Source organism: Pseudarthrobacter sp. MDT1-56 (assembly GCF_059383555.1).
This window is the reverse complement of record NZ_JBWZCK010000005.1, coordinates 1-227,823: the sequence shown is the minus strand read 5'-3', so window position 1 is coordinate 227,823 and position 227,823 is coordinate 1. Positions and strand designations below refer to the sequence as shown.

At 67.0% G+C, this 227,823-nt stretch carries 204 protein-coding genes, 2 tRNA genes, 2 pseudogenes and 4 riboswitches; of the genes and pseudogenes, 83 read left to right on the top strand and 125 right to left on the bottom strand.

Annotated elements, in window-relative coordinates:
- Nucleotides 1–5 precede the first annotated feature (5 nt).
- On the top strand, nt 6–884 hold the full coding sequence (locus AC50YC_RS09345; RefSeq protein WP_494953255.1) for a hypothetical protein: 879 nt from the start codon (nt 6–8) through the stop codon (nt 882–884).
- A gap of 301 nt (nt 885–1,185) precedes the next feature.
- Here AC50YC_RS09345 and AC50YC_RS09340 read toward each other — a convergent pair whose 3' ends face one another.
- From AC50YC_RS09340 to hisC, 4 genes are all read right to left on the bottom strand, one after another.
- Nucleotides 1,186–1,392: a helix-turn-helix domain-containing protein gene (locus AC50YC_RS09340; protein WP_479826752.1), complete on the bottom strand. Its 207-nt coding sequence runs from the start codon at nt 1,390–1,392 to the stop codon at nt 1,186–1,188.
- Entirely contained in the window at nt 1,392–1,871 is a 480-nt protein-coding gene (locus AC50YC_RS09335; protein WP_494953254.1) for a DUF2975 domain-containing protein, read from the bottom strand. The genes AC50YC_RS09340 and AC50YC_RS09335 overlap by 1 nt, the downstream gene beginning before the upstream one ends.
- Before the next feature lie 275 nt (nt 1,872–2,146).
- Nucleotides 2,147–3,553 (bottom strand): amino acid permease, encoded by a 1,407-nt coding sequence (locus AC50YC_RS09330; RefSeq protein WP_494953253.1) that lies wholly within the window; start codon nt 3,551–3,553, stop codon nt 2,147–2,149.
- A gap of 49 nt (nt 3,554–3,602) precedes the next feature.
- Nucleotides 3,603–4,700, bottom strand: coding sequence for a histidinol-phosphate transaminase (gene hisC, locus AC50YC_RS09325; RefSeq protein WP_494953252.1), 1,098 nt, complete (start codon nt 4,698–4,700; stop codon nt 3,603–3,605).
- Nucleotides 4,701–4,793: 93 nt separating this feature from the next.
- Here hisC and AC50YC_RS09320 point away from each other — a divergent pair, with 93 nt between their 5' ends.
- Nucleotides 4,794–5,297: an Lrp/AsnC family transcriptional regulator gene (locus AC50YC_RS09320; protein ID WP_494953251.1), complete on the top strand. Its 504-nt coding sequence runs from the start codon at nt 4,794–4,796 to the stop codon at nt 5,295–5,297.
- A 118-nt stretch (nt 5,298–5,415) separates the two neighbouring features.
- Nucleotides 5,416–7,089, top strand: a complete 1,674-nt coding sequence (locus AC50YC_RS09315) for a thiamine pyrophosphate-binding protein (RefSeq protein WP_494953250.1) — start codon at nt 5,416–5,418, stop codon at nt 7,087–7,089.
- Nucleotides 7,090–7,192: 103 nt separating this feature from the next.
- Here the strand turns inward: AC50YC_RS09315 and AC50YC_RS09310 are convergent, their stop codons facing one another.
- The 3 genes from AC50YC_RS09310 to AC50YC_RS09300 form a co-directional block, all read right to left on the bottom strand.
- The gene (locus AC50YC_RS09310; protein WP_494953249.1) at nt 7,193–7,480 is read right to left on the bottom strand and encodes a hypothetical protein; all 288 of its coding nucleotides are present in this window, start codon (nt 7,478–7,480) and stop codon (nt 7,193–7,195) included.
- 431 nt (nt 7,481–7,911) lie between these two features.
- On the bottom strand, nt 7,912–8,277 hold the full coding sequence (locus AC50YC_RS09305) for a hypothetical protein (RefSeq protein WP_494953248.1): 366 nt from the start codon (nt 8,275–8,277) through the stop codon (nt 7,912–7,914).
- A gap of 160 nt (nt 8,278–8,437) precedes the next feature.
- Nucleotides 8,438–10,249, bottom strand: coding sequence for a thiamine pyrophosphate-requiring protein (locus AC50YC_RS09300; protein WP_494953247.1), 1,812 nt, complete (start codon nt 10,247–10,249; stop codon nt 8,438–8,440).
- A 214-nt stretch (nt 10,250–10,463) separates the two neighbouring features.
- Between AC50YC_RS09300 and AC50YC_RS09295 the strand changes: the two genes are divergently transcribed.
- Nucleotides 10,464–10,889, top strand: a complete 426-nt coding sequence (locus tag AC50YC_RS09295; protein WP_494953246.1) for a hypothetical protein — start codon at nt 10,464–10,466, stop codon at nt 10,887–10,889.
- An 85-nt stretch (nt 10,890–10,974) separates the two neighbouring features.
- Nucleotides 10,975–12,552: a serine hydrolase domain-containing protein gene (locus tag AC50YC_RS09290; RefSeq protein WP_494953245.1), complete on the top strand. Its 1,578-nt coding sequence runs from the start codon at nt 10,975–10,977 to the stop codon at nt 12,550–12,552.
- Nucleotides 12,553–12,641: 89 nt separating this feature from the next.
- Here AC50YC_RS09290 and AC50YC_RS09285 read toward each other — a convergent pair whose 3' ends face one another.
- Nucleotides 12,642–13,334 (bottom strand): LmeA family phospholipid-binding protein, encoded by a 693-nt coding sequence (locus tag AC50YC_RS09285; RefSeq protein WP_494953244.1) that lies wholly within the window; start codon nt 13,332–13,334, stop codon nt 12,642–12,644.
- Between the two features lie 142 nt (nt 13,335–13,476).
- Between AC50YC_RS09285 and AC50YC_RS09280 the strand changes: the two genes are divergently transcribed.
- The 10 genes and pseudogenes from AC50YC_RS09280 to AC50YC_RS09235 all read left to right on the top strand — a co-directional run bounded on the left by AC50YC_RS09280 (nt 13,477) and on the right by AC50YC_RS09235 (nt 23,762).
- Nucleotides 13,477–13,830, top strand: coding sequence for an MATH domain-containing protein (locus AC50YC_RS09280; RefSeq protein WP_494953243.1), 354 nt, complete (start codon nt 13,477–13,479; stop codon nt 13,828–13,830).
- A 437-nt stretch (nt 13,831–14,267) separates the two neighbouring features.
- Complete coding sequence (locus AC50YC_RS09275) at nt 14,268–15,269, top strand: bile acid:sodium symporter family protein (protein ID WP_494953242.1); 1,002 nt, start codon at nt 14,268–14,270, stop codon at nt 15,267–15,269.
- A 224-nt stretch (nt 15,270–15,493) separates the two neighbouring features.
- Nucleotides 15,494–16,372 carry a potassium channel family protein gene (locus AC50YC_RS09270; RefSeq protein WP_494953241.1) on the top strand — a complete coding sequence of 293 codons (879 nt, stop codon included), beginning with the start codon at nt 15,494–15,496 and terminating at the stop codon, nt 16,370–16,372.
- A gap of 930 nt (nt 16,373–17,302) precedes the next feature.
- Nucleotides 17,303–18,106 (top strand): heliorhodopsin HeR, encoded by an 804-nt coding sequence (gene heR / locus AC50YC_RS09265; RefSeq protein ID WP_494953240.1) that lies wholly within the window; start codon nt 17,303–17,305, stop codon nt 18,104–18,106.
- Nucleotides 18,107–18,154: 48 nt separating this feature from the next.
- Nucleotides 18,155–18,904 (top strand): ArsR/SmtB family transcription factor, encoded by a 750-nt coding sequence (locus AC50YC_RS09260; RefSeq protein WP_494953239.1) that lies wholly within the window; start codon nt 18,155–18,157, stop codon nt 18,902–18,904.
- A gap of 128 nt (nt 18,905–19,032) precedes the next feature.
- Nucleotides 19,033–20,748 carry a LuxR C-terminal-related transcriptional regulator gene (locus AC50YC_RS09255; protein ID WP_494953238.1) on the top strand — a complete coding sequence of 572 codons (1,716 nt, stop codon included), beginning with the start codon at nt 19,033–19,035 and terminating at the stop codon, nt 20,746–20,748.
- A 114-nt stretch (nt 20,749–20,862) separates the two neighbouring features.
- Complete coding sequence (locus AC50YC_RS09250) at nt 20,863–21,180, top strand: hypothetical protein (RefSeq protein WP_494953237.1); 318 nt, start codon at nt 20,863–20,865, stop codon at nt 21,178–21,180.
- Nucleotides 21,181–21,217: 37 nt separating this feature from the next.
- The gene (locus tag AC50YC_RS09245; protein ID WP_494953236.1) at nt 21,218–22,363 is read left to right on the top strand and encodes a flavin-containing monooxygenase; all 1,146 of its coding nucleotides are present in this window, start codon (nt 21,218–21,220) and stop codon (nt 22,361–22,363) included.
- A gap of 102 nt (nt 22,364–22,465) precedes the next feature.
- Nucleotides 22,466–22,918 carry an SRPBCC family protein gene (locus AC50YC_RS09240; protein WP_494953235.1) on the top strand — a complete coding sequence of 151 codons (453 nt, stop codon included), beginning with the start codon at nt 22,466–22,468 and terminating at the stop codon, nt 22,916–22,918.
- A gap of 137 nt (nt 22,919–23,055) precedes the next feature.
- Nucleotides 23,056–23,762 (top strand): annotated as a pseudogene (locus AC50YC_RS09235) (sulfite exporter TauE/SafE family protein).
- 128 nt (nt 23,763–23,890) lie between these two features.
- Here the strand turns inward: AC50YC_RS09235 and AC50YC_RS09230 are convergent.
- Nucleotides 23,891–24,535, bottom strand: coding sequence for a TetR/AcrR family transcriptional regulator (locus AC50YC_RS09230; protein ID WP_494953234.1), 645 nt, complete (start codon nt 24,533–24,535; stop codon nt 23,891–23,893).
- Between the two features lie 210 nt (nt 24,536–24,745).
- Here AC50YC_RS09230 and AC50YC_RS09225 point away from each other — a divergent pair, with 210 nt between their 5' ends.
- From AC50YC_RS09225 to AC50YC_RS09210, 4 genes are all read left to right on the top strand, one after another.
- The gene (locus AC50YC_RS09225; protein ID WP_494953233.1) at nt 24,746–25,333 is read left to right on the top strand and encodes a sigma-70 family RNA polymerase sigma factor; all 588 of its coding nucleotides are present in this window, start codon (nt 24,746–24,748) and stop codon (nt 25,331–25,333) included.
- Between the two features lie 103 nt (nt 25,334–25,436).
- Nucleotides 25,437–25,955 (top strand): hypothetical protein, encoded by a 519-nt coding sequence (locus tag AC50YC_RS09220; protein WP_494953232.1) that lies wholly within the window; start codon nt 25,437–25,439, stop codon nt 25,953–25,955.
- 127 nt (nt 25,956–26,082) lie between these two features.
- Nucleotides 26,083–27,060, top strand: coding sequence for an alpha/beta fold hydrolase (locus AC50YC_RS09215; protein ID WP_494953231.1), 978 nt, complete (start codon nt 26,083–26,085; stop codon nt 27,058–27,060).
- A 202-nt stretch (nt 27,061–27,262) separates the two neighbouring features.
- On the top strand, nt 27,263–28,345 hold the full coding sequence (locus tag AC50YC_RS09210; protein WP_494953230.1) for a glycerophosphodiester phosphodiesterase family protein: 1,083 nt from the start codon (nt 27,263–27,265) through the stop codon (nt 28,343–28,345).
- On the opposite strand, the gene AC50YC_RS09205 is transcribed toward AC50YC_RS09210, so the two are convergent.
- Nucleotides 28,346–28,726 carry a VOC family protein gene (locus tag AC50YC_RS09205; RefSeq protein ID WP_494953229.1) on the bottom strand — a complete coding sequence of 127 codons (381 nt, stop codon included), beginning with the start codon at nt 28,724–28,726 and terminating at the stop codon, nt 28,346–28,348.
- 362 nt (nt 28,727–29,088) lie between these two features.
- A complete protein-coding gene (locus tag AC50YC_RS09200; RefSeq protein ID WP_494953228.1) occupies nt 29,089–29,508 on the bottom strand; it encodes an ester cyclase in 420 nt (139 codons plus the stop codon).
- Between the two features lie 306 nt (nt 29,509–29,814).
- Here AC50YC_RS09200 and AC50YC_RS09195 point away from each other — a divergent pair, with 306 nt between their 5' ends.
- Nucleotides 29,815–30,813: a sigma-70 family RNA polymerase sigma factor gene (locus AC50YC_RS09195; RefSeq protein ID WP_494953227.1), complete on the top strand. Its 999-nt coding sequence runs from the start codon at nt 29,815–29,817 to the stop codon at nt 30,811–30,813.
- On the opposite strand, the gene AC50YC_RS09190 is transcribed toward AC50YC_RS09195, so the two are convergent.
- The 6 genes from AC50YC_RS09190 to AC50YC_RS09165 all read right to left on the bottom strand — a co-directional run bounded on the left by AC50YC_RS09190 (nt 30,810) and on the right by AC50YC_RS09165 (nt 36,961).
- Nucleotides 30,810–32,171 (bottom strand): MFS transporter, encoded by a 1,362-nt coding sequence (locus AC50YC_RS09190; RefSeq protein ID WP_494953226.1) that lies wholly within the window; start codon nt 32,169–32,171, stop codon nt 30,810–30,812. The genes AC50YC_RS09195 and AC50YC_RS09190 overlap by 4 nt on opposite strands.
- 76 nt (nt 32,172–32,247) lie before the next feature.
- The gene (locus AC50YC_RS09185; protein ID WP_494953225.1) at nt 32,248–32,850 is read right to left on the bottom strand and encodes a class I SAM-dependent methyltransferase; all 603 of its coding nucleotides are present in this window, start codon (nt 32,848–32,850) and stop codon (nt 32,248–32,250) included.
- A 47-nt stretch (nt 32,851–32,897) separates the two neighbouring features.
- Nucleotides 32,898–33,665 carry an amino acid ABC transporter ATP-binding protein gene (locus AC50YC_RS09180; protein WP_494953224.1) on the bottom strand — a complete coding sequence of 256 codons (768 nt, stop codon included), beginning with the start codon at nt 33,663–33,665 and terminating at the stop codon, nt 32,898–32,900.
- On the bottom strand, nt 33,662–34,696 hold the full coding sequence (locus AC50YC_RS09175; protein ID WP_494953223.1) for an amino acid ABC transporter permease: 1,035 nt from the start codon (nt 34,694–34,696) through the stop codon (nt 33,662–33,664). The genes AC50YC_RS09180 and AC50YC_RS09175 overlap by 4 nt, the downstream gene beginning before the upstream one ends.
- A gap of 6 nt (nt 34,697–34,702) precedes the next feature.
- Nucleotides 34,703–35,572 carry an ABC transporter substrate-binding protein gene (locus tag AC50YC_RS09170; RefSeq protein WP_494953222.1) on the bottom strand — a complete coding sequence of 290 codons (870 nt, stop codon included), beginning with the start codon at nt 35,570–35,572 and terminating at the stop codon, nt 34,703–34,705.
- Between the two features lie 117 nt (nt 35,573–35,689).
- A complete protein-coding gene (locus tag AC50YC_RS09165; protein WP_494953221.1) occupies nt 35,690–36,961 on the bottom strand; it encodes an alpha-hydroxy acid oxidase in 1,272 nt (423 codons plus the stop codon).
- A 175-nt stretch (nt 36,962–37,136) separates the two neighbouring features.
- Here AC50YC_RS09165 and AC50YC_RS09160 point away from each other — a divergent pair, with 175 nt between their 5' ends.
- Nucleotides 37,137–38,735: a PucR family transcriptional regulator gene (locus AC50YC_RS09160; protein WP_494953220.1), complete on the top strand. Its 1,599-nt coding sequence runs from the start codon at nt 37,137–37,139 to the stop codon at nt 38,733–38,735.
- Nucleotides 38,736–38,748: 13 nt separating this feature from the next.
- Here AC50YC_RS09160 and AC50YC_RS09155 read toward each other — a convergent pair whose 3' ends face one another.
- From AC50YC_RS09155 to AC50YC_RS09145, 3 genes are all read right to left on the bottom strand, one after another.
- A complete protein-coding gene (locus AC50YC_RS09155; RefSeq protein WP_494953219.1) occupies nt 38,749–39,660 on the bottom strand; it encodes a diacylglycerol/lipid kinase family protein in 912 nt (303 codons plus the stop codon).
- 260 nt (nt 39,661–39,920) lie between these two features.
- A complete protein-coding gene (locus tag AC50YC_RS09150) occupies nt 39,921–40,100 on the bottom strand; it encodes a hypothetical protein (RefSeq protein ID WP_494953218.1) in 180 nt (59 codons plus the stop codon).
- 70 nt (nt 40,101–40,170) lie between these two features.
- Nucleotides 40,171–40,506: a cupin domain-containing protein gene (locus AC50YC_RS09145; protein WP_494953217.1), complete on the bottom strand. Its 336-nt coding sequence runs from the start codon at nt 40,504–40,506 to the stop codon at nt 40,171–40,173.
- Nucleotides 40,507–40,694: 188 nt separating this feature from the next.
- On the opposite strand from AC50YC_RS09145, the gene AC50YC_RS09140 reads away from it, so the two are divergent.
- Both AC50YC_RS09140 and AC50YC_RS09135 read left to right on the top strand, forming a co-directional pair.
- Nucleotides 40,695–42,440 carry a RecQ family ATP-dependent DNA helicase gene (locus tag AC50YC_RS09140; protein ID WP_494953216.1) on the top strand — a complete coding sequence of 582 codons (1,746 nt, stop codon included), beginning with the start codon at nt 40,695–40,697 and terminating at the stop codon, nt 42,438–42,440.
- 84 nt (nt 42,441–42,524) lie between these two features.
- Nucleotides 42,525–43,349, top strand: a complete 825-nt coding sequence (locus AC50YC_RS09135; RefSeq protein WP_494953215.1) for an alpha/beta fold hydrolase — start codon at nt 42,525–42,527, stop codon at nt 43,347–43,349.
- Here AC50YC_RS09135 and AC50YC_RS09130 read toward each other — a convergent pair.
- Nucleotides 43,324–43,629, bottom strand: a complete 306-nt coding sequence (locus AC50YC_RS09130) for an acylphosphatase (protein WP_494953214.1) — start codon at nt 43,627–43,629, stop codon at nt 43,324–43,326. The genes AC50YC_RS09135 and AC50YC_RS09130 overlap by 26 nt on opposite strands.
- 202 nt (nt 43,630–43,831) lie before the next feature.
- Between AC50YC_RS09130 and AC50YC_RS09125 the strand changes: the two genes are divergently transcribed.
- The 3 genes from AC50YC_RS09125 (at nt 43,832) to AC50YC_RS09115 (ending at nt 46,384) form a co-directional block, all read left to right on the top strand.
- Nucleotides 43,832–44,095 carry a YegP family protein gene (locus tag AC50YC_RS09125; RefSeq protein WP_494953213.1) on the top strand — a complete coding sequence of 88 codons (264 nt, stop codon included), beginning with the start codon at nt 43,832–43,834 and terminating at the stop codon, nt 44,093–44,095.
- A gap of 53 nt (nt 44,096–44,148) precedes the next feature.
- Entirely contained in the window at nt 44,149–45,105 is a 957-nt protein-coding gene (locus tag AC50YC_RS09120; protein ID WP_494953212.1) for an ABC transporter ATP-binding protein, read from the top strand.
- A 67-nt stretch (nt 45,106–45,172) separates the two neighbouring features.
- Nucleotides 45,173–46,384, top strand: coding sequence for an ABC transporter permease (locus AC50YC_RS09115; RefSeq protein ID WP_494953211.1), 1,212 nt, complete (start codon nt 45,173–45,175; stop codon nt 46,382–46,384).
- Between the two features lie 15 nt (nt 46,385–46,399).
- Here AC50YC_RS09115 and AC50YC_RS09110 read toward each other — a convergent pair whose 3' ends face one another.
- Both AC50YC_RS09110 and AC50YC_RS09105 read right to left on the bottom strand, forming a co-directional pair.
- Entirely contained in the window at nt 46,400–47,194 is a 795-nt protein-coding gene (locus AC50YC_RS09110; protein WP_494953210.1) for a hypothetical protein, read from the bottom strand.
- 1 nt (nt 47,195) lies between these two features.
- Nucleotides 47,196–47,912: a hypothetical protein gene (locus tag AC50YC_RS09105; RefSeq protein ID WP_494953209.1), complete on the bottom strand. Its 717-nt coding sequence runs from the start codon at nt 47,910–47,912 to the stop codon at nt 47,196–47,198.
- Nucleotides 47,913–48,098: 186 nt separating this feature from the next.
- Here AC50YC_RS09105 and AC50YC_RS09100 point away from each other — a divergent pair, with 186 nt between their 5' ends.
- Together AC50YC_RS09100 and AC50YC_RS09095 are read left to right on the top strand one after the other, a co-directional pair.
- The gene (locus AC50YC_RS09100) at nt 48,099–49,376 is read left to right on the top strand and encodes a mechanosensitive ion channel family protein (protein WP_494953208.1); all 1,278 of its coding nucleotides are present in this window, start codon (nt 48,099–48,101) and stop codon (nt 49,374–49,376) included.
- 113 nt (nt 49,377–49,489) lie between these two features.
- Nucleotides 49,490–51,274, top strand: coding sequence for a glycoside hydrolase family 13 protein (locus tag AC50YC_RS09095; RefSeq protein ID WP_494953207.1), 1,785 nt, complete (start codon nt 49,490–49,492; stop codon nt 51,272–51,274).
- Nucleotides 51,275–51,555: 281 nt separating this feature from the next.
- On the opposite strand, the gene AC50YC_RS09090 is transcribed toward AC50YC_RS09095, so the two are convergent.
- The 3 genes from AC50YC_RS09090 to AC50YC_RS09080 form a co-directional block, all read right to left on the bottom strand.
- Nucleotides 51,556–52,350, bottom strand: a complete 795-nt coding sequence (locus tag AC50YC_RS09090; RefSeq protein WP_494953206.1) for an alpha/beta fold hydrolase — start codon at nt 52,348–52,350, stop codon at nt 51,556–51,558.
- A gap of 147 nt (nt 52,351–52,497) precedes the next feature.
- Nucleotides 52,498–53,415, bottom strand: a complete 918-nt coding sequence (locus tag AC50YC_RS09085) for a pullulanase X25 domain-containing protein (protein ID WP_494953205.1) — start codon at nt 53,413–53,415, stop codon at nt 52,498–52,500.
- A 207-nt stretch (nt 53,416–53,622) separates the two neighbouring features.
- The gene (locus AC50YC_RS09080) at nt 53,623–54,489 is read right to left on the bottom strand and encodes a DUF1295 domain-containing protein (protein WP_494953204.1); all 867 of its coding nucleotides are present in this window, start codon (nt 54,487–54,489) and stop codon (nt 53,623–53,625) included.
- Between the two features lie 166 nt (nt 54,490–54,655).
- Between AC50YC_RS09080 and AC50YC_RS09075 the strand changes: the two genes are divergently transcribed.
- The 3 genes from AC50YC_RS09075 to AC50YC_RS09065 are packed head-to-tail and all read left to right on the top strand — an operon-like array spanning nt 54,656 to nt 57,413.
- Complete coding sequence (locus tag AC50YC_RS09075) at nt 54,656–55,117, top strand: MarR family winged helix-turn-helix transcriptional regulator (protein WP_494953203.1); 462 nt, start codon at nt 54,656–54,658, stop codon at nt 55,115–55,117.
- Entirely contained in the window at nt 55,114–56,982 is a 1,869-nt protein-coding gene (locus tag AC50YC_RS09070) for an AMP-dependent synthetase/ligase (protein ID WP_494953202.1), read from the top strand. The genes AC50YC_RS09075 and AC50YC_RS09070 overlap by 4 nt, the downstream gene beginning before the upstream one ends.
- Nucleotides 56,979–57,413 carry a DUF2177 family protein gene (locus tag AC50YC_RS09065; RefSeq protein WP_494953201.1) on the top strand — a complete coding sequence of 145 codons (435 nt, stop codon included), beginning with the start codon at nt 56,979–56,981 and terminating at the stop codon, nt 57,411–57,413. Before AC50YC_RS09070 ends, AC50YC_RS09065 begins: the two co-directional genes overlap by 4 nt.
- Nucleotides 57,414–57,449: 36 nt before the next feature.
- Here AC50YC_RS09065 and AC50YC_RS09060 read toward each other — a convergent pair whose 3' ends face one another.
- On the bottom strand, nt 57,450–57,971 hold the full coding sequence (locus tag AC50YC_RS09060; protein ID WP_494953200.1) for an STAS domain-containing protein: 522 nt from the start codon (nt 57,969–57,971) through the stop codon (nt 57,450–57,452).
- 428 nt (nt 57,972–58,399) lie between these two features.
- On the opposite strand from AC50YC_RS09060, the gene AC50YC_RS09055 reads away from it, so the two are divergent.
- Nucleotides 58,400–59,449 carry a TerC family protein gene (locus tag AC50YC_RS09055; protein WP_494953199.1) on the top strand — a complete coding sequence of 350 codons (1,050 nt, stop codon included), beginning with the start codon at nt 58,400–58,402 and terminating at the stop codon, nt 59,447–59,449.
- A 9-nt stretch (nt 59,450–59,458) separates the two neighbouring features.
- The gene (locus AC50YC_RS09050; RefSeq protein WP_494953198.1) at nt 59,459–59,863 is read left to right on the top strand and encodes a helix-turn-helix transcriptional regulator; all 405 of its coding nucleotides are present in this window, start codon (nt 59,459–59,461) and stop codon (nt 59,861–59,863) included.
- 75 nt (nt 59,864–59,938) lie between these two features.
- On the opposite strand, the gene AC50YC_RS09045 is transcribed toward AC50YC_RS09050, so the two are convergent.
- The gene (locus AC50YC_RS09045) at nt 59,939–61,060 is read right to left on the bottom strand and encodes an adenosine deaminase (protein WP_494953197.1); all 1,122 of its coding nucleotides are present in this window, start codon (nt 61,058–61,060) and stop codon (nt 59,939–59,941) included.
- A gap of 48 nt (nt 61,061–61,108) precedes the next feature.
- Here AC50YC_RS09045 and uvrA point away from each other — a divergent pair, with 48 nt between their 5' ends.
- Both uvrA and AC50YC_RS09035 read left to right on the top strand, forming a co-directional pair.
- Complete coding sequence (gene uvrA / locus AC50YC_RS09040) at nt 61,109–63,718, top strand: excinuclease ABC subunit UvrA (RefSeq protein ID WP_494953196.1); 2,610 nt, start codon at nt 61,109–61,111, stop codon at nt 63,716–63,718.
- A gap of 276 nt (nt 63,719–63,994) precedes the next feature.
- Nucleotides 63,995–64,696, top strand: a complete 702-nt coding sequence (locus AC50YC_RS09035; protein ID WP_494953195.1) for a transglycosylase family protein — start codon at nt 63,995–63,997, stop codon at nt 64,694–64,696.
- A 160-nt stretch (nt 64,697–64,856) separates the two neighbouring features.
- Here AC50YC_RS09035 and AC50YC_RS09030 read toward each other — a convergent pair whose 3' ends face one another.
- Nucleotides 64,857–65,384: a hypothetical protein gene (locus AC50YC_RS09030; protein ID WP_494953333.1), complete on the bottom strand. Its 528-nt coding sequence runs from the start codon at nt 65,382–65,384 to the stop codon at nt 64,857–64,859.
- A 216-nt stretch (nt 65,385–65,600) separates the two neighbouring features.
- Here AC50YC_RS09030 and AC50YC_RS09025 point away from each other — a divergent pair, with 216 nt between their 5' ends.
- From AC50YC_RS09025 to AC50YC_RS08995, 7 genes are all read left to right on the top strand, one after another.
- On the top strand, nt 65,601–66,503 hold the full coding sequence (locus AC50YC_RS09025) for an MSMEG_6728 family protein (protein ID WP_494953194.1): 903 nt from the start codon (nt 65,601–65,603) through the stop codon (nt 66,501–66,503).
- Nucleotides 66,504–66,550: 47 nt separating this feature from the next.
- Entirely contained in the window at nt 66,551–67,549 is a 999-nt protein-coding gene (locus AC50YC_RS09020) for an SDR family oxidoreductase (RefSeq protein WP_494953193.1), read from the top strand.
- Nucleotides 67,550–67,592: 43 nt separating this feature from the next.
- The gene (locus AC50YC_RS09015; protein ID WP_494953192.1) at nt 67,593–67,982 is read left to right on the top strand and encodes a DUF1622 domain-containing protein; all 390 of its coding nucleotides are present in this window, start codon (nt 67,593–67,595) and stop codon (nt 67,980–67,982) included.
- A gap of 40 nt (nt 67,983–68,022) precedes the next feature.
- On the top strand, nt 68,023–68,811 hold the full coding sequence (locus AC50YC_RS09010) for an isocitrate lyase/PEP mutase family protein (protein WP_494953191.1): 789 nt from the start codon (nt 68,023–68,025) through the stop codon (nt 68,809–68,811).
- 13 nt (nt 68,812–68,824) lie between these two features.
- Nucleotides 68,825–69,667, top strand: coding sequence for a YqjF family protein (locus AC50YC_RS09005; protein WP_494953190.1), 843 nt, complete (start codon nt 68,825–68,827; stop codon nt 69,665–69,667).
- An 88-nt stretch (nt 69,668–69,755) separates the two neighbouring features.
- A complete protein-coding gene (locus AC50YC_RS09000) occupies nt 69,756–71,639 on the top strand; it encodes an HNH endonuclease signature motif containing protein (RefSeq protein ID WP_494953189.1) in 1,884 nt (627 codons plus the stop codon).
- Nucleotides 71,640–71,747: 108 nt separating this feature from the next.
- Nucleotides 71,748–72,737 (top strand): alpha/beta hydrolase, encoded by a 990-nt coding sequence (locus tag AC50YC_RS08995; RefSeq protein WP_494953188.1) that lies wholly within the window; start codon nt 71,748–71,750, stop codon nt 72,735–72,737.
- Nucleotides 72,738–72,815: 78 nt separating this feature from the next.
- On the opposite strand, the gene AC50YC_RS08990 is transcribed toward AC50YC_RS08995, so the two are convergent.
- The 5 genes from AC50YC_RS08990 to AC50YC_RS08970 all read right to left on the bottom strand — a co-directional run bounded on the left by AC50YC_RS08990 (nt 72,816) and on the right by AC50YC_RS08970 (nt 79,459).
- On the bottom strand, nt 72,816–74,576 hold the full coding sequence (locus AC50YC_RS08990; protein WP_494953332.1) for a gamma-glutamyltransferase family protein: 1,761 nt from the start codon (nt 74,574–74,576) through the stop codon (nt 72,816–72,818).
- 100 nt (nt 74,577–74,676) lie between these two features.
- Nucleotides 74,677–74,805: an MFS transporter small subunit gene (locus AC50YC_RS08985; RefSeq protein WP_494953187.1), complete on the bottom strand. Its 129-nt coding sequence runs from the start codon at nt 74,803–74,805 to the stop codon at nt 74,677–74,679.
- 1 nt (nt 74,806) lies between these two features.
- Entirely contained in the window at nt 74,807–76,198 is a 1,392-nt protein-coding gene (locus tag AC50YC_RS08980) for an OFA family MFS transporter (protein WP_494953186.1), read from the bottom strand.
- Between the two features lie 169 nt (nt 76,199–76,367).
- Nucleotides 76,368–78,773 carry a Tex family protein gene (locus AC50YC_RS08975; protein WP_494953331.1) on the bottom strand — a complete coding sequence of 802 codons (2,406 nt, stop codon included), beginning with the start codon at nt 78,771–78,773 and terminating at the stop codon, nt 76,368–76,370.
- Between the two features lie 80 nt (nt 78,774–78,853).
- Nucleotides 78,854–79,459, bottom strand: a complete 606-nt coding sequence (locus AC50YC_RS08970) for an SOUL family heme-binding protein (RefSeq protein WP_494953185.1) — start codon at nt 79,457–79,459, stop codon at nt 78,854–78,856.
- Between the two features lie 171 nt (nt 79,460–79,630).
- Here AC50YC_RS08970 and AC50YC_RS08965 point away from each other — a divergent pair, with 171 nt between their 5' ends.
- Nucleotides 79,631–83,248 (top strand): TM0106 family RecB-like putative nuclease, encoded by a 3,618-nt coding sequence (locus AC50YC_RS08965; RefSeq protein WP_494953184.1) that lies wholly within the window; start codon nt 79,631–79,633, stop codon nt 83,246–83,248.
- 140 nt (nt 83,249–83,388) lie between these two features.
- Here AC50YC_RS08965 and AC50YC_RS08960 read toward each other — a convergent pair whose 3' ends face one another.
- The 3 genes from AC50YC_RS08960 to AC50YC_RS08950 form a co-directional block, all read right to left on the bottom strand.
- Entirely contained in the window at nt 83,389–84,459 is a 1,071-nt protein-coding gene (locus AC50YC_RS08960; RefSeq protein WP_494953183.1) for an alkene reductase, read from the bottom strand.
- 82 nt (nt 84,460–84,541) lie between these two features.
- Complete coding sequence (locus tag AC50YC_RS08955) at nt 84,542–85,597, bottom strand: 2,3-butanediol dehydrogenase (protein ID WP_494953182.1); 1,056 nt, start codon at nt 85,595–85,597, stop codon at nt 84,542–84,544.
- A 136-nt stretch (nt 85,598–85,733) separates the two neighbouring features.
- Nucleotides 85,734–87,524 (bottom strand): NAD(P)-binding domain-containing protein, encoded by a 1,791-nt coding sequence (locus AC50YC_RS08950; RefSeq protein ID WP_494953181.1) that lies wholly within the window; start codon nt 87,522–87,524, stop codon nt 85,734–85,736.
- A gap of 204 nt (nt 87,525–87,728) precedes the next feature.
- Here AC50YC_RS08950 and AC50YC_RS08945 point away from each other — a divergent pair, with 204 nt between their 5' ends.
- On the top strand, nt 87,729–89,066 hold the full coding sequence (locus AC50YC_RS08945; protein WP_494953180.1) for a GAF domain-containing protein: 1,338 nt from the start codon (nt 87,729–87,731) through the stop codon (nt 89,064–89,066).
- A gap of 49 nt (nt 89,067–89,115) precedes the next feature.
- Here the strand turns inward: AC50YC_RS08945 and AC50YC_RS08940 are convergent, their stop codons facing one another.
- Together AC50YC_RS08940 and AC50YC_RS08935 are read right to left on the bottom strand one after the other, a co-directional pair.
- Nucleotides 89,116–89,616: a PKD domain-containing protein gene (locus AC50YC_RS08940; protein ID WP_494953179.1), complete on the bottom strand. Its 501-nt coding sequence runs from the start codon at nt 89,614–89,616 to the stop codon at nt 89,116–89,118.
- A 442-nt stretch (nt 89,617–90,058) separates the two neighbouring features.
- On the bottom strand, nt 90,059–90,709 hold the full coding sequence (locus AC50YC_RS08935) for a DUF6318 family protein (RefSeq protein ID WP_494953178.1): 651 nt from the start codon (nt 90,707–90,709) through the stop codon (nt 90,059–90,061).
- A gap of 221 nt (nt 90,710–90,930) precedes the next feature.
- On the opposite strand from AC50YC_RS08935, the gene AC50YC_RS08930 reads away from it, so the two are divergent.
- From AC50YC_RS08930 to AC50YC_RS08920, 3 genes are all read left to right on the top strand, one after another.
- Nucleotides 90,931–91,365, top strand: a complete 435-nt coding sequence (locus AC50YC_RS08930) for a pyridoxamine 5'-phosphate oxidase family protein (protein ID WP_494953177.1) — start codon at nt 90,931–90,933, stop codon at nt 91,363–91,365.
- Between the two features lie 51 nt (nt 91,366–91,416).
- Nucleotides 91,417–91,848: a very short patch repair endonuclease gene (locus AC50YC_RS08925; protein ID WP_494953176.1), complete on the top strand. Its 432-nt coding sequence runs from the start codon at nt 91,417–91,419 to the stop codon at nt 91,846–91,848.
- 161 nt (nt 91,849–92,009) lie between these two features.
- Nucleotides 92,010–92,312 carry a hypothetical protein gene (locus tag AC50YC_RS08920; RefSeq protein WP_494953175.1) on the top strand — a complete coding sequence of 101 codons (303 nt, stop codon included), beginning with the start codon at nt 92,010–92,012 and terminating at the stop codon, nt 92,310–92,312.
- A 21-nt stretch (nt 92,313–92,333) separates the two neighbouring features.
- Here AC50YC_RS08920 and AC50YC_RS08915 read toward each other — a convergent pair whose 3' ends face one another.
- The 10 genes from AC50YC_RS08915 to speB all read right to left on the bottom strand — a co-directional run bounded on the left by AC50YC_RS08915 (nt 92,334) and on the right by speB (nt 106,000).
- Nucleotides 92,334–93,605 (bottom strand): 5-methylcytosine restriction system specificity protein McrC, encoded by a 1,272-nt coding sequence (locus tag AC50YC_RS08915; RefSeq protein ID WP_494953330.1) that lies wholly within the window; start codon nt 93,603–93,605, stop codon nt 92,334–92,336.
- A complete protein-coding gene (locus AC50YC_RS08910; protein ID WP_494953174.1) occupies nt 93,592–95,823 on the bottom strand; it encodes an McrB family protein in 2,232 nt (743 codons plus the stop codon). The genes AC50YC_RS08915 and AC50YC_RS08910 overlap by 14 nt, the downstream gene beginning before the upstream one ends.
- Nucleotides 95,824–95,915: 92 nt before the next feature.
- Entirely contained in the window at nt 95,916–96,194 is a 279-nt protein-coding gene (locus AC50YC_RS08905) for a hypothetical protein (RefSeq protein WP_494953173.1), read from the bottom strand.
- 96 nt (nt 96,195–96,290) lie between these two features.
- Nucleotides 96,291–96,719 carry an acyl-CoA thioesterase gene (locus AC50YC_RS08900; protein WP_494953329.1) on the bottom strand — a complete coding sequence of 143 codons (429 nt, stop codon included), beginning with the start codon at nt 96,717–96,719 and terminating at the stop codon, nt 96,291–96,293.
- 59 nt (nt 96,720–96,778) lie between these two features.
- Nucleotides 96,779–98,722 (bottom strand): ABC transporter ATP-binding protein, encoded by a 1,944-nt coding sequence (locus AC50YC_RS08895; protein WP_494953328.1) that lies wholly within the window; start codon nt 98,720–98,722, stop codon nt 96,779–96,781.
- A gap of 149 nt (nt 98,723–98,871) precedes the next feature.
- Nucleotides 98,872–100,605 (bottom strand): ABC transporter ATP-binding protein, encoded by a 1,734-nt coding sequence (locus AC50YC_RS08890; protein WP_494953172.1) that lies wholly within the window; start codon nt 100,603–100,605, stop codon nt 98,872–98,874.
- Between the two features lie 247 nt (nt 100,606–100,852).
- Entirely contained in the window at nt 100,853–102,580 is a 1,728-nt protein-coding gene (locus tag AC50YC_RS08885) for an MFS transporter (protein ID WP_494953171.1), read from the bottom strand.
- Between the two features lie 10 nt (nt 102,581–102,590).
- Nucleotides 102,591–103,070 (bottom strand): MarR family winged helix-turn-helix transcriptional regulator, encoded by a 480-nt coding sequence (locus AC50YC_RS08880; protein ID WP_494953170.1) that lies wholly within the window; start codon nt 103,068–103,070, stop codon nt 102,591–102,593.
- A 168-nt stretch (nt 103,071–103,238) separates the two neighbouring features.
- The gene (locus AC50YC_RS08875) at nt 103,239–104,915 is read right to left on the bottom strand and encodes a thiamine pyrophosphate-binding protein (protein ID WP_494953169.1); all 1,677 of its coding nucleotides are present in this window, start codon (nt 104,913–104,915) and stop codon (nt 103,239–103,241) included.
- The gene (gene speB / locus AC50YC_RS08870) at nt 104,912–106,000 is read right to left on the bottom strand and encodes an agmatinase (protein WP_494953168.1); all 1,089 of its coding nucleotides are present in this window, start codon (nt 105,998–106,000) and stop codon (nt 104,912–104,914) included. The genes AC50YC_RS08875 and speB overlap by 4 nt, the downstream gene beginning before the upstream one ends.
- A 309-nt stretch (nt 106,001–106,309) precedes the next feature.
- Between speB and AC50YC_RS08865 the strand changes: the two genes are divergently transcribed.
- A complete protein-coding gene (locus AC50YC_RS08865; RefSeq protein WP_494953167.1) occupies nt 106,310–107,140 on the top strand; it encodes a DUF559 domain-containing protein in 831 nt (276 codons plus the stop codon).
- 132 nt (nt 107,141–107,272) lie between these two features.
- Here the strand turns inward: AC50YC_RS08865 and AC50YC_RS08860 are convergent, their stop codons facing one another.
- Nucleotides 107,273–107,848 (bottom strand): helix-turn-helix domain-containing protein, encoded by a 576-nt coding sequence (locus AC50YC_RS08860; protein WP_056424651.1) that lies wholly within the window; start codon nt 107,846–107,848, stop codon nt 107,273–107,275.
- A 307-nt stretch (nt 107,849–108,155) separates the two neighbouring features.
- Here AC50YC_RS08860 and AC50YC_RS08855 point away from each other — a divergent pair, with 307 nt between their 5' ends.
- The gene (locus AC50YC_RS08855; RefSeq protein WP_494953166.1) at nt 108,156–109,679 is read left to right on the top strand and encodes a sodium:solute symporter family protein; all 1,524 of its coding nucleotides are present in this window, start codon (nt 108,156–108,158) and stop codon (nt 109,677–109,679) included.
- A gap of 129 nt (nt 109,680–109,808) precedes the next feature.
- Here the strand turns inward: AC50YC_RS08855 and AC50YC_RS08850 are convergent, their stop codons facing one another.
- Nucleotides 109,809–110,045, bottom strand: coding sequence for a hypothetical protein (locus tag AC50YC_RS08850; protein WP_494953165.1), 237 nt, complete (start codon nt 110,043–110,045; stop codon nt 109,809–109,811).
- Between the two features lie 263 nt (nt 110,046–110,308).
- On the opposite strand from AC50YC_RS08850, the gene AC50YC_RS08845 reads away from it, so the two are divergent.
- Both AC50YC_RS08845 and AC50YC_RS08840 read left to right on the top strand, forming a co-directional pair.
- The gene (locus tag AC50YC_RS08845) at nt 110,309–111,475 is read left to right on the top strand and encodes a VIT1/CCC1 transporter family protein (protein WP_494953164.1); all 1,167 of its coding nucleotides are present in this window, start codon (nt 110,309–110,311) and stop codon (nt 111,473–111,475) included.
- Complete coding sequence (locus tag AC50YC_RS08840) at nt 111,475–112,392, top strand: matrixin family metalloprotease (RefSeq protein ID WP_494953163.1); 918 nt, start codon at nt 111,475–111,477, stop codon at nt 112,390–112,392. Before AC50YC_RS08845 ends, AC50YC_RS08840 begins: the two co-directional genes overlap by 1 nt.
- 4 nt (nt 112,393–112,396) lie before the next feature.
- Here AC50YC_RS08840 and AC50YC_RS08835 read toward each other — a convergent pair whose 3' ends face one another.
- Both AC50YC_RS08835 and AC50YC_RS08830 read right to left on the bottom strand, forming a co-directional pair.
- Nucleotides 112,397–113,530, bottom strand: coding sequence for an LOG family protein (locus tag AC50YC_RS08835; protein WP_494953162.1), 1,134 nt, complete (start codon nt 113,528–113,530; stop codon nt 112,397–112,399).
- A gap of 9 nt (nt 113,531–113,539) precedes the next feature.
- Nucleotides 113,540–114,040: an SRPBCC family protein gene (locus AC50YC_RS08830; protein ID WP_494953161.1), complete on the bottom strand. Its 501-nt coding sequence runs from the start codon at nt 114,038–114,040 to the stop codon at nt 113,540–113,542.
- A gap of 53 nt (nt 114,041–114,093) precedes the next feature.
- On the opposite strand from AC50YC_RS08830, the gene AC50YC_RS08825 reads away from it, so the two are divergent.
- The 3 genes from AC50YC_RS08825 (at nt 114,094) to iolB (ending at nt 116,769) form a co-directional block, all read left to right on the top strand.
- The gene (locus AC50YC_RS08825; RefSeq protein WP_494953160.1) at nt 114,094–114,882 is read left to right on the top strand and encodes a gamma-glutamyl-gamma-aminobutyrate hydrolase family protein; all 789 of its coding nucleotides are present in this window, start codon (nt 114,094–114,096) and stop codon (nt 114,880–114,882) included.
- A 131-nt stretch (nt 114,883–115,013) separates the two neighbouring features.
- Nucleotides 115,014–115,754: a GntR family transcriptional regulator gene (locus AC50YC_RS08820; protein ID WP_494953159.1), complete on the top strand. Its 741-nt coding sequence runs from the start codon at nt 115,014–115,016 to the stop codon at nt 115,752–115,754.
- A gap of 118 nt (nt 115,755–115,872) precedes the next feature.
- On the top strand, nt 115,873–116,769 hold the full coding sequence (iolB, locus tag AC50YC_RS08815) for a 5-deoxy-glucuronate isomerase (protein WP_494953158.1): 897 nt from the start codon (nt 115,873–115,875) through the stop codon (nt 116,767–116,769).
- Between the two features lie 127 nt (nt 116,770–116,896).
- Here iolB and AC50YC_RS08810 read toward each other — a convergent pair whose 3' ends face one another.
- From AC50YC_RS08810 to AC50YC_RS08780, 7 genes are all read right to left on the bottom strand, one after another.
- On the bottom strand, nt 116,897–117,931 hold the full coding sequence (locus AC50YC_RS08810; protein ID WP_494953157.1) for a Gfo/Idh/MocA family oxidoreductase: 1,035 nt from the start codon (nt 117,929–117,931) through the stop codon (nt 116,897–116,899).
- Nucleotides 117,928–118,722 carry a TIM barrel protein gene (locus AC50YC_RS08805; protein ID WP_494953156.1) on the bottom strand — a complete coding sequence of 265 codons (795 nt, stop codon included), beginning with the start codon at nt 118,720–118,722 and terminating at the stop codon, nt 117,928–117,930. Before AC50YC_RS08805 ends, AC50YC_RS08810 begins: the two co-directional genes overlap by 4 nt.
- Nucleotides 118,722–119,825: a Gfo/Idh/MocA family oxidoreductase gene (locus AC50YC_RS08800; protein ID WP_494953155.1), complete on the bottom strand. Its 1,104-nt coding sequence runs from the start codon at nt 119,823–119,825 to the stop codon at nt 118,722–118,724. The genes AC50YC_RS08805 and AC50YC_RS08800 overlap by 1 nt, the downstream gene beginning before the upstream one ends.
- Before the next feature lie 166 nt (nt 119,826–119,991).
- Entirely contained in the window at nt 119,992–120,906 is a 915-nt protein-coding gene (locus AC50YC_RS08795) for an ATP-binding cassette domain-containing protein (RefSeq protein ID WP_494953154.1), read from the bottom strand.
- A gap of 13 nt (nt 120,907–120,919) precedes the next feature.
- Nucleotides 120,920–121,969, bottom strand: coding sequence for an ABC transporter permease (locus AC50YC_RS08790; RefSeq protein ID WP_494953153.1), 1,050 nt, complete (start codon nt 121,967–121,969; stop codon nt 120,920–120,922).
- Nucleotides 121,970–122,021: 52 nt separating this feature from the next.
- Nucleotides 122,022–123,017, bottom strand: a complete 996-nt coding sequence (locus tag AC50YC_RS08785) for a substrate-binding domain-containing protein (RefSeq protein WP_494953152.1) — start codon at nt 123,015–123,017, stop codon at nt 122,022–122,024.
- 258 nt (nt 123,018–123,275) lie between these two features.
- The gene (locus tag AC50YC_RS08780; RefSeq protein WP_494953151.1) at nt 123,276–124,511 is read right to left on the bottom strand and encodes an MFS transporter; all 1,236 of its coding nucleotides are present in this window, start codon (nt 124,509–124,511) and stop codon (nt 123,276–123,278) included.
- A gap of 171 nt (nt 124,512–124,682) precedes the next feature.
- Here AC50YC_RS08780 and AC50YC_RS08775 point away from each other — a divergent pair, with 171 nt between their 5' ends.
- The gene (locus tag AC50YC_RS08775) at nt 124,683–125,132 is read left to right on the top strand and encodes a MarR family winged helix-turn-helix transcriptional regulator (RefSeq protein ID WP_494953150.1); all 450 of its coding nucleotides are present in this window, start codon (nt 124,683–124,685) and stop codon (nt 125,130–125,132) included.
- 78 nt (nt 125,133–125,210) lie between these two features.
- On the opposite strand, the gene AC50YC_RS08770 is transcribed toward AC50YC_RS08775, so the two are convergent.
- The 11 genes from AC50YC_RS08770 to AC50YC_RS08720 form a co-directional block, all read right to left on the bottom strand.
- Complete coding sequence (locus AC50YC_RS08770; RefSeq protein ID WP_494953149.1) at nt 125,211–126,662, bottom strand: sugar porter family MFS transporter; 1,452 nt, start codon at nt 126,660–126,662, stop codon at nt 125,211–125,213.
- Nucleotides 126,663–126,672: 10 nt separating this feature from the next.
- A complete protein-coding gene (locus AC50YC_RS08765) occupies nt 126,673–127,545 on the bottom strand; it encodes a sugar phosphate isomerase/epimerase family protein (RefSeq protein WP_494953148.1) in 873 nt (290 codons plus the stop codon).
- Between the two features lie 86 nt (nt 127,546–127,631).
- Nucleotides 127,632–128,645: a Gfo/Idh/MocA family protein gene (locus AC50YC_RS08760; RefSeq protein WP_494953147.1), complete on the bottom strand. Its 1,014-nt coding sequence runs from the start codon at nt 128,643–128,645 to the stop codon at nt 127,632–127,634.
- 27 nt (nt 128,646–128,672) lie between these two features.
- Nucleotides 128,673–129,584 (bottom strand): sugar phosphate isomerase/epimerase family protein, encoded by a 912-nt coding sequence (locus tag AC50YC_RS08755; protein ID WP_494953146.1) that lies wholly within the window; start codon nt 129,582–129,584, stop codon nt 128,673–128,675.
- 92 nt (nt 129,585–129,676) lie between these two features.
- Complete coding sequence (locus AC50YC_RS08750) at nt 129,677–131,188, bottom strand: CoA-acylating methylmalonate-semialdehyde dehydrogenase (protein WP_494953145.1); 1,512 nt, start codon at nt 131,186–131,188, stop codon at nt 129,677–129,679.
- A gap of 47 nt (nt 131,189–131,235) precedes the next feature.
- Nucleotides 131,236–133,164 carry a 3D-(3,5/4)-trihydroxycyclohexane-1,2-dione acylhydrolase (decyclizing) gene (gene iolD / locus AC50YC_RS08745; RefSeq protein WP_494953144.1) on the bottom strand — a complete coding sequence of 643 codons (1,929 nt, stop codon included), beginning with the start codon at nt 133,162–133,164 and terminating at the stop codon, nt 131,236–131,238.
- A gap of 39 nt (nt 133,165–133,203) precedes the next feature.
- Nucleotides 133,204–134,154 carry a Cgl0159 family (beta/alpha)8-fold protein gene (locus AC50YC_RS08740; protein WP_494953143.1) on the bottom strand — a complete coding sequence of 317 codons (951 nt, stop codon included), beginning with the start codon at nt 134,152–134,154 and terminating at the stop codon, nt 133,204–133,206.
- Nucleotides 134,151–135,152: a 5-dehydro-2-deoxygluconokinase gene (iolC, locus tag AC50YC_RS08735; RefSeq protein WP_494953142.1), complete on the bottom strand. Its 1,002-nt coding sequence runs from the start codon at nt 135,150–135,152 to the stop codon at nt 134,151–134,153. Before iolC ends, AC50YC_RS08740 begins: the two co-directional genes overlap by 4 nt.
- 216 nt (nt 135,153–135,368) lie before the next feature.
- Nucleotides 135,369–135,773 (bottom strand): tautomerase family protein, encoded by a 405-nt coding sequence (locus AC50YC_RS08730; RefSeq protein ID WP_494953141.1) that lies wholly within the window; start codon nt 135,771–135,773, stop codon nt 135,369–135,371.
- A 153-nt stretch (nt 135,774–135,926) separates the two neighbouring features.
- The gene (locus AC50YC_RS08725; RefSeq protein WP_494953140.1) at nt 135,927–137,228 is read right to left on the bottom strand and encodes an alkaline phosphatase family protein; all 1,302 of its coding nucleotides are present in this window, start codon (nt 137,226–137,228) and stop codon (nt 135,927–135,929) included.
- A complete protein-coding gene (locus tag AC50YC_RS08720; RefSeq protein ID WP_494953139.1) occupies nt 137,225–138,868 on the bottom strand; it encodes an alkaline phosphatase D family protein in 1,644 nt (547 codons plus the stop codon). Before AC50YC_RS08720 ends, AC50YC_RS08725 begins: the two co-directional genes overlap by 4 nt.
- Before the next feature lie 221 nt (nt 138,869–139,089).
- On the opposite strand from AC50YC_RS08720, the gene AC50YC_RS08715 reads away from it, so the two are divergent.
- Nucleotides 139,090–139,452: an ArsR/SmtB family transcription factor gene (locus tag AC50YC_RS08715; RefSeq protein WP_494953327.1), complete on the top strand. Its 363-nt coding sequence runs from the start codon at nt 139,090–139,092 to the stop codon at nt 139,450–139,452.
- On the top strand, nt 139,449–139,931 hold the full coding sequence (locus AC50YC_RS08710) for an SRPBCC family protein (protein ID WP_494953138.1): 483 nt from the start codon (nt 139,449–139,451) through the stop codon (nt 139,929–139,931). The genes AC50YC_RS08715 and AC50YC_RS08710 overlap by 4 nt, the downstream gene beginning before the upstream one ends.
- A gap of 209 nt (nt 139,932–140,140) precedes the next feature.
- Here the strand turns inward: AC50YC_RS08710 and sucD are convergent, their stop codons facing one another.
- The 6 genes from sucD to AC50YC_RS08680 form a co-directional block, all read right to left on the bottom strand.
- A complete protein-coding gene (gene sucD, locus AC50YC_RS08705) occupies nt 140,141–141,043 on the bottom strand; it encodes a succinate--CoA ligase subunit alpha (RefSeq protein WP_018776033.1) in 903 nt (300 codons plus the stop codon).
- A gap of 12 nt (nt 141,044–141,055) precedes the next feature.
- On the bottom strand, nt 141,056–142,225 hold the full coding sequence (gene sucC, locus AC50YC_RS08700) for an ADP-forming succinate--CoA ligase subunit beta (protein WP_494953137.1): 1,170 nt from the start codon (nt 142,223–142,225) through the stop codon (nt 141,056–141,058).
- Nucleotides 142,226–142,450: 225 nt separating this feature from the next.
- On the bottom strand, nt 142,451–143,158 hold the full coding sequence (locus AC50YC_RS08695; RefSeq protein ID WP_494953136.1) for a hypothetical protein: 708 nt from the start codon (nt 143,156–143,158) through the stop codon (nt 142,451–142,453).
- Between the two features lie 40 nt (nt 143,159–143,198).
- Nucleotides 143,199–144,533, bottom strand: a complete 1,335-nt coding sequence (locus AC50YC_RS08690) for a glycosyltransferase (RefSeq protein ID WP_494953135.1) — start codon at nt 144,531–144,533, stop codon at nt 143,199–143,201.
- Nucleotides 144,534–144,541: 8 nt separating this feature from the next.
- Nucleotides 144,542–147,058, bottom strand: coding sequence for a DNA helicase PcrA (pcrA, locus tag AC50YC_RS08685; RefSeq protein ID WP_494953326.1), 2,517 nt, complete (start codon nt 147,056–147,058; stop codon nt 144,542–144,544).
- Nucleotides 147,059–147,285: 227 nt separating this feature from the next.
- Nucleotides 147,286–148,143 (bottom strand): inositol monophosphatase family protein, encoded by an 858-nt coding sequence (locus tag AC50YC_RS08680; protein ID WP_494953134.1) that lies wholly within the window; start codon nt 148,141–148,143, stop codon nt 147,286–147,288.
- A gap of 100 nt (nt 148,144–148,243) precedes the next feature.
- Between AC50YC_RS08680 and AC50YC_RS08675 the strand changes: the two genes are divergently transcribed.
- Nucleotides 148,244–148,897 carry a hypothetical protein gene (locus tag AC50YC_RS08675; protein ID WP_494953133.1) on the top strand — a complete coding sequence of 218 codons (654 nt, stop codon included), beginning with the start codon at nt 148,244–148,246 and terminating at the stop codon, nt 148,895–148,897.
- 107 nt (nt 148,898–149,004) lie between these two features.
- Here the strand turns inward: AC50YC_RS08675 and AC50YC_RS08670 are convergent, their stop codons facing one another.
- Nucleotides 149,005–150,030, bottom strand: a complete 1,026-nt coding sequence (locus tag AC50YC_RS08670; RefSeq protein ID WP_494953132.1) for a hypothetical protein — start codon at nt 150,028–150,030, stop codon at nt 149,005–149,007.
- A 211-nt stretch (nt 150,031–150,241) separates the two neighbouring features.
- Between AC50YC_RS08670 and AC50YC_RS08665 the strand changes: the two genes are divergently transcribed.
- Entirely contained in the window at nt 150,242–150,394 is a 153-nt protein-coding gene (locus AC50YC_RS08665; protein ID WP_494953131.1) for a hypothetical protein, read from the top strand.
- 99 nt (nt 150,395–150,493) lie between these two features.
- Here AC50YC_RS08665 and AC50YC_RS08660 read toward each other — a convergent pair whose 3' ends face one another.
- The 4 genes from AC50YC_RS08660 to AC50YC_RS08645 all read right to left on the bottom strand — a co-directional run bounded on the left by AC50YC_RS08660 (nt 150,494) and on the right by AC50YC_RS08645 (nt 153,548).
- Nucleotides 150,494–152,029: a putative bifunctional diguanylate cyclase/phosphodiesterase gene (locus AC50YC_RS08660; RefSeq protein ID WP_494953130.1), complete on the bottom strand. Its 1,536-nt coding sequence runs from the start codon at nt 152,027–152,029 to the stop codon at nt 150,494–150,496.
- A complete protein-coding gene (locus AC50YC_RS08655) occupies nt 152,019–152,468 on the bottom strand; it encodes a DUF7793 family protein (RefSeq protein ID WP_494953129.1) in 450 nt (149 codons plus the stop codon). The genes AC50YC_RS08660 and AC50YC_RS08655 overlap by 11 nt, the downstream gene beginning before the upstream one ends.
- Complete coding sequence (locus AC50YC_RS08650) at nt 152,465–152,596, bottom strand: hypothetical protein (RefSeq protein WP_494953128.1); 132 nt, start codon at nt 152,594–152,596, stop codon at nt 152,465–152,467. The genes AC50YC_RS08655 and AC50YC_RS08650 overlap by 4 nt, the downstream gene beginning before the upstream one ends.
- 157 nt (nt 152,597–152,753) lie before the next feature.
- On the bottom strand, nt 152,754–153,548 hold the full coding sequence (locus AC50YC_RS08645; protein WP_494953127.1) for a DUF998 domain-containing protein: 795 nt from the start codon (nt 153,546–153,548) through the stop codon (nt 152,754–152,756).
- 86 nt (nt 153,549–153,634) lie between these two features.
- Here AC50YC_RS08645 and AC50YC_RS08640 point away from each other — a divergent pair.
- From AC50YC_RS08640 to AC50YC_RS08630, 3 genes are all read left to right on the top strand, one after another.
- A tRNA-Arg gene (locus tag AC50YC_RS08640) sits at nt 153,635–153,707 on the top strand.
- Nucleotide 153,708: 1 nt separating this feature from the next.
- Nucleotides 153,709–154,206 carry a DUF6314 family protein gene (locus AC50YC_RS08635; protein WP_494953126.1) on the top strand — a complete coding sequence of 166 codons (498 nt, stop codon included), beginning with the start codon at nt 153,709–153,711 and terminating at the stop codon, nt 154,204–154,206.
- Entirely contained in the window at nt 154,203–154,607 is a 405-nt protein-coding gene (locus tag AC50YC_RS08630; protein WP_494953125.1) for an NUDIX hydrolase, read from the top strand. Before AC50YC_RS08635 ends, AC50YC_RS08630 begins: the two co-directional genes overlap by 4 nt.
- Here the strand turns inward: AC50YC_RS08630 and AC50YC_RS08625 are convergent.
- Nucleotides 154,604–156,517, bottom strand: coding sequence for an ABC transporter ATP-binding protein (locus AC50YC_RS08625; RefSeq protein ID WP_494953124.1), 1,914 nt, complete (start codon nt 156,515–156,517; stop codon nt 154,604–154,606). The genes AC50YC_RS08630 and AC50YC_RS08625 overlap by 4 nt on opposite strands.
- The gene (locus AC50YC_RS08620; RefSeq protein WP_494953123.1) at nt 156,514–158,184 is read right to left on the bottom strand and encodes an ABC-F family ATP-binding cassette domain-containing protein; all 1,671 of its coding nucleotides are present in this window, start codon (nt 158,182–158,184) and stop codon (nt 156,514–156,516) included. Before AC50YC_RS08620 ends, AC50YC_RS08625 begins: the two co-directional genes overlap by 4 nt.
- Before the next feature lie 229 nt (nt 158,185–158,413).
- Here AC50YC_RS08620 and AC50YC_RS08615 point away from each other — a divergent pair, with 229 nt between their 5' ends.
- The 4 genes from AC50YC_RS08615 (at nt 158,414) to AC50YC_RS08600 (ending at nt 161,485) form a co-directional block, all read left to right on the top strand.
- Nucleotides 158,414–159,160, top strand: coding sequence for a hypothetical protein (locus AC50YC_RS08615; RefSeq protein WP_494953122.1), 747 nt, complete (start codon nt 158,414–158,416; stop codon nt 159,158–159,160).
- On the top strand, nt 159,157–159,873 hold the full coding sequence (locus AC50YC_RS08610) for a hypothetical protein (protein ID WP_494953121.1): 717 nt from the start codon (nt 159,157–159,159) through the stop codon (nt 159,871–159,873). The genes AC50YC_RS08615 and AC50YC_RS08610 overlap by 4 nt, the downstream gene beginning before the upstream one ends.
- 94 nt (nt 159,874–159,967) lie before the next feature.
- Entirely contained in the window at nt 159,968–160,702 is a 735-nt protein-coding gene (locus AC50YC_RS08605) for a hypothetical protein (protein ID WP_494953120.1), read from the top strand.
- A gap of 42 nt (nt 160,703–160,744) precedes the next feature.
- Entirely contained in the window at nt 160,745–161,485 is a 741-nt protein-coding gene (locus AC50YC_RS08600) for a hypothetical protein (protein WP_494953119.1), read from the top strand.
- Nucleotides 161,486–161,722: 237 nt separating this feature from the next.
- Here the strand turns inward: AC50YC_RS08600 and AC50YC_RS08595 are convergent, their stop codons facing one another.
- The 9 genes from AC50YC_RS08595 to AC50YC_RS08555 all read right to left on the bottom strand — a co-directional run bounded on the left by AC50YC_RS08595 (nt 161,723) and on the right by AC50YC_RS08555 (nt 172,275).
- Nucleotides 161,723–164,746 carry an alpha-mannosidase gene (locus AC50YC_RS08595; RefSeq protein ID WP_494953118.1) on the bottom strand — a complete coding sequence of 1,008 codons (3,024 nt, stop codon included), beginning with the start codon at nt 164,744–164,746 and terminating at the stop codon, nt 161,723–161,725.
- A gap of 102 nt (nt 164,747–164,848) precedes the next feature.
- Complete coding sequence (gene fdhD / locus AC50YC_RS08590; RefSeq protein WP_494953117.1) at nt 164,849–165,721, bottom strand: formate dehydrogenase accessory sulfurtransferase FdhD; 873 nt, start codon at nt 165,719–165,721, stop codon at nt 164,849–164,851.
- A gap of 76 nt (nt 165,722–165,797) precedes the next feature.
- A complete protein-coding gene (locus AC50YC_RS08585; protein WP_494953116.1) occupies nt 165,798–167,207 on the bottom strand; it encodes a molybdopterin molybdotransferase MoeA in 1,410 nt (469 codons plus the stop codon).
- Complete coding sequence (locus AC50YC_RS08580) at nt 167,204–167,491, bottom strand: DUF6457 domain-containing protein (protein ID WP_494953115.1); 288 nt, start codon at nt 167,489–167,491, stop codon at nt 167,204–167,206. Before AC50YC_RS08580 ends, AC50YC_RS08585 begins: the two co-directional genes overlap by 4 nt.
- Nucleotides 167,475–168,200 (bottom strand): molybdenum cofactor guanylyltransferase, encoded by a 726-nt coding sequence (gene mobA, locus AC50YC_RS08575; protein WP_494953114.1) that lies wholly within the window; start codon nt 168,198–168,200, stop codon nt 167,475–167,477. The genes AC50YC_RS08580 and mobA overlap by 17 nt, the downstream gene beginning before the upstream one ends.
- 58 nt (nt 168,201–168,258) lie before the next feature.
- Complete coding sequence (locus tag AC50YC_RS08570) at nt 168,259–168,759, bottom strand: HNH endonuclease (protein ID WP_307463529.1); 501 nt, start codon at nt 168,757–168,759, stop codon at nt 168,259–168,261.
- Nucleotides 168,760–168,979: 220 nt separating this feature from the next.
- Entirely contained in the window at nt 168,980–169,780 is an 801-nt protein-coding gene (locus AC50YC_RS08565) for an NlpC/P60 family protein (RefSeq protein ID WP_494953113.1), read from the bottom strand.
- 309 nt (nt 169,781–170,089) lie between these two features.
- A riboswitch (cyclic di-AMP (ydaO/yuaA leader) is annotated at nt 170,090–170,259 on the bottom strand.
- Between the two features lie 137 nt (nt 170,260–170,396).
- Nucleotides 170,397–171,218, bottom strand: a complete 822-nt coding sequence (locus AC50YC_RS08560; protein ID WP_494953112.1) for a M23 family metallopeptidase — start codon at nt 171,216–171,218, stop codon at nt 170,397–170,399.
- Nucleotides 171,219–171,222: 4 nt separating this feature from the next.
- Nucleotides 171,223–171,431: riboswitch (cyclic di-AMP (ydaO/yuaA leader) on the bottom strand.
- Nucleotides 171,432–171,579: 148 nt separating this feature from the next.
- Nucleotides 171,580–172,275, bottom strand: coding sequence for an iron-dependent transcriptional repressor DtxR (locus AC50YC_RS08555; RefSeq protein ID WP_354172370.1), 696 nt, complete (start codon nt 172,273–172,275; stop codon nt 171,580–171,582).
- A gap of 266 nt (nt 172,276–172,541) precedes the next feature.
- On the opposite strand from AC50YC_RS08555, the gene serC reads away from it, so the two are divergent.
- Nucleotides 172,542–173,669 carry a phosphoserine transaminase gene (gene serC / locus AC50YC_RS08550; RefSeq protein ID WP_494953111.1) on the top strand — a complete coding sequence of 376 codons (1,128 nt, stop codon included), beginning with the start codon at nt 172,542–172,544 and terminating at the stop codon, nt 173,667–173,669.
- Between the two features lie 44 nt (nt 173,670–173,713).
- Here the strand turns inward: serC and AC50YC_RS08545 are convergent, their stop codons facing one another.
- The 3 genes and pseudogenes from AC50YC_RS08545 to AC50YC_RS08535 all read right to left on the bottom strand — a co-directional run bounded on the left by AC50YC_RS08545 (nt 173,714) and on the right by AC50YC_RS08535 (nt 176,218).
- Nucleotides 173,714–175,048 (bottom strand): MFS transporter, encoded by a 1,335-nt coding sequence (locus AC50YC_RS08545; RefSeq protein WP_494953325.1) that lies wholly within the window; start codon nt 175,046–175,048, stop codon nt 173,714–173,716.
- A 200-nt stretch (nt 175,049–175,248) separates the two neighbouring features.
- Nucleotides 175,249–175,824, bottom strand: a pseudogene (locus AC50YC_RS08540) (DUF3027 domain-containing protein); the annotation flags it as partial.
- A 10-nt stretch (nt 175,825–175,834) separates the two neighbouring features.
- Complete coding sequence (locus AC50YC_RS08535; protein WP_024366560.1) at nt 175,835–176,218, bottom strand: cold-shock protein; 384 nt, start codon at nt 176,216–176,218, stop codon at nt 175,835–175,837.
- Nucleotides 176,219–176,396: 178 nt separating this feature from the next.
- Between AC50YC_RS08535 and AC50YC_RS08530 the strand changes: the two genes are divergently transcribed.
- The 3 genes from AC50YC_RS08530 to AC50YC_RS08520 are packed head-to-tail and all read left to right on the top strand — an operon-like array spanning nt 176,397 to nt 180,788.
- Nucleotides 176,397–176,630, top strand: coding sequence for a hypothetical protein (locus AC50YC_RS08530; protein WP_494953110.1), 234 nt, complete (start codon nt 176,397–176,399; stop codon nt 176,628–176,630).
- A gap of 10 nt (nt 176,631–176,640) precedes the next feature.
- Nucleotides 176,641–179,136 carry a helicase-associated domain-containing protein gene (locus tag AC50YC_RS08525; RefSeq protein WP_494953109.1) on the top strand — a complete coding sequence of 832 codons (2,496 nt, stop codon included), beginning with the start codon at nt 176,641–176,643 and terminating at the stop codon, nt 179,134–179,136.
- Nucleotides 179,133–180,788, top strand: a complete 1,656-nt coding sequence (locus AC50YC_RS08520; protein ID WP_494953108.1) for a DNA repair helicase XPB — start codon at nt 179,133–179,135, stop codon at nt 180,786–180,788. The genes AC50YC_RS08525 and AC50YC_RS08520 overlap by 4 nt, the downstream gene beginning before the upstream one ends.
- A 36-nt stretch (nt 180,789–180,824) precedes the next feature.
- On the opposite strand, the gene AC50YC_RS08515 is transcribed toward AC50YC_RS08520, so the two are convergent.
- Nucleotides 180,825–181,700: an FHA domain-containing protein gene (locus AC50YC_RS08515; RefSeq protein ID WP_494953107.1), complete on the bottom strand. Its 876-nt coding sequence runs from the start codon at nt 181,698–181,700 to the stop codon at nt 180,825–180,827.
- A gap of 2 nt (nt 181,701–181,702) precedes the next feature.
- Entirely contained in the window at nt 181,703–181,963 is a 261-nt protein-coding gene (locus AC50YC_RS08510) for a hypothetical protein (protein WP_494953106.1), read from the bottom strand.
- 220 nt (nt 181,964–182,183) lie between these two features.
- On the opposite strand from AC50YC_RS08510, the gene AC50YC_RS08505 reads away from it, so the two are divergent.
- From AC50YC_RS08505 to AC50YC_RS08495, 3 genes are all read left to right on the top strand, one after another.
- Nucleotides 182,184–182,894, top strand: a complete 711-nt coding sequence (locus AC50YC_RS08505) for a response regulator transcription factor (protein WP_069952599.1) — start codon at nt 182,184–182,186, stop codon at nt 182,892–182,894.
- Between the two features lie 5 nt (nt 182,895–182,899).
- Nucleotides 182,900–184,393: a sensor histidine kinase gene (locus tag AC50YC_RS08500; protein WP_494953324.1), complete on the top strand. Its 1,494-nt coding sequence runs from the start codon at nt 182,900–182,902 to the stop codon at nt 184,391–184,393.
- 123 nt (nt 184,394–184,516) lie between these two features.
- The gene (locus AC50YC_RS08495; protein WP_354172385.1) at nt 184,517–184,804 is read left to right on the top strand and encodes a WXG100 family type VII secretion target; all 288 of its coding nucleotides are present in this window, start codon (nt 184,517–184,519) and stop codon (nt 184,802–184,804) included.
- A 27-nt stretch (nt 184,805–184,831) separates the two neighbouring features.
- On the opposite strand, the gene AC50YC_RS08490 is transcribed toward AC50YC_RS08495, so the two are convergent.
- The 6 genes from AC50YC_RS08490 to AC50YC_RS08465 all read right to left on the bottom strand — a co-directional run bounded on the left by AC50YC_RS08490 (nt 184,832) and on the right by AC50YC_RS08465 (nt 190,688).
- Nucleotides 184,832–185,812 (bottom strand): RNase H family protein, encoded by a 981-nt coding sequence (locus tag AC50YC_RS08490; RefSeq protein WP_494953105.1) that lies wholly within the window; start codon nt 185,810–185,812, stop codon nt 184,832–184,834.
- A gap of 133 nt (nt 185,813–185,945) precedes the next feature.
- Nucleotides 185,946–187,583 carry a chaperonin GroEL gene (gene groL / locus AC50YC_RS08485; protein WP_160667642.1) on the bottom strand — a complete coding sequence of 546 codons (1,638 nt, stop codon included), beginning with the start codon at nt 187,581–187,583 and terminating at the stop codon, nt 185,946–185,948.
- A 317-nt stretch (nt 187,584–187,900) separates the two neighbouring features.
- Nucleotides 187,901–189,163, bottom strand: coding sequence for an ABC transporter substrate-binding protein (locus AC50YC_RS08480; protein WP_494953323.1), 1,263 nt, complete (start codon nt 189,161–189,163; stop codon nt 187,901–187,903).
- Nucleotides 189,164–189,258: 95 nt separating this feature from the next.
- On the bottom strand, nt 189,259–189,465 hold the full coding sequence (locus tag AC50YC_RS08475; RefSeq protein ID WP_282382031.1) for a cold-shock protein: 207 nt from the start codon (nt 189,463–189,465) through the stop codon (nt 189,259–189,261).
- 170 nt (nt 189,466–189,635) lie between these two features.
- The gene (locus AC50YC_RS08470; RefSeq protein ID WP_494953104.1) at nt 189,636–190,289 is read right to left on the bottom strand and encodes a LytR C-terminal domain-containing protein; all 654 of its coding nucleotides are present in this window, start codon (nt 190,287–190,289) and stop codon (nt 189,636–189,638) included.
- Between the two features lie 81 nt (nt 190,290–190,370).
- A complete protein-coding gene (locus AC50YC_RS08465) occupies nt 190,371–190,688 on the bottom strand; it encodes a DUF3263 domain-containing protein (protein WP_494953103.1) in 318 nt (105 codons plus the stop codon).
- An 84-nt stretch (nt 190,689–190,772) separates the two neighbouring features.
- Between AC50YC_RS08465 and AC50YC_RS08460 the strand changes: the two genes are divergently transcribed.
- Entirely contained in the window at nt 190,773–191,567 is a 795-nt protein-coding gene (locus tag AC50YC_RS08460) for a uracil-DNA glycosylase (protein ID WP_494953102.1), read from the top strand.
- A 61-nt stretch (nt 191,568–191,628) separates the two neighbouring features.
- A complete protein-coding gene (locus tag AC50YC_RS08455; RefSeq protein WP_494953101.1) occupies nt 191,629–192,468 on the top strand; it encodes a siderophore-interacting protein in 840 nt (279 codons plus the stop codon).
- Between the two features lie 59 nt (nt 192,469–192,527).
- Here the strand turns inward: AC50YC_RS08455 and AC50YC_RS08450 are convergent, their stop codons facing one another.
- Nucleotides 192,528–194,024 carry a threonine/serine exporter family protein gene (locus tag AC50YC_RS08450; protein ID WP_494953100.1) on the bottom strand — a complete coding sequence of 499 codons (1,497 nt, stop codon included), beginning with the start codon at nt 194,022–194,024 and terminating at the stop codon, nt 192,528–192,530.
- 31 nt (nt 194,025–194,055) lie between these two features.
- On the bottom strand, nt 194,056–195,129 hold the full coding sequence (locus tag AC50YC_RS08445; protein WP_494953099.1) for a lipid II:glycine glycyltransferase FemX: 1,074 nt from the start codon (nt 195,127–195,129) through the stop codon (nt 194,056–194,058).
- Nucleotides 195,130–195,245: 116 nt separating this feature from the next.
- Between AC50YC_RS08445 and AC50YC_RS08440 the strand changes: the two genes are divergently transcribed.
- A complete protein-coding gene (locus AC50YC_RS08440; RefSeq protein WP_494953098.1) occupies nt 195,246–195,800 on the top strand; it encodes a TspO/MBR family protein in 555 nt (184 codons plus the stop codon).
- A 1-nt stretch (nt 195,801) separates the two neighbouring features.
- Here the strand turns inward: AC50YC_RS08440 and AC50YC_RS08435 are convergent, their stop codons facing one another.
- From AC50YC_RS08435 to AC50YC_RS08410, 6 genes are all read right to left on the bottom strand, one after another.
- Entirely contained in the window at nt 195,802–197,229 is a 1,428-nt protein-coding gene (locus tag AC50YC_RS08435) for an L-serine ammonia-lyase (RefSeq protein ID WP_494953097.1), read from the bottom strand.
- A 167-nt stretch (nt 197,230–197,396) separates the two neighbouring features.
- Entirely contained in the window at nt 197,397–198,740 is a 1,344-nt protein-coding gene (glyA, locus tag AC50YC_RS08430) for a serine hydroxymethyltransferase (protein WP_494953096.1), read from the bottom strand.
- Nucleotides 198,737–199,132, bottom strand: coding sequence for a glycine cleavage system protein GcvH (gene gcvH / locus AC50YC_RS08425; protein ID WP_494953095.1), 396 nt, complete (start codon nt 199,130–199,132; stop codon nt 198,737–198,739). The genes glyA and gcvH overlap by 4 nt, the downstream gene beginning before the upstream one ends.
- A gap of 48 nt (nt 199,133–199,180) precedes the next feature.
- The gene (gcvT, locus tag AC50YC_RS08420; RefSeq protein WP_494953094.1) at nt 199,181–200,314 is read right to left on the bottom strand and encodes a glycine cleavage system aminomethyltransferase GcvT; all 1,134 of its coding nucleotides are present in this window, start codon (nt 200,312–200,314) and stop codon (nt 199,181–199,183) included.
- Between the two features lie 12 nt (nt 200,315–200,326).
- Nucleotides 200,327–203,239 (bottom strand): aminomethyl-transferring glycine dehydrogenase, encoded by a 2,913-nt coding sequence (gcvP, locus tag AC50YC_RS08415; RefSeq protein ID WP_494953093.1) that lies wholly within the window; start codon nt 203,237–203,239, stop codon nt 200,327–200,329.
- Between the two features lie 39 nt (nt 203,240–203,278).
- Nucleotides 203,279–203,395, bottom strand: a riboswitch (glycine riboswitch).
- 1 nt (nt 203,396) lies between these two features.
- Nucleotides 203,397–203,495: riboswitch (glycine riboswitch) on the bottom strand.
- Between the two features lie 191 nt (nt 203,496–203,686).
- On the bottom strand, nt 203,687–204,226 hold the full coding sequence (locus AC50YC_RS08410) for a TetR/AcrR family transcriptional regulator (protein WP_494953092.1): 540 nt from the start codon (nt 204,224–204,226) through the stop codon (nt 203,687–203,689).
- Between the two features lie 82 nt (nt 204,227–204,308).
- Between AC50YC_RS08410 and AC50YC_RS08405 the strand changes: the two genes are divergently transcribed.
- The gene (locus tag AC50YC_RS08405) at nt 204,309–205,979 is read left to right on the top strand and encodes an MFS transporter (protein WP_494953091.1); all 1,671 of its coding nucleotides are present in this window, start codon (nt 204,309–204,311) and stop codon (nt 205,977–205,979) included.
- A 102-nt stretch (nt 205,980–206,081) separates the two neighbouring features.
- On the opposite strand, the gene AC50YC_RS08400 is transcribed toward AC50YC_RS08405, so the two are convergent.
- The 7 genes from AC50YC_RS08400 to AC50YC_RS08370 form a co-directional block, all read right to left on the bottom strand.
- Nucleotides 206,082–206,561, bottom strand: a complete 480-nt coding sequence (locus tag AC50YC_RS08400) for a Dps family protein (protein ID WP_494953090.1) — start codon at nt 206,559–206,561, stop codon at nt 206,082–206,084.
- Nucleotides 206,562–206,745: 184 nt separating this feature from the next.
- Entirely contained in the window at nt 206,746–207,288 is a 543-nt protein-coding gene (locus tag AC50YC_RS08395) for an AMIN-like domain-containing (lipo)protein (RefSeq protein WP_494953089.1), read from the bottom strand.
- A 250-nt stretch (nt 207,289–207,538) separates the two neighbouring features.
- Nucleotides 207,539–207,841, bottom strand: coding sequence for a DUF4193 domain-containing protein (locus tag AC50YC_RS08390; RefSeq protein ID WP_056741192.1), 303 nt, complete (start codon nt 207,839–207,841; stop codon nt 207,539–207,541).
- Nucleotides 207,842–208,051: 210 nt separating this feature from the next.
- The gene (locus AC50YC_RS08385) at nt 208,052–208,540 is read right to left on the bottom strand and encodes a GyrI-like domain-containing protein (protein ID WP_494953088.1); all 489 of its coding nucleotides are present in this window, start codon (nt 208,538–208,540) and stop codon (nt 208,052–208,054) included.
- 113 nt (nt 208,541–208,653) lie between these two features.
- Nucleotides 208,654–209,553, bottom strand: a complete 900-nt coding sequence (locus tag AC50YC_RS08380; protein WP_494953087.1) for a hypothetical protein — start codon at nt 209,551–209,553, stop codon at nt 208,654–208,656.
- A gap of 278 nt (nt 209,554–209,831) precedes the next feature.
- Nucleotides 209,832–209,908, bottom strand: a tRNA-Thr gene (locus tag AC50YC_RS08375).
- Between the two features lie 152 nt (nt 209,909–210,060).
- Nucleotides 210,061–210,951 carry a DsbA family protein gene (locus AC50YC_RS08370; RefSeq protein ID WP_494953086.1) on the bottom strand — a complete coding sequence of 297 codons (891 nt, stop codon included), beginning with the start codon at nt 210,949–210,951 and terminating at the stop codon, nt 210,061–210,063.
- A gap of 289 nt (nt 210,952–211,240) precedes the next feature.
- Between AC50YC_RS08370 and AC50YC_RS08365 the strand changes: the two genes are divergently transcribed.
- The 4 genes from AC50YC_RS08365 to AC50YC_RS08350 all read left to right on the top strand — a co-directional run bounded on the left by AC50YC_RS08365 (nt 211,241) and on the right by AC50YC_RS08350 (nt 216,346).
- On the top strand, nt 211,241–212,650 hold the full coding sequence (locus tag AC50YC_RS08365; protein ID WP_494953322.1) for an alpha,alpha-trehalose-phosphate synthase (UDP-forming): 1,410 nt from the start codon (nt 211,241–211,243) through the stop codon (nt 212,648–212,650).
- Nucleotides 212,640–213,467, top strand: coding sequence for a trehalose-phosphatase (gene otsB / locus AC50YC_RS08360; protein ID WP_494953085.1), 828 nt, complete (start codon nt 212,640–212,642; stop codon nt 213,465–213,467). Before AC50YC_RS08365 ends, otsB begins: the two co-directional genes overlap by 11 nt.
- A 244-nt stretch (nt 213,468–213,711) precedes the next feature.
- Nucleotides 213,712–214,794, top strand: coding sequence for an ABC transporter ATP-binding protein (locus tag AC50YC_RS08355; RefSeq protein ID WP_354172427.1), 1,083 nt, complete (start codon nt 213,712–213,714; stop codon nt 214,792–214,794).
- Nucleotides 214,795–214,927: 133 nt separating this feature from the next.
- Nucleotides 214,928–216,346, top strand: coding sequence for a DUF4032 domain-containing protein (locus AC50YC_RS08350; RefSeq protein WP_494953321.1), 1,419 nt, complete (start codon nt 214,928–214,930; stop codon nt 216,344–216,346).
- 48 nt (nt 216,347–216,394) lie between these two features.
- On the opposite strand, the gene AC50YC_RS08345 is transcribed toward AC50YC_RS08350, so the two are convergent.
- From AC50YC_RS08345 to AC50YC_RS08325, 5 genes are all read right to left on the bottom strand, one after another.
- Nucleotides 216,395–217,762 (bottom strand): FAD-binding oxidoreductase, encoded by a 1,368-nt coding sequence (locus AC50YC_RS08345; RefSeq protein WP_494953084.1) that lies wholly within the window; start codon nt 217,760–217,762, stop codon nt 216,395–216,397.
- 33 nt (nt 217,763–217,795) lie between these two features.
- Complete coding sequence (locus AC50YC_RS08340) at nt 217,796–219,847, bottom strand: glycoside hydrolase family 13 protein (RefSeq protein ID WP_494953083.1); 2,052 nt, start codon at nt 219,845–219,847, stop codon at nt 217,796–217,798.
- Nucleotides 219,848–219,849: 2 nt separating this feature from the next.
- Nucleotides 219,850–220,821 carry a sugar ABC transporter permease gene (locus AC50YC_RS08335; RefSeq protein WP_494953082.1) on the bottom strand — a complete coding sequence of 324 codons (972 nt, stop codon included), beginning with the start codon at nt 220,819–220,821 and terminating at the stop codon, nt 219,850–219,852.
- Nucleotides 220,818–222,470 carry an ABC transporter permease subunit gene (locus AC50YC_RS08330; protein WP_494953081.1) on the bottom strand — a complete coding sequence of 551 codons (1,653 nt, stop codon included), beginning with the start codon at nt 222,468–222,470 and terminating at the stop codon, nt 220,818–220,820. The genes AC50YC_RS08335 and AC50YC_RS08330 overlap by 4 nt, the downstream gene beginning before the upstream one ends.
- 134 nt (nt 222,471–222,604) lie before the next feature.
- Nucleotides 222,605–223,903, bottom strand: a complete 1,299-nt coding sequence (locus tag AC50YC_RS08325; protein ID WP_494953320.1) for a sugar ABC transporter substrate-binding protein — start codon at nt 223,901–223,903, stop codon at nt 222,605–222,607.
- A 336-nt stretch (nt 223,904–224,239) separates the two neighbouring features.
- Here AC50YC_RS08325 and AC50YC_RS08320 point away from each other — a divergent pair, with 336 nt between their 5' ends.
- Both AC50YC_RS08320 and AC50YC_RS08315 read left to right on the top strand, forming a co-directional pair.
- Nucleotides 224,240–226,021, top strand: coding sequence for a glycoside hydrolase family 13 protein (locus AC50YC_RS08320; RefSeq protein WP_494953080.1), 1,782 nt, complete (start codon nt 224,240–224,242; stop codon nt 226,019–226,021).
- A gap of 2 nt (nt 226,022–226,023) precedes the next feature.
- Nucleotides 226,024–227,055: a LacI family DNA-binding transcriptional regulator gene (locus AC50YC_RS08315; RefSeq protein ID WP_494953079.1), complete on the top strand. Its 1,032-nt coding sequence runs from the start codon at nt 226,024–226,026 to the stop codon at nt 227,053–227,055.
- 34 nt (nt 227,056–227,089) lie between these two features.
- Here AC50YC_RS08315 and AC50YC_RS08310 read toward each other — a convergent pair whose 3' ends face one another.
- Nucleotides 227,090–227,590 (bottom strand): SRPBCC family protein, encoded by a 501-nt coding sequence (locus AC50YC_RS08310; RefSeq protein WP_494953078.1) that lies wholly within the window; start codon nt 227,588–227,590, stop codon nt 227,090–227,092.
- Nucleotides 227,591–227,823 lie beyond the last annotated feature (233 nt).

Here is a 227,823-nt window from a genome sequence, read left to right as displayed (position 1 = left end):
TTTCAATGACGTCCGATCCGTATGCTTCACATGGCGGGGCCGTCGAATTGCCCCTGAGCAGTCGGGCGTTTGAAGAGTTGCTAGACGTCTGTCCATTCCTCGAGGTTGATGGCATGTCCGCAACGCTCGATTCCTTCGGGAGCCGGTTACAACAGTTCTGGCTGCCCGACGAACCGATTCTCTATATCGGCAAGGCCGGAACCTCCCTGTCAGCTAGGACTAGAGCCTACTATTCGACCAAGATTGGCGCGACGGGGCCACATGCCGGCGGCTGGTGGCTCAAGATGCTGACTATTCTTCCCGAGCTGACAGTGCACTACGCACGGCATTCCGACCCCGGCGCAGCCGAGGATGCACTCATCAATCAATTCGCACGACAACTGTCACATGCCTCACGGTCCAACCTATTGGACAGGAACCGCGTCGGCCCATTCGCCAACGTCCGTATTCCGGGTTTAGGCAACAAGGCCCACGGGCTGGACCATTACAAAGAGCCGCGGCCGAGCAAAGGAGATCCAAATCCTGCTGCTCCAGTTCGAGCGTCTGCAATCGCGGCAATCAATCCACTCGAGCCGGGCGCGACCTCCTTTGAGTTGTCGGCGGGCAAGGTGATCATCCCATCGCAAACTCTGACCGCAAAAGACCGAAACCGTTCCTACCTTCGAATTCCGGCAAGGTCGAAATACGCGTTCCCGGCTATCCCGACCACGTTGACAATCTTCGTCAGGGGCGAAAAGCGGGCCGCATCCTGGCACCCCGGCAACGGCAGGTCGGGCCGACTGGGGCTTAGCACTGCGCTAATGGCTGAGCTGGTGGTACCTGGCATGCCAGTGCATATTGAGGCCACTGAACATGGCTACCGCATCCTCGACAAGTCGCAATGACAACAATCGACTTCGATTGGTAGCCCCATCCGGATCTGACAGCGAGTCGGGCTCAGCTTTCACTGAGCGGTCGACCGCTGCAGTTCACAATAATGACCACAGAATCAACCAACTTTCGGCCCGCGCCGTCTGAGCACTCCACGCAATCGGGCGAGACGGTCAAAGGTGGCGGACTTGCCGGCCGCCGTCGTGCGAGAGATACACCGTTGCTCTATCACTCGTAGCGGCTCTCAGCGCTGAGAACACCCATAGGTCATAGTGCAACGGGAACGTGGACGGCCCACCGCCGCAGGGAACCCGGTCATTCCTCGACGAACTCCAGCAGGTCACCGGGCTGGCACTTGAGGACCCGGCACATTGCTTCCAGGGTGCTGAAGCGGACAGCCTTGGCCCGGCCGTTTTTCAGCACCGCCACGTTCGCCGGGGTGAGTCCCACGCGGTCGGCAAACTCCCCCACACTCATTTTTTGTTTGGCCAGTTCGACGTCGATGCGCACGACGATGGGCATCAGATCACCGCTTCCATGTCGGTGCGCAGGTCCGTGGCCTGCCGGAGCAACGCTCGCAGCACAACGACCACAAGGCCCAGGGCGGCGCCGGCGACCAGCAGCAGGAACAGCAGGAGCGGCAGACCGGGGTCATCCGCGTTGAGGACCACGGACGCGGACAGTACCGCCAGCATGGTCCATCCGGCGGTGATGGCCCAGACGATCGCGTCCACCCACCGCAGTGCGTCGGTGCTGAAGATGCTGTCGCGCTTGACCATGGTCAGCAATTTCCAGGTGCTCACGATCACCACCTGGACGCAAGCCACCTCCAGGATCGAGAAGATGGTGAGCGGCCACTGCAGGTAGGCACGGTTTGGATTCTCCTGCGCCATGTGGGCGAACTGCCCGGGAAAGGACATGACTTGGAACAGAACCAAGAGGAGGAACGCTACGACGAGGACGATCCGAAGTGCGATGACTGCCACCTGAGTAAATTGCATGTATCGAGTTTCGGTTATTAACTATTGAAAGTCAATCGATTTGTAGGCAGCGGTTCGGAATTGTGTCAACCGTCACGAACCACTTCTGCAGCGGCCCGGGTGCAGAAGCACAACGGGCGGGAATGGACCTTCGGGAGTAGGTCGGACTGACTCGTGCGGCGGCCGAGCTGGTCGCCATTATGGCCAGCGGGGCAGAGACTGCGAAAGGGCGCGCCCGGCAAGACCGGACGCGCCCTTCAGTGCCCTGAATCCGGGAGTCGGTTCAGGAGAGTGAACTAGTCGACGAGCGCCGGCTGCTTGTCACCCTCTGAAGCGTCAAAAACCGGAACCTTCCTCCGCTGGTGCAGCCAGTTCGCAACCGCCAGCAGCGCCACAAGCGAGAAAGTGCTCAGCAGCTGGGGGCGTGAATCCTCGCCGATGAAGCCCACCGTGAAGATCGCCGCGAGGATGAGCAGGCCAAAGCCCGTCAGCCACGGGAAGCCGGGCATCCGCAGGGGAAGCTCCGTCCCCTCTCGGTCGGCGCGGAGCCGCAGGGCCAGCTGGGCCAGGAGCGCGGACGTCCACACCAGCAGGCAGGTCGAGCCCACAATGTTGAGCAGGACGGGAAGGACCTGATCGGGGAAAGCCAGCTCCAGCCCGACCGTGACAACGCCGAAGGCGACGCTTGCCAGGACTGCGATAACCGGGACCCGTGCCTTGGACACCGAGGCGAGCAGGCGCGGCGCCTGACCCCGCTCGGCGAGGGAGAACGCCATCCGGGAGGCGCCGTAGAGGTTGGCGTTGAGCGCGGAGAGCAGTGCCGCCACGGCCACCAGGGTGATGGCGGTGGCCGCGCCGGGCATGCCGGCGGCGTCCAGGACCGCCGCGAAGGGGCTCTTCAGCCCCGCCGAACCCACGGGAACCACGGCCGCAATAATGAAGATGGAACCGATGTAGAAAACCAGGATGCGCCACAGCACTGTGCGGACTGCTTTCTTCACGCTGCGGGCCGGCTCGGCGGTCTCAGCTGCCGCCACGGAGACAATCTCGGTGCCGCCGAACGCGAAGGCCACCACGAACAGTGCTGTGGCAATCCCGGCGAAACCGCTGGGTGCGAATCCGGCACCGGCGAAGTTGGACAGGCCCGGCGACTGCACTCCCGGCAGCCAGCCGAAGAGCAGGGCTGCGCCCACCAGGAGGAACCCGACGATTGCTGCCACCTTGAGCAGGGCGAACCAGAACTCGAACTCGCCGAAGTTCTTCACACTCGTGAGGTTCACGGCGGTGAGCAGCACGATGAACACGAAGGCCATCAGCCACACCGGCAGGGCCGGGAAGATGGTGGCCAGCAGGGCTGCCGCGCCGAGCGCTTCGGCGGCGATGACCACCACGAGCTGCAGCCACCAGAGCCAGCCCACCGTGGCACCGGCCACCGGCCCGTAGGCCTTGGCGGTATAGACGGAAAAGGCTCCGCTGTCCGGGTTGGCCGCGGCCATCTCGCCGAGGGCCCACATCACCAGGATGATGAGGGCGCCGGCCACGAGGTAGGAGATCAGCACGGCCGGGCCGGCGGCCTGGATGCCGGCCCCGGAGCCGATGAAGAGCCCCGCACCGATGGCGCTTCCCAGACCCATCATGGTGAGCTGGCGGGGTTTGAGTGTGGCGCCGAGCGGGCGGCCAGACGTCTTTGTCTGTTGTTCCATGGAGAGTCCTCTGGTTGTGGAACGGATTGATAAGGGGGTCAGAAAATTCCTAGGCTGCGTGGGCTTCCAGAACCCGGAGCACGCGGGTGTTGGCGGCGGGGCCGGCGACGGTGATCCGCACCCCGTCACCGTGGTAGGCCCGGACCATGATGCCCGCGCGGTCAAACGCATCCACGAGCCTTGCCTGGAGGCTCTCATCCGCACGGATCCACAGGAAGTTGCCCTGGCTCGGCTGCAGCTTCCAGCCCTGGGCCTCGAGCTGCGCGGCCATCCGGGCGCGCTCCTGCTTGACCGCGGCCACCCGCGTTTCCATCTCCGCTCCGGCGTCCAGCGACGCGACGGCGGCCTTCTGGGCCAGCGCGCTCACGGCGAAGGGAAGGGCGGTCCGGCGCAGTCCCTCAGCGATGGCCGGCGCCGCCACGGCGTAGCCCACGCGCAGGCCGGCGAGGCCGTAGGCCTTTGAGAAGGTGCGCAGGATGCAGACGTTGGGGTACTGGCGGTAGAGCGCCAGGGAATCGGGGCCGCTGCCCGCTTCGGCGTATTCCACGTAGGCCTCGTCGATCACCACGAGAATGTCGGAACGGACAGAGCGCAGGAAGGCCTCGATGCGCTCGTGGCTGATCGGCACGCCGGTCGGGTTGTTGGGGGTGCAGAGCAGGATCACCTTCGTACGGGCGCTCACGGCCGCGGCCATGGCATCGAGGTCGTGGCCTTCAAAGATGTCCAGCGGAACGCGGACGGGCCGGGCGCCGGCCAGTTCCACCAGGATGGGGTACGCCTCGAAGGAGCGCCACGCGAAGATCACTTCATCCCCGGCATCGCACAGGCCGGTAATGATCTGCTGGAGAACCCCCACGCTGCCGGGTCCCACCGCGACCTCTCCGGCGGTGACGCCGAAGTGGCTGGCGATCCGTTCACGGAGTTCGACGGCGGCACTGTCGGGGTAGCGGTTCATGGTACCGGCCGCTGCGGCCACCGCGGCGGCGGCAGCGGGCAGCGGCTCGTAGTGGCTTTCGTTGCTGGCAAGGGCAGCAACGTCCATGCCGGCGCTGCGCCGGCCCGGGACATACGGCGGGAGGCCGGACACAGCGCCACGAAGGGCGGGGAGTGCAGTGTCCGGTGCGGTGAGGAGCTGATCACGGGTCATGAGGACTGATCATGGGTGTGACTCCGCCCACAATGCAAGGTACGCTCAAACCATTGGGACTTCTGCTCAACTTCTACCGTCTCTGGTGAAAATATGACCATCCTGCACCCCCGCACCCTGGATTCACTCGACGGCGGGATCATCCTCGCCCTGGACAAGGATCCGGAGGCCAGCGCCCTGTCACTCTCCCGGACACTCGGCGTCGCACGGAACACGGTCCACGCCAGGCTGGCACGGCTTGAGCGCAGCGGCGCCCTCCGCTCCTTCAGCCGGCGGCTGGATCCCGCCGCACTCGGCTATGACCTGATGGCCTTCCTCTCCCTGTCCATCAGCCAGACCCGGACAGGTGCGGTGGAGGACGGGCTCGCCGCAATCCCGGAGGTCATCGAGGTGCATGCCACCACCGGCGACGCGGACCTCATGGCCAAGGTGGTGGCACGCGGCACGGCGGATCTCTATCGCATCACCAACCAGATCCTGGAAATCGAGGGGATTCAACGGACCAGCACGGCCATCTCCGTGCTGGAACTCATGCCGCCCCGCTACGACGGCCTGCTGAGCCGGCTCTCCGAGCAGGAGCCCCGCACTGCCGGCTAAGTGCGAGTGACGCAGGCCACACTGGTCATATTTTCAATTGGGCCTCTTCTGCCTGCCAAATCTCCTAGTAAAACGCGACCCTCTTGCCTATAAGAGAGCTAGCGCACAAGATTCCTGCATGACTACTCTCACCGTGTCCGGCCGTGTGGCGCAGATTCTCAGCAGCTATCTCAGCGATGTTTTCGGCGTCATGGGCAACGGAAACGCCTACTTCCTGGACGCCGCGGAAAAGCTGGGCCTCCGCTTCTCCGCCGTCCGCCATGAAGGCGCCGCCATCGCTGCGGCCGACGCCTACTACCGGACGTCGGGACGTCTCGCCGCGGGCACCACCACATACGGCCCCGGCTACACCAATGCACTCACCGCCCTCGCCGAGGCGGTCCAGGCGCAGATCCCCGTCGTGCTGGTCACCGGGGACGCCCCCACCACCGGCGCCCGGCCCTGGGACGTGGACCAGACGGCCATCGCCGCAGGCCTGGGTGCCGCCACGTTCACCGTCACCCGCGACGCCGCGGGTTCCATCACCCGGCAGGCGGTGGAGTACGCACTCACCAAGCGCACCGCCGTCGTGATCGCCATCCCCTACGACCTCGCGGCCCTCGAGGCTGCGGACGAGGAACTTCCGGCACCCTCGGCACGAATGGTGACGGACGACGTCGACGGCGGCCTCGGGCAGGTAGCCCGCCTGCTGGCAGGGGCGAAGCGGCCGCTGATCCTCGCCGGCCGCGGCGCGCACCTCGCCGGAGCCGGCCCGAAACTGCGGGAGCTCGCCGACCGCCTCGGCGCCGTGACCGCCGGAACCGCCTTGGCGCTCAGCCTCCTCGAAGGCGAGGGATACCTCGGCGTGGCGGGCGGCTTCGGCACGGACACCGCAGCCGGGCTCATGGGTGAGGCCGATGTGGTCCTCGTGGCGGGGGCAAGCCTGAGCGCCTTCACCATGCGGTTCGGGCACCTGCTCGGCCCGGACAGCACCGTCATCCAGATCGACACCGCCCTGCAGCCGACGCACCCGAGGGTGGATACGTTCGTCAGCGCGGACGCGAAGTCTGCGGCCGGACACCTCCTGCGGATGCTGGAGGGCGCGGCCTCGCCGGACGCCGGCCGCGGCGGAGCGTGGCGCGCGGAAGCCCGCAAGCGGCTGGCCGAAGGACCGGCCCACCACCCGGGCTCCGAGGAGACCGCGGACGGCCGGCTGGACCCGCGTGCCCTGGCCACCGCATTGGACGCCGTGCTGCCGGAGCGGCGCACGGTGGTCCAGGACGGCGGGCACTTCCTCGGCTGGGCACCGATGTACTGGAACATCCCGCGGCCCCAGGACCTGGTGATGGTGGGGACCGCGTACCAGACCATCGGGCTGGGCCTCGCCAGCGCCGTCGGGGCAGCCCGCGCCGTGGAGGACGGCCGCACCCTGGTGCTGGCCTCCGGCGACGGCGGTTTCCTGATGGGCCTGTCCGACCTCGAATCGCTCATCGGCGCGGCAACCAGCGCCATCGTCGTGATCTACAACGACGCCGCCTACGGCGCCGAAATCCACCAGTACGGCTCCCAGGGCCTGACCGAAAAGCCCATGCTGATCCCCGAGGTGGACTTCAGCGGCGTCGCCCGCGCGCTGGGTGCCGCGTCCGCGATCATCCGCTCCTTGTCCGACCTTTCCGCGCTGCAGGACTGGATCGATGCCGGCGCGAAGGGAACCTTCGTGGCCGACTGCCGGATCACTGCCAGCGTCCGGGCCCCGTGGCTGAGCGAGTGGATGGAGGCCTCGCGGGCGGCGAAGGCGGCGGTGGCGGGGTAGCTGCCCGGCTGGCACGAAAAAGGAGGCCGACGACGACACCCAGTGCCGCCGTCGGCCTCCTTATATGCCCGGCGGTGGTGCTATCCCCGCAGGGCGCTGGACGCTAGGCCGCCGTTGGAAGCGTTACGTAGCTGCCCTCGATGACGCTGGCGGCAACAACGGGTGTGCCGTCTACTGTGACATAGCTGCCACGGGTGACGGGGGGCAGGTTTCGCCCGCCAGCGACGGTGACGTAGCTGCCCTCGACGCCGGCGGGGACGCTGCCGGCGGGGAGAGTCACGTAGCTGCCGCCGCGCACTGCGGTGTCAGCGACAGTGCTAGCGGTAGCGGCCTTGAGGGTGGTTTCGGTGGTGGATGAGGAAGCTTCGGGGCGTTCGGTCAGCAAAGTCATGGGTTCTCCGTGGGGTTTCGGGATGAGGGCCATACAGGTTCTTGTGCCGCTCAAGCAGGAGGGCGGTTGCGCATTGTGTCGCTTGCCCCGCTGGCCCGGGTATGTTCACCGGTGCGGTACTCAAGGGCTACGGTGACCTGTACCTAAATTTACAGGCTTATCGTGAGCTACTCAGAATAAGGTGGGAAGACTCACGTTTACGTCGCGGCGTCCGGCCGGAACAGTGCTGTTCAGCGCCTCGCCACTGACGAAGGACGGCTGGCTGCAGCCGGACACCGCGGTCTGGGTGCTGCGGGACTAGTAATCCGAACCGGGTGAAAGAGCGGGCTGTCCACGTTTCTCAACAGGAACACCCGTTGCCCTATCACCTATGGTCGTTCTCAGCGCTGAGAACGACCATAGGTGATAGCGCATCGGGACGTGGGCGGCCCTTAGCGTCGCTTACCCGTTTCGGTATCCGTGATGTTGAACGACGCGTCCAGCTTCACCGTCGCTGATGTCCCGTCGGCCTTCCGGATGTGTGCCTCGTAGGCCGCCCCCTCCGCGTCGGTTTCGACGCGGACGACAGTCGCCCCAGGATTAGCGGCCTTCGCTGCCGCTTCCACACGGGCCGCAGTATCACCCGTCAGCAGCTCCTCGGTGATGCCGTTGGCGTGGTGGCCACCCTTGTTAGGGGAAGCAGACAGGGTTGTGGTGGTCGCTGCGCCGTCCGGAGCAGCCATTGCGAGATACATGCCGCCGCCAACGAGAACTGCCGTCAAAGCTGCACCCGCTGCGGCGTTTTGAACTGTTTTCATCACACGCTCCTGATTCCGCGGTCAGGCCCACCGGTGCTTTTGCTGACCGCTTCACGTCCTTGCCATCGCGCCCCAGCAACGCCCCGCGCGGGTGGATGCAGACACTGTGGATTCTACGCATTTGCCGGGGTGGCGACTAGGAGAATTCAGGACCATGATGTCAGCCCTGGGAGTCCCGCAGACGCGACTCCCCCGCCGCGTAGATGTCCAGCAGTTTCCGGGCGTGCTCGCCGTCGGGACCTTCCTCCGCAAGCGCAGACCGCATGCCCTCCAGCTTCTCGGCTCCTGCCGGGAAGGGCGGAAGCAGCGGGATGTTCGGGTCCGTCAGGACTTCCAGGACCGCGGGCCGGTCAGCGGAAAGTACCTCGTCCCATGCAGCGCCCAGCTGCGCCGGGTCGTCGACCCGGACGCCCTTCAGCCCCAGCAGTTCCGCATAGCCGGCGTAGGGGAAGTCCGGGATGACCTGGCTGGCGGGGAACCGCGGTTCGGCCTCCGTTTCGCGCTGTTCCCAAGAGACCTCGGCCAGGTCGCGGTTGTTGAAAACGCACACCACGAACCGCGGATCCGCCCAGTCCCGCCACCGGTGCGCGACAGTGATCAACTCGGCCAGGCCCAACATTTGCATGCCGCCGTCCCCGGCCAGCGCCACCAGCGGCCGCTCCGGATGGGCCAGCTTCGCGGCGAGTCCGTACGGAATGGCGCAGCCCATACTGGCGAGAGTTCCCGACAAATGCGCCGGGACTCCGGAGGGCAGCACCAGCTGGCGGGCATACCAATAGACGCAACTGCCGACGTCGAGACTCATCTGGGAGTCGGCGGGAAGCCTTCCGTTGAGCTCGCGCACCACCCGTTCCGGGTTGACGGGTTCGGCTGCGATGCCGGCGCGTTCCGCTGACAGCTCGCGCCAGTCACGCACCTGGGCTTCGACGTCGGTTCGCCACTGGGTGCGTGAGGGCTGGTTCGGCGTCCGGTCAAGCCGCGCGGTCAGCTCGCGCAGCGTTCCGGCGGCGTCGCCGACCAGGCCAATTTCCACCGGGTACCGGTTGGCGATCTTGCGGCCGTCGATGTCGATCTGCACAGCCCTGGCCGTGCCCGGCTTGGGATAGAACTCCGTCCAGGGATCGTTGGATCCAATGATCAGCAACGTGTCGCAGTTTTCGAGCAGGTGCGCGCTCGCCGTAGTGCCGAGGTGGCCCATGGTGCCCGTGGCGAAGGGAAGCGTCTCGTCAACGTACGGTTTGCCCAAGAGACTGGTGGTGATTCCTGCGTTCAGCTTTTCGGCCAGGGCAACCACCTCGTCCTGCGCGGCGCGGGCACCTTGGCCGACGAAGAGTGCGATCCGCTCGCCGTTTGCAAGGATCCCTGCGGCGGCGTCCAGTTCCTCCTCCCCCGGCAGCACCCGGGCGGGGCTCCAAATGGGAGCGGTAACCACGACGCCGTGTTCATGCGCCAGCTCGGGGGCCTCCGCGGTTTGGATGTCGTGGGGCACGATCACGACGCAGGGGGACTTCGTCTCCAGTGCCGTGCGGAATGCGCGGTCTATCAGCATGGGCACCTGCTCAGGGGAGCTGGCCAGCTGCGCGAACTGCGCGGCGACATCCTTGAAGAGCGTCAGCAGGTCGATTTCCTGCATGTAGCCCGAGCCCAACACTGTGGTGCTTTGCTGGCCGATGATCGCCACCACGGGGACACTGTCCAGTTTGGCGTCGTACAGGCCATTGAGCAGGTGGACGGCGCCGGGACCCTGGGTGGACGTCACGACTCCGACTCCGCCCGTGTACTTTCCGTGCCCCACCGCCATGAAGGCTGCTGCTTCTTCATGCCTTGCCTGCACGAACTCGATGGCGTCCTCCGACCGGCGAAGGGCACCCATAAAACCGTTGATGCCGTCTCCGCTGTAGCCGAAGACCCTGTCCACGCCCCAGGCTTTGAGGCGTTCCACGATGAGGTCTGAAACCGTTCGCTGAGTCATGCCAAGGCTCCTGTAGTCAGTCGGCGGATACTGTCTGCGAACCATCGTAAGCACACTGAGGGATACGGTCACGGCAAAGCTCGAAGGCGGGAGCCTCGAGTACTTCAACAGCGAGCGGCCCTGCCGTCCGCCGTCAGCCCCCAAGTCGTTCGAGGCGGCTTCGCCAACAATCCCTGGGAGTGACGGTCCACAGCAGACCCCGTAGCCTCGTCGTATGGGGAAGATCATCCGGCTTTGGTTTATAGGCATGTCCGCGCTGTTAGCGGGATGCTCGGTGGTGCCCGGTTCGATCGCCGAATCTGAACTCCCGGGCGGACTTCCGGCGGAAGCAATCACTGCGATGGCAGGCTCTTCTACTCGGGGTCCCCTATATCCTTTCCCTGAAGCGGGCTGGCTCGATGACGGGGCGAAATTCGCTGTCGTATTGGGCGGCAGTTCGAGCTGCCCCGCTTACCCGTCTTCCATCGAGGTCCTCGATGCACATCACCTCAAGCTTGGTATCGACACCCGTGGCGGACCGACTTGCACCGCAGACCTGGCTCCCCGCACTTACGTCATCAGGACCCCGGCGGATGTGGACGTCTCGCGTGAAGTAACGCTCGAATACGGAGGAACGACTGTCGTTCTGCCGCCGCAGTAGGCCACGTCTGGCTCCGTGAGCCATTGTTTTCCCCTTGGACCGGCCCTACCGTGAAGGGACGGTCAGCCGAAGTGCAGGTGCGGGCATGCGGATTTTTTCCAGGTCATCGCGCTGGCTCCTGGTGTGCATTCTGGCCGCAGGTATCCTCGGCGGCGCCACACCGCCGGCGCCTGCCCCTTCCGCTGTGCCGGTCACCGGACCCCCGCATCCCGAGCAGGCCTACGCGGAGTTGGACTCCTTCCTTCAGGAGCAAATCGAGGCCCTCGGAATTCCGGGCGCCGCTGTCGCCATCGTGCAGGACGGGGTCCGGGTGCACACCGCCGCCTTTGGCCGTGCCGATGACTTCGGACGGCCGCTGACCGCGCAGACGCCGGTACTGCTGGCCTCAACCAGCAAGACCCTCACCGCCATCGCCGTGATGCAGCAGGTGGAGGCCGGCCGGCTGCGGCTGGATGAGCCGGTGCAGACCTACCTGCCCTGGTTCACTCTGGACGACAGCCGCTCGTCCGCCATAACCGTCCGCCACCTCCTCCATCAGGCCAGCGGCATGGCCTCGAAGGACACGGCCTTCGAGGCCTCCGACGCGCAGGGCCCGGAAGCCCTCGAAGACGGGGTGCGCGCCCTGTCAGAATCCCCGCTGGCGGGCGAACCGGGCGCGGCCTTCCGTTATGCCAGCGCCAACTTCAACATCGCGGGCCTCCTAGTGCAGACGGTCTCCGGCCAGCCGTTCGGCGACTACCTGGAGCAGCACGTCTTCGGACCCCTGGAAATGGCCGACAGCCATCCGACCCGGGCTGATGCCCGCGCAGACAACGCGGCCGCCGGCTACTCGCGGTGGTTCGGCGCGTTTTGGCAGCAGACCGGCGTCCCCGCTCCCACCACCGGAATGCCGTCCTCCACGATGTACTCCTCGGCCGAGGACCTCAGCCACGAACTGATGGCCCTGCTCGACGGCGGCCGGTACGGCGACGCCCGGATCCTCCGGCCGGAGAGCGTTGAGGCGATGTTCGAGCCGCGGGTGCAGGTGAGCGAATCCCAGCACTACGCCATGGGTTGGTTCACCCGGCCGCTGGTGGAGTCCACCGATCCCGCAGCACCGCCCGTCCCTGAGGAGACGTTGCCTCTTCTCCTGGAACATCAGGGCGAATGGGGCAACAGCCACACATACCTGGCAATGGTTCCGTCCGCCCGTCTTGGCGTCGCGCTGGTCATCAACGGCAATGACACGGCCGCCCCGTCACGGCTGAAGGCAATCGACACCAACCTCCTGCGGATTCTCCACGGCCACGCACCGGTGCCGGCGGTGGTGCACGAGGACTGGCTGCAGCGCTACAGCTGGGCGGTCGCGCTCGGACTGCTGCTGGCGGAGCTGCTGAGCCTGTGGCTGGTGCTCCGGTTCCTGGTGCCGCGGAACCATGCCCCTGTCCGGAAGCCGTGGGTTCCCCTGGCGTGGGCCGCGGCGGCCCTCGCCCTCGACGTCTTTGCGCTGTGGCTGTGCCTCAGCTACGCCCCCGCCCGGTTCGACACCCACCTCTTCGTCATCATCCGTCAGTTCCCCGACGTCGGAGTGTTCCTGGTGCCAGTCCTTGCACTGGCTATCCTGTGGCCGGTCCCGCGGACAGTGTGGTTGCTTACTATGCGGGGCCGGCCGTCAGCACTCTGAGGGGACCACAATTCCCGGGCCGCGGCACAGGCAAGGCGGCACCCAACCAGAGTGCCGCCGTCGTACTTCCTTTCTGGCGACTCACGACGTTACGGGACGAGTTTGACGTCCTCGCCCCGGAGATGGGCGCGGAAGCCGTCGTCCTGAACCGCGACGTCCTGGAGCACGAGGCCCTCGGGCAAGCCCTCGATGTCGTGCTCGATGGTCACGAGCCCGCGCACGACGGCGGCGGTGGCGTCGGAGAGGAAGTCCGGTCCACCTAAGTCGATCGAGCGTGGTTCGACAACGAGCCTGCCGGCCTCGACCTCGACCGTGCCGGTGGCGGTGACGCGTAGTTCGCGGCCCAAGACATTGACGGTGCGAATCACCATGGCCTGGCCGCCGCCGGCGGAGCGGACGACTGTCCCGTTACCGAGCTTGTTGGCGACTACCTCGAACGGCACGGTCGCATCGACGGCGAGCTGTGCAGCGACCAGACCGTCCGGGCCAGCGACCATGTCCTGCCCGACGGTCCGGACGTCGCGGAGTATGGAGCCCGCGGTCACCACTGTCCCAGCGTCCAGCACAAGGTCGGCGAGCCACACTTCGTCGTCGCGCAGGCCGGCGGGAGGCTGTGCGACCGGCGGTCGGTCGGCGCCCGCCGGTGGAGCCGGCACTGGCCCTGCCTCGCCGCCGCCCGCCGGGTCGCTCACAGCCCACCAGAGGATCGCGGCCATCACCCCCAGGACGAGGACCATCCCCGTAGCACCGATCAGCCAGTCCTTCACACGCGTCCACTCCATGAGGACAGTCTGATGGCTCGCCCCCTGGGGCGCGAAACACCAAGACCGCCGAGTGTGGCTGCTCGTGACAATCGCCGCACCTCCACGGGCCCCGTAGATAGACTGCAGTGGTACGTGTCCCTCGACTTATTAGGAGAAGTTCATGAGCTACAGCCCAAGTCCGTCCGAGAAGCCGGTAGCAGCCGGCGACCTGGACCGCAGCCATATCGGTCAGACTGTGAGCTTTGAATCCAACGACTTCACAGTTGTCTTCGGAACACTCTCCGGCGTGGCCCGGACCGACGCCATGGTGTACCTGTCTCTTCAGGGCGTGGGCGGCGGCACCCATCTGAAGGACGAGTACGACCTGCCTGTCAGTCAGAACGTCTATCTCCAGATGGATCCCCTGAGCACCGCCGGCAAAACCCTCGCCGACGCGGAACGGGTCATCAAGGAGAAGTTCGACGAGATCAAGAAGAACCTCCGGGACCGGGAACAGAAACCCGGTTCCGAGTAACCCGTATCCAGCCAGCGCGGAACCCCGCAGTGCCCGCCACTGCGGGGTTCCTCTGTTTGTCACTGTGCCAAGGGGCAACGCCCACGCCCAGGACGCGGGCGGCGCCGTCGTGGTGACATGCTGGCCACCAGGACGCCAGGTGGGCGGCCCTTAGCGCTTCTGGCGGCCCGGTGCGCCGCCCGAACCGGCGGCTGACACCCCGGAGCCCTGGAGCCACCTTCATCCAAAGGGGCTCAATTTCCGGCGAGCATTGCGGGAGTGCTGCCCCCCGCTCTCGCCGCTATTTGTCGACCTTGAGAATTTACGACAACGTATCTCGAACATCCGAAAGAATTTGTTCTTCTCATTCGTAATATTGACGACGATCATCGCCCCGCTTACGTCATCAGTACACGCTGATTCTGAAACCCAACCCTCCCTGTGCTAATCCGGTAGGTATGTCTTCTCTATCCGAATCTTCAAAGACGACATCAGCCGCTGAAGAACGCAGCGCCCGTGTCGCAGTCGCTCTTTTTCCCGTGCTTATCCTGGCCGGAGGAGCCGTAGCGCTTGCCGCCCCAACAGCCTTCACAGGGCTCGCCCCCTGGATCAACCCTCTCCTAGGACTCATCATGTTCGGGATGGGGCTAACACTCACGCCCCCTGACTTCGCCGTCATTGCCAAACGCCCTATCCCGGTGGTGATCGGAGTTGTTGCGCAATATGCCATCATGCCGTTCCTGGGCTGGTTGATCGCAGCGGCGCTGGGGCTGCCCCCTGCGCTGGCCGCGGGCGTCATCCTGGTGGGCTGCTGCCCCGGCGGAACGGCTTCCAACGTCGTTTCCTACCTGGCCAGGGGTGACGTCGCTTTGTCCGTCGCCATGACGACCGTTTCAACTCTGCTTGCTCCGCTGCTGACCCCGGTTCTGGCATTGTGGCTGGCCGGTCAGTACATGCCGGTGGACGCCGGTTCGATGGCGTGGTCCATCGTCCAGATCGTGCTGTTCCCAGTGCTGCTGGGACTCTTGATCCGATTCTTCCTGCCGCGCCTCGTCAACCGTGCACTGCCTGCCCTTCCCTGGATTTCGGTACTCGCTATCACCACTGTGGTGGTTGCGGTGGTTGCCGGAAGCGCAAAGGCCATTTTCGCAGCCGGACTTCTGGTTCTCGCGGCCGTTATTCTGCATAATGGCCTGGGGTATGCCCTCGGCTACGCTGCGGCCCGTTTGTTCCGGCTTCCGGTTCCCTCCAGGCGTACCACTGCGATTGAGGTCGGCATGCAGAATTCAGGCCTTGCAGCAGGGCTCGCACGGCAGTATCTGACTCCCGAAGCGGCTCTGCCGGGTGCTATTTTCTCAGTCTGGCATAACGTTTCCGGTGCGGTTCTCGCAGCTTATTGGCGCCGCAGCAGCACTCCTGCCTCACGCGACAGCGAGTCTGTTCCGGCGGCTGCCAACTAACCCCGGCAGACCACCGCGCCGAACCCGGCGAGGCCGCCCGGTATGCTCGCGGTGGTTCAGCTCGCGGTGGCGCCAGCCCGACGTCGCCGCTCCCACCGCTGGAATGCCATCAGCACGCCGTACTCCTCGCTCGAAGACCTCAGCCACCAACTCATGGCTGTTCGTCGGCCTGTCCGCTAATGTCCAGCGCGAGTTAGAAGCAGTGCCGCCCATAGGATGAGGCAATGGACTTCGAAGGCACGCTCTGGACGGTTTTGGGGGCCGGGCTGGTTCTGCTGATGCTCGTTGATGTCTTTCGTACGCTCCTTTACCCGCATGGTTCCGGTCCTTTGGGCCGGGCGATCATGCGCGGATTCTGGCTCGTGTCCAGAAAACTGCGGGGCCGGGGCTCTTTCATCGCAGCACCCTTGGCCATGGCCGCTGTCATTGGCGCCTGGGCCAGCCTGGCGGCCATCGGCTGGGCCCTGCTCTATCTGCCGCATCTGCCGGACGGATTTGTTCATGGAGCCGGGGTGCCACAGCGGGGTGACTTTGGCGAAGCGCTGTACATCTCCCTTGTCACTCTTTCCACTGTGGGGTTCGGTGACATCGTGCCCGCGCATCCGCTGCTCCGGCTGGTTGTGGCCCTCCAGGCCGTCACCGGTTTCGGGTTGCTGACGGCAACGGTCACCTGGATCCTGCAGATGTTCCCGGCCCTGAACCGCCGCCGGACCCTGGCCCACCAGCTGAACCTGTTCAGGGAGGCGGCAGGTCCCGCGGGTGTATTGTCGCTGGATCCCGGGCATGCTGCCGGGCTGCTGGAATCCATGGCCGGAAACGTGGCGGCGGTGAGCGTGGATCTGCTGGCGTTCCATGAAACCTACTACTTCCGTGAAGTCGAGCAGCGCGGGTCCCTGCCGGCGACGGTGGCCTACGCGCAGGAACTGGCATCGCAGGCCCAGCGGAGCGAGAGCCCTGAGCTCCAGTTCGCCGGACGGATGCTCCACGCGGCGCTGGACGCCCTCGCGGAGGTCCTGCGCGGCAAATTCGGCCATGCAGGAACCACAACTTCCGATGTGTTCGACAGCTACGAGCTGCACCACCGGCACGCGCGGCGCGGGTAACTAGAACGAAGGCAGCCACCCCGCCCGCTGAGCTTGCCCAGCGGTTCACACGACACAGCCGCTATTGGGGTCCTCGGGGCTCAACGGCGCCCCTCCCTCCCTAGTTGTTCCACGCATATCAGCCGGCACCCGCGGAATCCCGGGGTTCCCCGGGGCCGAAACGGGCTCCTGAACCGAGCACCTGGGATGGGACGTCGTGAGCCGGAAGCCCGCGCGGCCCGGCGCCGAACTGTTCACCGCGGTCCAGTCCCCCGAACATGGGCCCCGCCGTCGCCGCTTCACACGCCGACGCCGGCTCCGAGTTGTCGTCGAACTCTCTTGGGACGGCTGCCGCCAAAGCAAAAGCCAGCATCAAGACTAACGAGCGCAACGGGTCCTTTGACCTGCAGTCACACCGGGGAAGCCGCGGCGAGTTGACCGAGGAATCCCTGGCCGCCTTCGCCAGCTCGCTGAAGCTGGGAGAGAAGGTCCGCTTCAACATCGAGACGAATGTGGAAAGCGGCCAGATCGGCGGCGAGGTCATGGTGGCGCTAACCCAGACCGTGGTCGCGGAAATCCAGGCCTCCGGCATGGCGGACCGCATCTCCGTGCAGTCGTTCGACTGGTCATCGCTGAACCTGACCACAGAGATCGCCCCGGCACTGCCGCTCGTTGCGCTGTCCAGCGGCGACGCCTGGCGCGCGGTCGGCCAGCCCGGCGCCAGCCCAAACCTCGGCGGCATCGACATCGACACCTACGGCGGATCCCTCGCCATGGCAGCGGCAGCGGCAGCGGCAGGGGCAGGGGCAGCCCAGGGCTACGACGGCGGGCGGCCGTGCGACGGCGCCTGCGGGTGTGTGGCGGTCAGGTTGATGCCCCGCGCACGCAGGCACTCGACTGCTACCGTGGGCAACAACGACACTGTTCGTCCGCTCATCGAGGAGCACCCCCATGGCGCGCACAACCCGGTCCGCCGACGACAGCATCCGCCGTCTTCGCCCCTACAACGTAGTGGCTGGCTCACTTCACCTGGTCCAGGCCATCGGCTTTGCGGTCATCCTCACCATGCTGAGCACCCAGGTCACGTTCGGTGTAACCGCGGACTACTTGGCGGGTCCTCCTGGCTTCCCGGTGCCACCCGAGCGCGTAGAACTCTTTGCCGTCAACGTGGGTGCGGGCGTTGTTGTGTTCCTCGCCCTCTCCGCGCTGTTCCACTTCGCCGTAGCGTCGCCCCTGTTCTTCCCGCGCTACGGTGCCGGGCTTCGAGCGAACAACAACTATTTCCGCTGGGTCGAATACTCACTCAGTTCGTCCGTGATGATCTGGCTGATTGCCCAGACCACAGGGATCACCGATATCGCCGCCCTGCTCTCGCTCTTCGCCGTCAATGCCGCGATGATCGGATTCGGGGCGCTGCAGGAAAAATACGAAAAACCTGGCAGCGGCAATTTCCTGCCCTTCATTTTAGGGTCCCTGGCCGGCGTGGTGCCCTGGATCGTGATCCTGGTCTACTTCTTGTCCCCTGGGTCGGGTAGCACGGTGGAGCCGCCGGCCTTTGTCTACGGCATCATCATCTCCCTATTCCTGTTCTTCAACACCTTCGCGATTAACCAGTGGCTCCAGTACCGCCAGGTGGGTCCGTGGCGCGACTACCTCTACGGCGAACGGGTCTACATCACACTCAGCCTCATCGCCAAGACAGCGCTCGCATGGCAAGTCTTTTCGGGCGCCATCATCCCCGCGTTGACCGGCTGACCGCACCCCGCCTAGACATGTGACAAATCAGTCACCTATCCTGGAGTTATGGACGCCGTATTCAAGGCCCTGGCCGACGCCACCCGCCGCGATCTCCTGGATGAGCTCTTCCGGGACGACGGGCAGACCCTCCACGCCCTTGAGGCCCGCTTCGAGATGACCCGCTACGGCGTGATGAAGCACCTCAAAGTCCTGGAGGACGCCGGCCTGGTGGTGACCCGCCGTCGGGGGCGGGAGAAACTCCACTTCCTGAATCCGGTGCCCATCCGGCTGGTCCACGACCGCTGGGTGAGCAAATATGCCGAACCATGGGCCGCTGGCCTCAGCGACCTCAAAACCAGATTGGAAAGTCCCATGGAAAAGATCTTCGAAATCTACATCAAGACCACCCCGGAACGGCTCTGGGAAGCCATCACGGACGGCGAGATCCGCAGCAAGTACCAGTTCGGGTCCGTCATCACCTCGGACTGGACGACGGGATCCCGGTTCCAGATGGCGCCCCGGGGCGGGGAACCCCTGGGCGAGGGCGAGAACCTGGAGGTGGACCCGCCCCGCCGGCTCGTCCAGAGCATGCGCGCGCTCTGGGGCGAGGACGTCAAGGCTGAGGGCACGTCCCGGGTCACCTGGGAGATCGAACCGGTGGGCGATTCCTGCCGGCTGACCGTCACCCACGACCAGCTCCGCGAGGGCGCCAATGAACAGCTCTACGGCGGCTGGCCGATGATCCTCTCCGGCCTGAAGACCTGGCTGGAAACCGGCGAACTCCTCACCACCCCGGGCTCCCTCATGTACACCTGAGGCGGCCGGCGGTAGCCTGAAAAGCAGATGACGGGCCACACCGCCCACCGCTTCCGGGCACGCCGGGCAGCGCCGAAAGCCGGGCAATCCCACAGGCTCAGACCCGCCACCGGGAACGGGGAGGGGCGATGTCTACACTCGCAGACGGCCGGGTAGCCTATGCCGAACGGCGCTGGCCGGACGCCGTCGGGCAGTACACCGCGGCCGACCACGACGCCCAGCTTCCGGCCGGCGATCTGGAGCAGCTGGCCACCTCCGTCATCCTCACCGGCCGGGGCTCCGAGGGAGTGGACATCCTGGCCCGGGCGCACCTGAAGTACCTCGCCGACGGCGACTACCCCGCCGCCGCCCGTTGCGCCGTCTGGACCGGGTTGAGCCTGATCCTGCTGGGCGAACCGGCCCGCAGCGCCGGCTGGCTCGCCCGCGCCCACCGGATCGTCGAGGACCTCCCCGAGCCCTGCCGCTTCGAGGGCCTGCTGTCCGTCCCCGCCGGGCTGGGCGCCCTCTACCAGGGCGACGGCGCCGCCGCCACGGCAGCCTTCACCCGGGCCGCCGACCTCGGCCGGGCACGAGGCGACGCCGACTCCGCGGCCCTCGGCACGCTAGGCCTCGGGCAGACCAAGGTCATGCTGGGCGAGGTCGACGACGGCCTGGCGCTGCTCGACGAAGCCATGGTCGCCGTCACCGTCGGGGAAATCTCCCCGGTCCCCGCCGGGATTATCTACTGCGCGGTGATCGAAACCTGCCATCTGGCCTTCGACCTGCACCGCGCCCACGAGTGGACCCGGGCGCTGGACCGGTGGTGCGACGCGCAGCAGAGCCTGGTGTTCTTCAGCGGCCAGTGCCAGATGCACCGGGCCGAGCTGTACCGGCTGCACGGTGCCTGGACCGAGGCGCTCGACGCGGCCAAAACGGCGCAGGACTTCGCCTTCCACGGCGACCTGATGGCCACCTACGGCGGCTTCTACGAACAGGGCGAAATCCACCGGCTCCAGGGCGACTTCGACGCCGCCGAGGCCTGCTACCTGCACGCCCAGGAGACCGGATTCCCGCCGCAGCCCGGACTGGCGCTCCTCCGCCTGGCCCAGGGCAGGCCGGAGCAGGCCCAGTCCCTGCTCCGGCAGGCCATGGACGGCGTCGACCCCGCGTACCGGCGCCGGATGCTCGCCGCCCGGGTGGAGATCGAACTGGCAGCAGGCGACGCAGTGGCCGCACGGGCCGCGGTGGAGGAGCTGGTCTCGCTGTGCGCCTCGATCGACATGCCCATGCTGCACGCCCTCGCCGAGCAGTCCGAAGCCGCCGTCCTGTTCCACGAAGGGGACCCCCAAGCTGCCCTGGTCCCGCTTCGCCGAGCGTGGTCCCGCTGGCTCGGCCTCGACGCACCGTTCGAAGCTGCCCGCTGCCGAGCCCTGCTGGCCCGGCTGTGCGCCGCGCTCGGCGATGAGGAATCCGCCCGACTGGAGCGTGAGGCGGCCCGGGCAGTATTTTCCGAGCTGGGCGCCGCGCCGGCGCTGGCGGGGCTCGAGCAACCGCAGTTTGAGCAACCGGTGCTTGAGCAATCGGTGCCCGGAGCGCCGGACGCCCGGACAACCCCGGCGCGGACAGCCCCGGCGCCCACCACCGGGAGCAACGCCCACCACGCCGCCGACGCCGGGCCGCTCACCGCCCGCGAGGCCGAGGTGGTCCGGCTCGTCTCCGCCGGGCTAAGCAACCGGGCCATCGCCGCCGAACTGTTCATCAGCGAAAAGACGGTGGCCCGGCACCTGAGCAATATCTTCACCAAGCTAGGCCTGACCTCCCGGACCGCGGTCACGGCCTACGCCTACCAGCACGGACTCGCCTGACGTGCCTCCCTGCACAAAAATACCCATCCACCGGCCCGCCTGACCTCCCCGGCACGGGCGAAATGGGTGATTCGCCCGATTCGCCACGGCGCGAGGAAAAATAGCGTTAATGGCATGAACGTTTACGTGCTCGCAGGAATGGTTTCCACCGGCCTCTTCGCCGTGAGCTACCTGCCCATGCTGCTCAAGGCCCTGCGCACAAGGGATCTTGACTCCTACAGCCTCGGCTACCTCGCGCTGAGCAACGTCGCCAACGCCGTGCACTCCGTCTACGTCTTCAGCCTCCCGCTGGGGCCGATCTGGCTGTTGCACTTCTTCTACGTCGTCGCCTCCGCGCTGCTGCTCATCTGGTACCTGCGCTTCCGTTCCGGTCCCGCAGGCACCCCCTTTACACAGCAGGCACAGCCGGCACAGCCGGCACAGCGTTCATAACCACCCACTGCACCTGCAACACCAAGGAGCCACCACCATGAACACCACCCCAACAACCGACACCGGCGGCGGCGCTGGCACGGCCGCCGTCGACACCGTGATCATCGGCGCCGGTCAGTCCGGCCTGGCGCTGGGCTACTACCTGGCTCAGCAGCACCGGAACTTTGTCGTTCTCGACGCCGGCACCCGGGTGGGCAACGCGTGGCGCAGCCGCTGGGACTCGCTGCGCCTGTTCACCCCCGCCAAGTACGACGGCCTGCCCGGCCGGCCCTTCCCGGGCGACCCCCTCGCTTTCCCCACAAAGGACCAGCAGGCGGACTATCTGGAGGACTACGCCTCCCGGTTCCACCTGCCGGTCCGGCCCAACACGGCCGTCACCCGGCTGAGCCACGACGGGCAGCGGTTCCAGGTCACGGCCGGGACGCAGCGCTGGACGGCGGCGAACGTCGTCCTCGCGACCGGTGCCTGCCAGCTGCCCAGGACGCCGGGCTTCGCGGCGGAACTGCCGTCCGACGTCGTGCAGCTCCACTCCCACCAGTACAAGAACCCGGCCCAGCTCCGGCCCGGCCCCGTCCTGGTGGTGGGGGTGGGCAACTCCGGGGCGGAGATCGCCCTGGAGACCAGCCGCACACACGACACCTGGCTGGCCGGCAAGCCGAGCGGCCAACTGCCGTTCCGGCACGGCCGGACCGCGGCCCGCTTCGTGTTCCCGGTGATCCGCTTCGCCGGGCTGCATGTGCTGACCACCAGCACGCCGGTCGGGCGCAAGGTGCTGCCCAAGATCGCTGCCATGGCCAGGCCGCTGATCCGCACGAAGGTCGCGGACCTGGCCGCCGCCGGCGTCCACCTGGTGCCCCGGGTCACCGGAGTTGCGGACGGGGAAGTAGTACTCGACGACGGCCGGCGCCTTCCGGTGGCAAATGTCATCTGGTGCACCGGCTTCGCCGAGGCCTACCCCTGGCTGGACATCCCGGCGCTGCCCGCGGACTGGCGGGAGCAGCAGCACCGCGGGATCGTGGATGCCCTGCCAGGCCTGTACCTGCTGGGGAAGGAGCTCATCTTCGCCGAAGCATCGGAAACCCTCCCCGGCGTGGGCCGGGACGCCAAATACCTGGCGAAGCAGCTCGCCGCCACCCGGGCTCCGCAGCCCGCGGCTGGCGTCCAGAGCGGGCTTGCGGCCTAGCGCAGGCGGAGACGTCCCTGGCCAGGACGGACCGGGAAGGGACGACCAGCGGCCCGCGCCGGGACCCTTCCGTGATCGTCCGCGGGCTGTCAGAGTTGAGCGATGAATGAGGAAACCGGCGGTCTTGTCCTGAACCTCGAATACACGCTCGATGCTCCCCCGGAGGAAGTCTTCCGGATGCTGACGGAATCAACCGAACTGGTGAAGTGGTGGGGTCCGCACGGCTTCACCATCCCCGCAGCCGAGCTGAACCTCACGGAAGGTGGCCGCTACGGATTCCGCATGGCTCCGCCGGAGGGCGAACCGTTCCACCTCTCCGGCGAGTTCCTGGAGATTGATCCTCCCTGGCGCCTGGTGTACACGTTCCGCTGGGAGGAACCGACACCGGACGACCGGCAAACCGTCGTCGACCTCTCCCTCGGGATTACCGGCGAGGACACACGCCTGGCGCTCTCGCAGGGACCGTTCCTGACGGAAGAGCGGCTGGCCCTGCACCGAAGCGGATGGACCGAGTCGTTCGAGAAATTGCAGGCGGTTCTGGGTAGCCGCACCTAAGGGCGGCGGCGTCAAGCGCCCCGGCAGACCCATGCTTGAATTTCACTAGCCCAAGAAATGAGAACTCTGACGTGAACCTGAAATCGGCCTGGACGCCATAAGTGTTTACCACCGGACTGGTGCTGGCCGCCGTCGTCATGGGGGCCGGGATGCAGCGCATCACTGGAATGGGCTTCGCCCTGGTGGCCGCTCCCTTCCTGGTCCTGCTCCTCGGACCGGTGGAAGGCGTGGTGCTGGTGAACCTCTGCGGCGCCGTGACAGCCGGTGCCATCATCTTCCGGGTGGTCCGGGACATCGACTGGCGCCGGTACGCCGCTCTGGCCGCCTCGGCGCTCCTCGGGATCATCCCGGCGGCGTTCCTGATCCGGCTGATCCCCCGGCCGTCCTGCAAATCTCGATCGGTCTCCTTCTGGCTGTCGGGCTGACCGTCCTGCTGGCACTGAAATCTGCGAAACTACCGGCCCGTCGCCGTTATCTTTGGACCGCCGGAGGCCTGAGCGGCTTCATGAACACGGCGGCGGGCGTGGGCGGGCCTGCGGTGAGCATGTACTCCATCGCCACCGGCTGGAACCACCGTTCGTTCGCGGCCACGATGCAGCCCTACTTCTTGACCATTGGATGCTTCTCGTTGATGTCCAAGGCGATTACGGCTCCCGAAACCTTCCCTGTCCTCCCGTGGGGCATGTGGCTGGCTGTGGCCATCGCGTGCCTCGCCGGGCTAGTGCTGGGCGACGTCAGCGCCAGGCACGTCCCGGCGAGGACTGCCCAACTGCTGCTGATAGTTCTCGCCTATCTTGGCTCCGCCGCAACTATTGTGCGGGGTGTCCTGGACATCCTGGCCTAGGAGCGCAAAGTGGCCGCCATGGCAGGATTCAGTCAGTCCGATGACCTCCGTCGCGCGACGCTTGAGCGGGTCGCGGCGATCGGACGGATGAGGTCAGAAGCTGCCTTTCCGCCCTGCCGATCCATACATTAAGGCGTGTCTTGGGTGGGGCCATTGCCGCGTGCGCTGCCCTGCAGTGCGACGTCGATAAGGATTTCCGCCGCCGCCCGCGCGTGGCGCGCAGGTTCGGCGCTGGCAGCTATCGCCGCGGTCGTTATGGCGCCTTCGGCAAGGATCGCGAGTTGCGGAGCCAGCGATGCTGGGGCTCCGGCTTCGTCCGCCAGCTGCGCCAGATATGTCTGGAAGTGCTTTTTGTGCTGCCTAACGATGTCGGTGATGTTCCCGGAAGCGCCGCCCACTTCCCCAAAGGAGTTGATGAAAGCGCACCCCCGGAATCCCTCGGAAGCGAACCAGCCAGCCAGGAAATCATAGACGGCCAACAGCCGCTCGCGTGGCTCCAGGGTTGATTCAACCTGGGCCGTTACGCCGGCGGTCCACATCCGCTGCCAGGCGAACAGCACCTCTTCCACGATGGCTTCCTTGGAGGGGAACAAGCGGTAGAGGCGCTTGAGTGGGATGCCGGATTCGGTCCGAAGCTCATCCATCCCAACGGCGGTGAAGCCCCGGGCATAAAAAAGCTGACCGGCCGCGGCTAGGACCAACTCCCGGGACGCAGCGTCGTCGGGCCTTTCGGCGAGCCGACGCGGGGCGCCGGCGCTCTCTGCTGTGCTCACCGCCCGAACCTCCCCGGTCTCTCCGCTTGCCTAGATAACGATCGTTCTCTATTCTAAAGCAACGATGCGAGAACGAGCGTTCTACCAGGGGTTGGAGAGATCCGCCCCCGGCTTTCGTGACCGTACCGAGAACAGGGCGCTATGACATTGGGCCTGTGCGCAACGTCGGCAGCCCGCCCATGGCTGTCGGTCCGAAACTATGAAGGCGCCATGAACCTTTTGGAAGAGCAGATCGTCCCGTCAGGGCCCGAGGCGGCCCGGGGCTTCCTTACCGGACTGCTCCTGCGCACTGCACAGGGGGATCACCAAGCGTTCAGTGAGTTCTACCGCCACACGTCCGGGCAGGTCGCAGGGCTGGTCCGGCGGGTCGTCATCGACCGGGAACTCAGCGAAGAGGTGGTCCAGGAAGTATTCATCGTTGTCTGGCAGGATGCAGCGAAATACCAGGCGCCCGTCGGCAGCCCAATGGCCTGGCTGATGACCATCGCGCACCGGCGGGCAGTGGACAAAGTCCGATCGACCCAAAGTAGCCGAAACCGGGACGAACGCTGGGCGTCAACCGCACCGGCTGCCTACGACGGCGTCCTCGACACTGTGGCAGAGAAGATGGACGCCCGGACACTCATCACCTCACTGGCATGCCTATCGACACTGCAGCGCGAATCCATTGTCCTGGCCTATTTCGGTTCGCTGACCTACCGGGAGATCGCGGTAATGCTCTCCGTACCCCTGCCCACGATCAAATCCCGAATCAGAGGCGGCCTCCAGAAGCTGAGGACGCAACTTGAACCCGCGTAGTCAAGCGATGCCCTCAACGGGGCAACCCGCTGAGAATCCGACTGACACCGCCAAACACGAGCCGATACAACAGGGCACGGCGGAACCATCCTTGGTGCCGTTGTTGAGCGTGACCTTGGACCACCAACTCCAAGCCGTCATCAGCCTGGACCCACCCCGTGACACCGTCCACGTCGATATCGACGGAAGCCTCACCCGCTTCACCCGGGCAGCCCTGGTCGACGTCACTACAAGAATCCGTAAGCTACGGGTCAGCTCGCACATCCGTGTGCACCTGGGCAGCGCCGCGTTCGTAGAGTCGGGCTCCCTCGCCTGGCTCCGGACGGATCTGCAAGCCAACGTCGGCCGGGCCGGCGGAGGGCCCGCCCACGGACGAGTCTCACTTGAAACAAGCTCCCCCGAAAGCGGCGCAGCCTCGCGGCTCACTCTCTCCGGCATCACCTTGCGCCCTGCCCGCCTGGGTGATTTCACAAGAGTTGACCTGCTGACTGCCAGCGACTTCCTCTTCGCCTGGCTCGATGACGCTCTCGGTTGCCCTGGGACCAGGGTCTCAGCAATGCTCGCACTGTACGAGCACATCGGTCAGGAAATCTCAGGCAGGACCCGTACCCGCCAGACCTGATGGCGTTGAAGGTTCTCGTTTCTTAGAAGAACGTCCGGGACCGTCAGAGGCCGGGCGCACACGGCAGGACCGGTCCGGTACGCCCGGGGCTCCGAATCTCCTCTGAAACCACGGAGAGAAGGTGAGCATGAGCGTTCAGCAGGAAACCGCCCCTAGGGAAGTGGCCACGTTGCGGCTGCACATCCTGCCCACGGACTTGGGTCCCTGCGCGGTCCGGATCCAAAAGGGCGAGGGTGGCGTGCGTTCCTCGTCATGCATCCCGGATGTCTACCTTCACGGCGCCGCGGGATCCTGGACTTCATTCCTCCCGCTGCTCGTCGGTGCTCCGGCCAACGACCGGGTACTGATAGATCTCCCGGGCTGGGGCGACTCCACGAAAGGTGTCCGGCTGGAGAATTTCAGCATCGAGGCGGTGGCCCGCGCTATCACCGACGTGCTGAGCTCACTCGGCTACCGCCGGTGGAACCTGGTGGGCCACTCAATGGGCGGGTTCCTGGCGCTGCACATTGCCGCGGCCTGGCCGAATCGGACCGCCGGTGTAGCCACCATTTCGGCGACGACGTTCGACGCGGCCGAGGCTTCAGGGAGGCCGCTGCGCAGGCTGCGCAGATCCCCCGCGTTGGTCGGCATGCTGCTGCTTATGCGCACATTGGCCGCCCTCGGCCCGTGGGGCCCGGCACTGGTACATGCAATTGCCCCGACAGCAGCGATGAGACTTCTGCTGTCCCCCTTCTTCGAATATCCCGCGACCATTTCCGCGAGGGTTATTCGTCGGCTCGGTACGGACGCCCGTCCATCCAGCTTTGTCGCGGCTGCCCATGCCGCAGCGCGCTACGATTTTGGGCAATGGCGCGCTATCCGCTGCCCGGTGCTGGCGACCCGCGGGGACAACGATATCTTCACCCCCCGATCCGACCTGGTCCGGTTGGCGGCTGTAGTTCCGCACGCCCAGATGGTCACGATCCCCTGCTGCGGCCACTTCGCCAACATAGAGCGGCCGGAGCACATTCAAGAACTGCTCGAGGGCCTACGGTCCAATCTGGACACCGCTGACGGTGACCAAACGGGTACACCACACCCGGCGCCGCCGGGTGTGGAACGGTGACTCCGGCACCTCGTGAGTCCGGGAGCCGGGGAGCACTGCGTCAGTGGCTCCGCCCCTTGGCCATTTGACCCCGCGTCGTAAGGGGTGTCGAAGTGTTCACCCGGGGTCCAGTTCCCCGAACACGGCAGTCCATCTCGTCTTCCTAGGGTTGTCGGGTCGCCGGCGCAGCGCCGGCAACCGTCATCCGGGAGGAACCATCACCATGCGCACATCCCTAACTGCCGCGGCCGCTACCGCGCTCATCGCCGCCCTGGCGGGCCCCGCCGTCGCCGCTTCACACACCGAAGCCAGCTCCGCGCCGTCGTCGAACGCTGCCGGAACGGCCGCCGTCAAGGCGAAAACCAGCATCAAGACCAATGAGAGCAACGGGTCCTTTGACCTGCAGTCCCACCGGGGAGGCCGCGGCGAATGGACCGAGGAATCCCTGGCCGCGTTCGCGAACTCGCTGACGCTGGGAGTGACCACCCTGGAGCTGGACACCCACCTGACTGCTGACGGCAAGGTCATCGTCTGGCACGATGACACCATCCAGGCGGACAAATGCCTGGACACGACGCCGGCGACGCCGGGCGACGCCGCCTTCCCGTACGTCGGCGACCGGGTGGCCGAACTCTCGCTGGCCCAGATCAAAACCCTGGACTGCGGCTTCGCCCAGCTGAAGGGGTACCCGGAGCAGGATGTGATCGAGGGCAACCGGATCGCCGAGCTCAAGGACGTGTTCCAGCTGGTGCGCGACGCCGGCGCCGAGAAGGTCCGCTTCAACATCGAGACCAAGGTGGAAAGCAGCCAGATCGGCGGCGAGGGCATGGTGGCGCTGACCAGGGCCGTGGTCGCGGAGGTCCAGGCTTCCGGCATGGCCGACCGCATCACGGTGCAGTCCTTCGACTGGTCATCGCTGAACCTGACCAAGGAAATCGCCCCGGAGCTGCCGCTCGTTGCGTTGTCCAGCGGCGACGCCTGGCTCGCCGTCGGCCAGCCCGGCGCCAGCCCCAACCTCGGCGGCATCGACATCGACACCTACGGCGGATCCCTCGCCAAGGCGGCGGCAGCCCAGGGTTACGACGTCATCTCCCCCGCCTTCCGCTCCGTCACCCCCGGCATGATCGCGGAGGCGCACGAACTCGGCCTGCCGGTCATCCCCTGGACCGTGAACACCACGGCGGACATGCACCGCCTGATGGACCTCGGCGTGGACGGCATCATCACCGACTACCCCACCCGCCTGCGCACGGTTATGGAAGAGCGCGGGCTGAAGCTGCCCAAGGCCTACGAGCTCGAGGGCTGATTATGCGCGCTGGGAGATGTTGAGAATGTTGCCCTCGCTGTCCAGGAACCAGGCGGACTTGCCCCAATCGCTGGTGGCAACGCCGTTCTCCGTCTTCAGGCCCGGGAAATCGTACTCTTCAAAGGCGACACCGCGGCCCCGCAGTTCCTCCATCTCGCGTTCGAGGTTGTCCGTCTCCCAGCCCATCTGGGTGTTCTTGGCTGTCCCTGCGTTCTCTGTCTGGTAAACGAGAAAGCCCGTTCCGTTGCCGCAGCGGTACATCACACTGTCGTCCTCCATGGACTCGGAGGGTTCCATTCCCAGCTTGTCCCGGTAGAAATCCTTCGCCCTGTTGATGTCTTTCGCGGGGAGGACGGCCATGATGTTTGAATCCTTGAGCATGATGATTCCCTTCTGTGCGTTGATGTATCGCAGCGATGGCGTGCACCCCCCGGTGTCGGTCCCCGGAATGTCCTTGACCGGGGCCGTGACCGCCCGTTGCGCCGAGCCGGGGCGGCCACCTGGGACTCTTCAACGCCGCGCCACCCATCACCGGCGCCAAGGCCCCCGAAGATTATGTGGCCATTATGGACCGATCTGGGCCTGCCGAAATAGGGGTGAAAATTGCCGGCAGTGTGACTGGGCAACAGGGCAACAGGAACCCGGCGCAACGAAAGGCTGTCGGCATTCCCTTTCGGAACGTGGACAGCCTCTCTTTGCGCCCGACGGCGGTCGTTCCGGCCGCCGTCGTGCTCCGGTCTTACTTAGGCCATGGCCATGGCGCCGATCTGCCGCATGATGCTCATGTTGTCGGTGGTGCCCCAGTGCTCGGCTACCTTGCCGTCCTCGACGCGGATGATGTCGGTGCAATCGAACTCAACATGCTTGCCGGTTGGCGGGACGCCGGCCAGCTCCCCACGATGGGTGCCCGTCAGCACCACGTGGCATGCCTCCAGGTTTCCGGCGCTCAGCGAGGGAACGATCTCTTTGACCTTGATGTCCGGGAAAGCCGACCGCATCGTGTTCACGAAGAATTTGACGCCTTCCCGTCCCGGCGGTTGCCCGGGGAGGCCCTCCTCGTGATCCACGTAGCTCTCCGTCGCCAGCTCATCAACGAGGTCTAGGTTTCCGCTCTCTAGTACGTCCCTGTAAAACCGCTCTATCAGTCCAATACCTTCTGACATTTCCGACTCCTTGTAGGCGAGAGACCGAAATTGGATTCCCCAGCGAGTTGCTCGGGCATGCCGTACGAACCAACGCCGCCGGACTGCCACTCCGGGCAGGGACCCGCGCGGAGCGCCGAGAAAGACTGCGAAAAAGTTATGTGGAACGGGCGAAATGCCCTGTTAAGGCAGAACCTATTCCTGGTCTTCGGGCATGTCAAGATCGCGTTGCTCGCCTCCTGGCCGGGCCCGCCCACCCCCCCGATTTTTGTCAGTCCGGGGCCGTAGTCTGCCTTCACAAGCTTGACCCGTCCAACAGGGGATGACATGGCTGACCGGATCCACGAGGCAATGCGAACGCTCACCGACGACGTCGTCGAGGCCTACCTGCGCCGGCTGAGGAAGTACGCCTTGCTCACCCCGGAGCAGGTAGTGGAACTGGCACAAGAGATCGAAGCCGGGCTTTTCGCGGAGCAGCTCCTGACGGACGGTACCTCGCGGCCCGGCCAGGACAGCGGGGAGCTTCAGGCCATCGTCGTTCTGGGCAGGCTTGCCGGCAACGCGCTGTTCCACGCCAACCTCCGGCTCGTCGTATCGATCGCCAAGCACTACACCCGCCGGGGCCTTGATTTTGACGACCTGATCCAGGAAGGAAACCTGGGATTACTCAATGCCGTGCGCACGTTCGACTTCGCCATGGGTTTTAGATTCTCCACGCACGCCACGGTATGTGTCCGGAACGCCATCACCCGGGCGCTGGCCGACCAGTCAAGACTGATCCGGTTGCCGACGAACGTCGTCGGGCAGCTGCAGAAGGTGCGGTCAGCTCAACGGACCGCCGCTATGACAGGGGCCGTTTGCGGTAGCGAGGATCTTAGGGAGCTCATGGGCAGTTCGATCGCCAAGATTGAGTGTCTGCTGACCGTGGACCAGCCGGTCTGTTCGTTGGACGCTCAGGTGCCCGACGGCAAGGGCGGAACCGAGGCCCTGGCCGACCAGCTGTGGGATGTTTCCGCCCCCGACGCGACCGATGCGCCCTTCCATGAACAACTGCGGGCGCAGCTGCTAGCCGTGCTCGCCACGCTCGAGGATCGGGAGGCCCGAGTCATTGCGATGCGATTCGGTCTGGACGGCGGCGGAGCGAGAACCCTGGACGCGGTGGCGAGCGTTTGCGGCACCACCCGCGAACACATCCGCCAGATCGAGGTCGGGGCGATGGAAAAGCTCAAGGACCCAGCCCGGTCCAACGTCCTACGGCAGTATCACTTTGACGATGAGGGCCGACCGGGCCAGACGGCGTCGGAGTCCGCGCCCGCGGACCCCTAGCTCCGCCGCTCCCGCCACAGCAGCGACACCACGAACACCACCGCGCCGAGTCCCAGCATGACAAAAACCATCAGCCCCCAGTTGGCCTGGTTCACGCCCGTGCCGTAGAAGATGCCGATTAGCACCGTCGCCGTGATGGCCCCGAGGTACCGGCAGGTCTGGAAGATCCCGGCAGCCACACCGCGTTCCTCCGGCCTCGTGGAGAGGTACATGCCCTGGTTGTAAGCGATACTGGCCACCCCGTACGGAACGCCCAGGAACGCTGTCAGCGCCAGCACCAACGGGATGGCGAACGAGGCGCTCAGCAGCCACATCGTCGCGGAGGCCACTATGAGGAGAACCACGCCGGAGACCAGCACCCGCTTGACCCCGATCCGGTCGATGGCGCGGACCGCCAAGGGCGTCACCACCACCGACATCGCGGCCAGCGGCAGCATCAACAGGCCGACGATTCCGGGCTCGTAGCCGCCGGCTTCCTGCAGCAGCTGCGGCAGGCCGAAGAACGCGAAGTAGTAGACGGCGCTAAACAGGGCGAAGCCCAGATAGACCAGCAGCAGCGGCCGGTTCCTGCCCAGCAGCCGCAGGTCCAGGAACGGCGGGGCGAAGCGCAGTTCGCGCCAGACGAAGAGCACGGCCAGCAGGGTGCCTGCGCCCAGCAGCCACCAGCGGTAGTCCGGCAGCACGTTGAGCAGCGCCATCATCACCAGGACCATGGAGCCGATGAAGGCCAGGATGCCGGGGAGGTCCGAGTCCCGCAGCAGCTCCGAGGCCCGGCCGCGTTCCCGGTCCTCGTCCGCGGGGGCGAAGCGGCGGACCAGGATGATCGCTGCCAAGGCCAGCGGGACGTTGATCAGGAACAGGGCTTCCCAGCCGACGAACCCCACCAGGAGCCCGCCCACGACCGGCCCGACGGCCGCCGCGGAGGTGTTGGCCATCTGGATCCGGCCCAGCGGCCGGGTGGACTTCACGTTCGCCAGTTTCGCCAGGGCGCCGACCATCACGACGGCGCTCGGGTAGGCGGCGGCAGTGCCGAGGGCCATAAAGGCTCGGGCCACGCAGAGCACCGAGAAGTTCGGCGAGAACGGGGCGAGGGCGCAGGTCACGGCCACCAGCGCCATGCCGATCATGAACAGCCGCCGCGGGCCGAACCGGTCCGCCAGCCGGCCCATGAGCGGCTGGCCCGCCGCCGAGGTGAGGTAGAAGGAGGTGATCACCCAGGTGACGGTGGCGACGTCGAGCCCGAAGTCCGCGCGCAGCACCACCAGGGCGACGGCGATCATCGAGGAGTTCAGCGGGTTCAGGGCCGTGCCCAGGCTGAGTCCTGCGACGGCGAGGCCCGTCCGGGGAGAGTTGCTCACGGCAACAGTCTGTCCCACGGTGCCCGCGAAAATCGAACCGGACGGCAAATTCCGCCGCCACGGGCCGGCTGACGCGTCACGGCTTGCGGGCGATCACGTCGTAGATGTGCCAGTGCTTGGGGCCCCGGAACGACTGGCCGTCGTCGTCGTACACCTCGAACGTCAGGATCTCCAGCCCGTCGAAGAGCTGCCGCGCCGCCGCTTCGGTGTGGAAGTTCCATTCGGCGATGTCGGCCCAGGAATCCCGGTCCCCGAAGAGGTTCACGGCAAGAATGCCCGGGCGCCGGAGGGCCTCCAGCATCGCGGCCCAGAACTCGCTGAACCTGTCCGGGTGGATGAACGGCAGCGAATAACCGGCGAAGATCAGGCCCGCCGGCGGGAGTACCCGGAGGTCCTGGAAGGCCCGCACCTCAATGCTGAGCCGGCCGTCCGCGTCCGCCGGAGCGATCCCCAGCAGCCGTTCCCGGGTGTCCGGCAGTGAGTCGACGGCGTGCACGTGCCAGCCAGCGCGCAGCAGGGCCAGCGTTTCCTTCCCGGCGCCGCAGCCCAGGTCGATGGCACGGCGGCCGTTGCCCGGACCCGCGTAGGCCATGGCGTCCAGGCAGAGTGAGCGCACGGGACGGTCCGCCTGGGCCGCGTTGTAGTCAGCCCAGACCTTACTGTCCGCGAGGCTTTCCACGACTTCATTTTTCCACTCTCGCGGCGGCGAAGCCACAGGTCCCGGTGTCAGAGAACCTTGGAAAGGAACGCCTTGGTCCGGTCGTGCTGCGGATTGCTCAGCATCTCCCGGGGTGGTCCGGCCTCCACCACCACACCTTCGTCCATGAACACCAGTGTGTCAGCCACTTCGCGGGCGAACCCCATCTCATGCGTCACCACGATCATGGTCATGCCGCTCTTGGCCAGTTCCTTCATAACGTCGAGCACCTCGCCCACCAGCTCCGGGTCCAGGGCGCTGGTCGGCTCGTCGAAGAGCATCAGCTTCGGGTCCATGGCCAGCGCACGGGCGATGGCCACCCGCTGCTGCTGCCCGCCGGACAGGTGCGCCGGATAGGCGTCCCCCTTGTCGCCGAGGCCGACACGCTCCAGCAGTTCCATGGCCCGGGCGGTGGCTTTGGCCTTGGAAATACCCTTCACCCGCATGGGGGCGAGGATGATGTTCTCCACTGCGGTCAGGTGCGGAAACAGGTTGAACCGCTGGAACACCATTCCGATTTCCTGGCGCTGGAAGGCTGCTTCCTTGAGTTTCAGTTCGTAGAGCTTGTCTCCCTTTTGGCGGTAGCCAACCAGCTGTCCGTCGACCGAAAGCCGGCCGCCGTCAACCCGTTCCAGGTGGTTGATGCAGCGCAGGAACGTGGATTTGCCCGAACCGCTGGGGCCCACGATGCAGAGCACCTCGCCGGGGTCGACCTCGAGGCTGATCCCGCGCAGCACCTTGTTGGTGCCGAAATTCTTGGAGACCCGCTCCGCAAGCACCATCGGCGCGTCCGTCATCCTTTTCCTCCAAAATCTGTGCCGATCGGTGGGGTGGGCCCGCCGGGAACCGCCGGTGCCGGTCCCGGCGCCGCCGGTTCCTTGCCCGTCTTGACCCGCCCGGTTCCGCGCGAGAACCGCTTCTCAATGAAGTGCTGTCCCACCATCAGGATGGAGGTGAAGAGCAGGTACCAGAGGGATGCCACAATCAGCAGCGGCACCGGAGTGAACGTCACCGCGGAGATACCGCGGGACACGCCGTAGAGGTCAATGCTCAACGGAATCGCGGCAACCAGGGAGGTGGTCTTGAGCATCGAGATCACCTCGTTGCCGGTGGGCGGGATGATGATCTTCATCGCCTGCGGAACCACGACGAACCGCATCGTCTGGCCCCAGGACATGGCCAGCGCCGTCGACGCTTCCTCCTGGCCCTGGTCCACGGACAGCAGCCCGGCGCGCACGATTTCGGACATGTACGCGGCCTCGTTCAGGGCCAGCCCGATCACGGCGGTGATGAAGAGGTTGGTGAAGATCTCATTCGGGATGGTGACCCACGGCTCCATAAACGGAATGCCGAGGGTGAACACCGGATAGATCAGGGACACGATGCCCCAGAAGACCAGCTGCACGTAGACCGGGGTTCCCCGGAAGATCCAGATATACAGCCAGGCAATGCTCTTCAGCACCGGGTTCGGCGACAGCCGCATGATGGCCAGCAGCAGGCCGATGACGATAGCGCCGATCATCGCGTAGATGGTCAGCCACAACGTCACCCAGGCAGCCTGGCTGATCCGGCGGTCGAAGATGTACTTGCCCACGTCCGGCCAGCCGTAGTCCGAGCGCTGGGCGGCGTCCAGCACAAAGACCGCCAGCCCGAGGACGAGGAGTACCGCCACCACGTTCCGCCAGGGGTGGCGCAGCGGGATCGCGACGATCGCTTCCGGCGGCGCGTCGTCGTCGTGCCGTCCCCGTCCGGCCCGCGGCGTCCTTCCGGGTTCCCCGATTTTGCCGGGTTCCGCCTCAATCATCCGGTCGGATTCCGGCTCGCTCATCCGCTATCACCCTTTGGCTGCCACGTTGAGGTCCGCCGTCTTGACGCCGCCGGCTTCTACGCCCCACTTGGAGAGGATCTTGTTGTAGGTGCCGTCGTCGATCAGCGTCTGGAGGGCCTTCTGCAGGACGGGCGTGAATTCGCTGCCCTTGGCGACCGGCATCCCGTAGGGTGCCACTTCGAAGGCGTCGCCGGCGGTCTGCAGCTTGTCCTTGGTCTTGGAGATCGCGTACAGGGTCACCGGGGAATCAGCACTCATCGCGTCAACCTGTCCCACCACCAGGGCGTTGGTGGCCTGGTCCTGGGCGTCGTACTTGAAGATGGTGATGGCGGGCTTGCCGGCGTCGGTGCAGGCCTTCGACTTCGCCGGCACCTCGTGCGTGTCCTGGTAGGTGGTGGCCTGGACCGCGACCTTGAGCCCGCAGGCGTTCTCGGGGTCCACGGTCTTGCCCTTCGGGGCGGCCCACTGGATTCCGGCGGAGTAGTAGTTGACGAAATCGACCTGCTGTTCGCGTTCCAGGGTGTCGGTGAAGGAGGAGACGCCGATGTCGTCCTTTCCGGCCTTCACCGCCGGAAGGATGTTGTCGAAGGTGCCGATGTCGAAGTTGACCTTCAGGCCCATGACCTGGCCCAGGGCGTTCGTGAGGTCCACGGCCCAGCCGGCCGGCGCACCGTTGTCGTCCTTGAACTCGTTGGGCGGGTAGTTGTTGGCCATGCCGACGTTGAGCACGCCCGCGGTCTTCATCTTCTCCGGGAGCATCGCGGCGATGGCGTCATTCTTTTTCACCTCGATGGCGTCGGAGCTGCCGGATGCCGCGCCGGTGGCGGCCGGTGCGCTGTTGTCGACGCAGCCGGAGAGCGCGAGTGCTGTGGCCATGGTGAGAACGGGAAGTAGGTATCGGGTGCGCATGGTTTCCTTAGCTGTTCAGAGTGTCTCTTGGTTCCCGCAAGTCTGCGGGAGGAGGGCACTGGGTGCCTGCAAGTTCAGAACTAGTTAGTGCGTGTTGCCTGACGCTGTTGTTTCAAGGATTTCTCCGGAATGACGGATGTCCCGCAGAATTTCCCCGCCTCGAGCTTTCAACTCCGAAATGCTGGAAACGCCCACTAACGTCATGGTACGCCGCAGCTCGTCCGCGAAGATCTCAATGATGCGCCCGACGCCGGGCGAGCCCGCCGCCACCAGTCCGTACAGGTAAGCCCTGCCGATCGAGCAGGCGTCGGCGCCCAGGGCCAGCGCCTTGAGGACGTCGCTGCCCCGGCGGATTCCCGAGTCCACATAGATCTCGATCGAGTCGCCCACCCGCTGCCGGGATTCCTGCAGCACATCCATCGGGCTCAGCATGTGGTCGAGTTGCCGGCCGCCGTGGTTGCTCAGCTGGACGGCGTCCAGGCCGATCCGGGCGGCCTGGGCGACGTCGGCCGGGTTGACGCAGCCCTTGAGCACGATCTTGCCGTGCCAGGCCTGCCGCAAGGATTCCAGTTCATTCCATCCGCTGGTCGCATCCGAGTGGCCCAGAATGTGCTGCCACATGGACGGGGTGACCACGGAGGTGGCCGCGGCACTGCGCGGGTCCAGGTTCGGGAAACTGATCCCGTCCGATTTCAGGAAGTTGATCCACCACGACGGCCGGCGGGCGATGTCCGCGATGGTTGACAACGTCAGCGCGGGCGGGGCCGTGAAGCCGTTGTGCAGGTCCCGTTCCCTGGCGCCGAGAGCCCGCGTATCGACGCCGACAATCAGCGTGGTGAACCCGGCGGCGTCGCAACGCGCGAGTTTGTCCTTCAAGGCCTGGGCATCGGAGGTAAGCCCGAAGTTGAACCAGCGGTCCAGGCCCGGGTGGCCCTGCGCAATCGTTTCCATGGCCACCGTGCTCAGGCCTGCCAGCCCGTAGGGGATACGGGCCCGGTCCGCGGCGGCCGCGACGGCCAGTTCACCCTCGGGATGGAACAGCCTGGTGGCCCCGGTGGGCGTCAACGTCAGGGGCAGGGCACTGCTTTTACCGAGCAGGGTGGTGCTGGTATCAGGTCCGGAGACCGGGCCCCAACTGGGCATAAGCGCCCAGGAATCGAAGACGGCGCGGTTGCGGCGGAGCGTCACTTCGTCCTCGGAGCCGCCGTCGAGGTAGTCAAAGATCCCGGCCGGCAGGACCCGCTGTGCCGCTTTCCGGTATTCCTCCACATTGAAAGCGTTGGCCAGCACCCGGCGCTGGCGGGAGAGGACCGGAGCTTTGACCTGGATGAGCTGCCTGGCGTCGCTGATTTTCAATGAGGGCCTTTCCCTGTTGCTGTCCTGCGTTATGGTTCAGCGTAAGAAGTGGAATGCCGCGCCACTATGGAGATTGCGACAAATTGAGGGGTTCACCATTAGTAGCAACTACCAAACGCCTTCTGCTGGAACGGTAAAGGCAGGCGGGACGGCGACGGCGGCTGCGAGGCACCCGTTGCCTACCCTGGCGGACGTCGCCCGATCGGCGGGGTCGGAAATTGTCAGCCTGGTCGAGATGCCGGCCGATGACCAGCAGATCGTGGCGGGCGCTGTGCTTTACGATTCGACGGCCCTGCCCGCCCCATTCCCCGGCGCCGTCGCGTTGGCCATCGGATTGTCCCTGTCAGGGAAGCGTCTCGGCGCCAAGGTCCGGGAGCTCAGTGATGCCGGGTACGTGGCCATCGTCTACAAGGCCAACGGCAGCTCGGACAAGGCCCTGCGGGTGGCCGCCCGCGAATCGGGGACCGCCCTCTTCCGTGCCTCGGACTCGGTCCCGTGGAACCAGCTCGCGGAGATCATGGATGCCGCCGTCGTCCCGCACCGGCAGTCGGGACGCACGCTGGTGGACATCCGTCCAGGCGACCTGTTCGATCTGGCCAACACCGTTGCGGCCCAGACCGGCGGTGCCATAGCGATCGCGGCCCCCGATCAGACGATCCTGGCTTATTCGACCCTCCCGGACCAGCCCATCGATGAGACGCGCAGGAGTTCCATTCTGCGCCTGCACGTGCCGCCTTCCGCTGAAACCGATAAGGAGTACCGCCAAGTCCATGCGGCCGCCGATGCGTTGAAGGTGACGACGGCGGACCCTCTGCTCCGGCGCACGGCCATCGCCATCCGGGCCGGCGACTCCGTCCTGGGCTCGCTCTGGCTCCTCGAACGGGCGGAACACCACAACGAGGACACGCACCGGATCCTGCGGGATGCCGCCAATGTTGCGGCACTCCACATCCTGCACAAGCGCACCACCTATGTCTCAAACCTGACCCGCCAGATCGACTTGGTCCAGCCGCTGCTGTTCGAGCCGCAGCGCGCCGAACTCGCCGCCATCCGGCTCGGGATCTCGGCGCCCTCGGTCCGCGTTGCGGCCCTGGGCATCTGGCCCTCGGATGCCATGGCGTCCGAAACCCTGCAGTCCCGCCTGCGGCTCTTTGATGCGATCCGAACCGCCTGCGCCATCCGGCTGCCGTCTGCCGTCTGCGGGTTCTCGGACAACATCGTCTACATCGTCCTGCCACAGACCACGGGATCATCCCGGCAATTCCAGCGCAGCTCGATTCTCAAGATTGTGCAGAACGCCCGGCGGCTGCTCTCCCGCCCGGTCCTGGCCGCACTGGGTGTGGCGGCCACGATCGAGAGGCTTGAGGAGTCCCGGGTCAACGCCGAACTGGTCCTGTCCGAGCTGGTCCGGAACGTCGCCGAGGGACGCGTAGCGGCCGATTCCGACGACATCGTCGCCGACGACGAATCCCTCGGCTCCAGTCTGCATTTGCGCCAGATGGTGACGTCGTTGACGGCGTCGGGTCAGCTGCCCGGGACCCACGCGCTCCGGATCGCGGAGTACGACGAGGACCAGAAGAAGTCTTTCGAAGAAACCATCTACGCCTACCTGAGCTGCAGCGGTATCGCCGTGGAAGCCGCGAAGTCCCTTGACGTGCACGTCAACACGGTCCGCTACCGCTTGTCCCGTGTTGAGCCCCTCTTCGGCATTGACCTGGACGATCCCGAGACGCGCCTGCTGGTCTGGCTGCAACTATGGGCGAGGCGCAACTAGCACTTCCGTGCCGTCAGCCGCCTGCGGCCTCCGCGACATGCGCCGCCGACCGGTGCCCCCACGCCAGCTCGCGGAGCCGAACCAGGTCCAGCGCCGGCTGGGCCGGCGGGACACCGGGACGATTCCGCGGAACCAGGACGCGCAGGGCGGCAGGTTCGATGGTGCACCGCACCGGGGTGGGAAGCAGCAGCGCCTCGCCGTCCACTCCGACCGGAATCTCGGGCACATCGGCGTCGACCACCACCTCCGCCGCAGCGCGCTGGATCAGGCCACGATTCGTCGCCCGGCGCAGCAGCCCGACAGCTTCCCGGGTGTTGGACGCGGAGAGCGCCACCGCACCGAGCACGCCGCGGTCCAGCCGGGTGCGGCGGCCCAGGCCCGCGAGGCCGTGACTGCCGTACGGGCCATTGCTCACCAGCACCGCCTGGTGCCCTTCCACCGTGGTGCCGTCAAGCTTGGCGTGCAGCCGCGCGCCCTTATCGCCCTTGATCAAATCCGGGAGCATCTGCAGCACGGTACCGGCCTTGTCATCGCGGTACTCCGGGCTCTGCACCACCTCGGCGTAGACCCCGAAGGAGGAATTATTGACGAAGGTGCGGCCGTTGATCTTGCCCAGGTCGACGTGGAGCTCCACCCCGTCACGAAGGGCGTCCAGGCAGCCCGTGGGGTCCTCCCGGTCCAGGCCGAGATCCAGGGCGAAATGGTTGCGGGTGCCGGCGCTGATCACCAGGAACGGAAGATTGTGTTCGGCCGCGATGCCGGCCACCAGCGCCTGGGTTCCGTCACCGCCGGCGACGCCGAGCAGGTCCGCTCCCCGCTCCACCGCATCCCGGGCCAGGGCCGCGACGTCCACCTTGCCCGGACCCTCCAGCAACGCCACCTCGGCGCCGAGTTCCTCCGCCTTCCGCTGCAGCTCGAACTTCACCACTTTCCCCCCACCGGAGCGCGGATTCATCACCACAAAGGGATGCCGCGAGGTGGGGCCGGGTACTCGACCATCTTTGCGCCCTCCCGGCGTTCCCGGAGGGCAGCGCGGGCACAGACCAACGCCACAAACACCAGTCCCACGGTGATCATCACCTCCCACAGCAAGCCCGCTTGAAGGAAGAGGAACAGGACCACCAGCGGGGCGAGCACCCCCAGCGCCAGAGCACACCAGCGCAGAAAACCGCGGCTGATGAGGAACTAGTAGATCCCGACCACGGTCACCACGACGCCGCCTGCACCGGTCAGGAGCAGTGCCACGGTGCCTGCCAGTCCCGCAGCCACCAGCGGGACCACCGCCGCGCAGATCGCCGCGAGATAGGCGGCCCGCGCCCACCACCGCCGGGTCTGTGGCACCTCGTCAAAGGGAACGACAGTCATATCCAGCTCCTTGCGGTAATCTTGCCCCGCCCGATCGGCCCGGCTGGTCTCCCGGCCTGCGGCCAGATCGTCAGGTCTTGATTTTCGCGACGGTCATCAGGATCGCCGAGTCCTCTTCCGCCTCCAGGCTGTGCAGACCGTCCGGCACGATCAGCAGGTCCCCGGCCTTCCCCTGCCAGGAATGCCCGCCGGAGCGCAGCCGCACGCAGCCGCGGAGCACGAAGACGGTCGCTTCGCCCGGGTTCTGGTGCTCGCTCAGCTGCGTCCCGGCCCGAAACGCCATCACCGTCTGGCGAAGTGTCTTCTCATGGCCGCCAAAGGCCGTATCCGCAGCACGCCCGCTGGGTGCCGCCACCGCCGCCGCTAGCTGCTGACGGGCAAGGGCATCGAGCGATATTTTCTGCATGGGGCCACCCTACCCAGAAACGGGTCCGCTGCCGAGGGTCCTTTGCCCCGGTCGAGCCTGGACGTGCTTTGCTGCCACTCCCAGGAGTTTTTTGAAAGTCTTCCGGGAAGTCCTACCCTGAAATCAACGGCCGGCACCAGCCTGCCCCGCCTCACTTCACCTCAATCTGCCGCAACGGAGTTGCACTCATGACCGAGGCCCACGACGACGGCGGACTCCGCCGGATCGCTGACGTCACCTTTGGTCTGCCGCACCTCCGCGAGGGCCAGCTCACCGGGATGCGGGCCCTCGCCGCCGGCCGGGACGTCCTCGCCGTTATGCCCACCGGCTACGGGAAGTCGGCCATCTACCAGGTGCCCGCCCTCCTGCTGCACCGCCAGCAGCAGCGGCCCACCGTGGTCGTGTCCCCGCTGATCTCCCTGCAGGAGGACCAGCTGGACGGGCTGCGGGAGGCCGCCGGAGCGGGCGGCGCCGTCGCCGTCAACTCCTCGCACAGCGCCGCGGAGCAGGAACGCGCCTGGCAAGCCGTGGAAAGCGGCGAGGCGGCGTTCCTCTTCCTCGCCCCGGAGCAGCTGGCGAAACCCAGCACGGTGGAACGGATCGCGGCGCTGAACATCGGCCTGTTCGTGGTGGACGAGGCCCATTGCGTCTCCTCCTGGGGCCACGATTTCAGGCCCGACTACCTCCGTCTCGGCGAGGTCCGCGAGCGCCTGGGGAACCCGACCACCGCGGCGCTGACGGCCACCGCCTCTCCCCCGGTGCGCGAGGAGATCCTGGCCCGCCTCGGCATGGCCAGCCCGCTGGTCCTGGTCCACGGCTTCGACCGGCCCAACATCCGGCTGGAGGTGCTCCGCCACCATGAGGACAAGGAGAAGCGCCGGGCGGTCGTCAGCCAGGTCACCGAGCTGGTCGCCGCGAGACGCGGGCACGGGCTGGTGTACGCCGCCAAGCGGAAGGACACCGAAAAGTACGCCGCGAGACTGGCCCGGACCGGCCTGCGCGCCGCGGCCTATCACGCCGGCCGCACGCCGACCGAGCGGGAGCTTGTCCACCAGCAGTTCCTCGACGGCGGCCTGGACGTAGTGGTGGCCACCACCGCGTTCGGCATGGGCATTGACAAGCCCAACGTCCGCTTCGTCCTCCACGCGGACATCCCCGAATCCCTGGACAGCTATTACCAGCAGATCGGCAGGGCCGGGCGGGACGGCCGGCCCGCCGTCGCCGTGCTGCATTACCGTTCCGAGGACCTTGGCCTGCGGCGGTTCTTCGCCACCCACACCCCCGACCAAGCCGCCCTGCTGGCGGTCCTCACCGTGCTGCGCGGGGCGGGCCAGCCGCTCCCGCCACGGACGCTGGCCGTAAAGACTGTCTTCCCCGCCCGGCGTATCACCGGCCTGCTGAACCTGCTGCAGGAAACCGGCGCCGTCACGGTAACCCACGACGGCGTCCGGCTTGACCCCGAGGCGGAGCCCGCCCAGGTGGTGGAACGCGCCGTCGACCTCGCCGCCGCCCGCGAGCGCGTCGACAAGTCCCGCATCGCGATGATCCGCAGCTACGCCGAAACACACCGCTGCCGCCGCCAGTTCCTGCTCGGCTACTTCGGCGAGGACCTGCCCGTGCCCTGCGGAAACTGCGACACCTGCACGGACGGGACCGCGCTGCAGGAGCACCGTGGCGAGCACGACGGCGATGCTGCGGACGGCGATGCTGCGGACGGCGGCGCCGTCGGGGCTGCCGGTGCTGCCGGTGCTGCCGGCGGGGCTGCCGGGGCCGGGGAGTTCCCGCTGAACTCCCGTGTGGAGCATGCCCTCTGGGGCCCGGGACTGGTGATGGGGCACGACGGCGACGTCCTCACCGTGCTGTTCGACCGCGAGGGCTACCGGACGCTGTCCCGCAAAGCCGTCCTGGGCCACGGCCTGCTCACCCGCGCCTGATTCCCGGAGGGCGCAAACACCGGAGCGCGCCCGAACGCCGTTGCGGACCTCGACCCCACGCGGCGACGGACCTACGCTTAATCCATGGTCCGGGTGAGCGTCAACGGCGTCGAACTGTACTTCGAAGAGCACGGCCAAGGGCTGCCCGTCCTGGGTATTCACGGGACGCCCAGCTCCGCGGTGCTGTGGGAGGAACCGGCCGCCGAGCTGGCGAAGATTGGCCGCTGCATCATCTACGACCGCCGGGGCTTCCACCGCAGCGAACGTCCCGAACCCTTTACCGCCGTCGACCTGGCCGACCAGGTCGACGATGCGGCCGCCCTGCTCGATGCCCTCGACGCGACACCGGCGGTCGTTATCGGACGCAGCACCGGCGGGGAGATCGCCCTCGCCCTCGCGCAGAGGCACCCGGAGAAGGTGACGGCACTGGTCCTGCTGGAACCCGCCGTGTTCTGGCTGGACCCCGGCGCCCAGGCGTGGGCCGACCAGCTGCGGGACCAGGTGCTGGAAGCAGCGGCAACGGACCCGCGCTCCGCGGCCGCCGCCGTCATCCGCCAGGTCATGGGAGACCAGTTGTGGGAGGGGCTTCCCGCGGATCTCCGGGACATGTTCGATGACACCAGCCCGGCGGTGCTGGCCGAGATCAAGGGCGACGGACTGGATCTCAGCGAAAACCCGCCCGCGCTGGGACCGGAGGAGCTGGCCACCGTCCGCCAGCCGACACTGCTGGTCTCCGCGGAGGACTCGCCAGCCGTGCTGCGGGGAGTCAATGTCCGCCTCGCGGAACTGCTACCCGCGGCCGAGAGCGTACTGGTCCCCGGCGGTCACCTCATCAACCCGGCACACCCCGCGGTGCTGGAGTTCCTAAGCCGCTTCACCGGGCCTAGTACACCACCCGGAAATTACTGAACGCGCCCGTGGCCCGGGAGATCGACTCGTCCACGTTCTCCACCCGCCCCGGGGCTTCCGGTGAGCGCAGCCAGCGCCGGAACTCCAGCACCACCGACTGGGGTCCCTCCGCCACGATGCCCACCGAGCCGTCGGTGTTGTTCCGGACCGTGCCGGTCAGCCCCAGCTCATCGGCCTGGTGCACCGTCCAGTAGCGGAACCCAACGGCCTGCACCACACCGTCCACCCGCGCCGTCAGCCGGACCCACTCACCGGAATCGCCCTTCGGAAACTCAGCCATGCTCCCAATCTAGCGCCCGTCGCGGAGCCCACCGCCAGAGGAATCGTGCACTTTCCACATAGGGACCTTCGCCCCTTCCCTTCCGCAGACCCCAGCGGGAAGGATGGTCAGGTGCGCTGCGGGGACGTGTCGAGACAACGGCATGGCACATGGAAGTGCCTCACCCTCCCGCCGTGCTGCATTGCCCGAAAGGACATACAAGATGGCAGGACAATTCGAGATCTTCACGGACGCTGAGGCCAACGTCCGGTTCCGGCTCCTCGGCGCCGACGGCACGGTTCTGGCGATTTCCAAGGCTTTTGAGGACAAGCAGTCCGCCGCGGACGGCATCATGGCGGTCCGCGAATGCGCCGGCACTGGTCTGATCAAGGAAGCCCGCTCCAATGCCTGGGGCGGTACCGGCAACACCAGGGCAGGCCTGCCGAAACCGGCGCACCGCCGGCACCGGCATATCCCCGCCGTCTAGACGGCGAATCGGCAACACCCCGGGCGGGCAGCCCGGCACTATCGGGAGCCGCAATGGACGAGGCACGGGTCCACATCAGCGGCTTCCGAATGGACTTCGGCGACACCACCGTGGTCCGCGACCTGTCCTTTGACGTGCACGCCGGCGAGACCTTCGGTTTCCTTGGCAGCAACGGCTCCGGCAAGACCACCACGATCCGGGCCCTGTTGGGCATCTACGAGCCCACCGCCGGGATACTCCACATTAATGGCCGGGACTTCAAACCCGAGCACGGCGACCGGCTGGGCTACCTTCCTGAAGAGCGCGGGCTCTACAAGAAGGAAAAGGTCATCGACATCATGACCTACTTCGGCCGGCTCAAGGGGATGGAACGGCGCACCGCCAGGCAGTGGTCGCTTGAGTACCTGGACCGGGTGGCGCTCGCGGACCGGGCCTCCGCGGTGCTGGACAAGCTCTCCAGCGGGCAGCAGCAAAAGGTCCAGCTCGGTGTCACCATCATGAACAACCCCGAGCTGCTCATCCTGGACGAACCCACGAAGGGGTTCGATCCGGTCAACCGGCGCCTGCTGATGGACATCATCGCCGAGCAGAAGAAGGGCGGCGCCACCGTGGTCATGGTGACCCACCAGATGGAGGAAGTGGAGCGGCTCTGCGACCGGGTGATCCTGCTCAAGGACGGCACCGCCGAGGCCTACGGCACCATCGACGAGGTGCAGAACAAGTACGGCGGCCGCATCATCCGGATCAGGCACAGCGGCGCCATCCCGCCCTCGCCGCACTACGAGGCGATGCTCCAGGAAACGAACTACTCCGAGCTCTCCATCACCGACGCCACCGACGAAGCCGTCATCCTCAAGTCCCTGATCGACGCCGGCGTGACCGTCCGGAGCTTCACCACCACCAAAATCTCCCTCGAAGACATCTTCATCCGGGTCTACGGCGACCAGAACAAGCCAGCAACGGCAGGCACATCCGGCACCGCACGGTCCCCCGCCCGGGACGGGGCGTAGTGCCGTGGCGCAGCACAACCCGCATCACAATCTAGGTACGGTTCTGAGTTTCGAATTCATCCGTACCGTGACCAAAGGCCGGTTCTGGATCGGAACCTTGTCCGTCCCGCTCATCATTGCCGTGGTCTTCGGGCTGGTTTTCCTCAGCAACACCACCACGGACACCGCTGCCGCGGCGCAGAGTCGCGCCCAGTTCAGCATTTCCTACACGGACGCGTCGGGGCTGATCACGGCCGCGGGCGCCGCGCTCTTTGGTGCCACCGCCGCGGATTCCCCCGATGCCGGGATCGCCGCCGTGCAGTCCGGCGCCGTGGACGCGTACTTCGACTACCCGGCCCAGCCCGAAGCGACGGCCGTGCGCGTCTACGGCGCGGACCAGGGGCTCTTCGAGAACGGCAAGTATGCCGCCGTCGCGCAGGCCATGCTGACGCACGCCGTCGAACAGAGGATCGGCTCCCCGCAACTGTCCGCCATCGCGGCCGGACGGGTGCAGATCGAGACCGTCACGTATGACGGCACGGAGGAATCCGGCGGCCTGGGCTCGGTGATCCCGCCACTGGTCTTCCTGGTCATCTTCTACGGGCTGATCGTGCTCCTGGCCGGGCAGATGCTCAACTCCACGCTGGAGGAGAAGGAAAACCGCGTCACCGAGATGATCCTGACCACGCTCAAACCGACAACGCTCATCGCGGGCAAGGTCATCGCGCTGTTCGCGATCGGGCTGGTACAGATGATCGTGTTCCTCTCCCCCATCATGATCGCCCGGCTGTTCTTCCCCGAGGAGCTCAGCCTCGCGGCCCTGGACCTGCCGCCGCTGATCCTGGACCCGGTCCGGATGACCGTGGGCCTGCTGATCCTGGTCGGCGGCTTCGCCCTGTTCACCACTACCCTCGTGGCCATCGGCGCCGTGATGCCCAACGCCAAGGAGGCCGGGAACTTCATGGGCGTGATGATGGCGCTGATCTTTGTGCCGTTTTACGCTGTGGCCCTGGTGGTGTCCGATCCGCAGTCGCTGATCGTGCAGATCTTCACCTTCTTCCCGTTCTCCGCTCCGGTGACCGCCCTGCTGCGCAACGGCTTCGGCTCCCTGAGCCTGCCCGAGGCGGGCATTGTGATCGCGATCCTCTTCGTGGGTGCGGCCGTGATGCTGCGCCTCGCCGTGCGGCTCTTCCAGTACGGCTCGATCTCCTACACCTCGAAGGTCAACGTCCGGACCGCGCTGCGCGCCGGGTCGCGGCACCCTGCCGCTGATCAGCCCCCGACGACGACGTCCCGCTAAACACGGTCCCGGCTCCTAACCCGCCGGCGTCTCCGCCGGCCGCAGGGACGTGATCATCGTCCGGACGTCCTGGTATTCCGGGGTGGACGCGTACAGCTCGGCCTTCTCCAGGTACGGCAGCGCCGGGTCCCCGGGCGTCTCGTTGTGCTCCGGGTTGTACGTTCCGCCGAAGAACGCGCCGCTGGGCGGCCACAGGAAAAGGTGGAACATGGGGCACGCCATATCGCCGGATTCCACGGGGACCATGGTGATGCCGTACGCAGCGATGGTGGACTGTGTGGACACCGGATCGGTATCGTCACCCCGGGACTCGAACACGTAGCGGGGCACCCCGCCGTCGGCGCCCCCGCCCTCGGCGAGGGCGGCCATCGGCTCGGAATCGTAGACCTCAAACGGGGTTTTGCCGACGCATTCGGACCCGGTGACGATGTTGGTCCGCAGGCCCGCCATCGGTTTCCCCTCAGCGTTGAACACGTCCACGAACTCGCCGCCGAGCGCCCCGCCGGGGTCCTTCACCGTCCAGGCCGCGGGGTAGTCGAACGACAATCCCCCATCCGTCGTCGTGAACGTCTTCCAGCCCGACGTCGGCCCCTCCGACGCCGACGGCCCGTCCGACGCCGTGGTGGACGGCGTTGAGGACGTCGCCGGGCTGCTGCCCTGGGTCTGGCTCGCCGAACCTGCGGGGCCCTCCGGCGCGGCCGGGAGCAATCCGCAGGACGTCAGGAGCAGGACCAGTCCCAGCGAGGTGCACAGGGTGGCGGCTGCGGTGGTGCCGGGGACAGTGCCGGGTGAGCCCGGCGGCCTCCTCACGTCATGGCTTTCCGGCCGGCCGCAGTGAGGTGATTGCCTGCTTGACGTACTTGTACTCGGTGGTGTCCATGTACACCTCGGGCGTATCCACGTGCATGGGACCTCCCGGCGTGGTGTCGAACGGGTCGTAGACACCGCCGAACATGGCGCCGCTGGGCGGCCAGGCGAAGAAGTGGAAAATCGGGCAGGCGGTGTCCCCGGTGGGCTCCGGCGCGGCGGTGAGGCCGTAGGCCAGGGTGAGGGAGGTCGACGGATCACTCGACGCCGGGTTGGTCCGGCCCTCGTAGACGAACCGCGGCGTCACCCCGTCATGGGCCAGCGCGGGAACGGGCTCGGAGTCGTACATCATGAAGGGGAACTTTTCCATGCACTCGGCGCCCGTGACCATGTTGGTCCGCAGGGTGGCCATCGACTTGCCGTAGTCGCTCACCAGCTCCACAAAGGCGCCGCCCTCAGCGGGCTGGCCGGCCGGGTCCTTGATGGTCCACGACTCCGGGTAGTCGAACGCCAGCGAGCCGTCCGACGTCGTGAACGTTTTCCACCCCGCCGGCGCCGTGACGGCGGGCGAGGAAACCGTGCTCGGCGAGGCGCTGGCCGTGGCCGTCGTGACCGGCGGGGAGCTGGTGGCTGGGGCTGCTGCGGGCGACGCGCATCCGGCCAGAACGGCAGCAGCGCAGAAAGCTGAAAAAGCTGTGGCGAATGACGCGACGCGGCGCATGGCACCCTCCCCCTGGGAAAATATAGTGGTCGGACTATTCTCGGGTCTTTCCGCGAGGAAACTAGGGCCTTTGGGCCCTTGGCACCCCGGCCTTACCAGGAAGTCGGTCCAGGCACCCCCGTGATGCTTCCCACGTTGCCCCCTGACAATTTCAATTGCCCGCGGAAGCTTGCTAGAGCTTAAGTAATGCAAGACGTCCTTGATCCCGCCATGCCCTTCCTGGCCCCCGTCCTCGCAGTGGCCCTCGCCGTGGCCGGCGGCCTCCTCTCCTCCTGGCTGGTGCGCCGGATTGTGCTCCGGCTCAACCGGAACCAGCCCGCCCTCCGCGAGACCTCCCGGGTAGCGCGCGTGCCGTTGCGGCTTGCGCTCTGCCTGATCCTCGTCCGGATCGCCCTGGGCCTCACCACCGAGGACGCCGAATGGCGCCGCAACCTGGACCACGCGCTTCAGATCGCGCTCATCGGCTCGCTCGCCTGGCTGGCCATCGCCGTCTTCCTCATCATCGAGACCATGGTGCTCACCCGCTACCGGGTGGACGTCGCGGACAACCGCCGCGCCCGTCGGCTCCGCACCCAGGTCATCCTCGCCCGGAGGATCGGCGTCGCCCTGATCGCCATCGTGGCTCTGGGCATCGCAATGCTGACCTTCCCCGCCATCCAGGCCCTCGGCGCCGGACTGCTGGCTTCCGCCGGGGTGATCTCGATCGTCGCCGGCCTCGCCGCGCAGACGTCCCTGGTCAACGTCTTCGCCGGCATCCAGCTCGCCTTCACCGATGCAATCCGGGTGGACGACGTTGTGGTGGTGCAGAAGGAATGGGGCCGGATCGAGGAGATCACGCTGACCTACGTGGTGGTCCACATCTGGGACGACCGGCGGATGATCCTGCCTTCCACCTACTTCACCACCACCCCGTTCGAGAACTGGACCCGGCGGCAGTCCGATGTCATGGGCACCGTGGAGTTCGACCTCGACTGGCGCGCCCCGGTGGAGGACATGCGCGCCGAACTCAAGCGGGTCCTGGCCGGCACCGAACTCTGGGATGAGCGCGTGGGCATCCTGCAGATCACCGACGCGACCGCTGGCTTCGTCCGGGTCCGCATCCTGGTCAGCGCCGCGGACAGCGCCACACTCTTTGACCTGCGCTGCCTGATCCGCGAGGAGCTGGTGCTGTTCCTGCAGCAGGAACACCCGACGGCGCTCCCCCACGTCCGGCTCGAATCGCTCGGCGCCGCTGCGCTGGGGCCGGGCACACCGGGTACCGCGGACTCGTCCGGCACCCCCACCTCCGCGAAGCCGCGGGGCAAGGTTTCCGCCGCGGACGAGCCCGGCCGGCACCCGGCCGATCCGCACGACTCCCAGCTGTTCACCGGATCAATCGAGGCAATCCAGCGCTCCCGGGCCTTCACCGGCCCCGGCGAGGAAGTGTTCGAGGACCGGGACAAGAGCATCGCTTCGCAGAACTAAGGTGCCCTCCACATAGCACCTCCGGGGTCTTCCCTGCCCGCGGGAACTGTTCCATAATCAGACGTTGGTGGGCCAGCATCGTTGCCGGCCGCCGGACCAGCTGAGGAGTCCCCATGACGGTAAAACAGCCGACAGAAGAATCCGTGGAGGCTCCTGCCCGCGACTGGTTCCAAAGCGCCGTCGTCTATCAGATCTATCCGCGCAGCTTCGCCGATTCGAACGGGGACGGCATCGGGGACCTGCGGGGCATCATCAGCAAGCTGGACTACCTGCACCGGCTCGGCGTCGACGTCGTCTGGCTGTCCCCGATCTACACCTCCCCGCAGGACGACAACGGCTACGACATCAGCAACTACCGCAACGTGGACCCGATCTTCGGCACGCTTGAGGACCTGCGGGAACTGACGGACGGGCTGCACGCCCGGGGCATGAAGCTGGTCATGGACCTGGTGGTCAACCACACCTCGGATGAGCATCCCTGGTTTGTGGAGTCACGCTCCTCGAAGGACAACCCCAAGCGCGACTGGTACTGGTGGCGTCCGCCGCGCGAGGCATCCACTGACGGCTCCGCCGGCGGCCCGGGCGCGGCACCGAACAACTGGGGCTCGGCATTCTCCGGACCGGCCTGGGAGTTCGACCAGGCCACCGGCGAGTACTACCTCCACATCTTCTCCCGGAAGCAGCCGGACCTGAACTGGGAAAACCCGCAGGTCCGGGCGGCGGTCTACGAGATGATGAACTGGTGGCTGGACCGGGGCGTGGACGGCTTCCGGATGGACGTCATCAATTTCATCTCCAAGGACACCGCCCTGCCGGACGGGCCCATCGCCGCCGGGATGCTCTACGGCGACGGCAGCCCGTTCTACATCGGCAGGCCCCGGATCCACGAATTCCTGCAGGAGATGCACCGCGAAGTCTTCGCCGGCCGCCCCGGCCCGCTGCTGACCGTCGGCGAGATGCCCGGCGTCACCGTGGAAGAGGCCGTCCTGTTCACCGACCCGGAGCGCCCCGAGGTGGACATGGTCTTCCAGTTCGAGCACGTCGCCCTGGACCAGGAGGACGGCAACAAGTGGCGGCCCAAGAAACTCAAACTCACGGACCTCAAGAAGACCCTGGGCCACTGGCAGACCGGCCTGGCGGAGCTCGGCTGGAACAGCCTCTACTGGGGCAACCACGACCAGGCCCGGGCGGTCTCGCGCTTCGGCGACGACGGCAAGTACCGTGAGCTCTCCGCAAAGATGCTCGCCGGCATCCTGCACCTGCACCGCGGCACGCCCTACGTCTACCAGGGCGAAGAACTCGGTATGACCAACATGACCTTCGGGGCGATCAGCGATTACCGGGACATCGAGGTCCTCAACCACCACCGCGAGGCCACCACACATCTGGGCCACACCGACGCGGAAGTCCTCGCCGCGCTCGCGCCGCTGAACCGCGACAACGCACGCACCCCGGTCCAATGGGACGCCTCCCGGCACGCCGGCTTCACCACCGGTTCCCCCTGGATTGCGGTGAACCCGAACGCGAACCACATCAACGCCGCCGCGCAGGTCGACGACCCGGATTCGGTGTACAGCTTCTACCGGGCGGTGATCGCGCTGCGGCACAGCGAACCCGTGGTGTCGCACGGGGACTTCACCATGCTGCTGCCGCGGGACGAACACGTTTACGCCTTCGTCCGTTCGCTGCCGGAGACCAAGCTGCTGGTGCTGGGCAACTTTTCCGGCCAGGACCAGGAGGTCGCGCTCGACGACGCCGACGTTCCCGTGGTGTGGGACAGCGCGGAACTGGTCCTGGGCAACTACCCCGCCGATGCCGCGGTGCCCCGCCTGCATCTGCGGCCGTGGGAGCTGAAGGTACTGCGCGCCGGAGCGACACGCATCATCCACCACGAGTGAGGGAGCCCGGCATGACCATTCCACCGCCACAAGAACCTGAGCCGTTTCCGCCGGAACCCGGGCCCACCACGCCCGAGCCCCAGCCCGGAGACCCGTTTCCGCCGGAACCCGGCCCGGTCCCACCCCCGGCGCCGATTCCGGAGCCGGGCCCCGCGCCAACTCCCGGCCCGTTCCCCACGCCGGGGCCGCTGCCGATTCCCGACCCCGGCCCGTTCCCGCCACCACGGCCGGACCCGACGCGGTTCTAATGGGTCCAGCCCGCGGGCCGGCGGAGGGCCGGCTCAATCCGCGATGCCGTGCAGGAAGTTCCGCACTTCCGCATTGAAGGCCTCGGGCGCTTCCAGCTGAGCGAGGTGCCCGGAGTCGGGAATCACCGCCAGTGCTGAGCCCGGAATCCGGCGGTGCAACTCGTGGGCGACGTTCAGCGGGGACCGCTGGTCGTCTGCGCCGTAGAGCAGGAGGGTGGGAATGCTGACGGTGGGCAGCACCGGCCGGTAGTCGGCCCGGCCGCTGGCGGAGAGCAGCGCCCGCATCCCGGCCGGGCGCACGTCTGCCATGATCCTGCTGGCTTCGGCCACCACGGCGGGATCGGCCTTGCCGGTGAACAGCGTCGGCAGCCACTCGTCGATGAACTTCTCCGGAGGCTGATCGATCTCGGCCAGCACCTGGGCGTAGCGCCGCTCCACTTCCTCGGGCGGCAACGATCCCGCCCAGCCCGCATAGGCGGAGGCCAGCACCATCGACGCCGGCATCCCGGGATATCCGCGGTACAGCTCCAGGACGACCATGGACCCCCACGACAGCCCCAGAAGGTGTGGTTTCGCGGGGACCGCAGCGCGCAGGAAGCCGGCGGTGATGGCTCCGAGCTCCTCTGCGGTCAACTCCGGGGCGGGGTCGTCCGATTGGCCGCACCCGGGAGCGTCCCAGGCGAACACCGTGAACTCGTCCGAGAGACCCTCCAGCTGGTGGCGCCAGACCCGACCGTCCTCCCCGGCCCCGTGAAACAGGACCAGCGCCGGTCCCTGGCCGCTTCGCTGGTAAGCAATCCGCAGCCCATCAACCTCGACGGTTTCCATCACCCAATGATAGGCCGATCCGCGGTTGCCGGGCAGGGAAATTCACGACGCGCGAAACCGCCCGCGACGCGCAAAAGACCCTTCGACACCCGAAGTCGGGCGTCGAAGGGTCTTTTACACCTCGGCAGGAAAAATGCGCGTCGCTGGCTACGGCAGGAAGATGTCGCGGGTCCGGTGGTCGTAGTGGATGACCAGCTGGCCACCGGAGTGGTGCACCTCGTGGTTGGCGCCATCGAAGGCTCCGAAAGCACCGAAGTTCTCGTCCCAGGAGCGGTTGAGCGCGATCTTAAAGCAGTAGGTGCCAGCCGGGAGGTTCGCCGCGAGCTTCCAGAGCTGGTCAACAAGGTCCAGTTCCATCTGGGACTCGTCGTACTGCGGAGCCCAGTTGGCGGGGGCGCCCAGCAGGATGTTGAAGTCACCTGCGACGGCGACTGCCTCGGGCTGCTCGACGGTTTCCACGCTGGAGGCGGGGGCGCCGGCAGCTGCGGCGGCGGGTGCGGGTGCCGCAGCAGCCGGGGCCGCGGCGGGTGCATCGGCGGGCTTGTCGGCTGCCTTGCGCTTGCGGACCGCCTTGGCGACCGGGGCAACGGCCTCTTCGACCAGTTTGGCAGCCTTGCCGGCGACCTTTTCGGCCACCTTGGCGGCCTTCGGAGCAGCCTTGGGAGCGGCAGCCTTCGGAGCCGGGGTTCCGGCGGGGGGCGCCGACGGAAGCGGGGTGTCGGCGGGAACGGGAGTTCCGGCGTCGAGCGCTGCGGCGAACGCGGCGGGGTCAGCGAACGCGACGGTGGCGCGCTGGCCGTCCTCGGTGATGGTCCAGCCGGCACGGCCCTTAACCAGCCAGCCTGCCTTGACCAGCTTTGCGGTGGCGGTGGTCAGGGTCTTGTGGCCGCGGGGAATTCCACCGCTGAGCAATTCACGCTCGAACTCGTTGAGCGGCACGCGTGCGATGGCCTCGCCCAGGACCGCTCCGGCGTTCAGCTTCTCGCCCGTCCACACCCCCTCTGCCAGAACGTCCAGTACGGCTTTCAGTCGACGGGTGGTGTTTTCGGCAGTGTTCGCGCCCATGGGTCTCCTTTAGAAGCAATTGATCCACCTGCATTTTGCCAAGGATCGTCGAGTTTCCGCGAGTCGGTAACGGTTAACTCTGTGTGTCGTGACCCACTATTACACCCCATGGCGTCGGGCGCGAGGGCCCTAAACAGGGGTACTCGCGGGTAGTATTTCCGGCGCCGACTTGCCGGCGCTGCGGCGCGGCGCTGACTGGAGCCGCTGCTAGAGCTTGGGGACCAGGACGGGGGTGTCCTTCTTGTAGGCCTCGTAATCGGCCTGGCCGCCCCACTTTGTGTCGGACTTCTTCTCCAACAGCGGCACACCGCTGACCTTGGTGAGCAGCAGAGCGACGAACACCGGGGAGATCAGCGCGACCCACTGCCATCCCTGCAGCACGGGCACGGCGACGATCGCGACACCGATCCAGAGCAGGATCTCGCCGAAGTAGTTCGGGTGGCGTGACTTGGACCACAGCCCGGTGGAGATGAATTTGCCCTTGTTGGCGGGGTCGGCGTTGAAGCGGCTCTTCTGCCCGTCAGCCACGATCTCGATGCCGAAGCCGACGGCCCACACGAGGAAACCGACCAGCGCGAACCAGTCCAGCGCCACCCTGGTCGCGGAAGTAATCGCCACCCACGCTGCGGCCGCGGTGAAGATTACCCAGAGTCCCTGGATGGTCCACACGTTGAGGAACCGGACAAAGGAGGGCTTGATCTCGTCAAAGCGGTCATCCTTGCCGGCCTTGCTGATACGGCGGAACAGGAAAATGCCCAGCCGCAGGGTCCAGGCGAGCACCATGGCTGCCAGCAGCACGGCGCGGGCGTCGACCCCCGGCGTGAGCAGGATGAGCAGAAGCGTGATGGCGGTGTAGGTCAAGGTGCCGGTCAGGTCGTAGAACTTCTCGGTCTGGGCCTTGAATGACGGGATGAACGCCAGCCACTGAATGAGGAACGCGGCCCCAACCGCCATCGCGAACATCGGGATCCCGCCAAGGGTCGCCCCGCCCTGGCTGCCGGCCACGGCGACGAGCGCCCCGATCAGCACAACCACGGGGAGGGCGATGAGCGCCTTACGGTCTGATTCCTTCATCAGGAAGTTCCTTTCACACGCGGAGCGGGCCGCGGCCGGCACGCCCCAAGACGTACCGCCGGGCATCAGCAGTGTTAGCAATCCTAGTAGATGATCAAATAAGATTGAATAATAGATCATCGAACAAGATTGTCTAATATTGGAATTCGGCACCGAAGGAGTGGACATGACCGCGTCGCAGCAACACCCGGCCACGCTGGCCTTGCAGAGCCTGTTCACCCTCGCCAACGAAACCGAGCGGGAAATCGCTCGCGTCATGGGGCTGAATCTCACCGATTACCGTGCCCTGTCGGCGCTCGCACTGTCGGGACCGGTGACGGTGGGCAAGCTCGCCGAGGATCTGGGCGCAACCCCTGCCACCACCACTGCGATCGTGAGCCGGATGGAGTCCCGCGGCTACATGGAACGCCACCGGAGCACCGATGACAGGCGCCACGTCCAGGTGAGCGTCACCCCGGCAGCCGCCCTTGGAATCATGAACCTGATGCGCCCCCTCATGACCGCCACCAACGAACACATCAAGGCCCTGCCCGCCGACCACCGGGCCGTCGTCGCGGACTTCCTCGACGTCGCCCAGCACCTGATGCGAGACCACTTGCACACACTTTCGGAGAAGGACGCCCGATGAGAGAGTTCACCACCCCGCTGCTGGCTGAGGCATCCGGTCACCGGAATGCGACCGAACTGCTCATGCAGCGGTTCCGGACCTCCCCCGAACACGTTGCCTTCGAGGTACGGGCCGCGGATGCCGCGATCACGGATCCCTGGCGCCAGGTGACCACCCGGCAGTTCGTTGACGAGGTGCGCGCCCTGGCCAAGGGCCTGATCGCGGCCGGCCTCCAGCCCGGCGAATCGCTCGCCATCATGTCCCCCACCCGATACGAGTGGGCACTGGCGGACATGGCAGCGTGGTTCGCCGGCGCCGTCGTCGTCCCGATCTATGAGACCTCGGCCGCTCCCCAGGTGATCGCCATCCTCGCCGACGCCGGCGTGCGCCTCGCGATCGCCGGCTCCGCTGAGCATGCTCTCCTCTTGGAGCAGGGGTTCGAACAGGCCGGGGTGCCGGGCCTGGGGGTCTGGACGATGGACGCCCGCCCGGGCGCTGACCTGGCGGACCTCGTGCTCCGCGGCGCCGCGATCTCCGACAGTGCGGTCGAGGAACGGCGCCTGCTGGCAGATCTCGACTCGGTAGCGACCATTGTCTACACCTCCGGCACCACGGCCGCGCCCAAGGGTGCCCTCATCACCCACGGCAATTTCGTGGGGCAGGTGCTGAACGTGGCGGCCGCCTACACCGGGGTGGTCCGCGAGGGTGGCAACACGATTATCTTCCTGCCGATGGCCCACGTACTGGCCCGCGGACTGCAGCTGACCTGCCTGGCCAACGGCATGCGCATCGCGCACCTGTCCGATCCCCGGGACGTGGTGCCCGCCCTCGGCGTCCTGAAGCCCACCTTCCTCGTAGTGGTCCCCCGCGTGTTGCAGAAGATCCAGGCGTCCGCCGCGGCCGCCGCGACGAAGAAACACCTCGGACCGGTGTGGGTGTCAGCGCAGGGCACCGCGGTCGCATGGGGCCGGTTCGCCGAAGCCCGCGACGCCGACCCGGCGGCCAGGGCCGCGCTGGGGCTGCGGGTCAGGCACGCATTGTTCGACCGGCTGTTCTACGCCCGGCTCCGGAAGCTGATGGGCGGACGCCTCGACTACCTGCTCTCCGGTGCCGCCGCACTCGACGCCGAGCTGTCCCTTTTCTTCCGCGGCCTGGGCCTGCCGGTCATCGAGGGCTACGGCCTCACGGAAACGACCGCACCGCTGACCGGGAACATGCCCGGCTCGATCAGGGCCGGCACGGTGGGCGTCCCCATGCCGGGAACAACTGTGCGCCTTACGGACCAGGGCGAGGTGCTCGCCCGCGGCGTCGGCGTGTTCGCCGGCTACCGCAGACCGGCTGACAACACGGACGCCTTCACGGACGGGTTCTTCCGCACCGGCGACCTCGGTGAGCTCGACGAACTGGGCCGGCTCACCCTCAAAGGCCGGATCAAGGACGTCATCGTCACCGCGGGCGGCAAGACCGTCTCCCCCGCCATCTGGGAAGGCTATGTCGAGGGCGACCCCCTCGTGGCGCACGCCGTGATGGTGGGAGAGGGCAAACCCTTCCTTGGCGGGCTCGTGCTGCTGGACCCGGAATCCGTCGCGGCCTGGGCGGAACGCGAGGGCATCACCGATCTGGCCGGCCTGCGGATTCCGGACGACGGCGGCGCCGTCCAGATCGACGACGCGCGGCTCCTCACCGCGATCGGCAAGGCGGTCAGCGCCGCCAACGCGAAGATCGCGCGATCCGAGCAGGTACGCCGTTTCGTGCTGCTGCTCACCGACCTCAGTGAGGCCAATGGCATCGTGACCCCCACCATGAAGCTCAAGCGCGGCGCCTTCACCGAACGCGCCCGCCACATCGTCGAGAACCTCTACGCGGACAAAAGGAGCCAGGCATGAGCACCCACGTCAAGAGGTGGCTGCTTTCCTACGCGGTCGCCGCCGTCATCTTCGCCGTCGTCGACGTGGTCTGGATCGGCACCGTGGCGAACAACCAGTACGAGAGCCAGATCGGAGAGCTGCTGGCGCCCAGCGTCAACCTCGCCGGCGCCGTCGTGTTTTACCTGATCTATGTCGTGGGAATCGTGCACTACGGCATCCGGCCCAACGACCCGGACGCCACCCTGCGGCAACGGGTGACGGGCGCCGCCCTGTTCGGCTTCTTCACCTACGCCACCTGGGCACTGACCGCGCTCGCCGTCCTCAGGGCCTTCCCCGCCGTGGTGGCGCTGACCGACATCGCCTGGGGCATCGCGGTATGCAGCGCCGTCACCTGGCTCACGGCCACCCTCCTGCGGCGCATGCTCACGCGGTCCGTCAGCGCAAAGTAGCGCCGGCGGGCGCCCGCGGGCGCTGGGTGCGCCGGGTCAGTCCCCGGCGCTCCATTCGGCCCCGGTCTCGGCCATGTAGGCGGCAACGGCCGAGTCGACGGTGCGGTAGAAGTGGCGCGGGTCGATTTGGCGGGTCAGCTCGTAGCGTTCGATCTTCTCCCGGACCCCGTGCTTGAGTTCCGCGAACACGAACGACGTTCCCTGCGCGTTCAGCTCCACGTCCAGCTCCAGCAGCACGTCCGAGGCCGTCGTGTCCACGTCCGTGATCGGCTCGGCCGCGATGACGATCCACCGCGGCTTGGGTTCGGCGCGGGCCAGCCGCCGGACGTTCTCGCGGAACGGCCTGACGTTGGCGAAGAACAAGGGCGCGTCGAAGCGGTAGATCACCAGGCCGGGCAGGTGTTTCGCGTCCGGGTGGACGTGCACATCGTGGAACCCCTCCAGTCCCGGCACGCGTCCGATCACGGTCTCGTAGGGCCACCAGGCCCGGCGGAAGATGTTGAGGACGGACAGCCCCACCGCGATGGCGATGCCGGGCAGGACCCCCAGCAGCGTCACGCCGAGGAAGGCCGCGAGCGACGTCGAGCCCTGGCGTGAACTGGCGCAGCCCGCCGGTCCGCCGTCGTCCGGTGGTGGTCATGGGAGCACTCTGCCGGGCGCTGGTGCCCGCTGCATCCTCCGACGGGAATGATCCGGGTCCCCCGCCACCCCCATTTGCCCTATCAGTTTTGGCTCCCATTCGCCGGTTTTAGCAACCAAGAGTGATAGGGCAATGGGAGTGTGCGGCGGGTGGGGCGGGTTCGACGACGCCGGCGCCGCCCCTTGTCGTCATAGGTGAAATATGTTTCACTAATTGGACGGAGGGGAGTATCCCCCAAATGTCCCGTCGTCAGTACGGCCGCCCCTGAGCGGCCCGGCGGAACAGGCCCCCTGGGCCGGGAAAGACCTCCAGTTGGTTTGAACTGACTGGAAGCGGGTGCTCCCTGATGAATGTTCCTTTTTGGGCCTGGTTGGCCGTCCTTGCCGTCATTGTCCTGATGCTGGCCGTGGACCTGTTCGCGCACCGCAGGGCCCACGTCATCGGCGTCCGCGAAGCCGCGTTGTGGTCCGGCCTCTGGGTCGCCTTCGGAGTAGGCTTCGGCGCCCTGGTCTGGCAAATTTACGGAGCGGAGTTCGGCCAGCAATACTTCGCCGGATACCTGATCGAGAAATCCCTGGCAGTGGACAACGTGTTCATCTGGGCGATCATCTTCACGTACTTCGCAGTTCCCCGCGAATACCAGCACAGGGTGCTGTTCTTCGGAGTCCTGGGCGCCCTGGTCTTCCGGGGCATCTTCATCGCTGCGGGCTCCGCGATCATCGCCAGCGCCGGCTGGGTGCTGTACATCTTTGCCGCGTTCCTGCTCCTCACCGGCTACCGGATGATCCGCCACCGCAACGACCACCTTGACCCGGAAAAATCCCGGATCCTGAAACTCTTCCGCCGGCGCGTGCCCATGACGGACGACTTCCACGGCCAGCGTTTCCTGATCCGCAAGAACGGCGTCCTGCTGGCCACCCCGCTGCTCGCGGTCCTGGTCCTCATCGAGGTCACGGACATCATCTTCGCCGTGGACTCCATCCCCGCGATCTTCGCCGTCACCGACGAAGTGTTCCTGGTCTTCACCGCCAATGCTTTCGCCATCCTGGGCCTGCGGGCAATGTACTTCCTGCTCGCTGACCTGATCCACCGCTTCATCTACCTCAAGATCGGACTCGCGCTCGTCCTGATCTGGGTAGGCATCAAAATGCTCCTCAAAATCGACATCTACTACATCCCCACCCCGCTGTCCCTGGCCGTCATCGCCACTATCCTTGGGGTGTCGATCGGAGCAAGCCTCTGGGCCACCCGGGGGCAGGGCCGCAAGGCTCCCCCGGCGCCGGCTCACTCCCCGTTCGGAACCGCATCACCTGAGGAGATCGCCGATCTGGAGCCACTGTGGCGCAAAGGCCCCGACACGAAGGCCTCGTCGGCGTCGTCGTCGAAACGTGAGTAAGGAACAACCATGACAGCCTCCCCGCAGGGACCGGACAGGGGTTCGGACCAGGGACCGGATCAGGGCACGGATCCGCCCGTTCCTCCGGCACCCCCGCGTCCCACGTGGACCTTTCTCACCAACCACGGGCACGTCCTGCTGTCGGTGGCCGCAGACCCTCAGGCCCGCATCACCGACATCGCCGCGAGGGTCGGCATCACCCCACGCTCAACCCTCCAGATCCTCAAGGATCTAGAAGAGGGCGGATACCTTCACCGCATCAAGGACGGGCGACGAACCAGCTACGCCATTGAACCCCACCAGCACTTCCGTCACCCCACCACGGCAACCCGGGAAGTCGACGAACTGATCGGCCTCTTCGCCCCGTCAGCCGAAGCGGCGCAGTCGATGGAGGTCCCCTCACCCCGGGAGTGACCCCCGCGTTGCCCTGTCACTTATGGTTCCCATTCGCCGGTTTTAGCCACCAGAAGTGATAGGGCAACTGTGGGGTTAGTGCCCGGAAGCGGCGAGTTCGGCGAGCAGCTCGGCCTTGCGTTCCTCACTCGCGAAGGACGAGCGGATGGAGTTGGCCGCCATCCGCACGAAGTCGAACTCGGACAGGCCGATCACCGATTTCAGCTGCGCAAAGTTGTCGTCCACGTACCCGCCAAAGTACGCCGGGTCATCCGAGTTAACGCTCACGTTCAATCCCGCAGCGAGCATGGCAGGCAGCGGGTGCTCCTTCAGGGTGTCCACGGCGCGGAGCCGGACGTTGGACAGCGGGCACACGGTCAGCGGCATGAGCTCGTGCACCAGCCGTTCCACCAGGTCCGGGTCTTCCATGCAGCGGATCCCGTGGTCGATCCGCTCGACGTCCAGGATGTCCAGCGCATCGATGATGTACGACGGCGGTCCCTCCTCGCCGGCGTGCGCGATCCGGTGCAGGCCGGCGTCCTTGGCCCGGGCGAACAGCCGCTCGAACTTCGCCGGCGGGTTGCCCACCTCGGCCGAGTCGAGGCCGATGCCCGCAATCGGAGCGTCCATGGCGAGCAACTGGTCCAGCACCTCCAGGGCGGAGTCCTCGGACAGGTCCCGCAGGAACGCGGCGATGAGCAGGGTAGAGATCCCGAATTCCTGCTCCGAACCGGCCAGCACGGACGCCACGCCGTTCACGCAGGTCTCCAGGGCCACCCCGCGGGACAGGTGCGCCTGCGGATCCAGCATGATCTCAGCATGCCTTACGCCGGCGAGCGCAGCCCGGGTCAGGTACGCCCGGGTCATGTCCGCGAAGTCCTGCTCCGTCCGCAGCACCGCCATATTGGCGTAGTAGAGGTCCAGGAAGGACTGCAGGTCCGTAAACTCATAGCGGGAGCGCAGCTCATCCAGGTCCGCGTACGGCAACTGGATGCCGTTGCGTTCCGCCAGGGCGAAGATCAGCTCGGGCTCGAGGGTTCCCTCGATGTGCAGGTGGAGTTCAGCGACCGGCAGCGGGCCGTGAACCTCCTCGGGAACCTCGGCGAAGGCGGGAATCTCGTGGGCTGCCGATGCTGGGCTGTCCGGTGCAGGGGTGGCCGTTGCTGGGTTGTCCGGTGCAGCGTCCCCGGTGGCAGCGACGCCGTCGTTAGTTTCCATTTGGTAAGGATATGCCCGTGAACAGCAGACACCGATAGAGTCGGTCGGATGCACAGTGATCAGCATGCTTCCGATTTTTCCGGCCCGACCCTTCCAGGGTTGGGCGCCGACCGTCCCACGGACGGCTTTGTCCGGGTGCGCGGTGCCCGGGAGAACAACCTGCGGAACGTGGACGTGGACGTGCCCCGCGACGCGATCGTCGCGTTCACCGGGGTTTCCGGGTCCGGGAAGTCCTCGCTGGCGTTCGGCACCATCTACGCCGAGGCGCAGCGCCGCTACTTCGAGTCCGTGGCGCCCTACGCCCGCCGGCTGATCCAGCAGGGCCACAACCCCAAGGTGGAAATGATCACCGGGCTGCCGCCCGCCGTCGCCCTCCAGCAGCGCCGCGGGACGCCCAGTTCCCGCTCCACGGTCGGCACGGTCACCACGCTGTCCAATTCGCTCCGGATGCTCTTCTCCCGCGCCGGCAGCTATCCGGAGGGCGCCGGCCAGCTCGATTCGGACGCGTTCTCCCCCAACACCGCGGCGGGCGCCTGCCCGGAGTGCCATGGCCTCGGCATCGCGCACACCGTCACCGAGTCCTCGCTGGTCCCGGACACGTCGCTGAGCGTCCGCGACGGCGCGATCGCCGCCTGGCCCGGCGCCTGGCAGGGCAAGAACCTGCGCGACATCCTCACCCACCTGGGTTACGACGTCGACACCCCCTGGCGGAAGCTGCCCAAAAAGGACCGCGACTGGATCCTCTTCACCGAGGAACAACCCGTGGTGGAGGTGACACCCCAGCGCGACCGAGTCGCCAAGCCCTACAAAGGCCGCTTCTGGAGCGCCAAGAGCTACGTGCTGCACACCCTCGCCGATACCAAGAGCACCACGATGCGCGACCGGGTGCTGCGCTTTATGGAAACCGGCCCCTGCCCGGTCTGCGGCGGCAGCGGCCTGACCCCGGCCGCGCTGGACGTGACGTTCGCCGGCCGCACCATCGCCGAACTCAACGCCGTTCCCATGACGGAGCTGGCCGAGATCATCCGCCCCACCACCGAGCTCACGGAGGCCGGAACCGCCTCGCGCAAACAGAGCTCCGGCGAGGCCAACGAGGTGGCGGTCGCCATCACCCGCGACCTGCTGCAACGGGTCACGGTGCTGCTGGACCTCGGCCTGGGCTACCTCGCGCTGGGCCGGTCCACCCCGACGCTCTCCCCCGGCGAGATGCAGCGGCTCCGGATCGCCACCCAGCTGCGCTCCGGCCTCTTCGGCGTGATCTACGTACTCGACGAGCCCTCCGCCGGCCTGCACCCGGCCGACGCCGAGCCCCTCCTCGCGGTCCTGGACCAGCTCAAGTCCTCCGGCAACTCGGTGTTCGTGGTGGAGCACAACATGGACGTCGTCCGCCGCGCGGACTGGCTGGTCGACGTCGGCCCGCGCGCCGGCGAGGGTGGCGGCGAAGTGCTCTACAGCGGCCCCGTCGCCGGGCTCGCCGAGGTGGAAGAGTCCGTGACCCGGCCGTTCCTGTTCCCGAACGGGTCAGAAAAAGCGGACGGGTCGAAGAAAGCGGACGACGGCGGTTCCTCCGCGGCTGGAGCAAGGCGGCAAGCCGCCCGCCGGGAGGCTGCAGGCTGGCTGGAGCTGCGCGACATCACCCGCCACAACCTGCGCGAACTCGACGCTGACTTCCCGCTTGGCGTGCTGACCGCTGTCACCGGCGTCTCCGGCTCCGGCAAGTCGACGCTGGTCAGCCAGGTGCTCGCCGAGGTCGTCGGAGCCCGGCTGCATCCGGATGCGGACGCCGCCGCGCGAGCCACCGGGGACCTCGAGTCCGCGGACACCGAGTCCGCCGGTCCGCTCAGCGTTGGCCCGGTCTCCGGACTGGACCAGCTGGACCGCCTGGTCAAGGTGGACCAGAAGCCGATCGGCCGCACACCCCGCTCCAACCTCGCCACCTACACGGGCCTCTTCGACGCGGTCCGCAAGGAGTTCGCGGCCACCGACGAGGCCCGGGCCCGCGGTTTCGGCGCCGGACGTTTCTCCTTCAACGTCGCGGGCGGCCGCTGCGAGACCTGCCAGGGCGAGGGCTTCGTCGCCGTCGAGCTGCTGTTCCTGCCCGGCAGCTACGGCCCCTGCCCGGAATGCCAGGGCTCGCGTTACAACCCGGAAACCCTTGAGGTCACCTACCGGGGCAAGAACGTGGCAGAGGTCCTCGGCATGACAGTCAACGCGGCTGCGGAGTTCCTGGACGCGGTCCCCGCTGCCGCACGCAGCCTGCAGACCCTCCGCGAGGTGGGCCTGGGCTACCTCCGGCTCGGCCAGCCCGCCACCGAGCTCTCCGGCGGCGAAGCCCAGCGCATCAAGCTCGCCACGGAGCTGCAGCGCGCCCAGCGCGGACACTCGCTCTACCTGTTGGACGAGCCCACCACCGGGCTGCACCCGGCCGACGTCGAACTCCTCATGGCCCAGCTCCACCGGCTGGTCGATGCGGGGAACACCGTGATCGTGGTGGAACACGAGATGGACGTGGTGGCCGCTGCCGACTGGGTGATTGATCTGGGTCCGGCCGGTGGTGACGCCGGTGGCAAGATCATCGCGGTGGGGACGCCCGCCGTCGTCGCCCGGTCCAAAAAGAGCCGGACGGCGCCGTATCTGGCGGCGGTGCTCGGCGGCTGATGGCTCAGCGACGGCCGCGGGCGGCCGCCGGCCAACGTCAGCTCGACGACCGGCTTTTATCAGGACCTCACGGAGAATAACGACTTGATAACGGCGCCAGCGTGAATTAGCCTAGTGGGCATGCCCGGACACCGGGCATGCGTGCCCGGTGCTACCACCACCACATACTGCCCGACCGGTAGCGACCGCAACGACCTCTATTGTCAGGGGCGGGCAGTAGTGCGACAACGTCCGGGGACGGACCGAGCACCGGTGGCCCTCAGGAGCAGCTACCCCATGAAGAAATCCACGTACAGCACTGTCGCGCGCCGCGGCGCCACTCTTGCCGCCGTCTCGATCGCCGGCGTCGCACTGTCCGCCTCGGCTGCCAACGCAGCCGTCCCCAGCGCCACGTCCAGTACCGTTTGGGATTCCCTGGCCCAATGCGAAAGCAGCGGCAACTGGGGCATCAACACGGGTAACGGCTACGCGGGCGGGCTGCAGTTCAGCCCCAGCACCTGGGCCGCCTATGGCGGCACCGGCTCGGCGGCCAACGCCAGCCGTGAGCAGCAGATCGCCGTAGCCGAGCGGGTTCAGGCCGGCCAGGGCTGGGGAGCGTGGCCGTCCTGCGCCGCGAAGCTGGGCCTGACCGGCGGCGCCGTCGCTCCGCAGAGCGTGCCGGTGCCGCAGGCGCCCGCTGCCGTTCCTGCCCCGGCGGCCAAAGCGCCCGCCAAGGCCGTAGCCCCGAAGGCCGCCGCGCCGAAGGCCGCCGCGCCCAAGGCAGCCGCCCCGAAGGCAGCCGCCCCGGCAGCGCGCCACGTGGCGGAAGTTCCCTTGAGCGGCGAGAGCTACACGCTCCAGAGCGGCGACACCTTGAGCAAGGTCGCTGAGAAGCTCAACATTGCCGGCGGCTGGCAGCTGCTGGCCGATGCCAACGCGTCGACCATCAGCGATCCTGATCTGGTGTTCGCGGGCCAGGTGCTGCAGCTGCCTGCCTAATCCGCGCCCAGCCGGCTTTTGGCCGGTGCTGGCAGTAGCCGCTTAACCCACGACGCCGGAGCGTTCCCCCAGGGGGACCCTCCGGCGTCGTGCTGTCTTCTTTTGTAAGTTCTGCTCTAGATTCTGGCCGGAGTTGCTGCTCGCGCCCTAACCGCCAGGACTAGGCGGTCCGCGGAATCTCGCGGACGATCCGCACTTTCCACGCGGTGTCGTCGCTGGTGTCCAGCAAGGCCACGGTGCCCATGGCGAGGTGCAGCGCCACCCGCTTGGCCGCGAGCAGCTCGAGGTAAAGATTCTCGTTCATGCGGGCCGGGGCGTCGATGACATACTTCACGGCATCGCGGACTTTGCGGTAGTTATCGCTTTTTTCTCGGTTCAGGTGCAGCTCCAGCATCCGTTGCTGGCGGATCTTCGGTTCGTGCCGGTTCAGCCAGGACACCGCGGCATGGACCGCCACCACGAGGGTCAGCGAGATGACGTAGATCTCCCAGCCGCTGGAGAGCAGGAACAGGGGAAGATTCCCGATCGCTACCACCGCGATGAACAGCCGGAGCGCCAGCAAACGCCGCATGGTCAGCGCCACGGAGGCCAGTGCGTTCCGGAAACCGTTCTGCTCCTTGCGGGCAGCCGCCGGATCGATGGTGAACTCCTCCAGGACCAGGATGCCGTTGGCGTCGGGGCTCAGCATTTGCCCGTATTTGGGCAGCTGGGCGGGCGCAGGCAGCGCCGCGGATGCGAGGACTGGATTCTTCGACATGGGCGCGTGTCTTCCGTGCAGCAGGGCTGGTTTGTGCTAGTTTACCCGCCGACGCCGCGGACTGTCTGTCCCATTCCAAAATGTGAACACGCTCACCCGCAGCCGCCCGCAATTGGTGCATTGGCTTCTTGGCCTCAAACTGGAGAGATGCAGACTTTTCTCCCGTTCCCCGATTTCCAGCAGAGCGCCGCGGCTTTGGACCGCGCACGGCTCGGCAAGCAGCGCGTTGAAGCGCTGCAGACCCTGCGTGCGCTGGTGATTCCGGAGTACGGCTGGCAGTCGCACCCGGCCATCCGGATGTGGATGGGGTACGTTCCCGCACTGACCCTCTACGGCCTGACCATGGTTGACGAATGGACTGCCCGCGGCGGCGAGGACACCACCCGCGAGAAGATCATGGAATTCGCACCCCAGGCTGCGCACCCCGACTACGCCGCGAAGATCCCCATGCCGCCATGGCTCGGTGCTCCCGAACTGCACCTGAGCCACCGCTCCCGGCTGATCGCCAAGGACCCGCGGTTCTACACGGAGCTGTTCCCGGATACCGAGCCTGACCTGGAATACGTCTGGCCCGAGCCCACGCTTGAGCTGGTGCCGGAGGATCCTTCCGGCGACCGCATGTGGGTCCTCCGCCTGCCGCTCGATGACATCGAGCCGGAAAAGCTGGACACCGTCAGCCTGCCCCTCGTGGGCAAGGCGAAGGCCGCCGCCGCGGGTGAAGACGACTACCAGTTCGTGTACGCCGACTCCGGTGCCCGCCGGCCGGCGAAGCAGCGCAAGCTCCCGCCGAAGCAACTCGTCAAAAAGCCCACGCGCAAGCGCCAGCAGCAGGAGGAAGCGTTCACCACGCTTCCCGGCAACTCAACCGTCGCCATCCCGTTCGACGGCGGTGCGTCCTTCGCCGTGGGCAAGGTGCTGGGCCGTCCGATCACCGTGGAGGGCCGCTTCGCACGCAACTTCAAGGTCGACGAGATCCTGAACCGCTCGGACTTTGATTACCCGGCGCTGCTGCAGGATCCGCGGGTCTTCTTCCCGATCCCGGCGCGCTAACCCATATTCGTCGGCCCTGGTGGCCGAATACTGGCAGACTGGCCAGCATGACTGTACTTATGGCCGGTTGCGGCGATCTGGGGACCGAGGCCGGGCTGCGGTTCGCCGCGGCCGGCCACCGGGTGGTGGGCTGGCGGCGTTCGCCGGGGAAACTTCCAGCCGGCATCGAAGGTGCCGCGGCTGACCTGAGCGCCGGTGAACTGCCGCCCATCCCGGCGGACACCACCGCCGTCGTCGTCGCGATCGCGGCGGACTCCCCCACCGAAGCTGCCTACCGCGCGGCCTATGTGGACGGGTTATCGAATGTTGTGGACGCCGTGCTGGATTCCGGCGCCCCGGTCCGGCGCATGCTGTTCGTCTCCTCCACCGCCGTCTACGGCGACGCCGGCGGGAACTGGATTGATGAAACCACGACGCCGGCACCCGGCGGGTTCTCGGGCCGCATCATCCGCGAGGCGGAGGATCTCCTCGCCCGCCGGTTGAGCGGCACCGGCATCATCCCGGTGGTGCTGCGGCTCGGCGGTATCTACGGTCCCGGGCGGACCCGGCTCATAGACCAGGTGCGCGGCGGATCCGCAGTCATTCCGGCCGAGTCACGGTTTACCAACCGCATCCACCGCGACGACGCCGCGGCCGCGATCGTCCACCTGTGCACGATGGAGCCCGCCCCGGAACCGGTGTACCTCGGCGTGGACAACGCGCCCGCCGAGCTCGGCGACGTGCTGGGCTTCCTGGCCGCCGAGCTGGGACTTCCCCAGCCGCCGTCGGGCACCGCTGAGGACGGCCGGCAGAGCGGCGGCTCGCAGAACGGCCCCTCGGGCGGCGTCTCGCCGAAGGGCGGCGCGGGCGGCGTCTCGCCGAAGGGCGGCGCGGGCGGCGTCTCGCCGAAGGGCGGCTCTCCGAAGGGCGGCGGCGAGCCGTCCCGCGGCGGCAACAAACGCTGCAGCAATGCGCTGCTGCGCAGCACTGGATTCGAGTTCCGGTACCCCACCTTCCGCGAGGGTTACCGCGCTATTCTTGCCGGAGCGGGGGTCCGTCACTCTTAAGCGGGTGCGGCGGATTTCACCACTCCTTTCTTTGAGGGGAACCATGGATTTTCAGGAAATGATTCAGGCAGTCGGTGGGTACATGGACGTCGCCGGTGTGGCCGTTATGGTGATCGGCGCCGTCGTGTCCGTGCCCATGGCTTTGCGAGGCTTCCAGCCGCGCAGGCGGCCGGAAGGGGAAGAGCCGCTCTCTGTCTACCGTTCCTACCGGCAATTGCTGGGCCGTTCGATCCTGCTCGGGCTGGAGCTCCTGGTCGCGGCGGACATTATCCGGACCGTCGCCGTCACTCCGACGTTTGAAAGCGTCGGAGTGCTCGCCATTATCGTGCTGATCCGAACCTTCTTGAGTTTCTCTCTCGAGCTCGAAATTACCGGCCGCTGGCCTTGGGAAAAACAACCCGAGGGCTCCTCGTCCGTTTCAACAGCCGGCTGAAGCGCTTCCGGGTGTCACGGGCTCCCGCTAGGCTCAGGGCATGACTGAATCCGCTGCTTCCCTTGCGCCCAAAGCCACCGAGTTGCTCAGGCTCCACCAGGCGCCCGAAATCCTGCAGGTCATCAATGTCTGGGACGCCGTCTCCGCCAAGGTGGTGACGGACGTGCCAGGCACCGCCGCGTTGGCCACGGCCAGCCACTCCATCGCCGCGTCGCGGGGCTACGCGGACGGCGAGAATATTCCGTTGGAAGAAATGATCGACGCCGTCCGGCGGATCGCCGCCGCTACAGCACTTCCGGTGAGTGCTGACCTCGAAGCGGGCTACGGCAACCCTGGCGAGACGGTACGCCAGGCCATTGGTGCCGGGATTGTTGGCGCCAACATCGAGGACCAGATGCGCCCGCTCGGCGACGCCGTGGCGCAGATGAGCTCGGTTGTGCGCGCAGCCGAGGCCGAGGGCATCGATTTCGTCCTCAATGCCCGCACCGACGCCTTTTTGAAAGGCAAAGACCGGGACCCCGCTGCGGTGCTGGCTGACGCCATCGAACGCGGCCGCGCGTTCCTCGACGTCGGCGCGACCAACGTGTTTGTGCCAGGCCTGCTGGACGAGGCCACCGTCGCCGCCCTGGTGGACGGTATCGGCTGGAACAAGGTGTCCGTCATCAACGTGCCCGGTTCGCTGGCCCCGGTCAAACTCCAGGAGCTTGGGGTTGCGCGGATATCCTACGGCCCGTGGACCCAACGCGTGGCGTTGACGGCTCTGGCCGATGCGACCGGAGAGCTCCTCGCTGGCGGGGCGCTTCCGGACAACACCCGGCCCCTGAACTAGCGGGCACCGACTAATGGTCGTTGACCCCTGGCCTGATGCCCCGGAACTTCCGACGCCGATCATCATGGATCAGCGGTGGACGGACGCGGTCTTTCTCCACTGGCGCATCCCTCATGCCGTCGCCGCGCCGTTCATGCCCCCGGGTGTGGTGCCGGACGACTTCGACGGGTCCGCGTGGGTGGGCCTGATCGGCTTCCGCATGCAGGGGGCAGGCCTGGGCCACGGGCCCGGTATCCCCTACTTCGGGAGCTTTAACGAGATCAACGTGCGCCTCTACTCCCGCGAGCCGGACGGCACCCGGGGTGTGGTTTTCCTCAGCCTGGACGCGACGCGGTTGGCCGTAGTGCTGGCTGCGCGGGCGGCCGGGATTCCCTATGTGTGGTCTCGGGCGGGGTTCCGTGGGGTAGGCGATTTGGATCCTTTCGCCTCATTGCAGGCTGCAGACCCGTCTGGGGCGGCTGGGGCGGCTGCTCGGCCGGCGGCGGCCCCGTTGGCGGGGCAGACGGTGCCGGCGGGCGCGGCGGTGCCCCTGGCCGGGTATTGGGTGCGGCGGTTCCGGGGCGGCGCCCGGAGCAACTTTGCGGTTACCCCGGAGTTCGACGTCGAAGCCACCGATCCGCTCTCCCTCCACCTCACCGCCCGGTTCGGCCTGCACACCCGATTCCGCGGCAGGACCCTGTACGTTCCCAACACCCACACTGCCTGGCCGCTGTACCGGGCTCAACTGACTGACCTCGAGGATCAGCTGGTCGCGGCGGCCGGCATCAACGTCACGGGACCGCCTGAATCGGTGCTCTTCTCGCCCGGGGTTCGCACCCAGTTTGGCCGGCCACGCGTGTTGGATGGCGGGTCTTGAGTCTTCCTGAATCCTCCTGACGACGGGATCCAGACGGCAGGGTAACGGGTCGCGAAGAATGTCATAGCTCCGCGGTAAATTTTGTTTCATGGAAACCGTCAGGGATTTCATTCCTTTCGAGGACACGGGCCGGGACGCTGAACACAGCACCGGCCGCGGTACCTCCCGGGCCGGACAGCCCGGTATGGACGGTGTGGAAGAGGCCCTCGTCATGCTCCGGGAAGTGGGTTTGACGGCGGTCGAGGACGCGGCGCTGCTGGACTTCCTGGCCGCTTCGGATTTCGCGGGCACGGTGGAGGAGCTCTCGCGGGTCGTGGAGTTTCTGCAGCTCGTAGCGGCCGGGGCCGTGGACCGGACCCGGAAGCAGGCCGCCGGTTCTGCCACGAAGGCGGGGGCCTCGTGGACCACGGGCTGGCGCGAGAGCACCGGCCCCGGCGCTTTCAAGGAGGCTGGGCCTGGGACCGGGCATGGGGCTGGGACTGGGACCGGGCATGGGGCTGGGACTGCCGGGCCCGTCAGCGTGGCCGCGGCGGTTCCGGTTGCTGTGGACTCCCGGGTTGCCGATGACGGCCCGGCAGTTGCTGTTGCGGTTGCTGTGGATGACGGGTACCGGAACACCACGGAGTTCCTGCGGGCGCGGTTGCGGATCAGCGCCGCCGAGGCCCGGCGCCGGTTGTCCCTGGCCGAATGTCTTCTGCCGTGTCAGGGATTCACCGGTGAGCCCCTGCCGCCGGTCCACGGGGAACTCGGCTCAGCGGTCGCTGCCGGCGAGGTCGCGTCCCGGGCCGCGACGATCATTACTTTGGCGCTGGACCGTGTCCGGCACGTCTGCGATGCCGAGGCGACCGCCGGGATGGAGCACGCGCTGACGCGCACCGCGGCGGAGAACGACCCTGATTTCCTGGCCCGCGTGGCCCGGAGCTGGACCGATGCGCTGGACCAGGACGGCGCCGAGCCCTCCGAGGAACTCCTGCGCCAGCTTCAGGGCGCCTTCATCCGCAAACCCCGCCACGGACTCCAGCACCTGGAGATCTTCGCGACTGCCGAACAGTTCGAAAACCTCCTCACCGTCATGAATACCGCCACCAACCCGCGCACGGCCAACCCGGGGACGCCGGGAAACGCGGCCGCCGGTGAGGGGCCGGGAAGCGCGGCCGCCGGTGAGGGGTCCGTGGGCGGGGCTGCCGCAGCGGCGGCCACGCTATCGGCCGGGGCCTCCGCCGGAGCCAGCCCCTGGCCTGACCGCGGCAATGACCGCGACAATGACGGCGGAAATGCTGGTGTGGACGTGGCGCTGGATCTTCGTTCGCGCCCGCAGAAACTCCTCGACGGCCTCGTCGGCGCCTGCAAGGTCGGCCTCGCCGCCGGATCCCTCCCCGCCGCCGGTGGACTCCGCCCGCAGGTCATGGTCACCATCGACTATCGGGACCTGCTCGCCCGGCTCGGCCAGCCTGGAGACAGCCACGACGACACGACCCCCGGTCATGCCGCGGCCGCCACAGGCCCATTCCACTCCGGCCAGGCGACGGCGCAGACCGGAACGCTGCTGTTCACCGGCCCTATAACCGCCTCCACGGTCCGGAAGGTCGCCTGCGACGCGGACATCATCCCGGTCCTCCTCGGCGGTGAAGGTCGGATCCTGGACATCGGCCGGGCCTCACGGGTCTTCCCGCCGCACATCCGCAAAGCCCTCACCGCCCGCGACCAGGGCTGCGCCTTCCCCGGCTGCACCATCCCGGCCACCTGGTGCGAAGCCCACCACATCAACTACTGGTCCCACGGCGGCACCACCGGCACAGAGAACGGGGCACTGCTCTGCTCCCACCACCACCACGTGATCCACAAAGAACAATGGACCATCCAGGTCCGCACCGGCATCCCCTGGTTCATCCCGCCACCCCACATAGACCCACGCCAAAAACCCCGACGAAACTACTACTTCCGCCCCGCAGACCTCAGCACCGCCGCCTGACTCCGGCGGTTGAAAAAGTGCAAGCGGGCAACGGGCCAGACAGATCAAAGGTGACGTCGGGGACCTTGCAAGATCCAGATATCTCGATCATGGAGATATCATCGAACTGTGAAGGATGCCAGACCGCACGACCCCAATTACCCCAGTGGTGCCGCTGGGTCGGTCCTGGACTGGAGCGGCGCCTTAACTGCTCTAGCGCTGATCGTGGTTCCGCTCTGGATGTTGCTTGGCAACAGCGCAGTCCTCGGTGGCCATCCCGCGCTGCCGGTCCTGCTGGGGGCCGCCGTCGTACTGGGCCTCTTCTGGGTGTTCAGCCTCGTCAAACGCTCGACTCGGCCACGGTGCGGAGTGTCACGCTGGCAACTGCTCCGCGGACTCGCGGGCCGGATTGTTGTCCTGGGCCTCGTTGCGGGTCTGGCGTGGCTCACCCCGTTCACGTACCAGGCCGGAGTTAGTGCCGGTCAGGCCATGGGGACGACCGGGACCACGAGGACGAGCACCACCGAAGACGCCACCACCATCACCCTCGCCCCGCAGGGTACGGCCAGTGCGGGCCTCGTCTTCTACCCAGGGGCGCGTGTCGATGCGCGTGCCTACCAGGACATCCTGGGCCCGCTCGCGGATGCAGGCTATCTGGTGGTGATCTTGAAAGTGCCTCTGGGCATCTCCCTGCTGCACACAGGCCAGGCACGCGGAGCCATGGACCGGCATCCCGATATCACCTCCTGGGCGGTGGGTGGCCACTCGCTGGGAGGAGTGAGCGCGTCCGCCTTCGCGAAGTCGAACCCCGACGTCTCCGGACTCCTGCTGTTTGCCTCGTACCCCGCGGACAGCATGTCGGAGTCCGGCGGTCTTTCGGTACTCTCCATCTCGGGGTCAAACGACGGCCTCACCACCCCGGACAAGATCGCCGCGTCGAAGCCCCTGCTCCCGCCGACCACTATCTACGCAACCGTGGAGGGTGGCGTGCACGCCTTCTTCGGAGACTATGGTGAGCAACCCGGGGACGGCGTGCCGGGCACCTCCCGCGAACAGGCGCAGCAGCAGATCGCCGCGGAGTCGGTCCGCTTTATGGACCGGCTCGTCAAGGCCGGCTGACCCGCGAGGATAAGGCCCACACAAGCAATACTGCGAGCGGCCGCAAGCGGCGTATGGCAGACCTCAGAACGCCCCGCGCTAACGCCCCGCCGCGTACCCCTGCGCGCCGCGGGGATTGGCCGCCGCCTGCAGGACACCGGTCGAGGGATCCCGCACCACCGCCGAGAGCCGTCCCAGCGCCCAGCCGCCCGCGCGGGTGACGACGTGACCGCGGCGTTCGAGTCCGGCAATAACGTCCTCGCCCAGCCGGTCCTCGACGACGGCCCCGCCGGGCTCCCAGGTGCGCGGCCAGAACGAACCGGGCATCGACGTCGTATGGAAGGTGGGGGCATCGATGGCCTGCTGCGGTGAGTAGCCGCCGACGATCGTGCGCAGCAGATACGGCAGTTGCCACTGATCCTGTTGGTCACCGCCCGGCGAACCGAGCGCGGTCACGGCCGTGCCGTCCCGCAATACGAGGGTCGGCGTCAGCGTGGTGCGCGGCCGTTTGCCCGGCGTCAGCGTGGATGGTGTGCCCGGTTCCAGCCAGGTCATTTGCAGCCGGGTACCGAGGCAGAAGCCCAGCTCGGGGATAGCGGGCGAAGACTGCAGCCAGCCGCCCGACGGCGTGGCCGAGACCATGTTGCCCCAGCGGTCCACGACGTCGATATGGCACGTGTCACCGCGGGTCTCCCCGCTCGGTGCCACGGTGGGCTCCCCCACCCCGAGCCCGGCGGAGCCCTCGGCTTCGAGCGCCGGCGGCGTGTAGTTGGTTCGCAGCGGCGGCAGGTACGGCTCACGGCCGGGTACCGAACCGGGCCGGAATTCGTGCGAGGCCCGCTCGCCGATCAGGGCCCGGCGGGCGGCGCAGTATTCCTCGGACAGGAGGTAGTCCAGCGGCACGTCCGTGTCGCCGTAGTACGCCTCCCGGTCCGCGAGCGCCAGTTTCTGGGCTTCCAGGATGGTGTGCGCCCCGAGCTCGGTGGACGGGTCCAGGTACTCGTTGTCGAACCCCTCGAGCAGGGCGAGCGTTTGAAGCAGCGCCGGGCCCTGTCCCCACGGCCCCGTCTTGGCGATGGTGTGGCCCCGGAATTCGACGGTGGCTGCCGGCTCGTAGCCGGCCTCGAACCCCGCGAGATCCTGCAGCGTGAGGACACCGTGGTGGTCTGTGCCGGAGGAATGCCGGTGCGGGGTCTGGACGGAGTCGGCCATGGCTTTGGCCACGAAGCCCTCGCGCCATTCGCGGCGGGCGGCGTCGATCCTGCCCTCCCGGGACTGCCCACCCGTGCCGGCTGCCCCGGCGTCGATCAGCCGCTGCAAGGTCCGGGCGTAGGCCGGATTCCGGACCAGCTCCCCCTCGGCCGGGATCCGTCCGCCGGGCATCCAGAGTTCGGCCGAGGCGGGCCAATGCTTCTGGAACAGCTCCGCCACGGCCGCGATCGTTGTCCCGACCCTGCCCAGCATCGGGTGCCCGTCGCGTGCATAGCCGATCGCGAATTCCAGCACGTCATCTAGTTCCCAGGTCCCGTGGTCGCGCAGCAGCATGAGCCAGGCGTCGACGGCGGCGGGCACCGCGGCGGCCAGCGCCCCCGAGCCTGGCACCAGTTCCAGGCCCTCGGCGAGATAGTGCTCCACGGTAGCCCCGGCCGGGGCCGGGCCCTGGCCCATGAGGACAATAGGTGTGCCCGGTTCCTCCGCGGTGACGAAGACGCCGGTCATGTCCCCGCCGGGACCGTTCAGGTGCGGCTCGACAACGTGCAGCACGAAGGCACCCGCCGTCGCGGCGTCGAACGCGTTCCCGCCGCGTTCCAGCACGGCCTGGGCAGCCGCCGTCGCAAGCCAATGCGTGGACGCACTCATCCCGAAAGTGCCCTGCAGCGTGGGACGGGTAGTAAACGTCGCCGGGCGCGTGAACGCCGCGGAGACGGCTTGCACGGGTGCCGCTGAACCTACTGCGATGTCAGCCAAACAGGGCCGCCACTCGGGTCAGGGTCTCGTACACGCCGTACCCCAGTGGCACGCCGACCAGCGCCCAGGCCACGACCAGTTTCGCGGTGGACGGTTTCACCGATGTCTGTGCAGTACTCATCTCAGGCCTCCATGGCGGGTTCTTCGGCCCGAACGCGGTCCGGGCGTGGTTCGTGGAACCGGGCATCGACCGGCTTGACCAGCAGGTTGGCCACAAAGCCGATGATTAGCAGCCCCACCATGGTCAGCAGCGCAGGCTGGTAGGACGCGGCGGTCAGCTGTCCGGGTTTGCCCTGGGCATCCAGGAACGCGTTGACGATCAGTGGCCCGGCGATCCCGGCCGCGGACCATGCGGTGAGGAGCCGGCCGTGGATAGCCCCGACCTGGAACGTGCCGAAGAGGTCGCGCAGGTAGGCCGGGACGGTCGCGAAGCCGCCGCCGTAGAAGGAGATGATGACAAAAGCCAGCGCTACGTAGAGGAAGGTGCTGGTGGAGCCGGCCAGTGCCAGCACAATGTAGAGCACGGCGCCGACCCCGAGGTACATCATGTAGATGCGTTTGCGGCCGGTCACATCCGAGGTGGCGGACCAGGCGAAGCGGCCGGACATGTTGCCGATCGAGAGCAACCCGACGAAGCCGGAGGCGACGGCGGCACTCACCAGGGACACGCCGTCGGACTGGCGGAAGAAGTCCTGGATCATCGGGGCGGCCTGTTCCAGGATGCCGATGCCGGCGGTGACGTTGCAGAACAGGGCGATCCAGACGAGCCAGAACTGCCTGGTCTTGACCGCGTTCTTGGCGGAGACGTTGTCGGTGGTGACGAGTGTGGCGGTCTTGACCTTGGCCGGGTCAAAGCCGGCCGGCTTCCACCCCTCGGCGGGGACCTTGATGGTGAACGCGCCGAACAGCATATAGGCGAGGTATACGACGGCCAGGGTCAGGAAAAGCTTGCCGACGGAGTCGCCGCTGGCCACCCATCCCTGGGCGCCGGAGTTGGGGTCGTACATTTTCAGCAGTGCGGTGGAGACCGGGCTGGCGATCAGGGCGCCGCCGCCGAAGCCCATGATGGCCATGCCTGTCGCGAGGCCCGGGCGGTCGGGGAACCATTTGATCAGGGTGGAGACCGGCGAGATGTAGCCGATGCCCAGGCCGATGCCGATGAAGCCGTAGCCCAGGTAGACCAGCCAAAGTTGGCTGCTGAAGAGGCCGAGCGAACCGATCAGGAAGCCGCTGGCCCAGAACATCGCCGAGGTGAACATCGCTTTGCGCGGGCCGATCTTGTCCACCCAGGTGCCCATGATGGCGGCCGAGAGGCCCAGCATCACGATGGCGATCGAGAAGATCACGCCGATTTCGGTCAGGCTGGCGCCGAAGTGCTTCACCAGCGCCGTTTTGTAGACGCTCGTGGCGTAGGCCTGGCCGATGCACAGGTGCACGGCGAGCGCTGCGGGCGGCACCAGCCACCGGTTGAATCCGGGTGGGGCGATCGTTCGTTCGCGGTCCAGCCAGCCCATAAGTGCTCCCTTGCTTGTCGAAGACGTCGGTGTCCCAACGGCGTAGAGGCGAAGGGCCCCAAAGCGGGCCGATGCCTCCGGCAATCATGGGGCAGAAACTCAGCAAACGTACTATCTGTGCGACGAGCGGTAGGAAATCCGCGATGAACGGTCGCGTTGCTTCCGGGCCCTACTTTCCAAGTCCGGCCTTCCGCAACGCCTCGGCCATCGCCGTGTTGGCCGACGCCGGAACCGGCGCCTGCCTCTGTGGCTGCTTCTGTGGCTGCTTTTGCGGCTGCCTGGCGGGGGCCCGCCGGTCGGCCGCCGGTCCGCCCGCGACAGCCGATTCGTCGTCGAGCCGCAGCGTCAGCGAGATCCGTTTCCGGTCCGGATCGGCCTCCAGCACCTTGACCCGCACCACCTGGCCGGACTTGACCACTTCCCGCGGATCGGAGACGAAGCGGTTGGCCAGCGCGGAGACGTGCACCAGGCCATCCTGATGAACCCCGACGTCCACGAACGCCCCAAACGCCGCAACGTTGGTCACGGTCCCCTCCAGCACCATCCCGGGCCTGAGGTCAGAGATCTTCTCGATGCCCTCGGAGAACGTCGCCGCTGCAAAGGCCGGACGCGGGTCACGGCCGGGCTTCTCGAGCTCGGCGATGATGTCCTGCACCGTGGGCAAACCGAAGGACCCGTCCACGAAGTCCTGCGGGTTCAGGGCGGCGTAGCTTCCCGCAGCCGGCCCCTTACCGCCGGCGGCGGCTTTGATCTTCCGCGCCACCGGGTACGCCTCCGGGTGCACACTGGAGGCGTCCAGCGGCTCCGCTCCCCCGGTGATCCGAAGGAAGCCGGCGCATTGTTCGAACGCCTTGGCGCCGAGCCGGGGCACCTTCTTCAGTTCGCTGCGTTTGTTGAACGGGCCGTGCTCGTTCCGGTACGCCACGATGTTCTCGCTCAGCAGCGGCCCGACGCCGGCCACCCGGCTCAGCAGCGCCGGGGAGGCGGTGTTGACGTCCACGCCCACCGCGTTCACGCAGTCCTCGACGACGGCGTCGAGGCTGCGGTCGAGCTTGGCGGCGGTGACGTCGTGCTGGTACTGCCCGACGCCGATCGACTTCGGCTCGATCTTCACGAGCTCCGCGAGCGGGTCCTGCAGGCGCCGAGCGATGGACACGGCACCCCGCAGGGACACATCCATGTCGGGCAGCTCCGCGGAGGCCAGCGCCGACGCGGAATACACCGAGGCGCCGGCTTCGGAGACCACAATTTTCTGGGGTTTGGCCCCACCGGTCGAAGCGTCGGCGTCAGCGCCCGACGCCGCGAGCTGCTTGAGCAGGTCCGCGGCGAGTTTGTCGGTCTCCCGCGACGCCGTGCCGTTGCCGATGGCCACGAGTTCGACGTTGTGCTTCCGCGCCAGGTTCACGAGCGTCCGGAGCGCCTCATCCCATTTCCGGGCCGGGGCGTGCGGATAGATCGTGTCCGTCGCAACCACCTTGCCGGTGCCGTCCACCACCGCGACCTTCACCCCGGTGCGCAGTCCCGGGTCGAGGCCCAGGGTGGCGCGGTTTCCGGCCGGCGCCGCGAGGAGCACGTCGCGGAGGTTGGCTGCGAAGACCCGGACGGCTTCGTCCTCGGCGGCAGCGAACATCCGGCTCCGCAGGTCTGCAGTCAGCCGGGCCAACACCCGCGAGCGCCAGGCCAGCTGCGCGGTCTGGAGCAGCCACGCGTCGGCGGGCCGGCCGCGGTCGGCGACCCCGAGGAACCGTGCCACGGCGGCTTCGTACCGGCCGCGTGCGGCGGTGAGGGCGGCGTCGTCGTTCGGTTCAGCCTCGGCGAGATCCAGCTCCAGGACCCCGTCCTTCTCGCCGCGCAGCAGCGCCAGGACGCGGTGCGAGGGCATCCCGGACGGTTGCTGGGAGAACTCGAAATAGTCCTTGAACTTCTGCCCCTCGGCGTCCTTGCCCTTCTTCACGCGGGACACCATCCGGCCCTGGGTCCAGAGCCGTTCCCGCAGCGTGGCGGCCAGGTCCGGGTCCTGCGCGACCCGCTCCACCAGGATGGAGCGGGCGCCGGCGAGCGCCGTGGCAGCATCGACGATCGCGTGTTCGGCGTTGAGGTACCGGGCGGCTTCGCGTTCCGGATCCAGTTCCGGCCGCTTCAGCAGGGTATCGGCCAGCGGCTCCAGCCCGGCCTCGCGCGCGATCTGCGCCTTGGTCCGCCGCTTGGTCTTGAACGGCAGGTAAATGTCCTCCAGCCGCGACTTCGTATCGGCCCCGACGACGGCGGCCTGCAGTTCCGGAGTCAGGGCACCCTGCGCGGCGATTGCCTCCAGAACGGTCCGACGGCGGTCCTCCAGCTCGCGGAGGTAGCGCAGCCGCTCGTCCAGCTCGCGGAGCTGGGTGTCGTCGAGCGTCCCGGTGGCTTCCTTCCGGTAGCGGGCGATGAACGGCACGGTGGAGCCGGCGTCGAGCAGGTCCACGGCCGCCTTCACCTGCCAGGCCTGGACGCCGAGCTCGGCGGCGATCTGGGCGGCGATGCCGGACTCCCGCGTGTGCGGGACCTGTGTGTGCGGAGCCGGGGTCTGGCCGGACAAAGTCCGGGGCGGCAGTGCGGAGGCTGAACTGGCGGGGCGCTGCGGGAGTTGGGTCACCCTGCCATTTTGCCTTACCGGGGTCAGGGGCCGGGCTCACCCGAGGGTGGAAAAGGCTCCTGCACGTCCTGCACAACCTCGTTGCGGCGCAGGAACCACGGTTTGAACGGCGGATCAAAGCGGGCAAATCGTGGCGGCCCCACGGCCGTCAGCCCGGCAAGCACCAGTGCCGCCTGGAGGCCATTGTTGCGACGTTCAAAGGCAGCTTCCGACCCGCTGCCCGAGAACCGAAGAGCAGCCGTCAGGGATCCGGGGATGGTCCGGATCTTGACCTGGGAGTTCGCCGGGACCGGGGCCGTCTCCGCCGTCACGCCAGCGGGGAGCACAAAGGCAACCACAAAATCAGCGGTCTCTTTGCTTCCCGGCAGCGGACCGCTCTGGAGCACCGGGGCGGTCATCGCCAGCTTCTGCGAAGGACCGAGCTCCTGGACCACCGGGGCCGTCATCGCCAGCTTCTGACCGGCCTTGTTGCTGCCGCTGATGTAGTTGAACAGGTGCCGGAAGGCAGCATTCCCGGCTCGGTCAAACGTCGTGTTGACCTGTATTTCGGCCACAACGTGCGACGGATAGCGGCGCAGCTCGAAGTGCGCAAAGCGCTGGACCAGCTCGTAAGGTTGCTGTTCGGTCATGGTCCTCAGACCCTACGCCGATCCTGCGACGGGAACCAGCGGTCGGTTCCTGCTCCCTGCTTGATTGTCAGAGGGCTTTGATAGCTTGAAGGACACAAGGCCAGGTTGCGCTAGCGGCAAGTCCTGGGCGGCAAGCCGTCACATCCGCGGGGCATCAACATCGGGGGCACAGTGTTTTTTCTTGAACCGGAAGCAGCAGGTACCGCGCAGGACCTGGTCTTCTCCGCGAGCGACCTCGTCACGGCCGCCAGCTGTGAGTACCAGCTGCTGCGCAAACTCGACGAGAAGCTCGGCCGCTCGCCCAAGGCTGCCTTCGCCGACGATGAGATGCTCAAGCATGCAGCCGTGTTGGGTGACCGCCACGAACACAAAGTCCTCGAGGGTTTCGTCGAGGAGTTCGGACAGTGGGATCGAGTCTCCGGGCGCGGCGTGTACGACGTCGTACCGGCACAAACCATGGACCGCACCACCCTGCAGGCTAAGCACCGGGAATCCCTCGACGCCCTGCAATCCGGCGCCGACGTGGTGTTCCAGGCCGCTTTCTTTGACGGCCAGTTCCATGGCCGCTCCGACTTCCTGGTCAGGCAGACCGACGGCAGCTACGCCGTCTTCGACACCAAACTGGCCCGCCATGCGAAGGTGACCGCGCTGCTCCAGCTTGCCGCCTACGGCGATCAGCTGCTCAAGGCCGGGATAACACCGGCCCCGGTTGTGACCCTGGTCCTCGGCGCCACGGTCCCGCTCCCCGGCGGCGGCTTCGACTATGTCCGCAGCCACCACAAACTTTCGGAAGTCCTGCCGGTCTTCCGCGAGCGGCGGGACCGCTTCCTGGTATTGACCTCGTCGCATCTGGCGCAGCCCGGCACCGTGCAGTGGGGCACGCCCGGGCTGACCGCCTGTGGCCGCTGCGACTACTGCCAGGAGCAGGTCGTGGCCACCGACGACCTGCTCCTCGTGGCGCGGATGAACTCGGCACAGCGCAAGGCACTCCATGTGCGGAACATCTTCACGGTCAAAGAACTCGCGGAAGCCCGGCTCCCCGGGGCGAACGGGGCACTGCTTCGCTTGCAGGACCAGGCCCGGATGCAGAGTGGGGTTGGCGCTGCCCACGGCGGTGTCCGGTACGTCAAGGACGGCACCGAACACACCATCAGCTACAAGGTGGTCCCGGAAAGCAAGCTCGCCGAGCTTCCGCCGCCCAGCGCCGGCGACATCTTCTTCGACTTCGAGGGTGATCCCCTGTGGCAGGAAAGCGCGACCGGAGTGTGGGGACTGGAGTATCTGTTCGGGGTCGTCGAAGCGCCGACGGGCCCCGGCGACCCGGGGGTGTTCCGGCCGTTCTGGGCGCACAGCCGGAAGGCGGAGAAGCAGGCCTTCCTCGATTTCCTCGACTATGTGGAAAAACGCCGGCTGGAATACCCGGACATGCACGTCTACCACTACGCGGCGTATGAGAAAACCGCGCTCCGGAAGCTCTCCGTGATGCACGTGGCCGGCGAAGACACCGTGGACGAGTGGCTGCGCCAGGGCCTCCTGGTGGATCTCTACCAGACGGTCCTCACCAGCATCCGGATCTCGGAGAATTCCTACAGCATCAAGAAACTCGAACCGCTCTACATGGGGACGAATCTGCGCTCCGGGGACGTGAAGGACGCCGGCGCCTCGGTGGTCGCCTACGCCCACTACTGCGACGCGCGCGACGACGGCCGGGCTGAGGAAGCGGCCACCATCCTCGCGGGGATCTCCGACTACAACGAATACGATTGCCTCTCCACACTGGAGCTGCGGAACTGGCTCCTGGGCCTGGCCCGGGAGCGCGGGATCAAGCCGGGCGGCGACGGCGGCGCCTCCGCCCTAACCACCCAGGCAGTCGACACCGGTGCGGGCACCGCGCTGGGTGCCGCTGACCTGGACCCGCTGGAAGTGGCGCTGGCCGGACTGGCGGGTGCCGGCGTCGGGCTGTCAGAAAATGACCGGAAGGCTGTTTCCATGCTAGCGGCGGCGGTCAGCTATCACCGCCGGGAACGCAAGGCATTCTGGTGGGCGCACTTCGACCGCTGCGAGAACGGCCCCGACACGCATCACCAGCAGGACCGCAACGTCTTCCTCGTCGAGGACGCGGAGGTGCTGGAGGACTGGTGGAAGGACGGCGCCAAGCTTCCGGAGCGGAAGGTGAAGCTGATCGGTACGGTCAGTCCGGGCTCGGACCTTCGTGAGGGCAGTACGTGGTTCCGCATGTATGAGCCGCCGCTGCCGGCCGGGCTGGAGGGCACGGGGATCAAAGGGACAGGACGCAACGGCTGGTTCGGCACCGAGGTCCTGGAGCTGGGCCATGAGGACGGCAAGGACACCGTCATCATCCGGGATAAGCTCCGCAAGAACATCGAACCGTATTTCCAGGTCCCCGTCGCGCTGACCGAGGACCAACCGATCCAGACCAAAAGCCTCGAGGACGCGCTGGCGGCTTTGGCCTCCGGCGTCGCCGCGGGACTGCAGGGAGGGTCCTCCGGTTTCCCGCACCATCCGGCCCTGGATCTCATCCGCCGGGTTCCGCCGCGGATTGCCGCCGGGGCGCCGCTGCCCGCGCCGGGTGAGGGTCCGGACAGGTTCATCGACGCGATCGCCGAGGCCGTCGGGGCGCTGGATCATTCCTATGTCGCGGTCCAGGGTCCGCCCGGGACCGGCAAGACCCATGTGGGATCCCATGTCATCGCCCGGCTGGTGCACCGGGGGTGGAAAGTCGGGGTCGTCGGGCAGTCCCACGCGGTGGTGGAGAATCTGCTGAAGACCGCTGTGACCAAGGCCGGCGTCGATCCGTCGCTGGTCGCCAAGGAAGTGAAACACGCGGAGCCGCTCCCCTGGGAGCAGCGCTCGGCGAAGGATGTCGCACGCCTGCTGGGCGCGCCGGGCGGGGCGCTCATCGGCGGGACCGCGTGGACATTGACGGGCGCCAACGTCCCGGCGGGGTCCCTGGATCTGCTGGTGATCGATGAGGCCGGGCAGTTCTCGCTGGCCAACACCCTGGCCGTCGCGCAGGCCAGCAGCCGCCTGCTGTTGCTTGGTGATCCCCAGCAGTTGCCGCAGGTCAGCCAGGGCGCGCACCCCGAGCCCGTGGACGAGTCAGCTCTCGGCTGGGTTTCGGCCGGTCATGCCACGCTGCCGCCGGAGCTGGGCTATTTTCTGGCCGACTCGTGGCGGATGACTTCCGAGCTGTGCCGCGCCGTCTCCGAACTCTCCTATGAGGGGAAGCTGCGCTCGGCTCCGGCGGCGGACCTCCGGCGGCTCGAATCAGTGCCGGCCGGGATCGAAACCGTCATGGTGGAGCACAGCGGCAACGTCACGTCGTCCGCAGAGGAGGCCGCCGAGGTCGTCCGCCAGGTGCGCCGGCATCTGGGGCTGAGCTGGCACGCGGAACAGGGCACCCGGCCGCTGGACGTGGCGGACATCCTGGTGGTCGCCGCCTACAACGCACAGGTCAACGTGATCCGCGAAGCGCTCGATGCCGCTTCCCTGGCCGGCGTCCGGGTGGGAACTGTGGATAAGTTCCAGGGCCAGGAGGCGGCCGTTGTGATCGTGTCCATGGCATGTTCAGCGGTGGCCGAAGCTCCACGCGGGATGGAATTCCTGCTCTCACGCAACCGGATCAACGTGGCGGTGTCCCGCGGCCAGTGGCGCGCCGTCGTCGTCCGCGCGCCCGAGCTGACCAACTACCTGCCCACCCATCCCGAGGGCCTGGAGCAGCTGGGCGGATTCATCGGGCTGTGCCAGAGGTCGGTCCTAGCCAGCTAAACGGGATATGCCCATTTTTCACCCGCGCCACCAGGGGACATGCCCACTCCTAAACACGAACAGTGGACAGAATGGCATTCTGTCCACTGTTCGTGGCCAAGGAGGGACATGTCCAGCGGTGGGGGTGCCGCCGGCTGGTGCTAGTTCTGGTAGGCCGGGTAGTCCGTGTAACCCTTGGCGTCGTCGGTGTAGAACGTCGACCGGTCCGGCTCGTTGGTGGGGAGCCCGTCACGCCAGCGGCGGACCAGGTCCGGGTTGGCGATGGCCGGGCGTCCGACGACGACGGCGTCAGCGTGGCCGTCCGCGACCAGCGCCTTGGCTTCCTCGCGGGTGGTGATGACGCCGAAGCCCGAGTTCAGCAGGAACGTTCCGCCGAAGCGGGTGCGCAGATCCTGCACCAACTCGCTGGTGGGTTCCTTGTGCAGCACGCTCAGGTAGGCCAGCTTCAGGGGCGCCACGGCATCCACCAGAACCTTGTAGGTCTCGTTGACATCGGCTGCGTCAAATTCGGTGGCGCCCTGGACGTTGTGCTCGGGCGAGATACGGATGCCAACCCGGTCCGCGCCCACCGCGTCCACCACGGCCCGCGTCACTTCAATGACGAAGCGCGCACGGTTGGCAGGCGAGCCGCCGTAGACGTCGTCGCGCTGGTTGGCCGACGGTGCGAGGAATTCGTGCAGCAGGTAGCCATTCGCGGAGTGCAGCTCGACGCCGTCGAACCCGGCATCGATCGCGTTGCGGGACGCCGTGACGAACTCCTGGACGATACCCGGCAGTTCCTCGGTGGTCAGCGCGTGCGGCACGGGGAAGGGCTTCTTCCCCTGGTAGGTGCGGGTCTCGCCGTGGATCGCGATGGCGCTGGGGGCAACCACCTGCCGACCGCCGTTGGTGTCTTCGTGCGTGACGCGTCCGGCGTGCATCACCTGGGCAAAGATGCGGCCGCCCTCGGCGTGCACGGCCGAGGTGACGTCGGCCCAGCCCTTGAGCTGCTCCTTGGTCACCAGGCCGGGCTGGCCCGGGAACCCCTGGCCGGCGTGGCTGGGGTACGTGCCCTCACTGACGATCAGGCCGAGGGACGCGCGCTGCCGGTAGTGCTCGACAACCAGCGGGCCGGGAACGCCGTCCCTGCCGGAGCGGAGCCGGGTAAGCGGCGCCATCACCAGCCGGTTGGGCAGTTCCAGCTCGCCGAGAGTCATCGGGGAAAACAGCATGCGCAGTTCCTTTCACCAGGGATTGGGTTCGCTGGCTACAACTGAACGGCGCCTGCAACTATTCCGGGTGAGGCCCGGATCACTACGGGTGGACGATGATCTTGACCGCGGTGTCGTTGTGGTGGATCAAGGTATCGAAGCCTTTGTCCACGAGATCACCCAGGGCGATCCTTCCCGTGATGAAGGGCTTCAGATCGACTTTTCCCTCTTGGACGAGCTTGATCGCGGCCGCGTGATCGCCGCAATAGGCGATGGTGCCGCGGAGGTCGATCTCCTTCAGGACGACCTTCTGCATGTCCACGGTGGCCGGACGTCCCCAGATCGATACGTTGACGACGACGCCGGCCGGCTTCACGACGTCGAGCATCGTGTCCAGCACGGCATTCACGCCGGCACATTCAAAGGCCGCATCTGCCCCCGCGCCTTCGGTCAGTTCCAGCACCCGCGCCTTGACGTCATCAGAGCTGGGGTCCAGCACATGATCCGCGACTCCCGAGGAAACCGCTTTGTCCTTCCGGGCCGCCGACAGCTCAGTGACGATCGTGGTGACGCCGAGGCCCTTGAGGACCGCGGCGGTCAGCAGACCAATGGGGCCCGCACCGCCGACGACGGCGACGTCCCCGGCTTTGACGTCGCTCCGGCCGACGGCGTGATAGGCCACCGCGAGGGGTTCAATGAGGGCGGCTTCGTCCAGCGGGATGTCACCGACGGGGTGGACCCACCGGGTGTCCACGACGACCTTCTCACTCAGGCCCCCGCCGCCGCCCGCCAGGCCGATGAAGCCGAGTTTGGTGCACAGGTTGTAGTGGCCGCTGAGGCACGGGCCGCATTCATTGCAGACGATATAGGGTTCCACCACCACGCTGTCGCCGACGGCGAGCCCGGTCACTCCCTCCCCCAGTTCCTCGACAGTGCCCGAGAACTCATGACCCAGGGTGACGGGCGCTTCCTCGTGGGAAATCGGGTGGGGGTGGCCGGGCGGCGGCGTGAAGATCGGCCCTTCCAGGAACTCGTGGAGGTCAGTCCCGCAGATCCCGCACCAGGCGACGGTGATCTTCACCGTCCCGGGGCGCAGCTCCGGCTCCGGAATGTCTTCGATCCGGAGGTCTTCACGGGCATGGAATCGTGCTGCTTTCATGGTGATTTGTTCCTTCGCATTACGGGCCGTGGATGCGCCCGGTCAGGCGCATCCACGGCATGTCGTTGGATTCTCACAAGGGGGCCGTCACCCCCAGTGTGGTTCCCAGGGCTGTGATTGTCACGGCCCGTCCAGGTCAGCGCGTGTGGTGCGTGGGCTGGCGATCGAAGACCGGCGTCGGCAGCCCCTCCATCCTGGCCTTGAGCTGCAGTGCCAGATAGTTGGAGTAGTGGCGGCTTTGGTGCAAATTGCCGCCGTGGATCCACAGATTGTCCACGTTGGTGGGTTTCCACATATTGCGCAGTTCGCCTTCCCACGGCCCCGGGTCCTTGGGGGTGTCGGAGCCAAAGCCCCAGCACTTCCCGACGGCGTCGGCCACTTCGGGTGAGACCAGATCGGCCAGCCAACCGTTCATCGACCCATAACCGGTGGCGTAGATGATGGCGTCCGCTTCCAGCTCGGTCCCGTTGGCCATCACGACGGCGTTCCCGGTGATCTTGCCGACCTCGCCATTGGCCAGCTTGACCCGCCCGTCGATGATCAGCTGCGAGGCGCCGACATCGATGTAGTAGCCGGAACCGCGCCGCAGGTACTTGAGGAACAGGCCGGAGCCGTCCACGCCGAAGTCCAGGTCAAAGCCAGCGGCCTCCAGCTGGGAGTAAAACTCTGCGTCCCGCTCGGCCATCTCCGCATAGACCGGGATCTGGGCTTCGGGCAGGATCCGGTACGGCAGCGAGGCGAACAGCAAATCCGCTTTCTCCGTGGTGACCCCATTGGCGAGCGCCTGCTCGGAGTACAGGCCGCCGAGGGCCAGGTCCATAAGGGATTCACTGCGGGCGATGTGCGTGGAGGACCGCTGGACCATGGTGACGTCCGCGCCGTGTTCCCAGAGGTCGGCGCAGATATCGTGGGCCGAGTTGTTGGAGCCGATGACCACGGCTTTCTTCCCGGTCCAGTCTCCGCCGCCCGGATGCTTGGACGAGTGGTACTGCTCCCCCAGGAAAGAGTCGGCGCCGTCGAACGCGGGAACGCTCGGATACCCCGAGACACCCAGGGCGAAGACGAGCTGCTTGGGGCGCAAGGTGACCGGTTCGCCGTCGCGCACCACCTCCACCACCCACTCCTGCGAGGCCTCGTCGAAACGAGCGTTGGTGCATTCGGTCTTGGACCAGTAGTTCAGTTCCATGATCCGTGTGTAGTTTTCCAGCCAGTCGCCGATCTTGTCCTTGGCCGCGAAAACCGGCCAGTCGTCGGGGAACTTGATGTAGGGCAGGTGGTCGTACCAGACAGGGTCGTGGAGGTGCAGGGACTTGTAGCGGTTGCGCCAGGAGTCGCCCGGGCGGTCATTTTTCTCGATGATGATGGTGGGCACGCCGAGCCGGCGCAGCCGTGCGCCCAGCCCGATCCCGCCCTGGCCGCCGCCGATAATGACGGTGTACGGCTGGTCCTCGTAGCCGAGCCGGGCTTCCTGCTCTTCTTTCAGCTCCAGCCACGACTTGCGGCCCTTGGTGATCTCGTGGGCGACCCCTTTCTCCCGGTTGACGCCCTTAGTTTCCTCGAAGCCCTTGAGCTCCTGCATGGTGGTGAGCAGCGTCCAGCATTTGCCGTTCCGGAGGCGCAGATGGGCGTAGCCCCGGGCCTGGGCGGTCTCGAAGTTCACCCAGGCCTCGGCGTTGGCAGCGTCCCCGGTGGCGTCCTCGGCCAGCGTCCAGTTGCTTGGCTGCACATCGTCCAGGGTGGCATCCAGCATGCGCCGGATGTCTTCTTTGCCTTCAAGGGTCTTGAGGTTCCAGGTGAAGGAGACGAAGTCGCGCCAGTACGAATCGTCGTCGAATAGCTCAAGCACGTCATCGGTGTTGTGGCTGCGCAGCGCCTCATCGAACTGCGCCAGCCACGCCTCGACCACGCCGTTTGGAGTCTCAGGCATGTTTCCTCTTTCCGTTGCTAACTGTGGGCCGGTCCCGTTGCATGGCGTCCAGACCATGCAGTGACCCGCATCACAAGTAAAGTCCGCAGGGGGTTACAATCGGGTTACACAGAGCTCTCAAGCTTTTGGCCGGTGCCTACGCTGGTCGGGGTGGGCGGTAGCTGACCGAGCGCGACGATGCGAGGGCGAGTTGGGACAATGAGCATGCGGCAGGGCAGTCGCTCGATCACGCAGCTCTCGGACCTGAGGTTTTCGGCGCCTGCGGAGTACGCCCGCGCCCTGAGGAAAGCGCACGAGGCCACGGTGTCCGGCACTCCGAACCCGCATTTGTCGCCGTCCCTCGTCAAGTCCTGGCAGCGTTCGCTCGCGCTGGGCATCAACCCGGACCAGCACCGCCCGATTCACCGGCACGAGGTTTCCGAGGCACGCTCGCTCAGTGCCGGCCACCGGCTGGCCGCCGTGATGCCCGCACTGTCACAACTGCTGGCCGATGAGACCGCGACCGGGCGCCACCTGTTGATCGTGACCGATCATGAGGGCGAAGTGCTGTGGCGCGTTGGCAGCAAGCAGGCGCTGAAACTCGCCGACTCCCTGGAGTTCGTGGAGGGGGCCGACTGGTCCGAATCGGGCGTTGGCACCAATGCCATCAGCGAAGCCCTCGTGACGGGCGCCCCCGCGCAACTCTTCTCGGCCGAGCATCTGGTGCGGACACATCACGACTGGGCCTGCACCGCCTCTCCGATTCGCGACCCGCTGACGGGGGAAGTGATCGGCGTGCTGGACGTTTCCGGCCCGTTCGAATCCGTTACGCCAGACAGTCTGCGCTTGGTGCGCTGTGGGGTGCGGCTTGCGGAGGAGCTGTTGAAATCCGCCACCCCTCCCGGTGAGGCCGGCCCCGGGCCCGGAAAGTCCGCAGGGTTCGCTGCTGCGGGGCGCTCCGAAGCCGGGGTCCGCTCGCAGCTGACCCTTCGGCTGCTGGGGGACGCGCCGTCTGCGGCGCTCGACGGCGGTCCCAGCCGCCCGTTGACACTGCGCCGTGCCGAGATCCTGGCCCTTCTGGCCTCCCGGAACCAGGGCTGGAGCGCCGATGAACTGGCCTACGAGATCCATGGAGACTCGGGCACCGCTGCGGCGATCCGGACCGAGATGCACCGGATTCGCAACATCCTGGGCAATGTGGTGGAAGCGAACCCCTACCGCTTCTCGTCGGCCGTCAGGGTGGTTACGGACGCCTCACGTGTGGCCGGCCATTTGCGCGACGGCCGCGTTGCCGAGGCATTTGCGGCGTACCGGGCGAAATTCCTCAACCGTTCCACCAACCTCGCGATCGGGTTCATGCGCGACGAGCTGAATGAAGCGGTCGGCGCGTCTGTCCGGGCCAGCGGTGACGCCGGGTTGATGCTGCAGTGGTGCACCAGCGACATGGGCTCCGCGGACACGGCAGCCGCAGCAACGGCAGCCACACTGATGGGGCCGCAGGATCCGCGCTGTCAGCTGGTGAGCGCCCGGATGGAACGGGTTGACCGGGAGTTGCGCGCGTAGATCCCGTGCCATCGGCGCCCTTGCCTGCGATGAGCGCCTTTGCCCGACACTAGGGAGCAGGAGGTACGACGCCGGGGCACCCCTGGCCTTGCGGGTTGCGGAGGCAGTCGTCAGCGTAGTTCCGGGTGATAGAACGCCAGACGCTCACGGTCTGCGCCGGCGAACTCAATTGACCTTGCCCCGGGATGGGCAGCGGCGGCCCGCCATTGACCGAGTACGTGCCCTGGAAATGGGTGGTCAGGACCACCGAGAAATCACCGGTCTGGGTGTAGACGTGGCTGGTGGCGGTCTTTTCGCCCCAGCGTTCCTGCGGGAGGGGTCCACCGGCGGCCGTCTGCGGCCCAAGCGAGGTTCCGTCGCCGTAACTCCAGGTGTACTGGACGGGCTTGGCGACGACGTGCACGTCCTGAGCCAAGATGGTGATGTCGAATTGCTGTTCGACGGCCTCCGCGAAGAAGTTCGTCTCAGCTCCCCGCAGTGTGTGCGGACTGGGCTGGGCCGTGACAGAAGCTGCAGCGATTGGCAGCCGCTGGAATTCCGTTTGGATCATGGCCGCGATCCGGGGAAGCAAGTCCTCAGGCCTGGGATCGAAGAGACACGTGGGCCCGGAGTGGAAGCTCCACGTTGGATTCGGCACGCCTGCCGGAGCTTTCAGCCACACAACCGGAATACCGTCCTCGCCGTCCGGACCGTTTTTGCAGTCGACGAGGACGGCAAGGCAATCCGTGTCGAAGTCGCCGCCGCCCAGGTGGCACTGAAGTACGTACTTGTATTGGTAGGGGTCAGTGACTACCGTCCCGGGCTCAGCCCAGACAAATCGCCCCGTTCCCGTATCGATCGTCCAACCTCCGATATCAACCGTGTCCTCTCCCCAGTCTCCGGTTATAGGAGGCAGGTCATTGCCGCCAAATGCCGGCATGGATTGCACTGCCAGGAGCACGGTCATTATCGCTGCTCCTATGAACCGGAACCTCAACGATGGCTTCACTTGTCTAGCCGACTATTGGCTGAATATTGTTCACGTACCAGGCACCATCGCGGAAGACCGCCAGCATGAGATTGCCTGTGTCCTCGGGCTTCGGGTCCGCTTGATGCAATGTCGCGTCCGCGTTGTAGTAGGAGATGGCACCTTGCGAGACTTGGATAGCGACCTGGTAGTTTCCATCGGGCGCAATAACGAATGTCGTACTGATCGACGGCGTTTCAGTTTTGCCGCCAACAAGCCATCGCCCGGCCTCGTGCCAACCTGTAATTACTGTCTTCGCCCGATCGCACGCCCGGCAACCGGGACTTGTGATATTCACCAGCCGCGACACGTCGCCGGTCTCATAGCCGTAACTAAGCAATTGAAACCAGTACCGCGCGAACTCTTCTAAACCTTCCTTCGTCTCCGCCTTCGCTGCTTCCGGCAACACGGGAACTGGGACGTTTTGGGCCCTGCCCGAGGCGTCGGCGGGTTTGTAGCTCGCTGTTGGGGTGGGAGTGGCGGTCGGTGTCGCCGTGGGACTCGAAGATTCGGGTGCGGCCGTTGCGCCAGGCGTTGTTCCCCCGCCGGTGCAGGCTGTGACCGACAACAGGCTTAAAGCAACCGCGGCGGTGAAAATGCGTCGGCGGCGGTCGAAAGTTGGAGTGCGAGATGTCATGGTCAGCTATTCCCCCCGATAGAAATCAAGACGCCTGAAGCCAAACAATGCCTTAAGGGTAACCGACATCACATTTTGGGCCTCTACGTTATCCACAGGCGCTGGATCGCCCAGCGCCATGGCCCCGAGTCAGTTCGCCGCACACCCCATCGGAGCGACACACACCGACTTTCCCGCCTAAGCCTCTGGCGTTTTTCTACACAGCCCAGAACAATGAACCCATGATGTTCGAACATGCAGACGAAAACCCCATTCTTGTCCTCGATGAAGATCAGAGCTGGAAGCTGATTGAAGGAACCAAACACGGCAGGCTCGTGGTCATCGTGGGCGGCGAACCCGATATCTTTCCGGTGAACTACGCCGTGAGCGGTAGGAAGCTCTACCTCCGGACGGCCCCCGGCAACAAACTCGCTGAAGTGACCATCAATTCCAAAGTGCTGTTCGAGACCGACGGCATCCTCTCCGACGAGGCTTGGTCGGTTGTCCTGCGCGGCACGGCCCGGGTGCTGGACCAGTCTGCCGACATCGCAGCGGCAGAGGCCCTAGGGCTCAAGCCGTGGGTTCCGACCCTGAAGGACTTCTACGTCGAGATCGAGCCCACCTCGGTCAGCGGGCGCCATTTCCAGTTTGGCGAGCACCCGGAGCGTGAAATCTAGGAGCCGTTAGCGCCCACCGCCTTGCAGCGCACCGCCGCCTAGACTTGATCCATGGCGGACAAGCTGACCCCCGAGCGGCGCAGCTGGAACATGTCCCGCATCCGCGGGAAGAACACCAAACCTGAAATTCTGGTCCGTAAGTTGCTCCATGCCAAGGGCTACCGTTACCGGTTGCACGGAACCGCCCGCGGTGGACGGCTCCCCGGCAATCCGGATCTGGTGTTCGCCGGCCGCCACAAAGTCATCTTCGTCAATGGCTGCTTCTGGCATTTCCACGACTGCCGGGTCGGGCAGCACGCGCCCACGGCCAACGCGGAGTTCTGGGAAAACAAGCGCACGCGGACACGAACCCGAGACGCCGAGCAACGGCGTCAGCTTGAGCACTCGGGCTGGGAAGTGCTCACCGTCTGGGAGTGTGAACTCAAAGATGTCTCTGCGCTGGAGCGACAACTTGATGACTTCCTGCAGGGACGAACCGAATAGGCCGGCGCCACCAACCACCGGACTTGTTCCCAGCGACATCAAAAAATGTCCCGGCGCTAGCGGAGACAGACTGGTCGGTCTCGGGTAATATCCGAATCTGGGGACAAGGACTCTATCGGGTCCGTACTTACTCGTACTTCTACTCCACGGGAGAGCGCCAGATGCCGCACTTGCTGAGGTCCACCACGTCCCTGAGGCCTGCAACTCGGCCGTCGAAGTCATCCCCCGGTTCCCGGCCTCCGGAACATCGGCGATCCACCGAGGCCAACCATATCGATCCCGATCTTGGCGCCCTGCGCGGGCAGGTATCAGCGATCATTGATGCGATTCTCTCCGACACCAAGCCCGAAGAGGCACAGGTCCGCGAGAAGCTCCGCTGGCACGTCGCCAACAACCCAGGCCAGCCGGAGAAGGCTCTCTTGAGCCACCTGCTGTCTGTCTCCGTGGAACAGGCCGCCGGCTAGCAGCGACGCGCAAGGGCGGAGTCAGCGCCTGATCGTTGCCTGGCGCACCACTTCGCCCCACGATTGCTCCGCGAGGTCGGCAACGGAGGCCAGGATTTCCGACGGCGGCCTCGACAGGTCCAGCGGGAACTCAACCACGTCGATGTCAGTGTTGAGGATCCGGCGCAGTTTGATCTCCCCCGCGCCCGGATACACCAGCCAGGCCGTCGGGACCCGCAACGAGGTGCAGTAGGCCAACATCCGGTAGTGGTCCCCCGACAGTGACGCCCCGGCGTCGGCCGCGGCCTGGTACCTGGCGTCGTAGACCATCACCGGCCGGCCGCCCAGCAGGTGCACGGCCCCGGGCTGCACCACGATCCGGTCCGAGTCGCGCACGGCCTCGTTGAGCAGGGCGTTGTACCGCAGCCGCATCTCCCCCGGGTAGGCCGCCATGGCCTCGCGGAGCGCCGTCCCGACGAAGTCCTCGAAGACAACGGACATGTCCACCACAAACGACGCCGACTGCTGCGTGCCGTCGCCGGCCTCCGCCGAAGAGTGCCGCAGGATCGCCTCGGCGAGCCGCAGCGCGCCCTGGTAACGGGTGTTCATCCGGCTGGCCCGCCACACCGGCAGGGGCGCACCGGGCTGCAGACGGGTCACGGCGGCGAGCTTGCCTTTGAGCTGGCGGAGCCGGCTGAGCACTTCCGGCCGCACGCCCGGGACTTGGGACATCCGTTCCAGCGCCGCCCGCAGGATGCGGTTCTCCGCAATGTCTTCGGTGAATTCGTCGTAAGAAACCTCGAGCGGCACGAGCATGCCGGGCCGTCGCGAGATCTGGTCCGAAATACGGATCCGCCCTTTGACCGTCCGCAGCGCTTCGTCGACCGTCAGGTAGCCCTGCAGCACACCGCGGCTGAGCGCCCGGTCAGCGAGTTGGGCCATTGATTCGGCCAGTGCGCTCCACAGATCAGCTTCCTCGACCGCGGCGACGGAATCCCCCCGGAAGCCCTGGTCCCCCGCGTAGCCCAGCAGGAACAGGAGCCGGTCCAGGCCGAGCCGATCCTTGGGCCGCACCTCAAGCTGCACCGTCGGAGTGCGCACCGAGCCCACCTTCCCCACGGGCTCGATCCGGTACAGGCCCATGCCCATCGGCGAGGCTTTGGCCAGGCCGCTGCCGTTGACGTAGGCCGCGCTGGCAGGGTCGAGCCGCTCGACGACGCCGCCGGAGAGCTCGTCGAGGACAACCCGGCGGACCGGCTGTGACCCCGGCGCCCCGAACCGGCCGGCCGTCGTCGGCTGGCTAGACGCGCGCAAGGCGGTCAAGCAGTTGGTCCAGTCCGAACCGCTCCTGAAGCTGCGCGCGGTTCAGCTGGCCGTGGTAGTGCTCTTCCAGCAGCGGCATCAGCTCGTACTTCCAGATCCGGCGCAGGCCCTTGGGCGTCTGAGCCGACGGCTTCATGAAGTAGGACGGGCCGATCATCAGGTCCCGGTCCCATTCATCGATGGCATCGTTGAGCGCGTCCATCAACAGGGCCGGCGTGGTGTCCAGGTCCCGGGCCTGCAGGAACCGCAACAGCGATCCCTGCACGGGTTCCGTCTTGGGGTGGAGTTCGATGAAGGAGAAGCGGCGGCGGATGGCGGCGTCCATCATCGCGATGGACCGGTCCGCGGTGTTCATAGTGCCGATGATGTAGAGGTTGTCCGGCAACGTGAAGGGCTCGTTGGGGCTGTACTGCAGGTAAATCCGGTCGTCGCGGTATTCGAGCAGGAAGTACAGCTCACCGAAGACCTTCGCCAGGTTCGCCCGGTTCATCTCATCGATAATCAGGAAATACGGCTTGCTCTCGTTACCGGGCTTGGCAGCCTCCTCAGCGATCCGGCGCAGCGGCCCCGCCACGAGTTTGAAGGACACCTGGCCTTCCTCCGTCTTGTCCGGCCGGAAGCCCTCGAAGAAGTCCTCGTAGGCGTACGAGGGGTGGAACTGGACAAGCTTGACGCGCTCGTCGGTGGTGTCGCCGGCGAGCTGGGCGGCCAGGTGCTTGGCGAGGTACGTCTTGCCGGTGCCGGGCGGGCCGTACAGCACCAGCTGGCGGTTCTCCTCCAGGAGTTCGGCGATCTCCTGCAGCGGCTCCAGGTCCATGTGCAGCGAAGCGGCGAACTCGGGCGTCAAGGGGCGGAAGCCTTCGCAGGCAGGTTCGACGACGGCGGCCGGCTCGGTGCCGTCTCCCGGCTGTGCTTCCGCTTCGGCGGGCAGCAGCGCTTCGAGGGCCTGGATCACGCGGGTGACGTCCACAACGATGCCGGAGGTGGCAAGCTGCCGCTGCACGTGGCGCGGCAGCTCCGTCATGTTGTGGGTTTCGTCGAACCAGCGGACCTTGCGGCGCAGCCGGCGGTTGTCCTCGCAGTGCTCAGGCTCACCGAGGACCACGCCCACCCGGACGGTCCCGGAGCTCTGGTACAGGGCAAGGTCGCCGGGCTTCATCACCGTCAGGAAGGCGAAGACGGCTGTTTTGGTGTCCTCCCGCTCCACGTAGCCGAGGTGTTTGTAATCCTCGTCGACGGCGTGCTGGACCAGCCCGGCGGTGACGCCCGGGTCCAGCAGGCGCAGGTGCTCGACGTCGAGCGTTACCGATTCCTCGGCCTGCCAGGTGCCCAGCAATTCCGTGTTGTCGTGGTGGGTGCGCAGCAGCCACGCCCGCCGCCCGGGGTCTGCCACCTTGCGCCACTGGCTCACAAGCTGACGGGAGTACCAGTCGATCCGCTGGCCGGCCTGTTCGTCGAGGTGCAGCCGGATGCGGTGGATGTCGGCGGAGATGTCCTCATCACTGTCGCCCTTCGCGCCACCCACGAGGGAGGCAAAGGCGTCGCGGATCTCCTGGCGCTCGACGTCGGCGACAACGGGCTCGAAGTAGCTGGGCCAGACCAAAAATTCGATGCTGCGGCGGATGGCCGGCTGGTCATCGGGCGTGCCGGCCACCAGGCGGTGGAAGGCCAGCGGATCCTTGACGGCGGCCGCGACTTCCCCGGCCGGACGCCGGGCGACGTGCTGCACCAGCCGGCACAGCCATTTCAGGTGGTCCCAGATGGTCCAGTTGAACTCCGCGGTGCGGTCCCGGATGACACCGTGGTCCGTAATGCCGGCGAACAGCTCCTCCGGGAGTTCGAGCGGCGGCTCCAGCCACGACGCGGCTTCGGCCACCCGCGCACGCTTGACCTTGAGGGATTTCACCTCGTGTGCCAACGGCAGGGACTGCAGGAAAAGGAGCTCAACGGCCAACTGCTTGGCGCCCCGGGAGGCGTCCGTCAGGTTCTGCCGCAGATTGGTCATCATGGGAGCCTTGGAATCCGGCACGCCCCGTTCGAGGCGGCCAAGCAGCTCCGCGGCGGCCTGCACCGACCACGTTTTAGTGCGGCCGTCCAGGGCTGATGCCTTACCCAGCAGCCCCGGCCCCAAGACAAACCACGCCGCGTCCTCAATCTCCTTGGAAATGCCGAGGGCGCGGTGCATGGCAGGCTTTTTGGCTGGGGTCATGCGTTCAATTTACAGGCTTAAGCTGGACGCCCGCATTAGTGGGCGCCCCAAAGTTACTGTCTGGTAGCCCGGCGCGGAGGCCGAGCCTCCTGCTACTTGGCCGCCGGGCCCCGCTTGACGCCGAAAGTGAAGTAGCTGCCGGGGCCGACGAAGTTGACCAGGGTCGCCAGCCGCCACAACATCTTGCTGCCGCGGATCTGGTCCGCCGGCCGGTGCGAAATGTCCCGCTGCGCGGCGATCAGGAGCGAGAGCTGGACGACGGCGGCGGTGATGGTGCCGAACTTCGCCATCGGCGAGAGTTCCTTCCAGGACTTCTTCCGCGCGTTTTTCTTGCGCTTGTTCGCCATCATCTGTGCTCGTTTGTTCACCATGATCTGTGCTCCTTGGTCTCGGGGCTGACTGCCCGCGGGTTGTTCATTCTAGGGACGATGGGTGGGCCGAGGTAGAGGCTATCGGACCGGTTTGGCTCAGCCCGCAGGAACCGGCACGAACCGGGCCAGCTTCTCCTTCTGCTCCGGGGACAGCCGCAGCACCCGCCCGGTGGATTCCTCCACGAAGGCCAGATGGCTGGTGGCCCTGACACAGTCCTCGCGGGTCACGGGGTCCTGGACGAGGTAGTGGATGTCGAAGCTGGCACCCTTGACCGCACCGATCCACAGCTGCACCAGGGCCGGCACGTTGCGGTATTCGAGCGTGCGGACGTAGCGGATCTTGTGCTCCACGATCAGCGCCAAGGTCCCCTCCGGGACCTCGCTGAAGAGCGGTACGGGGGGCTCGATCCCGGGCAGCCCCGGACCGCGCGGCGGCCCAAAGGCTGCGATGCGGGCCTCCTCCAGGATCCGGACGATCTGGACGTTGTTGATGTGGCCGTAGGCGTCCATGTCGCCCCAGCGCATCGGGATCTGCACCTCGATGCGCCGGGACTCTGCGGATTCCGCGGCCGGTCCGGCGGCGCTCAACTGTGCACCGCCGTCGCGTCGGTGGCCGTGTTTTCCGAAAAGGCCGTCTCGGCGTCTTCCCCGGCGAATTGCGACATGTACAGGCGGTAGTAGGCCCCCTTGAGGTCCAGCAGCTGGGCGTGGGCGCCCTGCTCCACGATCCGGCCGGCCTCCATCACCAGGATGGTGTCGGCGTCGCGGATGGTCGAGAGGCGGTGGGCAATCACGAAGCTGGTGCGGTCGGTGCGCAGGGCGGCCATCGCCTTCTGGACGAGCACCTCCGTGCGGGTGTCCACCGAGCTGGTGGCCTCGTCCAGGATCAGCAGCGAGGGGTTCGCCACAAACGCCCGGGCGATGGTGATCAACTGCTTCTCGCCGGCGCTGACGTTGTTGCCTTCCTCGTCGATGATGGTGTTGTAGCCGTCCGGGAGCGCGCGGACGAAGCGGTCCACGAAGGTGGCCTTCGCCGCTTCCATCACCTGTTCCTCGGTCGCGTCCAGCTTGCCGTAGCGGATGTTGTCGTAAATGGTCCCGCCGAAGAGCCACGCGTCCTGCAGCACCATGCCCACCTTGGCCCGCAGTTCCGCACGGCTCAGGTGGGTGATGTCCACGCCGTCCAGGGTGATGCTGCCGCCCTGGAGCTCATAGAAGCGCATCACGAGGTTCACCAGGGTGGTCTTGCCGGCACCGGTGGGGCCGACGATCGCGACGGTGTGCCCGGGCTCCGCGGTGAAGGACAGGTCCTCGATCAGCGGCTTGTCCGGGGTGTAGCTGAAGGTGACGTGCCGGAACTCGACGTGGCCGTCGGTCTTCGCCGGCAACCGCTCCGTGGCGGTCTCGGCGTCCTGTTCCTCAGCGTCGAGGAACTCAAAGACCCGCTCCGCGGAGGCGACGCCGGACTGCAGCATGTTCGCCATGCCCGCCATCTGGCCCAGCGGCTGGGTGAACTCGCGCGAGTACTGGATGAACGCGGTGGCGTCGCCCAGGCTCATCCCGCCGGAGGCCACCCGCAGCCCGCCGACGACGGCGATGCCCACGTAGCTGAGGTACGACACGAACTGCATAACCGGCATGATCATGCCGGACACGAACTGCGCCCCGAAGCTGGCCTTGTAGAGTGCCTCGTTCCGTTCGTCGAAGCGGTCCAGCATGTCGGCGTCGCGGCCGAAGACCCGGACGAGGTCGTGGCCGGAGAAGGACTCCTCGATCTGGCCGTTGAGCTCGCCGGTGTTCTTCCACTGGGCTGCGAAGAGCTTCTGGCTGCGCGTGCCGATGATGCCGGCGGCGACCGCCGAGAGCGGCAGTGCGACCAGGGCAATGAGGGCCAGCTGCCAGGACACGATGAACATCATTATGACGATGCCGATCACCGTCAGTGCCGAGTTCACGAGCTGCGCGAAGGCCTGCTGCAGCGCCTGCTGGATGTTGTCCACGTCGTTCGTGACCCGGGAGAGGATGTCGCCGCGCTGGCGGGTGTCGAAGTAGTTCAGCGGAAGCCTGTTCAGCTTCTTTTCGGTGTCGTCGCGCAGCTGGCGGACCACCCGCATGACCAGGATGTTCAGGACATAGCCCTGCAGCCAGAGGAAGATGTTGGCGACGAAGTACATCACCAGCACGACGCTAATCAGGAAGGCGAGCTGCTGGAAGTCGATGCCGGCGCCGGGGATGACGTCCATTTTGGAGAGCATGTCCGCGAAGTTGTCCTGGCCCTGGGCGCGCAGGCCGTCGACGAACTCCTCCTTGGTGCCGCCGGACGGCAGCTGTTTGCCGACGACGCCGCCGAAGATCACGTCCATCGCCTGCCCGAGGATCCGGGGCGCCACCACGTTGAGGACGACGGCGACCGTCACCATCGCGAGCACGGCGATGATGCCGGCCCGTTCGGGCTTCAGCAGGCCCATCAGCCGCTTCGCGGAGGGCCAGAAGTGCTGGGCTTTCTTCGCCGGCAGGTCGCCGAACATGCCGCCGTCGGCTTCGCCGGGCGTGTATTCCTCTTCGTAGAAATCATCGTCCGGCTCGGTGGCGGAGGACTCGCTGGCCGGCCCGGTGGAGGGCCCTGTGGCAGATGGTTCCGTGCCGGACGGTGGGAGCCTGGTCTTCTCGTTCGTGCTCATGCCACGGCCTCCGCGGTCAGCTGGGATTCGACAATTTCCTGGTAGGTACTGGAGCTCTGCAACAGTTCCTCGTGTGTGCCGCGGTCCACGATCCGGCCGTTGTCGAGCACCAGGATCTGGTCGGCGTCGGCGATGGTGGAGACGCGCTGCCCGACGATGATGACGGTGGCGTCAGCGGTTTTCGCTTTGAGGGCGCGGCGGAGCCGGGCGTCAGTGGCGACGTCGAGGGCGGAGAAGGAGTCATCAAAGAGGAACACCTTGGGCTCGGTGACGAGGGCCCGGGCGATGCAGAGGCGCTGGCGTTGCCCGCCCGAGACGTTGGTGCCGCCCTGAGAGATCCGTGAGCCGAGCCCGTTCTTCTTCTCGCGGACAAAGTCGGCTGCCTGGGCCACGGTCAACGCGTCCCAGAGCTGGACGTCGGTGGCTTCCGGCTTTCCGAAGCGCAGGTTGTGCTCGATGGTTCCGGAGAACAGATACGGCCGCTGCGGAACCATCGCCACGCGCTGCGTGATCTCCGAACGGTCCAGCTGGGTGACGGGGACGCCGTCGAGCAGCACTTCCCCCGAAGCGGCGTCGTACAGGCGGGGCAGCAGGGCCAGCAGGCTGGTCTTTCCGGCGCCGGTGGAACCGATGATGGCCACGGTTTGGCCGGGCTCGGCGGTGAAGCTGATGTCGCTCAGGACGGGCGCTTCGGCGCCGGGGTAGGCGAAGGAGACGTTCCGGAACTCGACGCGGCCGGCCTTTTCAACCGGCGCCACCGGGGTCAGCGTCTCGTGGATGGAGGGCTCGACGTCGAGCACCTCGCCGATGCGGTCCGCGCAGACCGAGGCGCGGGGAATCATCATGGCCATGAAGGTGCCCATCATGACGGCCATCAGGATCTGCAGCAGGTACTGCAGGAAGGCTGTCAGGGCGCCGACCTGCATCTCGCCGGCTTCGACCCGCTGCCCGCCGAACCACAGCACGGCGGCGGTGGAGACATGCAGGATCATGCCGATGGCGGGGAACATCAGGACAAACAGGGCGCCGATTTTCAGTGAAACGTCGGTGAGGTCCTTGTTCGCGGCACCGAAGCGCTCGGCTTCGTGGGGTTCGCGGACGAAGGCCCGGACCACGCGGATGCCGATGATCTGCTCGCGGAGAATGCCGTTGAGCCGGTCGATCTTCTTCTGCATGGACCGGAAGAGCGGCATCAGGCGGACCACCAGGTAGCCCACCACCACTACGAGCACCGGAACGGAAACCCAGACCAGCCAGGACAGATTGAGATCCTCGCGGAGGGCCATGAAGATGCCGCCGATGCACATGATGGGCGTGGCGACCATGAAGTTCAGCCCCATCAGCATCAGCATCTGCACCTGCTGCACGTCGTTGGTGCCGCGGGTGATGAGGGTGGGGGCGCCGAAGACGTTGACGTCCTTGGCGGAGAAACTCGTAACCTGGCGGAAGACCCCACGGCGCAGGTCGCGGCCGAACGCCATAGCGGCCTTGGACCCGAAATAGACCCCGGCGATCGCCGTGGCAACCTGGATCAGGGCGACGACGAGCATCACGCCACCGGTCCGCCAGATGTAATCCGTGTCGCCGCGGGAGACGCCCTCGTCAATGATCTGGGCGTTCAGGCTGGGAAGATACAGCGCCGCGATGGTGGAGGCGAGCTGGAAGAAAATGACTGCCCAAATATATGGCAGATACGGCTTCGAATAGCGCCGTATGAGAGTGACAAGCATGCCCACGAGTCCTTAGGAAATACCGAGTAAATGAGGCTGGAGAAGAGTCTGGCGGGGAACATCAACCGGATGCCCCCAGTACTAGCAGAGGGGGCCGACAGCCATAGCCATCCAACTCTACGAAACGACCGGCCCGCGTGGAACATCGGACACTGAAAATCATCCATACGGCGTACTTTTGCGCTGCCGGCGTCGCGGCCGCCCCGCTCGGGACGACCGCGACGGGCGTTAGCGGCTGCCGTTCCGACTATCGCACCCGGCGCCGGCGTCCGCTCTGCTGGCTTTCGCGCTGCTGGCTAAGCACTTCGACAAAATCCCGGTCCTGATCGACGATTCCGGCCCCGGCCACGGGGCCGGGCGCGGCGGCCGCGCCAGACGCGGTGGCGGGGCCCGACCCGGCGGCCGGGCCGCCGTCGTCGTCGGCTTTGGCGGAGGGGCTGACAATGTCCACGGTGCGCCGCAGCGGCTCTTCCTTGATGAAGAGGATCGCAACCAGGGCGACCAGGCCGACGATCGCGGAAACCATAAAGATCTGCGCGGTTGCGTCACCGTAGGCGGCCCGCATGATCTCGCGGACGGGCTCCGGCATGTCCTTGAGGTCCATGCTGGCGCCGGCTCCGCCGCTGGCGGGAATCCCCGCGGCCGCCAGGCCCTCGGCGGCGAGTTCCTTGACCCGGTTCGCCATGATGGCGCCCAGCACGGAGACGCCGATGGCGCCTCCGACCGACCGGAAGAACGCCACCGAGGCGCTGGCGGTTCCGATGTCGCTGGCCCGCACGGTGTTCTGCACCGCCAGGACGAGGTTCTGCATCAGCAGGCCCAGGCCAAGGCCAAGGATCGCGGTGTAGAGACCGGTCAGCCAGAGTTCGGTGGTGTGGTCGATGGTCCCGGTCAGGCCGAGGCCGCCGACCAGCAGGATGGAACCCGCAATCAGGTACCGCTTCCACTTCCCGGTCCGGCTGATCAGTTGCCCGGAGACCACGGACCCGATCAGGTTGCCGGCAATCATCGGCAGGGTCAGGAGCCCGGCCTCGGTGGGTGATGCGCCGCGGGCCACCTGGAAATACTGTCCCAAGAAGGCGGAGGACCCGAACATCCCGACGCCAACGGCGATCGAGGCAAGGATGGCGAGGGCGGTGGTGCGCTGCGAAATGATCTTCAGCGGAATAATCGGCTGCGGCACCTTGGATTCGACCAGCACCAGCAGTGCCAGCAGGGCAATGCCGCCGCCCACCATGGCCACGGTCTGCCAGGACCACCAGTCGTAGTAGTCCGGGTTGCCGGCGAAGGACACCCAGATCAGCAGCAGGCTCACTCCGGAGGTCAGCAGGATGGAGCCGAGCCAGTCGATCTTGGCGGGGCGCCTGACGTGCGGCAGCTTCAGGGTAACCTGCAGCAGGATGAGCGCAACAACGGCCAGCGGAACGCAGACGAAGAAGGTCCAGCGCCAGCCCAGCGGGCTGTCCACGATGAAGCCGCCGAGCAGCGGTCCACCGGCGGTGCCGACGGCCATTACGGCGCCCATGTAGCCGGAGTATTTGCCGCGGTCACGCGGCGGGATGATGGAGCCGATGATGGCCATCGCCAGTGCGGTGAGCCCACCCATGGCAACGCCCTGGATAACGCGGGCGGTCAGCAGCAGCGGGATCGTCTCGGACAGGCCCGCCATGACGGACCCGGCCACGAAGATCACGATGCTGAGCTGGACCAGCATCTTTTTGTCGAAGAGGTCGGCGAGTTTGCCCCAGATCGGGGTGGTTGCGGCGTTGGCCAGCAGGGCCGCGGTGATGACCCAGGCGAAGTCCGTCTGGGTTCCGTTGAGTTCGGACATGATCGTGGGCAGGGCGTTCGCGACGATCGTGCTGCTGATGATGGCCGTGAAGAACGCGGCCAGCAGGCCGGTCAGGGCCTCCATGATCTGGCGGTGGGTCATCGCCGCCGGCGGTGCGGGGGGCTTTTCTGCGGTTACTGCCATGGGGCGCTCCTCAAACAATTTCGGTCGTGGGGGTGGATCCGGCCGTCGTTGCCCGGGCTGAGGTCCTCAGGGACTCAGCGAGTTTCTGCAGGGTGTTCGTTGTCGCTTCGACGTCCTGCTCGCTCCAGTCCTGCAGGAAGCCCAGGAGTGTGGCGGCGCGCTGGTCCTCGATGGAGCGAAGCTTCGCAACGCCTGACGCGGAGAGCGCGATCAGCTGGGCCCGCCCGTCCAGGGGGTCGGGCCGGCGGATCACATAGCCCTGTTCCTCCAGCTCGGCAATGTGCCGGCTCAGGACGGGCGCGCTGACCCCGAGCCGATCCGCCAGTGCGGTGGCGCGGGCCTCCCCCTCCCCCACGAAGCGCAGCACACCCTGGAGCGCCACGCCGGTGTCCTCCCCGCGGAGCTTGACCGCGGCAACGCACCGCACGGCGCGCTGCAGATCGAAGATTTGGTGGACGAGTCTGGCTGCGGTGTCCGGCGCAACTGCCATGAGAGCTCCCTCTTTGCTTGCCTAAGGCAACAATATATCAGGAATTTAGTTACTTTGGGAAACTAACCCTTTCGCCGCGGTGCTTCCCGCTTAAATGCCAAGCGCGGACTGGCAGCAGTGCTGCCGGTCCGCGCTTGCTTGTCCTCGCAGGGGCGGGGATCGTGGTGCTCAGGCCTCCATGTGGGTGGGGGCGAACATCTTGAGCAACGTTTCGACGACGACCACGTTGGGCCCGTCTGCGGCGAACCCCGCCTTGAGGGCGTCCCCGACACCGTCAGGGGCGACCCGGACGGCTGGCACCCCGAAGGCCTCGGCGAGCTTGACGAAATCAGGACGGGCGAGTTCCGTGGCCGTGGCCTTGCCGAAGGCACCGACCATGTATTCGCGCAGGATGCCGTAGCCGCCGTCGTCGACAATCAGCCAGGTGACGGGAACGTTATGCTGCTTGGCCGTGGCCAGTTCGGAGATGGAGTACATCGCCGAGCCGTCGCCGGAGACGGCGAGCACCCGGGCCGAGCCGCCGGGCTTGCCGGTGGTTTCCAGGCCGACGGCGCCGCCGATCGCCGCGGGGAAGCCGAAGCCGAGTCCGCCGGCGCCCTGGGCCGAGTGGAACTGGCCCTCGCGGGCGTCCCAGCAGCTCCAGGCCCAGTAGGCGGAGATGGTCATGTCCCAGAACGTCTGCATGGTGGCGGGAACGGCCTCCCGGATGTCTGCCATAAACTTCAGTTCCTTGCCAAGATCCTGGGATTCCAGCCGGGCCTTGACCTTGGCCAGCGTTTCCTTGACCAGGATCTCGGGCGGAGTGCCGTGCCAGTCCGCGCGCTCTCCGTGCGGTTCCGCCAGGGCGGTGTCGAGCTCGGCGTCGAGGGCGGCGAGCGCCTGGCCGGCGTCGGCCCGGATGCCCAGGCCGGGGCGGTTGGATTCGAGGACGCGCGGTTCGGCGTCGATCTGGATGATCCTGCCGCGCGGTTCAAAGGTGAAGTAGTTGGACGTGACCTCGCCCAGCGAGGAGCCGATCACGATCAGCACGTCGGCGTCCTCGAGCAGCTCCGTCATGTACTGGTCCTCGATCCAGGACTGCAGCGAGAGCTCATGGTTCCACGGGAACGCGCCATTGCCGCCGGGGGTGCAGATGACAGGCGCCCGCAGCTTCTCCGCAATGGAGAGCAGCGACTTCTCGGCCCGGCCGCGGCGTGTGCCGCCGCCGGCGATGATGGCGGGACGTTCCGCCGTCGAGAGCCATTTCACGGCCTCCCTGACCAGTTCGACGCGCGGCGGATTGTCGGCCGCTTCGGCGAGGGCGTCCTCCACCGGCGGCACCATAATGGGGTCCAGCAGCACGTTCTGCGGGATTTCCAGCCACACGGGGCCCTGCGGTGAGGAAATAGCCTCGGTCCACGCGTCCTGGATCGCGGAGGGAATGCCGGACGCGTGCTGGATCAGCCGCTGGCTCTTGGTGACGTTCGCAGCCGAGGCTTTCTGGTCATCGAGCTGGTGCAGCATGCCCTTGCGGCGCGCGCCGAGTCCCTCGAGCGGGATCTGGCTCGCAATAACCACCATGGGAACGCCGGTGGCGTAGGCCTCCTGCAGTCCGGCCAGGGACGTCAGCGCGCCCGGTCCGGTGGACAGGAAAAGGACACCGACCTCGCCGGTGGCCCGGGAGTAGCCGTCCGCGGCGAAGGCCGAGTTGTTCTCAACCCGCGAGGAGACGAAATGCAGGTTCCCGCGGCCCATCGCGTCGAAAAGACCCAGGGCGTGCTGGCCCGGGATGCCGAAGACGGTTTTGGCGCCGAGCGCCTCGAGGGTTTCGACGACGAGGTCGCCGCCGTTGCGCACGCCGGTCACTGGGAGACTCCGGTCCCGGCAGGCTGGGCCGCCGGAGTCGAAAAGCCGGCGGGCCGGCGGGATTCCTGGCCGAGGGCCTGGGCGGCGTAGCCGTTGTCCGCGCCGAAGCGGTCGCCTTCCACCGCACGGTCCGCCATCAGGGTGACCAGTTCGTAGGCCACATGGCTGGCGGCGACACCGGTGATGTCGGCATGGTCATACGCGGGGGCGACCTCGACGACGTCGGCGCCGACCAGGTTCATGCCGCGGAAGCCGCGGATGATTTCCAGCAGTTCACGGCTGGTGATGCCGCCGGCTTCCGGGGTGCCCGTCCCGGGGGCGTGGGCGGGATCCAGCACGTCGATGTCCACGGAGATGTAGAGCGGACGGTTGCCGATCCGGTCGCGGACCTTGGCCACGGTTTCCAGGACGCCCTGGTAGTAGACGTCGGCGGAGGTGACGATGCCGAAGCCGAAGCGGTGGTCGTCGTCGAGGTCCTTCTTGCCGTAGAGCGGACCGCGGGTGCCGATGTGGCTGATGGCCTCGGTGTCCAGGATGCCTTCCTCGACAGCGCGGCGGAACGGGGTGCCGTGCGTGTACTCGGCGCCGAAGTAGGTGTCCCAGGTGTCCAGGTGCGCGTCGAAATGCAGCATGGCGATGGACTGGCCGGCGCGTTCGGCGGCGGCGCGGAGCAGCGGCAGCGCAATAGTGTGGTCCCCGCCGAGGGTCACCAGCTTGCTGCCGGAGGCGGTCAGGTCCAGCGCGTTCTGCTGGATGGTCTCGATCGCTTCGTTGATGTTGAAGGGGTTGACAGCCATGTCGCCAGCGTCGGCCACCTGGATGTTCTCGAAGGGGCTGACATCCCAGGCCGGGTTGTACGGGCGCAGCAGCCGGCTGGCCTCGCGGATGTGGTTGGACCCGAAGCGGGCACCGGGGCGGTACGAGACGCCCGAGTCGAACGGTACGCCGACAATGGTGACGTCCGCTTTGGCGACCTGGTCCAGCCGCGGCAGGCGCGCATAGGTGGCGGCTCCCGCGTAGCGCGGAATGCGGGATGAATCGATGGGGCCAAGGTTGCCATTGGCCTCGATGCGCAGCTCTTCCAAAAGAAAGCCTCTCCTTCGAGGATTGACCGACGGGTGTGACAGCCATCATACACTCGAAGTTGCCTCTCGTGCATCAAATGTTTACCTGAGCACCTCGGCGCCGGCTGGCTGGACGTTCCAGCCCAGTTACTTTCCAGCGCAGCCGGCCGGCTGCCCCGCGGAACCGCGGAAATCAGGGGCTCCCCCGCTTGCAGGATCCGGTGCCGCGGCGAGTAACTGGGCAGGAGCGCAGGCCGGCCTCAATCCCGGTTGTCCAGATAGCCCGGCATGCGGGTTCCGCGGGCGTCTGCCACCCCCTGTACTGGCTTGATGGACCCTATGGACTACCTTGCCCAGCTGGGCGGCGTCGCCCGGACCGGGCAATTGTTGGCGGCCGGCTTTTCCCGGACGGATATTGCCCGGCTGGCGGGTTCCGCGGGTATCCGCCAACCGAGGCGCGGCGTGCTGGCCCTTCCGGAAGGCCGACCGGAATTCGAGGCAGCGCTTCGGCACAACGCCCGCGTCACGTGCGCCAGCGCCACCGGACACTACGGTCTCTGGCTCCGCGAGCCGCCGGCGCAGCACCACCTGGCCTGCAACCACGGCCATGGCGCGGGCTTCGTTCGGCACCGCACGGTACGGTTTGACGGGCATCCGACGCTGCCGCTGGCCGCAGTCGAGGACGTGGTGCTGCATGCCATGTCGTGCCTCGCACCACCGGCATCAACGGCCATCGCTACATCGGCGATGCGCCTGCATGGCGTCCCGCTGGAATTGTTGAAGGCCCAACTCACGGCCGACCGGTCCGGCCAGGTCCGCAAGGCGCTGCTCCAGCTGGACCTGCGGGCCGAGTCCATCGTGGAGGTCGATGCCCAGCATTTGTTCCGCGCCAACGGAATTGGCTACGACGCCCAGGTCTACCTGCCCGGGATCGGCCGGGTGGACTTCCTCATCGAAGGATTCCTGATCGTGGAAGTGGACGGCTTCGCATTCCACTCCAGCCGTGAGGCCATGCGCCGGGACCTGGGCCGGAACAATGCCTCGACACTGAGCGGATTTGCGGTGCTCCGCTACATGCCCGAGCACATCTGGTTCGAACCCCAGCGCGTCCTGGCCGAGATCCGGGCGGTGCTGGATCAGCGCCCGCGGCCCGTGCACTGACGATCCTGCCCAGTTACTCCGGCAGACCCCGGGGGGCGCCGGCGGATTTCCGGGGTCCGTCGCTTCCGGCGGGCGGCCAGTGGGCAAGTAACCGGGCAGGAGCGCAACCTCACCACCCGAAGGCCCGGAAACCTAGCGGCTCGCGGCGGGGACCAGCACCCAGAGGACCTCGACGGCGTCGTCCGTCGGGTTGACCCAGGTGTGCGGCTCGCGGCCCGGGAAGGTCACGGTGTCACCGGTGTGGAGCTCGAATTCCTCGTTGGTGAGGATCAGCCGGATGCTGCCTTTGACCACGTGCAGCACGTCGACGTCGCAGTCCACGGCATACAGTTCCGATTCACCGCGGCCGCGGGGCTCGATCACGGCCTGGATGATCTGGACGCGGCGCTCCGAGCGGGCGGTCAGCAGCCGCTCCACGATCCCTTCGCCGCCCAGCGAGATCCGCGGGCCTTCGTTCTTCTTGGTGAGATGCGTTTCCGGGGCGGCAAAGAGGTCGCCGATCGAGATGGAGAGCACCTGGCACAGCGTCACCAGGGACGCGACCGAGGGTGAGGTAAGGTCCCGCTCGACCCGGCTCAGGAAGCCCTTGGTCAGCCCGGTGGCGTCGGCCACCTGCTCGATGGTGAGCCGCTGCGACTGCCGGGCGGCACGGATCCGGGAACCGATAGCAACGGGAACGTTGCTCGGTTCAACTGGTAGAGCCTTCATTTTGGAACCTTTCACGGCCGGCCGCTTGGCCCCATCGTTGGAGCAATACTAGCGGGACGGCGTCCTACGGAGGCCGGATCCACCCGCGCCGCGTAATGCGTCTTGACTGTTACCCGGGTCACAACATACTGTTTGGCAACAAGCGTTGCCTATAGGGCAATTATCGCCACGTGGATGCGGTGGAACCACCCTGTTCAGGGCTCCCACCGGCAACCCGTCTCCGTACCCGTCATGGAGCACCTGACCCGGCACCCTCTCGAGTCCCGGCCGGTTCAGCCCTGCTCCGAACAGCTCCGAGGAGCCCTCAATGGACGCAAGTTTCGTCAACATCGCCATCGTGGTGGTGTATTTGATCGCCATGCTGGCGTTCGGGTGGTGGGGTAAATCCCGCACCAAGAACAACAGCGACTTCCTGGTGGCCGGCCGCCGCCTCGGCCCGTTCCTCTACACCGGGACCATGGCCGCCGTCGTGCTCGGTGGCGCCTCCACCGTAGGCGGCGTCGGCCTGGGCTACAAGTTCGGCATCTCCGGCATGTGGCTCGTGGTCGCGATCGGCGCCGGCGTGCTGCTGCTCAGCCTGCTTTTCGCCAGCACCATCCAGAAACTCAAGATCTACACCGTGTCCCAAATGCTGAGCCTGCGGTACGGCAGCAACGCCACCCAGACCTCGGGCATCGTGATGCTCGCCTACACGCTGATGCTCTGCGCCACCTCCACCGGCGCCTATGCCACCATTTTTGTGGTCCTCTTCGGCTGGGACCGCGCCCTCGCCATCGCCATCGGCGGCGCGATCGTCCTGGTTTACTCGACCATCGGCGGCATGTGGTCGATCACCCTGGCCGACCAGGTCCAGTTCGTCATCAAGACGATCGGCATCTTCTTCCTGATGCTGCCGTTTACGCTCAACGCCGCCGGTGGCTTTGAGGGCATCCGTGCCCGCGTCGACGCCAGCTTCTTCCAGATCGACGGCATCGGGATCCAGACGATCATCACCTACTTCGTCGTCTACACCCTGGGCCTGCTGATCGGCCAGGACATCTGGCAGCGCGTATTCACCGCCAAGACCCCCACGGTCGCCCGCTGGGGCGGCGCCACGGCCGGCATCTACTGCATCCTCTACGGTGCGGCCGGCGCCCTGATCGGCCTCGGCGCCCGTGTTGCGCTGCCGGATATCGACGTCAAGGCGCTCGGCAAGGACGTGGTCTACGCCGAGGTCGCCACCAACCTGCTGCCGATCGGCGTCGGCGGCCTGGTGCTCGCCGCGGCCGTCGCCGCCATGATGTCCACCGCCTCCGGCGCCCTAATCGCCGCCGCCACTGTGGCCCGCGCAGATGTCCTGCCGTTCGTCGCCAGCTGGTTCGGCAAGGACATCAACACCGATGACACGGATAACCCGGAGCACGACGTCAAGGCCAACCGCATGTGGGTCCTGGGCCTCGGCATCGTCGCGATCGTCATCGCCATCATCACCAAGGACGTCGTCGCGGCGCTCACCATCGCCTACGACATCCTCGTCGGCGGCCTCCTCGTCGCCATCCTCGGCGGGCTCCTCTGGAAGCGCGGCACCGGTGTCGCCGCGGCTGCCTCCATGGCCGTGGGCTCGGTCATCACCCTCGGCACCATGATCATCCTGGAGATCAACGCCGAGGTCCCGCTGGACGGCATCTACGCCAACGAACCGATCTACTACGGCCTGCTGGCCTCCGCAGTGGTCTACATCGCGGTGTCATTGCTGACCAAGCCGACAGATCCTGCCGTCATGGCCAACTGGCACCGCCGGGTAGCCGGCGGCGCTGCCGAGGAAGAACAGGTCCCGGTCCTGACCCACTAAGGTCCTGACCCACTAGGGTCCTGACCCACTAAGGTCCTGACCCGCCAGGTCCTGACAGCGAGTTAAAGGTCGACGGCGGCGCTCCCACCGAGGGGGCGCCGCCGTCGACCTTTTAAGCCGCTGGGTGCATCATTCATTTTCCTCAGGCTCAAGGAATTCTTCTCCGTCCAGGGGCACCACGGGCGTCTCGTCACCGAGGAAGTCCTCCTCGTCCAGGGGAACGAGCCGATCGGCCTCTTCGAGAAGCTCCTCTTCCTCGGACTCCCCGCCATCACTCACGGGCGCGTCCTCGGCGTAGTCGTACGCGGGATCGGACTCGAGGGAATCCCGGGCCGGCTGGATGGGGCGTGAGCCGATGTTGTCCATGATGCAACCTCCGTGTGACTGGGGTGGCGGCAGGGGCCCCGAAGAGCCCGCCCTGGGTTTCATTCGAACACCGCGAGCCGGGGCGGTCAAGGTCTCCCCCCGGGCAGGACTCCGGCTGCTGTGACTGCCTCCGCGGCGCAGGCGTTTTTTACGGTTTGCCTAAACTCTGCCCTAAGGATGGCCAGCCGAAAATCCGCGGAAAGACGGGGTACGCTGGATACGCAATGGGGCCGAACCATGCCCTTTCCAGCCCAGGAGCTTCCGTGTCCCAGCACGCCACATCTGATTCGTTCGACCACGAACCCCTCGAACCCCACCGGCCCGAACCCCTCCACGCGGCGCCCGCCACGACACCCGGCCCCGGGGACATCAAGAGGTGGCGGCAGTACCTCGCCGACGAACGGGCCGAAGCAGCCGTCTACCGCGACCTGGCCCAGAACCGCCGCGGCGAGGAGCGCGAGATCCTGCTCGCCCTGGCCGAAGCCGAGGGACGCCACGAGGCGCACTGGCTCCAACTGCTCGGCGACCACGCCGGCCGGCCCCGCCCCGCCTCGCTCCGCAGCCAGCTCTTGGGCTTCCTGGCCCGCCACTTCGGCTCGGTGTTCGTCCTGGCCCTCGCCCAGCGGGCCGAAAGCCGATCGCCGTACGCCACCGACCCCACCGCCACCCCGGCCATGGTCGCCGACGAACAGATCCACGAGGAAGTCGTACGCGGGCTCGCCACCCGGGGCCGCAACCGGCTGGCAGGTACCTTCCGCGCGGCCGTCTTTGGCGCCAACGACGGGCTGGTCAGTAACCTGTCCCTCGTGATGGGCATGGCCGCCTCCGGCGTGGCCAGTTCCGTGGTTCTCCTCAGCGGCGTGTTCGGGCTGCTGGCCGGGGCACTGTCCATGGGCGCCGGTGAGTTCATCTCCGTGCGCTCCCAGCGCGAACTCCTCGCGGCAACCCGTCCCACCCAGATCACCCTGGCCGCGGCGCCCTCGCTGGATATCGAACACAATGAGCTGCTGCTGGTGTACCTGGCCCGCGGCATGTCCCGGGAGGCCGCCGAGCACCGCGTCGCGGAGCGGATGGGTTTGCTCGACTGCGATTGCGATCCCAGCCTTTCGCTGCAGCCGGAACTTCCGGAAGCCCGTGACGAGCACGAAGCCGTCGGGACCGCCTGGGGGGCGGCGGCGTCGAGCTTCTGCTTCTTCGCCTCCGGCGCGATCGTGCCGATCATCCCCTTCCTCTTCGGCATAACCGGCCTCCTGGCCCTGGTGTTGTCCGCCGTCCTGGTGGGGCTGGCACTCCTAGTCACCGGCGGCGTCGTCGGATTGCTCTCCGGCACCTCCCCCACGTCCCGCGGCTTCCGGCAGCTGGCCATCGGCATGGGCGCCGCAGGCGCCACTTACCTGCTGGGTCTGGCCCTCGGCGCGGCAATCGCCTAGTGGACGGTCCTGAGTTTCGGGACCGGACAGCACGGCACAGCCGCTCCCGCACCGCGTGGCGGATCGTCCGCGGCCTCGCCGCCGCCGCCCTGATCGCCGGCGCCACGTTCCTGGCCGCCGGCCTCATCTACGGGGATCCGCGGTTCGACGGGCTCTTCGAAGTCAGCCGCGCCCCCGGGCCAGGCCAGGCTACGGCAGGCCAGTCGGACCAGCCCGGCCAGCCCGCGGCTGTCGAGGCCGTGCGCACGGACACTCCCCCGCCCGGAGTCGGGGAGCAGGACGAGCCGCTGGGGCGCCCGCAGAAGCCGGCCGTGGCCAGCAGCTCCTACCGGTTCCTGGCCCTGAACGACGACGGCACACCGGTGGGCTATTCGCCGTGCCGTCCGCTGCATTATGTGGTGAACGCGGCGCTGGCTCCGGAGGGCGCCGAGCGGCTGGTCGAGGAAGCGATCGGGACGATATCCCGCGCGACCGGGATCAGGTTCGTCGACGACGGGCCCACCACGGAGCAGCCTTCGCCGTCCCGCGTCCCCTACCAGCAGGACGTCTACGGGGACCGCTGGGCGCCGCTGCTGATCGCGTGGACCACCCCGGAGCAGGCCCCGCAGCTCGCGGGACCGGTGATCGGCACCGGAGGCAGCACCCACTTCAGCTTCGGCAACGGGCCCAAGAGCTTCGTCACCGGCAGCCTGGAACTCGATGCGCCGCAAATCGGCGAGGACCTCAGCCGGACGGACGGGGCCGCGTACGCCACCGCGGTGATCCTGCACGAGCTCAGCCACGTCATGGGCCTGGAGCACGTGGACGACCCTACGCAGCTGATGTACCCCGAGATCGGCACCCCGGATGGTCTGGCCGCCGGGGATCTGAACGGCCTGTACGAGCTGGGCTCGGCGCAGTGCCGCAAGGACCTCTAAGCCCTTAGCGGTCCAGGGCGGCGAGCGCTTCCTCGACGGTGTCCACCAGGAAGATCCGGCTCTCCATCTGCCGTCCGGCGGCGAGGCTCTGCAGCAGGGGCCACGCCGGGTAGCGCCGCAGCCAGTGCTCCTGCCCCACCAGCACCATCGGCATGATGGTCTCCGGGGTGCCGTAGTAGTTCTCGCAGGCATCCTGGAAGACTTCCTGCACGGTGCCCGCCGAACCGGGCAGGAACACAATGCCGCCGTTGCACAGTTCCAGCAGGATGGCCTCGCGGATGGCGTTGGCGAAGTACTTGGCAATGTGGGTGGCGAAGAAATTCGGCGGCTCATGCCCGTAGAACCAGGTGGGGACCCCCAGGGACGGCGTCCCCTCCGGATGGCGTTCGACGACGGCGGCGGCGGACCGCGCCCACGCCGACACGGAGGGAAGGAAACCGGGAACCGCGGCAAGGTCCGCCAGGGCCCGCCGGAAGTCCCTGTCCGGTGCCTCACTCAGGTAGGCGCCAAGGTTGGCACCCTCCATGGCGCCGGGACCGCCGCCGGTGGCAACGACCCGGCCGTCCCTGGCCAGCAACCTCCCCAGCAGCGCGGCCTCCTCGAAAACGGCGGATCCGCGGCTTGCGGCGTGCCCGCCCATCACCCCCACCATGGTCCGGCCGGCGCAAAGTTCCGAGCGGGTCAGGTCATCGAGCGCGTCGCCGATCGAATGGTCGTGCAGGGCCGCGGCCAGGGTCGCGTCCAGGCGGTGGCGCTGTCCCGGCCGGATACTCCACTGGTACACCCTGGCATCGGGGGTGTCCTCGTAGCGCGAGTCGGAGATTCCTGCGTAGAGCTCCTGCGGGGTGTACAGCCCCCCGCGGTACGGGTTGAACGGCACGGCCTCCAGCTTGGGAAAGATGAGGGCGCCGCGGCTGCGTAACGACTCCTCCACGCCGTCGTCGAAGGTGCATCCGAGGAAAATCCCGCCCTGCGCCTGCATGCCCTCCAGCTGTTCCGTCCGTCCGCGCAGGTCCAGCGACTGGGCATGCCAGCCCTGCATGGTCCTGGCCCCGGCCGCGACCAGCCGGTCGAAGCTGTCCAGGCTTTCGACGTCCAGCGTGCGCGGGCTCGGGTGCAGGCTGCGGGCGGCACTCATCGGGCGCGCCTAGTGGTGGTGACCCGGGGCGGAACCGGACCCGCTGCCGGGTGCGGCTTCGGATTTCATGTACGCGTCAAGCTTGGCCAGGGTCTGCTCGATGTTGGCCGGGTGGCGCCGGACGTATCCGGCCAGGCGCAGGAGGATCCTGGCGCGCACTTCCCGTGCGTCCCACTGCTCGGTGACGAGGGTGCCCGGGTTGCCGGCGTCGTCGGCCGCGGGCTCCAAAAGGTAGCGCCAGACGTGGCCGCCGAAGTGCCGCCACGCGATCCGCCGGCCCTCTTCGAACTCGCAGACCGTGTTGAGAATCTTGTAGTCCATCTTGATGTTCATCTCCATGCCAAACTTCGCACCGAGGGCGAGCCGCTCGGGACCGCGCGGCTGGGCACCCTTCACGGTGTCGGAACCGTCGATCACGCTGTGCAGTGCCGGGGTGGCGAGCACCTCGAAGATGGCTTCCGGAGTGGCAGCGATGAAGCGGCTGCGGGACACGAGATATCTGTTGGTCATCCGGCAATCCTAGACCTGCGTTGTGACACAGCAGTTGTGTTGCACAATAAATCATGCAGACTCCGCCCCTCCCCCGCAGCAGCCGTCCCCGCATCGGAATTCCGGTCCGGCTCAGCAGCTCCACGGACCCGGATCCCCGGGTGGCGGAGGCCAATGCGCTCTTCGACTACATCGTGGAACTGGTGCGCGACGGCGGCGGCGAGCCGGTGCTGCTCACCGCGCCCGGAGAGCCGCTTGAGGCGCTCGACGGCGTCGTCCTTCCAGGCGGCGGCGACCTGAACCCCCGGCTCTACGGCGAGGTTCGCGGCGACGACTGCTACGACGTCAGCCAGGCCCAGGACGAACTGGACCTGGCCATGGCGCGGCGGTCGATCGATGCCGGGCTGCCGGTGTTCGGCGTCTGCCGGGGGCACCAGCTGCTCAACGTCCTCTATGGCGGAACGCTGATCCAGGACATGGATCCTGGGACCGTGGCGCACCGGGAGCCCGCACCGGTGCACGGTGCCGGCCCATGGGCCTGGCATGAGGTCGAGGTGCAGGGCGGGAGCAAGGTTGCCGGCCTGTACGGCGGGGTTGGCCCCGGCGGCCATGGAAACGGCGGCAATCTTCCCGCTGTCACGGTCAAGATCGCCTCCGGCCACCACCAGGCCGTGGCGCGGGTGGCCGCTGGGCTCGTGGTGACAGCGGTGGCCGAGGACGGGACGGTGGAGGCGCTGGAGGACCCGGAGCGCTGGGTGGCGTCCGTGCAGTGGCACCCCGAGGCCCTGGAACTCCCGGCCGAAGAACGGCTGGCCCCGTTCCGTGCCTTTGTTGAGGTGTGTCGCAGCTCTCCCCAGGCCTGACCGGCCCTGCTATCATAAACTTAGGCAGTATGTCCTATCAAGCGAACATACGCTGACGAACGTGACCGGCGGCCCTGCCTGGGCCCGGGTCCGGGGCACAAGGGAGCGCTTCAACAGTGGTTATGCAAAAAGTGGCGAATCAACTTAATCTCAACATCGACCGGTCCTCCCCGGTGCCGCTCTACCACCAGGTGGTCCAGGGCATCGAGGCCGCGATCCACGGCGGGGTCCTTCCCCCGGGCAGCCGTCTCGACAACGAGATCGACCTTGCCGCCCAGCTGAACCTCTCCCGGCCCACCATGCGCAAGGCCATGGACGAGCTGGTCCGCTCCGGACTGCTGGTGCGCAAGCGCGGCGTCGGCACCCAGGTGGTCTCCAGCCAGGTCCGGCGCCCCCTCGAACTCTCCAGCCTCTTCGATGATCTCAGCAACAACGGCAGCAAGCCCACCACGGAGGTCTTGAGCTTCTCCCACGATGAGGCCGACGCCGCCACCCGTGCGGCGCTCCAGATTCCTGCCGGCGCGAAGGTGTACCACTTCACCCGGCTCCGGAAGGTCGGCGGAAAACCGCTGGCGCTGATGGAGAACTGGGTCCGCGATGACATCACCCCCATCGACGAAGCGCTCCTGGGCTCACAAGGCCTCTACGCGATCCTCCGCAACGGCGGCGTGAACTTCCGGCTGGCCTCACAGCGGATCGGCGCCATGATCGCCAACGACTACCAGGCGACCCTGCTGGAAACCACCCCCGGCTCGGCCCTCGTCACCATGGAGCGCACCGCCGTGGACGACACCGGGCGCCAGGTGGAGACCGGCCACCACGTCTACCGTGCAGATTCCTACAGCTTCGAAATGACGCTCGTCCAGCGCTAGGCGCCACCAGCACCAGGCGCCACCACCTGCCGTTCGGCGTTGCGCGCCCCGCCCGTGAACACCCCACCCCGTCCACATCCGCGCCTTCCTCCGGCGCGACAACGAAAGGGCAGAACTCATGGCCAACTGGGTCTATCCGCTCGGCACCGCCGCCCAAGGCACCTGGGACGTGTCCCTGGGCACCTCCGATTCCACCCTGGAGGTGGACGGCTGGGCCCACACCGGGCTGAAGGTCGCCACGCTGGGGGCTGCGGCCGCCGTCGAACTTCCCGCCGCGGACGAGGAACGCATCGTGGTCCCGCTCAACGGGTCCTTCACGGTGTCCGTCGACGGCGAGGAGTACCGGCTGGCCGGCCGGGACAGCGTTTTCAGCGGCCCCAGCGACGTCCTTTACACGGGGACCGGCAAGGCTGTGACCATCAGCTCGACCGACGGCGGACGCGTCGCCGTGGCCACCGCCCCGGCCGAAGCTTCCTACCCGACGCGGCTGATCACGGCCGCCGAGACGCCGGTCGAGCTGCGCGGGGCCGGCAACTGCTCCCGCCAGGTCCACAATTTCGGGACCCCCGCCGCGCTGGAGGCGGACCGTTTCATCGTGTGCGAGGTCCTGACGCCGGCCGGCAACTGGTCCTCCTACCCCCCGCATAAGCACGACGAGGAGAAGGACGGCGAGACCAACCTCGAGGAAATCTACTACTTCGAGACCCGGGTGACGCCCGGGGCTCCGGCCCGGCCGGGGGCGGACGATGCGATCGGCTACCAGCGTGTGTACGCCTCGGACGAGCGGCCCATCGATGTCTCCGCGGAGGTGCGGACCGGCGACGTCGTCCTGGTGCCCTACGGCTGGCACGGACCGGCCATGGCGGCCCCGGGCTACGACCTGTACTACCTCAACGTCATGGCGGGCCCCGGCCCGGTCCGCGACTGGCTCATCAGCGACGACCCACACCACGGCTGGATCCGCCAGACCTGGGACGGCCAGGACCTCGACCCGCGGCTGCCCTTCGGCGCCTGACCGCACCGCGCAGTCCAGACAGGGCCGCAGTCCAGACAAAAAACCCCGGGGCCCTTGGGCCCCGGGGTTTTTTTGCAGCTCCACCCCGGTGACGGAACCGGGGTGGAGCGTTCTTTCAGCCGACCACTCAGCCGGCCACGGCCTGGACCACCCGGACCGGCACGCCGGTCGCGAGGGATTCCTGGGCGGCATCCGCCACGCGGGAGGCGGCCACGGCATCCTCCGGTGTGCAGGGGTTGTCCCGGCGGCCCAGGATCAGCTCGACGAAGGCGGCCATCTCGGAACGGTAGGCCGTCTCGAACCGCTCGGCGAAGGTCCGGTGCGGTTCGCCGGCCGGGAACGAGACCCCGGCTTCGGCCGAGGCCAGGGCCGTTTCGTCGTCCAGGCCGACCATGAGCGAACTCCGGGAACCCTGGATTTCCAGCCGCACGTCGTGGCCCGCCCCGTTGTACCGTGTGGCCGAGACGGTTCCCACGGTGCCGTCGTCGAAGGTCACCAGCGCGAGGGCGGTGTCCACGTCGCCGGCCGCGCCGATGGCCGGGTCCCCGTTGTTGGAGCCCCGGGCGTAGACCTCGACGATTTCCCGGCCGGTGAGCCAGCGCAGGATGTCGAAATCGTGGACCGAGCAGTCGCGGAACAGCCCGCCGGAGCTGGCCAGGAACTCGACCGGCGGCGGTGCCATGTCGCAGGTGACGGCGCGCAGTGAGTGGATCCAGCCCAGTTCCCCGGCCTGGTAGGCACGCCGGGCCTCCTGATAGCCGGCGTCGAAGCGGCGCTGGTGGCCGATCTGGACGACGCCGTGCCGGTCCCGGATGTAGTCGAGTACGGGCAGGGCGTCCGCCACGTTGAGGGCCACGGGCTTCTCGCAGAACACCGGGATCCCGGCGTCCACGCCAGCCTTGATCAGCTCCGGGTGGGTCCCGGTTCCGGTGGCGATGACGAGTCCGTCCAGCCCGGAGGCGAGGAGCGCGTTCACCGAGGGCAGGAACCCGGCCCCGAGCCCGGCGGCGACGGCCCGGGCGTGGTCTTCGGCGACGTCCGTGAGCCGGAGCCGGACGTTGATGCCCTGCGGGGTGAGGACGTCGTTGAGCGCGGCGATGTTGTTGGCGTGCATAACGCCGATCCGCCCCACCCCGACCAGTCCGAGAATTACGTCCTTCATACTTCTACTTTCGTGTGTGGTGCCGGCACGGTGAAAGCCGCCCGGAAGGCCGCCAGTGCCGCGTCGCTGTCACCACTGGCCCAGGCTTCCATGCCCACGGTCCCGTCGTAGCCGGCCTCCGCGAGGACCCTGGCGACAGCGGCGTAGTTGATTTCCCCGGTCCCGGGTTCGCAGCGCCCCGGAACATCCGCCACCTGGATTTCGCCGAGGTACGGCAGGGCGCTCCGAACGAGCTCGATCAGGTTCCCCTCCCCCATTTGGGCGTGGTACAGGTCCAGCATGAGCCTGGCGTTCGGGTGCCCGACGGCCTGCACGAGCGCCAGGGTGTCCTTGGCGCGGGCGAGCGGGATGCCGGGGTGGTCGAGGATGGTGTTGAGGTTCTCGAGGCAGAACGTCACCCCGTATTTCTCACCGAGCCTGCCGAGCCGTTCCAGGGTCCTGGCCCCGGTGGTCCACATGTGGCCGCTGGGCCGGTGGACCGGACGGGCCGCCTGGCCGTCGATGAGTTCCGCCGGGTGCACCACCATCCGGCTCACGCCGAGCTCCAGGGCGGTCGGGATGAGCGACTCCGCCGTCCGCACCACCTCGTCCGCTGTGTCGGGATCCACCAGGCTGCCGGCGGTGTAGCCGGTCATGGAGGAAAACACTGCCCCGGTGGCCTTGAGCGCGCCGATGTCCTTGGTCCGCGAATCCCAGAGTTCGACGTCGAAGCCGGCCTCGTGGATCCGGCGCACCCGCTCGGTGAACGGCAGTTCGGTGAAGACCATTTCGGCGCAGACAGCCAGGCGCATCAGAGGACCGCCGTCTCGTTGACGGCACCTGTGTTGACGGCGACCGGAGTGCCGCGCTTGACCGATTCGATGCAGGCCAGCGCCATGGCCAGCGCGCGGCGGGCGTCCGCTGCGCCGGGCGTGAGCGAGTACGCGGCCGACGACGGCGCCGTACCGTCCCGCCGCGCGCGCACGGAATCGGCGAAGTCGACGAGTTCGTCCGTGTAGGCCTGCCGGAAGAGCTCCACGTTTAGCCGCGGCGTATCGGCCGACATCCCGTCGGACGTGTAGCGGCGGGCCGCGGTTTCCGTGGCCCGCCCGGCCTGCACCAGGCCCTTGGAGCCGAAGACTTCCCCGCGGATGTCGTAGCCGTAGAGGGCGCTAAAGTTTGCCTCGGCCACGGCGATGGCACCGTTGCTGTAGCGGATGGTCACGACGGCCGTGTCCAGGAAGCCCTGGTCGCGCAGTCCGGGTTCCACCAACGCATCGGCGATGGCGTAGACCTCCACCGGTTCGGCACCTTCGTTGAACCAATTGAGGGTGTCGAAGTCGTGGATCAGGGTTTCCAGGAAGACGGTCCACGCCGGAACCCTGGCCGCATTGGGAATGCTTCCCGTGCCCGGATCCCTGGTCAGTGAGCGCAGCAGTTGCGGCGTCCCGACGGTGCCGGCGGCGAGGTCCTTTTTGGCGGCCTGGAAGTCCTCCGCGTACCGGCGGTTGAAGCCGATCTGGAAGTGCACGCCGGCGGCCTCCACGGCGGCCAGGGCGGCATCGAGCTCGTCGAGCCCCAGGCCGGCCGGCTTCTCGCAGAACACATGCTTCCCGGCGGCGGCAGCCTGGGCGATCAGCGTGGAGTGGAAGCGCGCCGGGCTTGCGATGATCACGGCATCGATCTCCGGGTCTGCCAAGATGTCGGCGGCGTCGGCCGTCACCTTGCCGGTGCCGAGGACGGAGGCAAGCGCCGCGGCGGACTCCACGTTGGGATCAGCGATGGCCGAAAGCTCGGCGCAGGGGACCCGACGGGCGATGCTCTCGGCGTGGAAGGCGCCCATCCAGCCCGAGCCGATGAGCCCGATCCGCACGGGCTGGGGAAGGTCGGTGGAATCCCGATTCAGGTAAGCCATGGGCTCGTCCTTTCAATTGTTGGCAACGGTGTGAGGGTGGTGCCGGTGCGCGGCCGCGGCTTCCAGGCCTAGCCTCGGCCTTGTCCCGGCAGGAGCTGGACGCTGGAGGCCGGCGCAGGAAGAGCAGGGCCGTGCCCGGTCGGGCGGGCCCTGCTCCCCCTTGCTGTTAGTAGGTCTTGCCGGTGGTCTGGGCCACCCCGGCGACCTCGCTCTGGACTTCCTTGACCACGTCGCCGTGGCCGCCGAGCTGTTCGAGTTCGTGGGCGAGTTCGGCGAGTTCGGCACCGCCGGCCATCTGCGCCGTGAGCTCGTCGAGGGTGATGTCCTTCTTGTCGTAGTAGCCGATCGACTTGCCGCGCTTGAGCAGCAGGAACCGGTCGCCGACGGGGAAAGCGTGGTGCGGGTTGTGGGTGATGAAGATGACGCCGAGGCCGCGGTCACGGGCCTGCAGGATGTAGCGGAGCACGACGCCGGACTGCTTCACGCCCAGCGCGGCGGTGGGCTCGTCCAGGATCAGGACCTTCGCGCCGAAGTACACGGCGCGGGCGATCGCGACGCACTGCCGCTCACCGCCGGAGAGCTGGCCGATGGGCTGCTCCACGTCGCGGAGGTCGATGCCCATCTCGGCGAGTTCCTTGAGCGTGATCTCCTTCATCTTCTCGACGTCCATGCTCTTGAACGGGCCGAAGCCGGACGTCAGCTCCGAACCGAGGAAGAAGTTCCGCCAGATCGGCATCAACGGCACCACCGCGAGGTCCTGGTAGACGGTGGCGATGCCGGCGTCCAGGGCGTCGCGGGGCGAGGAGAATTTGCGTTCCTCGCCCATAATGTTCAGGACCCCGGCGTCGTGCTGGTGCAGGCCGGCGATGATCTTGATCAGCGTGGACTTGCCCGCGCCGTTATCGCCCAGGACGCAGGTTACGCGGCCGTTGTCCACGGCCATCGTGACATCACTGAGGGCGATGATGTTGCCGTAGTGCTTTCCGACGCCCTCGAGGGAGAGCAGGTGCACGGGGGTGTGGGTGAGGGGGTCTGTTTCGTTCTGCAGCAATGTTTGCTGGTCGATCTCTTTGGCATTCATTTCCCGGTGCCCCTTACTTGAGTTCCGCGCGGCGCTTGACGATGAGGTTGACGATGGTGGCCAGCAGCAGCATCAGGCCCAGGAAGAACTTGAACCAGTCCGGGTTCCACTGCGCGTAAACGATGCCCTTGTTGGCCATACCGAAGATGAACGCGCCGATCGCGCCGCCAATGGCCGAGCCGTAGCCGCCGGTCAGGAGGCAGCCGCCGATGACCGCGGCGATGATGTAGAGGAACTCGTTGCCCACACCCTCACCGGACTGCACGGTGTCGAAGGCGAAGAGGTTGTGCATGCCCAGGATCCAGCCGCAGAACCCCACACCCATGAACAGGCCGATCTTGGTGGCCTTGACCGGAACACCCACGGCACGGGCGGCGTTCTCGTCACCGCCGACGGCGAAGATCCAGTTCCCCACCCGGGTCCGCATCAGCACCCAGGTGGCCACCGCGACGAGCGCGAACCAGATGAACACCGTGATCTTGACGTCGACGCCGCCGATGGTCACCGAGGAGGCGAACACCGCCCGGGCCGAGTCGAAGCCGTCCATGGCGGAGATGGATGGGGAGGACACCGAGCCGCCGATCAGGCGGGTCAGGCCCAGGTTCAGCCCGGTCAGCATCAGGAAGGTCGCCAGGGTCACAATGAAGGACGGCAGCTTAGTCTTCATCAGGATCCAGCCGTTGATGTAGCCGATTCCCACGGACACCACCAGGGCCAAGAGGACACCGACCCAGACGTTCGCGCTGAAGTACCAGCTGAACATCGACGCCGTCAGCGCCGACGAGATCACCGCGACGCCAGTGGAAAGGTCGAACTCCCCGCCAATCATCAGCAAGGACACCCCCACCGCCATGATCCCGATCGTGGAACTGCCGTACAGGATGGTGGCCAGGGCATTGGGCTGGGTAAACGTCGGGGAAATCGCCGCGAAGAAGACGAAGAGGACGATCGCACCCACCAGGGCGCCGACCTCGGGACGTCCGAGAAGCTTCTGGAACGGGCTGCGCTTGGCGACGCGCTCATCCGGCGCCGGTGACTTTGTCTTTGTCTGGGTCATGGTCATGATAGATCTCCTTGCTGCCGGGCCGGTGTGAGCCGGCCCGGCCAGCGGGCTGTTAGCGGATACCCTGCTCGGCGAACTTCAGGACATCGGCCGCATTTGACTTGTCGACGAGGCTCGGTCCGGTGAGGACCGCCTGGCCGCCGCCGACACTGAATCCGCCGCGCTTGTTCTGCCACAGCGCATCAACCGCGCCGTAGCCCTGCAGCCACGGCTGCTGGTCCACGGTGAACAGAACTGCACCATCCACGATCTTCTTGGCGAGATCTGCGTTCAGGTCGAAACTTGCAACCTTGGCAGAGCTGCCGGCGTCCGTGACCGATTTGAGGAGAGTCAGGGTGATGGGGGCACCGAGGCCGATGATGACGTCGGCGTCCTTGGTAGCCTGGAGCTTGGCCGTCGCGGTGGACTGGACGGAAGTCATGTCCTTGCCCTCGACGTAGAGGATCTCCGTTCCAGGCACCTTCGCCTTGACACCGGCGCAGCGCGCTTCAAGTCCGACGTGGCCCTGCTCCTGGATCACGCAGACCGGGCGTTTGAAGTTCTCCGCCGCGAGCCGCGTACCGACGGCCTGTCCGGCGAGCTGCTCGTTGGAACCGAAGTGCGTGAAAGCCCCCAGCTGGGTGGCGACAGACTCGCCGGCGTTGAGGCTGACGACCGGGATGCCCGCGTCGGTAGCCTTCTTCAGGGCGTCTTTTAGGGCTTCGGGCTTGGCGAGCGTGACTGCGATGCCGTCGACCTTCTGATCGATAGCCTGCTGGATCAGCTGGGCCTGACGCCCGGCTTCGGGATCGGACGTGTAGAGGAGCTCAACGTTGTCCTTCACCGATGCCTCCTCGGCACCCTTGCGAACGATGTCCCAGAAGGTGTCCCCTGCTGCGGCGTGGGTGATCAGAGCGATCTTCATCCGCTCCGTTGTGGCGACCTGGCCGCCGCCAGCCGCGTTGCCGGAATCCGCGGGTTTGCCGCCGGCGCTTGAACATGCACTCATTGCCAGCATCGGCACAACCGCCGCCACCAAGGTCGCCTTGCGCCAGGAAAATTTAACCATCGTGAATCTCCTTTGATTTCAGCTCCGGGCTGCTACCTTGCAGCCGCCGGAATAATGCCTACTTCGATCATGGTGACTTAGCTCACCCATGTCAATAGTTTGTCCTGACATTAGAATGTAATCACGTAATTATGGTGATTACCGGCGTAAAGAACCACGATGTTCCGGGCGCTTCCAGGGTGGCCGCGGCCCAAGAGCGACGACGACGGCAGCCCGGGGGCCGCCGTCGTCGTTAGTTCCACCATGCCATCGTGGCCGCTAGGCCCGCTGGAGTTCCACGCTTTCCCGCTCGCTGTCTGCACCGGCGACGCCGGTTCCGGTCGTGCCGCCGGGGCGTCCGGCGTCGGGCCGCTTCGCAGCGGCCGCCGCGAACACCATGACCCCCAGACCCAGCAGGGTGATCCCGGCCCCGGCCCAGATGGGTGAGGTGTAGCCCAGGCCGGCGGTGATGGTCACGCCGCCCATCCACGCGCCGAGCGCGTTGCCCACATTGAAGGCTCCGATGTTGGCGCCGGACGCCAGGGTGGGGGCGGTCGTGGCGTACTTCATGACGCGCATCTGCAGCCCGGGGACCGTGGCGAAGCCGAAGCCGCCCAGCAGCACCATGGAGGCGATGGTCATCGGCTGGTTGCCCGCGGTGAGGGCGAAGACCACGAGGACGACCACCAGCACGGCGAGCGCCACGAGCAGGGTGCGGTCCACGTTCCGGTCCGCCGCCTTGCCGCCCACAGTGTTGCCGATGAAGAGGCCCACGCCGAAGAGGATGAGCAGCCACGGGACGGTGGAGGCGGAGAACCCGGTGACCTCGGTGAGGGTGAAGGCGATGTAGGTGAAGGCGCCGAACATGCCGCCGTAGCCCAGGATGGTGACCAGGATGGAGAGCCAGACCTGCCCGGAGCGGAAGGCGCGGAGCTCCCCGCGCAGGCCGCCGGGGGCTACCTCCCCTGACCCTGTTTTGGGGACCAGGGTCAAAATGCCCACGAGGGAAATGATGCCGATGCCGGTGATCGCCCAGAAGGTGGACCGCCAGCCGGCGGCCTGTCCCAGCATGGTGCCGAAAGGAACGCCCAGGACGTTGGCCGCCGTGAGCCCGGTGAACATAATGGCGATCGCGCCGGCTTTTTTGGTGGGGGCGACCATGCTGGCGGCGACCACCGCGCCGATGCCGAAGAAGGCGCCGTGCGCGAGCGCGGCGATGATGCGGCCGATCATCATCAGCGAATAGTCGGGCGCAATGGCGGAGACCAGGTTGCCGGCGATGAACAGCACCATCAGCACGGCCAGGACGGGCTTGCGCTCGAAGCGCGTCACGGCGGCGGTCAGGAGCAGGGCCCCGACGACGACGGCGAGCGCGTAGCCGGAGATGAGCCAGCCCGCCGTGGCCTCGCTGACCTGGAAGTCTGCGGCCACCTCAGGCAGCAGGCCCATGATGACGAACTCGGTGAGTCCGATCCCGAATCCGCCGAGGGCGAGTGCTATCAGGCCGATTGGCATGGTGGAGCTCCTTCAAAACTGTACGGAAAGAAATGCGAAGCGTAAGCTATTAGTTGCAGACGCGTTATTTATTGTTGCACAAGCAACTATACCGCGCAAACAACTAATTTGTGGGCTGTCTGCGTTCCGGAGCCTTCCGGGGCGGGCGGGCTGATCTGAAGGGAAGAACTGATGGGCATCAAGGACGACGCCGTCGAGGTCCGGGCGCAAGGCTGGCGGACCCTGGCGGCCCTGCACGGACTGATCGAGGCGGAGCTGGAGCGCTCGCTGCAGGCTGTGGCGCAACTGTCCGTCGTGGAGTACACCGTGCTGGATGCGCTGAGCCGCCAGGACGGCTGGCACATGCGGATGCAGCAGCTGGCGCGCGCCACCGCGCTGAGCGCCAGCGCCACCACACGGCTGGTCAACCGGCTGGAGGACCGCGGGCTGTTGACCCGGATCCTGTGTGCCGATGACCGCCGCGGGATCTACACCGAACTCACGCCTAGCGGCATCAAACTGCTGGAAGAGGCCCGGCCCAGCCATGACGCCACGCTGGAGCGGGCGCTGGCCGAGGCGCAGGAGGTGCCGGAACTGGCGCCCCTGGTCTCTGCGCTGCCGACGCTGCACGCGCACGTGTAGCGCCGCCGCCCGGCTACCGGAAACGAACAAAGCCCTGCCCCGCGTGGAAACGCGGGGCAGGGCTTTGTGCTGGTAAGGCTACGCGCTGACGGGCTGCTTGGCCCCAGCGTTCTTGAAGTAGTGCTCCAGGTCTTCCAGGCTTTTGTCCTTGGTTTCCGGGACCACGCGTTTCACCCAGACGATCGCTGCCAGCTGCATGGCCACGAAGATGAAGAACGTCATGGAAACACCGATCCAGGCGACCATCTGCGGGAAGAAGAAACCGATCAGGAAGTTGATCATCCACAGCACGAACACGCAGATGCCCATGCCGATGCCGCGGACGTGCATCGGGAAGATTTCGGACATCGTCAGCCAGGTCACGGTGCCGATGCAGGACTGCATGGAGGCCAGGAAGGTCACCATGAACAGCAGCACCAGATAGCCGCGGAGCGTGCTTTCCGGGATCAGCATCGAAATGAGGCCGATGGCCAGCAGCGAGGACGACGTCCCGATCAGGCCGACGATCAGCATGGACTTTCGACGGACCCGTGTCATCAGGGACATGCCTACGATGACGGCGACCACCGAGGTGACGCCGTTGACCACGTTGGCAATCAGTGCGCCCTGATCCCCGAAGCCTGAGCTGGAAAGTATCGAGGTTCCGTAGTACATGATGGCGTTGACGCCGCTGATCTGGTTGATGACCGCCATGCCCAGACCCACCACAAAGATCCTGCGGATCCACGGCACCGTGAGGTCGCGGAACGTTCCGAGCTTGGATTGGTAGTCCTCCCGGGCCGCCTGCCGCACCTCATCGAATTCCGTTGAGACATCAGCCGAGGCGCGGGTCTTGCGCAGGACTTCGAGAACCTCGCCGAAGCGTCCGGCCGATGCCAGCCAGCGGGGGCTTTCAGGCAGGACCAGCATTCCGAACCAGAGCACCACGGCCGGAAGGGTGGCGATGACCAGCATCCAGCGCCACACATGGGAGGCCTCGGGGAAGGCGTTGCCCAGGACGGCGTTGAACGTAAAGGCCAGGAACTGCCCCGTGACGATCATGAGCTCGTTCTGCGTGACGATCCGCCCGCGTTGGGCAGCCGGCGACATTTCCGCGAGGTACACGGGCACGATCACCGAAGCCCCGCCGACGGCCAGGCCAAGGACGGTCCGGGCCAGCACCAGCAGCTCCGTTGTGGGGGCGAGGGAACAAGCGACGGTGGAGACGGCGAAGATGAGTGCCAACGCCATGATGGTCTTGCGGCGGCCGAAACGGTCGGACAGCCGGCCGGCGGTAATGGCACCGAAGGCCGCACCGAACAGCAGGGTCGAGGTGACCAGGCCTTCAGTCAGCGGCGTCAGCCCGAGGTCGCGCTGCATGAACGGCAGGGCGCCGTTGATGACGCCGGTGTCGTAGCCGAAGAGCAGGCCGCCGAAGGTCGAGAACAGCGCGACCCGCCGCATGTATCCCTTGGGATTCGCGGGAGCACCGCCGGGGCCGCCCCCGGTCCGCGTGGAAGTGCTGGTGAGGGTGTTTTCTGTTTTCTGCATAGGGCGGCCGCTACCGTGCTTTTTCGATGTAGTTGTTCATCGTGTCCAGCTGGTAGCGGGAGACCTCGGCGGCGTTGTCGTCCTCGGCGAAGACGCTGGAGACCATCACGGTGTCCTCCCGGTCGAGGAAGCCGATTTCCTTGAGACCGCCGAAGAACTCGTCCCAGTTGACGTCGCCGTCGCCGATTTTCAGGTGCTGGTGCACCCGGACCGGGTTGCCGGGCGGGTTGGTGATGTAGCGCAGCCCGTGCGAGGCGTGGTGGTCCATGGTGTCGGCGACGTGGACCAGGCGGAGCTTGTCCCCCGCGGCACGCATGATGTCCAGCGGCGCGTTCTGCATGTGGAAACTGTGCGAGGCTACGTAGACCAGGCCGACGTTCTTGGAGTTCAGCCCGCGGATCACCCGGATCGCGGCCAGGCCCTCCTCGACGAAGTCGTCCGGGTGCGGGTCGATCAGCAGGTCGATGCCTTCCCGCTCGATGATCGGCAGCAGTTCCTCCATGGAGCGGTAGAACGCGCGCTCGGATTCCTCGGCCTTTTCCGGGCGTCCGCTGAATTCGGTGTTCATGGTGCTGACGCCGAGGTCCACGGCGATCTGGATGGCACGCTTCCAGTAGCGGACGGCCGCTTCGCGGGCATCCTCGTCCGGGCCGGACCAGCGCAGCACCGGCAGCACCGAGGCGATTTCGATCCCGGCGTCCTTGCAGGCCTTGGCCAGCTGGCCCACCAGTTCGTCATCGGCCTTGGGGTGGTTGTAGAACGGGATGAGGTCGGCGTGCGGGGTCATCTGCATGTACTTGTAGCCGAGGTCCGCCACCACCCGGGGAAATTCGAGCAGGCTGTGCGAGTGGTGGAAGGGCGTTGGATCAAGTGCGATTTTCACTTCAAAACTCTCCATGGTGGATCAGTCAGGTTGTGCGTGGGACCGGACGGAACGGGAAGGAGGCCGGAACCTCCTTCCCGTTCTTCCTAGTTGTAAAGGGCGGGCTTGGCGTTCAGCTTCACGGCGACCTTTTCGCCGTTCTTCTGCGCCTCGACGCCGGCCTCGCAGCAGGCGGCGGTGGCGTACCCGTCCCAGGCCGTCGGGCCGCCGATTTCACCGCGCAGGGCGGCGTCCACCCAGGACTGGATTTCGACGTCGTACGCGGCACCGAAGCGTTCCTCGAAGCCGGGGGTGACGTTTCCGCCCCAGCGGCCGTTGCTGCGGGTGTACGGGCCCTGGTCCCCGCCGATGCTGACGATGCCGTCCTCGAAGGAGGCCTGCGTGGCCACCTCGTAGCCGAACTTGGCGTTGACGTAGATTTCGACGTCGGCCAGTACACCGGATTCGGTCTCGATCAGCACGTGCTGCGGGTCGTGCTGGCCGGCCGGGGCGTTCCGGGTGGCCTTGCCGAGGCGGACCTGGACGGAGGTGATTTCCTCGCCGGTGAAGTAGCGGATCGCGTCGAATTCGTGGACCACGGAGTCGTTGATCAGCATCTCGTTGGTGAAGCCGGCGGGCGTGGTCGGGTTGCGGTGCTGGTGGTGCAGCATCAGCAGCTCGCCGAGTTCGGAGCTCCGGATAATGTCGCCGAGGGCGGCGTATTCGGCGTCGAAGCGGCGCATGAAGCCGACCTGGATGCGCTGGTGGCCCAGCTGTTCCTCGGCCTGGACGATCTTCCAGGCAGACGCGGCGTCCGGGGTGAGCGGCTTTTCGCAGAGGATCGGGATGTCCTTGGCGATCGCCTTGAGCAGGATGTCCTCGTGCAGGAAGCCCGGGGTGGCGATCAGCACGGCGTTGACGTCGCCGTTGTTGAGGGCCTCGTCGGCGTCGGCCAGGGCGACTGCGCCCGGGATGCCTTCGATGGCGGCCTGCGCGCGGGCGAGGTCGACGTCGACGACGGCGGCAACTTCCGCGCCGTGGATGCGGGTGTTGAGCCGCTGGATGTGGTCTGCGCCCATACGGCCGGCGCCGATGACAGCAACGCGGAGGGTCTTGGTCATGGTCTTGTCCTCAGTTCTGGTTGACGTCTAGTTGACGGCGGTGCGGGAGCCGCAGGAAAGCAGGTAGTTGCGGGTGCGTTTGGCGATCGGCATCGGGACGTCGAAGGCTACGGGGTACATGTCCTGTTCCACGATGCCAAAGATTGGCCGGTTCAGCGCCTCGACGGCGTCGATGACGGCACGCAGGTCCGGCAGGCCGTTCGGCGGTTCGGTCATCACACCGGCCAGGTTCGCGGCGGCCCAGGTCATGTTCTCCTCGTTGACCTTCCTGAGGATGTCCGGGTTGATCTGTTTGAGGTGCAGGTAGCCGATCCGGTCCGGGTAGTTCTTGATCAGCTCCAGGCTGGAAGCGCCGCAGTACTCGGCGTGCCCGGTGTCCAGGCACAGATTGAGGTACTTGCTGTCCGTGGCGGCGAGCAGGGTCTCGATATCCTCCTGCGCGCCGACGTGGGAGTCCGCGTGGGAGTGGAACTGCTGCTTCAGGCCGAAGTCCTCCAGCAGGGTCTTGCCGAGGCGGTTGTGCCCGGCGAAGAGGTCGGCCCAGGCCTTGTCGGTGAGCTCGCCGCTTTCCACCGCCTCGCCGGTGACGTCGTCGCGCCACATCGCGGGGATGACCACGATGTGTTCCCCGCCCATCGCGGCGGTGAGTTCGGCGACCCGGCGGGCCGGTTCCCAGGCGGTGTCCCACTGGTCCAAGCCGCGGTGGAAAGCGGTGAAGACGGTGCCGGCCGTGATCTGCAGGTCGCGGGCCTTGAGCTCCTCGGCGAGCCGTGCGGGGTCGGTAGGGAGGTAGCCGTAGGGGCCGAGTTCGATCCACTTGTAGCCGGATTCGGCGACTTCGTCGAGGAACCGTTCCCACGGGGTCTGCTTGGGATCATCCGCGAACCAGACGCCCCAGGAGTCCGGCGCGGTGCCGATGATCAGCTTGTTCTCAGTCATTGCCATTCCTTTTCATCGATTGCTCCGCAGGTGCCGTTTTGGACGCTCAAAACGGCGGTTACGGAGCAGTCGATGGTGGGTAGTAGGGTCGCCTAGTTGGACGGGAAGTTGTAGGAGGCGCCGGAGGCGTGGGTGGGTTCGGGCCAGCGTGAGGTGACCACCTTGCCTCGGGTGTAGAAGGACACACCCTCGGGACCGTACATGTGCTTGTCGCCGAAGAGTGAGGCCTTCCAGCCGCCGAAGGAGTGGTACGCCACCGGCACAGGCAGCGGCACGTTGATGCCGATCATGCCCACGGTGACGGAGCGCTGGAACTTGCGGGCGTTGGCGCCGGAGGAGGTGAAGATGGCGGTGCCGTTGCCGTAGGGGTTGGCGTTGATCAGCGCGATGCCGGCGTCCAGGTCCTCGACGCGGACGACGACGAGGACGGGTCCGAAGATTTCCTCGCTGTAGGCGGTCATTTCGGTTTTGACGTGGTCCAGGACGGTGGGGCCGACCCAGAAGCCGTCCTCGTGGCCGGGGACGACGAGGTCGCGGCCGTCCACCACCAGCGCGGCTCCGGCGGCTTCCGCTTGGGTGACGATCTTCACGATGCGGTCTTTGGAGGCCGGGGTGATGACCGGGCCCATTTCGGCGTCGGGGACGGTGCCGTTGTTGACCTTGACGGCGAGGGCGCGCTCTTCGACCTTCTTGACCAGCAGGTCGGCGGCCTCGCCGACGGCGACGGCGACCGAGATGGCCATGCAGCGTTCCCCGGCGGAGCCGAAGGCGGCGGCGGCGAGGTGGTCGGCGGCGTTGTCGAGATCGGCGTCGGGCATGATGATGGCGTGGTTCTTCGCCCCGCCCAGGGCCTGGACGCGCTTGCCGTGTTTGGTGGCGGTCTGGTGGACGTACTGGGCGATCGGGGTGGAGCCGACGAAGGAGATGCCGTCCACGTCCGGGTGGGTGAGGAGGCCCTCGACGGTTTCCTTGTCACCGTGCAGGACCTGGAAGACGCCGTCGGGCAGGCCCGCGTCCTTCCACAGCGTGGCCAGCAGCATCGAGGCGGAGGGGTCCCGCTCGGAGGGCTTGAGAATGAAGGCGTTGCCCGTGGCGATCGCCATCGGCGCCATCCAGAGCGGCACCATGACAGGGAAGTTGAACGGGGTGATGCCGGCGACGACGCCGAGCGGTTCGCGGAAGGAGAAGACGTCGATGCCGGTGGAGACCTGGTCCGAATAGTCGCCCTTGAGCAGCTGCGGGATGCCGCAGGCGAATTCGATAACCTCCAGGCCGCGGCCGATCTCGCCCTTGGCGTCGGAGAGGACCTTGCCGTGCTCGGCAGTGATCAGTTCGGCGAGCTCGTCGACGTGGGCGGCGACGAGCTCGCGGAACTTGAACAGCACGGCGGTGCGCTTGGCGAGGGAGATGTCGCCCCAGCTGTCAGCGGCGGCGCGGGCGGCGGCGACGGTGGTGTCCAGGTCCGCCCGGTTGGCCAGCCGCAGCTGCGCGGAGACGGCGCCGGTGGCGGGGTTGTAGACCGGCTGGGTGCGGTCACCTTCGCCGGCGGACTCGGCGCCGTTGATGAAGTGCCGGATGGTCTTGGTGGTGGTGAGGGTGCTCATGGGAATGTCCTTGGGGTTGGTATCTGGGGTGGCTTCGGGGGCCGGGGTCAGCCGAGCAGCTTGCGCTGGCAGCTCTTGTGGTCGACGTAGGTCTGGAAGGCCTGCTTCGTGGAGTCGAGCTCGGAGACCTGGGAGACCGGGACGTCCCACCAGGACTCGGAGCTGGGAGCGTCCAGCAGCGGATCGGATTCCACGTGGATGACGATCGGGCCGCCGCGTTCGGGGGCCGCCTTGGCGTCGCGGACGGCCTGTTCGAGCTCCGCGATGACCTTCTCCCCTGGTGCGATCCGGATCACCTTCACGCCTAGGCTCTCGGCATTCAGGGCCAGGTCCACGGGAAGCCGGTCGCCGTCGTCGAAGCTGTGGTGTTCCTCGTCGAGGGCGCGGTACTGCGTGCCGAAGCGCTGCGAACCGAGGGATTCGGAGAGCGAGCCGATCGAGGCGTAGCCGTGGTTCTGGATCAGGACCACGATCAGCTTGATCCGTTCGGCGACGGCGGTGACCAGTTCGGTGTGCATCATCAGGTAGGAACCGTCCCCCACCATCACGACGACGTCGCGCTGCGCCCCGCCTCTTGCGGCTTCTGCCAGCGCCGCGCGCTTAACGCCGAGGCCGCCGGGGATTTCGTAGCCCATGCAGGAGTAGGCGTATTCGACGTGGTAGCCGAACGGGTCCCGGACCCGCCACATCTTGTGCAGGTCACCTGGAAGGGACCCCGCGGCGCAGATGACCACGTCCTGGGCGTCCATGGCCCGGTGCGTGGCGCCGATGATCTCGTTCTGGGCCGGCAGCGGGGTGAAGCGGGTGTCGAATGCCTCGTCCACGGTGGCGTCCCAGCGGGTCTTCTCGGCCGCGATCCGCTGTTCCAGGTCCGCACCGATCCGGTAGCCGCCGAGGGCCTGGTTCAGCTTGACCAGGGCCTTGCGGGCGTCCGCGACGATTGGCAGGGAGGTGCCGTGCTTGTAGGCGTCGATCGCGGCGACGTTGATGTTGATGAACTTCACCTCCGGGTTCTGGAACGCGGTCCGCGACGCGGTGGTGAAGTCCTCGTAGCGGGTGCCGATGCCGATAATGAGGTCCGCGTCGGCGGCGATGGCATTCGCCGCCGTCGTGCCGGTGGAGCCGATCGCGCCGAGCGAGAACTTGTGGTCCCAAGGCAGGACGCCGACGCCGGCCTGGGTGTTGCCGACCGGGATGCCGGTCAGCTCGACGAACTTCGCGAGCTCCTCGTTGGCGTAGGCGTAGAGGACGCCGCCGCCGGCGATGATGAGCGGGCGCTTGGCGGCGCGGATGGCGTCGGCGGCGCGGCGGATGTCCTCGTCGTCGGCGTCCGGGCGGCGGATCCGCCATTCGCGTTCGGCGAGGAATTCCTCGGGTACGTCAAAGGCCTCGGCCTGGACGTCCTGGGGCAGCGAGATGGTCACGGCGCCGGTCTCGGCCGGGTCCGTCAGCACCCGCAGGCCGTGGTGGAACGCGGAGAACAGCTGCTCGGGCCGGGAGACGCGGTCGAAGAACTTGGACAGCGGACGGAAGGCGTCGTTGACGGTGATGTCGTAGCCGTGGGGCTGTTCGAGCTGCTGCAGGACGGGGTCCGCGGCGCGGGTGGCGAAGGTGTCGCTCGGCAGCAGGAGCACGGGCAGCCGGTTGGTGGTGGCCAGCGCGGCGCCGGTGAGCAGGTTCGAGGAACCCGGGCCGATCGAGGTGCTGATCGCGAAGGTCTGGCGGCGGCGGGTGTGCCGGGCGTAGCCGACGGCCTGGTGGGCCTGGGCCTGCTCGTTCCGGCCCTGGTAGTACGGCATGATCGTGGGATCGAGCTGCTGGTACTGCTTGAGGGCCTGGCCGACGCCGGCGACGTTGCCGTGGCCGAAGATGCCGAAGGTGCCCGGGATCAGCCGTTCCCGGAAGTCCTGGCCGCCGATCGAATCGACGGTGTACTGCTGGGACAGGTATTCGACGACCGCCTGCGCGACGGTCATTCTGCGTGTTCCTGAGGCAGTTTTCATAACCATGGGATGTTACTCCGATACTTCTGCTGCGCGGGTGGATGCGGTGTGGTGCAGCAGCGAGGCGGCGGTTGCCACGGCCCCGGCCACGTCGCCGTCGTGCGGGTAGAGCAGGGTCCGGCCGACGGTCAGGCCCTGGACGCCCGGCAGCGCGAGGGCTGCTTCCCAGCTCGCGAAGACGTCGTCCTGGCTGCTGTCCGGGTCGCCGCCGAGGAGCACGGTGGGCATGGTGGTGGCCGCCATGACACGTTCCATTTCGGCCACCACCGGGAGCTTCATCCAGGTGTAGGCGCTGGTGGAGCCAAGGCCCTCGGCGATCGCGACGGATTTGATGACGGCGTTGGTGGAGAGGTCGTTGCGGACCTTGCCGTTCTCCCAGACGGACAGGAACGGCTCCACCATCGCGATGAGCTTGCGCCGGGCGAGCGAATCGATCGCCTTGGCGGTCGCTTCCAGGGTGGCGACGGTGTCCGGGTCGCCGAGGCAGATGCGGGTGAGCATCTTGCCACCATCGGCTCCCAGCGCTTCGAGCGCGGCAGCAGTGTGCCCCGTGAAGCGGTCATCGAGTTCATTCACCATGCCGGTGAGCCCGCCGCGGTTCATCGAGCCGAAGAGCAGTTTGCCGTCCAGCGCCCCGAGCAGGAGCAGGTCGTCCATGATGTCCGGGGAGGCCAGCACGCCGTCGACGTCGGGGTTTGCCAGGGCGATCTGCAGGCGGTCCAGGAGCTGGCGGCGGTCGGCCATGGCTACAGGGTCGCTGCCGACGGCGAGCGCGCCGCGGGCCGGGTGGTCGGCGGCGACGATGAAGTTCTGTTTGCCGGCCTTCACGCCGGGGTGGCGGCGGCGGGCCTTCGCGGCGCGGGCGACCGCGTCGGGATCCTCGAGCCGGGTGATGCTCAGGTGTTCGTAGCGGCGGGGATCATCGTCCACCGCAACGGTGGCGGCGGCGGGGTTGACACTCACAGTGTTGCTCCTTCGGTGGCGTAGGTGCCCGGCACGAGGCGGCCGCGTTCGGCGAGCAGACCGGTGACTTCCTCTGGCGTCGGCATCGCATCGGCACAGGACAGCCGGGAGGCGACGAGCGCGCCGGCGGCGTTGGCGAAGTCGAGGACCTGGGCGAGCGGCCAGCCGGAGAGCAGCCCGTGGCAGAACGCTCCGCCGAAGGAGTCGCCGGCACCCAGGCCGTTGATGGTTTCCACCGGTACCGGGGCGGAGACGACGCGTTCGGTGCGGGTCTTGGCCATCACGCCTTCCGGGCCGAGCTTGACGACGGCGATCTCGACGCCGGCCGCGAGCAGCCGGTCCGCCTGTTCGTCCGGGGTGCCTTCGCCAACGGCGACGGCGCATTCCTTGTCATTGCCGATGGCCACGGTGACGTGTGGGAGGATCCTGGCGACCTGTTCCCGGGCTTCGGCTTCGGAGGCCCAGAACATCGGCCGGTAGTCGAGGTCCAGGATGGTGAACTGGCCGGGCTTCAGCCCGGTACGGGGCCGGGCCTCGTGGGCCGTGAGGTGGGCGGTCCGGCTGGGTTCCTGGCACAGTCCGGTGACCGTCGACCAGAAGATTCCGGCGTCCCTGATGGCGTCCAGGTCCAGCTCCTCGGCCTTGACCTGCAGGTCCGGGGCCGTGGGAAAGCGTCCGTAGAAGTAGAGCGGAAAGTCCTCGGGCGGCTTGATCGCGCAGAACGTGACCGCCGTGGGCCATTCCTTGACCGCGGTGACGAAGGAATCGTCCACGTTGAACTTGCGCAGTTCGCGGTGCAGGTAGTTGCCGAACGCGTCGTCGCCGGTGCGGGTGATGACAGCGCTGCGGCGGCCGTGGCGGGCGGCCGCGACCGCCACGTTGGACGGTGATCCGCCAAGGTACTTTCCGAAGGACGTGACATCCTCCAGATCCACCCCGATGTCGTTCGGGTAGATATCAACGCTGATGCGCCCGATCGTGAGCAGTTCGTGGGTCACGGTGATCGCGGACCTTTCTGGTGTGAACTCGGTACCTTTGCGCAGCCTGAGCTTCGGTGCTTAGGAAGCCGGCGTGAGCCGGGCCACATCCACTACTCTGCCCTAGAATCTATGTACTGTCAAAGGTTTGTACTGACATATTTACAACATGACACAGAAGGCCTGAATGGCCCTGCGGCGCAGCCGGTTTGGCGGGCCGCAGGCGCGCCCCGCGGGCTACTTGCTGGGGACGTCGAGCTCGCCGGTGACGTACTGTGCCCGGCCGAATCCGAAGGACCAGTCCCCCGCAGTGTTCTCGACGTAGCCAATGAAGACATCCTCGCCGGCGACCTCGATGGCGGCCAGCTTCTCCGCGATGGCGGCAAACAGGGACTGCTTGGCCTCCTGGCTCCGCCCGGCCTGGGTGAAAATCTGGATCATCACCACTTCCGGCGTCCGCTCGAAGCCGAGGCCGGCATCCTGGGCCAGGATCTGCCCCGCGGGGTGTTCGGTCAGGACGTGGAAGTAGTCCCGCTCCGGAATGCCATATTCGGCCACGATGGCGTGGTGGATTCCCCGACTGAGCGCCTGGAGCTGCTCCGGGGTCCGGCCCTGGTTGACGTCGATTCGCACGAGAGGCACTCGCCACTCCTTCATTAGTTTGTCCTGACATACTAACAAAGTTTGGACCGACGAGGCAACAGCAAACAGCAACGCGGGGTCACCTCGCGCCGATCCCGGGGTGTGGGATGGGCGCGAGGTGACCCCGCGTTGTTTTATCGGGAGCCGGTATGGCTAGCCGGTGAAGGCGGACCTCCGGGCCGTTCCGTCGTAGCCGCCGGCAGGGGCCTTCAGCCCGTAAATCCCGCCGATGGTCGGCGCGACGTCCGCGGTCCGGGCGGCTTCGGAGGACGCCGATCCCTTCAGCACCAGCGGGCTGCCGCCGGAGACGAAGAACGGAATTGGCTCCGTGGCGGGGTGCCCGTGGTTGCCCGGGATGGGGTTGGACGCCACGTACGGGTCGGAGAAGCGCCAGCCGGCGCGGCAGTAGGCGACCAGGTCTCCAGCCTCGTCGCCCAGCCGGAGGTCTGACGGCTTGTTGACCGAAAGCACGCCCTCATGCGCTCTCACCAACTGTTCGACGGCGGCCAGTCCGGCTGAGCGGTCCGGTTCGGGGCCGGTCCAGTAGAGCAGGTCCGCGCCGCCGTTCTGGGCAATCGTGATGTTCGACTGCAGCTCCGGACGGGATTGGAGGATGAGGTTTATCGAGATGAGGTTGCTGGGGATGGACCAGTCCATGGAATGGTCGGCGAGCACCATCACCACGCTGGACCCCCATTTGCCGGTGTTCTTGAGGTGGTCGATGAAGCGGCCCACCTGCAGGTCCGTGTCCGCCAGGGCGGTCTCACGCGCCGCCCGCAGCGTGGTTCCGGAAACGTCCGAGTGGCCCACGCGGTCGACGTCGCCCAGGTTGGTGAAGACGAAATCAGGGTCCGGGCCGCTCACCATCGCCAGCAGCGCGTCCATGGTAGCGGCGTCGGGCGCGTGTCCGGTCACCGGCAGCAGCGGCCGGGGTTCCCATCGGTAGCTGGCGCGGGAGCCGAAGATGCCGTAGAGGTACTTCTTGCTGAGCACCGATCCGGTCGTGAGCCCGCGCTCCTGCAGCCGCTCCAGGAGGGTGGGGAAGTGCAGGTCGGTGGACCGGTCGAGGTCGCGGACCATCCCTTCGTCCCGGTCGAAAATCGAGTTGGCGGGAACGCCTGAGCGGTCCGGGCGGACCCCGGTCATCATCATGACGTGGTTGGGAATGGTCTCCATCACGGGCAGGGACCGTGCCGCGGGAAAGTTGGTGCCTGCATCGCGCAGTGCGGCCAGCCTCGGCGTCAGGGCGGGCGTGATCTCGTCGGGGCGGCAGCCGTCCACCACCAGGACGTAGCTCCGGGTCCGCCCGGCGGCCGGCGCGGCCCAAGCGGTGCCTGGCGCGGCGGAAAGGGCGACGGCAGCCCCGCCGGCGGCGGCCAGCTGCAGGAACTGCCGGCGTCCGGGCGTTGAAGGCCTGTTGCCCGCGGGCGGGCCCTGTTGCGGTGAACGGCTCATTGGAGTCCTCCCTGCGTTTGCGCGACCTTGCCGGTATTGGCTTGAACATTGAATGATGTGGACAGGGTGGCGCCTGAGCCGGCGGAGGTGCGTTCGGCGAGGACGTACCAGTCCATCCGAACGCCTGCGGCGGTCACGTCAAGGACGGAGTAGCCGTGCGAGTCAAAGTCCAGGTATTTCACGTGCGGGTTGGCCGCCTTGATGGCGTTCTCCACGGCGACGGATCCGGTCCGGGGCGGAACGTTCAGGATGTCGTCGAGGTTGTCGCTCGTGACGGAGGTGCAGACGAGTTCGGTGGCCACGGAGTCGCCGGTGGCCGGGTAGCTGGCGGGATCCGCGGGGATGTCGCAGGCCCAGCCGGAGTGGATGTCGCCGGTGAGGAACACGGTGTCCTTGACGGCGTTATCGCGCAGGTGGCGGACCACGCGGTTCCGGTCCACTTCGTAGCCGTCCCACTGGTCCACGTTGTAGGGCACGCCGTTGATGGTTGTCCCGCCCATCAGCTTTTGCACACCGGCCAGCTCTGCGGTGCTCAGGGTCGAGGGAACGCGGACGGGCGCAATCATGACGGGGTTGCCCACGAGCTTCCACTGCGGGCCCGTGGACGTGAGGTTGTCCAGCAGCCAGTCCATCTGGTCGGCGCCCGTGATGGTGCGGTCGGGGCTGCTGACGGAGGTATCCGCACCGTTGGCGGCCTGCTGGTCCCGGTAGGAGCGCAGGTCCAGCATGGACAGGCTGGCCAGGGAGCCGAAGTCCAGGCGGCGGTAGAGCTGGCCGCCCGGCTCGTAGCGCACGGGCATCCACTCGGCGTACGCCTGGTGCGCGGCGGCGAAGCGCTCGCTCCAGAGGCCTTCAACGCCCGGGGTGTGGTTTTCGGCGCCGTCCTGCCAGGCGTCGTTGGCCGATTCGTGGTCGTCCCAGGTCACGATGAACGGGGCCGCAGCGTGCAGCGCCTGAAGGTCGGGGTCGGTTTTGTACTGGGCATGACGGCGGCGGTAGTGCCCCAGCTTGGTCATCTCGAAAGCCGGATCGTGGGGACGGACCACCACGTCGCGGGACTGGTAGTCGCCGGGCGCGTATTCGTAGAGGTAGTCACCCAGGTGGAGGACGGCGTCGAGGTCGCCCCGTGCGGCCAGGTGGCGGTAGGAAGAGAAGTATCCTGCCTGCCAGTTCGCGCAGGACACCACCCCGAATTTCAGCCGGTCCACCACCGCCCCCGCGGCCGGTGCGGTCCGGGTGCGGCCCACGGGTGAGATCTCCTGCCCGAGGCTGAACCTGTACCAGTAGCTCGTGGCGGGCAGCAGTCGGCCTGCCACGACCTTGACGGTGTGGTCGCGGGCCGGGCCGGTGGAGGCGGTACCGCGGGCCACCACTTTCGTGAACGCTGCATCGGCGGATATTTCCCATCGGACGGAAACGTCCGGGCCGGCACCGCTGCCAGGTAGTGATTCCGGGGTGGGCGTGACGCGGGTCCACAGCAGCACGCTCCCCGGCATGGGATCTCCTGAGGCGATCCCGTGGCCAAAGAGACCGCTTTGGGAGGCTGAAAACGCGTCCGCGGGAGCGCTGGTGGCCAGGGTTCCGGCCACGGCGGCGACTCCTGCTGAACGAAGTACTTGACGACGAGTAAAGGTAGTCATGCCTTCCAGTATCCGGATGATTCCGTCACGAACCGGCAGTTCCGCCCGCAGTTAACCGCACATTCGCCAAGAGTTATCCGTGCCGCAGTGCCCATTTCCGCCGTCTGAGCGATAGACCCTTGCCCCGCTGCGGGTCCCGTTATATGCTTAAACAACCACAAGGTTGATCAATCGCTAGATTGATTACACGGCAGGGGCGGGGAGGTGGGGTGAGGCACCCAGTGGACGAACGCGACGACGAACAGCTCAACGCAGCCTTCCTGGCCCTCGCCGACCCGGTCCGCCGCCGCATCATCTCCCGGCTCAGCCGGGGTCCGGCCACCGTGAACGATTTGGCGGAACCTTTCGCGATCACCAAGCAGGCGGTCTCGAAACACATCCAGGTCCTCGAGCAGGCGCAGCTCGTCACGCGCACCCGTGACGCCCAGCGCCGGCCCGTGCACCTGAACCCCGCACGGCTGGAGGCGCTCACCGCATGGATCGACCAGTACCGGCTGGTCCGCGAGGAGCAGTTCCGCAGCCTGGACGCCGTGCTCCAATCAAACGCCGCGGCACGCGGCACGCAGGCAAAGGACTCATCATGACCAACGCCCTGAAACTCAGCGTTCCGGAGGGACTGCCCTTCATCGATTGCGAGCGGGAGTTCGATTTTCCCGTCGCGGAGGTGTTCCGGGCCCACAAGGAGCCCGCTCTCGTCGCCCAGTGGCTCGGCCCGCGGCGGCTGAAGATGGACATCGACCACTACGATTTCCGGACCGGCGGCAGCTACCGCTACACGCACACGGGACCGGATGGCGCCGCCTACGGCTTCAACGGCGTCTTCCACACGGTCCGGGAGAACGACTTCGCCATCCAGACCTTCGAGTTCGACGGCTACCCGGACGTCGTCAGCATCGAGTTCCTGACCTTCGAGGATCTGGGCGGCGGACGCACCCGGCTGACGGCCCACGGGGTCTATCCCAGCATGGAGGCCCGCGACGGCATGGCACAGTCCGGCATGGAAACCGGGCTGTCCGAGGGCTACGAGCGGCTCGACGAACTCCTGGCCGGCGCCAAAGTCTGAGGCCCGGCCCCGGCACGGCGCCAAAGTCTGAGGCCCGGCCCCCGGCAAAACGGGAAAGCACGACGGCGGCGGGCCACCTCCCCGGGGAAGGTGGCCTGCCGCCGTCGTGCTTAAACAAACAACGCGGGGTCCCTTTCGGCCCGTCCCAGCGAGTGGGACGGGCCGTAGGTGACCCCGCGTTGTGTTGGTGCTGGGTGGTGCTCCGGCCCTTAAAGGGTTGCGAAGACCTCGCGCAGGAGCTTGGCGGTCTCGGACGGCGTCTTGCCGACCTTGACGCCGGCAGCCTCGAGGGCTTCCTTCTTGGCCTGGGCGGTGCCCGCGGAGCCCGAGACGATGGCGCCTGCGTGGCCCATGGTCTTGCCTTCCGGGGCGGTGAAGCCTGCGACGTAGCCAACAACCGGCTTCGTGACGTGTGCCTTGATGTAGTCGGCGGCACGCTCCTCGGCGTCGCCGCCGATTTCGCCGATCATGACGATCGCCTTGGTTTCCGGGTCCGCTTCGAAGGCCTCGAGGGCATCGATGTGGGTGGTGCCGATGACCGGGTCGCCGCCGATGCCGATGGCGGTGGAGAAGCCCAGGTCGCGCAGTTCGTACATCATCTGGTAGGTCAGGGTGCCTGACTTGGAGACGAGGCCGATCGGGCCCTTGCCGGTGATGTTTGCCGGGGTGATGCCCACGAGGGCCTCTCCGGGGGTGATGATGCCGGGGCAGTTCGGTCCGATGATGCGCGTGACCTGCTTGCCGTTGGCGTCGACCTTGGACTGTGCCAGCGCCCAGAACTCGGCAGAGTCCTGCACCGGCACGCCTTCGGTGATGACGACAACCAGGCCGATGCCGGCCTCGATGGCCTCAACGACGGCGTCCTTGGTGAAGGCCGGGGGGACGAAGACGATGGAGACGTCAGCGCCGGTCTCGGCCATGGCTTCCTTGACGGTGCCGAAGACGGTGATCTCGGTGTCGCCGTGCAGGACCGTCGTGCCGGCCTTGCGGGCGTTGACGCCGCCGACAACGTTGGTGCCGGCCTTCAGCATCAGGGCGGTGTGCTTGGTGCCTTCGCCGCCGGTGATGCCCTGGACGATGACCTTGGAGTCCTTGTTCAGATAAATAGACATAGTCGAGTCCCTTTACTTCGCTGCGTTGGCGAGCTCGGCAGCCTTGTCGGCGCCCTCGTCCATGGTGGCGGCCAGGGTAACCAGCGGGTGGTTGGCCTCGGCCAGGATGCGGCGGCCTTCCTCAACGTTGTTGCCGTCGAGGCGGACTACCAGCGGCTTGTTCGCGGAGTTGCCCAGTTCGGCCAGTGCACCGACGATGCCCTTGGCGACCGCGTCACAGGCGGTGATGCCGCCGAAGACGTTGACGAAGACGGACTTGACCTGCGAGTCGCCCAGGATGACGTCGAGGCCTGCAGCCATGACCTCGGCGGAAGCTCCACCGCCGATGTCCAGGAAGTTGGCGGGCTTGACGTTGCCGTGGTTCTCGCCGGCGTAAGCAACGACGTCGAGGGTGGACATGACCAGTCCGGCACCGTTACCGATGATGCCCACGGAGCCGTCCAGCTTGACGTAGTTGAGGTCCTGCGCCTTGGCCTTGGCCTCTAGCGGGTCAGCAGCGTCCTTGTCTTCAAGGTGGGCGTGCTTGGGGTGGCGGAAGCCGGCGTTCTCGTCGAGGGAGACCTTGCCGTCGAGGGCAACGATGTCACCGGCGCCGGTCAGGACCAGCGGGTTGACCTCCACGAGGGTGGCGTCTTCCTTCTTGAAGACGTCCCAGAGCTTCAGGATGACGCTGGCAACCTTGCCGCGCAATTCCTCGGCGAAGCCTGCAGCGGCGACGATTTCGTCGGCCTTGGCCTGGTCGATGCCGACGGCCGGGTCGATTGCGATTTTGGCCAGGGCGTCGGGGCGCTCAACGGCGAGCTGCTCGATTTCCATGCCGCCTTCTACCGAGCACATGGCCAGGTAGTTGCGGTTGGCCCGGTCCAGAAGAACGGAGAAGTAGTATTCCTCGGCGATGTCCGCACCCTGGGCGATCATCACGCGGTGGACGGTGTGACCCTTGATGTCCATCCCGAGGATGTTGGTGGAGTGTTCAAACGCCTCGTCAGCGGTCTTGGCGACCTTGACGCCGCCAGCTTTGCCGCGGCCTCCGGCCTTAACCTGCGCCTTTACGACAGTTACGCCGCCGATTTTCTCGGCAGCTGCCTTTGCTTCTTCAGGGGTGTGCGCCACGATGCCAGCAAGCACGGGTACACCGTGCGCCTCGAACATATCGCGCGCCTGGTATTCAAACAGGTCCACGGTTTAGTGTCCTTCTACGTCGAAGTAGTTTCTGTACAGCCGGACCCCACGTTATCGCGGTTACCGGGCTGCGGAATAAACGCACCCTGCGACTGGCTTGGAAACGAGCCACACGGCGCAATGCTCCTCTTTCGAACTCTAGCCCTTCCTTGGGAGGAGCCTGTCCCAGAGTACCCGTTATGTGAGTAAGGACACTATTCTATTGACCGTAGAAAAACCGCTAGATTACGGGGTTTTTGGGGCGTCGGAAGGCCCCTGGGCGGCTGGTTTCCCGGCGTCGGAGATCAGTTCGTAACGATCGCGTGACACGAAGAACGCGATGCCGGCGGAGACATTTCCGCAGGCGACTCCGCCGTTGTAGGCCGAGCAGCGCAGTCCGTTGCGTTCCAGGTTCTGGCCCTCGTCAAGGACGGGCAGCTCGGATATCGGACCCTTCCGGCTTCCCTTAGGCCCGAATTCGGCTTCCTGTTGTGTGACGCCGGAGCGGCATTCGCCGTAGCCGGCGCGCTCCGGGGTGAGCAGCGCGGCGCCGCCGAGGTAGCCGAGTCCGGTCCCGCCGCAGTCGTCCGTGACGTCCTTCGCGTCCGGGGCGGGGTAGGCCGCCAGTTCGCAGTGCGCCACCGGGACGGTCGCCAGCTTGTTGTTGGCGGGGTCCGCATACCCGTTCTGCTCATATGGCAGGTTCACGTGCTCGCCGCGGGCCGAGGTCAGGGAGCAGACCACGTTCCGGTCGGCGGTGACAAAGCTGAGGATGTCCTGGCCGACGGCGTACGTGGCCGCGTCCGCGAGGGGCGCCTGCGTGAGCTGCTCGAGGGCCGGCAGCGGCGCGGGCGGGACATAGTCCGGGTCCTTCTGCGTGACGGTGCACGCCGTAGCCACCAGCAGGATGAGGGCGGCCGGGATCCCCAGAAGTGTCCGTCGCATGGGCTCCATTATGCCTGCCGGGATGCCGGGCGGTTTCCGGCCGCCGGCGTCAGCCCCCGACGCCGGGGGTCCCGCCGGCGGCCACCACGGCCTCGATGACCTCGACGGCGGCGCCGACGCTGTCTTCCGCCTCGAACTGCCCGCGCATCGCCTGCGCCCGTTCCCGCCAGGCCGGATCGCCCAGCACGGTGTCGATGGCGGCGCGGATCGCTGCGGCCTTGGGTGTCTCGGTCCTCAGGTTCACCCCGACGCCGGCGTACTCCACCCGGGCGTTGACGTCGCTCTTGCCCTCGTTGAGGCCCGCCGTCACGAGGGGAACGCCGTGGGAAAGGCTCAGCAACACCCCGCCGAATCCGCCGTTGGTGACGAAAACGTCCGTGAAGGGAAAGACCCGGGCGAAGTCGACGTAGTCCTCGACGACGACGTTGGGCTGCGGATACCGCCGTCTCAGTTCTTCGGTGTTCGCACCGCCGGTCGCCACGACGATGAGGGAATCCGTGCCCTTCAGCGCCTCGATGGTGGGGATCATCAGCTTGGACGGGTCCCGGTTGTCCACGGTCCCCTGGGTGACGACGACGGTCCGGCGGTAGGCTCCGCCGGCCGTCGGCGGCTGTTGCCCGGCTGGAGTTGCGGCGGCGTCCGGGCCGACGGCGGCTCCCGCCCGGTGGGGCAGCAGGGCACCGACGTAGTGGACTTTCGGGTTGACGTTCCGCCGCGGGAAATCCAGCGATGCGGTGCCCGTCTGGATGATCGCGTGGGACCAACGGTAGGTCTCGTCGGTGATGGGGGTTCCCTTGGGGGTGTGGAGACCGTAGCCCTGAAGTTGCCGCGCGTAGCTGGCCCGCGCCGGCTTGGTGACGAGCTGGTCCGAGACCAGCCGTGCGCCGGCGTGGAGGATTTTGTGGGCCGGGGTCCGGGCCGGGGCGAAGCCGAAGAACAAGGGGGGCACCAGCGGGTCGCTTTCCATGTTGCCGATCGCGACGAAGCTGACCACGGGTTTGCCAAGCACCACGGCGACGAGCCGCTGGATGAACATGCTGCTGTCCAGAACGACGGCGTCGAACGGGAAACGCTGGTGTACGTCCCTGATGTCCTCGAAGAAATTGGTGACGTTGCTGGCGAAGATCCGTTCGCCATCGAACCTGATGGCCATCGGCCCCTTGAGCTTGGCGCGTTCTGGGTAGAGCTCGTTGAGGTTGTCCCCGGTGTGCTCAATCGCGCGGTCGAACGGGTAATGCCGGATGCCCAGCTCGTCCAGTCTGCCGGCAAGCGTGCGGCCCGTGTACCAGCCGACGTCGTGGCCCTCGTCCTGCAGGCGGACGCCAATGCCAGTGAGGGGGTTGAAGTGGCCGGCGATGGCTTGGCTCGCCAACAAAACTTTCATGCCTGAGCTTAGGCGTCGATCTTGGTCAGCGGGGCGTACCGGAGCAGGAGCCGCTTCTCACCGACGCTGAACTTCACCTTCGCGACCGTTTTGTCCCCCGCGCCCTCGACAGCCAGCACGGTGCCGTTGCCGAAGCTCGTGTGGTTGACCTTGTCTCCCACGCTGACGGCGACGATTTCCTTCTGCGGCTGCACGCGGTTCTTGGCGATGGCGGCGGGGACATCCGCGTTGAAACCAGCGGACGGGCTGGCCTCGGCCCCCCGGGCTGTGCCGGCCCCCCAGAAGGATCCGCCGTACCGGCTGGATCCGATGGAGGCGCCGCCGCCCCAGCCGCCGGCCTGGCGGGTGGAGCCTTCGCGCTTCCACTCCACCAGTTCGGCGGGGATTTCCTCGATGAACTGGCTGGCGGGGTTGTACTGGCTCTGGCCCCACATGCTGCGCACCTCGGAGCGGGTCAGGTAAAGGCGTTTCCGTGCCCGGGTCAGGCCCACGTACGCCAGCCGGCGTTCCTCGGCCAGCTCCTTGGGGTCGGTGGCGGAGCGCTGGTGCGGGAACAGCCCGTGCTCCATGCCGGTCAGGAACACCACCGGAAACTCCAGTCCCTTGGCGGTGTGCAGGGTCATCAGGGTGACAACGCCCAGCCGCTTGGCTTCGGCGACGGCGGCGGCCAGCTGGTCGGGGCTGCCCGCAGGGGCGTCCGGGATCTGGTCGGCGTCGGCGACGAGGGAGACCCCTTCCAGGAAGGCGCCGAGCGAACCCTCGGGGTTGTCGCGCTCGTATTCACGCACGACGGCGACGAGTTCGGCGAGGTTCTCCACCCGGGACTCGTCCTGCGGGTCGTTGCTGGACCGAAGGGTTGCCAGGTAGCCAGTCTGTTCCAGGACAGCTTCCAGGGCAGCGGCCGCGCCGGAGCCGGAGGCCACCTCGGCGAGGTCGTCGAGGAGTTTCACGAAGCCCTGGACCGCGTTGACAGACCGGGTGGCCATGCCGGGGGCCTCGTCGGCGCGGCGGGCCGCTGCCATAAACGAGATCCGGTCGCGCTGCGCGAGGGAGGCCACGGCACCCTCGGCCCGGTCGCCGATGCCGCGTTTGGGCTCGTTCAGGATGCGGCGCAGGTTGACGTCGTCGTCCGGGTTGACCAGCACCCGCAGGTAGGCGAGCGCGTCCTTGATTTCCTTGCGCTCGTAGAACCGGGTGCCGCCGACCACCTTGTACGGGAGTCCGACTCGGACCAGGACATCCTCGATCGAGCGGGACTGGGCGTTGGTGCGGTAGAAGATCGCGACGTCGCCGGGGCGCAGATCGCCCTCGTCCTGCAGGCGGTCGATTTCCTTGGCGATGAACTGGGCTTCATCGTGCTCGTTCTCGCCGACATAGCCGACGATCTTCTCGCCGTCACCTTCCGCGGTCCACAGCCGCTTCTCCGGCCGGTTGGGGTTGCGGGAGATAACCGAGTTGGCGGCGCTGAGGATGGTCTGGGTGGAGCGGTAGTTCTGCTCGAGCTTGATGGTGCGGGCGTCCGGATAGTCCTTCTCGAATTCCACGATGTTGCGGATGTCGGCGCCGCGGAAGGCGTAGATGGACTGGTCCGAGTCGCCGACGACGGTCAGTTCGGCCGCGCCGGGGCCTTCCCCGACGATCTCGCGCACGAGCGCGTACTGGGCGTGGTTGGTGTCCTGGTATTCGTCGACGAGGACATGCCGGAAGCGGCGACGGTAGGACTCGGCGAGCGCAGGGAAGGCCCGGAACATGTAAACCGTCTCGGCGATCAGGTCATCGAAGTCCATGGCGTTCGCCTGGCGCAGCCGCTGCGTGTAGCCCTTGAACACCTCGGCGACGGCCTGTTCGAAGGGGTCGTTGTGGTTGGCGCTGGACGAGTAGCTGTCCGCGTCGATCAGTTCATTCTTGAGCGCCGATATCTTGTGCTGGATCGCCTTGGGCGCGAAACGCTTCGGATCGAGGTCCAGGTTTTTGGCCACGAGCGTGATGAGGCGCAGCGAGTCAGCGGAGTCGTAGATGGAGAAGTTGGAGTTCAGGCCGACGTTCTTGGCCTCGCGGCGCAGGATCCGGACGCAGGAGGAGTGGAAGGTGGAAACCCACATGGTCTTGGCCCGGGGGCCAACGAGGGCTTCGACGCGCTCCCGCATTTCGGCGGCAGCCTTGTTGGTGAAGGTGATGGCCAGAATCTCGCCGTGGTGGGCGCGCCGTGTGGCGATCAGGTAGCCGATCCGGTTGCTGAGCACCCGGGTCTTGCCCGAGCCGGCGCCGGCGACGATCAGCAGGGCGCTGCCGGCGTGCTTGACGGCTTCTTCCTGCTGCGGGTTCAGTCCCTCGAGGAGCTCGGCCGCGCCCGGTAGGTGGTGGTGGTCCCCCTCCCCTGCCGGGCTGTCCCCGTGGACGCCGTGGGGCCCGGAACTTCCCGCGGAGTGCAGGGTCGCCAGGCCCGTACCCGCGGGCATTTTCGCGCTCGCCGCCGTCTTCGAGGCAGCTTGGAAGGGTCCGTCGGCGTAGGGGTCAAACAACATATCCATGGTGTTAACAAGTCTAGGCGGTGCCGCTGACACCGGCGTCCGCCCCTCGGGACATGCCCTCCCCCGCGCCCGGCCACTGGACATAATGCCCATATGTCCACTCCCCGCGGCCAACAATGGACATGCCCCACGGCGCGCCAAGTGAACCCTGGACATGCCCCACGATGCGCCAGGCGAAGACTGGACATGTCCCGCGGTGCGGGGGTGTTAGGCGCCCTGATCTATCCTGCGGAGCCGGATTCCAGGGCGGCGCGGAGTTGCCGGACCGCCGTCGTACCTCCGGCGACGAACCAATCGAGTCCGTTGACCCGGACGACGTCGGCGGCACCGCCGGCGGCCAGGACAATCGCCTTGCCCGGCAGCCAATCCCATTCCGGGCAGCTGTGCTGGAACCAGCAGCCCAGTCCGCCATCGGCCACCCGGCTGAGGTCGCAGGAGCCGGAGCCGAACATACGCAGCGCGGCGGCGGAGGTCGCGGCGGCGTGCCACGGCATGGCGCACATCGGGTCGGCAAGCCAGGTGGGATGGATGTAGGTCGCGGCACCAAGTTCGGAGAGGGGGACGTTTGAACGGCCTCCGCCCGGTAGGCCGTCCGGCCCGAAGGTGGTCAGCCGTTCACCGTTGAGCGTCGAGGGGCGGTCTGTTCCGCCGAGCCAGAGCTTGTCCTCCTCCGGCTGGAAGATCCCGCCGAGCAGCAAATCGGAGGAGTCCTTGAGGGCGATGGCGGAACACCAGTAGGTTGAGCCGTGCAGGAAGTTGTAGGTCCCGTCAACGGGGTCGATCACCCAGGTCCTGCCGCTGGTGCCCGCCACGGAGGCGCCCTCTTCGCCGAGAATGCCGTCGTCGGGCCGGCAGCGCTGGAGCTGTTCCAGCACGTAGGCCTCGGCGGCGTGGTCCGCGGCAGTGACGACGTCGGAGACGGATGTCTTTTGCCGGCCCTCCAGCCCGGCCTGCCGCATGAGCAGCGCCAGGGTTCCGGCCTCGCGCACGAGGGCCTCGGCGAGCTGGTAATCGTCCAGGGCGGGGTTGAGTTCAGCGGTGCTGTGCCGGCCAAGCCGGTGCTTTCCTAGTTCGGTCACGCGCTCCAGCCTATCGGCGCCGGCCGGCAGTGAACAGGCGGTAGTCCGGCCGCGTCACGGCCCGCGGCGGCCTCCGGTCAGGACGGGCGATAATGGAGCTATGGCCAAGACACCCGCACAGCGAATGAAGAAGCACGGCGCCAACGCAGTCGTCCCCCAGCACCACCTGCCGTCGGTGATCAACCCCAGCACCAGCCGGACCCCGCAGAAGGCGCAGAACAACAGCAACCTGATCCTGATAGCCGGCGTCGTGGCGAGCCTGTTCCTGTTCTGGTACGTCCACCTGCTCACCCTGAACCAGCTGACGCAGCTCAGCGGGGGCATGGCCATGCCGGACTCCCTGGTTGGTGGCTTCGACCTTGGCTATGTGGAGCAACTGCGTCTCGCGATGGACGAGGCTGCCCGCGGTCAGCTCAACTACGTTCACAAAACGGCCGGCACCCTCTTCCCGCTGATCTTCGGCTTCACCTGGCTGCTGCTCATCGGCACGAACGTCGCACGCAAGGGCCTGCGCTGGGCGCTATGGGCCGTGCCGCTGCTGTTCGCGGCCGTCCGTCTGTGGGGCAACGCCGCCATCGACTCGATGATGTCCGCAGACACCGTCGACGCCGGCCAGGTTGCCCTGGCATCCGGCCTTACCGTCGCAGGCTGGGTGCTGCTGGTGCTGAGCCTGGTGGTTGGCGGCGCCGCAGTGTTCCTGGGCCGCAAGCGCGCCTCGGCCGCGGCTCCCCCCGCTGGACCTGCCCAGTCCTAGGCACAGCCGCTGGGCATAGTCCCACCATGTCCATTCGCCGCGGAACCCGGAGGGCATGCTCAACGCGAGGGCACAGGAGACAGGCGGGCAGAATTACCCAGCCGGATTCATGCCCCGGCTGTCAGGTACTCCCGGACCTGATCCGCACGCTGCTGGGCGCCCGACGCCTCAAAATGGTCTATTGCCCGAAGCAGGTTTTCCCGGGCCGCGTCGGGGTTGCCAATCGCAGAATGTGCCCGACCCAGCAGAAGGCAGGCTTCGCCGAGGATTTGGGGGGATGGCTTCTCCGGGTCCGCACCAATCTGATCCAGTAGTTCGATGGCGGCGGGGGCTTCACCGGCCAATAAGTTCCAGTGGGCGCGGTTGAGCTTCATTAGCAGGTAGTCGTTGGCGCTTCCACCGATGACGTCCGTGGCCAGCTCGGCCCGTTCGATACAGCGCAAAGTGTCGGCGTCCGCGACGTCCGCTGCGAGCCGCATGGCGGCGGATGCCTTATTGAATTTCGCCCAGACATCGAGGTTCCTTGCCGGGGAAAAGGTCGCCGCCGCGAGCTCGTGATATTCGAGCCCCTCCTGCACTTTGTTGCAGAGGAATGCAACGTTCCCGATAACCCAGTAGACCTTGCCGATCAACTGGTCGTCGACTTCGGTGGACACCACCTCCGCCAGTCCAAGACATTCAGCCCACGCCTCATCCAGCCTTCCGCTGTCTGCCAGTGCCGCGATCAGGGCTTGGCGGGCCTTGACGTGGATCTCCACATCGTCGTCGTTCATCACCAGGAGGGATGCTGCCCGGGCTGCTTCTGCCGCCTCTTCCAGCAAGCCAGCACCCTGTCTGGCCTTGGCCACGAGAATGTAAGTGAGCGCCTTGGCCTGCGGTTCCATCGTGGACTGCGGCCCGCCGACCAAGTCGGAGGCGAGCGCTGCGCAGGCTTCAAATTCTTCCGCGTCCAGGAGATTCTCGGCTTGGACAAAAGTCATGTTCCACCAGGCATCCATATCGCCCTCAATACGAGCAATTTCGGCCGCCTCGTGTGCGCTGCGGGCTGCTTGAACGAAGGCATGGTTGGTCCGGTGCTCGTATGCGCGCAATTCAGCGGCGGCGTATAACGGCGAAACGGAGTGCATTGGCATGCCTCCATTATCCGTTGCCGCGGAAGCATATCCGGACATGCCACAAATGCAGGAGCCGCGCAGTTTTCACGCAGGAATCGATCAACATCGCGCCAATAACATGATTTTGTACGTGCTGCGCAGATTGTTCCCTTCCCGGCATGTCCTATGCCCCTATACTGAACTCGCATCACATGAGTCTCATCAGCCTCTTACGTATCAGGAGCCCTCTATGAAGAAATCCCTCGCAACACTCCTCGTCGCCGGTGCGCTGGCAGTCGCAGGTCTTTCCGCGACTTCGGCAATCTCGGCTTCAGGCGAAAATGCCGGACAGGGTTCCGTTCAGGCCGTTAACTGGTGGCCGAACTCCACCCCGAAGTTCTAATCAAGGCACCAAAAAAACGGCGGGTACTGGAAGGCGACTTCCGGTACCCGCCGTTTTTGCGTAACACCCGCAAACAGGCCTGAACGAAAACCGAACGCCCTACGCCGGGCCCATAGCCTCCGGGCTAATCAGCGCCTCGATCTGCGCCGCAGGCACGGGCCGGCTGAAGTAGTACCCCTGCCCGCTCCCGCAGCCCAAGCGAACCAGTTCGGCAGCCTGCTCCGCCGTCTCGATGCCCTCGGCAATCGCCGTGAGGCCGCAGGCATGGATGAGGTGCAGCACCGCCGCGACGAAGTTGCTCTGCTCCTCGTCCGAGCCCAGCCCGGCGATCAGGCTCTTGTCGATTTTGACCACGTTGACCGGCAGTTTCCGCAGGTAGCTGATGGATGAATAGCCGGTGCCAAAGTCGTCGATTTCGAGCTGCACACCCAAACGCCGCAGCCCGTTCAGGGAGTATTGGTCCACGTCCCCGCCGTTGACGGCCATTGACTCCGTGAGCTCGACGATGAGATTGGCCGCGTCCACCCCTGTTTCCTGGAGGATGTCGCGGACGTGGTCGATCAGGTCCAGGTTCTGCAACTCGGTCGTTGAGATGTTGACGCGGACATTGAAGCTGTCGTCGACGTTCAGCTCCTGCTGCCAGTGCCGCAGTTGACGCACAGCGTTCCGCAGGACCCAGTGGCCCAGGTCCACGATCATCCCTGTCTCCTCGGCCAGCGGGATGAAGGAATCAGGCATCAGCAGCCCTCGCTCCGGGTGGTTCCAGCGCACCAGCGCTTCAACGCCTTCAATCCTTCCGGTCGCCAGTTCCACTACGGGCTGATAGTGCAGGGTGAGCTGGTCCTGGCGGATCGCCTCACGCAGTTCGGTGATCAAGACGCTCTGGAGCCTGCGGGCATAGAGCAGTGCGGGTTCGAACACCTTGATGCTGCTGTGCGGTTGCGCCTTGGCGGCGTACATCGCTGTATCCGCTTCCATGACCAGATCGTCGACTGACTGCCCTGGCTCCGCGACCCGCAATCCGATGCTGGTGCCGCAGGTAATGCGCAGGTCCCCGATTTCCAGGCCTTCGCCGAGGGCCTTGAGGATCCTGTTGGCGACCCGGCGGGCCCTCACCAGGTTGGACTTCGGCAGCATCACGGCAAACTCGTCGCCGCCGAGCCGGGCGACAGTGTCCGTGTCGCGGACGGCCTGCTGGAGCCGCCGCGAGATCACCCGGAGGACATCGTCGCCGGCGCTGTGGCCCAGGGTGTCGTTGATGCCCTTGAAGGAATCGAGATCGAGGACCAGCAGTGCCGGCGGCAGTTCGCCCCGGCTCGTCTCGGCAAGGGCGTGGCTCAGGACCGAGTTGAGCGCCGTCCTGTTGGCAAGCTGGGTCAGCGGGTCGGTCAGCGCCATCCGTTCGAGCTCGACCTGGGCTTCGCGCAGCATCGCCGTTCGGCTTTCGACGCGTTCCTCGAGCTCCTGGTAGATGGTTTGCAGGTCGTCGGCCATCAGGTTGATCCCGGCAATGACCGCGGCGACGTCGTCCCTGGCACCGGAGTGCGGGATTCGGGTCGTCAGGTCACCGCCTGCGATTCGGACGATGCCTTCGACGAGGGCGTGCAGCCTGGGGTCCGGCGGATCAGTGTTCACTCGTGTAGTGCCTTAACCAGTCGATAGCTTCAGCCTCGGACAGAAAGAACTGCGCCGGGATGGTCTCGGTCTTCGACCGCAACAGGTAGTGCGCGATCACGCGGTCGACGGGACTCTCGCCCACGAGGGCAAAGGCGGACGCCGCGATCGAAGTGCTGTAGACGTGCCGCGCCTCGACGCTGACGCCCACCACACCCGTGATGACCAGCAGCACGGGCATGCGCCGGCCGTGGGCCAGGGCGCGGACCGCGGTTCCTGCCACGCGCGCCTCGGGACCCTCGATTTCCTCGTTGGCGGGAAGCACGACTTCGATGATGCCCCCCTCACGCATTCGGACACCGATGGGGACACGCGCGAGGGGAGTCAACCCGATGTCCTGGGCGGCGGCAGGCTCTGCTGAGATGAGTTCGCCGGGTCCGGCCGTGGCCTCGATCGTCATCGGAACTCCGCCCAGCGGCCGGCCGGCACGGCCAGTCCGCCGGCCAGGCCAACGCCGTCGTCGTGGACATCGAGGCCGGTGCGGGCTGTCGTTGCATCAAAACGCGGCAAGACTCGCTGATCAGACATTCGTCCCCCGTCGGACCCCCAAATCGGCCATTCGCGATGCGCTGGAGTCCCGACGCGCACGCTGCACCGGAATGTTCCGGTGAATGCCCTCATGATAATCGAATGTGTGACTCCAGTGAGACATAAGACACCCCCCGGGACAGCGGTGCCCTCCAGATCACGATCCCTGCGGCAGTCGGAGAGCGGCCCCGCCCGCGTGCGCAGCCCTCAGGACCGCACGCTCCCTCCCCACCCGCTGGGCAACCACCAGCCCGACGGCTGCCGTGCCGATCGTGATGGGGTATCCCATCACCCGCTCCAGGGTGCCGGGCTCCGGCACGTCCATCCCGGTCACGCCGCCGGCGATAAGGGCCCCGAGGGACACCAGGCCGCAGGCCACGATGAGCCAGCTCAGCGGTGTCTGCCGGAGCCAGAGCCAGCCCAGCAGCACCAGGGCCAGGCCGCCGGCGGCGAAGTACAGGATGGCCCCCACCACGTGCCACACGGAGCCTGCGTCCTCGGGGACCAGCCCCACCAGGACGGTCCCCGCGCCGGCGAGGGCGGTGAGGGCGCGCGCGGCCATGGCCGCCGCCCACGTAACCCGGCTGGCCGGTGCCAGCGCGAACCGCGCGCCTGGCCGCGCCGCCGTGCAGAGCAACGCTGAACTGAGCAGCAACGCGCCGACCATCATGCCGATCCCCTGGACCACAAACGAGGCGTTCATCAGCACGTGCGCTGGAGAGCAGACGTCCCGTCCGTCGAAAACCCCGCAACCCACGGCGCCAAGATCGCTGATGTAACCGGTGCGGCGGCTGTACGGCTGCTGCCCCGCCCACGCACCAATCACGGCCGCCTCCGCAACGAAATACTGCAGCACGCTGAGCAGTGCCAGCGCGCCGGCGTAGAACCGGGTGGACGGCAGGGCGGGGATGTAGATGATGCCTTTGGACGGCGAGTCGGCTGCGGCGGTCATGCCAAGAGCGTAGTACGGCCCCTCACCTTGTATGCTTGTATCCGTGTCCGAACGGGCCGGCCCACGGCCGACCAGCACGGACGCCCGCCCTCGTAGCTCAGTGGATAGAGCACGGCTCTCCTAAAGCCGGTGTCGTTGGTTCGATTCCAATCGAGGGCACTTGAACGCCCAGTCCCCGGACGCCGCTCCGGACTTCGATCTCCGTGCCTACCTGCTGGGCAACTGGGCCGTGGAGCGAACCCTACTGGACAGGTCCACCGGCACCCAAGGGAACTTCACCGGCGTCGTCCGCTTTACCGCACTGGACGACGACGGCGGACTCCGCTTCCGCGAAGAGGGCACCGTTTCCTGGGCATCCGTCCCTGGCGGACCGGCCGGCACACCGTTCACCGGGCCGGCCAGCCGGGAGTACCTGCTCCGGCCCACGGGCGCACCGGACACGATGGACATGTTCTTCCCCGACGGCCGGCCATTCCACCGCATGGGCTTCGGCCCCCGGAGCAGCCAGGACCAGCACTGGTGCGACCCGGACAGCTACCGCGTGAGCTACACCAGAACGGGCCCGGACGAATTCCGTTACCAATGGGATGTGACCGGCCCGGCCAAGGACCAGCTGCTCACCTCGGTCCTGCGCCGTAGCGCGGACGCCGCAGCATGAACGCGCTCATTGTTGTCTCCGCGGTCTGTGTCTTCGACGAGGCGGGACGCCTCCTGACCGTGCGCAAACGGGGCACGGATAAGTTCATGCACCCCGGCGGCAAGCCCGAGGCGGGCGAGACGGCCGCGCAGACGGCTGCGCGGGAGCTGGCAGAGGAAGTCGGGATCGTGCTCCCGGCCGACGAGCTGGTGCTCCTGGGCATCTGGTTCGCGGACGCCGCCAATGAGGCCGCGACGCAGATCCAGGCCACGGTGTTCACGGCCCCCGGGGTCTGGAATGCCCATCCGTCCGCGGAGATCGCCGAAATCCGCTGGCTGGACCTGGCCGCGGAGCTGCCCGGCGACCTCGCCCCGCTGCTCACCGACCACGTCCTGCCCGCCCTGTGGGGCCAGCCGGGCTAGGCCCCGGGCACGGCCTCTTCGGCCACGGCGCTGGCCTCGGCGAACTGGGTCCGGTACAGCTCCGCATAGCGGCCCCCGGCGGCCAGCAGCTCGGTGTGCGTGCCGCGCTCCACGATCCGGCCGCCCTCCACCACCAGGATCGCGTCGGCGGCCCGGATCGTCGAGAGCCGGTGGGCAATCACGACGGCGGTGCGCCCCTCGAGCGCGGCGCCGAGGGCCTCCTGCACGGCGGCTTCGTTGGTGGAGTCCAGGGCCGCGGTGGCCTCGTCCAGGATCACGACGCGCGGCTGGGCAATGAGCAGGCGGGCGATGGTGAGGCGCTGGCGTTCGCCGCCCGAGAGGCGGTAGCCGCGCTCCCCCACCACCGTGTTCAGGCCGTCCGGGAGCGACCGGATCATGTCCTCCAGGCGGGCCTGTCGCAACACGTCCCACATGAGCTCGTCGCTGGCATCCGGACGGGCCAGGCGAAGGTTGGAGGCGATGCTCTCGTGGAACAGGTGCCCGTCCTGCGTCACCATGCCGAGGGTGTGCCGCATGGAATCGAACGTGAGGTCACGGACGTCCACCCCGGTCCCGGGCACGGCTCCGCCGAAGCGCACCGCGCCGGAATCGACGTCGTACAGGCGCGAGAGCAGCTGCGCGATGGTGGACTTGCCGGCGCCCGAGGAGCCCACGAGGGCGACGGTCTGTCCCGGCTCGACCCGGAAGCTGATGCCGTGCAGCACCTCTTCGCCGCCGCGGGTGTCGAGTGTGGAGACGTCCTCCAGCGAGGCGAGCGAAACCTTGTCCGCCGAGGGGTAGGAGAAGCGGACGTCGTCGAACTCCACGGACAGCGGCCCGGCCGGGGAGGACACCGCGTCGGGCTTCTGCTGGATCAGCGGCTTGAGGTCCAGGATCTCGAAGACCCGCTCGAAACTGACCAGCGCGCTCATGATCTCGACGCGGGCGTTGGAGAGCGCGGTGAGCGGTGCATAGAGGCGGGTGAGCAGCAGGGCCAGCACGACGACGTCGCCCGCGGCCAGTTGCCCCTGCAGCGCCAGGAAGCCGCCCAGGCCGTAGACCAGGGCCAGGGCCAGCGCCGAGACCAGCGTCAGTGCGGTCACGAAGGTGAACTGCAGCATGGCAGTGCGGACGCCGATGTCCCGTACGCGGCCGGCGCGGACCGCGAATTCCCGGGATTCCTCGTCGGGGCGGCCAAAGAGCTTCACCAGGGTGGCGCCGGGGGCGGAGAACCGCTCGGTCATCTGGGTGCCCATGGACGCGTTGTGCTCCGCTGCTTCGCGGCGCAGGTCAGCGAGCTTGGAGCCCATCCGGCGGGCCGGGATCAGGAAGATCGGCAGCAGGATCATGGCCAGCACGGTGATGAGCCAGGACTTGCCCAGCATCACCACGAGGGTCAGGGCGAGGGCCACAACGTTGCTGACGACCCCGGACAGGGTCCCGGCGAAAGCCGACTGGGCGCCGATCACATCGTTATTGAGCCGGCTCACGAGCGCCCCGGTGCGGGTGCGGGTGAAGAAGGCGATCGGCATCTTCTGCACGTGGTCGAAGACCTTGGTGCGCAGGTCCACGATCACGCCTTCGCCGATCGTGGAGGACAGCCAGCGGGTGACCAGCCCCAGCCCGGCTTCGGCGACCGCCACAATGGCGATCAGCACGGCCAGCCAGACCACGACGTCGGTGCCCGCGCCGGCAATGATCGCATCCACCACCTGGCCGGCGAGGACCGGGGTGGCGACGGCCAGCACGGCCATCACGATCGAGAGCAGCACGAAGGCGATCAGCTTGCCCTTATGCGGACGGGCGAAGCTGAACACACGCTTGAGCGTCTCCTTGGAGAACGGTTTCGAGCCGCTCGAGGCGCGCGTGATGTTGTAAAGGGAGCTCCAGGCGACCCGGTCCATGCTCATGTGTTGTTGCCTTTCGGGGCGGTGTGGCCCAGCAGCTCGGTGACGACGCCGTCGTCCACGTTCCAGCGCGCGTCGAGGCGCACGTTTTCCAGCAGCCTGCGGTCGTGCGTCACCAGCAGCAGCGCGCCGTCATAGCTCTCGAGCGCTTCCTCGAGCTGTTCGATCGCCGGAAGATCCAGGTGGTTGGTGGGCTCGTCGAGCACCAGCAGGTTCACGCCGCGGGCCTGCAGCAGGGCCAGCGCGGCCCGGGTCCGCTCCCCCGGCGACAGGGAATCCACCGGGCGGGAGGTGTGATCTGCCTTGAGACCGAATTTGGCCAGCAGGGTCCGGACTTCCGCCGGGCTCTGCTCCGCCAGTACGGCCTCGACGGCGTCAGCCAGTTTCAGCGGACCGGCCAGCAGCCCGCGGGCCTGGTCGATCTCGCCGACGGCCACGGAGGCACCCATGGAGGCGTCGCCGGAATCGGGACGCTGAAGGCCTAGCAGCAGGCGGAGCAGGGTGGACTTACCGGCGCCGTTGGGGCCCGTGATGCCGATCCGCTCCCCGGCGTTGAGCTGCAGGTTCACCGGGCCCAGGGTGAAGTCCCCCTGGCGGACGACGGCGTCGCGGAGCGTCGCCACAACGGCGCTCGAACGCGGTGCCTGGCCGATGCTGAACTGCAGCTGCCATTCCTTGCGGGGTTCCTCGACCTCGACCAGCCGGGCGATGCGGGATTCCATCTGGCGGACCTTCTGGCCCTGCTTCTCGGAGGACTCGGTGCTGGCCGCGCGCCGGATTTTGTCGTTGTCCGGGTTCTTCTTCATGGCGTTGCGGACACCCTGGGAGCTCCACTCGCGCTGGGTGCGGGCACGGGAGACCAGATCGGCCTTGGTGTTGGCGAACTCCTCGTACCGTTCCCGGGCATGCCGGCGCGCCACGGCCCGTTCCTCGAGGTAGGCCTCGTAGCCGCCGTCGTAGACCGCCACGGAGTTTTGCGCGAGGTCCAGTTCCACGATGGTGGTCACGCAGCGGGCCAGGAACTCGCGGTCGTGTGAAACCAGCACAACACCACCGCGGAGTCCCTGCACGAATGCCTCGAGTTTGGCCAGTCCGGTGAGGTCCAGATCGTTCGTGGGCTCGTCCTGGAGCACAATGTCGAAGCGGCTGAGCAGCAGCGCTGCGAGGGCCACGCGGGCAGCCTGGCCGCCGGAGAGCCCGGTCATTTCGGCGTCCTGGCCGACCTCGAGGCCGAGGTCCGCCAGGACGGCCGGGATGCGGTCTTCCAGGTCCGCGGCGCCGGAGGCCATCCAGCGGTCGAACGCGAGCGAGTAGTCGTCGTCGGAGCCCGGGGCGCCGCCGCCGAGAGCCTCCGCGGCGGCTTCCATGTCCAGGGTGGCCTGGGCGCAGCCGGTGCGCCGCGCGATGTAGCCGCTGATCGACTCACCGGCGATCCGTTCGTGTTCCTGGGGCAGCCAGCCCACGAACGCGTCCGCCGGGGCAAGACTGACCGTGCCTTCCTGCGGCTCGTCGACGCCGGCAAGCAGCCGGAGCAGGGTGGATTTGCCCGCGCCATTGGCGCCGACGACGCCGACGACGTCGCCCGGCGCGACGGTCAGGGAGAGATTGGAGAAGAGTGTGCGGTGGTCGTGACCACCGGAGAGGTCCTTGGCGACAAGGGTTGCAGTCATTAGTCCATTCTCTCACCGCGGCCCCTGGCAGCCAGCCACGACGGCGGCCGAGGTGGCCACCAGCCCCCGGGCATAAAAGAACCCGCTGGTCCGGACTTGGGGGGTGTACGGACCAGCGGGTTCGAGCATTTAGCATAGTTGAATCAGCAACTCACGTAAAATCACCACAGTCACTGCTCCACCGATCTTTAGAAGCCGCACTTCCATTCGACTCTGCAGGAAGCCGTAAATGCCCTTACCCGCCAAGGCGTTTCAACACTGGCTCCATGTCGTTGCTCCCAGCGCGAGCACAGCCGACATCTGCAGGATCTCCGGGATCAAGCGCACCACGCTCGCCCAGCAGCTGGTTCGCGGCAAGGTCGCGGAAAACACGCTCGTCAGCATCAGCCGGGCCCTCAAGCGCAGCCCCCTGGAAGACCTCGGGGCGTTTGACAGCTATGCGGAACTTGCCGGGCGGCCGCAGCAGCCCACTCCCGCCGAACTCGTCAGCCAGATTGCCACCATGGATTTGCTGCGTGCTGTCATTTCCCGCTCGTCCCCGGCATACGGCGGCTACGGAGACGACGGCAGTACGCTGACGCCGGCACTTGGCCCCGCACCGCACGCCACCTCGGTCCGGAACTGGGTGGACGCGATCGACGACGGCGAATTGCGGCACCGGGTTTCGAACGCCACCGGCGTCGCGCCGCAGAACTATTCTGCCCAGTTGACCGCCAACCGGCTCTCCCCCGAGTTGGCGGTCGCGACCGCTCGCGCTGCTGGCGTTGGATTCACGGGCGGACTCGTCGCTACGGGCTTGATAACAGAGGCTGAGGCCGGCTGGCCGCCGGAGGCCAAGCAGGCTGCCCTGGATGCCCTGTCCGATGGCGAACTCGCGGCCCTGGCCGGGGAGCGGTTGCAGGCCCTCGGCAAAACCCTGCGCCGCCAGGAACACGAGCACGAACAAACCAAAAAGATCTGGGACAACCTCGGATGATCGCCGTCCTGCAGTGGACCACTTTGGCGGTCTGCGCTCTTGTCGCGATCGCGCGGATTCCCAGCGCCCTCCGGGGTGAGAACCGGTCCATTTTCGGCGTTTTCGTTCTTTCCACCCTTGCCGTTCTGCTCAGCATCGATGTGAGCTACCAGTCCATCGATGCGTGGCTCGGTTCGGCGAATTACGCGAATCTCCTCCTTCGCTTTGTCGTTTACGGGACAGTACTGCTGGCTGGGTATCGGGTTGCCAAGGCTTTCGCCGCCCAGAAGAGCATTCGCCTCATCGCCGGCCCCTTAGGCCGGGGGGTTCTCGCCGTCCTAGGCGTCGTCACGGTGATCCTCTTCCTGTTGGCTGACACCGAGGGAACCGTCACCGGGCTGAGAACGCTGCCCGCCCGAAGCCCCCAGAATGCGGCGCTCATCGAGTCGTACGCCGCCGCGGGGCGCCTGTACCCTTCCTACGTTGCCGCCTGTATCCTTCCCGCCACCCTCGTGGCCATCACTCAGCGACTGCCCAGAACAATCCGCATCGGAGCACTGTTGCTGACCATCGCCTTCACCGGTATGGTCGTCGGCTCCTTTTTCCCCCTGATCCCGCCGGAAATTGGATACGTGGAAGCCGTCATCAACTACACTTCGGTGTTGTGCCTTGCACTGGGTCTCGCCTTCGTGTGGATCTCCAGCCTGATGGCAAAGCGCGCGCTTCGCACTTAACCAACCTTTGACCTCCAGCCGTGGCCTTCCAGTCAGGGCCCGGGGGCCGCCGGGCACGACCCGGGATGACACAGAAGATACGGATGAACCTCAGATGATCGCGATCCTGCAGTGGACCACTTTGGCGGTCTGCGCAGTCCTGGCCGCATTCCGCGTCCCGAGCGCGCTCCGGGGTGAGAACAGGTCGCTTTTCTTCATCTATGCGTTCCTGACGGTGGGTCTCCTCTTGAGCATCGATGCGCCCTATGTGGCTGTTGATCGGGTCCTGGGCGGCATGAACCTGGCCAACCTGCTGCTGCGCTTCATCGTCTTCGGCGCCATCTTCGCCCTGGGGCTCAGAATCGCGCGTGGATTCGGCGCCGACGACGCCCTCCGGCTGATCACCGGTCCGCCCGGGATCGCGTTCGCGGGCGCGGCATCGGTGGCGGTAGTGGTGGTCTTCCTCATGATGGATACCGCGGGATCGTCCGCCGGAATGATGGCGGTGTACGACAAAGATGCACGCAATGCGGCGCTCGTCGAATACTACGGAGCCGCCGGACGCCTCTATCCGGCGTACATCACGCTGGCGCTCCTGCCGGCCATGGTGAGGGCGGTGCGCAGCAGCCTACCGGCCCTAGTGCGGCTCAGCGCTGCCTTGCTGGCCGCTGGTTCCGTGGCCATGACACTGAGCCTGTCGTCCCCGGTGATTCCGGCGTCACTGGCCCACCTGCGCTTTGTCTTCAACTACACCGCCGCTCTGTGCTTGCTGGTCGGTCTTGCCTTGATCTGGGTGTCGAAGGAATTGGCCAAGAGGACCCGGAAGATGCAAAGTAACGGCACCAGATAGCTACCGTAAGCTGAGCCGCGGAGCGACTTGGAGAACCCGATAATGGCAACGCTGGAATGGGCGACACTGCTGGCGTGCTGCGCGGCGCTTCTGCTGCGTGTGCCGGACGCTGTGCGTGGCCGGAATCGGACCGTCTTCGGAATCCTCTTGCTGGCCACCTTGTGTAGTGTGCTCGCCGTCGCCGATCTCTACGAAGCGATTGACGGCGCCCTGGGCGGATGGGATCTGACGAGTCTGATCCTGCGCTGTCTCGTCTTCGCGGTAGTCCTGCTGGTCGGCCTCCGCGTCACAAGGGGTCTCGCCGCAGCCAGGGCCCACCAGCTCATTTCCGGAGGAATCGGTCGTTGGGCGTTGGGGCTTGGCTGCCTGGCCGTGACGGCGGCGTTCTTCCTCATGGCCGGCTCCGGGCAACCGGCCGGGCTGTCCGCCCCGGTGCCGGGCAACGGAGGGGACGCTGGCCTGGCGCCCTATTTCACGGCTGCCGGGCGCACGTATCCCGCCTTCGTCTCGCTCGTCCTGGTGCCTCCGCTGCTGGCAGCCGTCAGGAGCCAGCTACCGCGCCTGGTCCGGGCAGGTGCCCTGCTGGTCCTGCTCGGCGCAGTCTTCGCGGCCACGAGCCTTCCGGCCGCCCTGGCCCCGCCCAGCTGGGCTGTCGTGCAGCATTTGGTCAACTACGCAGCGGTCCTGGGCTATGTCGTGGGGCTCGCCGTGTTCTGGTTTTCCGGGCTGATCGCTCACCCCTCAGGTAACGCTAAGGCAACATTACGCCAGAACCGCGACTAAGCATTCACAAAATCATTAGACCGTGAGAGAATCATGAATGTGTGAAAGCGGCAGTCGCTTCGTGAACGGGGACAATCCGTGCGGAGCCGAGGCAGCCGCCCAAGCGCCATTGGGGGGATGAGTGGTAGCGGTCCAGTTGGACCGCTCCCACTCAGCCTGTTTAACGGCCTTTTTGGGCCCGCCCTGCGAATCTGCGGCAAATCGCTTCGGCGGTTTTTCCCGGCCGGGAGCCTGGCATCAGCGCACGAACCGCAGGGTCACCAGCTGGAAGGGCCGGAGCGCCAGTTCCGCCGAGTCCCCCGCCGGTGTCACGCCCGGCGCAGCCGCGGGCCGTTCCAGCAGGTCCACCGTCTGGACGCCGCTGACGGCGAAGCCGGCCGTCACGGTCCCCGCGGACCGCTCCCCCAGCGATTCGTAGACCCGGACGATCACGTCGCCGGAGCCGTCTTCGGCGAGTTTCACGGCTTCAACGACCAGGGCCGGGTTGGACACGGTAATGAGCGGCTCCACGCCGTGGGCGCCCTTGACGATTCGCGCCGCCAGGTTCGTGCGGTACCCCTCTTCGACGGCGTCGGCGATGCTGGCGCCGGGCCGGATGGTGACGTTCAATTCGTGCCGGCCGCGGTCCGCCGCGGGGTCCGGGAACTTGGGCGCGCGCAGCAGCGAGAGCCGCACGGTGGTGGTCGTTCCGCCGTCGTCCTGTCGGATACTCCGGGTGACATCATGGCCGTACGTGGACGAGTTGGAAACCGCCACCCCGTAGCCGGGCTCGGCAACATGGATCCACCGGTGGGCGCAGATCTCGAACTTCGCGGTCTCCCACGAGGTGTTGAGATGGGTCGGGCGGAACACATGCCCGAACTGGGTCTCCGACGCGGACCGGTCCGCCCGGACGTCGAGCGCGAAGCCGAGCTTGAGCAGCTTTTCGCTTTCCTGCCAGTCAACCGCCGTCGAAATCGCCAGGGAACCGGCACCCGCCTCCAGCGATATGCGCTGGGTCACCGCCGAGGACCCTGCCAGCCGCACCACCACGACGACGGCCTCCCTGGCACGGGATTCCAGCGTCAGGGAGAGCGCGCCGGTCAGGCGGACGACGTTGCGGCGGTAAAAGGCGTCGATGTCCCAGGCGTCCCATTCGTTGGGGGTGTCCCGGTGCAGCTCGAGCAGGTTACCGAACTGCCCGGGGGCGATTGCGTCGCGTCCGCTCGCGTAGTCGGTCAGGGATTCCAGCAGGCCGTCGGCGTTGATGACGGCGCGGATGATCCCGTTGTCCAGGATATAGCCGCCGCCGGCTTCGGTAGCCAGCACTGGCTGCCCGGCGGGGATCGGCTCGGCTGCGGCCAGAGCGGGTACGCCATGGCGCCGGTGCGGAGCGGCATTGAGCAGGAACTCAGTGTCCCCGGCGCCCAGCGCCGCGCGGGCAGCGTCGGCGATGATCGCTTCAAGCTGCCGTCCGACGGCGGCGTAGTTGCGCTCGGCGTCCTGGTGCACCCAGGCGATGGAGCTGCCCGGGAGGATGTCATGGAACTGCTGCAGCAGCACCAACCGCCAGAGCCGCTTGAGCTCGGCCGCGGGGTAACCGTGTCCGGCGCGCACGGCGGCCGTGGCGCACCAGAGCTCGGCTTCGCGGAGCAGGTGTTCGCTGCGCCGGTTGCCCAGTTTGGTCTTGGCCTGGCTCGTGTACGTGCCGCGGTGCAGTTCGAGGTACATCTCACCGACCCAGACCGGGAGTGCCTCGTACTCGGCCTGGGCCCGGGCGAAGAAACTGGGGGCTGAGCCGACTTCCACTTTCGGCGATCCCTCAAGGTCCGCGGTGCGGCGCGCCGCCGCCAGCATCTCGCGGGTGGGGCCGCCACCGCCGTCGCCGTAGCCGAAAGGGACCAGCGAGACGGTGCCCCGGCCGTGGTCCCGGTAATTCCGCTCGGCGTGGGCCAGTTCCCGGCCGCTGAGTTCCGAGCTGTAGCTATCCACCGGCGGGAAATGCGTGAAAAGCCGGGTGCCGTCGATCCCCTCCCAATTGAAGGAGTGATGCGGCATCCGGTTGACCTGGTTCCAGGAGATCTTCTGGGTCAGGAACCACTTGCTGCCGGCGGCCTTGACGATCTGTGGCATGGCCGCGGAATAGCCGAAGGTATCCGGTAGCCATGCTTCCTCGCATTCCACACCGAACTCGGCCAGGAAAAAACTCTTTCCCTCCAGGAACTGGCGGGCCATGGCCTCGCCGCCGGGCATGTTGGTGTCCGATTCGACCCACATGCCGCCCACGGGAACGAACTGGCCGGTCTTGACCTTTTCCTTGATCCGCCCGAACAGCTCCGGATAGAGTTCCCTGGTCCAGGCGAGCTGCTGGGCTGAGGAGCAGGAAAACACGAAGCCGGGATCCTCGTCCATCAGGGCCACGACGTTGGAGAAGGTGCGGGCGCATTTGCGGATGGTTTCGCGGACGGGCCAGAGCCAGGCGGAGTCGATGTGCGCGTGTCCGGTGGCGAGCAGGTGGTGGGCGGAGGCGTACGCCGGCCGGGCCAGGACCCCGGCCAGGGCCTCGCGCCCCGCCGCTGCCGAACCCGGTACGTCATCGGGATCCATCCTGTCCAGCATCCGTTCCAGCGCGCGCAGGATTTCGTGGCGGCGGGGCAGCTCCATCGGCAGTTCGTGCATCAGGCCGTTGAGGGTCCAGATGTCCTGCTGCAGCTCCCAGACCGTCTGGTTGAGTTCGGCGATGACGATCCGGCCGAGCCGGTATTTCGGCTCGTTGCCCGAGGTCGCTTTGTCGCCATAGGGCGTGGCCGCGAAGGTCCACCCCTGTGACAGATCGGGATTGGCGGCCGCCTCAACGTAGAAGTCGACGGCCATCCCGCTGCCCAGGAGCTTCAGCGGAATGTACTGGTTCCGCGGGGAGATGGCCTTGACGATGGTCCCGTCCGGCCGCCAGGCGATTCCTTCGCACTGAAAACCGGGAAGGTCGCTGCTGAAGCCCAGGTCCACAATGACTTCCACCGAGGTGTCCCCCGCCGTGCCCCAGCCGTCCGGGACCTGCCCCTGCAGCCGCAGCCACTTGGTGCTCCACGGCCGCCCCCAGGCCGCGCCGTGCTCCTGCGGCCCGAACTCCTGCCGGAGGGCCTCCATGGCCGGGACCGGCTCGTCCGGGACATCCCAGCTGCTCAGGGTCAGCGGCACGCTGCGCGGATAGACCGCGGGGACGATGCGTTCGCGAACAAAGCGGTCCAGCCGGACTTCCGTGAGACGGCGGTCGTCGTGCAATGTGATCCTCTTAGCGCTGCGTGGATGACGCTGAAATGCATCCAATCGATGGATAAAACTTACTTCGCCACCGGCCCCCCGCCAAGTGGCAGCCAGCGGAGGCTAACCGCCCGAGGGTACGTGCACACCCACCCGGCCGGCTCCGGCGTACACGTTCAGCGACGTGCCGCGGCTGAAGCCGGCCAGCGTCATGCCGCTGGCCTCGGCCAGCTCGACCGCCAGGCTCGACGGCGCGCTGACCGCGGCGAGGACGGGGATACCGGCCAGGGAGGCCTTCTGCACCAGTTCGAACGACGCGCGGCCGGAGACCTGGAGTACGGTTCCGCTCAGTGGGAGCATGCCCTCGCGGAGGGCCCAGCCAACCACCTTGTCCACGGCATTGTGGCGCCCCACGTCCTCGCGCAGGCACAGCAGCTCCGCGGAGCCGTCGGCGGCGATCCGGAACAGGCCGGCGGCGTGCACGCCACCGGTGACGTCGAAGACGGCTTGGGCTTCCCGCAACTGGTCCGGAAGGGACGCGAGTGTGGCCACGGGCACCGTCAGCGGGTCGTCGGCGGGACTGAAATGCGAGGACTTGTGCACGGCCTCAATGGAATCCGTGCCGCAGATCCCGCAGGAGCTGGAGGTATACACGTTCCGCCCGGTGTCCGGGCGGACGACGTCGGGCCTCAGCTGGGCTTCGACGACGTTGAACGTCTGGACGCCGTCCTCGTCTTCCCCGGCGCAGAACCGCAGTGAGACGAGCTGCTCGGGACTCCAGATGACGCATTCAGAGACGAGGAACCCCGCCACGAGGTCAAAGTCGTTCCCCGGCGTCCGCATGGTGACGGAGAAGGACAGGCTGCCGATCCGGATCTCCAGCGGCTCCTCGACGGCGAGTACGTCCTCCCGGTGCCGGACCGGGAATTCGAGGGCCTGGGGCGATCCGTCCAGGACATATTTGTGCACCTTGCGGCGCTGCGTGACGCGGCCCATCAGGTACTCCTAACCAACATAGTTCCATCATGGCAAGCACTGGGCCGGGTGGCCAGCGCGGGTTCGGGACCGGGCGCTAGCCCAGCAGTTCACTCCAGTCCACCGGCCCGCCGGAACCGGCAGGCTTGCGGGCGGGCCGTTTGGGGGCGGGCTTGTCTTTCGGCACCGCCAGTTCCGGAAGGGGCGTGCCCCAGGGCAGGGCGAAGGCCGGGACGGTTTCCCCCAGCTGCACTCCATGCGGCGGGACCACCAGGACGCCGTCGGCCGCGGCCAGTCCGCGCATCATGCCCGGGCCGGTGTGCTGCGCCGGAGACGCCATGCCGTAGACGAGCCGGAAAGGCATCAGCCGGGTCCGGCCGGGGTCAGGGTCAATCATGGAGCCGCAGGGCACCTCGGTGACGGCCGGCAGGGACCGGTGCCCCAGCGCCGCCAGGAGCGGGGCCCCGATGGTTGACAGTGCCATCATGGCCGCGAGCGGGTTGCCCGGCAGCCCGATGATGAACCTGCCGTCCGGCAGTTCAGCCAGCACGGCAGGATGGCCGGGCCGCATGGCGATGCCGTCGATCAGCAACCGTCCGCCGAGTTCGGCGACGGAACGCCGCAGGTGGTCAGTGCCGGACCGGCCGGTGCCACCCGTGGTGATGACGACGTCGGCGGGCAACGGTTCGGCGCCGGAGCGCGCGGGAGGCTGCGGCACAGCAGCTGCCCCGGCTTCCGCCTGCGGGTCGGTGTCCTCGAGCGCGGTGAGCCATTCAGCGTAGCTGTCGCCGATTTTCGTTTCGCCGGCGCAGATCCCGCCGAGCATTTCCACGACGCCGGCGAGCTGGGGACCGAAGGTGTCGCGCACCTCCCCCGGCCGGGGGATCCCGGCAGTGACGACTTCCGAGCCGGTGAACACCAGCCGGACCACGGCTTTGCCCAGGACCGGAAGGTTGTCGTGCCCGGCGAGGGCCGCGAGGGCGAGGTGGGCGGGGTTGAGCACGGTGCCGCCCTTGATCAGCACGTCGCCGGCGGCGGCTTCCTCCGCGGCTTTCCTGATGTGCTCGCCGTTCCGCGGCTCGCCGGGCTTCGCGCCGCCGCCGAGCTGCAGGACCGGCAGCCCGTCCTCATCGGCGGCAATGGTGCCGCTTTCGCTCCGCAGCACGGCCTTAGCCCCGGGAGGAATCAGCCCGCCGGTGACGATCGGGCTGGCCTGGTGCGGAGCCAGCCGCTGGCCGGGTTCCGCGAGGATCCACGGTCCGCTGCCGTTGACGGCCCAGCCGTCCATGGCGGACGAGGCGTAGTGCGGCATGTCCACGAGCGCTTCCGCGTCGGCGGCGAGTTTCCGCCCCAGCGCATCGCGAAGAAGCACGGGGGCGGCGGGGATGGGCGTCGCGCAGTCGAAGGCGAGCTGCCGGGCTTCCTGCCAAGTGTGCGCGAGGTGCCGATGGGGCGCAGGCTCATCCCCCGCGGCAGCTGCACTGCCGTGAGGGGGTTCAGGTGTCATGCCCCGGAGGCTTCGTTGGCTGCGTAGTCTTTGGCCAGTTTGCGGGCAACGCCCATCGCGGCCTGCATTGAGACGGCATCCGTGGCCTGGCCGGAGCCCGAGGCCAGGCCCGCCGCGAAGCCGGCAATAAACGTGGTCAAAGGCGCGGCAGGGCGCACCACGGAGTGCGCCGCCACCCCGGCCAGGGCCAGGACTTCGTTCACGTCAACCTCGACGTCTTCCAGTTCCAGGGCCTGAAGCAGGGCACGGCACCAGTCTTCGAGTGTTTCATCCTGGGTTTTCACCGTTTGCCTCCAAAGTCGAGTTCAGCCGGGGATCCCTGGGCCTTATGCCTGGTCCATGGCTGTCGCGGTGATGGCCGTCGAAGCCGTGGCCGTCAGTCGGCCCGGTCACCCCTAACGCGGAGGCATCGTCCCAGGTATCCACATCATCCGTGGACCCCCTGGGGACGCTGACTTCCCGCACCTCCAGCCTAGCAAGAAGGGCGAATACGGAGGCATTTTCGAGCGCGCCGCGCTGCCTGGCTTCGGCTACGCTGTGTTGTAGCGCAGCCGTGCTATAAAGCCCGACCAGCGGCTGCCGGCGCCCATCAGCGGACACTGCCATCAGCCCGTCGCCCGGAGCGGCTTCCGCAGCGGCTGCCAGCAGCGTTCGGACGGCGGCATCCGCCCGGGGCATGTCGACGGCGAGGACCAGCGTCAGCGCTGCCGCGGCGGGGTGGCGGGGGTCGCGGCTGCGGTGCCGGTCCAGCGCGGCGAGTCCCGCGGCGACGGCTGCGGCGGGGCCCGCAAAGGCCGGCTCCTCCCGGCAGCTCAGCACACCCTCGGGCAGGGTTCCCGGGTCAGGCCCGACGACGGCGACCGCGGCCGCGCCGCGAGCGGCCTGCAGGGCGCGCTCCAGGAGGGTGGCGCCGTCGTGCATCAGACCGGATTTGGGCACGCCTCCCAGCCGGGACGACCTGCCCCCGGACAGAATGACAGCGTCGAATTCCACCGGCCCAGCCTAACTGGCTATAGGTCCTGCCCTGGCGCAGCGGCCGGGGCGCGCCGTGTCAGGCAGCGGATTCCGGCAGGAGGAAGGGATCCCAGGCCGGGGTCGGCTTCTCGAGCTCCTTGATTTGCCAGGTCGTGCCCTTGGGCGGCGCGGGGCTGAAGCCGAGCTTCCAGCCCATTTCCCCCGGGGTGTGGTCGCCTTTGGCGTTGTTGCACCGCAGGCAGGCAGCGACGAGGTTTTCCCAGGAATCCGCACCGCCCCTGGATTTGGGCTGGACATGATCGATGGTGTGGGCGGCTTTGCCACAGTAGGCGCAGCGGTGTCCGTCCCGGCGGAGTACCCCGCGGCGGCTCACGGCCGTCACGGTGTTGTACCGGGGCCGGATGTAGCGATTCAGGAGAATCACCGACGGCCGGCCCAGGACGTCCTGCGGACCGACGACGGGATCGTCGCCTTCCGCCACGACACTGGCCTTTCCAGTCAGCACAAGGACGAGCGCCCGGCGGAAGGTCACAACCGCCAGCGGTTCATATCCAGCATTCAGAACGAGAGTGCGCATCCGCATACCTCTTCACGGCCGCACCCGCCAGGGGCACGAGGGCCGGCTGCCCTCTGCATGGTCGGGCTATGGATCGACAAAACAAGAGTAAACATGGAGATGCCAATTCACCGAATCTTTTTTGCCCGCCCCGCTCGTGTCCGCTGAAGTTCACGTCCTGGCAACGCAAAGGACCCCCGCCGAATGGCGGGGGTCCTTTGTGTTGCTAGCTGTCGCTGTCTTAGCCGCCGACGCGGATGAAGACCGGGCCGGAGCCGACGTTGACGCTCTGCAGGGAGGTGGTTCCACCGTTCCAGCCGCCGTGGACGGCCTTGCCGTTGCCGACGTAAACAGCGATGTGGGCCACGCCCGCGCCGCCGTTCTGGTAGTAAGCGAGGTCGCCCGGCTGTGCCTCGCCGGCGCTTACGGTGCGGCCGAGGGACAGGTAACCTGCCGGCCAGCCGTGGTAGTTGATGCCCGCAGCAGCCAGCGAGTTCGTGGCGAGGGCGGTGCAGTCCTGGCCCACGCCGAGCTGGGCGTAGGCGGCAGCGGCGATCGTGGCGCCCATGCCGCTGGCGACGGCCGGAGCCTTGGTGCTGGCGGCGGTGGTGCTGGCGGCCGTGGTGGCGGTGGCGCCGACCTTGGTGCTGGCGGTCTTGGCCGTGTTGGCAGCGTTGGCCGTGTTTGCTGTGGGAGCCTCCTGGACCTTCACTACAGGCTTCGGGGCTTCGACGACGGGGGCCGGGGTGGTGGTGACGGCCGGCTTCTCGAAGGAGATCGCGATGGTCGAAGCAGCCGAGATGGTCGCCGGGGCGGCCGATTGGACTTCGAGGGTGGAAGCGGAGGTGGACTCGCGCTGAACGTTGGCCTCAGCAGCGTTGGCTGCGATTCCGCTGGTCAGGACGAGGCCGGAGGCAGCAGCGATAACTGCGGCCTGGCGACCCATGCCACCGGCGTTGTCGCCGACGGTCTTGGCAATGACGGCCAGCGAGTTGGTCTTGGTGACCTCGGCGCGGTGCCGTGCGTTTGCACGAGTAGTCATTAAGTTCTCTCTTTCGTGATCCTGGGTCCGCGCTTTTTGGGCGCGGGCTGAGGACGCTCCGGCATCTTGGGGGTACGCCGGATCGCCCCGAAATGGGTTACTTAGCGAAGGGTGTACTGCGAAGACGCGCCAAAAGCGGGAACTGCTTGCAGGTGCATGGCCTGCGGGCCGGACTCAGCAGAGATTGAGTCGGCGGGGTGAGATCCGTTCCGGGCGCCGGCAAGGGCAACGCGGAGGTTGGATTTCAGCGGGCTCGTTAGAGCCGCGCAAGCGCGGTTAAGCGCAGCATTGTGGCGTGAAGACACGAAAGTAGCCTCTCCCAATGCCTGCGAGGTGAGCTGTCGGATTCGGATGGGAGTCACCCGGCCGCGCTGCTTCCTGGGAAGCTTTGCGACTTAACCCCAAGGCCTTCTTTCGAAGGCCAAAATTGGTTCCCCCGCCCCTGCCAGACGATGTAATGCGAACGGACCTTGAGCGGTGGCAGAGCTAGGCAATCCACTCAAGAGCGCCAACTTCGGAAAAGTTGGCGTAGGTCAAACGGTACAGCAGTTGGGGCTCAATGTCACATTCAGATCACGGCGTGTCACAGGAATGCGAGAGTGTCCCATCAGCTCGGTTAGAGCCAGCCGGTCGGATCGACGACTTCGCCGTTGATCATGACCTCAAAGTGAAGGTGGCAGCCGGTGGAGGCGCCGGTGGTGCCGCTCATCGCCACGACACCGCCGCGGGTGACCTGCTGGCCCACCTTGACGCTGGCTGAGGACAAGTGGTTGTAAGTGGTCTCCAGGCCGTTTCCATGGTCGATCACCACGCGGTTTCCGCCGCCGTGGGGATGCCATCCGGTGAAGGTTACGGTGCCGCTGGCGGCCGCAAGGACAGCGGTGCCGCACTGGACGGAATAGTCCTGTCCGCGGTGGAACTCTCCGGAACCACCGGTGATGGGGCTGACGCGGTAGCCGAAGGGCGACGAGGAATTCATTTGGACCAGGGGCGCCCCGAGGCTGCCGGAGGAGGCGGCGCGGGTGATGGAGCCGGCGGACTGGGCGCTCAGCAACTGCTTGAGCTTGCCGTCCGGGTCACCCTGGGTGGTGACGGCGGTGCGGTTGAAGTCAATTTTGGCCTCGGCGGCGGTGACATCCGGCTGGACCGCGGCAGAGACGGATTCGGCGGAGGTCCCGGCGTCGGTGGCCATGACGGGGCCCGTGGCGGGGACGGTGACGGTGAGGACCAGTCCCGTGGCAGCCAGTGCAATGCCAGCTTTTTGGCCGACGCCGCTGGCCGCGGCGAAGTCAGTCACCTGACGGAATGGGCTGCGGCGGCCTCGGCGTTCATCACGGTGCGCGTCGCGTGGGCGGTCTGCCGTGACGGCGACGGCCGGACGCGGCTCCGGAGCGGGACCGTGCGCACGACGGCGGCCCCTGGCGGTCTGGATGGTCAAGAACGGTTCCTCTCTGGAGAGCCTGCGAAGTTAGCTGTCGGATTCGGGTCAGAGAGATCAAAGACCCGGTCCGCTGTGGCAAGCATCCAGGCACAGAGGCATCAAGGGACTTCCCTGCTGGAGAGTGCTTGCCGCTGACGGACTTCACCCCAAGGCTGTTGAACAGCCGGAAGTGGTTCCCCCGCCCCTGCCAGAAGGTGGTTCTGCGTCTGATCCGCTGGCAGAGCTCGGCTCGGATCAGATAACGCTTTGGTATCGGTACTACTGATCAACTATAGGGGATTAAGCCGTGCAGTAATAAATCCGTTATCGACCTGTGCACAACTCATGGGTGGTCCCACGAGTTGCCGGTGATCGGTAGTTAACCGACGGTAACAAAGACGTGGGCAGCCACCTCGGGCGGGAGCTCAAGGGCCCCTTCGATGTCCGGCACGCGCACGGAGATGTACTCCCCCACTCGTTCCAGTGCCACCAAAGCGCCGGGTCGGATGCCGCCCTCATCAAGCTGGACGAGCAGTTCCGGTTCCACCTGGATGGGCTCGGCAAGCCGGTTGATCCTGACCCTGGAATCCGGCCCGTAGCCGGCCATGGCCTCAAGCAGGTTCACCACGCCGTCGGCGTAGGGCTGGGAAGGCAAGCCGCCCAGCTCCGCGAGGCCCGGGATCGGGTTGCCGTAGGGCGAAACAGTGGGATGGTTGAGCAGTTCGAAGATCCGCCGCTCCACCCGCTCACTCATGACGTGTTCCCAGCGGCAGGCTTCCTCATGGACGTAGGCCCAATCAAGCCCGATCACGTCGGCCAACAGCCGCTCGGCCAGGCGGTGCTTGCGCATGACCTCGATGGCACGTTTCCGGCCGGTTTCCGTCAGCTCGAGGTGGCGGTCGCCGGACACAACCACCAGCCCGTCGCGTTCCATCCGGCCGATGGTCTGGGAAACGGTGGGGCCGGAGTGGCGCAGCCGTTCGGCGATGCGGGCGCGGAGGGCGACAATGTTTTCTTCTTCAAGTTCCAGAATGGTCCGAAGATACATCTCGGTTGTATCGATCAGATCCGTCATTCAGCTCAGCTCCTCGAGCGCCGTCCTTGCGTGTTTCCCACCGTACCGCGTGCTGCAGGCGCCGTGGTGGGGTCCGCCGTACGTTCGCAGGCCAGCTTAGCCTATTTTGAATTACTCCGGATAATCTCAGTGACCGGACTATGACGGGCTTTTTTGCCTCCCCCGCCGGGCAGTCAGGCAGAATGAAACGCAAGGCTCCGCTGCAGCCACGCTGCCGGGCCATCTCCCGAGCCACACTTTTGTACCAGCCGAAAATTGGAGCCACTGTGAGCGACACCAGCATCACGATTCCCGCAAATCTCCTGCCCAAGGACGGCCGGTTCGGCGCCGGTCCGTCCAAGGTCCGACCGGAGCAGATGGAAGCTCTCGCCGCGGCGTCGCAGCTGCTCGGAACATCCCACCGCCAGGCACCGGTCAAGAACCTCGTGGGGTCGGTCCGGAACGGGCTCAGCCAGTTCTTCCGCGCCCCGGAGGGCTATGAGGTCATCCTGGGCGTCGGCGGATCGACGGCGTTCTGGGACGTTGCCAGCTTCGGCCTGGTGGAAAACAAGGCCCAGCACTTGTCCTTCGGCGAGTTTGGCTCGAAGTTCGCCTCCGCCACCGACAAGGCACCGTTCCTTGCTGACTCCAGCATTATCAAGTCCGAACCGGGCACCCGCCCGGCGGCCAAGGCCGAGGCCGGCGTCGATGTTTACGCATGGCCGCAGAATGAGACGTCCACCGGCGTTGCCGCTCCGGTCCAGCGTGTGGCCGGCGCCGATGCAGGATCACTCGTCCTGGTTGACGCTACCTCTGCTGCCGGCGGGCTGGATGTCGACGTCGCTGAAGCGGACGTCTACTACTTCGCCCCGCAGAAGAACTTCGCGTCCGACGGCGGCCTGTGGCTCGGGCTGTTCTCCCCCGCCGCGCTGGAACGCGCGGCGCGGATCAAGGCTGGCGGCCGCTGGATCCCGGACTTCCTGGACCTCCAGACGGCGATTGACAACTCGCGGCTGAACCAGACGTACAACACGCCGGCCCTGGCCACCTTGGTGACCCTCGACGCCCAGGTGCAGTGGCTCAACGCGAACGGCGGACTGGACTTCGCCTCGGCACGGACCACGGATTCAGCCGGCCGCATCTACCGCTGGGCCGAGGCTTCGGCATACGCCACGCCGTTCGTGACGAAGGCTGAGGACCGTTCCAACGTCATCGCGACGATCGACTTCGACGACTCCATCGACGCCGCGGAAATCGCGAAGGTGCTCCGGGCCAACGGCATCGTGGACACCGAGCCGTACCGCAAGCTGGGCCGCAACCAGCTCCGCATCGCAACCTTCGTGGCGATCGAGCCGGACGATGTGTCCGCGCTGCTGGAGTGCATCGACTTCGTCGTGGGCGAACTGAAGAAGTAGCTTCCCACGCAACGGAGGCGCTGCGGCGTCAGCGTTCCTCAGCGTCAGCGTTCGGCGGCGTCGTCAGGGTCCTGTCCCCGGGCGGCGCCGCCGGCGTCGGGGCCGGTTGCGCTCCCCGGGGCGGCGGACACCACCCGGAAGTGGCGCAGCCCGCGCGCGCGCCGGTCGAACCGGATCCGCAGTCGCCTGGCCCGGACAATCCACACCAGACCGATCAGGGCCGCGATCAGCCCGGAGGCCGCCGCAACGCTCAGGGACCAGCGGGGACCGGCGACGTTGGCGACCCACCCCACGAACGGGGCACCGATGGGCGTGCCGCCCATAAAGATCGCCATATAGAGCGCCATCACCCGGCCGCGCATCACGGGGTCCGTGGTGGTCTGCACGTAGCCGTTGGCGCTCGTCATCATGGTGATGGCGAAGAGCCCCACCGGGACCAGCGCGACGCCGAACCAGAAGTAGCTGGGGGCCAGCGCAGCGATGCCGGAGGTGACGCCGAAGGCTCCGGCCGCCCCGAAAATGATCCGCAGCCGGGGCTTCTTGCGGCCTGCGGACAGCAGGGCACCGGCGACGGAGCCGATGGCCATGATGGAATTCATCAGCCCGAACGCGCCGGCATCAAGGCCGAATTCCGTGCCGACCATGGCCGCGATGAACAGCACAAAGTTCAGTCCCAGGGTCCCCACGATAAAGACGGCGACCAATACCACCACAATGTCCGGCCGGAACTGCACATAGCGCAGCCCCTCGCGGATCCGGCCCTTGCCGGCCGCGGCCCGGGGCAGCTGGCGCAGCGAGGCGGTGGGAATTTTCCACAGGCTCAGCAGCAGCGCCACGAAGGTCAGGGTGTTGATCAGGAAGACCCAGCCGGGGCCGACGGCGACCGTGAGGATGCCGGCCACCGCGGGCCCGATCATCCGCGCCACATTGAAGGAGGCGCTGTTAAGGGCCACCGCGTTGGGCAGGTAATCGTCGCGGACCAGTTCGGAGACGAAGGTCTGCCGCACCGGTGCATCGAGGGCCGAGACAACACCCAGCAGCAGCGCGAAACCGTAGACGTGCCAGAGTTGCGCGGCCCCGGAAACCACCAAGATGCCCAGCCCTGCACTCAGCACCGCCATCGCGGACTGGGTCAGGACCAGGAGCTGTTTCCGGTTGAAACGGTCGGCCAGCAGCCCGGCCACGGGGGCGAGGAAGAGCTGGGGTCCGAGCTGCAGGGCCATCGTGATGCCCATGGCGCTGGCATCGTGATCGGTCAGGTGGTCGAAGACCAGCCAGTCCTGGGCCGTGCGCTGCATCCAGGTCCCGATGTTGGAGATCATCGCCCCGATGAACCAGATCCGGTAGTTCAGGATGTGCAGGGACTTGAAGGTGGACATCATCTCCAGCCCTCACTGTGCAGCATCCCGGATGATTCCAACCGTTAGTCAGCCTGCGCTGCGGGCAACTCGTCGTCCGGGGTGTCTCCGGCGGGCACGTCGGAGTCATCGTCGTCAACATCGTCGGCGTCGTACTCATCTCCGGCACCGTCCGCGTTGCCGTCCGCATCATCGGAGTCGTCTTCGGGCGCGTCGTCGGCGGCGTTGTCGTCGTCGTCGTCGTCGTCGTTGTCGTTGTCGTTGTCGTCGTCGGAGTCATCGTCCGACCCAGCGGCGCCGAGGGCGTCCACCGGGGCGCCGGCTTCCTCCGGCGGTGCCGGGCTCGCCACTGCCGCGATTTCCTCCTCGCCCTGTTCGTCACCGGGGCGGACACGTTCGGCCCACGGGATCCATTCGGGCGCCAGGATTGAGTCTTCGGAGGGAAGCAGGCCCAGCTCGTCCACCGTCACAACCTTGGACCGGGAGTTCCGGGTGAGCACGGCGTACCACTGCCAGCCACCGTAGCCGGCCAGCTTTGACTCGAAGAGGTGCGTGACCAGGCGGTCGCCTTCACTCTTGGCCGCGAGATGGCGGCCGATCTGCTCGGCGGGGGCGATGCCCTCAATGGCTGCACGGGCGACGTCGACGGCGGCGGCCAGGAAGGCATCCGGCTTGCCGGTGCGCCAGACGGGAACCCCGGTGCGCGGCTTAGTGCCTTCTTTGGTTCTGGCCTTCTTGTCCCCGGCGGCAGTTAGGTCCCCGGCGGGGGATGCGGTCTGGTCAGTTTCCGGAGTCATCGCCGGGGCCCTACGCGTCCAGCTCGTCGGCAACCTTACGCAGTGCGACGGCGATCGCCTTGCCCTTGTTGCCTTCCGGGTACTTGCCCGCGGACAGGGTTCCGGACAGGTTGTCCAGCACGGAGACGAGGTCCTGCACCAGCGGCGCGAGGTCCTTCGCGCTGGGCCTCTTGGCCTTGGCGATGGACGGTGTCTTGTCCAGCACGCGCAGGCCTAGGGCCTGGGCGCCCTTGCGGCCGTCGGCCACGCCGAATTCAACCCGGGTGCCGGCCTTGAGCTCGGTTACGCCCTCGGGCAGCGCGGACTTCGGCAGGAAGACTTCCTGGCCGTCCTCGCCCGCGAGGAATCCGAAGCCCTTTTCCTTGTCATACCACTTGACCTTGCCGGTAGGCACGTAATCAACCTTCTTCGTTCTGCTGGTGACACGGCCGGCGGTCACCGCATCCGCATTGATATGCGGGTTCAGGGTATGACTGCCCGGACCGTGTTGGTCTGTTCCTTCAAGGTTATCCTGCCCGGTCCACTTTGGTCGTTTGGGGCGCGGGACAGGCCGGACTGTTAGCGTTAGCTCCATGACTCCACTGCCTTTCCGGCGGCCACTGTTGATCGTCGCGGCTGCTGCCGCCGTGCTGTCGCTCACGGCCGTCGGCGTCGTGATGGCGATGGCCTTTAACAATGCCGTGTCGCCCGCCTGGATCACCTCCACCGCCCTGTACGGGCTTCCCGTGGCTTTCCTGCTTATGCTCGTGCTCGTAGTCGACGGCGTCGCAGCCCGGCGTCGGACCCGAGAGCCGGACGAAAGGTAGCCTTGCACTGATGTCTCTTATCCGCGCGCTAAGCAAGGAACTGCAGGCACGCAGCGACGACTCGCTGCGTGCCTTGTTCTCCGCGCGGCCGGACCTCATCTCCCCTGGCGTGCCGGACTTCGCCGCCCTCGCTGCCCGCGCCAGCGGCCGCGTCAGCGTTCAGCGCGCCCTGGAGCGGCTGAACCGCCCGGAAATGCAGGTCCTCGAAACCCTGCACCTGTGCACGAACACGGATACCGGGCACAGCGCCTCCGCCCCGATGCTGAAGAAGCTGATCAATGGCGCGACGCTGACTTCCATCGAAAAGATGCTGCATTCCCTCCAGGAACTGGCCCTCGTCCACCGGGCGGAACCCCCGCACGGCGCCGCGCCGCCCGCGGGGCCAAAGCAGCGTTACTACTTGCCGGTGGGCAGCCTCAAGGACGTCATCGGGATCTACCCGGCCGGGCTCGGGCGCAGCTACACCGAACTGGTGCGGCTCCAGCCGGCTTTCGCGCAGCGAGTAGTCCAGCTCGTCGGGGAACTGCACCGCAGCGGCGCGGCCATCTCCCCCGCGGCCACCCCGATGGAGGCCGCACTGTCGCTGCAGCACTGGACGGCCACACCGGAGTCCCTGCGGCAGATCCTGGCCACCGCGCCGGAACGCACCCCGGCGTTGCTCGCACGCTTCGGGAACTGGGCCATGGGCGCCGTTCCGCAGGCGCAACGGCGCGCCACCGTGCTGCACGAGGCCGCCGACGTCGGGCCGGTGGACTGGCTCCTGGCCCGCGGGCTGCTGGTGCCGCTGGACGCCGCCCACGTGGAACTGCCGCACAGCGTCGGGGTCTCGCTGCGCGGCGGCTTTGTCATCGAGAAGTTCGCGCTGACTCCCCCGGCGCCGCGGCTGGGTTCCACCTCTGCCGCGCTGCGCCGCAATGCCGCCCTGGGCGCGATCGCCGAGACCCTGCGGCTGGTCGGTGAACTGCTGTACATCGTCCGTGAACAGCCTCTTGTCACCCTGCGCAGCGGCGGCGTGGGCGTCCGGGAGCTCAAGCGCCTGGCGGACGGGCTGCGGATCGAGATGCACGACGCCGGGGTGCTGGCCGAGCTGTGCGCCCTGTCCGGCCTCATCCGCCTGGACGTGGACAGTTCCGCCTGGGTCCAGCCGCCCCAGCTGGAGTGGCTGACGCTTCCGCGCCAGGAGCAGTGGCTCTGGCTGGTCAATGCCTGGCTCGCCAGCGAGCGGGCGCCGTCCCTCGTGGGTCAGCCCGTCAATGGCCAGGCCGGGGTCCCGGCTCCCCACCGCGGCGCGGCCGGCGGCACCATCAACGCGCTCTCGGCCGAGGCGCAGCGCCCGGACGCCCCAGTGGTCCGGAAACGGATCCTGGAAATCCTGGCTGAACTGACCGGGGAGGCCGCGGCGCAGGACGGCCAGGCCCCGGTCCTGGATGCCGCGGCGGTGCTGGAACGCGCCGACTGGACCCAGCCCCGGATGGCACGGCGTTTCAGCTCGCTGATCCGCGGTGTCCTGGCCGAGGCCGAACTGCTGGGCCTCATCGGCTCGGGCGCGCTCAGCCAGATCGGGGCGGCCATCGCCGCCGAAGAGCCCGACGAGGCGATGGGAATCCTGGGCGAACACCTGCCGGCCGCCCTGAACCATGTCCTGCTCCAGGCCGACCTGACGGCGGTGGCGCCCGGCTACCTCGCGCCGGACCTGACCGAGAAGCTCCTCACCATGGCCGACGCCGAGGGTCAGGGACCCGCCACGATCTACCGCTTCTCGGTCTCCTCGGTCCGGCGCGCGCTCGACGCCGGCCAGGATGCCCAGGCCATGCTGGACTTCCTGAGCCTGCACTCGGCCACGGCGATCCCGCAGCCGCTGAAGTACCTGATCGAAGACACCGCAGCCCGCCATGCCCGGCTGCGGGTGGGGTCCGCCGCGAGTTTCATCCAGAGCGACGACGAAACCGCCCTCCTGGAGCTACTCAACACTCCGGGCGCCGCCGGCCTCGGCCTGGTCCGGATTGCCCCCACCGTGCTGGTCTCGCACGCCGCGCCGCGGGAAACAGCGCAGCTGCTCCGGAGCCTGGGGCTAACCCCGGCGGTAGACGAGTCCGAGGCCGGCGGCCTCCGGCTGCGCCGCACCACCGCGGTGCCCGGCAGCGTCCGGCCGGTGTACAGCGCCCCGCGCACCGCCCCTCCCGAAGCCGACGTCGACGCCCAACTGGCGGTGCTGCGCAGCGAACGGACCGCTGGCGGCGGCGCTTCCGGGCACCACGCTGCGGCCCCCGGCAGCGAAGAAGCGACCCAGCTGGGGCTCGAAACCCTGCAGAAGGCGATCCGGCTCAAACAGCGCGTGGTGATGAACGTCGTCGACGGCATGGGGAATGCCGTGCGGGAAACGGTTGTTCCGGTAGCTGTGAACGGCGGACGGGTCCGGGTCTTCGACCCGGACAAGGAAACCGAACGCGTACTGTCCATCCACCGGATTATTGATGTAGAAGCCGCAGAGGAATTGCTCCAGTGAACGATGGACCGCTGATCGTCCAGAGTGATAAGACCATCCTGCTCGAGGTGGACCACGAACTCGCCACCGAAGCACGCCACGCCATCGCCGCGTTCGCCGAGCTGGAACGCGCCCCCGAGCACATCCACAGCTACCGGCTCACGCCACTGGGCCTCTGGAACGCTCGGGCTGCCGGCCTTGACGCCGAGAAGGTGCTGGACACCCTGCTGAAGTACTCCCGCTTCCCGGTGCCGCATTCCCTGCTGATCGATGTGGAAGAAACCATGTCCCGGTACGGCCGGCTGCGGCTCGAAAAGGACCCCCAGCACGGCCTCGTCATGCGCACCTCGGACTATCCGGTGCTGGAGGAGGTCAGCCGCGCCAAGAAGATCGCCCCGCTGCTGGGCCCGAGGATCGACGGCGAGACCGTGGTGGTCCACTCCTCCCAGCGCGGGCAGCTCAAGCAGCTGCTGCTCAAGATCGGCTGGCCGGCCGAGGACCTGGCCGGCTACGTTGACGGCACGCCGCACCCCATCCTGCTCGACGAGTCCGGCTGGAAGCTTCGTCCCTACCAGCAGCTGGCGATGGAGAACTTCTGGGCCGGCGGCAGCGGCGTCGTCGTGCTCCCCTGCGGGGCCGGCAAAACACTGGTGGGTGCCGCCGCGATGGCCACCAGCTCCACCACGACCCTGATCCTGGTCACCAACACCGTGTCCGCCCGGCAGTGGAAGGACGAGCTGCTCAAGCGGACCTCCCTCACCGAGGAGGAAATCGGCGAATACTCCGGCTCCGTCAAGGAAGTCCGGCCGGTGACCATCGCCACGTACCAGGTCCTGACCACGAAACGGGGCGGACTGTACCCCCATCTGGAACTCGTGGACGGCAACGACTGGGGACTCATCATCTACGACGAGGTCCACTTGCTGCCCGCCCCGATCTTCCGGATGACAGCGGACCTGCAGGCACGCCGCCGGCTCGGCCTCACCGCCACGCTGGTCCGCGAGGACGGCCGCGAGGGCGAAGTGTTCAGCCTGATCGGCCCGAAGCGCTACGACGCGCCGTGGAAGGACATCGAGGCGCAGGGCTACATCGCGCCGGCCGACTGCGTCGAGGTCCGGATCGACCTGCCCCGCGACGAACGCGTGGCCTATGCGATGGCCGAGGACGCGGACAAGTACCGGCTGTGCGCCACGTCCGAGTCCAAGACCCTGGTGGTGGAACAGCTCGTGGCCCAGCACGCCGGCGAGCAGCTGCTGGTGATCGGCCAGTACATCGACCAGCTGGACGAGATCGGCGAGCGCCTGAGCGCACCCGTGATCAAGGGAGATACCCCGGTCAAGGAACGCCAGAGGCTCTTTGATGCCTTCCGCGCCGGCGAGGAGCAGACCCTCGTGGTGTCCAAGGTCGCCAACTTCTCCATCGACCTGCCCGAAGCCTCGGTCGCGATCCAGGTGTCCGGTTCCTTCGGCTCCCGGCAGGAGGAAGCCCAGCGTCTTGGCCGGCTGCTGCGGCCCAAGAAGGACGGCCGCGCCGCCCGCTTCTACTCCCTCGTGGCCAGGGACACGCTGGACCAGGACTTCGCGGCCAAGCGCCAGCGCTTCCTGGCCGAGCAGGGCTACGCCTACCGGATCATGGATGCCCGGGACGTGGGCACCAGCTCGCCCACCGACTGATCCGGCACACCCCTCCCGGGCAGTCCGAGCCGCGGACTAGCGGATGTACGTCGACCCGTCCTGTTCCAAAGCTCCGGTACGCGGGTCGCGCTGCGGACGCTGGTAGGCGAATTCTCCGCCGCTGCGGCCGCCGAAGGGGCGTCCGTGGTCGGCAAATTCTTCCCGGAAAAACGCCAGGCACCACTGGCCCATCTGGAGGCGGGAGCCAGTGCGCAGTACCGAGGTCGACCCCGGACCGAAGCTGCCGGTGACTTTGCCGTGCCGGACCAGGACGTATTCATCCCGGTCGTTGTGGACTATTTCCGCATGCACTCCGTCGAGTCCCGGAAGCTGCAGGTCGACGGATTCGTCGCTGCCGATGCGCACCCGTTCCGCAGTGAGGCTGAACTCACGCGGGACCTGTCCGTTCCAGGACTTCGAGTCCTGAACGAAAATCAACCGCGGCCGTCCGCCGCCCCGCGTGTAATGGGTCGTCGTGATGCGCCGGGGAATCCTGCGCTTCACCGTTGGCAGCAACGGCAACACGGTCCCGGGCGGCAGCAGGGAAATCCCCCGGGCCGGAGAACGCCGGCCCCGTTTCAGCATGGGCGCCAGCGCTCCCAGCTTTCCCAGCTTGATGTGCGGCGACTTGGTAATCACCCGCTGCGAGGCCGGAGCCTCGACGGCGCCGAGGCTGATGATCCTGCCGTCCGGTCCGTCCACGACGACGGACAGCCCCTGGTCCGACAGCGTCTTCGCCAGGGGCCTGAGGTCGCCCAGGGACGGCATCCGCTGGGACTGCAGGGCATCGATGCGGTCCAGCGCAACAACCACTTCACTCCCGGACGCCTTCACCGATCCGCGGGTCTCCTCGCCGGAGGCCTCCTGGAGGGAAAAGTCCAGGTTGATGTCGGCCCTGAACCGCGGGGCCATGGTCAGGCCCTGTTCTCGTCGGAACCCACAGCGTCCTTGTCGCTGGTGGTCACGCGGAGGCTCCCGTTCAGCTTCCAGGTGGCGCGCGGCGCGTCCGGGCCGATGTCGCGGGGAACCTCGATGGTCATATCGATGAAGTTGTAATTAATCGCGGCTCCTTTGCCGGTCAGGTAGGACCACATCTCTTCGGCAAGATCCGCCCAGTCCCGGATGCTCCGGTCAACGGGGCCTGAACTGTCCACTGCGTTGGTCTCAGTCGTCACTTTGTGTCCTCTTCATTGGGGTACCCGCGCTCATGCCGCCGCGGCGGAGTGAATCGATAGGGCCACTCTAATGTCGAGGTCGGCGCAGGGGAATGCCTTCCAAGGAACCACTTTGCGCGTCCAGTCCGGCGGGCCGGGCGGTACGGTGGGCGGTCCGGTCCCACTAAACACACATCTTCCATTCAGAAAACTCCCAGATTCTGGGAGGATCATGGGAACCATGAAAAAGAACGGTCCCGAAGCCAAGCTGCTCGTCGTCGATGATGAACCGAACATCCGCGAGCTGCTGTCCACATCCCTGCGCTTCGCCGGTTTCGAGGTCGTCTCGGCCTCCAACGGGCGCGAAGCCTTGGCAGCGGCCGATCTGCATTCCCCCGATCTGGCCGTCCTGGACGTCATGCTGCCGGATATGGACGGCTTCACCGTCACCCGCCGGCTGCGCGCTGCAGGCAAGCACTTCCCCGTGCTCTTCCTGACCGCCAAGGATGACACCGAGGACAAGGTCATGGGCCTGACCGTGGGCGGCGACGACTACGTCACCAAGCCTTTCAGCCTCGACGAGGTGGTGGCACGCATCCGCGCCGTGCTGCGCCGCACACAGCCGCTGCAGGACGACGATGCGGTCATCCGCGTCGATGACCTTGAGCTCGACGACGACGCCCACGAGGTCCGCCGCGGCGGCACGGTGATCGAGCTGTCCCCCACCGAATTCAAGCTCCTGCGCTACCTCATGCTGAACCCCAACCGCGTCCTGTCCAAGGCCCAGATCCTGGACCACGTCTGGGAATACGACTTCAACGGGGATGCCTCGATCGTGGAGTCCTACATCTCCTACCTGCGCCGCAAGGTGGACATTGATCCGGACGCCCCGGCCCTGATCCAGACCAAACGGGGCGTCGGCTACGTCCTGCGGACGGCCGAGAAGCGCTGACCTTGTTGCTGCACCGCTGGAAGTCGGCGTCGCTGCGGTCGCAGCTTGTGGCAATCATGACCGCACTGATGCTGGTGGCCCTGACCGCCACCGGCGCCGGCACCCTGACCCTGCTGCACAGCTATCTGCAGGGGCAGGTCGATGACAAGCTCCGGGCCGCGGTCACCTCGGTGCGCCAGCAGCAGTCCTTCAGCCAGCTGCAGGACCAGAACCAGAGCATCCCCACCGACTACTCCCTGATGCTCTTCACGCCGGGACAGCCCCCGTTCCCGTTCGGCGGCAGCAAGGAACTCCACCCGGATATCGCCAGCATCAGCCCCGCCGACGTCGCGGGACTCCAGCAGACCCCGTTCCAGGTCCGCGGCACGGACGGGCGCAACTGGCGGGTGGTCGCACTCAACGTCGTCGACAGCAACCAGCGCAGCTCCGTGGTGGTCATCGGGCTCCCGCTGTGGCCGGTCGATTCCGTGATGGAACACGCCGTCCTGGTGGTCGTCGGGGTCGGACTGCTGACCCTGGTCCTGGCCTTCTTTATCGCCACCTGGAGCATTTCCCGGTCCTTCCGGCCGCTGGCCCGGGTCGAAAAGACCGCCGCAGCGATTGCGGCCGGCGACCTCTCCCGGCGTGTCGAGGTCGAAAACCCCACTACCGAGGTGGGCCGGCTGGGCAGCTCCCTCAACGCCATGCTCGCCCATATCGAGACGGCCTTTGCCGCCCGGATGGCCTCCGAGGAGCGGATGCGCCGCTTCGCCGCGGACGCCTCCCATGAACTGCGCACCCCGCTCGTGACGATCCGCGGTTTCTCCGAGCTCTACCGGCACGGCGCCTTGTCCACCCCGGAGGACGTGGCGACCGCGATGGGGCGGATCGAAAGCGAAGCCAAGCGGATGGGAACCATGGTGGAGGACCTGCTGCTGCTGGCCAGGATCGATGAGCAGCGGCCGCTGCAACAGAAGCCCGCCGATCTGCTGCTGGTTGCCAACGACGCCGTGGTGGACACCCAGGCGAGCGACCGCGGCCGCGTTATCACCCTGACCGGGCTCGACGGCGGTCCCCCCGGGCCGGCGCCGGTACTGGGCGACGAAGCCAAGCTGCGGCAGGTGGTGGGCAATCTCATGGGCAACGCCCTGCGTTACACCCCCGAGGGCACACCCATTGAACTCGCCGTCGGCGTCCGGACCGGCGGGGACGGCACCCGGCAGTCCGTCATCGAGGTCCGCGACCACGGCCCGGGCGTCCCGGACGAGGAAGCCGCGCGGATCTTCGAGCGGTTCTACCGCGCGGACACCTCACGCACCCGGGAAACCGGCGGCAGCGGGCTGGGACTGGCGATCGTCGCGGCCATCGTCGGCTCGCACGCCGGCACGGTCCGGGTCGCGAAGACCGACGGCGGCGGAGCCACCCTGGTGGTCAGCCTGCCATTCCTGGACGAGGCTGCGGAGGACCCCGGTTCGAACGACGGTGCCGGTTCCGGTTCCGGTAACGCCGCCGGGAAGTAGCCTGGCCGCGGTCCCTGCAGCTTTTTCCACATACCTGGACCGCACGGTCCCGGCAACCCTCCGGCCTGCCTAGGCTCGAAGCGTCCGGAGATTCCGGATCAGGCACTGCAGAGAGGGCATCCCATGAGCATCATCTCCGTCGACACGGAACTCCTCCAGCTCAAGTCGGCAAACGTCAAGGCCACGGTCGACCGGATCAGCGCCGACGTCCAGGCCATGAAACGCGGCCTCGATGAGTTGCAGGCCACGTGGCGCGGCTCGGCGGCCACCAACTTCCAGGCTCTCGTGGCCGAGTGGACCCTGACCCAGGGGAAAGTCGAAGCGTCCCTGGCCTCGATCAACCTGGCGCTGAACTCCGCGGCCGCGAGCTACGCCCAGGCTGAACTGCACAATACCCAGCGCTTCAGCTGAGCGGCCACCCTGACGCCGGAGAAGGGCTCAGACTTCGGGGGTGCCCTGGTGGAAGCGGAGCCTCCACTGAGCGCCGTCGTGGACCCACAGGGAGCTGCGCAGGGCGTTTCCTGACCGGGCGTGGCTGCGGTAGGTCAGGAGGACGGTTTGCTCACCCAGCCGGTCCGCGCCCAGCAGCTCCAGTTCGGCGGGGCCTCCCGGGTGCTCTTCGAGGGTCATCATCATGGCGTCCCGGGTCCAGATCCGGCCCGAGCTGCCGATTTCGGTGAAGTCCGGGTGCAGCAGCACCCCGGTTCGTCCGAGGTCCGCGCGTGTTTCCGGCCGGAGGAGTTCGCGCTCCAGCGCCTCCACGATCGCTTCCGGGCTCGCGTCGGTGCCGGGGGCCGGGGTGGTGTCCTCGTCGAGCTCGCTGAAGAGGTCGGGTTCGTCGAAGAGCGACGGTTCGCCGAACAGCTGCTGCTGGCCGGTCAGCGCTGGCACGGCCTGCGCGGCCTGGGCAGCTGCGGAGGCGGCCTGCGCTGAGGGGACGTCCGCCTCGGCGGCGGCGCCGAAGCCGGGACCCTGGCGTACGGCAACGCCCTGCTGATAGGCCGTCGCCGCGGCCCTGGCGCGGTCATCCGCCGCCTCGTTGAGGTCATGCCCGGCATGGCCGCGCACCCATTCGAATTTGTACTTGCGGCCGACCAGCGCCTGGTCGATCTCTTTGAGCAGTTCGACGTTCATGACGGGCTTGCCGTCGGACTTGCGCCAGCCTTTGCGTTTCCAGCCCGGCATCCATTTGGTGACGGAATTGATGACGTACTGGCTGTCGCAGAGGATGTGCAGGTCCTCGCCCGGCAGGTGCGCGGTGGAGCGGAACAGATCCAGCACGGCCATCAGCTCGCCCATGTTGTTGGTTCCGTGCGGCCATCCCCCCGCCCGCCAGCAGTCGTCGTTCACGTACCACGCCCATCCGGCCGGGCCGGGATTTCCTAAAGCCGAACCGTCGGCCGCTGCTGTAATCGTCACTGCACTATCCTGCCAGACCGGTCGGGCCTTCAACGCCGACGGCGGCCCCACCCGAAGGAGGGACCGCCGTCGTTGAACTGGACGTTCAGCGCTGAACTGGTCAGCGACACTCAGTGTTGCTAGCTCAGCGCGGTTAGAAACCGCCCATGCCTCCCATGCCGCCCATGTCGTCGCCGCCGCCCATGGCCGGGGAGTTCTTCTCCGGCTTGTCGGCCACAACGGCCTCGGTGGTGAGGAACAGGCCGGCGATGGAAGCCGCGTTCTGCAGGGCAGAGCGGGTGACCTTGACCGGGTCGTTGATGCCGGCAGCCAGCAGGTCGACGTACTCGCCGGTTGCTGCGTTCAGGCCGTGGCCTGCAGGCAGGCCGCGGACCTTGTCGACGACAACGCCGGGCTCGAGGCCTGCGTTGAAGGCGATCTGCTTCAGCGGCGCGTCGATGGCAACGCGGACGATGTTCGCACCGGTTGCCTCGTCGCCTTCGAGCTGCAGGTTGGCGAATGCCTTGGCACCGGCCTGGATCAGGGCAACGCCACCGCCGGCGACGATGCCCTCTTCGACAGCAGCCTTCGCGTTGCGGACAGCGTCCTCAATGCGGTGCTTGCGTTCCTTGAGCTCGACCTCGGTTGCGGCACCGGCCTTGATGACTGCAACGCCGCCGGCCAGCTTGGCCAGGCGTTCCTGCAGCTTCTCGCGGTCGTAATCCGAATCGGAGTTCTCGATCTCGGCGCGGATCTGGGAAACGCGGCCGGCGATCTGGTCAGCGTCGCCTGCACCCTCGACGATGGTGGTCTCGTCCTTGGTCACAACGACCTTGCGGGCGCGGCCCAGGAGTTCGAGTCCGGCGGTCTCAAGCTTGAGGCCGACTTCCTCGGAGATGACCTGGCCACCGGTGAGGATGGCGATATCCGCGAGCTGCGCCTTGCGGCGGTCACCGAAGCCCGGAGCCTTGACGGCGACGGACTTGAAGGTGCCACGGATCTTGTTGACGATCAGGGTGGCCAGGGCCTCGCCCTCGATGTCTTCGGCAATGATCAGCAGCGGCTTGGAGGACTGCATGACCTTTTCGAGGACAGCAACCAGTTCCTTGACGTTGGAGATCTTCGAGTTGACGATCAGGATGTACGGATCCTCGAGGACCGTTTCCTGGCGCTCAGCGTCGGTGACGAAGTAAGCGGAGATGTAGCCCTTGTCGAAGCGCATGCCTTCGGTGAGCTCCAGCTCGAGGCCGAACGTGTTCGACTCCTCGACGGTGATGACGCCTTCCTTGCCGACCTTATCCAGGGCTTCGGCAATCAGGGCGCCAATCTCGTTGTCACCGGCAGAGATGGACGCGGTGGCGGCAATCTCTTCCTTGGTTTCGATTTCCTTGGCAGAGGCCAGGAGCTCGCGGGTGACGGCTTCGACAGCCTTCTCGATGCCGCGCTTGAGGGACAGGGGATCAGCGCCGGCCGCGACGTTGCGCAGGCCTTCTTTGACCAGGGCCTGAGCCAGCACGGTGGCGGTGGTGGTTCCGTCGCCAGCGACGTCATCCGTCTTCTTGGCAACTTCCTTGACCAGCTCGGCGCCGATCTTCTCGTAAGGATCGTCCAGCTCGATCTCCTTGGCGATGGAAACACCATCGTTGGTGATCGTGGGGGCGCCCCACTTCTTTTCGAGGACGACGTTGCGTCCACGCGGGCCGAGGGTGACCTTGACGGCGTCGGCGAGGATATTCAGGCCCCGCTCAAGACCGCGGCGTGCCTCTTCATCAAATGCAATGATCTTGGCCATAACGGCAGTAGTCCTTTCGGGACAGTCGTTAAGAATGAACCTTTGCTGCGGTGCCCGCGACGGACGATCCTTGCCCCGCGGCCTCTGTATGCCGCCGGGCCAGGGATCTCACCCCAGCCAGGTGTTTCTTTCGCTCCTGGCTCGCCTGCTTCAACTTCGCGGCCGGGCGAACCGGGCGTTGTTTAGCAGTCAATACGCGGGAGTGCTAACTCAATAATTAGCACTCCCCCGGGGAGAGTGCAAGCAGTGGGTGCGCTGGAATGCCCTGCATCGGCCCGCTGGCGGCACTGCGGCGCGACGCAATACGCTACGGGCGATTAACTCCCGTTGCTGCTGGCTGTCTCGCTGCCGCTCATGGTTGCGGTGTTGTCAGCACCGTAGGTGCAGACAACGTAGTTCGCGGTGCTGACGTCGCCGTTGGCATCGAAGCCGATCCGACCCGATTCACCGTCATAATCGGGTTTTTTGCCGGACCGGAGAACGTCGAGGCACTCCTGGTAGCTCTTGCAGACCGTGGATTCAACGGAAGGCCCGGTGCCGCCGGGCGCCTGGACCTTGCCGCCCGAGACGCCGATCAGGCCGGCCGCGATGGACGCTCCGGCGTCGTCCTGCGCAGCGGCGGCCGCAAGGGCGGCGAGGTTCACGGCGTCGTAGGTCTCGGCGGCAAACGTCATGTCCGACAGCCCCGGATCCACGGAAACCAGTTCGGCCTGGAAGTGCGCGGAGGCAAAGGTCCCCGGCAGGATCCCCCGGGCACCGTCGAGGGCACCGGATCCGAGGCCTGAACCGTACTGGTTGACCGCCCCGTCGCTGAGGATGAGCTTCTTGCCGGCAACGCCGGCGTTGTTCAGCTCGGCGATAGCGCCCTGCGCCCCTGCCCGCGAGACCAGCACGACGGCGTCGGGAGCCGCCGCCTTTACGGCAGCGGCCGCCTGCTGCGCCTGGCCCGGGGCGAAGCCGGCGACGGCGACGGACCCGACGCCGGACTGCCGGGCGGCGGCGGCGACGGCGTTGGAGACGTCCTTGCCGTAGCTGCCCTCCTCGTACACCACGGCGAGGGTGGCGGCACCGCCGTCCTTGGCCAGTTTGACCAGCACGGGTGCCTGGGCGATGTCGGCTGCCGAGGTCCGGAAATAGTAGCCGTTGCTCTGATAGCTGGTGAGCCCGCTGGCGGCATTGGCGGGGGAAATGATGGCGGTCTTGGCGTTGGCCAGGACATCGATGGCGGCGGGCGCCCGGCTTGAGTCCGTCGGACCGATGACGACGTCGGCTTTGGCCGCAACCCGCGCCTTGGCCTGCGCGGCGGTGTCCGCGCTGATGGTTTCCGGGAGCAGCTCCACCGGTTTGCCCTTGTGGCCGCCCGCAGCGTTGATTTCCTTGACGGCAAGCTTTGCGGCGGCCAGCTGGGGGGCGTTGAGGAAACTCTGCGGGCCGGTGTTGTCGAGGATGAGCCCGATCCGCAGGGTTCCGTCGCCGCTCGCGTCCGCCTGTTCCACGCGGGCGCCCCCGGTCGGACCCAGGCATGCTGTCAGGGCCAGGGCGGCGGTCGCGGCCAGGACCACGGCGCGGCCGGTCCGCAGTGCCGCAGCCCGGCGCCGGAGAGTCCTGCCGGTGGCCCGTCGAGCAGCGGCCCGGTCGGCTGGGTCCTGCGGCGCGTGCGCTGCGGCGGCGAAGGTCACTGGACGGGCCGGACACTTTCGGCCTGCGGGCCTTTTTCGCCCTCGCCGACTTCGAGTTCCACGCGCTGGCCCTCGTCCAGGGCACGGTAGCCCTCCCCCGCGATGGCAGACCAGTGCACGAAGACATCGGCCCCGGAGCTGTCCACGGTGATGAATCCGTAGCCCTTCTCGGCGTTGAACCATTTGACGGTTCCCAATGCCATGGTGTCCACACTTTCAGTCGGCTGGGGGCGGCCCACCACAGTGTGGGCCGCGGAATGCAAACACAGAATGCAAACGCAGTCCGCAAATACTTTACCCACAGCCTCAGGCAGGAGCGCAGGGCGGGGGCGGGCCAGGAGGCCAATAGTTATTCAGGCGTAACCGGATCGGGCTACTGGAAACCGGGCGCCAGGACCACCACGAGTGGGAGCTGGAACTCGGCCGAGTCCACTACGGTCGGGATGCCGAGGAGTTTGCCAAGGGCTTCGGCGTTGACCTTCTGCGCGGCGCCGCTGTAGAAGATGACCGAGCGCTGCTGGGGCACACCGCCCCAGTTCCCCAGCGTGCCGATCGTCCAGCCGGCGGTGGAGACGGTTCCGCCTACGCGGTTCGCCAGCCCCGCGGTGGTCGTGCCGTTGAAAACCGCTACCGGCTGGGTCTTGTCGACGACGGCGGACGCGGCGGGGGTGGCGGACGCGGAGGGCGTCGCGCCGGCCTGCGGGCTGACGGGCGCCGCGCTCGACGGCGACGGGGTGGAGGGCTCGGGGCTGGACGGCGCTTGGGTGGAGGCCGTGGGGGCGGGCGACGCGGCGGCGCTGCTGCCGCCCTGCTCGGCCGAGACAGCCATCGTTTCTCCGGCGGAGGAGAGTCCAAGCTTCGGCAGAAGCAGGAAGGCCACGAGGCCGACGGCCAGTGCAGCGGCTCCGACGGCCAGGATGGACCCCAGGCGGCGGCCACGGCGGGATTCGGCGACGGCCCGGTGGACACCCTGGCGTGTGGAGGTCTCCGGGACCCGATCAAATTCATCCCGAGCGTATTTGGTCATGGTAAAAACGACGTCCTTGCTGATTTCTGACGATTTGCCCACGCCGGCGTCCGCGCGGGAATCCGCGCCTCCGGCTGTGCTTTACGCGTCTGAGCCCAAGCGGCGAGCAGTGCGCGCACGTTGGCGTGACGTACGTAGTCTACGCAATCTCTTCACCAGCATGGGATCGTGGGCCAGCGCATCCTCGGTGTCGATGAGGGCATTCAGGATTTGGTAGTAGTGCGTGGCGGACAGGTCGAAGAGCTCCCGGATGGCTTGTTCCTTGGCGCCGGCGTATTTCCACCACTGCCGTTCCAGCGCCAACATCTGCTGGTCCCGGCTGCTCAGCGGCGACTCGGGGCTGATCACGGCGGCATCAGATGCCGCCGTTGCGAGGTGCTCTTGCGCTTGTTCGGCCACGACACACTCCCTGGCTGGATCCGGTGAAAGTCTTCACCCATGTTACGGGCGAATAACAGCGTTGTCATTTGCCTGCCTGCGAGAATGGGCCCTGTGCCTACCTCCGACTCCCTTGATTCCGACGCCCTGTTCGAGCTGGAGCCCGAAGTGACCCAGTCCGCGGGCTTCTCTGAGCTCGCCCGCCGGCCGTTGCCGGAGCTTGTGGCGGCCGACTGGGCCGAGGCGTTGGCGCCGGTGGAGGGGAAGCTGCGCGATGTCCTGGCTTTCCTGGGCCGGGAAGTCGCCGAGGGCCACGAGGTCCTGCCGCCGCCGTCGAACGTGCTGCGGGCGTTCCGGCAGCCGTTGGCGGACGTCCGGGTACTGATCGTGGGCCAGGACCCGTATCCGACGCCCGGCCATGCCGTCGGGCTGTCCTTTGCCGTGGACGGCGCCACCCGGCCCATCCCGCGCAGCCTGGCCAATATCTATAAGGAACTTGAGGCGGATCTGGGGCTGCCGCCGCGGGTCCACGGCGATCTTAGCGGCTGGGCGGACCAAGGTGTGCTGCTGCTGAACAGGGTTCTCAGCGTTCGGGCCGGGGAGGCCGGATCGCACCGGAACAAAGGGTGGGAAGCCATCACGGCAGCAGCGATCAGCGCCGTGGCGGACCGCGTCGACGCCGACGGCTCCCCGGCGCCGCTCGTGGCGATCCTGTGGGGCCGCGACGCCGGGACCGTCGTTCCATTGCTGGGTTCCACACCGGTGATCTCCAGCGCCCATCCGAGTCCACTCTCGGCCTCGCGGGGATTTTTCGGCTCGCGGCCGTTCAGCCACGCCAATGCGCTGCTCCGGGAGCACGGCGACGGCACGGTGGACTGGGAACTCCCACCCCTGCCCTAGCAGGCTTCACAGTCAGGGTTCCGCCCAGGGTTGTTGGCGGTTGTTGGCTAGGCTTGGCTTCATGACCTCAGTCCCCGCAGCCACTTCGGCCACCCGGAAATCCCGTCCGCAGACCAACCTCACGGTCCTGCGCCGCGAGCGGCTCTCGCCGCACATGGTCCGGATCATCGCCGGCGGGCCGGGTTTCGCCGGCTACGTGAACAACTCCTTCGTGGACCGTTACGTCAAGATCGTGTTCCCGCAGCCCGGGATCGACTACCCGGAACCGCTGGACCTCTGGGAAGTCCGGGAGACCATGCCACGGGATCAGTGGCCGCACACCCGGACCTACACCGTCCGCTGGGTCGACGAGGCGGCCCGTGAACTCGCCGTCGACTTCGTGATCCACGGCGATGAAGGCCTCGCGGGGCCCTGGGCCGCGTCCGCCCGGCCCGGCGACGCCCTGACCTTCACCGGCCCGGGCGGCGGCTACAACCCGGATCCCGCCGCGGACTGGTACCTTTTCGCGGGCGACGAGTCCGCCCTGCCGGCCATCGGCGCCTCGATCGAATCGCTGCCGGAGGATGCCCGCGGCCTTGCCTTCCTCGAGGTGGACGGCGACGCCGACATCCAAGCCATCGCCGCGCCGGCCGGTGTGGAACTGCACTGGCTGCTGCGCGGCGGCGTGCCTGCCGGTGCCAGTGAACTGCTGGTCAGCGCGGTGCGCGATGCCACGTGGCTGGAGGGCCGGGTGCAGGTCTTTGCGCACGGTGAGCGCGGCTACATGAAGAGCCTGCGCGCGGTGCTCTACGCCCAGCGCGGACTGGACCGCTCCCAGGTCTCGCTCTCCGGCTACTGGGCGATGGGCCGGGTGGAGGACGACTTCCAGGCCGAGAAAAAGCTGCCCATCGGGAAGATCTAACCGCGCAGGATCCAGCAGGCGCACGATCTAGCAGGCGGAAGATCTAGCATGCGCGCGCTCTAGCGACGCCGGGCCCGCCGTCGCTCGTTGCTGGCCAGCCCGCGTGTCAGAGGCCGGGCGAGCGTGTCGCCGAGCACGATGCCGGCTGCGACGCCCAGCACGATGGCCCCGGCATTGAGCATCCCTCCCGCGCCAATGAGGATTTCGGATTCCTCGATGGTCAATACATACATTGAACGGAATATAGTAAGCCCGGGGAGCAGGATCAGCGCGGCGGGAACGGCCACCACCAGCTGCGGAGCGCCCATCCGCAGGGCCACCACACGGGCCAGCAGACCGATCACTACGGCGGCCAGGGCCGGTGCGAACCGTGGCCCAATACCCAGGGCCTCACCGCCGATGAGCACCAAGTAGCCGATGACGCCTACAGCCGCGGTGGGGAGCAGCAGCGCCCAACTGGTCTGTTCGGTGATCCCGATCGCGGCGACGGCGATGGCAATCATGATACCCACGGCCCACCACGGATACGCCGGCGGGAATGTTTCGGTGACGTCGATCGACTCCATGCCGGTCATGTCCCCGACCACGAAGCCGACGGCTATCCCGGCGACGAGCGCGCCGAAGGTCAGCATGGTGGACACGAACCGGCCGGCCGCCGTGACCGGAAAGCCGTTGATCGCATCCTGCACCGAGGAGACGAGCCGTCCGGTCGGCAGCAGCAGCAGGATGCCGCCGACCACCACGATGGCGGGAGGTATCTGGATTCCTACCAAACCGCCGAACCGCCATAAGAGCAGGGCGATGAAGGTGACCAGGAAGGAACACGCGGCGGTGACGAAGAAGTCCGGGGTGCGCCAGCGCGACAGCTTTCGGGCCAGCAGGCTGACCAGCAGGTTGGAGAGGAAGGCGACGGCTGAGGCTCCGGGGCCGCCGCCGAGCACACCGACGAAGACGGCGGAGAACACCCCGAACGCCACCGTGACCATCCAGCGTGGGAAGGGCTTGGAACTGTGGGTGATTTCGTCGAGCCGGCGCACGGCCTCCTCACGTCCCACCCCGCCGGCGACGATGTCCGTGACCAGCTGGTGGACCTTGGCCAGGCCCGCGTAGTTGTTGGTCCAGGACCGCACGACACGCAGCAAGGTGATGGGCGTCTGGTCTTTGGGCGCGTAGTTGATGGCCACCGACTGGTTGGTGATGTCCACTTCGATGTTCTTGAGCCCCAGCGCGGCCGTGATGGCAATGATGCTGGTTTCCACTTCGAGGGCGCCAGCGCCGTACCGGAACATGGACTCGGCCAGGTGCAGCGCGAAGTCGATGGTCTTTCGGGCAGAGGTGTCCACCCCGCCCACCTGGATCATCGGGTTGGCATAGGGGCTGCCGGCGAGACGGTCCACGATGCTCATCGGGGCGGTCGGCGGGTTCTCACCCTGGACCAGGCGGCGCAGCATCCGCTTGGCCGCAGCGTTCTGGCGCACCTGCGTGGCCGACATCGGCTCGGTTCTGGGCAGTCCGTCGGTGTGCGGCCTGCGGCGGCCGTCGGGTTCCTTGGTCATTCCGGCGTCCTTAATTTCCGTGGCAGCCGGTTTAGTAGAACTGCTGGCCAGTGCGGCGGGTGTAGAGCTGGCGGGCAATCCGCTCCCCCGCGGCCATCCAGGCCTTGTACTTCAGCGGGCTCAGCACCTGGTCGTAGCAGCCGACAAAGTCGGTCACGGTCTTGCTGAAGCTGGTCTTGAACAGGCCCAGCCCGTGGAACGGGTTGGACGTGTCCTTGAGCTGGTCGCTGGGGGGCGTGCCGCAGAAGTCGTATTCGGTGCAGCCAAGGTCCTTGAGCTGGGTGATGGCCGTCCACTGCACCAGGTGGGAGTCGCCGTACTGGCCGCGTTTCTGCAGCGAGCCGCCGTCCTTGTAGGTGCCCTTGCGGCCGTAGCAGATGACGAAGGCGCCCACGGAGGGAACGCCGTCCTCGTAGACGAAGAGCAGCCTGCCCTGGCCGCGGCTGATGAAGTTGGTCCAGAACTGCCGGTAGTACTCGTACTCGCGGACCCGGACCTGGGACTTTGCTTCCACGGTGTTGGTCATCAGCGCGTACATGGCGCGGAAGTTATCCTCGGTGGGTTCCATGTTGTGGACCACCACGTCCTCGCGGATGGCGCGGCGGACGGCGTTGCGGCCGCGGGAGTGGAGATTGCGCAGCAGCTGGTTTTGTTCCGGGGAGATGTCGAGCAGGGCCGTGGAGTCGTTGGGCTGCAGGTTGTGGGTCTTGACCAGCCCGGCGCCTTCGATCACCCGCTTGGCTTCCGGGGAGAGAACGATGTCCGGCTCGATCTTGATGGCGAAGACGCCCAGCCGGGCGCGCTTGACGAATTCGGCGTTGGCCGCGGCGATGCCGGGGATGTCCTCGACCGATGCCACATCGGGGCCCTTGATCAGGTACCAGAGCTTGCCCAGGAGCGGGAAGGACTTCTCCAGGATGAGGTTATAGCTCGTGTAATCGGCCGTCTCGTACACGAGGTGAAGGGGCTTCCAGCCAAAGTGCTGTTTGACCTCGGCGAAGGCTTCCGATTGCAGGAGATTGCCGCCATTGGGGTTCGCGGTGACGTGGGTGTCCCAGGTGGCGATCTCTTCGGCAGAGGCGAAGCGGGCAGTGAATTCACGCAAGGGTGCGGCATCCAATCATTGCGGTACGAGCGTCGGCGGGTATGCGGACATACAGGTTCAAGTCTATCCGCCCGGCCCCATGTTCCCGGCCGGAGCGGACGCGCTACGCTGGAAGCATGCCCGCTGATCAGCAATCATTGGCCGCAGGATCCGGAAGCCAGGGTCGCGCGCCCGGGAAGCTCGCGCTGGGCCCCCAGCTGCTGGGATTGTTGGCCTTTCTCGCGGCCTCGGCCCTGGTTGCGGGACTGGGCGGACTGGCCACCGCCAACAATGTCAACGGCTGGTATGCCACCGCGGACAAGGCGCCGTGGTCACCGCCGAACTGGTTGTTCGGGCCGGTCTGGACAGCCCTTTACACCGCGATGGCCGTGGCTGCCTGGCTGGTCTGGCGCCGGCGGGCGGAAGGGACCAGGTCCGCCCTCACCGCCTACGTTGTGCAGCTGGTGCTGAACCTGCTGTGGACGCCGGTGTTCTTCGGACTGTACCCGGCGCTCGGCACACCGGCCCTGTGGATCGCCTTTGGCATCATTGTGGCCCTGGCGGTGGCCGTGGCCGTCACTGTGCTCCGCTTCGGACCGGTCAGCCGCACGGCCGGGCTTCTGTTGCTGCCCTACCTCGCCTGGATCGTGTTCGCTTCGTCGCTGAACCTCTGGGTTGCGCTGTACAACTGACTCAGCACTCCACCACATTCACGGCGAGGCCGCCCATCGCGGTCTCCTTGTATTTGGAGCTCATGTCCTTGCCGGTCTCCCGCATGGTCACGATGACCTCGTCGAGGGACACCCGGTGCGAACCGTCGCCCCAGAGCGCCATCTTGGCGGCGTTGATGGCTTTCGCTGCGGCGATGGCATTCCGTTCGATGCAGGGGATCTGCACAAGCCCGCCGATCGGGTCGCAGGTCAGGCCGAGGTTGTGCTCCATCGCGATTTCCGCGGCGTTTTCCACCTGCTGCGGCGTGCCGCCCATGACTTCGGCGAGGCCGGCGGCGGCCATCGACGACGCCGAGCCGACCTCGCCCTGGCAGCCGACCTCGGCGCCGGAGATCGAGGCCTGTTCCTTGTACAGCACCCCGATCGCGGCGGCGGTCAGCAGGAACTTGACCACCACGTCGTCCCGGTCGGCCTGGGTGGCTTTGTCCATGCCCGGCGCGAAGTGGAGGGCGTAGTAGAGGACGGCGGGGATGATGCCGGCGGCGCCGTTCGTCGGGGCGGTGACCACGCGGCCGCCCGAGGCGTTTTCCTCGTTCACGGCCAGGGCGATCAGGTTGACCCATTCCTGCCAGTACTTCGGGTCCCGGTAGTCGGGGTCCTGGCCGCGGGTTTCCTTCATGAGCCGTTCGTGCCAGTCGGGCGCACGGCGGCGGACCTTGAGTCCGCCTGGCAGCAGTCCCTCGCGCTTGAGGCTGACGTCGACGCAGCCTTCCATCACGGAGTAGATGTGCAGGAGGCCTTCGCGGATCTCCGCCTCGGTCCGGGAGGCGCGCTCGTTGACGAACATGATCTCGCCGATCGAGAGGCCCTTGGACTGGCAGCGGCCCAGCAGTTCCGCGGCGGTGCGGAAGGGCAGCGGCAGTTCTTTCTTGGATTCATCGAGCTCCTTGAGCGCCGCGTCCTCCTCGCCCTCGCGGACGATGAAGCCGCCACCCACGGAGAAGAAGGTGGCGCTGTGCAGGACTTCCCCGTCGGCACCGGAGACGGTGAACGTCATGCCGTTGGTGTGCCGCGGGAGGATGGTCAGGGGGCGCAGGACCATGTCCTTCACACCGTAGGGCAGCGGGATGCCTGTCCCTTCGCCGGCGCCGGCCAGCTGCAGGATGCCGGTCTCGGCAATGGTGGCGAGCCGTTCCTCCACTTCCTCGGGGAGGATCAGCTCGGGGTGGAAGCCTTCCAGGCCCAGCATGATGGCGGTCATGGTGCCGTGGCCGTGCCCGGTGGCGGCGAGGGAGCCGTACAGGTCAACGCGCAGTGCCGTCACACGGTCCAGGACTCCGGAGGCCTTGAGTTCCCCGGCGAACACCGCAGCAGCCCGCATCGGGCCCACGGTGTGTGAACTGGAGGGCCCTATTCCGATGGAAAAAAGGTCGAAGACTCCAACGGCCATTGTCGTTCCTAACTAGCTTTAACTGTGGCCCGGCAGATGGTCCTGCCGGAAGGCGGTGCGGCCGCCGGGTGGCGGCGGTTCCGCCGGATGCACGACGCCGGGCGGCCGCTTGTGGCGGCGGCCCGGCGTCGTGATCTGTACTGCTGCTACTACCTGTAATACGGCTCTCAGGCGAGGTGTGCAACCGAGGGGTAGAGCGGGTGGGCGGCGGCGAGGGCCTCCACCCGGGAGCGCAGACCGGACAGGTCCGCGCCGGCGTCGGCGATCAGTGCCTCCGCGATGATGTCCGCAACTTCGGTGAACGCCGCCTCGCCGAAGCCACGGGTGGCCAGCGCGGGGGTTCCGATGCGCAGCCCGGAGGTGACCATCGGCGGGCGGGGGTCGAAGGGCACCGCGTTGCGGTTGACGGTGATGTCGATGTCCGCGAGGCGGTCCTCGGCCTGCTGACCGTTCAGCTCGCAGCTGCGCAGGTCCACCAGGACCAGGTGCACGTCGGTGCCGCCGGAGATCACGTTGATGCCCTTGGCGGTGACGTCCGGCTGGACCAGGCGCTCGGCGAGGATCCGGGCTCCGGCCAGCACCCGCTCCTGGCGTTCCTTGAACTCGGGGGACGCGGCGATCTTGAAGGCCACGGCCTTGCCCGCGATCACGTGCTCCAGCGGGCCGCCCTGCTGGCCGGGGAACACGGCCGAGTTGATCTTCTTGGCGATGTCGGCGTCGTTGGAGAGAATGATCCCCCCGCGCGGACCGGCGAGGGTCTTGTGCGTGGTGGACGTGGTGACGTGCGCGTGCGGCACTGGGGACGGGTGCAGCCCGGCGGCGACGAGGCCCGCGAAGTGGGCCATGTCCACCATCAGGTACGCGCCCACGGAATCGGCGATCCGGCGGAACTCGGCGAAATCCAGCTGCCGGGCGTACGCCGACCAGCCGGCGACGATCAGCTGCGGCTTGTGCTCCTGGGCCAGGCGCTCCACCTCGGCCATGTCGATCCGGTGGTCATCCTCCCGGACCTGGTACGGGACCACGTTGTACAGGCGGCCGGAGAAGTTGATCTTCATGCCGTGGGTGAGGTGCCCGCCGTGCGCCAGGTTCAGGCCCATGATGGTGTCGCCGGGGCGGATCAGGGCGTGCATGACGGAGGCGTTGGCCTGCGCGCCGGAGTGCGGCTGGACGTTGGCGTACCCGGCGCCGAACAGGTCCTTGACCCGGTCGATCGCGAGCTGCTCGATCACGTCAACGTGCTCGCAGCCGCCGTAGTAGCGCTTGCCCGGGTAGCCCTCGGCATACTTGTTCGTCAGCACGGAACCCTGCGCCTGCATGACGGCCTTGGCGGTGTGGTTCTCCGAGGCGATCATTTCCAGGCCGTCCCGCTGGCGGGTCAGCTCGGCGTCGATCTTCGCGGCAATCTCCGGGTCCAGCGCGGACAGCTCGGCGTCCAGGCTCGGGGAGACTACCTGCTCAAACGCGAAATCCGTGCCGGCGGCTGTGGCTGTGCCTGCGGCCGCGCTCACAGCTCGCCGCCGTTCTTGGATGCGTACTCCTGGGCGGAGAGCAGCGGGCCGTCCGATTCGGCGGCGACCTTGAAGAGCCAGCCGGCACCGTACGGGTCGCTGTTGATCAGCGCGGGGTCCTCGACGACGGCCGGGTTGGTTTCGGTGACCTCGCCGGTGACGGGGGCGTACAGGTCCGAGACGGACTTGGTGGACTCGACCTCGCCGCAGGTCTCCCCCGCGGTGACCATGGCGCCGACCTCGGGCAGGTCCACGTAGACAATGTCGCCGAGGGCGTCCGTGGCGATCGCCGAGATGCCGATGGACACAACGTTGGATCCGGCGTTGCCGGAGTCCCGCGCAACCCACTCGTGCTCGTCGGAGTACTGCAGTTCAGGGGCAACTCTTGCCATGTGTTTTTTCCTAAGTCTTGAAGTGGTCGTGGGTGCTGAATCTAAGGTTTATTTTTGGCGCTTGTAGAACGGCAGGGCGACGACTTCGAACGGTTCGGCTTTGCCGCGGAGGTCGATGTCCAGGGCAGTGCCGGGTTCGGTGAACTCGACGTCGACGTAGGCCATCGCGACCGGGTAGCCCAGGGTCGGGCTGGGCTGGCCTGAGGTGACCTCACCGACGGTGCTGCCGTCCTTCAGGACCGGGTAGTGGCCGCGTCCGGCCCGGCGGCCGAGGCCCTTGAGACCGACAAGCTTGCGGCCCGCGCTGGTGCCTGCGCCGGCTTCCTTTTTGGCGGCGAGGGCAGCCTTGCCGACGAAGTCGCCATCCTTGGAGAGGGCCACGACCGGGCCCAGTCCGGCGGCGAACGGGTTGCCGTCGACGGAGAGTTCGTTGCCGTAGAGCGGCATCCCGGCCTCGAGCCGGAGCGAGTCGCGGGACGCAAGTCCGGCGGGTGTCAGTTCGCCGTCCTCGGCGATGGCCACGAGCGCCTGCCAGAGGGCGGCGGCGTCGTCGTTGGCGACGAAGATCTCAAAGCCGTCCTCACCGGTGTAGCCGGTGCGGGCGAGGAGGAGTTCCTGGCTGGTGCCGCCGAACATAAAGGGGACGTCAACGGCGGCATAGTACTTCAGGCCGGTGACGAGTTCGTGCTGCGCGGCCGGAACAAGGCGCAGCAGGATCTCCTCGGCTTTGGGCCCCTGCACGGCGACCAGTGAGGTCACAACGGAGGCGTCCTCGACAGTGACGTCGAAGCCTGCAGCCCGCTCGGCCAGGGCCGCGGCCACAACCTTCGCGTTGCCTGCGTTCGGGACCACCAGGAACTTTTGGTCGCCGCGGCGGTAGGTGATGAGGTCGTCGATGATGCCGCCGTCGGCGTTGCAGATCAGCGAGTACTTGGCCTTGCCGACCGCCATCGCGGAGATCTTGCCTACCAGTGCGTAGTCGAGGAAGGCCGCCGCGTCAGTGCCGGTAACCCATACTTCGCCCATGTGGGAGAGGTCGTAGAGGCCCGCGGACTTGCGGACGGCGTGGTGTTCGGCCAGTTCGGAGCTGTACTTGAGCGGCATCTGCCAGCCGCCGAAGTCCGTGAAGGAGGCGCCGAGCTTCTTGTGCTCTTCGTAAAGGGCCGTGTAGTTCTCAGTCATCGTTGGCTGTCCCTAGTTGTTAGAGGCGGAATTGGCGGAGTGGACTGTTGTGTCTTCTTCGAAGGATTCGAGGGGTGGGCAGGAGCAGATCAGGTTGCGGTCCCCGGCGGCGCCGTCGATCCGGCCGACCGGCGGGAAGTACTTGTCCTGCTTGAGCGTGTGGACCGGGAAGACGGCCTGCTCGCGCGGGTACTCGCGGTCCCAGTCGCTGCTGATGACGGCGGCAGCGGTGTGCGGGGAGTTCCGCAGCGGGCTGTGCTCGACGGTGAAGTTGCCGTGGGCCACCTGGTCGATCTCGGCGCGGATGGAGATCATGGCCGTGATGAAGCGGTCGATCTCGCCGATGTCCTCGGACTCGGTGGGTTCGACCATCAGGGTTCCGGCCACCGGGAACGCCAGGGTGGGTGCGTGGAACCCGTAGTCGATCAGGCGCTTGGCGACGTCCTCGGCGGTCACGCCGGTCTTGGCGGTGAGTTCGCGCAGGTCCAGGATGCATTCATGGGCCACGAGTCCGCCTTCGCCGGTGTACAGCACCGGGAAGAAGTCGTTCAGGCGGGCAGCGATGTAGTTGGCCGCGAGCAGGGCGGACTTGGTGGCCTCGGTGAGGCCCTGGCCGCCCATGAGCTTCACGTAGGCCCAGGAGATCGGCAGCACTCCGGCCGAGCCGTAGCGGGAGGCGGAGATCGGGGTGCCGCTTTCGCCGTTGGCGGGATCCGCTGCGTTGCCCGGCATGAACGGTGCCAGGTGGGCCTTGGCCGCGACCGGGCCGACGCCGGGGCCGCCGCCGCCGTGCGGGATGCAGAAGGTCTTGTGCAGGTTCAGGTGCGAGACGTCGCCGCCGAACAGGCCCGGCTGGGCCAGCCCGACGAGGGCGTTGAGGTTGGCGCCATCGATATAGACCTGGCCGCCGGCGGCGTGGATGGCGTCGCAGACCTCGCGGACGTCGGCGTCGAACACCCCGTGGGTGGACGGGTAGGTGATCATGATCGCGGACAGCGCGTCCTTGTGCAGCTCGATCTTGGCCCGCAGGTCGGCGTGGTCGATCGTGCCGTCGGCGGCGGTGGCCACGACGACAACCTTCATCCCGGCAAGGACCGCAGAGGCGGCGTTGGTGCCGTGTGCGGAGGCAGGGATCAGGCAGATGTTGCGCTGGGCGTCGCCGCGGGAGAGGTGGTAGCCGCGGATGGCCAGCAGTCCGGCGAGTTCGCCCTGCGATCCGGCGTTGGGCTGGATGGAGACCTGGTCGTAGCCGGTGATCTCGGTCAGCTGGGCCTCGAGGTCCTCGATCAGTTCGCGCCAGCCGGCGGTCTGGGATTCCGGGGCGAAGGGGTGGATGGAGGCGAACTCCGGCCAGGAGATCGCTTCCATCTCGGCCGTGGCGTTCAGCTTCATGGTGCACGAACCCAGCGGGATCATGGTGCGGTCCAGCGCCAGGTCCCGGTCCGAGAGCCGGCGGATGTAGCGCAGCAGCTGCGTCTCGGAGCGGTGTGTGTTGAAGACCGGGTGCTGCAGGTAGTCGGAGGTGCGCTCGACGGCGGCATCCAGCGCGAAAGCGGTGTCCGTGTCTGCGGCAGGCCCGGCCACCGTCGCACCGAAGGCGGCGACGACGTCGGCGACGATGGCCGCCGTCGTGGCTTCATCGGCGGAGATGCCGACGGTGTCCGCGTCGATGGCGCGCAGGTTGATGCCCTTGGCGTCCGCGGCGGCGATGATCTGCGCGGCCTTGCCGGGGACCGGGACGGTCACAGTGTCGAAGAAACTGGTGTGCAGCACGTCTAGGCCCGCAGCCTTCAGCGAGGCTGCAATGGTCCTGGCGTGGCCGTGGGTGGTCTCAGCGATTGCCTTCAGGCCGTCCGGGCCGTGGTAAACGGCGTAGAAGGAGGACACGATCGCCAGCAGGGCCTGCGCGGTGCAGATGTTGGAGGTGGCCTTCTCGCGGCGGATATGCTGCTCGCGGGTCTGCAACGCCAGGCGGTAGGCCGGGACACCGGCGTTGTCCTTGGAGACACCGACCAGGCGGCCGGGCATGGACCGCTCGAGGCCCTTCTGGACCGCCATGTAGGCGGCGTGCGGGCCGCCGAAGAACAGCGGGACGCCGAAACGCTGGGCGGAGCCGACGGCGATGTCGGCGCCCTGCTCGCCGGGCGGGGTGATGAGGGTCAGCGACAGGAGATCCGCGGCGACGGTGACGAGGGCGCCGCGTTCCTTGGCGTCGGCGATCACGGCGGTGTGGTCGAACACGCGGCCGGAGGCGCCGGGCTGCTGCAGGACAACGCCGTTGATGACGCCGTCGGGCAGACCCTTGGAGAGGTCGGCGACCTCGACCTCGAAGCCGAGCGCCTCGGCGCGGCCCTTAACGATCGCGATGGTCTGCGGCAGGCAGTCGGCGTCGAGGACGGTCTTGCCGTCGTGGGCGGTTTTGTTCTTATTGGCCCGGCGCATCATGAGCACAGCCTCGGCGACTGCGGTGGCTTCGTCCAGCAGCGAGGCGTTGGCAATGGGCAGGCCCACGAGGTCCTGGACCATGGTCTGGAAGTTCAGCAGCGCCTCGAGCCGGCCCTGGGAAATTTCCGGCTGGTACGGGGTGTAGGCCGTGTACCAGGCCGGGGCTTCGAGGATGTTGCGGCGGATGACGGCCGGGGTGAGGGTGTCATAGTAGCCCTGTCCGATCATCTGGACGGCGGTTTTGTTCTTCGCGGCGAGCTTGCGCAGCTCGGCGAGGACCTCGACTTCGCTGAGCGCCTGGCCGAGGGCCAGTGCGGAGTCCTGCCGGATGTCCTTCGGGACGGCCGTGTCCACGAGCGCATCGACGGTGTCGTAGCCGACAGCCTTCAGCATGGCGTCGACGTCGGCCTGGCGGCGGGCGCCGATGTGCCGGTCAACGAAGGACGTGGAGGCTGAGGTAACAGTCACAAGGAACTCCATAACTAAGGCGGCGCAGGGTACGCCACATTGATTCGGGTTCCTCCCCGCTCTGTATTGGACCTGAGAGTTTCCGCGTAGCCGTGCTCTCGCATGGCCCCGCTTGCACCGTCGGTGAGCACAGCATGTCAAAAGACAGCCTGCTACTTTCCAGAGTTGCCTTGCCGCGGCGGTACATGGGCCTGAGAGATTCCTGGGGAGGGTTTGCTCCTACGGCGCCTGCTTGTACCTACTTGCAGAACTCTCCCGCCGCAGATCAAAGGCATATTAAATTTGCGTGACAACAGTCACAGCCCCTATTCTCCTACGCCCGGCCCGTGTCCGCAAACCAGTGACGTGCCAGGGCCGCCGTCGGTCACGGAGTCGCGGGAAAGCTGCGGTGTCGCCGTAACGTTCCCGCGACCCCGGGGCGCGTCCGGCGATTTCGGCGGGCCGGGGCGGCTGGTCCGGTCAGCGCCGGAGCCGCTCGAGGGCGAGGAGCAGGCTTTCGACGTCGGGGCCGACCTCCGGAAACGGACCGCCCGGGCCGCGCGCCAGCATGGCGTTGAAGTACAGCCCGTCGCCCATGTAAAGGACCGGCTTGGCCATGGCGGGGCCGACATCGGCCGCCAGCAGTTCCAGCCAGCTCGCCTGGACCGCGGCCATCCGGCGCAGGGTTTCCTCGTGGGCCACTTCCGCCAGCCGGGTGGCGGCCACGAAGACCCGGTCCAGCGGCGTGTCCGCCCAGACGGAGGACTTGATGAAGAACGCCGCGGCGCCTTCCGGGGCGGCGGCCATGGCGGCGAGGTCCTCGGCGAGCAGCCGGTCCAGCCGTTCCAGCAGGACGGAAATCATCGCCTCCTTGTTGGGGAAGTGGTAGAGCAGCCCACCCTTGGAGACGCCGGCCAGCCGGGCCACGGCATCCAGCGTCGCGGCACGTTCACCCTCTTCGATGAGCAGGGATTCGAACGCGTCAAGGACGGCTTCGCGGGCGACGGGTTTTCTGGCCATGGTTCCAATCATGCCCCGTGGCGGGGCCAAGTCCTTGCGTTGGGTTTCTTAACTGTACCGTCCAGACGGTACAGTTAAGTTTATGAGCAAGACTTCCCTCACCCGCAGCAGCACCGGATCCATCGGCAACCCCGCCGCCGGAACGATTCAGGCCCAAGCGCCCCGCGCGCCGTGGCGCGACTGGCTGGCGCTGGCGCTGCTGATGTTCCCCGTGCTGCTCGTGGCCGTCGACAACACGGCGCTGACCTTCGCACTGCCGGCCATCGCGCGCAGCCTCGACGCCTCCGGCGTGGAACTGCTCTGGATTGTTGACGCCTATCCCCTGGTCCTCGCCGGTCTCCTCGTGGCGATGGGCAGCCTCGGTGACAGGATCGGCCGCCGCCGGCTGCTCTTCATCGGCAGCACGGGCTTCGCTGCCGTCTCGGCGGTCACGGCCTTCGCCCCCAGCGCGGAATGGCTGATTGCCGGGCGGGCGGGGCTGGGGTTCTTCGGCGCCATGCTGATGCCCTCCACCCTGTCCCTGATCCGCAACATCTTCCCCGAGCCCAACCGGCGCCGGCTGGCCGTGGCCATCTGGGCCGCCGGCTTCTCCGGCGGCGCCGCTCTGGGCCCGATCTTCGGCGGCTGGCTGGTGGAGCACTTCTGGTGGGGCGCAATACTGCTGGTTGCCGTGCCGATCATCCTGCCGCTGCTGGTTCTGGGTCCGGCACTGATCCCGGAATCCCGGGACCCGAACCCGGGCCGGGTGGACGTGACCAGCATCCTCCTGTCCTTGCTGGTCATGGTGCCGGTGGTCTACGGCATCAAAGTCCTGGCCACGCACGGGCTGGCACTGGAACCGCTGGCCGCCATCGCCTTTGGACTGCTGATGGGCTACGTCTTCATCCGGCGGCAGCGGCAGCTCCTGGCAGCCAGCCTGCCGCAGGACGGCGCGGCACGCGGCATGGCACGCGGCCCCGCGGCGGGAAGCCCCGCGGATCGAAACCGCACCGCTCCGCTGCTGGATCTCAGCCTTTTTGGCAACCGGGTCTTCAGCACCGCCATCATCGCGAACGTGCTGGCGCTGTTCTCCTTCAACGGCTTCATCCTCTTCCTGGCCCAGCACCTGCAGTTGCTCGAGGGCCAGTCTCCCTCGGAATCCGGCGTCGCCATGGTCCCCGCGCTTATCGCCACCGTCCTGGCCGGGCTGCTGGTGGTGCCGCTGGTAAAAAAGGTCCGCCCCGGCTTCGTGGTCGCCGGCGGGTTGCTCCTGAGCGCCGGCGGCTACTTCCTCGTGGCTTTCGGCGATCACGGCAACGGACCGGCGCTGCTGCTGGCGGCCCTGCTGGTGCTGTGCCTCGGGGTCGGCGCCGCGGAGACCATCTCCAACGACCTGATCCTCGGTGCCGCCCCGGCAGAGAAGTCCGGGGCGGCGGCCGCGATTTCCGAGACCGGCTACGAAATCGGTTCCCTGCTGGGCACCGCCATCCTCGGCTCCATCCTGACGGCTTCCTACCAGGGCAATCTCCGGCTTCCGGCCGGCGCCGTGGACGCGGCACCGGCTGAGGCATCAGCGCAGGCGGGCGAGACGCTCGCCGGTGCCGTGGAATTGGCACAGGCCCTGCCGGGACCGCTGGCGGAGGCCGTGATGACCGCCGCCCGGTCGGCGTTCGATTCCGGCGTCCACATCACGGCCACCATCGCCCTCGTGCTCATGGCAGGGGCGTCAGTGCTTGCCGCCGTCGTGCTCCGGAAGGTGCCGACCGCCAAATAGCCTGGAAATTGGAACGCCCCAGAGCCGGCCGGGCGGCTTAAAACGCCCAGCGCCCGGCGCCGGTGGGAACCGGGGCCGGGCGCTGGGGACTGCGGGGGAACGCTACTTGCTGTCCGCCGTGGTGACACTGGAGTTGGCCCGCATCGTCTCCGCGTTGACCAGCCAGGCGTACTGCTCAAACTTGGCAATAAACTCGTGCAGCAGGTCCGCCGTGGTGGGGTCCTCTTCGTCCACTTCGTCATGGACTTTGCGCATCGTGCCGACAGCGGCCTCCAGGGCCGCCACGATCCGTTCAATGGCGTCTTTGGTGTTGATCAGGCCGTTTGGGAACTCGGCGAGCGAGGTGGACTTGGACACCGTGGAGCTGCGGCCGTCCGGAAGGGCGTGGAGGGCGCGCATGCGCTCCGCCAGATCATCCGCGAAGGCACGGGCAGAATCGATAATCTCGTCCAGCTGCAGGTGGAGGTCCCGGAAGTTCGTTCCGACGATGTTCCAGTGGGCCTGCTTGCCCTGAACGTGAAGTTCGATCAGGTCAACGAGCACCGCCTGCAGGTTCGTCGTGAGGGTCGGTGAAGCTTTCATGCGTCCTCCTGAGTAGGTGCGATACCGTGGCGTCCGGCATCGCTAGGTCCGATATCTCCGACGCTACCGCAGGGCGCAACAGGACCGCGACGGTCCCCGGATAATTTCTCGGTCAGCTTACTAAGTCGGCTTACTAACGACGTCGGGCACTGCCTGGACGACGCAGCCAGCCGCGCGGGCGGGCTCACCAGAAATGCGCGACGTCGATCACGAGCCGTGAGCCCGCGTCCGGACCTTCCAAGGTGAAGACGCGGAACGGCAGCCGGGCCCGGACCCCAAGGCCAAGGCTTGAATAGCCTTCGAAGCTGCCGGCCCATGCCACCTGCCGGAAGGTCTGGTAGCCGCTGACGTTGCTCAGTTCGTTCGGGTCGGCCGGGTTGTAGGTGGCGTCGCCGTTCACGTAGGCCGGCGCGTTGGCCGTGACCTGGAGGAACGCCAGGCCGCGCAGCGGGACAGGAAATCCCGAGCCGTCCTGTGCCACCTGCGGAACGTACCGGACGGTGTAGCCGCTGACGGGCCCGTTGAGGTCGATGACCAGCCGGTCGAAGCAGTAGTGCTGCCCCGTACGGACATTCGTCACCTGGGCCTGGCTCATCGCCGGTTCCGCCTTCACCAGGGACCCCCACACCAGTCCGCAGTAGGGAGCCGCCGCTGCGGGACCGGGCGCCACGAGCGCCGATCCGACAGCCATCAGGATAGCCACCAGCCATACCCGGAACTTCTTCATGTGGGCCGCCCCCTCGAGAGATGAGATAGCTCCAGAATAGGAGCGTTTCCGGCCCGAATCGAGGGGTGGGCCGGATCTGCGTCAAACCGTTAGGCTGCGCTGCGCCGGGTCACGGGACGGTTGCGCCGCCGTCGTCCGGGTGCCGGGAAACTCCGGGCAACGGCGAAGCGCCGGCCCCTTTACGGAATCCGGCGCTTCGCGGTGCCTTGCTGGAAAGTTGTGAAGTGGTGGTGCGCGGTGGAAGGTTCCCCTAGCCTTCGCAGTCGCGGCAGTACTTCAGGCCGTTCTTTTCCTTGGCCACCTGGGACCGGTGTCGGACCAGGAAGCAGGAGGAGCAGGTGAATTCATCGGACTGCTCGGGAACAACAATGACGGTCAGTTCTTCGCCGGAAAGATCAGCGCCGGGAAGGTCGATGCCTTCAGCCGTGTCGTTCTCGTCGACATCGATGACAGCAGTCTGGGCGCCGCCGCCGCGGGACGCCTGAAGTGCCTCCAGCGACTCAGCGGGAGACTCTTCTTCTGTCTTGCGTGGTGCATCGTAATCGGTAGCCATTTGGGGGTTCACTTTCGTTGCTGCGCAGCGCCATTTCAGGCACCTCAGTGAAGCAGTTTAGGACATTATGCACGCAGTTGAAGAATAGTGTGGCGAATCAGACACTTTGCGTCACGCGGCCATGCGAACAGGACGAACAGGGCACAGCGACGGGCGCCAAAGACTCCCCCAGAGGGTTCGACGCCGGGTAGCCTGCACCGCCGGCCGTGCTCAGGCGACGGGCCAGATGATGAGCGTCTTCCAGGTCGCCGGGTCCGGCTCTACCGCGGGGTCGCTGAGGTAGTACTCCCACATCGTGTTGCCCGGCGTCAGGCCTTCGGCCTGCATCTTCGCCATGATCGCCCCGTACGTGTCGGGGAGAGTCTCGTACGGGCCCACGTGCATCGCTTCGAAGGCCCGGCCGGCAGGGAGGGACCCCGCGGTCACACCGCCGTCGCCCCCGCCGGGGAACGGCGCCGCCACCGGAAATCCCGCCTCGACGTCGACGACGTCGGTGGGCATGCCGCGATACATCGCGAATGGCGGTCCGGCCAGCTGGACGTGCTGTTGTTCCGCCGCACTCATCACCGAGCTGTACGCGCGGCCGAAAAATTCACGCAGCCCCTTCATGGGAACGGTTTCGCGCAGCACCGCCGTCGGCTGTTCCTGAAGCTGGGTGGACTTGATGTCCGGCGTCTTGTCCGGGTTGGTTTCAGTCATACGCCCAGACTCCGCCGTGCGGAATCCCCGGGTCTAGGGCCTAACGTCCCTCGGGCGCCCGTCCGGTTCCCTGGCTCCGGAGCCCCGTCGAAGGCCTCGGTGCGGTTGTTCGATCAGTCGATCACGGCCAAATCGGGGATCCATCTTTCCTGCGACTCCTGGGCGTTGAACATCAAGACCCAGACGCCGTCCTTGGCGCCATGAATATCCGTGAACGGCGTGAAGGCGAAGTAGAGCTGGCTGCGGGCCTGGGTTTCAGTGCTTTGCATCTCGACGACCTTGAATTCGAGTTGCTCCCAGGAGCCGTCATAGGGAATGAAGTTATTCGATTCGTCCACGATGAGCATGCGCTCCGGGTCCGTGAGCCCGGCGAGGGCACTGTCCTGGGACGGTCCGGACGGCGCGGAGACTTCCGCGTAGACCGTGGCCAAGAGGGGCGAAACGCGCGACGGCGCCATCTTGGTGTAGTTGCTGCCGGTCGCTGCGGCTGTGGCTGGTGCTGCACCGTCGGGTTGGGCGCTCCGGCGGGCGATGGCTTCCTTAAGCCGTTCATCGTTGATGATCTCTGCTCCGGTGCTTGTCCGGGACACCTTCCCGGCCGCCGGGATCGTGGCCTCCGGCGCGTTGCCGGCCGCCTCCGCGGTTGCGTCCTCCTGGTAGACCTCGCGAAGGAACGCCCCGTAGGCCAGCTGGTCATCCCGGCTCTGCTGCTCGAACGTGGACTGGTCCATGGCTTCCAGCGCGCTGATCTTCTGCTGCTGCTCCGCGGTCAGGGCCTGGTACGGCGCGCTGTCTTTCAAGGCAGCCGACGCCGGTTCCGCGGGGGCGGAGGTTGCGGCCGCCGAGGTCGCTGCACCGGGCTGGGTGGGAGCAGGCTGACTGGAGGCGGGTTGGGTGGAGGTGCCGGGTTCGGCGGGCGCGCCGGCGGCGCAGCCGGACAAGAGGACCGCCACAATGAGAAGAGACAAGCCGGCGGCGTTGCCGCGGCGACGATTCAGGCGTCTGGCGGTCATGGTGTCCCCCAAATAACTCTGGCCTGCCGGTTGTCCCGGCAGGCCGGTCAGTAAATCAGACTGTGCCTCGGATGGCTTGGGCAAACCATTCGACGTGATGTGCCCTGTAGGAACATTGTCCACAAAGGGACCGTTCTGTGCCACGGTAGTTCGGCCTGTAAATGGGTGAAGATCCCGCGACGCAAGGTGGGAAGAACGCAGCCAGAGAATCCGACTAATGGACAAACGAAAACCGCGCCGTCAAGGGGATACTTCCCAACAACGGCGCGGTTCTTCTATGGGGCCCCCTGTCGGATTCGAACCGACGACCCCCGCTTTACAAGAGCGGTGCTCTGGCCAACTGAGCTAAGGAGGCATTCCTGTGCGCCGGCGGGCACCGGGCCGCCGTGAGGGGCCTGGCGCCATGGCGCTAGATAAGGTTAGCCCACGGATGGCCGGTGATAAAAACAGGCCCGGCTCCGGAAGAATCCAGAACCGGGCCCGCAGTTTGCTGTTGGGTCCTGCCGACTACTGCTTGGCGTCGATGGCGGCCTGGAGGAACTCCTCGAACGGGGTCTGGGCGCTCTCGCCCTTGCCCCACTGCTTGCCGTCAACGAACACGGTGGGCGTGCCGGTGACACCGATGGAGGCCGCCTGCTGGGTGGTGTACTTCACCCACGGACGGAAGGTCTTCTCGTCCACGCACGTTTCGATGCTCTTGGCCCCGACGTCGGTGGCCATCTTCTTCAGATCCGCATCCGAGATGCCGGCGCCGCCTTCAGCAGGCTGCTTCTCGAACAACGCATTGACGAAGTCCGCGTACTTCTCCGGCGATTCGTTCACAACGCAGGCTGCGGCGTTGGCCGCACGGGAGGAGTAGTTCGTGGTGGAGCGGGTGTCCAGGAAGCCCAGCGGACGGTACTCCACGCTGATCTTGCCTTCGTTGCGAAGGGTTGTGAGGGTCTCGTTGTACTGGGTCTCAAAGTTCTTGCACACGGGGCAGATGAAGTCGATGTAGAGGACCACCTTGACCGGCTTGCCCGCCTCAGCTTCGGCACCGGGGGCGGTCACCTCCGCGGGCGGGGTTTCCGCCGGAGCGGGAATATCGGCGACCCGGACGGTCGCAGGCTCGGTCTTCGCGACCTCCGAGTTGGCCAGCAGCGTGACGCCGCCGTACACGTTGCCGTTGGCCGGGGTGGGTCCCTCGTCCGCAATCGGCGCGTTCTTCTGAATGTTCGAGGTGACGACCAGCGCCACCACCACAATGATGGCCACGACGGCGGCAACGATGCCCCAGCCGATGAGCAATTTATTGCGCTTGTCCTTTTTGACCTGCGCCTCGCGGATTTCACGGGCTTTCTCGCGGGCCGCGGCAGTTCGCTCTGTTTTGGACTGACGGGGTTCGTTTGCGGGGCTCATTAGTTCCTCGGGTCGATCGGCCGGTGATATCCACTGGGTGGCAATTCATCATTTTAGGGGAGAAATCTGGGAACTTGCGCTTTCAACTTTCCTTCCCGCCTCCCAACGGACGAATAGCCCAGAAGATTGCGCCGGGCTAGGGTGGATAGGAGCCACGAGCGAACCCCAGGGAGCACCAATGCAGGCAACCAAACACGCCGGGTCGGATCCAGAATCCACCGGCGCGGACGCGCACGGGGCCGGCGCGCCCGGCCGCAGCGACACTGACCGGGACGCGCAGTATGACTTCATGGTGGTCTCCAACCGCATGCCGGTTGACCGCTGTGACGCGGACGAGCCCGGCTGCGAGGGCGGCTGGCGCCGATCCCCCGGCGGCCTGGTCACCGCGCTTGCCCCCATGATGACCAAGACCGACGGTGCGTGGGTCGGCTGGCACGGCGCGCCGGATGAGCATGTCCAGCCTTTCAGCCATGGCGGCATCGACCTCGTTCCGGTCCAGCTGAGCACCCATGACATCGAATTCTTCTACGAGGGGTTCTCCAACTCCACTCTCTGGCCGCTCTACCACGACGTGATTGCCCCGCCGGAGTTCCACCGGACCTGGTGGGATTCCTACCGCAAGGTCAACCGCCGGTTCGCGGACGCCGTCATCCACCACGCCGGCCCCGGCGCCACGGTCTGGGTCCAGGACTACCAGCTTCAGCTCGTCCCAAAGATGCTCCGCGAAGCGCGTCCGGACCTGAAGATCGGCTTCTTCAACCACATTCCTTTCCCGCCGCCGGAGATCTTTGCCCAACTGCCGTGGCGCAGGGCCATTATCGACGGGCTGCTGGGCGCCGATCTGGTCGGCTTCCAGCGCCCCAGCGACGCCGGCAACTTCATGCGCTCCGCACGCCGCTTCCTCGGGGCCAGCGTCAAGCAGCAGCAAATCCACGTCAAGGGCAGCGACGGGGCCACCACCCACATCGCCCGCGCCCAGGCGTTCCCCATCTCAATTGACGTCCAGCAGATCAGCGAACTGGCCCGGAACCCGGAGATCATCGAACGCTCCCGGCAGATCCGCCGTGATCTCGGGAACCCGAAAACCATCCTTCTCGGCGTCGACCGCCTCGACTACACCAAGGGCATCCGGCACCGGCTCAAGGCCTACGAGGAACTCCTGGCCGACGGCCAGGTCACGGTGGAAGACGCCGCCCTGATCCAGGTGGCCAGTCCCAGCCGGGAACGGGTGGAGCAGTACCGCCTCCTGCGCGAAGAAGTCGAAGGCACGGTCGGCCACATCAACGGCACCTACGACACCATGCAGAACACCGCCGTGCGCTACCTGAACCACAGCTACCCCGTCGAGGAGATGGTGGCGCTGTACCTGGCGGCGGACGTCATGCTCGTCACCGCCCTGCGCGACGGGATGAACCTCGTCGCCAAGGAATACGTCACGGCCCGCACCAACAACGACGGCGCACTGGTGCTGAGCGAGTTCGCCGGCGCCGCGGACCAGCTCAAGCAGGCCCTGCTGATGAACCCGCACGACATCGACGGCCTCAAGGACACCATCATGAAGGCCGTCAACATGCAGCCGACGGAGGCCGCACGCCGCATGCGCTCGATGCGCAAACAGATCCTGGACCACGACGTCGACCGCTGGTCCTCGGATTTCCTGAGCGCGCTCGAAGAAAAGGTAATCCGCGATGACTCCTGAGCAGGCCCCCAAGCAGACACCGCTCTCCCTCTCCCCGGAGCTCCTCGACGCCTTGCGCCTCATCGCCGCCACCGAACAGCTGCTGGTCGCGATGGACTTCGACGGCACCATGGCACCCCTCGTGGACCATGCCGGGGATGCCCGCGCCCTCCCCCGCTCGGCAGCGGCCTTCGCCGCGCTCACCGAGCTTCCGCGGACGACGACGGCGCTTATCTCCGGGCGCGCCCTGGACAGCCTGCGGGCGGTCGCCTTCCCCCCGGAAAAGACGCTGTTGATCGGCAGCCACGGCGCCGAAGTCTGGATGGGACCCGGGTCCTCGAAACTGGATCTCGATGACGCCCGCCGGGAACTGCTCGCCGAGGTCCGGCGCGAGCTGGAGGGCATCGTGGAGGTGGCGCCGGGAACCCTGCTGGAGGACAAGCCGGCCGGCGTCGTCCTGCACACCCGGCTTGCCGCGGACGATGTCGCCGAGGACGCTGTCGCTGCTGCCCGCGCCGTGCTGCAGGACCGGCCCGGGGTGTACCTGAAGAGCGGCAACCGCGTACTGGAGACCTCCGTGGTGCACGCCTCCAAGGGGGAAGGCGTCTCCTTCCTGCGCCAGGCGACCGGCGCCACGGCCACGGTCTTCGCGGGCGATGACACCACCGACGAGGACGCCCTGGCGCGCCTGCTCCCGGGGGACCTGGGCGTGAAGGTCGGGTTGGACTTCACGCAGGCCCAGTTCCGGATCGAAGCGCCGGCGCACGTTTCCGAATTGTTGGAGGCCCTGCTGCGGGAACGGAGTCGTGCCCTCGGACTGCCGGACACTACCTCATAGCGGGGCACCTTGTAAGCCGAATCACGTGTGACATCCGCAACACTTTGACCCATTAACCAAAAATATGACATACTCTAGTTGTGATGTGGCGCACAAGTACCGTGCGGCGTCATTGGATGCTCCTCGGCTTCGGCCGGGGAGTATACGCACGACCAGGTGCTGATAACTGAATTAACAACTGAAGAATAAGACCATTCACTACGGATCGTCCGGCACGTACCTGACGGTGAAGGGATTGATAACTGTGGCTACAGTTACTTTTGATAACGCAACACGTCTGTACCCGGGCACGGATAAGCCCGCTGTTGACAAGCTCAACATTGAAATCGCCGATGGCGAATTCCTGGTCCTCGTTGGACCCTCCGGCTGTGGCAAGTCGACCTCCCTGCGCATGCTCGCAGGTCTTGAGGACGTCAACGCCGGCCGGATCCTGATTGGCGACCGCGATGTTACCGACGTTCCCCCGAAGGACCGCGACATCGCCATGGTTTTCCAGAACTACGCCCTGTACCCGCACATGACGGTCGCGGACAACATGGGCTTCGCCCTGAAGATCGCCGGCGTCAGCAAGGAAGAGCGCGCCGAGCGTGTCCGTGAAGCGGCCAAGCTCCTGGATCTCGAGCCGTACCTGGACCGCAAGCCGAAGGCACTCTCCGGCGGCCAGCGCCAGCGTGTTGCCATGGGCCGCGCGATCGTGCGTAACCCGCAGGTCTTCCTCATGGATGAGCCGCTGTCCAACCTTGATGCAAAGCTCCGCGTGCAGACGCGCACGCAGATTGCGTCCCTGACCCGCCGCCTGGGCGTCACCACGGTCTACGTGACCCACGACCAGGTCGAGGCCATGACCATGGGCGACCGCGTCGCCGTGCTGAAGGACGGCCTGCTGATGCAGGTCGACACCCCGCGCAACCTGTACGACAAGCCCAAGAACGTCTTCGTGGCCGGCTTCATCGGCTCCCCCGCGATGAACCTGCTGGAGCTTCCCGTCGTCGACGGCGGCGTGCAGTTCGGCGGCACCATCTACCCGGTGCCGCACAACGTCCTCGAGGAGGCCAGCGGCAAGACCGTCACGCTCGGCTCCCGTCCGGAAGACCTTGAGCAGGTCGCCGCAGGTGAAGGCCTCCAGGTCGAGGTTGACGTCGTCGAGGAACTCGGCGCCGACGCATACGTCTACGGCCACACCACGCTGGACGGCAAGAGCCACGACATCGTGGCCCGCGTCGACGGCCGCCGCCCCCCGATGAAGGGCGAGTCCATTTACGTCCGCCCGCAGTCCGGCCACGTGCACCTGTTCGACACCAAGACGGGCCTGCGCCTGGGCGATTAATCTCCTGCACGACTGACGGCGGTCCTCCCCTTTGGAGGGCCGCCGTCGGGCTTTAACTTGCCTGGCAGCACCCTTTCCGTTAGGGCCGCCGCCCTTAGTACGGAAGAATTGGCTCATGACCGAGGACAACCACATCACCGAGGAAAACAGTGCCCAGTGGCACGACGAGCCCACAGACTACGGTCAGATCGGCAAGTTGCCCCGGTTCGAAGCCGCCAGTGCCAACGACAGCAAGGCGTCTGTGGCGTCGAGCTCGCTGAGCATCACCGCCGCCGCCACCGAGCCGGAGCTCCTGGACTTGCCGTGGCACATCGCCCTGGAGGACTGGCCGACGGAATTTCTCGCTGCGCTCCCCCGCGGCATCTCCCGCCATATCGTGCGCTTCGCCCACCTTGGCGGCTCCGTCATCGCCATCAAGGAGACGTCGGAGCACGTGGCCCGCCACGAGTACCACATGCTCCGCAAGCTCGCCCGGCTGGACGTGCCCTGTGTGGAACCGGTCGCCGTCATCACCGGCCGCACGACGCCGGACGGCCGGCCGCTGAACCCCGTGCTGGTCACCCGGCACCTGAAGTTTTCCATGCCGTACCGCGCCCTCTTCTCGCAGATGCTGCGCAAGGACACGCTTACCCGCCTGATCGACGCGCAGGCCCTGCTCCTGGTACGCCTGCACCTGATCGGGTTCTACTGGGGCGACGTCTCGCTCTCCAACACGCTGTTCCGCCGCGACGCCGGCGCGTTCGCCGCCTACCTCGTGGACGCGGAGACCGGCGAGCTGTATCCGGACCTGTCTACGGGGCAGCGTGAATACGATCTGGAAATAGCCCGGGTCAATATCGCCGGTGAACTCATGGACCTGCTCGACGGCGGCCTGATCGAGGAAAAAGTGGACCCCGTGGCCACGAGTGAACTCATCATGGACAGCTACCGGCGCCTCTGGACCGAGCTGACGGAGAAGGAATCGTTCGAGATCGGTGAGCGCTGGCGGGTGGCGGCCCGCATCCGGAAGCTCAACGAGCTGGGATTCGACGTCGAGGAATACGCGATCAAGACGACGCAGAATGGTTCCACAATCCAGCTTCAGCCCAAGGTGGTCGACGCCGGCCACCACCAGCGCCGGCTGCTGCGCCTGACCGGCCTGGACGCCCAGGAAAACCAGGCCCGCCGGCTCCTGAACGACATGGACTCCTTCCGCGCGGACAACAACCCCGGGATGGACGAGGAATACAGCGCCCACCTGTGGGTCAGCCAGATTTTCGAACCGATCGTCCGTTCCATCCCCCGCGACCTGTCCGGGAAACTGGAGCCTGCGGAGGCCGTGCACGAGATCCTGGAGCACCGCTGGTACATGTCCGAGAAGGAGAACCGGCACATCCCGCTGGCCGAAGCCGTACAGTCCTACATTGACTCCGAGCTGCGCCACCGCCGGGACGAGGCGGCCATCATGCTGAACCCGGACACGGGGCTGCTCAAGATCCTGGAGGTGGAAACGGAGGAATCCCGCTATGGCGCCGACGAGGCCATCGACGAATACCCGGACTCCGACGACTAGGCTGCCGCGGCGCCGTTCTACGGGAAATCCGGTCGTGGCACAGCCGCGCTAGATCGCCTTGCCGGGGTTCAGGATGCCGGCCGGGTCGAATAGTTCCTTAATCCGGCGCTGCAGTTCGCGCACGGGTTCCTTCTGTTCCAGCCCGAGCCAGCGCAGCTTGTACTGGCCGATTCCGTGCTCCCCGGTGATGGTGCCGCCAATGGCCAATGCCACGGTGATGGATTCGTCCAGGGCAGCGCCGAGGCGCGTCATGGCGTCCGCGGCCACGGTCTTGTCCACCCGGTCCACCCAGAAGGTGGGGTGCAGGTTGCCGTCGCCGGCGTGCGCCACCACTTTGAGCTTGACCCCGTGCGTTGCCGCCATGGTCTCGAGGGCTTCCACGTAGTCGACCAGCCGGGAGCGCGGGACGGCGACATCCTCGCCCACTCGGTATTCGTCGTCGACCTCCACGCCGCGGCTGTTGCGCCGCAACTCCACCAGGCGCTCCGCCTCCGCGCTGGCCTCCATGGTCACGACCGCGCCGCCGGCCACGAGGACCGGCCGGATTGCCGCTGCTTCCGCCGCCGCGCCGAAGCCGTCGGTCTGGATCAGCAGCAGGGACTGTCCCCGGGAGGCGAGATCCGAGCCGTGGAGCGCGTCGAGCTGGGCCAGGGTGCCGCTGTCGAGCAGTTCCATGATGGCCGGTTGCACGCGTGCCTTGCCCACAGCGAGGACGCCCGCCGCGGCGCTGCGGAAGTCCGGGTAGAAGGCGGCGACTGTGTGCACGTCCTGCGGAAGGTACTTGAGCCGGACGGTGATTCCGACGACGATCCCCAGCGTCCCCTCGGAGCCGACGAAGAGCCCGGTGAGGTCGTAGCCGGCGACCCCTTTGAAGGTCTGGTGGCCGGTGTGGATGAGCGAGCCGTCCGCCAGCACGACGTCGAGCGCCAGCACCGAGTCGCGGGTCACCCCGTATTTGGCGCAGCGCAGGCCGCCGGCGTTCGTGGCCACGTTGCCGCCGATGGTGGACTGCTTGTAGCTGGCCGGGTCGGGGGCGTACATGAGTCCGTGGGCCGCTGCGGCCGTGTTGAGGTCCGCGTTGATGACACCGGGTTCGACGACGGCAGTTTCGTCGTCGGGGTTGAGGTCCAGGATGCGGTTCATCCGTTCCAGGCTCAGCACGACGCAGTCCTTGCTCGCGTGCGCACCACCCGAGACCCCGGTCCCGGCGCCCCGGGCCACCAGCGGAACCCCGAGGGCTGCGCAGGCGCGGACAGTGGCCTGGACGTCCTCGACGGATTCGGCCCGGACCACGGCCTGCGGCAGCTGGTAGTCCAGCACCGGCGCCTGGTCTACCGCGTAGACGGTCAGGGTGGGGGCGTCCACGGCCACTTTGGCAGGGCCCAGGGCAGAGGTGAGCTCGTCGATGATGCTCATGCGGTCTCCAGTTCGTCGAATCCGGCTTTCAGTCTAAGGCGCGGACCCGGGAGCGCCGGAGCGGGCTGTCGACTGCGGCGTGGCTCGGGGCAGCGGGGTGCCGGGCAGCAACCAAATCCCCGCCGCGGCGCCCCGGGTGCTGACCAGTGTGCCGGTGGCCGCCCCGTCCGCACTGGTTTGCCCGGCCGCGAGGTGAGCTGTAATGAGCTGAGCTGTGCTGAACGCGGGATACCCCGCGAGGGCCAGGTGCTGGGCGCCAGTGAGTGTTCCCGGCGCCAGGTGAACCTCCGCGGCGGCCCGGGTCACGACGACGAGCACGCAACGTCCGGCTGTTTCCCGCACAAACGCCAGGGCGTCGCCCTCCGCATACAGCCAGCGGATTCCGCCTCCGGTCAGCGCGGGCTGGTCCCGGCGCAGCGCGGCGAGCGCGGCGTAGTCATCCCGGAGATCAGCAAGGACCCGGTCCGGATCGTTCCAGGGCATCGGCGTCCGCGACGCTTCCCCGTTGTACCCCTTGAGCCCGAACTCGTCGCCGGCGAACACCACCGGGACGCCGGGCAGCGTGAACATCAGCACTGCGCCGAGCCGCTGGCCGCCGTCGATCATCACGGTGGCGGCCCGCGCGGTGTCGTGGCTGTTCAGCGCGTTCATGTTCTGCTGCCGGACGTCCCAGCTGAAGGCGGCCGCCAAATCCAGATGGGTGGCCAGGAAATCCTCGGCGCCGGTCCGGTTGGGGCCGGGCAAGGGGGTCCCGAAGAAATTGACGTGCGGGGCGTCGCCGGCGAGCCAGGACCACAACGGGCGGGTGAAGGTGGAGTACGTCATGGCGCCGTGCCAGTGTTCACCGCTGAAGTCCGGGGCGGCGTCGTTGGTGGCTTCGGCCAGCAGCGCGGCCTCCGGGTTGATCTCCCGGACCCTGCCGGCGATCAGCCGGGCCACGTCCTGGTTCAGATCCGTGGCCCCGAGCCGGCCGGTCATGTTGCCGACGTCGATCCGCCAGCCGTCGAGGTTGAAGGGAGGCTTGAGCCAGCGGGCCACGGGCGAGTCGTCTGCCAGGACGAACCGTTCCTTCAGCCCCTTCGAGGCCCAATTGAGTTTGGGCAGCGAGGCTACGCCGTACCAGGCTTCGTACTCGGTGTGGTCGTCATTGAAGTAGTAGTAGCCCGCTTCGGGAGAGGCAGGTTCGGCGAGGGCGCGCCGGAACCATTCATGGGCGTCGCCGGAGTGGTTGGCCGTGAGGTCGCCCATCACCTTCAGGCCGCGGGCGTGGGCGGCCTGCACCAGCTCCACCAGGGCCTGGTCTCCGCCGAGGAGCGGATCCACGGACGCGAAGGTGGCGGCGTCATAGCGATGATTGGACCGCGCCGGGAAGAACGGCGTCAGGTATATGACGTCCGCGCCGAGCTGCTGGATGTGGTCGAGTTTTTCTGTGATGCCCGCGAGGTCCCCGCCGTAGAACTGGTAGGGGGTCTGCGGGCCGGAACCCTCCACCGGGGTGGTGTCCCAGCTGCACGGCACCGCCCAGTCGGGGACGCGGGTCCCGACGGGGAGGCCCGGGCGGGGATGGCCAGCGGGCACGCCGCCGGCCGAGGCTGCGGAGCGGGCAAAGCGGTCCGGGAAAATCTGGTACATCGTGCCCGTGCGGAGCCATCGCGGCGCTGCCGGGAACGTGGTCAGGCGGAAGTCCGCGTAGTCGGAAACGTCCCGGTTGAAGAGGCCCTGCGCGTTGAGGCTCCAGTAGCTCAGGTCCCCAGGCGCCAGCGGGACCTCCAGCAGGAAGCGGTACCGGGCCACCGGGTTGGTGACCGTCATGAGCGCCTCCCACCAGACCCAGCCGTCCGCCTCGCCACCGTCGGCGCAGGGCTCATAGCGGGGCTCACCGTCCTGGATCGAGCGCAGCCAGACCCGCGTGGCGCGTCCCCAGCCGGCGGGAACCCGGATCCGCAGCGGGGCCGCATCGCCGAGCGACACCTGCTGCGGGGCGTGCAGGCCGGAGCCGTCGTGGTGCGGCAGCAGCCCCAGAGTGCCCGGCCCGGTCCGCCCCGGCCCCGTACTGCCCGGCCCCGTCCTGCCCAGCCCGGTCATGCCTAGCCCTTCACCGAGCCCTGGGTGAGGCCGCTGACGATGTAGCGCTGCAGGAAGAGGAAGAGTGCCATGACCGGCACGGCGGCGAGCACGGCACCGGCGGCGAACACCCCCCAGTTCTCAGACCGCTGCTGCGCCACGAAGGAATAGAGGCCGACGGCCAGGGTCTGGCTGTCCGGGTCCGTGAGCACCACGCTGGCGATCACGAATTCGCCGGAGATTCCGATGAAGGACAACAGGCCCACCACGGCCAGGATCGGGGTGACCAGGCGCATGATGATGCCAAAGAAGATCTGCGTGTGGCTGGCGCCGTCGATCTTGGCGGCCTCGTCGAGGGACGTCGGGACGGTGTTGAAGAAGCCGTACATCAGGTAGGTGTTCACGCCCAGGGCGCCGCCGAGGTAGACCATGATGAGTCCGAGCTGGCTGCCGAGGCCGAGAGCCGGGATGACCTCGGAGATGCCGCTGAGCAGCAGGAAGATCGCGACGACGGCGAGCAGCTGCGGGAACATCTGCAGCAGCAGCAGGCTGAGGAGGCCGATCCGGCGGCCCTTGAAGCGCATCCGGGAGAACGCGTAGGCCGCCATGGCGCCGAGGAAGACCGTGGCCGCGGACGTCACGACGCCCACCACCATGGTGTTCACGAACCAGCGGGCGTAGGGCCGCGCGGGGTTGTTGAACAGCTCGGTGAAGTTGCCGAAGTCGATCCGGCTGAACAGGGCGTTGGAGCCCACCAGCGTTCCGGTGGAATTGAACGCCGCGGAGAGCACGTACAGCAGCGGGAAGATCGCGAAGATGGTCACGGCGATGCCGACCAGGTGCCGCCAGCCCTTGTCCTTGAACCAGACGCCGAAGGGGCGCCGGCGCCGCAGCGAGCGGAGCTGGTCGACGTCGGTGGTGCTTGCTGTTGCTGCGTCGTCGACGCCGGCCGGAGCCGCCGCTGTGCTGACGGTCCGTGCTGCTGACCCGTTCATGAGTTCACGTCCTCGAGTGCCTTGGTCTGCTTGAAGCCGATGGCCGAAACGGTGGCCACGATGATGAAGATGATGATGGCCAGGGCGCTGGCGAGGCCATAGTCACGCCCCGTCCCCTGCCCGAACGCCACCTTGTAGACGAGCGTGATCAGGATGTCCGTGGCTCCGATGTCCCGGTCGGTGTCCGCGAAGCGCGGGCCGCCGCCGGTGAGCATGAAGATCACGTTGAAGTTGTTGAAGTTGAACGCGAAGGAGGAGATCAGCAGCGGTGCGATGGAGACCAGCAGCAGGGGCAGCTTGATGGAGCGGAACACCCGCCAGGGGCCGGCGCCGTCCATCCGGGCGGCCTCGTCAAGCTCCGTCGGCAGCGACTGCAGGGCCCCGGTGCAGACCAGGAACATGTACGGGAAGCCAAGCCACAGGTTGACCACGAGCACACTGATCTTGGCCAGGAACGGGTCCGTGAGCCAGCCGATCGTGGCCCCGCCCAGCAGGGTCTGGTTAAGCCAGCCGAACTGCGGGTTGAGGATGCCGGACCAGACGAGCCCGGACAGGAACGCCGGGAAGGCGTAAGGCAGGATCATCAGGATCCGGTACACCTTCTTGCCACGCAGGTCCTCGCGGTTGAAGGTCATGGCCAGGAACAGGCCCATCGCGAAGGTCAGCGCCACGGAGGCCACGGCGAAGGTGAAGGTCCAGAGGATGACGCCCAGCAGCGGACCGCGCAGGCTGGGATCGGTAAAGGCGCGGGCGAAGTTTTCCATGCCGACGTCGATCTTCCAGCCGGTGGTGAGCGTCTCGCCGTTGCTGGCCGCGAAGGCGCCTTCGCCGTTGTCACGGTAGAGCGTGCCGGTTTCGGTGTCGGTGAAGGTGTCGGCCGCGGCGTCGTATGTCAGCGCCGGCTTGAACTGGTAGGCGTTGCTGCCGTCGGCGGTCCGCAGGGTGCCGTCGGCCGGGTCGGCGGAGACGGGGACGGTGATGTCCAGGATCTGCTGCTGGTTCGCCACGATTTCCTGGAAGTTCAGGGTGCGGTAGCTGTCCAGGGCGTTGGCTTTGCCGGTGGAGTCCTTGCCGGCGCCGGAAACGGCCTCAAGCGGCGCCTCCGTGCTGCCGAGCGAGACCTGGCCGTCCGGGTCCGTGAAGAGCAAGTAGAAGGAATTGTCTTTGGCGAGGACTGCCGTCTTGTAGGCCGACGAATCGGGGACGCGTTTCTGTGCGGTGAGCTGGATGGCGGCGATCGCGTCATCCTTGGTGCTGTTGTGGCCGTCGCCGTAGTTGGTGAAGGCGATGTAGCCGCTGAAGAGGACCACGAAGACCTGGAAGACCAGCAGGAACAGCACGCCGGGGGCCAGATACTTGGCGGGGAGTCCGCCCTTGCGCAGGTAGATCCAGTTGATCGCGAGGACGACGGCGGAGGAGACTGCCAGCGCGCCCCACGACTCGGCGAGGAACAGCATCATCAGGACGTAGACGGCCAGTGCGTCCACGAGGCCCAGCAGCACGATCTTGGCGATGGTGCCTGTGGTGGTGTCCGGGCCGAAACGGCGGCGCCCGGCGCCCGGGCGGCCTGGCCGCCCGGCAGAGCCGGAGCCGTCCGGGCCCGTTGCTGAGGCCGGGTTGCCGGCCTGGCGGAGTTCGGTATCTGTCATGGCTGTCTACGGTCCTTGGGAGAAGCTGGTGGTGGTGCAGGAACGGGCCGGGCGGCATGGCTGCCGCCCGGCCCGGTGCGTGCCGGTCCGTGACGCCTTTCGAAGGATGGGAACGCCACGAACCGGCGCGGGGACTAACCCCCGATTTTCGCCTTGATGCTCGCGGCCATCTTGGCCCAGTCTGCGGCGGGATCGCCCTGGCCCTGGATGAGGGCCAGTTCGGTGGCTCCCCAGTCAGCCCAGACGGCGCTCATTTCCGGGATGGCCGGCATCGGGACGCCGGTGGCGCCGATCTTGCCGAAGGCTGCCACGACGGGATCGCTGGCGGCCTTCTCGAAGGATGACTTCAGGGCCGGCGGACGGCCTCCGGCCTTGTACATCGAGTCCTGGGCGTCCTCGGAGGTGAGGTAGTTGGTCACAAACTCGTTGGTGGCCAGGGCGTTGGCGCTCTTGGCACTGATGAAGAAGCCGTTGACGCCGATGAACGGCTGGGCAGGCTTGTCACCGGCGGTCGGCAGCGCGTCCACAGCGAACTTGATGCCCTTCTTCTGCACGTCCGGCACGTTCCACGGGCCGGTCAGGAAGTACGGGGACTCCTCGGCCAGGAACTTCTCCTTGGCGATGTCACCGGTGATGTTGGAGTTGATGATCTTCTCGCCGGCGTCGCCCCAGGCGAGCAGCTTCTTGGCGAACTCCACACCGGCGGCGTCGCCGATCAGGAGCTGCTTGGGATCGTAGCCGCCGTCGGCAGCCAGGCCGAAGACCTGGGAACCCATGGATGCCTGCAGCGGGTACAGGTGGTAGGGGTCGCCCTGCTTCGGGTCCATGCCGACCAGGAACGGGAACTGTGCCTTGCCGTCAGCGACGGCCTTCTTGCCGTTGGCGATGACCTCGTCGAAGGTCTTGGCTGCCGCCGGCACCATGTCGGTGTTGCGCAGCAGTGCGATGTTCTCGATTGCGTACGGGACGCCGTAGACGGAACCGTTGTACGTCATGGCCTTGACGGACGAGTCCTGGAATCCGGATTTCTTGTCGCCGAGCTCGACCGGGGCAATGACGCCGTTCTGGACGAACTTGCCTACCCAGTCGTGCGGGCCGACGATCAGGTCCGGCCCCTTGCCCGTGGGGACCTGGGTGATGAAGTCGTCGCGGACTGCTGCGAAGTCCTTGACCACGAGCTTCACTTCAATGCCCGTGTCAGCCTGGAACTTGGCGGTGATGTCCTTCAGCGCGGGTGAGCGCTCGGCGTCGACCCACATGGTGATGGTGCCGGCGCCGGTCGACTTGAGGTCCGGCTTGGCCGTGGCGGTTGCCGGTGCCGTGGCGGACGCGCCGCCGCAGGCGCTCAGTGCCAGCGCGGCAGCTACGGAGAGCGCCCCGGCCGTGAATACGCGGCGGCTGGTCCCGGTTGTGAGGGTGTTCTGCACCTTCATTGGTGTCCCTTTCATGAATCCTGCATCCACGCTGAGGGCCCTGTCGGGAGGTTCTGGTGAAGACTCCGGGGCCCGGTGGCATCGTCGGTGATGTGGCTCACAGCTGCAAGCGCTTCCAAAGTACACGGTGATTATGACTTTGAAAAGTCACACTACTGGCGGGTAACAGCCAGGTCGCCTCGCCGGCAGAAATTGGGGGTGCGATGAAGTAGCCGCACTTCAGCGACCTGACGGGGCGCGCGGGGGGATAGTATCCACTCGCCGGCAGTAAGGGCGCACCAGGATTCTTTCTGGAAGCGTTTTCAATTTGCTGGGTTCGGCCTTACGATTACCCGCATGTCCGTTGACGCAGCACTCGCCGCCCCCGCCCAGCCGGCCGGGGCCCTGACCGGCCCCCTGACGCCGGTGCACCCCGCAGATCATCTCCCCGGATGGTGGCGCTCCGCCGTCATCTACCAGGTGTACCCGCGCTCATTCAGGGACCTGAACGGGGACGGCGTCGGCGACCTCGCCGGCATTACCGCCGAGCTGCCGAAGCTGGCAGAACTGGACATCGACGCCGTCTGGCTCTCCCCCTTCTATCGCTCCCCGCAGCGCGACGCCGGCTACGACGTCAGCGACTACTGCGATGTGGACCCGCTGTTCGGCACGCTGGCGGACTTTGACGCGATGATGGCCGAGGCCACGCGGCTGGGCCTGCGGATGATCGTGGACCTGGTCCCCAACCACTGCTCGGACCAGCATGCCGCTTTCCGGGCAGCGTTGGCCGCGCCCGCGGGCAGCCCGGAACGGGACATGTTCATCTTCCGCGACGGCCGTGGCCACTACGGCGAGGAGCCGCCCAACAACTGGGAGTCCCACTTCGGCGGCCCGGCCTGGACCCGGATCGCCGAACCGGACGGGACCCCGGGCCAGTGGTATCTGCACCTCTTTGACACCTCCCAGCCGGATTTCAATTGGGACAACGACGCCGTGCACGAGGAATTCGAGCAGGTCCTGCGCTTCTGGCTGGACCGCGGTGTCTCAGGCTTCCGGGTCGACGTGGCCCATGCCCTGGTCAAGGCCCCCGGGCTGCCGGAATGGGGCGGCCGCGCCGACGGCAACAGCTGCGACGGCTACCCCGGCCATGACGCTCCCATGTTCGGCCAGCCCGCGCTGCACGACATCTACCGCAAATGGCGGCGGATCCTCGCTGAATACGGCCCGGACCGCATCCTGTGCGCCGAAGCGAACGTGGATCCGCTCCCCCGCCTGGCTGACTGGGTCCGGCCGGACGAGATGCACCAGGCCTTCAACTTTCCGTACCTGCACGCCGGCCTGGACGTCCACCGCATGCGCGGTGTCATCACCGAATCCCTGACGGCGCTCGACTCCGTCGGGGCTCCCAGCACTTGGGTACTCTCCAACCACGACGTGGTCCGGCACGCCACCCGGTTCGGCTACGACGGCCATGCGCCGCGCGACGGCGACGGGATCGGCACCTTCGATCCCCAGCCAAACGAGTCCCTCGGTCGCTCCCGGGCCGCGGCCGCGTCCATGTTCATGCTCGGACTGCCCGGCGGCGCCTACCTCTACCAGGGCGAAGAGCTCGGCCTGCCCGACGGGATCGACATTCCGGACAGCCAGCGGCAGGACCCCACCTTCGGCCGCACCGGAGGCGAACGCCTGGGCCGCGACGGCTGCCGCGTCCCGCTGCCGTGGCGCGCCGCCGAACTCCACGCCGGATTCGGCAACGGGGCAGCCCCTTGGCTTCCCCAGCCGGAAAGCTTCACGGAACTGGCGCGTGACGCCCAGGCCGCGTCGCCGTCGTCGCACCTCAACCTCTACCGGCGCATGCTGGCCGCCCGGCGCGAGCTGGGACTGGGCCAGGGGTCCCTCGCCTGGGCCGAGCAATGGTGCACTGACAGCTGCCTGGCGTACGTGAACGGGACTACTCTGGTCCTGCTCAACGCGGGGCAGGATCCTGTCGAACTCCCCGCCGGACGGGTGCTGCTGCGCAGCTCCCCGGATACTGCCGGGAAGGGCTTCGAGTCATCCGAACCGGCCGGCTCCGGGCATCCGTTAGGCTCAGGGGAAACTGTTTGGCTGGAAATCTACATCGAGGACGCGGAGAGCTAAGAATGCCCGGCATCAAGGACGTCGCTGAGCGCGCTGGCCTCTCCATAGCCACCGTTTCGCGAGCCTTGAGCGGCAAGGGACATGTCTCGGCCCGCAGCCGTGAACTCGCCCAGACCGCCGCTGCCGAACTCGGCTTCGTCCTCTCCTATCACGCGTCCAGTCTTGCCTCCGGGCGGAACCACAACGTGGGGGTCGTGGTTCCGTCCGTGCACCGATGGTTCTTTTCCTCGGTGGTGGAGGGCGTCTCGGCGACCCTGCTGGACGCGGGCTACGACCTTACGCTCTACAACGTCAGCGAAGGGCGGGAACGCCGGCACAGCGTGCTGAACGACTTCCTGCTGCGCAAGCGGGTGGATGCGGTGATTGCAGTGTCGCTGGAGCTCAGCGAAGCCGAGATCCAGCAGCTGCTCGCGATCCACCGGCCCATCGTCGGGATCGGGGGACCGCTGCCCGGCGCCTCGACCATCCGCATCGATGATTCGGGCATCGCCCAGGCCGCGGCCCGGCACCTGATCCAGCTCGGCCACAGCAAGATCGCCCACATGACTGGCGACGCCGCCTACGAGCAGGACTTCCGCCTGCCGGGCACCCGCCAGGCCGGTTTTAAGAAGGCCATGAAGGGCGCCGGGCTGGCGATCCGCCCGGAGTGGCAGGTCTCCGCCGACTTCACCATCCAGGGCGCCTACGCCAGCGCACGGCAGCTGCTCGGCGGCTCCGTGGAGCGGCCCACCGCAGTCTTCGCGGCATCCGATGAAATGGCGATCGGGACCATCCTCGCCGCCCGCGACTTCGGGCTCCGGGTACCTGACGACCTGTCCGTGATCGGCATTGACGGCCACGAACTCGGCGGGGTCTTTGGACTCACGACGATCGACCAGGACGCCCGGGGCCAGGGCGCGCTGGCTGTCCGCCGTCTGCTGGCCGGGCTCGACGGCGCAGGGGACGCCGACGCGGCCGACACCGAGTATCCGACGCGCTTCGTGATCCGCTCCAGCACGGCCGTTCCGCCCGTCGACCCGGTGCCGCTGCACTGAGCGCCGGGGGCGCGTGCCCCGCAGTCCTGGCACCTTAGGCGCCGGCACCACCCATAAAGCGCACAAAGCGGTCCAGCACCCCGGGCCAGTCGGCGGCGTACTCCGCCCGTGTTGCGGCGGGCTCCTCGGCGCCTTCCCACCCGCTGTGCACGAGGCGGAGCTCTGCACCCTCTCCCACGGCCCGGAACGCCACGCGCAGCTCTGTGGACCACACAGCGGAGGAACCGGGGTGCCAGCTGGCATGGAAGGACAGCGGGGGCTGCCAGTCGTCGATGGACCCCCAGATGGCGGTCCTGCCGTCGTCCGCGCTCTCCAGGATCAGGTTCTCTTCGAATTCCACATAGGAGCCGGCGCCGAAAACGCTGTGCTCCTCGAGCGGCCACCAGAGGTGCGTGTGTTCGGTGAATCCAACAAAGGCGCGGGCGACCGCCCCCGGAACAATAACTGTGCAGACGACGGGATCCAGCCCGGCTGCCGCTGCCTGCTCCGGTGTCTCGGCGGCGTCAGAGGCTGCGTGGCTGAAGAGGTTATCCATGGGCATCAACTCTACCCGCGGCCCGGCGGTGCCCCGCGTCCTGGGCTGCGTGCGGCAGTGCGGGGCCCGCATCGATCTGGGTGGTGGGTGGGGTCCCATGACGGCGATCCTGTAGGACTGTAAGAGGCGCGTTAAATGCGGGAGAGCCCCGACCGTGTGGTTGGGGCTCTCGACCGTTTAATGATGTTCCGGCGGTGACCTACTCTCCCACACCCTCCCGGGTGCAGTACCAT

Coding starts and splice junctions, on each gene's coding strand:
- AC50YC_RS09345 (WP_494953255.1), top strand. CDS start 6: ATGACGTCCGATCCGTATGCTTCACATGGCGGGGCCGTCGAATTGCCC.
- AC50YC_RS09340 (WP_479826752.1), bottom strand. CDS start 1,392: ATGCCCATCGTCGTGCGCATCGACGTCGAACTGGCCAAACAAAAAATG.
- AC50YC_RS09335 (WP_494953254.1), bottom strand. CDS start 1,871: ATGCAATTTACTCAGGTGGCAGTCATCGCACTTCGGATCGTCCTCGTC.
- AC50YC_RS09330 (WP_494953253.1), bottom strand. CDS start 3,553: ATGGAACAACAGACAAAGACGTCTGGCCGCCCGCTCGGCGCCACACTC.
- hisC (WP_494953252.1), bottom strand. CDS start 4,700: ATGACCCGTGATCAGCTCCTCACCGCACCGGACACTGCACTCCCCGCC.
- AC50YC_RS09320 (WP_494953251.1), top strand. CDS start 4,794: ATGACCATCCTGCACCCCCGCACCCTGGATTCACTCGACGGCGGGATC.
- AC50YC_RS09315 (WP_494953250.1), top strand. CDS start 5,416: ATGACTACTCTCACCGTGTCCGGCCGTGTGGCGCAGATTCTCAGCAGC.
- AC50YC_RS09310 (WP_494953249.1), bottom strand. CDS start 7,480: ATGACTTTGCTGACCGAACGCCCCGAAGCTTCCTCATCCACCACCGAA.
- AC50YC_RS09305 (WP_494953248.1), bottom strand. CDS start 8,277: ATGAAAACAGTTCAAAACGCCGCAGCGGGTGCAGCTTTGACGGCAGTT.
- AC50YC_RS09300 (WP_494953247.1), bottom strand. CDS start 10,249: ATGACTCAGCGAACGGTTTCAGACCTCATCGTGGAACGCCTCAAAGCC.
- AC50YC_RS09295 (WP_494953246.1), top strand. CDS start 10,464: ATGGGGAAGATCATCCGGCTTTGGTTTATAGGCATGTCCGCGCTGTTA.
- AC50YC_RS09290 (WP_494953245.1), top strand. CDS start 10,975: ATGCGGATTTTTTCCAGGTCATCGCGCTGGCTCCTGGTGTGCATTCTG.
- AC50YC_RS09285 (WP_494953244.1), bottom strand. CDS start 13,334: ATGGAGTGGACGCGTGTGAAGGACTGGCTGATCGGTGCTACGGGGATG.
- AC50YC_RS09280 (WP_494953243.1), top strand. CDS start 13,477: ATGAGCTACAGCCCAAGTCCGTCCGAGAAGCCGGTAGCAGCCGGCGAC.
- AC50YC_RS09275 (WP_494953242.1), top strand. CDS start 14,268: ATGTCTTCTCTATCCGAATCTTCAAAGACGACATCAGCCGCTGAAGAA.
- AC50YC_RS09270 (WP_494953241.1), top strand. CDS start 15,494: ATGGACTTCGAAGGCACGCTCTGGACGGTTTTGGGGGCCGGGCTGGTT.
- heR (WP_494953240.1), top strand. CDS start 17,303: ATGGCGCGCACAACCCGGTCCGCCGACGACAGCATCCGCCGTCTTCGC.
- AC50YC_RS09260 (WP_494953239.1), top strand. CDS start 18,155: ATGGACGCCGTATTCAAGGCCCTGGCCGACGCCACCCGCCGCGATCTC.
- AC50YC_RS09255 (WP_494953238.1), top strand. CDS start 19,033: ATGTCTACACTCGCAGACGGCCGGGTAGCCTATGCCGAACGGCGCTGG.
- AC50YC_RS09250 (WP_494953237.1), top strand. CDS start 20,863: ATGAACGTTTACGTGCTCGCAGGAATGGTTTCCACCGGCCTCTTCGCC.
- AC50YC_RS09245 (WP_494953236.1), top strand. CDS start 21,218: ATGAACACCACCCCAACAACCGACACCGGCGGCGGCGCTGGCACGGCC.
- AC50YC_RS09240 (WP_494953235.1), top strand. CDS start 22,466: ATGAATGAGGAAACCGGCGGTCTTGTCCTGAACCTCGAATACACGCTC.
- AC50YC_RS09225 (WP_494953233.1), top strand. CDS start 24,746: ATGAACCTTTTGGAAGAGCAGATCGTCCCGTCAGGGCCCGAGGCGGCC.
- AC50YC_RS09215 (WP_494953231.1), top strand. CDS start 26,083: ATGAGCGTTCAGCAGGAAACCGCCCCTAGGGAAGTGGCCACGTTGCGG.
- AC50YC_RS09210 (WP_494953230.1), top strand. CDS start 27,263: ATGCGCACATCCCTAACTGCCGCGGCCGCTACCGCGCTCATCGCCGCC.
- AC50YC_RS09205 (WP_494953229.1), bottom strand. CDS start 28,726: ATGCTCAAGGATTCAAACATCATGGCCGTCCTCCCCGCGAAAGACATC.
- AC50YC_RS09200 (WP_494953228.1), bottom strand. CDS start 29,508: ATGTCAGAAGGTATTGGACTGATAGAGCGGTTTTACAGGGACGTACTA.
- AC50YC_RS09195 (WP_494953227.1), top strand. CDS start 29,815: ATGGCTGACCGGATCCACGAGGCAATGCGAACGCTCACCGACGACGTC.
- AC50YC_RS09180 (WP_494953224.1), bottom strand. CDS start 33,665: ATGACGGACGCGCCGATGGTGCTTGCGGAGCGGGTCTCCAAGAATTTC.
- AC50YC_RS09175 (WP_494953223.1), bottom strand. CDS start 34,696: ATGAGCGAGCCGGAATCCGACCGGATGATTGAGGCGGAACCCGGCAAA.
- AC50YC_RS09170 (WP_494953222.1), bottom strand. CDS start 35,572: ATGGCCACAGCACTCGCGCTCTCCGGCTGCGTCGACAACAGCGCACCG.
- AC50YC_RS09150 (WP_494953218.1), bottom strand. CDS start 40,100: ATGACTGTCGTTCCCTTTGACGAGGTGCCACAGACCCGGCGGTGGTGG.
- AC50YC_RS09145 (WP_494953217.1), bottom strand. CDS start 40,506: ATGCAGAAAATATCGCTCGATGCCCTTGCCCGTCAGCAGCTAGCGGCG.
- AC50YC_RS09140 (WP_494953216.1), top strand. CDS start 40,695: ATGACCGAGGCCCACGACGACGGCGGACTCCGCCGGATCGCTGACGTC.
- AC50YC_RS09135 (WP_494953215.1), top strand. CDS start 42,525: ATGGTCCGGGTGAGCGTCAACGGCGTCGAACTGTACTTCGAAGAGCAC.
- AC50YC_RS09130 (WP_494953214.1), bottom strand. CDS start 43,629: ATGGCTGAGTTTCCGAAGGGCGATTCCGGTGAGTGGGTCCGGCTGACG.
- AC50YC_RS09125 (WP_494953213.1), top strand. CDS start 43,832: ATGGCAGGACAATTCGAGATCTTCACGGACGCTGAGGCCAACGTCCGG.
- AC50YC_RS09120 (WP_494953212.1), top strand. CDS start 44,149: ATGGACGAGGCACGGGTCCACATCAGCGGCTTCCGAATGGACTTCGGC.
- AC50YC_RS09105 (WP_494953209.1), bottom strand. CDS start 47,912: ATGCGCCGCGTCGCGTCATTCGCCACAGCTTTTTCAGCTTTCTGCGCT.
- AC50YC_RS09100 (WP_494953208.1), top strand. CDS start 48,099: ATGCAAGACGTCCTTGATCCCGCCATGCCCTTCCTGGCCCCCGTCCTC.
- AC50YC_RS09095 (WP_494953207.1), top strand. CDS start 49,490: ATGACGGTAAAACAGCCGACAGAAGAATCCGTGGAGGCTCCTGCCCGC.
- AC50YC_RS09090 (WP_494953206.1), bottom strand. CDS start 52,350: ATGGAAACCGTCGAGGTTGATGGGCTGCGGATTGCTTACCAGCGAAGC.
- AC50YC_RS09085 (WP_494953205.1), bottom strand. CDS start 53,415: ATGGGCGCGAACACTGCCGAAAACACCACCCGTCGACTGAAAGCCGTA.
- AC50YC_RS09080 (WP_494953204.1), bottom strand. CDS start 54,489: ATGAAGGAATCAGACCGTAAGGCGCTCATCGCCCTCCCCGTGGTTGTG.
- AC50YC_RS09075 (WP_494953203.1), top strand. CDS start 54,656: ATGACCGCGTCGCAGCAACACCCGGCCACGCTGGCCTTGCAGAGCCTG.
- AC50YC_RS09070 (WP_494953202.1), top strand. CDS start 55,114: ATGAGAGAGTTCACCACCCCGCTGCTGGCTGAGGCATCCGGTCACCGG.
- AC50YC_RS09065 (WP_494953201.1), top strand. CDS start 56,979: ATGAGCACCCACGTCAAGAGGTGGCTGCTTTCCTACGCGGTCGCCGCC.
- AC50YC_RS09055 (WP_494953199.1), top strand. CDS start 58,400: ATGAATGTTCCTTTTTGGGCCTGGTTGGCCGTCCTTGCCGTCATTGTC.
- AC50YC_RS09050 (WP_494953198.1), top strand. CDS start 59,459: ATGACAGCCTCCCCGCAGGGACCGGACAGGGGTTCGGACCAGGGACCG.
- AC50YC_RS09045 (WP_494953197.1), bottom strand. CDS start 61,060: ATGGAAACTAACGACGGCGTCGCTGCCACCGGGGACGCTGCACCGGAC.
- uvrA (WP_494953196.1), top strand. CDS start 61,109: ATGCACAGTGATCAGCATGCTTCCGATTTTTCCGGCCCGACCCTTCCA.
- AC50YC_RS09035 (WP_494953195.1), top strand. CDS start 63,995: ATGAAGAAATCCACGTACAGCACTGTCGCGCGCCGCGGCGCCACTCTT.
- AC50YC_RS09030 (WP_494953333.1), bottom strand. CDS start 65,384: ATGCTGAGCCCCGACGCCAACGGCATCCTGGTCCTGGAGGAGTTCACC.
- AC50YC_RS09025 (WP_494953194.1), top strand. CDS start 65,601: ATGCAGACTTTTCTCCCGTTCCCCGATTTCCAGCAGAGCGCCGCGGCT.
- AC50YC_RS09020 (WP_494953193.1), top strand. CDS start 66,551: ATGACTGTACTTATGGCCGGTTGCGGCGATCTGGGGACCGAGGCCGGG.
- AC50YC_RS09015 (WP_494953192.1), top strand. CDS start 67,593: ATGGATTTTCAGGAAATGATTCAGGCAGTCGGTGGGTACATGGACGTC.
- AC50YC_RS09010 (WP_494953191.1), top strand. CDS start 68,023: ATGACTGAATCCGCTGCTTCCCTTGCGCCCAAAGCCACCGAGTTGCTC.
- AC50YC_RS09005 (WP_494953190.1), top strand. CDS start 68,825: ATGGTCGTTGACCCCTGGCCTGATGCCCCGGAACTTCCGACGCCGATC.
- AC50YC_RS09000 (WP_494953189.1), top strand. CDS start 69,756: ATGGAAACCGTCAGGGATTTCATTCCTTTCGAGGACACGGGCCGGGAC.
- AC50YC_RS08990 (WP_494953332.1), bottom strand. CDS start 74,576: ATGAGTGCGTCCACGCATTGGCTTGCGACGGCGGCTGCCCAGGCCGTG.
- AC50YC_RS08985 (WP_494953187.1), bottom strand. CDS start 74,805: ATGAGTACTGCACAGACATCGGTGAAACCGTCCACCGCGAAACTGGTC.
- AC50YC_RS08980 (WP_494953186.1), bottom strand. CDS start 76,198: ATGGGCTGGCTGGACCGCGAACGAACGATCGCCCCACCCGGATTCAAC.
- AC50YC_RS08970 (WP_494953185.1), bottom strand. CDS start 79,459: ATGACCGAACAGCAACCTTACGAGCTGGTCCAGCGCTTTGCGCACTTC.
- AC50YC_RS08960 (WP_494953183.1), bottom strand. CDS start 84,459: ATGCTGTTTTCCCCGATGACTCTCGGCGAGCTGGAACTGCCCAACCGG.
- AC50YC_RS08955 (WP_494953182.1), bottom strand. CDS start 85,597: ATGAAAGCAGCACGATTCCATGCCCGTGAAGACCTCCGGATCGAAGAC.
- AC50YC_RS08950 (WP_494953181.1), bottom strand. CDS start 87,524: ATGCCTGAGACTCCAAACGGCGTGGTCGAGGCGTGGCTGGCGCAGTTC.
- AC50YC_RS08945 (WP_494953180.1), top strand. CDS start 87,729: ATGCGGCAGGGCAGTCGCTCGATCACGCAGCTCTCGGACCTGAGGTTT.
- AC50YC_RS08940 (WP_494953179.1), bottom strand. CDS start 89,616: ATGATCCAAACGGAATTCCAGCGGCTGCCAATCGCTGCAGCTTCTGTC.
- AC50YC_RS08935 (WP_494953178.1), bottom strand. CDS start 90,709: ATGACATCTCGCACTCCAACTTTCGACCGCCGCCGACGCATTTTCACC.
- AC50YC_RS08930 (WP_494953177.1), top strand. CDS start 90,931: ATGATGTTCGAACATGCAGACGAAAACCCCATTCTTGTCCTCGATGAA.
- AC50YC_RS08925 (WP_494953176.1), top strand. CDS start 91,417: ATGGCGGACAAGCTGACCCCCGAGCGGCGCAGCTGGAACATGTCCCGC.
- AC50YC_RS08920 (WP_494953175.1), top strand. CDS start 92,010: ATGCCGCACTTGCTGAGGTCCACCACGTCCCTGAGGCCTGCAACTCGG.
- AC50YC_RS08910 (WP_494953174.1), bottom strand. CDS start 95,823: ATGACCCCAGCCAAAAAGCCTGCCATGCACCGCGCCCTCGGCATTTCC.
- AC50YC_RS08905 (WP_494953173.1), bottom strand. CDS start 96,194: ATGGTGAACAAACGAGCACAGATGATGGCGAACAAGCGCAAGAAAAAC.
- AC50YC_RS08900 (WP_494953329.1), bottom strand. CDS start 96,719: ATGCGCTGGGGCGACATGGACGCCTACGGCCACATCAACAACGTCCAG.
- AC50YC_RS08895 (WP_494953328.1), bottom strand. CDS start 98,722: ATGTTCGGCGACCTGCCGGCGAAGAAAGCCCAGCACTTCTGGCCCTCC.
- AC50YC_RS08890 (WP_494953172.1), bottom strand. CDS start 100,605: ATGCTTGTCACTCTCATACGGCGCTATTCGAAGCCGTATCTGCCATAT.
- AC50YC_RS08885 (WP_494953171.1), bottom strand. CDS start 102,580: ATGGCAGTAACCGCAGAAAAGCCCCCCGCACCGCCGGCGGCGATGACC.
- AC50YC_RS08880 (WP_494953170.1), bottom strand. CDS start 103,070: ATGGCAGTTGCGCCGGACACCGCAGCCAGACTCGTCCACCAAATCTTC.
- AC50YC_RS08865 (WP_494953167.1), top strand. CDS start 106,310: ATGGACCCTATGGACTACCTTGCCCAGCTGGGCGGCGTCGCCCGGACC.
- AC50YC_RS08860 (WP_056424651.1), bottom strand. CDS start 107,848: ATGAAGGCTCTACCAGTTGAACCGAGCAACGTTCCCGTTGCTATCGGT.
- AC50YC_RS08855 (WP_494953166.1), top strand. CDS start 108,156: ATGGACGCAAGTTTCGTCAACATCGCCATCGTGGTGGTGTATTTGATC.
- AC50YC_RS08850 (WP_494953165.1), bottom strand. CDS start 110,045: ATGGACAACATCGGCTCACGCCCCATCCAGCCGGCCCGGGATTCCCTC.
- AC50YC_RS08835 (WP_494953162.1), bottom strand. CDS start 113,530: ATGAGTGCCGCCCGCAGCCTGCACCCGAGCCCGCGCACGCTGGACGTC.
- AC50YC_RS08830 (WP_494953161.1), bottom strand. CDS start 114,040: ATGACCAACAGATATCTCGTGTCCCGCAGCCGCTTCATCGCTGCCACT.
- AC50YC_RS08825 (WP_494953160.1), top strand. CDS start 114,094: ATGCAGACTCCGCCCCTCCCCCGCAGCAGCCGTCCCCGCATCGGAATT.
- iolB (WP_494953158.1), top strand. CDS start 115,873: ATGGCCAACTGGGTCTATCCGCTCGGCACCGCCGCCCAAGGCACCTGG.
- AC50YC_RS08810 (WP_494953157.1), bottom strand. CDS start 117,931: ATGAAGGACGTAATTCTCGGACTGGTCGGGGTGGGGCGGATCGGCGTT.
- AC50YC_RS08805 (WP_494953156.1), bottom strand. CDS start 118,722: ATGCGCCTGGCTGTCTGCGCCGAAATGGTCTTCACCGAACTGCCGTTC.
- AC50YC_RS08800 (WP_494953155.1), bottom strand. CDS start 119,825: ATGGCTTACCTGAATCGGGATTCCACCGACCTTCCCCAGCCCGTGCGG.
- AC50YC_RS08795 (WP_494953154.1), bottom strand. CDS start 120,906: ATGAATGCCAAAGAGATCGACCAGCAAACATTGCTGCAGAACGAAACA.
- AC50YC_RS08790 (WP_494953153.1), bottom strand. CDS start 121,969: ATGACCATGACCCAGACAAAGACAAAGTCACCGGCGCCGGATGAGCGC.
- AC50YC_RS08785 (WP_494953152.1), bottom strand. CDS start 123,017: ATGGTTAAATTTTCCTGGCGCAAGGCGACCTTGGTGGCGGCGGTTGTG.
- AC50YC_RS08780 (WP_494953151.1), bottom strand. CDS start 124,511: ATGCCAATCGGCCTGATAGCACTCGCCCTCGGCGGATTCGGGATCGGA.
- AC50YC_RS08775 (WP_494953150.1), top strand. CDS start 124,683: ATGGGCATCAAGGACGACGCCGTCGAGGTCCGGGCGCAAGGCTGGCGG.
- AC50YC_RS08770 (WP_494953149.1), bottom strand. CDS start 126,662: ATGCAGAAAACAGAAAACACCCTCACCAGCACTTCCACGCGGACCGGG.
- AC50YC_RS08760 (WP_494953147.1), bottom strand. CDS start 128,645: ATGACCAAGACCCTCCGCGTTGCTGTCATCGGCGCCGGCCGTATGGGC.
- AC50YC_RS08755 (WP_494953146.1), bottom strand. CDS start 129,584: ATGACTGAGAACAAGCTGATCATCGGCACCGCGCCGGACTCCTGGGGC.
- AC50YC_RS08750 (WP_494953145.1), bottom strand. CDS start 131,188: ATGAGCACCCTCACCACCACCAAGACCATCCGGCACTTCATCAACGGC.
- iolD (WP_494953144.1), bottom strand. CDS start 133,164: ATGACCGTCGCGCAGGCGGTCGTCGAATACCTGTCCCAGCAGTACACC.
- AC50YC_RS08725 (WP_494953140.1), bottom strand. CDS start 137,228: ATGAGCCGTTCACCGCAACAGGGCCCGCCCGCGGGCAACAGGCCTTCA.
- AC50YC_RS08720 (WP_494953139.1), bottom strand. CDS start 138,868: ATGACTACCTTTACTCGTCGTCAAGTACTTCGTTCAGCAGGAGTCGCC.
- AC50YC_RS08710 (WP_494953138.1), top strand. CDS start 139,449: ATGACCAACGCCCTGAAACTCAGCGTTCCGGAGGGACTGCCCTTCATC.
- sucD (WP_018776033.1), bottom strand. CDS start 141,043: ATGTCTATTTATCTGAACAAGGACTCCAAGGTCATCGTCCAGGGCATC.
- AC50YC_RS08695 (WP_494953136.1), bottom strand. CDS start 143,158: ATGGAGCCCATGCGACGGACACTTCTGGGGATCCCGGCCGCCCTCATC.
- AC50YC_RS08690 (WP_494953135.1), bottom strand. CDS start 144,533: ATGAAAGTTTTGTTGGCGAGCCAAGCCATCGCCGGCCACTTCAACCCC.
- pcrA (WP_494953326.1), bottom strand. CDS start 147,058: ATGTTGTTTGACCCCTACGCCGACGGACCCTTCCAAGCTGCCTCGAAG.
- AC50YC_RS08675 (WP_494953133.1), top strand. CDS start 148,244: ATGGCCAAGACACCCGCACAGCGAATGAAGAAGCACGGCGCCAACGCA.
- AC50YC_RS08670 (WP_494953132.1), bottom strand. CDS start 150,030: ATGCCAATGCACTCCGTTTCGCCGTTATACGCCGCCGCTGAATTGCGC.
- AC50YC_RS08665 (WP_494953131.1), top strand. CDS start 150,242: ATGAAGAAATCCCTCGCAACACTCCTCGTCGCCGGTGCGCTGGCAGTC.
- AC50YC_RS08655 (WP_494953129.1), bottom strand. CDS start 152,468: ATGACGATCGAGGCCACGGCCGGACCCGGCGAACTCATCTCAGCAGAG.
- AC50YC_RS08650 (WP_494953128.1), bottom strand. CDS start 152,596: ATGTCTGATCAGCGAGTCTTGCCGCGTTTTGATGCAACGACAGCCCGC.
- AC50YC_RS08645 (WP_494953127.1), bottom strand. CDS start 153,548: ATGACCGCCGCAGCCGACTCGCCGTCCAAAGGCATCATCTACATCCCC.
- AC50YC_RS08630 (WP_494953125.1), top strand. CDS start 154,203: ATGAACGCGCTCATTGTTGTCTCCGCGGTCTGTGTCTTCGACGAGGCG.
- AC50YC_RS08625 (WP_494953124.1), bottom strand. CDS start 156,517: ATGAGCATGGACCGGGTCGCCTGGAGCTCCCTTTACAACATCACGCGC.
- AC50YC_RS08620 (WP_494953123.1), bottom strand. CDS start 158,184: ATGACTGCAACCCTTGTCGCCAAGGACCTCTCCGGTGGTCACGACCAC.
- AC50YC_RS08615 (WP_494953122.1), top strand. CDS start 158,414: ATGCCCTTACCCGCCAAGGCGTTTCAACACTGGCTCCATGTCGTTGCT.
- AC50YC_RS08610 (WP_494953121.1), top strand. CDS start 159,157: ATGATCGCCGTCCTGCAGTGGACCACTTTGGCGGTCTGCGCTCTTGTC.
- AC50YC_RS08605 (WP_494953120.1), top strand. CDS start 159,968: ATGATCGCGATCCTGCAGTGGACCACTTTGGCGGTCTGCGCAGTCCTG.
- AC50YC_RS08600 (WP_494953119.1), top strand. CDS start 160,745: ATGGCAACGCTGGAATGGGCGACACTGCTGGCGTGCTGCGCGGCGCTT.
- fdhD (WP_494953117.1), bottom strand. CDS start 165,721: ATGGGCCGCGTCACGCAGCGCCGCAAGGTGCACAAATATGTCCTGGAC.
- AC50YC_RS08585 (WP_494953116.1), bottom strand. CDS start 167,207: ATGACACCTGAACCCCCTCACGGCAGTGCAGCTGCCGCGGGGGATGAG.
- AC50YC_RS08570 (WP_307463529.1), bottom strand. CDS start 168,759: ATGCGCACTCTCGTTCTGAATGCTGGATATGAACCGCTGGCGGTTGTG.
- AC50YC_RS08565 (WP_494953113.1), bottom strand. CDS start 169,780: ATGACTACTCGTGCAAACGCACGGCACCGCGCCGAGGTCACCAAGACC.
- AC50YC_RS08555 (WP_354172370.1), bottom strand. CDS start 172,275: ATGACGGATCTGATCGATACAACCGAGATGTATCTTCGGACCATTCTG.
- AC50YC_RS08545 (WP_494953325.1), bottom strand. CDS start 175,048: ATGTCCACCTTCAAGTCCCTGCACATCCTGAACTACCGGATCTGGTTC.
- AC50YC_RS08530 (WP_494953110.1), top strand. CDS start 176,397: ATGACTCCACTGCCTTTCCGGCGGCCACTGTTGATCGTCGCGGCTGCT.
- AC50YC_RS08525 (WP_494953109.1), top strand. CDS start 176,641: ATGTCTCTTATCCGCGCGCTAAGCAAGGAACTGCAGGCACGCAGCGAC.
- AC50YC_RS08515 (WP_494953107.1), bottom strand. CDS start 181,700: ATGGCCCCGCGGTTCAGGGCCGACATCAACCTGGACTTTTCCCTCCAG.
- AC50YC_RS08505 (WP_069952599.1), top strand. CDS start 182,184: ATGAAAAAGAACGGTCCCGAAGCCAAGCTGCTCGTCGTCGATGATGAA.
- AC50YC_RS08495 (WP_354172385.1), top strand. CDS start 184,517: ATGAGCATCATCTCCGTCGACACGGAACTCCTCCAGCTCAAGTCGGCA.
- groL (WP_160667642.1), bottom strand. CDS start 187,583: ATGGCCAAGATCATTGCATTTGATGAAGAGGCACGCCGCGGTCTTGAG.
- AC50YC_RS08475 (WP_282382031.1), bottom strand. CDS start 189,465: ATGGCATTGGGAACCGTCAAATGGTTCAACGCCGAGAAGGGCTACGGA.
- AC50YC_RS08470 (WP_494953104.1), bottom strand. CDS start 190,289: ATGACCAAATACGCTCGGGATGAATTTGATCGGGTCCCGGAGACCTCC.
- AC50YC_RS08460 (WP_494953102.1), top strand. CDS start 190,773: ATGGGCCCTGTGCCTACCTCCGACTCCCTTGATTCCGACGCCCTGTTC.
- AC50YC_RS08455 (WP_494953101.1), top strand. CDS start 191,629: ATGACCTCAGTCCCCGCAGCCACTTCGGCCACCCGGAAATCCCGTCCG.
- AC50YC_RS08450 (WP_494953100.1), bottom strand. CDS start 194,024: ATGACCAAGGAACCCGACGGCCGCCGCAGGCCGCACACCGACGGACTG.
- AC50YC_RS08440 (WP_494953098.1), top strand. CDS start 195,246: ATGCCCGCTGATCAGCAATCATTGGCCGCAGGATCCGGAAGCCAGGGT.
- AC50YC_RS08435 (WP_494953097.1), bottom strand. CDS start 197,229: ATGGCCGTTGGAGTCTTCGACCTTTTTTCCATCGGAATAGGGCCCTCC.
- gcvH (WP_494953095.1), bottom strand. CDS start 199,132: ATGGCAAGAGTTGCCCCTGAACTGCAGTACTCCGACGAGCACGAGTGG.
- gcvT (WP_494953094.1), bottom strand. CDS start 200,314: ATGACTGAGAACTACACGGCCCTTTACGAAGAGCACAAGAAGCTCGGC.
- gcvP (WP_494953093.1), bottom strand. CDS start 203,239: ATGGAGTTCCTTGTGACTGTTACCTCAGCCTCCACGTCCTTCGTTGAC.
- AC50YC_RS08410 (WP_494953092.1), bottom strand. CDS start 204,226: ATGGCCAGAAAACCCGTCGCCCGCGAAGCCGTCCTTGACGCGTTCGAA.
- AC50YC_RS08405 (WP_494953091.1), top strand. CDS start 204,309: ATGAGCAAGACTTCCCTCACCCGCAGCAGCACCGGATCCATCGGCAAC.
- AC50YC_RS08400 (WP_494953090.1), bottom strand. CDS start 206,561: ATGAAAGCTTCACCGACCCTCACGACGAACCTGCAGGCGGTGCTCGTT.
- AC50YC_RS08395 (WP_494953089.1), bottom strand. CDS start 207,288: ATGAAGAAGTTCCGGGTATGGCTGGTGGCTATCCTGATGGCTGTCGGA.
- AC50YC_RS08390 (WP_056741192.1), bottom strand. CDS start 207,841: ATGGCTACCGATTACGATGCACCACGCAAGACAGAAGAAGAGTCTCCC.
- AC50YC_RS08385 (WP_494953088.1), bottom strand. CDS start 208,540: ATGACTGAAACCAACCCGGACAAGACGCCGGACATCAAGTCCACCCAG.
- AC50YC_RS08380 (WP_494953087.1), bottom strand. CDS start 209,553: ATGACCGCCAGACGCCTGAATCGTCGCCGCGGCAACGCCGCCGGCTTG.
- AC50YC_RS08370 (WP_494953086.1), bottom strand. CDS start 210,951: ATGAGCCCCGCAAACGAACCCCGTCAGTCCAAAACAGAGCGAACTGCC.
- AC50YC_RS08365 (WP_494953322.1), top strand. CDS start 211,241: ATGGTGGTCTCCAACCGCATGCCGGTTGACCGCTGTGACGCGGACGAG.
- otsB (WP_494953085.1), top strand. CDS start 212,640: ATGACTCCTGAGCAGGCCCCCAAGCAGACACCGCTCTCCCTCTCCCCG.
- AC50YC_RS08345 (WP_494953084.1), bottom strand. CDS start 217,762: ATGAGCATCATCGACGAGCTCACCTCTGCCCTGGGCCCTGCCAAAGTG.
- AC50YC_RS08340 (WP_494953083.1), bottom strand. CDS start 219,847: ATGACCGGGCTGGGCAGGACGGGGCCGGGCAGTACGGGGCCGGGGCGG.
- AC50YC_RS08335 (WP_494953082.1), bottom strand. CDS start 220,821: ATGAACGGGTCAGCAGCACGGACCGTCAGCACAGCGGCGGCTCCGGCC.
- AC50YC_RS08330 (WP_494953081.1), bottom strand. CDS start 222,470: ATGACAGATACCGAACTCCGCCAGGCCGGCAACCCGGCCTCAGCAACG.
- AC50YC_RS08325 (WP_494953320.1), bottom strand. CDS start 223,903: ATGAAGGTGCAGAACACCCTCACAACCGGGACCAGCCGCCGCGTATTC.
- AC50YC_RS08320 (WP_494953080.1), top strand. CDS start 224,240: ATGTCCGTTGACGCAGCACTCGCCGCCCCCGCCCAGCCGGCCGGGGCC.
- AC50YC_RS08315 (WP_494953079.1), top strand. CDS start 226,024: ATGCCCGGCATCAAGGACGTCGCTGAGCGCGCTGGCCTCTCCATAGCC.
- AC50YC_RS08310 (WP_494953078.1), bottom strand. CDS start 227,590: ATGGATAACCTCTTCAGCCACGCAGCCTCTGACGCCGCCGAGACACCG.